Source organism: Streptosporangium nanhuense (assembly GCF_059358815.1).
In genome coordinates this window covers 113,529-279,557 of the sequence record NZ_JCADBG010000014.1, presented here as the reverse complement: position 1 = coordinate 279,557, position 166,029 = coordinate 113,529, and the positions used below count along the sequence as shown (strand labels likewise).

At 71.2% G+C, this 166,029-nt stretch carries 128 protein-coding genes, 3 tRNA genes and 1 rRNA gene (1 of these 132 cut by a window edge); 81 read left to right on the top strand and 51 right to left on the bottom strand.

Annotation, left to right across the window (positions count from 1 at the left end; translation table 11 throughout):
* The first annotated feature begins 144 nt into the window (after window positions 1-144).
* The 22 genes from rrf to AC5L38_RS26580 all read left to right on the top strand — a co-directional run bounded on the left by rrf (window position 145) and on the right by AC5L38_RS26580 (window position 26,720).
* Window positions 145-261: ribosomal RNA gene (gene rrf, locus AC5L38_RS26685) — 5S ribosomal RNA — on the top strand.
* A gap of 488 nt (window positions 262-749) precedes the next feature.
* Window positions 750-2,042 (top strand): bifunctional folylpolyglutamate synthase/dihydrofolate synthase, encoded by a 1,293-nt coding sequence (locus AC5L38_RS26680; protein ID WP_495245553.1) that lies wholly within the window; start codon window positions 750-752, stop codon window positions 2,040-2,042.
* Between the two features lie 180 nt (window positions 2,043-2,222).
* Window positions 2,223-2,561, top strand: a complete 339-nt coding sequence (locus AC5L38_RS26675; protein ID WP_495245552.1) for a DUF4233 domain-containing protein — start codon at window positions 2,223-2,225, stop codon at window positions 2,559-2,561.
* 11 nt (window positions 2,562-2,572) lie between these two features.
* Window positions 2,573-4,531 carry a hypothetical protein gene (locus tag AC5L38_RS26670; RefSeq protein WP_495245551.1) on the top strand — a complete coding sequence of 653 codons (1,959 nt, stop codon included), beginning with the start codon at window positions 2,573-2,575 and terminating at the stop codon, window positions 4,529-4,531.
* Window positions 4,532-4,654: 123 nt separating this feature from the next.
* On the top strand, window positions 4,655-5,065 hold the full coding sequence (gene ndk / locus AC5L38_RS26665; RefSeq protein WP_495245550.1) for a nucleoside-diphosphate kinase: 411 nt from the start codon (window positions 4,655-4,657) through the stop codon (window positions 5,063-5,065).
* A 191-nt stretch (window positions 5,066-5,256) separates the two neighbouring features.
* Window positions 5,257-6,288: a rod shape-determining protein gene (locus AC5L38_RS26660; protein ID WP_495245549.1), complete on the top strand. Its 1,032-nt coding sequence runs from the start codon at window positions 5,257-5,259 to the stop codon at window positions 6,286-6,288.
* Window positions 6,288-7,337: a rod shape-determining protein MreC gene (gene mreC / locus AC5L38_RS26655; protein ID WP_495245548.1), complete on the top strand. Its 1,050-nt coding sequence runs from the start codon at window positions 6,288-6,290 to the stop codon at window positions 7,335-7,337. The genes AC5L38_RS26660 and mreC overlap by 1 nt, the downstream gene beginning before the upstream one ends.
* A 4-nt stretch (window positions 7,338-7,341) precedes the next feature.
* Window positions 7,342-7,869 (top strand): rod shape-determining protein MreD, encoded by a 528-nt coding sequence (gene mreD / locus AC5L38_RS26650; RefSeq protein ID WP_495245547.1) that lies wholly within the window; start codon window positions 7,342-7,344, stop codon window positions 7,867-7,869.
* 94 nt (window positions 7,870-7,963) lie between these two features.
* On the top strand, window positions 7,964-10,027 hold the full coding sequence (mrdA, locus tag AC5L38_RS26645; RefSeq protein ID WP_495245546.1) for a penicillin-binding protein 2: 2,064 nt from the start codon (window positions 7,964-7,966) through the stop codon (window positions 10,025-10,027).
* 130 nt (window positions 10,028-10,157) lie between these two features.
* Window positions 10,158-11,321, top strand: a complete 1,164-nt coding sequence (gene rodA / locus AC5L38_RS26640; RefSeq protein WP_495245545.1) for a rod shape-determining protein RodA — start codon at window positions 10,158-10,160, stop codon at window positions 11,319-11,321.
* A gap of 143 nt (window positions 11,322-11,464) precedes the next feature.
* Window positions 11,465-11,689, top strand: coding sequence for a hypothetical protein (locus tag AC5L38_RS26635; protein ID WP_435290840.1), 225 nt, complete (start codon window positions 11,465-11,467; stop codon window positions 11,687-11,689).
* A 31-nt stretch (window positions 11,690-11,720) separates the two neighbouring features.
* On the top strand, window positions 11,721-13,154 hold the full coding sequence (locus AC5L38_RS26630; RefSeq protein WP_495245544.1) for an NsdA family TPR-like regulatory protein: 1,434 nt from the start codon (window positions 11,721-11,723) through the stop codon (window positions 13,152-13,154).
* A complete protein-coding gene (locus AC5L38_RS26625; RefSeq protein ID WP_495245543.1) occupies window positions 13,151-14,047 on the top strand; it encodes a phosphotransferase family protein in 897 nt (298 codons plus the stop codon). Before AC5L38_RS26630 ends, AC5L38_RS26625 begins: the two co-directional genes overlap by 4 nt.
* An 18-nt stretch (window positions 14,048-14,065) precedes the next feature.
* A complete protein-coding gene (locus AC5L38_RS26620; protein ID WP_495245542.1) occupies window positions 14,066-15,976 on the top strand; it encodes a TIGR03960 family B12-binding radical SAM protein in 1,911 nt (636 codons plus the stop codon).
* 102 nt (window positions 15,977-16,078) lie between these two features.
* Complete coding sequence (locus AC5L38_RS26615; protein ID WP_495245560.1) at window positions 16,079-16,858, top strand: TIGR03936 family radical SAM-associated protein; 780 nt, start codon at window positions 16,079-16,081, stop codon at window positions 16,856-16,858.
* Between the two features lie 97 nt (window positions 16,859-16,955).
* On the top strand, window positions 16,956-19,766 hold the full coding sequence (locus tag AC5L38_RS26610; RefSeq protein WP_495245541.1) for an Rne/Rng family ribonuclease: 2,811 nt from the start codon (window positions 16,956-16,958) through the stop codon (window positions 19,764-19,766).
* A gap of 209 nt (window positions 19,767-19,975) precedes the next feature.
* Window positions 19,976-20,278 carry a 50S ribosomal protein L21 gene (rplU, locus tag AC5L38_RS26605; protein WP_030924785.1) on the top strand — a complete coding sequence of 101 codons (303 nt, stop codon included), beginning with the start codon at window positions 19,976-19,978 and terminating at the stop codon, window positions 20,276-20,278.
* Between the two features lie 19 nt (window positions 20,279-20,297).
* Window positions 20,298-20,555 carry a 50S ribosomal protein L27 gene (gene rpmA / locus AC5L38_RS26600; RefSeq protein ID WP_389917512.1) on the top strand — a complete coding sequence of 86 codons (258 nt, stop codon included), beginning with the start codon at window positions 20,298-20,300 and terminating at the stop codon, window positions 20,553-20,555.
* Window positions 20,556-20,672: 117 nt separating this feature from the next.
* Complete coding sequence (obgE, locus tag AC5L38_RS26595; protein WP_495245540.1) at window positions 20,673-22,025, top strand: GTPase ObgE; 1,353 nt, start codon at window positions 20,673-20,675, stop codon at window positions 22,023-22,025.
* Between the two features lie 154 nt (window positions 22,026-22,179).
* A complete protein-coding gene (proB, locus tag AC5L38_RS26590; RefSeq protein WP_495245539.1) occupies window positions 22,180-23,304 on the top strand; it encodes a glutamate 5-kinase in 1,125 nt (374 codons plus the stop codon).
* Between the two features lie 17 nt (window positions 23,305-23,321).
* Window positions 23,322-24,611, top strand: coding sequence for a glutamate-5-semialdehyde dehydrogenase (locus tag AC5L38_RS26585; RefSeq protein WP_495245538.1), 1,290 nt, complete (start codon window positions 23,322-23,324; stop codon window positions 24,609-24,611).
* A gap of 180 nt (window positions 24,612-24,791) precedes the next feature.
* On the top strand, window positions 24,792-26,720 hold the full coding sequence (locus AC5L38_RS26580; protein WP_495245537.1) for a serine/threonine-protein kinase: 1,929 nt from the start codon (window positions 24,792-24,794) through the stop codon (window positions 26,718-26,720).
* Between the two features lie 22 nt (window positions 26,721-26,742).
* Here the strand turns inward: AC5L38_RS26580 and AC5L38_RS26575 are convergent, their stop codons facing one another.
* Together AC5L38_RS26575 and AC5L38_RS26570 are read right to left on the bottom strand one after the other, a co-directional pair.
* On the bottom strand, window positions 26,743-27,522 hold the full coding sequence (locus tag AC5L38_RS26575; RefSeq protein ID WP_495245536.1) for a neutral zinc metallopeptidase: 780 nt from the start codon (window positions 27,520-27,522) through the stop codon (window positions 26,743-26,745).
* Window positions 27,523-27,617: 95 nt separating this feature from the next.
* The gene (locus AC5L38_RS26570; RefSeq protein WP_495245535.1) at window positions 27,618-28,643 is read right to left on the bottom strand and encodes a M48 family metallopeptidase; all 1,026 of its coding nucleotides are present in this window, start codon (window positions 28,641-28,643) and stop codon (window positions 27,618-27,620) included.
* Between the two features lie 74 nt (window positions 28,644-28,717).
* Here AC5L38_RS26570 and nadD point away from each other — a divergent pair, with 74 nt between their 5' ends.
* The 4 genes from nadD to AC5L38_RS26550 all read left to right on the top strand — a co-directional run bounded on the left by nadD (window position 28,718) and on the right by AC5L38_RS26550 (window position 30,998).
* Entirely contained in the window at window positions 28,718-29,338 is a 621-nt protein-coding gene (gene nadD / locus AC5L38_RS26565; protein ID WP_495245534.1) for a nicotinate-nucleotide adenylyltransferase, read from the top strand.
* Window positions 29,339-29,741: 403 nt separating this feature from the next.
* Complete coding sequence (gene rsfS, locus AC5L38_RS26560) at window positions 29,742-30,149, top strand: ribosome silencing factor (protein WP_362873202.1); 408 nt, start codon at window positions 29,742-29,744, stop codon at window positions 30,147-30,149.
* Window positions 30,146-30,793, top strand: a complete 648-nt coding sequence (locus AC5L38_RS26555) for a histidine phosphatase family protein (RefSeq protein ID WP_495245533.1) — start codon at window positions 30,146-30,148, stop codon at window positions 30,791-30,793. Before rsfS ends, AC5L38_RS26555 begins: the two co-directional genes overlap by 4 nt.
* Window positions 30,794-30,925: 132 nt before the next feature.
* Window positions 30,926-30,998, top strand: a tRNA-Ala gene (locus AC5L38_RS26550).
* Between the two features lie 232 nt (window positions 30,999-31,230).
* On the opposite strand, the gene AC5L38_RS26545 is transcribed toward AC5L38_RS26550, so the two are convergent.
* The 3 genes from AC5L38_RS26545 to AC5L38_RS26535 form a co-directional block, all read right to left on the bottom strand.
* On the bottom strand, window positions 31,231-32,217 hold the full coding sequence (locus AC5L38_RS26545) for a helix-turn-helix transcriptional regulator (protein WP_495245532.1): 987 nt from the start codon (window positions 32,215-32,217) through the stop codon (window positions 31,231-31,233).
* A 269-nt stretch (window positions 32,218-32,486) separates the two neighbouring features.
* On the bottom strand, window positions 32,487-33,827 hold the full coding sequence (locus tag AC5L38_RS26540; protein ID WP_495245531.1) for a sensor histidine kinase: 1,341 nt from the start codon (window positions 33,825-33,827) through the stop codon (window positions 32,487-32,489).
* On the bottom strand, window positions 33,824-34,501 hold the full coding sequence (locus AC5L38_RS26535) for a response regulator transcription factor (protein ID WP_495245530.1): 678 nt from the start codon (window positions 34,499-34,501) through the stop codon (window positions 33,824-33,826). The genes AC5L38_RS26540 and AC5L38_RS26535 overlap by 4 nt, the downstream gene beginning before the upstream one ends.
* 50 nt (window positions 34,502-34,551) lie before the next feature.
* Here AC5L38_RS26535 and AC5L38_RS26530 point away from each other — a divergent pair, with 50 nt between their 5' ends.
* Complete coding sequence (locus AC5L38_RS26530) at window positions 34,552-35,253, top strand: hypothetical protein (protein ID WP_495245529.1); 702 nt, start codon at window positions 34,552-34,554, stop codon at window positions 35,251-35,253.
* 100 nt (window positions 35,254-35,353) lie between these two features.
* Here AC5L38_RS26530 and AC5L38_RS26525 read toward each other — a convergent pair whose 3' ends face one another.
* Window positions 35,354-35,899 carry a 2-thiouracil desulfurase family protein gene (locus AC5L38_RS26525; protein ID WP_495245528.1) on the bottom strand — a complete coding sequence of 182 codons (546 nt, stop codon included), beginning with the start codon at window positions 35,897-35,899 and terminating at the stop codon, window positions 35,354-35,356.
* Window positions 35,900-35,985: 86 nt separating this feature from the next.
* Here AC5L38_RS26525 and AC5L38_RS26520 point away from each other — a divergent pair, with 86 nt between their 5' ends.
* The 5 genes from AC5L38_RS26520 to AC5L38_RS26500 all read left to right on the top strand — a co-directional run bounded on the left by AC5L38_RS26520 (window position 35,986) and on the right by AC5L38_RS26500 (window position 39,951).
* Window positions 35,986-36,348, top strand: a complete 363-nt coding sequence (locus tag AC5L38_RS26520; RefSeq protein ID WP_495245527.1) for a hypothetical protein — start codon at window positions 35,986-35,988, stop codon at window positions 36,346-36,348.
* The gene (locus tag AC5L38_RS26515) at window positions 36,345-36,725 is read left to right on the top strand and encodes a hypothetical protein (RefSeq protein WP_495245526.1); all 381 of its coding nucleotides are present in this window, start codon (window positions 36,345-36,347) and stop codon (window positions 36,723-36,725) included. Before AC5L38_RS26520 ends, AC5L38_RS26515 begins: the two co-directional genes overlap by 4 nt.
* A gap of 67 nt (window positions 36,726-36,792) precedes the next feature.
* Entirely contained in the window at window positions 36,793-37,479 is a 687-nt protein-coding gene (locus AC5L38_RS26510; RefSeq protein WP_495245525.1) for an SRPBCC family protein, read from the top strand.
* Between the two features lie 284 nt (window positions 37,480-37,763).
* Complete coding sequence (locus tag AC5L38_RS26505) at window positions 37,764-38,993, top strand: CynX/NimT family MFS transporter (RefSeq protein WP_495245524.1); 1,230 nt, start codon at window positions 37,764-37,766, stop codon at window positions 38,991-38,993.
* A 67-nt stretch (window positions 38,994-39,060) separates the two neighbouring features.
* Entirely contained in the window at window positions 39,061-39,951 is an 891-nt protein-coding gene (locus tag AC5L38_RS26500) for an alanyl-tRNA editing protein (RefSeq protein WP_495245523.1), read from the top strand.
* 20 nt (window positions 39,952-39,971) lie between these two features.
* Here the strand turns inward: AC5L38_RS26500 and AC5L38_RS26495 are convergent, their stop codons facing one another.
* Both AC5L38_RS26495 and AC5L38_RS26490 read right to left on the bottom strand, forming a co-directional pair.
* Window positions 39,972-41,159, bottom strand: a complete 1,188-nt coding sequence (locus tag AC5L38_RS26495) for an NAD(P)-binding protein (RefSeq protein WP_495245522.1) — start codon at window positions 41,157-41,159, stop codon at window positions 39,972-39,974.
* 79 nt (window positions 41,160-41,238) lie between these two features.
* Window positions 41,239-42,123 (bottom strand): RNA polymerase sigma-70 factor, encoded by an 885-nt coding sequence (locus AC5L38_RS26490; RefSeq protein WP_495245521.1) that lies wholly within the window; start codon window positions 42,121-42,123, stop codon window positions 41,239-41,241.
* Window positions 42,124-42,241: 118 nt separating this feature from the next.
* Here AC5L38_RS26490 and AC5L38_RS26485 point away from each other — a divergent pair, with 118 nt between their 5' ends.
* Together AC5L38_RS26485 and AC5L38_RS26480 are read left to right on the top strand one after the other, a co-directional pair.
* Window positions 42,242-43,672, top strand: a complete 1,431-nt coding sequence (locus AC5L38_RS26485; protein WP_495245520.1) for an MFS transporter — start codon at window positions 42,242-42,244, stop codon at window positions 43,670-43,672.
* A 19-nt stretch (window positions 43,673-43,691) separates the two neighbouring features.
* Window positions 43,692-43,764: transfer RNA gene (locus tag AC5L38_RS26480), tRNA-Ala, on the top strand.
* 269 nt (window positions 43,765-44,033) lie between these two features.
* Here AC5L38_RS26480 and AC5L38_RS26475 read toward each other — a convergent pair.
* Window positions 44,034-44,531, bottom strand: a complete 498-nt coding sequence (locus AC5L38_RS26475; RefSeq protein ID WP_495245519.1) for a hypothetical protein — start codon at window positions 44,529-44,531, stop codon at window positions 44,034-44,036.
* Between the two features lie 200 nt (window positions 44,532-44,731).
* On the opposite strand from AC5L38_RS26475, the gene AC5L38_RS26470 reads away from it, so the two are divergent.
* On the top strand, window positions 44,732-45,649 hold the full coding sequence (locus tag AC5L38_RS26470) for a diacylglycerol/lipid kinase family protein (protein WP_495245518.1): 918 nt from the start codon (window positions 44,732-44,734) through the stop codon (window positions 45,647-45,649).
* Between the two features lie 490 nt (window positions 45,650-46,139).
* Window positions 46,140-46,634 carry an SRPBCC family protein gene (locus tag AC5L38_RS26465; RefSeq protein WP_495245517.1) on the top strand — a complete coding sequence of 165 codons (495 nt, stop codon included), beginning with the start codon at window positions 46,140-46,142 and terminating at the stop codon, window positions 46,632-46,634.
* Window positions 46,635-46,666: 32 nt separating this feature from the next.
* On the opposite strand, the gene AC5L38_RS26460 is transcribed toward AC5L38_RS26465, so the two are convergent.
* A complete protein-coding gene (locus AC5L38_RS26460; protein WP_495245516.1) occupies window positions 46,667-47,488 on the bottom strand; it encodes a MerR family transcriptional regulator in 822 nt (273 codons plus the stop codon).
* Window positions 47,489-47,760: 272 nt separating this feature from the next.
* Between AC5L38_RS26460 and AC5L38_RS26455 the strand changes: the two genes are divergently transcribed.
* Complete coding sequence (locus tag AC5L38_RS26455) at window positions 47,761-48,594, top strand: SCO6745 family protein (RefSeq protein ID WP_495245515.1); 834 nt, start codon at window positions 47,761-47,763, stop codon at window positions 48,592-48,594.
* 113 nt (window positions 48,595-48,707) lie between these two features.
* On the opposite strand, the gene AC5L38_RS26450 is transcribed toward AC5L38_RS26455, so the two are convergent.
* The 5 genes from AC5L38_RS26450 to AC5L38_RS26430 form a co-directional block, all read right to left on the bottom strand.
* Window positions 48,708-49,982 carry a serpin family protein gene (locus AC5L38_RS26450; protein ID WP_495245514.1) on the bottom strand — a complete coding sequence of 425 codons (1,275 nt, stop codon included), beginning with the start codon at window positions 49,980-49,982 and terminating at the stop codon, window positions 48,708-48,710.
* Between the two features lie 73 nt (window positions 49,983-50,055).
* Entirely contained in the window at window positions 50,056-50,691 is a 636-nt protein-coding gene (locus AC5L38_RS26445) for a hypothetical protein (RefSeq protein WP_495245513.1), read from the bottom strand.
* Between the two features lie 109 nt (window positions 50,692-50,800).
* On the bottom strand, window positions 50,801-52,186 hold the full coding sequence (locus AC5L38_RS26440) for a selenium-binding protein SBP56-related protein (protein ID WP_495245512.1): 1,386 nt from the start codon (window positions 52,184-52,186) through the stop codon (window positions 50,801-50,803).
* 305 nt (window positions 52,187-52,491) lie between these two features.
* The gene (locus tag AC5L38_RS26435) at window positions 52,492-53,766 is read right to left on the bottom strand and encodes a hypothetical protein (RefSeq protein WP_495245511.1); all 1,275 of its coding nucleotides are present in this window, start codon (window positions 53,764-53,766) and stop codon (window positions 52,492-52,494) included.
* Window positions 53,767-54,473: 707 nt separating this feature from the next.
* Window positions 54,474-55,517 carry a helix-turn-helix domain-containing protein gene (locus AC5L38_RS26430; protein WP_495245510.1) on the bottom strand — a complete coding sequence of 348 codons (1,044 nt, stop codon included), beginning with the start codon at window positions 55,515-55,517 and terminating at the stop codon, window positions 54,474-54,476.
* Window positions 55,518-55,686: 169 nt separating this feature from the next.
* On the opposite strand from AC5L38_RS26430, the gene AC5L38_RS26425 reads away from it, so the two are divergent.
* On the top strand, window positions 55,687-56,166 hold the full coding sequence (locus AC5L38_RS26425; protein WP_495245509.1) for a rhodanese-like domain-containing protein: 480 nt from the start codon (window positions 55,687-55,689) through the stop codon (window positions 56,164-56,166).
* 2 nt (window positions 56,167-56,168) lie between these two features.
* Here AC5L38_RS26425 and AC5L38_RS26420 read toward each other — a convergent pair whose 3' ends face one another.
* Both AC5L38_RS26420 and AC5L38_RS26415 read right to left on the bottom strand, forming a co-directional pair.
* The gene (locus AC5L38_RS26420) at window positions 56,169-57,017 is read right to left on the bottom strand and encodes a DUF6597 domain-containing transcriptional factor (RefSeq protein WP_495245508.1); all 849 of its coding nucleotides are present in this window, start codon (window positions 57,015-57,017) and stop codon (window positions 56,169-56,171) included.
* On the bottom strand, window positions 57,014-58,786 hold the full coding sequence (locus AC5L38_RS26415; RefSeq protein WP_495245507.1) for an asparagine synthase-related protein: 1,773 nt from the start codon (window positions 58,784-58,786) through the stop codon (window positions 57,014-57,016). The genes AC5L38_RS26420 and AC5L38_RS26415 overlap by 4 nt, the downstream gene beginning before the upstream one ends.
* Window positions 58,787-58,851: 65 nt before the next feature.
* Here AC5L38_RS26415 and AC5L38_RS26410 point away from each other — a divergent pair, with 65 nt between their 5' ends.
* The 4 genes from AC5L38_RS26410 to AC5L38_RS26395 all read left to right on the top strand — a co-directional run bounded on the left by AC5L38_RS26410 (window position 58,852) and on the right by AC5L38_RS26395 (window position 62,449).
* Window positions 58,852-59,385: a TIGR03086 family metal-binding protein gene (locus AC5L38_RS26410; protein ID WP_495245506.1), complete on the top strand. Its 534-nt coding sequence runs from the start codon at window positions 58,852-58,854 to the stop codon at window positions 59,383-59,385.
* Window positions 59,386-59,492: 107 nt separating this feature from the next.
* Window positions 59,493-61,046: a vWA domain-containing protein gene (locus AC5L38_RS26405; RefSeq protein ID WP_495245505.1), complete on the top strand. Its 1,554-nt coding sequence runs from the start codon at window positions 59,493-59,495 to the stop codon at window positions 61,044-61,046.
* 254 nt (window positions 61,047-61,300) lie between these two features.
* Window positions 61,301-61,373, top strand: a tRNA-Ala gene (locus tag AC5L38_RS26400).
* Between the two features lie 176 nt (window positions 61,374-61,549).
* Window positions 61,550-62,449, top strand: coding sequence for a helix-turn-helix domain-containing protein (locus AC5L38_RS26395; protein ID WP_495245504.1), 900 nt, complete (start codon window positions 61,550-61,552; stop codon window positions 62,447-62,449).
* A 235-nt stretch (window positions 62,450-62,684) separates the two neighbouring features.
* Here the strand turns inward: AC5L38_RS26395 and AC5L38_RS26390 are convergent, their stop codons facing one another.
* The 3 genes from AC5L38_RS26390 to AC5L38_RS26380 all read right to left on the bottom strand — a co-directional run bounded on the left by AC5L38_RS26390 (window position 62,685) and on the right by AC5L38_RS26380 (window position 69,186).
* Entirely contained in the window at window positions 62,685-66,326 is a 3,642-nt protein-coding gene (locus AC5L38_RS26390) for a CARDB domain-containing protein (protein WP_495245503.1), read from the bottom strand.
* A 651-nt stretch (window positions 66,327-66,977) separates the two neighbouring features.
* Window positions 66,978-67,370, bottom strand: a complete 393-nt coding sequence (locus AC5L38_RS26385) for a DUF3224 domain-containing protein (RefSeq protein ID WP_495245502.1) — start codon at window positions 67,368-67,370, stop codon at window positions 66,978-66,980.
* 79 nt (window positions 67,371-67,449) lie between these two features.
* Window positions 67,450-69,186: an ABC transporter family substrate-binding protein gene (locus AC5L38_RS26380; protein ID WP_495245501.1), complete on the bottom strand. Its 1,737-nt coding sequence runs from the start codon at window positions 69,184-69,186 to the stop codon at window positions 67,450-67,452.
* A gap of 286 nt (window positions 69,187-69,472) precedes the next feature.
* On the opposite strand from AC5L38_RS26380, the gene AC5L38_RS26375 reads away from it, so the two are divergent.
* Together AC5L38_RS26375 and AC5L38_RS26370 are read left to right on the top strand one after the other, a co-directional pair.
* Window positions 69,473-70,795, top strand: coding sequence for an MFS transporter (locus tag AC5L38_RS26375; protein WP_495245500.1), 1,323 nt, complete (start codon window positions 69,473-69,475; stop codon window positions 70,793-70,795).
* Between the two features lie 211 nt (window positions 70,796-71,006).
* A complete protein-coding gene (locus AC5L38_RS26370) occupies window positions 71,007-71,732 on the top strand; it encodes a peptidyl-tRNA hydrolase (RefSeq protein WP_495245499.1) in 726 nt (241 codons plus the stop codon).
* 198 nt (window positions 71,733-71,930) lie between these two features.
* On the opposite strand, the gene AC5L38_RS26365 is transcribed toward AC5L38_RS26370, so the two are convergent.
* The gene (locus AC5L38_RS26365) at window positions 71,931-72,941 is read right to left on the bottom strand and encodes a DUF3616 domain-containing protein (RefSeq protein WP_495245498.1); all 1,011 of its coding nucleotides are present in this window, start codon (window positions 72,939-72,941) and stop codon (window positions 71,931-71,933) included.
* Between the two features lie 243 nt (window positions 72,942-73,184).
* On the opposite strand from AC5L38_RS26365, the gene AC5L38_RS26360 reads away from it, so the two are divergent.
* The 5 genes from AC5L38_RS26360 to AC5L38_RS26340 all read left to right on the top strand — a co-directional run bounded on the left by AC5L38_RS26360 (window position 73,185) and on the right by AC5L38_RS26340 (window position 79,389).
* Window positions 73,185-74,126 carry a hypothetical protein gene (locus AC5L38_RS26360; protein ID WP_495245497.1) on the top strand — a complete coding sequence of 314 codons (942 nt, stop codon included), beginning with the start codon at window positions 73,185-73,187 and terminating at the stop codon, window positions 74,124-74,126.
* A gap of 248 nt (window positions 74,127-74,374) precedes the next feature.
* On the top strand, window positions 74,375-76,387 hold the full coding sequence (gene ftsH / locus AC5L38_RS26355) for an ATP-dependent zinc metalloprotease FtsH (RefSeq protein ID WP_495245496.1): 2,013 nt from the start codon (window positions 74,375-74,377) through the stop codon (window positions 76,385-76,387).
* A gap of 209 nt (window positions 76,388-76,596) precedes the next feature.
* Entirely contained in the window at window positions 76,597-77,190 is a 594-nt protein-coding gene (locus AC5L38_RS26350; protein WP_495245495.1) for a Maf family protein, read from the top strand.
* Window positions 77,191-77,270: 80 nt separating this feature from the next.
* The gene (locus tag AC5L38_RS26345; protein WP_495245494.1) at window positions 77,271-78,071 is read left to right on the top strand and encodes an EI24 domain-containing protein; all 801 of its coding nucleotides are present in this window, start codon (window positions 77,271-77,273) and stop codon (window positions 78,069-78,071) included.
* A 112-nt stretch (window positions 78,072-78,183) separates the two neighbouring features.
* Complete coding sequence (locus AC5L38_RS26340) at window positions 78,184-79,389, top strand: DUF4192 domain-containing protein (protein ID WP_495245493.1); 1,206 nt, start codon at window positions 78,184-78,186, stop codon at window positions 79,387-79,389.
* On the opposite strand, the gene AC5L38_RS26335 is transcribed toward AC5L38_RS26340, so the two are convergent.
* Window positions 79,383-80,405 (bottom strand): glycosyltransferase family 2 protein, encoded by a 1,023-nt coding sequence (locus tag AC5L38_RS26335; protein ID WP_495245492.1) that lies wholly within the window; start codon window positions 80,403-80,405, stop codon window positions 79,383-79,385. The two genes, AC5L38_RS26340 and AC5L38_RS26335, sit on opposite strands and share 7 nt — an antisense overlap.
* A gap of 363 nt (window positions 80,406-80,768) precedes the next feature.
* On the opposite strand from AC5L38_RS26335, the gene AC5L38_RS26330 reads away from it, so the two are divergent.
* From AC5L38_RS26330 to AC5L38_RS26305, 6 genes are all read left to right on the top strand, one after another.
* Window positions 80,769-82,016, top strand: coding sequence for an endonuclease/exonuclease/phosphatase family protein (locus AC5L38_RS26330; RefSeq protein WP_495245491.1), 1,248 nt, complete (start codon window positions 80,769-80,771; stop codon window positions 82,014-82,016).
* Between the two features lie 18 nt (window positions 82,017-82,034).
* The gene (locus tag AC5L38_RS26325) at window positions 82,035-83,120 is read left to right on the top strand and encodes a glycosyltransferase family 2 protein (RefSeq protein ID WP_495245490.1); all 1,086 of its coding nucleotides are present in this window, start codon (window positions 82,035-82,037) and stop codon (window positions 83,118-83,120) included.
* Window positions 83,117-84,223: a lysylphosphatidylglycerol synthase domain-containing protein gene (locus tag AC5L38_RS26320; RefSeq protein ID WP_495245489.1), complete on the top strand. Its 1,107-nt coding sequence runs from the start codon at window positions 83,117-83,119 to the stop codon at window positions 84,221-84,223. The genes AC5L38_RS26325 and AC5L38_RS26320 overlap by 4 nt, the downstream gene beginning before the upstream one ends.
* Window positions 84,224-84,322: 99 nt before the next feature.
* Window positions 84,323-85,354 (top strand): glycosyltransferase family 2 protein, encoded by a 1,032-nt coding sequence (locus tag AC5L38_RS26315; RefSeq protein WP_495245488.1) that lies wholly within the window; start codon window positions 84,323-84,325, stop codon window positions 85,352-85,354.
* Window positions 85,355-85,357: 3 nt separating this feature from the next.
* Window positions 85,358-86,395, top strand: coding sequence for a glycosyltransferase family 2 protein (locus tag AC5L38_RS26310; RefSeq protein ID WP_495245487.1), 1,038 nt, complete (start codon window positions 85,358-85,360; stop codon window positions 86,393-86,395).
* A gap of 151 nt (window positions 86,396-86,546) precedes the next feature.
* Window positions 86,547-87,710 carry an endonuclease/exonuclease/phosphatase family protein gene (locus tag AC5L38_RS26305; RefSeq protein WP_495245486.1) on the top strand — a complete coding sequence of 388 codons (1,164 nt, stop codon included), beginning with the start codon at window positions 86,547-86,549 and terminating at the stop codon, window positions 87,708-87,710.
* Window positions 87,711-87,840: 130 nt separating this feature from the next.
* Here AC5L38_RS26305 and AC5L38_RS26300 read toward each other — a convergent pair whose 3' ends face one another.
* The 6 genes from AC5L38_RS26300 to AC5L38_RS26275 all read right to left on the bottom strand — a co-directional run bounded on the left by AC5L38_RS26300 (window position 87,841) and on the right by AC5L38_RS26275 (window position 95,763).
* Complete coding sequence (locus AC5L38_RS26300) at window positions 87,841-88,728, bottom strand: AfsR/SARP family transcriptional regulator (RefSeq protein WP_495245485.1); 888 nt, start codon at window positions 88,726-88,728, stop codon at window positions 87,841-87,843.
* Between the two features lie 20 nt (window positions 88,729-88,748).
* Window positions 88,749-89,714, bottom strand: a complete 966-nt coding sequence (locus AC5L38_RS26295) for a UbiA prenyltransferase family protein (protein ID WP_495245484.1) — start codon at window positions 89,712-89,714, stop codon at window positions 88,749-88,751.
* 15 nt (window positions 89,715-89,729) lie between these two features.
* Window positions 89,730-90,770: an NAD-dependent epimerase/dehydratase family protein gene (locus AC5L38_RS26290; RefSeq protein WP_495245483.1), complete on the bottom strand. Its 1,041-nt coding sequence runs from the start codon at window positions 90,768-90,770 to the stop codon at window positions 89,730-89,732.
* Window positions 90,752-92,143, bottom strand: coding sequence for an aspartate aminotransferase family protein (locus tag AC5L38_RS26285; protein ID WP_495245482.1), 1,392 nt, complete (start codon window positions 92,141-92,143; stop codon window positions 90,752-90,754). Before AC5L38_RS26285 ends, AC5L38_RS26290 begins: the two co-directional genes overlap by 19 nt.
* 691 nt (window positions 92,144-92,834) lie before the next feature.
* Complete coding sequence (locus tag AC5L38_RS26280) at window positions 92,835-94,913, bottom strand: AfsR/SARP family transcriptional regulator (protein WP_495245481.1); 2,079 nt, start codon at window positions 94,911-94,913, stop codon at window positions 92,835-92,837.
* A gap of 511 nt (window positions 94,914-95,424) precedes the next feature.
* Complete coding sequence (locus AC5L38_RS26275) at window positions 95,425-95,763, bottom strand: hypothetical protein (protein WP_344747987.1); 339 nt, start codon at window positions 95,761-95,763, stop codon at window positions 95,425-95,427.
* 145 nt (window positions 95,764-95,908) lie between these two features.
* On the opposite strand from AC5L38_RS26275, the gene AC5L38_RS26270 reads away from it, so the two are divergent.
* The gene (locus tag AC5L38_RS26270) at window positions 95,909-96,538 is read left to right on the top strand and encodes a DUF1707 and DUF4870 domain-containing protein (protein WP_495245480.1); all 630 of its coding nucleotides are present in this window, start codon (window positions 95,909-95,911) and stop codon (window positions 96,536-96,538) included.
* Between the two features lie 125 nt (window positions 96,539-96,663).
* Here the strand turns inward: AC5L38_RS26270 and AC5L38_RS26265 are convergent, their stop codons facing one another.
* Together AC5L38_RS26265 and AC5L38_RS26260 are read right to left on the bottom strand one after the other, a co-directional pair.
* Window positions 96,664-98,190, bottom strand: a complete 1,527-nt coding sequence (locus tag AC5L38_RS26265) for an ATP-dependent DNA ligase (RefSeq protein WP_495245479.1) — start codon at window positions 98,188-98,190, stop codon at window positions 96,664-96,666.
* A gap of 376 nt (window positions 98,191-98,566) precedes the next feature.
* Window positions 98,567-98,941: an FKBP-type peptidyl-prolyl cis-trans isomerase gene (locus AC5L38_RS26260; RefSeq protein ID WP_495245478.1), complete on the bottom strand. Its 375-nt coding sequence runs from the start codon at window positions 98,939-98,941 to the stop codon at window positions 98,567-98,569.
* A gap of 565 nt (window positions 98,942-99,506) precedes the next feature.
* Here AC5L38_RS26260 and AC5L38_RS26255 point away from each other — a divergent pair.
* From AC5L38_RS26255 to AC5L38_RS26235, 5 genes are all read left to right on the top strand, one after another.
* The gene (locus AC5L38_RS26255) at window positions 99,507-100,808 is read left to right on the top strand and encodes an ABC transporter substrate-binding protein (RefSeq protein ID WP_495245477.1); all 1,302 of its coding nucleotides are present in this window, start codon (window positions 99,507-99,509) and stop codon (window positions 100,806-100,808) included.
* Between the two features lie 259 nt (window positions 100,809-101,067).
* A complete protein-coding gene (locus AC5L38_RS26250; protein ID WP_495245476.1) occupies window positions 101,068-102,036 on the top strand; it encodes a carbohydrate ABC transporter permease in 969 nt (322 codons plus the stop codon).
* Window positions 102,033-102,890 carry a carbohydrate ABC transporter permease gene (locus AC5L38_RS26245; protein WP_495245475.1) on the top strand — a complete coding sequence of 286 codons (858 nt, stop codon included), beginning with the start codon at window positions 102,033-102,035 and terminating at the stop codon, window positions 102,888-102,890. Before AC5L38_RS26250 ends, AC5L38_RS26245 begins: the two co-directional genes overlap by 4 nt.
* Window positions 102,891-103,164: 274 nt before the next feature.
* On the top strand, window positions 103,165-104,583 hold the full coding sequence (locus tag AC5L38_RS26240; protein WP_495245474.1) for a GH1 family beta-glucosidase: 1,419 nt from the start codon (window positions 103,165-103,167) through the stop codon (window positions 104,581-104,583).
* 22 nt (window positions 104,584-104,605) lie between these two features.
* Window positions 104,606-105,601 carry a LacI family DNA-binding transcriptional regulator gene (locus tag AC5L38_RS26235; protein ID WP_495245473.1) on the top strand — a complete coding sequence of 332 codons (996 nt, stop codon included), beginning with the start codon at window positions 104,606-104,608 and terminating at the stop codon, window positions 105,599-105,601.
* Between the two features lie 25 nt (window positions 105,602-105,626).
* On the opposite strand, the gene AC5L38_RS26230 is transcribed toward AC5L38_RS26235, so the two are convergent.
* Entirely contained in the window at window positions 105,627-106,622 is a 996-nt protein-coding gene (locus AC5L38_RS26230; RefSeq protein WP_495245472.1) for a LacI family DNA-binding transcriptional regulator, read from the bottom strand.
* The gene (locus tag AC5L38_RS26225; RefSeq protein WP_495245471.1) at window positions 106,619-107,998 is read right to left on the bottom strand and encodes a GH1 family beta-glucosidase; all 1,380 of its coding nucleotides are present in this window, start codon (window positions 107,996-107,998) and stop codon (window positions 106,619-106,621) included. The genes AC5L38_RS26230 and AC5L38_RS26225 overlap by 4 nt, the downstream gene beginning before the upstream one ends.
* 195 nt (window positions 107,999-108,193) lie before the next feature.
* On the opposite strand from AC5L38_RS26225, the gene AC5L38_RS26220 reads away from it, so the two are divergent.
* From AC5L38_RS26220 to AC5L38_RS26210, 3 genes are all read left to right on the top strand, one after another.
* The gene (locus AC5L38_RS26220) at window positions 108,194-109,549 is read left to right on the top strand and encodes an ABC transporter substrate-binding protein (protein ID WP_495245470.1); all 1,356 of its coding nucleotides are present in this window, start codon (window positions 108,194-108,196) and stop codon (window positions 109,547-109,549) included.
* A gap of 82 nt (window positions 109,550-109,631) precedes the next feature.
* A complete protein-coding gene (locus AC5L38_RS26215; protein WP_495245469.1) occupies window positions 109,632-110,606 on the top strand; it encodes a carbohydrate ABC transporter permease in 975 nt (324 codons plus the stop codon).
* 55 nt (window positions 110,607-110,661) lie between these two features.
* Window positions 110,662-111,612 (top strand): carbohydrate ABC transporter permease, encoded by a 951-nt coding sequence (locus AC5L38_RS26210; protein WP_495245468.1) that lies wholly within the window; start codon window positions 110,662-110,664, stop codon window positions 111,610-111,612.
* A 332-nt stretch (window positions 111,613-111,944) separates the two neighbouring features.
* On the opposite strand, the gene AC5L38_RS26205 is transcribed toward AC5L38_RS26210, so the two are convergent.
* Window positions 111,945-112,919, bottom strand: a complete 975-nt coding sequence (locus AC5L38_RS26205) for a YflT domain-containing protein (protein WP_495245467.1) — start codon at window positions 112,917-112,919, stop codon at window positions 111,945-111,947.
* Window positions 112,920-113,175: 256 nt separating this feature from the next.
* On the opposite strand from AC5L38_RS26205, the gene AC5L38_RS26200 reads away from it, so the two are divergent.
* On the top strand, window positions 113,176-113,343 hold the full coding sequence (locus AC5L38_RS26200) for a hypothetical protein (protein ID WP_495245466.1): 168 nt from the start codon (window positions 113,176-113,178) through the stop codon (window positions 113,341-113,343).
* A 178-nt stretch (window positions 113,344-113,521) separates the two neighbouring features.
* Here AC5L38_RS26200 and AC5L38_RS26195 read toward each other — a convergent pair whose 3' ends face one another.
* Window positions 113,522-114,961, bottom strand: coding sequence for a GuaB1 family IMP dehydrogenase-related protein (locus AC5L38_RS26195; RefSeq protein WP_495245465.1), 1,440 nt, complete (start codon window positions 114,959-114,961; stop codon window positions 113,522-113,524).
* 135 nt (window positions 114,962-115,096) lie between these two features.
* Here AC5L38_RS26195 and AC5L38_RS26190 point away from each other — a divergent pair, with 135 nt between their 5' ends.
* On the top strand, window positions 115,097-115,564 hold the full coding sequence (locus AC5L38_RS26190) for a GyrI-like domain-containing protein (RefSeq protein ID WP_495245464.1): 468 nt from the start codon (window positions 115,097-115,099) through the stop codon (window positions 115,562-115,564).
* A 152-nt stretch (window positions 115,565-115,716) separates the two neighbouring features.
* Here AC5L38_RS26190 and AC5L38_RS26185 read toward each other — a convergent pair whose 3' ends face one another.
* From AC5L38_RS26185 to AC5L38_RS26170, 4 genes are all read right to left on the bottom strand, one after another.
* The gene (locus tag AC5L38_RS26185; protein WP_495245463.1) at window positions 115,717-116,250 is read right to left on the bottom strand and encodes a hypothetical protein; all 534 of its coding nucleotides are present in this window, start codon (window positions 116,248-116,250) and stop codon (window positions 115,717-115,719) included.
* Between the two features lie 40 nt (window positions 116,251-116,290).
* A complete protein-coding gene (locus AC5L38_RS26180; protein WP_495245462.1) occupies window positions 116,291-116,530 on the bottom strand; it encodes a helix-turn-helix transcriptional regulator in 240 nt (79 codons plus the stop codon).
* Between the two features lie 620 nt (window positions 116,531-117,150).
* The gene (locus AC5L38_RS26175) at window positions 117,151-117,804 is read right to left on the bottom strand and encodes a nitroreductase family protein (protein WP_495245461.1); all 654 of its coding nucleotides are present in this window, start codon (window positions 117,802-117,804) and stop codon (window positions 117,151-117,153) included.
* A gap of 131 nt (window positions 117,805-117,935) precedes the next feature.
* The gene (locus AC5L38_RS26170) at window positions 117,936-119,069 is read right to left on the bottom strand and encodes a CaiB/BaiF CoA transferase family protein (RefSeq protein WP_495245460.1); all 1,134 of its coding nucleotides are present in this window, start codon (window positions 119,067-119,069) and stop codon (window positions 117,936-117,938) included.
* 203 nt (window positions 119,070-119,272) lie between these two features.
* Between AC5L38_RS26170 and AC5L38_RS26165 the strand changes: the two genes are divergently transcribed.
* From AC5L38_RS26165 to AC5L38_RS26150, 4 genes are all read left to right on the top strand, one after another.
* Complete coding sequence (locus AC5L38_RS26165) at window positions 119,273-120,964, top strand: serine/threonine-protein kinase (protein WP_495245459.1); 1,692 nt, start codon at window positions 119,273-119,275, stop codon at window positions 120,962-120,964.
* A gap of 128 nt (window positions 120,965-121,092) precedes the next feature.
* Window positions 121,093-122,106 (top strand): NAD(P)-dependent oxidoreductase, encoded by a 1,014-nt coding sequence (locus tag AC5L38_RS26160; protein WP_495245458.1) that lies wholly within the window; start codon window positions 121,093-121,095, stop codon window positions 122,104-122,106.
* Window positions 122,107-122,230: 124 nt separating this feature from the next.
* A complete protein-coding gene (locus AC5L38_RS26155) occupies window positions 122,231-123,589 on the top strand; it encodes an FAD-binding oxidoreductase (RefSeq protein WP_495245559.1) in 1,359 nt (452 codons plus the stop codon).
* 14 nt (window positions 123,590-123,603) lie between these two features.
* Entirely contained in the window at window positions 123,604-124,863 is a 1,260-nt protein-coding gene (locus AC5L38_RS26150) for a class I SAM-dependent methyltransferase (RefSeq protein WP_495245457.1), read from the top strand.
* Window positions 124,864-125,071: 208 nt separating this feature from the next.
* Here AC5L38_RS26150 and AC5L38_RS26145 read toward each other — a convergent pair whose 3' ends face one another.
* From AC5L38_RS26145 to AC5L38_RS26105, 9 genes are all read right to left on the bottom strand, one after another.
* Window positions 125,072-126,490, bottom strand: coding sequence for an MFS transporter (locus tag AC5L38_RS26145; RefSeq protein ID WP_495245456.1), 1,419 nt, complete (start codon window positions 126,488-126,490; stop codon window positions 125,072-125,074).
* Entirely contained in the window at window positions 126,483-127,907 is a 1,425-nt protein-coding gene (locus AC5L38_RS26140; protein ID WP_495245455.1) for a glycosyltransferase, read from the bottom strand. The genes AC5L38_RS26145 and AC5L38_RS26140 overlap by 8 nt, the downstream gene beginning before the upstream one ends.
* Before the next feature lie 10 nt (window positions 127,908-127,917).
* Window positions 127,918-129,306, bottom strand: coding sequence for an NAD(P)/FAD-dependent oxidoreductase (locus AC5L38_RS26135; RefSeq protein WP_495245454.1), 1,389 nt, complete (start codon window positions 129,304-129,306; stop codon window positions 127,918-127,920).
* Entirely contained in the window at window positions 129,299-129,712 is a 414-nt protein-coding gene (locus AC5L38_RS26130) for a DUF4345 domain-containing protein (RefSeq protein ID WP_495245453.1), read from the bottom strand. The genes AC5L38_RS26135 and AC5L38_RS26130 overlap by 8 nt, the downstream gene beginning before the upstream one ends.
* The gene (locus tag AC5L38_RS26125) at window positions 129,709-132,051 is read right to left on the bottom strand and encodes a KR domain-containing protein (RefSeq protein ID WP_495245452.1); all 2,343 of its coding nucleotides are present in this window, start codon (window positions 132,049-132,051) and stop codon (window positions 129,709-129,711) included. Before AC5L38_RS26125 ends, AC5L38_RS26130 begins: the two co-directional genes overlap by 4 nt.
* A gap of 4 nt (window positions 132,052-132,055) precedes the next feature.
* Entirely contained in the window at window positions 132,056-133,414 is a 1,359-nt protein-coding gene (locus AC5L38_RS26120) for a cytochrome P450 (RefSeq protein WP_495245451.1), read from the bottom strand.
* Window positions 133,407-139,274, bottom strand: coding sequence for an SDR family oxidoreductase (locus AC5L38_RS26115; RefSeq protein ID WP_495245450.1), 5,868 nt, complete (start codon window positions 139,272-139,274; stop codon window positions 133,407-133,409). Before AC5L38_RS26115 ends, AC5L38_RS26120 begins: the two co-directional genes overlap by 8 nt.
* 14 nt (window positions 139,275-139,288) lie before the next feature.
* Window positions 139,289-140,776, bottom strand: coding sequence for an acyltransferase domain-containing protein (locus AC5L38_RS26110; protein WP_495245449.1), 1,488 nt, complete (start codon window positions 140,774-140,776; stop codon window positions 139,289-139,291).
* 1,032 nt (window positions 140,777-141,808) lie between these two features.
* Complete coding sequence (locus tag AC5L38_RS26105; RefSeq protein ID WP_495245448.1) at window positions 141,809-143,341, bottom strand: long-chain-fatty-acid--CoA ligase; 1,533 nt, start codon at window positions 143,339-143,341, stop codon at window positions 141,809-141,811.
* 164 nt (window positions 143,342-143,505) lie between these two features.
* On the opposite strand from AC5L38_RS26105, the gene AC5L38_RS26100 reads away from it, so the two are divergent.
* The 3 genes from AC5L38_RS26100 to AC5L38_RS26090 all read left to right on the top strand — a co-directional run bounded on the left by AC5L38_RS26100 (window position 143,506) and on the right by AC5L38_RS26090 (window position 147,997).
* The gene (locus AC5L38_RS26100) at window positions 143,506-145,089 is read left to right on the top strand and encodes a GMC family oxidoreductase (RefSeq protein WP_495245447.1); all 1,584 of its coding nucleotides are present in this window, start codon (window positions 143,506-143,508) and stop codon (window positions 145,087-145,089) included.
* Window positions 145,090-145,407: 318 nt separating this feature from the next.
* Complete coding sequence (locus AC5L38_RS26095; protein WP_495245446.1) at window positions 145,408-146,640, top strand: cytochrome P450; 1,233 nt, start codon at window positions 145,408-145,410, stop codon at window positions 146,638-146,640.
* A gap of 82 nt (window positions 146,641-146,722) precedes the next feature.
* Window positions 146,723-147,997, top strand: a complete 1,275-nt coding sequence (locus AC5L38_RS26090) for a cytochrome P450 (protein ID WP_495245445.1) — start codon at window positions 146,723-146,725, stop codon at window positions 147,995-147,997.
* 82 nt (window positions 147,998-148,079) lie between these two features.
* Here AC5L38_RS26090 and AC5L38_RS26085 read toward each other — a convergent pair whose 3' ends face one another.
* Window positions 148,080-150,893, bottom strand: a complete 2,814-nt coding sequence (locus tag AC5L38_RS26085; RefSeq protein ID WP_495245444.1) for a hypothetical protein — start codon at window positions 150,891-150,893, stop codon at window positions 148,080-148,082.
* Between the two features lie 553 nt (window positions 150,894-151,446).
* On the opposite strand from AC5L38_RS26085, the gene leuS reads away from it, so the two are divergent.
* Complete coding sequence (gene leuS / locus AC5L38_RS26080; RefSeq protein ID WP_495245558.1) at window positions 151,447-153,915, top strand: leucine--tRNA ligase; 2,469 nt, start codon at window positions 151,447-151,449, stop codon at window positions 153,913-153,915.
* A 254-nt stretch (window positions 153,916-154,169) separates the two neighbouring features.
* Here the strand turns inward: leuS and lexA are convergent, their stop codons facing one another.
* Window positions 154,170-154,880: a transcriptional repressor LexA gene (gene lexA / locus AC5L38_RS26075; RefSeq protein ID WP_350975199.1), complete on the bottom strand. Its 711-nt coding sequence runs from the start codon at window positions 154,878-154,880 to the stop codon at window positions 154,170-154,172.
* 814 nt (window positions 154,881-155,694) lie between these two features.
* Between lexA and AC5L38_RS26070 the strand changes: the two genes are divergently transcribed.
* The 6 genes from AC5L38_RS26070 (at window position 155,695) to AC5L38_RS26045 (ending at window position 162,954) form a co-directional block, all read left to right on the top strand.
* Complete coding sequence (locus AC5L38_RS26070) at window positions 155,695-155,961, top strand: LysM peptidoglycan-binding domain-containing protein (protein ID WP_495245443.1); 267 nt, start codon at window positions 155,695-155,697, stop codon at window positions 155,959-155,961.
* A 474-nt stretch (window positions 155,962-156,435) separates the two neighbouring features.
* Complete coding sequence (gene nrdR, locus AC5L38_RS26065; RefSeq protein ID WP_495245442.1) at window positions 156,436-156,897, top strand: transcriptional regulator NrdR; 462 nt, start codon at window positions 156,436-156,438, stop codon at window positions 156,895-156,897.
* Between the two features lie 85 nt (window positions 156,898-156,982).
* Window positions 156,983-159,832, top strand: a complete 2,850-nt coding sequence (locus AC5L38_RS26060) for a vitamin B12-dependent ribonucleotide reductase (protein WP_495245441.1) — start codon at window positions 156,983-156,985, stop codon at window positions 159,830-159,832.
* 279 nt (window positions 159,833-160,111) lie between these two features.
* The gene (locus AC5L38_RS26055; RefSeq protein WP_495245440.1) at window positions 160,112-161,146 is read left to right on the top strand and encodes a hypothetical protein; all 1,035 of its coding nucleotides are present in this window, start codon (window positions 160,112-160,114) and stop codon (window positions 161,144-161,146) included.
* 320 nt (window positions 161,147-161,466) lie between these two features.
* Entirely contained in the window at window positions 161,467-161,712 is a 246-nt protein-coding gene (locus AC5L38_RS26050) for a hypothetical protein (RefSeq protein ID WP_495245439.1), read from the top strand.
* Window positions 161,713-161,898: 186 nt separating this feature from the next.
* The gene (locus tag AC5L38_RS26045) at window positions 161,899-162,954 is read left to right on the top strand and encodes an outer membrane protein assembly factor BamB family protein (RefSeq protein ID WP_495245438.1); all 1,056 of its coding nucleotides are present in this window, start codon (window positions 161,899-161,901) and stop codon (window positions 162,952-162,954) included.
* 76 nt (window positions 162,955-163,030) lie between these two features.
* On the opposite strand, the gene AC5L38_RS26040 is transcribed toward AC5L38_RS26045, so the two are convergent.
* Window positions 163,031-163,711, bottom strand: a complete 681-nt coding sequence (locus AC5L38_RS26040) for a GbsR/MarR family transcriptional regulator (RefSeq protein ID WP_495245557.1) — start codon at window positions 163,709-163,711, stop codon at window positions 163,031-163,033.
* Window positions 163,712-164,103: 392 nt separating this feature from the next.
* Here AC5L38_RS26040 and AC5L38_RS26035 point away from each other — a divergent pair, with 392 nt between their 5' ends.
* The gene (locus tag AC5L38_RS26035; protein ID WP_495245437.1) at window positions 164,104-165,288 is read left to right on the top strand and encodes a serine hydrolase domain-containing protein; all 1,185 of its coding nucleotides are present in this window, start codon (window positions 164,104-164,106) and stop codon (window positions 165,286-165,288) included.
* Window positions 165,289-165,530: 242 nt separating this feature from the next.
* On the opposite strand, the gene AC5L38_RS26030 is transcribed toward AC5L38_RS26035, so the two are convergent.
* Window positions 165,531-166,029 carry the 3' portion of an amidohydrolase family protein gene (locus AC5L38_RS26030; protein ID WP_495245436.1) on the bottom strand. Its footprint extends 416 nt past the window's final position, so 499 of the gene's 915 nt are visible here — the last part of the coding sequence; the start codon falls outside the window, past its right edge; it ends in the stop codon at window positions 165,531-165,533.

The window sequence follows — 166,029 nt, the reverse complement described above, 5'->3', positions numbered from 1 at the left end:
GATAGGCTGGAAGTGGAAGCGCAGTAATGTGTGGAGCTGACCAGTACTAATAGGCCGAGGACTTGACCACAAAGCAACTTTTGCTCGCGTCCACTACGCAATTCTGAGACAACAAACAGTAGGTGTTTGTGTGTTTCATAGGGTTACGGCGGTTATGGCGAAGGGGAAACACCCGGTTACATTCCGAACCCGGAAGTTAAGCTCTTCAGCGCCGATGGTACTGCACCGGGGACGGTGTGGGAGAGTAGGTCACCGCCGGACAATCTTTTATGAGGGCCCCCACCGTTTGGTGGGGGCCCTCATGCTTTTCCGGAGCCTTTTCTGTGGTGTCTGGATCTTTTCAACAGGGGGCTTCCGCCGTGGGTGGGGGCCTTTTTCGCGTTACGGAGGAACCTCGGACGGTGAGTGAGAGAGTTCCTGCTCACGGGGTGGGAAATCGAAAGGTTTCCCGGCCCGGGAAGAGGCCCCCTGAAGAAGGGGGCTACCGTCCGACGTTGGGCTTTTCGTGTTCCATTCCCTGTGTCGGCCGGTGGAGGTCCACTGGGTTTCGAGGAGGGCTTTCCCGTGTCATGAGCCTCGTCTTCCATGGCTTCCGTACCGGTATGGCCGCCGTGTTTGGGAATCCCGTCCTGTGGAGTTTTATGGGTTGCGGGGTCCGCGTTGCACCAGCCTTTACGGCCCTGTCCGGGACCCGCCCAGGACGTCAGTAGGGTGGAGACGTGGACTATCGAGCGGTTGAACAAGCGATCATGCAACGTGGTGTCGAGTGGAACTTCGAGCCCAGCCTCGACAGGATCGCCGCGCTCGTGGATCTGCTCGGCTCTCCGCAGCACTCCTATCCCGTCGTGCACGTGGCCGGCACGAACGGCAAGTCGAGTACGACACGGATGATCGAAGCACTCCTGCGCGAGCGCAACCTGAGGGTCGGCCGGTTCACCAGCCCTCACCTCGTCTCCATGCGTGAGCGCATCAGCGTGGACGGCGTCCCGCTCAGCGAGGAGCGCTTCGTCGAGGTGTACGAGGACATCGCGCCCTACCTGGAGATGGTCGACGCCCAGGGGCGGAGGCTCTCCTTCTTCGAGACCCTCACCGCGATGGCGTTCGCCGCCTTCGCCGACGCCCCGGTGGACGTCGCGGTCATCGAGACCGGAATGGGGGGCATCACCGACGCCACCAACGTCGCCGACGGTGTCGTGGCGGTCATCACGCCCATCTCCCTCGACCACGTCGACTACCTCGGGCCCGACGTCGAGACGATCGCCGGGGAGAAGGCCGGCATCATCAAACCCGGGGCGACCGCGGTGCTCGCCCAGCAGGAGCTCTCCGCGGCCTCGGTGCTGATGAGGCAGGCGGCCGACACCGGTGCCACCGTGGCGCGTGAGGGGCTGGAGTTCGGGGTGCTGAGCAGGGAGCTCGCCATCGGCGGGCAGCTGCTCCGGCTCAAGGGGCTCAAGGGGACGTACGAGGACGTCCTGCTTCCCCTGTACGGCGCCCATCAGGCGAGCAACGCCGCCTGCGCGCTGGCCGCGGCGGAGGCTCTGACGGGAGGGGATGAGCCTCTCGACGAGGAGCTGGTGCGGCAGGCGTTCTCGCGGGTGAGCTCGCCGGGCAGGCTCGAGGTGGTTCGCCGGGGGCCCACGGTGGTCGTCGACGCCGCGCACAACCCCGCGGGGATACGGGCCACCCTGGACGCCGTACAGGAGTCCTTCGACTTCGCGAAGCTCATCGGCGTGGTGGCGGTGTTCGAGGACAAGGACGTCCAGGGCATCCTGGAGCTGCTGGAACCGATGATGGACGAGATCGTGGTGACCAGGAACTCCTCGCCGAGGTCCATGGACGTGGACGATCTCGCCGCGCTGGCCGAGGAGATCTTCGGCCTCGACCGGGTGTACCAGGTCGAGAGGCTGGACAGTGCGATCGACCGGGCGATCGGCCTGGTCGACGCCCTGGGCGAGTTCAGCGGGGCCGGGGTGCTGATCACCGGGTCGGTGGTGACCGCCGGCGACGCCCGGCTCCTGCTCAGGGCGGACGAGGCGCAGTGAGCGGACGGATGCAGTGAGCGGACGAGACGCGGTGAACGGGCGGAAGAGGCCGGCTGGAGGCAACGCGCCTAGCGGGCCGGTCTTGGTGAGTGGACGAAACGCAGTGAGCGGACAAGTCGGGACGAGCCGGCCGGGTACAACGGGCGGGATGCGGCCGAGGCGACTCTGGAGGAGCGAAAAATGATCACGGTCACTCCGGGGATGAGGCGTCTCTGTGCCAGCGTGCTCGGCATGGAGGCCATAGTCGTCGGTCTGTTCACGCCGGTCGCGATCAACATCCAGGGGATCGAACCGGCCGTCGCGGCCACCGTCGGCCTTGGCCTGGCGTTCCTCTGCGTGGTGGTGATCGGCCTGCTCAAGAGGCCTTTCGCCTACATCGCGGGGAGCGTGATCCAGGTGCTCGCCATCGCGTCCGGCCTCATGGTCCCGACCATGTTCCTCCTCGGCGTGGTCTTCGCCGCGCTGTGGATCACAGCGATATTCGTCGCTCGCCGTGTCGAGGGCGTGACTTCTCGCTAAAGTCGGCCAACATGGCCGTCCCTCCCATCCAGCCGACTCGGGCGGTGTCCACCGGGCCCACGGGCCTGGTGCGCGCACTCCGTGTCTCCCTGATGCTCGACGTCGTCCTCGGACTGCTCGTCGCGGTAGTGCTGCCGCTGGCGATCGTCGCCATCCCCAACACCATCTCCGTGGTCGCCGCCCTCCTGCCGCCGGACGTCTCGCAGATAGCGATGATCAGGGCGCACGGGCTGGCGCTTCCCGCGATGGTCCTGACCGTGCCGGTGGCGGCGGTGGCCGTGCACCGGACGAGGGCGGCCCCGATGATGGTCGCGGGGCTGACCCTGCTCGCCCTCGCCGACGCCGCCGGCGGGTACGCCGGGTCGACGGCGCTGGTGGGGGTCCTGCGGGTCCTGCACGGGATCGGCGCTGGCCTGCTGGTCCCGGCCACCTTGATGGCCGTGTGGGGGCGTTCGGTGCTCCTGCGGGCCGTGTGGGCGGCGGCGCTGACGGCGAGCCTCCTGGCCGCCCAGGCGCTCGCCCTGTGGCCCCTTGACCAGGTCGACTCCTGGCGCGTCACCCTGCAGCCGTACCCGATGCTCACCGGGGTCGCGCTCGTGCTCGCCGCGCTCTACCTGGTGCTGTGGCTGAAGGAGGGCGAGAGCGGCGGTCCGGTGCGGGCCGTCGCGGAGCGCGGGCGCACGCTGTGGGTGGTCGTGCCCGCCGTGGGCGTCGCGGCCCTCGCCCTGGGCAGCACGTTCGACTGGTCGCCGAGCCTGGTGATCCGCGCGGCGCTGGTGTCCGTCCTCGCCCTGCTGGCCCTGGCCTCGTTCGGCGCCTCGAAGGGGGCCGTGGGCCGGGCGCCGGCGTACGCGATGGTCGCGGTCGGCGTCGTCGCCCTGCCGACCGCCGCCCAGATCACCTACGTGGAACTCGGCGGGCTGGGAGGTCCCGGCCTGTCCGGCCTGTGGCCGGCCTTCGTGATCGCCGCGCTGGTGGGTCTCCTGTCCGCCGCGCTGGCGAACCGGCTGGGTCACGCGGCCATGCCCATGGTCACCGCGGGCGGGCTCGTGGTGATGGTCGCGGGCCTGTGCGCCGTGCGGTTGTTCCTTCCCGCCCCCGGCGGGCTTCCGCTGATCCTTCCGTTCGCGCTGCTCGCGGGCGGCGCCTCGGTGGCGCTCACCGGCGCGCTGCGCTCCTGCGGCGAGGGGGCCGCGCTCCTGGCGCTGTCGCTGTTCTTCCCCGCGGTGCTCGTGGGATTCCTGCTGGGCAGCGGTGTCCAGGTCACCCGCCTGGAGGAGGCCACGAGCCCGCAGGCGCTGGTCGACGGGTTCGTGGACGCCCTGCACCTGTGGGCGCTGATCGGTGGCGGCGTGGTGCTCGTGGTGATCGTGCTCGGCGCCGTCCTGGCCCGCCTCCTGCCCGGCGCCCCGGCGAGCGCGCGCGACACCCGGTACACGCGCGACACCCCGGCCGGTACGGCCGTCGCCTCGCCCGGCGCGGGTTCCGCCTCCGGGCTGGTGCCCTCCCCGGCGGGGGAGGTCGATCTCACCGGTGGCGCTTGGCCGGCCGCCACGACATCGGGCCCTCCGAAACATGCCGGGTCCTCCAAGCAGACCACCCGGACCGGCGAGACCGGGCAGAGCAAGCGGGCCGGGCAGCCGGAACGCGATGGGCAGGCCGGGCAGGTGAGACACGCGGTGGTGCGGCCGCGCCCCGAGGCCGAGGCCACGTCACCGCCGCAGGCCCGTCCGGATCGCGAGGCCGGGTCCAGGGCGGAGAGCGAGTCCGTGACCGTCACCGGAGGCGGGCACGGGGCGGGTGCGGGCGGGTGGCCCAGGCCCCGGCACGAGCCCGACCGCGTCCCCGAGCGCGACCCCGAGCCGGAGACGGAGACCGAGCCGGAGAAGGTCGTCGCGCCGCCCGTGGTGGTGCCGCCGCCCGCGCCCTCGCCCGAGGACGATCCGAGGAGCGGGCCCGCCCTCCAGTGACCTCGCCGACCACGGGGAGTCGCGGTCCTCATCGCCCCTACGAGGGGTCGCAACCGTGAAGGACGGTAAACTTCGCGCGATTACCGCAGTCCGCGACCCATACATGTTCAAAGGAGAACTTCAGTGTCCGAGCGCACCCTTGTCCTGATCAAGCCCGATGGTGTGGCACGTGGCCTCATCGGCGACGTGATCGCCCGTGTCGAGCGCAAGGGTCTGAAGGTCGTGGCGCTGGAGCTGCGCACCCTGGACGTCGACACCGCCAAGACGCACTACGCCGAGCACTCCGAGCGGCCGTTCTTCGGCGAGCTGGTGGAGTTCATCACCTCCGGCCCGCTGGTCGCGCTGGTGCTCGAGGGTCCGCGCGCCATCGAGGCCTTCCGCGGCCTCGCCGGCCTCACCGACCCCGTCAAGTCCGCGCCCGGCACCATCCGCGGCGACCACGCCCTGGAGATCGGCGAGAACGTCGTCCACGGCTCCGACTCTCCCGAGTCCGCCGCGAGGGAGATCAAGATCTTCTTCCCGAACCGCTTCTAAACGCACGCTTTCGCCGCGTTTGCCCGGCCCCGCCGTCCTTGTGGGCGGCGGGGCCGCGCGTGTTCGGCCAACCCAAGATTTTGCTGCGGCAGGCCGCCTCATTGCGCTCAATGGTGGGTACGTCACGTTACGATTCGAGTGCGTTCCGTAGTTTTCGCCGACGACCTGACGGAAGGAGGCCGGCCTTCCTCATGGGCAGCAATCTTGCTTTTCTGGGCCGCGACATGGCGGTCGACCTCGGCACCGCGAACACCCTCGTGTACGTGCGAGGTCGCGGGATCGTGCTCAACGAGCCGTCCGTCGTGGCGATCAACACCGCGACGGGGAAGATCGTGGCTGTTGGCATCGAGGCCAAGCGGATGATAGGCCGCACGCCCGGCAACATCGTGGCCATCCGCCCGCTCAAGGACGGTGTCATCGCCGACTTCGACGTCACCGAGCGCATGCTGCGCTACTTCATCCAGCGGGTGCACAAGCGCCGCCACTTCGCCAAGCCGCGCATCATCATCGCCGTGCCGAGCGGGATCACCGGGGTCGAGCAGCGAGCGGTCAAGGAGGCCGGCTACCAGGCCGGCGCGCGCAGGGTCTACATCGTCGAGGAGCCCATGGCCGCCGCGATCGGCGCCGGGCTCCCGGTGCACGAGCCCACCGGCAACATGGTGATCGACATAGGGGGTGGCACCACCGAGGTGGCGATCATCTCGATGGGTGGCGTGGTCACCAGCCAGTCGATCCGGGTGGGCGGTGACGAGATGGACCAGGCGATCATCGCCTTCGCCAAGAAGGAGCACTCGCTCATGCTCGGCGAGCGCACGGCGGAGGAGATCAAGATGGCCATCGGCTCCGCGTGCATGCTCCCCGAGGAGAGCCACGCCGAGATCCGGGGCCGTGACCTGGTCAGCGGCCTGCCCAAGACGATCGTGGTGTCGGCCGCGGAGGTCCGCAAGGCCATCGAGGAGTCGCTGAACGTGATCGTCGACGCGGTCAAGACGACGCTCGACAAGTGCCCGCCCGAGCTCTCCGGGGACCTGATGGACCGCGGGATCGCCCTCACCGGGGGCGGGGCGCTCCTCAAGGGCATGGACGAGCGGCTGAAGGCCGAGACCGGCATGCCGATCCACCTCGTCGACAACGCCCTCGACTCCGTCGCGCTCGGCTCGGGCAAGTGCGTCGAGGACTTCGACGCCCTGCAGCAGGTCCTGGTCCCCGAGCCGCGGCACTGATGAAGGACACCCGCCGGGCACGGGTCAACCTGGGGCTGCTGCTGGCCGCCGCGCTCGTGCTCGTGACCATCGACCACCGTTCGGTCACGGAGTCGCCGTTCGGTCCGCTCAGGACGGTCGGCACGACGCTGTTCGGCGCCGCGGAGAGCGCGGGGGCGGGGCTCGTGCGGCCGGTCGGCGAGTTCTTCGAGACGATGGCCGAGGCTCCCTCGGCGCGCGTCCGGATCGAGAGGCTGCGCGCGGAGAACCAGCGGCTCAGGCACGACCTGGCGGCGCAGAGCCTCGACCGGGGGCGGTCCCGGGAGCTTCGCAGGCTGCTCGGTGTCGCCGGGACCGGCGGATACCGGATCCTGCCCACCCAGGTGATCGCCCGGCGCGGCGCCCCCGGGTTCGAGGAGGCCGTCGAGCTCGACGTGGGGCGCGACGACGGGGTGCGCCCGGAGATGACCGTGCTGAACGCCGACGGCCTGGTCGGCAGGGTGGTCCAGGTAGGGCCGTCCACCTCGACGGTGGTCCTGCTCAGCGATCCCGCCTCGGCGGCCGGGGCCCGGCTGGAGGGCAGCAACGAGATCGGGGTGGTGCACGGCGTGGGGGAGAACGGCCGCCTGGTCCGCTTCCGGCTTCTCGACTCGACCGCGCCGATCACGCCGGGCCATCGCATCGTGAGTTTCGGCTCCCAGCGTGGCGCGCCGTACGTGGCGGGGGTGCCGATCGGGGTGGTGGAGCGGGTGGAGGCCACGCCGGGCGAGCTGACCCGCATCGCGTACGCGCGGCCGTCCGCCGATCTCACCGCGCTGGACGTGGTCGGCGTGGTGGTGCGGGCGCCGCACCGCGATCCGCGCGACGCGCTGCTCCCGCCCGGCCCGCGTGAGGCGAAGGCCACGACAGGCTCGCGTGAGGAGGCCTCGACCGGCTCGCGTGAGGAGACGGAGGACTCGACCGGTCCGCGGGAGAGGGAGGTCCCGACGCCTGAGCGGTCGGCACCGGCCTCGCCCGGCCCCGGCCCGCGCGAGGCGGAGGCTTCTCGCGGCCGGAGAGAGGGGGCCTGAGGGGATGGGCCGCACCGCGGCCTTCGTGCTGCTGCTCCTGGGGATCATGATCGTCCAGGTGACCGTCGTCAACAGGCTGCCGCTGCCCGGGCACGCCGCGCCGGATCTGGTGCTGCTCGCGGTGCTGGGGTACGCGCTGGCGCGCGGGGCGGCCGAGGGGGCCGTCATGGGCTTCGCCGCCGGTCTCCTCAGCGACCTGCTGCCGCCGGCGGCGCACCTGCTCGGGCACAACGCGCTCGTGCTCTGCCTCATGGGCTTCCTGGCGGGACGCGCGGTGGAGAGCCAGCCGGGCGCGGCGCCGCTCGCGGCGATGGCCTGCGCGATCGCGGGTCCCGTGGTGGCCCTGGTGACCGGCGCCCTGGTGGGGGATCCGCGGACCGGGCTGTCCATGCTGACGACGGTGCTGCCGCAGGCGATGGCCTACAACCTGCTGGCCGCGCCGCCCGTGGTGTGGATGGTGCGGCGGCTCGTCCGGGGGCCGGAGCCGCGCCTGGTCCAGGTGCCCCGGCACATCATGCGGAGTCGCCCATGAGGTCACGTACGCGACCTCGTACGCCATGGGGGTCTGGGGGGTCGGGCGGGTCGTGGGCCGGGGGGGCCGGCGGGGTGCGCGGGGAGGATGGGGCATGGGCCTGATGCGGGGGCGGCTGATCGTGGTGCAGGTGCTGGTGGTGTCGATGCTGGCGCTGCTCGCCGTACGGCTCTGGCAGGTGCAGGTGGTGCGAGGCACGGAGTACGTGGAGGCCGCGACCGAGACGCGTACGCGTGACGTCGTCGTCCCCGCGGTGCGCGGGCAGATCCTCGACGCGACGGGCCGTCCGCTGGTGCGCAACCGGACCACGCTGGTGGTCTCGGTCGACCGCACGCGCCTGAACCGGATGGCGGGCAACGGCCAGGAGGTGATCCAGAGGCTGGCCGGTGTGCTCGGCCGCCGTCCCGTCGAGCTGCGGGAGCGGATCAGGGCGTGCGGTCCCGGGGTCGCCCGTCCCTGCTGGCCGGGGTCCCCGTACCAGCCGATCCCCATCGACATCGACGTCACCACGCGCGAGGCCCTGCAGATCCTGGAGCGGCAGGAGGAGTTCCCCGGGGTCACGGCCGAGGTGCAGGCCGTGCGGGAGTATCCGCGCAAGGGGGCGGGCGCGCAGGCGCTCGGCTACCTGCAGCCGATCACGCAGGAGGAGCTGGATCGGCGTGACGGGCTCAGGGCGGCGTTCTCCGGGGTCGACCTGGTGGGCAGGGACGGCCTGGAGTCGGTCTACGACGTGCCGCTGCGGGGGACGCCGGGGATGCGGCGGGTGCAGGTCGACCGGCTCGGCAAGGTCATCGGGGTGGAGCGGCACGTGCCGCCGGTCCCGGGCGACACGCTCATCACCAGCATCGACGCCCGGGTGCAGACCCTGGCCGAGAAGGCGCTGGCCGAGGCGATGAAGGGCGCGCCCAAGGCCGACGGGGCGGCGGCGGTGGTGCTGGACGCGAGGACCAGCCGGGTGATCGCGCTGGCCAGCGCGCCGACGTACGATCCGGCGGTCTGGAGCGGGGGGATCTCCGAGACGGAGTACCAGCGCCTGCTGTCGGGCAAGACCGGCAAGCCGCTGGTGTCGCGGGCGATCAAGGGCGAGTTCGCGCCCGGTTCGACGTTCAAGGTGTCGTCGGTGTCGGCGATGGTCAGGGACGGCTACCCGCTGCACGGCAAGTACGACTGCCCGGGGTCCTTCATGGTGGGCGACCGGCCGTTCAACAACTTCCGCGGCATCGGGCTGGGCGTCCTCAACCTGCACACGGCGCTGGTGAAGTCGTGCGACACGATCTTCTACCGGGCGGCGTACGAGCAGTGGCTGCGCGACGGGGGGCTCAACCCGAAGGGGAGGCCCAAGGAGCCGATGGCGAACATGGCGCGCGCCTACGGGTTCGGCCGTCCCACGGGCATCGACCTGCCGGGCGAGTCACCGGGCAGGATCCCCGACCGGGCGTGGAAGAAGGCGCTCTGGGCGGTGACCAAGGAGGACAACTGCAAACGGGCCAAGTCCGGCTATCCGGAGGTGGCCAGGAGCAGTCCCAGCAGGGCCGCGTTCCTCAAGCGGCTGGCGTACGAGAACTGCCTGGAAGGGTTCCAGTGGCGGCCGGGTGACGCCGCCAACTTCTCCATCGGGCAGGGCGACGTGCTGGTGACGCCGCTGCAGCTGGCGGCGGCCTACGCGGCGCTGGTCGGGGACGGCAAGCTGCGCAGTCCCAGGGTGGGCTGGGCGCTGGTGCGTCCCGACGGCACCAAGGTCAAGGAGATCAAGGTGCCGGTGGTGGGCAAACTGCCGATCACGCGGGAGGAGCGGGCCTACATCAAGGGGGCGCTGAGCGAGGTCGCCTCCGACGGCACCGCGGCGGGGGCCTTCTCGGGGTTCCCCATGGACAAGGTCAAGATCGGTGGGAAGACCGGCACCGCCGAGGTCTACGGCAAGGCGGACACCTCCTGGTTCGCCTCGTTCGCTCCCACGGACAAGCCGCGGTTCGTGATCGTCGCCATGGTGTCCCAGGGCGGGATGGGCGGCCAGACCGCGGCTCCGGCGGTCCGGAAGATCTATGAGGGCATCTACGGCTTCAAGCCCGACGGGAAGCCGTCCTCCTCGGCTCTGCCGGGCGGGCGCCCGGCGAGGGCGCTTCCGGTGATCGCCAAGGACGGGACGGTGTCGCGGTGACGACTTCGACCTGGACCTCGACTTCGACTTCGACCTCGACCTCGACGGCGACGGCGACTTCGACGGCGGCGCCGATGAGCGCGACGGGGCTCTCGAGGGCGCCGGTGGTGACGTCCGCCGGGGAGGCGGCGTGAACCGGGCGGCCGCGCCGCAGAGGGCGTCCCTGGCGGGCCGGACGGTGGCGGCCGCCTCCACGGTGGGCCGGATGGACGGATTGATGCTGGTCGCCGTCGCCGCGCTGGCGGTGATCGGCACGATGCTGGTCTGGTCGTCGACCAGGACCTGGGCGGCCGGTTCCACGGGACTGGTCAAGAAGCACATCCTCAACCTCGTCATCGGTGCCGTGCTTGCCGGTACGGCCTCGATGGTCGACCACCGGGCGCTGCGGGCCTTCACGCCGCTGATCTACGGTGCGACGCTGGTCGGGCTGATCCTGGTGATCACGCCGCTCGGCAGCACGGTGAACGGCGCCCACTCGTGGATCATGCTGGGCGGCGGTTTCGCGTTCCAGCCGTCGGAGTTCGCCAAGCTCGGCCTGGTGCTGATGCTCGCCATGCTGCTGGCCCAGCCCGCCAGGGGCACCGACCGGCCGCGCGGTTTCGACGTCGTGATCGCGCTGGTGGTGTCCATGTTCACCATGGGGCTGGTGATGCTCCAGCCCGACCTGGGCACCACGATGGTCATCGGGGTGATCACGGCGGGCACGATCGTCGTGGCGGGGGTCCGCAAGCGCTGGATCGCCGGGCTCACCCTCAGCGTGGTCGGCGCGGGGGTGGCCGCGTGGTTCCTCGACGTCCTGGAGCCGTACCAGATCGCCCGGTTCACCGCGTTCCTCAACCCGGCCAGCGATCCGCGGGGGGTCGGCTACAACAGCACCCAGTCGCTGATCGCGATCGGGTCGGGGGAGGTGTTCGGCAAGGGACTGTTCGGGGGCGGCCAGACCACCGGCCGTTTCGTGCCGGAGCAGCACACCGACTTCATCTTCACGGTGGCGGGGGAGGAGTTCGGTTTCCTCGGCTCGGTCACCGTGGTGGCGCTGCTCGGGGTGATCCTGCTGCGGGGGGTGCGGATCGCGCGCCAGTGCGACGACCGGTTCGGCACGCTGGTGGCCGGTTCGATCGTGTGCTGGCTGGCCTTCCAGTCGTTCGTCAACATCGGGATGACCGTCGGGATCATGCCGATCACCGGTCTCCCGCTGCCGTTCGTCTCCTATGGCGGTACCGCCACCTTCGCCAATATGATCGCCTTCGGCCTGCTCCAGGCGATCCACATGCGCCGGCAGCCGTTCCAGTAATCGGCTCAGCGCCCGTCTCGCCCCTGTCGCGGCGCCGACATGAGAGCGGCCCGCATGTCGCGCATCCCCGATTCTCACTGGCACGGCGTTCGTCAAGCGAACATTCTGGGAACGAAGACGAAACTCGCGATGACGGAGGAGCCGTGATCTCTGAGCTCGCCGAGCGGCAACGCGCACTCGAACTGTTACGGACCGCGTTCCCCGATTACCGGATCGTGTTCAGCAAGGGGCGCTGGGCCGCGGTGTCGGCGGGCAGCCCGCCGGCGGTGTGGTTCGCCGAGACCCCGAGCAGCCTGTGCGGGCAGCTCTTCCAGGCGCAGCTCCGCAACGGCGGCACGGTCGTGCCCTTCCAGGGCGGCGGTTCGTGAGACGGGCGCCGAGGCACCCCGGGGAGCGCCGATGACCTCGGTCTCGCGCGGTGGCGACCGCGCCGCGCTGGCGTACGCGACGATCATCCGCACCCGTACGCTGGCCGGTCTCTCCGGCCCGCCGTCCGCCGCGGTCATCCAGCAGATGGTGGACGAGATCCACGTCCGCTGTCCCCAGCAGACCAGGTTCAAGTGCCGCAGGCTCGCCCACGGGTGGACCGTGGAGGAGGCCATCGACCACTTCCACGCCATGTGCGACAGGGAGGGGATCAAGCGGCGCGGGCTCAGCGAGCGCTCCTGGCGGGAGTGGGAGGCGGGGGCGAGGCCCGACCGCGACTACACGGACCTGCTGTGCAGGCTCTTCCAGACCGGTCCGGTGCAGCTCGGCTTCGCCCAGGACTACACCCCCGAGGAGCTGCGCTCGGTCCCGCCCGCCCCGCCGGTCGTCGACGTGATCACGGCGGCGGCCGACGAGGCCGGGGCGCACGCCGAGCGGGCCGAGGAGAGCGAGCTGGGCGCGGGGGCGCTGGAGCGGCTGCGCACCCAGGTGATCTGGGTCGGCAGGCGCTACGTGTCCGAGGCCCCGCTGCCGCTCTTCGTGGAGATGCGCGAGCTGCAGGAGCGCACCCGCAGGGCGCTGGAGCGGCGCGTCCACCCCGGGCAGGCCAGGGAGCTGTACTTCCTCACCGGCGCGCTGTGCGGGCTGATGGCCAACGCCAGCATGGACATGGACCGCCGCGTCCCCGCCGACACCCTCGCCCGCGCCGCGTGGACGTACGGCAAGGTGGCCGGGCACGCGGCGCTGATGGGGTGGGCGCGCGGCATGCAGTCGTCGGTGGCGCTGTGGGACCGCCGCCACGGTGACGCGGCCCGCTACGCGGAGGAGGGGCTGACCCACGTCCGCGCGGGCTCGGGAGCCACCCGCCTGCACATGCTGAGGGCCCGCTCGTACGCGCTTCTCGGGCGTCGCGGGGAGGCCTCCGAGGCGCTGCGCGAGGCGGCCGGCGCCCGCGCCGGGGGCGGGGGCGACGAGCTGCACGACGAGATCGCCGGGGAGTTCGCGTTCCGCCCGGCGAAGGAGCACTACTACGCGGCGGTCGCCCAGCTGCAGCTCGGAGCCTCCGCCCCGGCGATCGAGTCGGCGCGCGAGTCGCTGTCCCTGTACGCGTCGGGGGACCCGGAGAACCGCTCCTACGGGTGTGAGGCCATGGCCAGCGCCCATCTGGCGATCGCCCACCTGATGGAGGGCGACACCTCGGGTGCCGAGGGCGCCATGGCGCCGATCCTCGCGCTCCCGCCCGACCGGCGCATCGGCAGCCTGGGCGCCACCCTCGGCGCGAGTCGCGCGCTGCTGGCCTCACGTCCCGGCGGGGAGCAGATGGCCGGTCAGATCGAGGGTTTCTGCGCCGTGGGCCTGCCGCAGCGGGCCAGGAACGCCATCTCGGACGGGAGAAGTGGACGATGACCGTCACCGCGGAGGGCCTGCCCCTCCCGCGCGCCGCCGTGGCGCTCGCCGAGTCGTGCCGTCGGACCGGGCTCGACACCGGGGGCGCGACGCTGATGCGCGACTTCGCCAACGCCGTCTACCACCTGGCGGGCGAGAAGGTCGTGGTGCGGCTGACGGAGGCGACCACGCCCGGCAGGTACGACCGGCTGGTGACCTCGATCCGGGTCACCCGGTGGCTCGCCGAGCAGGGCTTCCCCGCCGTCAGGCCGCTGGAGATCAGGCAGCCGGTCGTCGCGGAGGGCTTCCTGGCGACGTTCTGGCACCACGAGGAGCACATCGGGCCGCCTCCCGGCCCGGCGGAGCTGGGGCCGCTGCTGCGGCGGCTGCACGACCTGCCGCCCGTGCCGTTCGACCTGCCGACCCACGACCCGTTCGGGGGGGTGCGCCGGGCGATCGGCGCCAGCGTCGCGCTGGCCCACGATGATCGCGACTGGCTGCTCGGCCGCTGCGAGGCGCTGGCCGAGGCCTACTACGAGCGGGTGGAGTTCGCCCTGCCGTACGGGCTCGTCCACGCGGACGCCCACCGGGGCAACCTGATCCGCACGCGCGGCGGTTTCCTGCTGTGCGACTGGGACGGGGTGTGCGCGGGGCCCAGGGAGATCGATCTGATCCCGACACTCCAGGGCGGCAGGTTCGGTCTGACCGAGCGCCAGCGGGCCGATTTCAGCGAGGCCTACGGCTACGACGCGACCACCTGGGAGGGCTATCCGGTGCTGCGTGACATGCGCGAACTGCGGACTCTCACGGCCGTGCTGCGCAACGCGCACCGCGATCGCACCGCCCGTGAGGAGCTGCGCCACCGGCTCGACTCGCTGCGAGCGGGCGACGACCGCCTGTGGCACCCCCTGTAGGCGGATATTCTTGACGGCATGTCTGTCGAGTCGCTGTTTCCCCGCCTGGAAATGCTCCTGCCCAAGGTGCAGAAGCCGATCCAGTACGTCGGAGGTGAGCTCAACTCGACCGTCAAGGACTGGGACGAGACCACGGTCCGCTGGGCGCTGATGTATCCGGACGCCTACGAGGTCGGCCTGCCCAACCAGGGCGTCCAGATCCTCTACGAGATCCTCAACGAGCTGCCGGAGACGCTGGCCGAGCGGACCTACGCGGTCTGGCCCGACCTGGAGGCGCTCATGCGCTCCGAGGGGGTCCCCCAGTTCACGGTCGACGCGCACCGGCCCGTACGGGCGTTCGACGTGCTCGGGCTGTCCTTTTCGACCGAGCTCGGCTACACCAACATGCTGACCGCGCTGGATCTGGCGGGCATCCCGCTGGAGGCGGCCGACCGGGGCGAGGACGACCCGATCGTGCTGGCCGGCGGTCACGCGGCGTTCAACCCCGAGCCGATCGCCGACTTCCTCGACGCCGCCGTGCTGGGCGACGGGGAGCAGATCGCCATCGCGATCACCGAGGTCATCCGCGAGTGGAAGGCCGAGGGCTCGCCCGGCGGGCGCGACGGGCTGCTGATGCGGCTGGCCGAGTCCGGCGGGGTCTACGTGCCGAAGTTCTACGACGTCGACTACCACGCCGACGGCCGGATCCAGCGCGTCGCGCCCAACAGGTCGGGCGTGCCGTGGCGGATCCACAAGCACACCGTGATGGACCTGGACGAGTGGCCCTACCCCAAGAAGCCGCTGGTCCCGCTGGCCGAGACCGTGCACGAGCGGTTCAGCGTGGAGATCTTCCGCGGGTGCACCCGGGGGTGCCGGTTCTGCCAGGCCGGCATGATCACCCGTCCGGTGCGCGAGCGCTCGATCACCACGATCGGCGACATGGTCGAGGCGGGCGTGAAGGCGTCCGGCTTCAACGAGGTCGGCCTGCTGTCGCTCTCCTCGGCCGACCACTCCGAGATCGGCGAGGTCGCCAAGGGGCTGGCCGACCGCTACGAGGGCACCAACACCTCGCTGTCGCTGCCCTCGACCCGGGTCGACGCCTTCAACATCGACCTGGCCAACGAGTTCTCCCGCAACGGCCGCCGCTCCGGCCTGACGTTCGCCCCCGAGGGCGGCTCGGAGCGGATGCGCAAGGTGATCAACAAGATGGTCACCGAGGAAGACCTGATCAGGACCGTCACCACCGCGTACACCCAGGGCTGGCGGCAGGTGAAGCTCTACTTCATGTGCGGCCTGCCGACCGAGGAGGACGCCGACGTCCAGGGCATCGCCGACCTGGCCAAGAAGGTCATCAAGGCGGGCCGTGAGGCCACCGGGTCGCGCGACGTCCGCTGCACGGTCTCCATCGGCGGTTTCGTGCCCAAGCCGCACACCCCGTTCCAGTGGGCCGGCCAGGCCGACCACGAGACGGTCGACCGCAGGCTGAAGGCCCTGAGGGAGGCTCTGCGCGGCGACAGGGACTACGGCCGCGCGATCGGCCTGCGCTACCACGACGGCAAGCCCTCGATCGTGGAGGGCCTGCTCTCCCGGGGGGACCGCCGGGTGGGGAAGGTCATCCGCGAGGTGTGGGCGGGGGGCGGCCGGTTCGACGGCTGGAGCGAGCACTTCTCCTACCAGCGCTGGATGGACGCCGCCGAGGCCGTCGGCGTCGACGTCGACTGGTACACCACGCGCGAGCGCGAGGAGAACGAGGTCCTGCCCTGGGACCACCTCGACGCCGGTCTCGACCGCGAGTGGCTCTGGCAGGACTGGCAGGACGCGGTCAACGACGTCGAGGTCGAGGACTGCCGCTGGACCCCGTGTTACGACTGCGGCGTCTGCCCCACGATGGGGACCGAGATCCAGATCGGGCCCACCGGGAAGAAGCTGCTACCACTGACGGTTGTCTGAGGTGGGCGGTGCGTGAGCACCGCTCTTTGGAAACGACGACCACGACTTGGGAAGGACGACACCACCCTGAAACCCGCTCCCGACGGGCCGCCGCCCGCGCCCGTGGTGCAGCGCCTTCGCGTGCGCTACGCCAAGCGCGGCCGCCTGCGCTTCACCAGCCACCGCGACATCACCCGGGCCCTCGAACGGGCGGTCCGGAGAGCCGACGTCCCGGTGGCGTTCAGCGCGGGCTTCTCGCCCCATCCGAAGATCTCCTACGTGGGAGCGGCCGCCCCCACCGGGGTCGCCAGCGAGGCCGAGTACTTCGAGATCAGCGTGACGCGCGAGTGTGATCCCGACCGGCTGCGAGCAGCCCTGGACACCTCGCTGCCGCCCGGTCTCGACGTGCTCGACGTCGTCGAGGCGGGCCCGGCGAGCCTGGCCGACCAGATGGAGTGCTCGGCGTGGGAGCTGCGGCTGCCGGGAGCCGATCCCGCCCTCGCCGAGGCCGCGGCCGAGAAATTCGTCGCCACGGACCACGTCGAGGTCGAACGCCTTACCAAGAAGGGGATGCGACGCTTCGACGCACGTGAAGCGGTGCTGAGCCTTCGGGCATTTGAGGGAACCGAGACAACAGCAGGTCAGGCGTCCAGTCAGCCATGTGTCATACTTCGCATGGTTGTACGGCACGAAACTCCTGCCGTTCGACCCGACGACGTTCTCACTGGACTGCGTCTTGTGGCTGACTTCGCGCCGCCGGTGCCCCCCGAGGTAACCAGGCTGGCGCAGGGCCCGCTGGACGTTCACACCGGTGAGCCCGCCGATCCGTTCGGCCTTGACCGCGACATCACGCGCGGCGGCGAAGCGGAACCGGTGGGCAGGCACGTCGGCGGCGACATATAGGACTTGGCGCCGGGCCCCAGGCCTGGCGGACAGTGAGAGACGAGAGCTCCCGCGCGGCGCGGAGACGCGCCCGGGAGCTGAACGGGAGAGCGCCCGCATGCTCGACAACGAGCCCAACGCCGGGGTTAACGGCCCCGGCGGGGATACGACAACAGAAGACGCGCGGCCGGCGGTGACCCGCCGCAGGGCGGCCAGCCGGCCCGCCGGTCCTCCGCCGGAGGAGCCGGAGGCGGCCCCCGTGGCCGCGGCCCCGCCCGCGCCGGTCGCGCAGACCGTGACGCCTGCGACGCCCGCGACGCCCGAGGTCTCCGCGCCGGAGTCACCGGCCGAGGCGCCGGAGCCCGCGGCGGCGGCCCCCAAGCGCGCCAGCAGGCGCAAGACGGCCGTGGCGGACGGTGCGACCACCACCACGCGGCGTAGCCGTGCGAAGAAGCCGGTCGCCGAGCCGGTCGAGACGGCCCCCGCCGAGGCCGTCGAGGCCGCCGAGGTCGTGACCGCGGCGCCCGCGGTGGTTCCCCCGGTGGCGCCCGTCGTGCCGGACCCCTTCGCGGTCCCCCAGCCCTTCTCCGAGACCGGCGTCGACGCCGGGAGCGCGGTGGCCGAGCCCCAGGAGGCGCCCGCCGCCCCCGCCAAGCGCACCCGTACGCGCAAGAAGGCCGCCCCGCGCGAGGTGGCCCCCGCCGAGGTCGCGGAGACCGAGGACGCCGTGGAGGCCGAGGAGGAGCTGCTGCCCGTCGAGGAGCCGCTCGACGACGAGCCCGCGGGTGAGGACATCGTCGAGGAGCGGCCCGGCCTGTTCGCCGACCCCTTCGGGCTGGCCGCCCAGGAACGTTCCGAGGTGCCCTCGGTGACCTTCCAGGCGCCCGCCGCGGTGTTCCAGCCGCTGTTCCAGGCCCCCGACCCGCAGCGGGCCGCTCAGCCCGCCGCGCGTCCCGCGCCGGTCCAGCCCGCCGTGCCGGAGCCCGAGCCCGCCGAGACGAAGGCCGAGAAGGCCGAGCTCGCCGAGGAGATCGAGGACGACGACTCCGACGGCGACGACGACGCCAGCGGTCGCCGGCGCCGGCGCCGCAGGGGCGGCCGGGGCCGCGGCAAGGCGCGCGACCTCGACGAGGCCGAGGAGAGCGAGGCCGAGCAGGACGACGAGGAGCGGCCCGAGGCCGAGCAGGAGGACGACGACGCCGAGAGCGGCAGCTCGCGCCGGCGTCGCCGCAGGCGCCGCAGGGGCACCGACGAGGCCGGCGACGTGCCGGACGACCCGCCGAACACGGTGGTGCGGATCCGCGCGCCCCGCGCCGGGCGCAGCACCTCGGTGGACGAGGTGCAGAGCGTGCGCGGCTCGACCCGCCTGGAGGCCAAGAAGCAGCGCCGCCGCGAGGGCCGCGAGCTCGGCCGCAGGCGTCCGCCGATCATCACCGAGTCGGAGTTCCTGGCCCGCAGGGAGTCCGTCGAGCGCATGATGGTGGTCCGCCGCACCGGCGGGCGCACCCAGATCGCGGTGCTGGAGGACAACGTCCTCGTCGAGCACTACGTCAACCGCGAGGCGAGCCAGTCGTACGTGGGCAACGTCTACCTCGGCAAGGTGCAGAACGTCCTGCCGAGCATGGAGGCGGCGTTCGTCGACATCGGCAAGGGCCGCAACGCGGTCCTGTACGCCGGTGAGGTCAACTTCGACACCGCCGGGCTGGAGGGACAGCCCAAGCGGATCGAGGTGGCGCTGAAGTCGGGCCAGTCGGTGCTGGTGCAGGTCACCAAGGACCCCATGGGCCACAAGGGCGCCCGCCTGACGAGCCAGATCAGCCTGCCCGGCCGCTACCTGGTCTACGTGCCCGACGGCTCGATGACCGGCATCAGCCGCAAGCTCCCCGACAAGGAGCGGACCCGCCTCAAGAGCATCCTGAAGAAGGTCATGCCGGAGAACGCGGGGGTCATCGTCCGTACGGCCGCCGAGGGCGCGTCGGAGGACGAGCTGGCCCGCGACGTGGCCCGGCTGTCGGCGCAGTGGGAGAACATCCAGCGCAAGGCCAAGTCGGCCAGCGCGCCCGAGCTGCTCTCCTCCGAGCCCGACCTGACCGTCCGGGTGGTCCGCGACGTCTTCAACGAGGACTTCGCCTCGCTGGTCGTCGCGGGCGACGTGTGGGAGACGGTCGACGAGTACGTCCGCTACGTCGCCCCGCACCTGGCCGACCGGCTCAGCAAGTGGGAGGAGGGCGGCGACGTCTTCGCCGCCTACCGGATCGACGAGCAGATCGCCAAGGCGATGGAGCGCAAGGTCTGGCTGCCCAGCGGCGGCTCGCTGGTGATCGACAGGACCGAGGCCATGACCGTGGTCGACGTCAACACCGGCAAGTTCACCGGCCAGGGCGGCAACCTGGAGGAGACCGTCACCCGCAACAACCTGGAGGCGGCCGAGGAGATCGTCCGCCAGCTCAGGTTGCGCGACATCGGCGGCATCATCGTGATCGACTTCATCGACATGGTGCTGGAGAACAACCGCGACCTGGTGCTGCGGCGGCTGCTGGAGTGCCTGGCCCGCGACCGCACCAAGCACCAGGTGGCCGAGGTGACCTCCCTGGGCCTGGTCCAGATGACGCGCAAGCGGGTCGGCCAGGGCCTCCTGGAGGCCTTCTCGACCACCTGTGAGTGCTGCAACGGCCGTGGCCTGCACGTCTCGTCCGAGCCGGTGGAGGGCAAGCCCGAGCCGCGCGGCACCCAGGGCAAGATGGCCGTGGAGAAGGCCGTCGCGGAGAAGCTCGGCAAGGACGGTAACCACGCTGTGGCGGCCGGTGACCAGTCGGGCCGTGATACGGTGACCGATGCGCTTGACGGAGTCCAGCACGAGGACGGTCAGGCAGCACAGGCTTCTGGCCGGGGGCGGAGACGCTCCCGCAAGGCCAGGCCGGCCGACTAGACCCCCGTCCCGCACAGGGACGGGGCCGAAGGCCGGCACCCCCGACGTTCCGCCCGGTTCGACCAGGACACCGTCAATCCGGTACCCTGGTGAACCGGTGCGCTCATGGCGCGCCCTGTTCGCGCGCCTACCCGGTACGTCATCAATGACCACAGCCGGATGCGGGGCGCAGCATCCAGCGAGCAAGCAGTCAGAAGAAGGGTTCCGCGGTGTACGCGATCGTTCGTTGCGGCGGCAGGCAGCAGAAGGTCTCCGTCGGTGACGTCCTTGAAGTGGACAAGGTCGCCGGCGAGGTCGGTTCCACGGTTTCGCTGCCGACGGTCCTCGTCGTCAACGACGGCGACGTGACCACCGAGGCGGGCAAGTTCACGGTTGCCGCCGAGATTCTCGGTGAGACCAAGGGTCCGAAGATCCGGATTCTGAAGTACAAGAACAAGTCGGGGTACAAGAAGCGCCAGGGTCACCGCCAGCGGTACACCCAGGTGAAGATCACCGGCATCGACCAGGCCTGAGTTTCGGGAGTTTTGCGAGATGGCACACAAGAAGGGCGCGTCGTCCACTCGGAACGGCCGCGACTCCAACGCCCAGCGGCTCGGTGTGAAGCGCTTCGGCGGTCAGCTGGTCAACGCCGGCGAGATCATCGTCCGTCAGCGCGGCACCCACTTCCACCCCGGCGACAACGTCGGCCGTGGCAGTGACGACACGCTGTTCGCGCTGAGCGCCGGCCACGTTCTGTTCGGTGTCAAGCGTGGGCGCCGCGCGGTGAGCATCGTCCCGGTCGCGGAGTAGATTCGCGCCGACAGACGTTGACGGCAGGGGTGGATCGCATTCAGCGGTCCACCCCTGTTCGCGTTTTCAGCAGAGGTTCCCGCAGAGGTTCCCTCGGATAGAGCTAGGAAAGTAGACATGCCGGACTTTGTGGACCAGGTGGTCCTGCACATCAAGGCCGGTGACGGGGGAAACGGCTGTGCCTCTGTCCATCGGGAGAAGTTCAAGCCGCTGGGGGGCCCGGACGGGGGCAACGGCGGCCGGGGCGGTGACGTGATCCTGGAGGTCGACGCCAACACGGCGACCCTCCTGGAGTATCACCGCCGCCCGCACCGCAAGGCCGACAACGGCAAGCAGGGACACGGCGCCAACCGCGACGGCGCCAACGGCGGCGACATCATCATCCCGGTGCCCGACGGCACCGTGGTCAAGAACGCCGACACCGGCGAGGTCCTGATCGACCTGATCGGCGCGGGCACCCGCTACGTGATCGCCGAGGGCGGCCACGGCGGGCTCGGCAACGCCGCCCTGGCCTCCGCCAAGCGCAAGGCCCCCGGTTTCGCGCTGCTCGGCGAGCCCGGCGACGAGATCGACGTCATGCTGGAGATGAAGAGCGTCGCCGACGTGGCGCTCGTCGGCTTCCCCAGCGCGGGCAAGTCCTCGCTGATCGCCGCGCTCTCCGCGGCCCGCCCGAAGATCGCCGACTACCCGTTCACCACCCTGATCCCCAACCTCGGGGTGGTCACCGCGGGCGAGACCATCTTCACCGTCGCCGACGTGCCCGGCCTGATCCCCGGCGCCTCGCAGGGCAAGGGCCTGGGGCACGAGTTCCTGCGCCACGTCGAGCGCTGCAACACGCTCGTGCACGTGATCGACTGCGCCACGATGGAGCCGGGCCGCGACCCGATCAGCGACTACGAGGCCATCGAGGCCGAGCTGGCGGCGTACGGCAAGCTGGAGGACCGGCCGCGCCTGGCGGTGCTCAACAAGTCCGACGTGCCCGACGCCCGCGAGCTGGCCGAGATCGTGGGGCCGATGCTCCAGGAGCGGGGCCTGCGGGTCTTCTCGATCTCCGCGGCCACCCACGAGGGGCTCAAGGAGCTGACCTACGCCATGGGGGAGATGGTCGCCGCCGCCAGGGCCGCCGCTCCCGTCCTGGAGCCGACCCGCCTGGTCATCAGGCCCAAGCAGCACGGCGACGCGGGATTCGCCGTCCGCAGGGTCGACGAGCGCACCTTCCAGGTCACCGGGGTCAAGCCGGAGCGGTGGATCCGCCAGACCGACTTCACCAACGACGAGGCCGTGGGCTACCTGGCCGACCGGCTGGAGCGGCTCGGTGTCGAGGAGGAGCTCACCAAGGCCGGTGCGAAGGCCGGGGCCGAGGTGGTCATCGGTTCCATGGAGAACGGCTACATCTTCGACTGGCAGCCGACGCTCAACGCCGAGGCCGTGCGCCAGGGGCCGCGCGGCTCGGACAACCGGCTCGGCTGACGGGCTTGGCTGACCGGAGCCCGGCGGGTTCGCGTGAACGGGCCCGTTCGGACGGGTCCGCCTCGCCGGGCGGCCCGGGTTCCCATCCGGGGGTCCGGATGGGCGGCTCGGATACCCTGACCTTCCAAGTGATCATCTTTGAGAGGTACGTGTCGTGGACTCTGCGCGCGAACGGATCCGTACGGCTTCACGCCTCGTCGTGAAGGTGGGTTCGTCCTCGCTCACCACCCCGCAGGGAATGATCGACGTCGACCGGGTGGACGCCCTGGTCGACGTGCTCGGCGCCAGGCGGAAGGCGGGCACCCAGATCGTGCTCGTCTCCTCCGGCGCGATCGCGGCGGGCCTCGGCCCGCTGGGCCTGCCCGCCAGGCCGCGCGACCTCGCCACCCAGCAGGCCGCCGCCTCGGTCGGCCAGGGCGTGCTGGTGGCCCGCTACACCTCCTCCTTCGCCCGCTACGGCCTGCGGGTCGGCCAGGTGCTGCTCACCGCCGACGACATGATGCGCCGCTCGCACCACGTCAACGCCGAGCGCACGCTGGCCCGGCTGCTGGAGCTGGGCATCGTCCCGGTGGTCAACGAGAACGACACCGTGGCCACCGACGAGATCCGCTTCGGCGACAACGACCGGCTCGCCGCGCTGGTCGCCCACCTGACCCGGGCCGACGCGCTGGTGCTGCTGTCGGACGTGGACGCCCTCTACGACGGCGATCCCCGCCGTCCCGGCGCCCGCAGGCTCGCCGAGGTACGCGGGCCCGAGGATCTCGTCGGGGTCGAGCTCGGCAAGGGGGGCGCGGTAGGGACCGGAGGCATGATCACCAAGGTCCAGGCCGCCAAGATCGCCACAGGAGCGGGGGTTCCCGTGGTGCTGACCGCCGCCGCGCACGCCGCCCAGGCCCTCGCGGGAACCGACGTCGGCACCTACTTCCACCCCGGCGGACGCCACCCCGGCACCCGCCTGCTCTGGCTGGCCCACGCCACCACCGGCCGGGGCCGTCTGCACCTGGACTCCGGCGCCGTCGAGGCGGTGGTGAGCCGCCGCAAGTCGCTGCTCCCGGCCGGGGTCACCTCGGTCGAGGGGGAGTTCGCGGCGGGCGACCCGGTGGACCTGTGCGGGCCGCTCGGCCGGGTGGTCGCGCGCGGCCTGGTCAACTTCGACGCGGGGGAGATCCCCGGGCTGCTCGGACGCTCCACCCGTGAACTGGCCGCCAGCCTGGGGCCCGAGTACGAGCGAGAGCTGATCCACCGCGACGACATCGTCATACTGGAATCCCACAACTAGTTCTTTTGGAGCGCGAGATGTCCGAGGACTTCCTGAAGGTTGCCCTGGCGGCGAAAGAGGCCGCCGCCGAGCTGGCCCCGCTGCCGAGGGCGCCGAAGGACGCCGCGCTCCGCGCGATGGCGGACGCGCTCGTGGCCGCGTCCGCCGAGATCGTCGCGGCCAACGCGCTCGACGTCGAGCGGGCCAGGGAGAGCGGGATCTCCGAGTACATGATCGACCGCCTCAGCCTGAACGAGGCCAGGATCGAGGCGATCGCCGAGGCGGTCCGCGAGGTCGCCGACCTTCCCGACCCCGTCGGCGAGGTGATCCGGGGCAACACGCTGCCCAACGGGCTGGAGCTGCGCCAGCTGCGGGTCCCGCTCGGCGTGATCGGCATCATCTACGAGGGCCGCCCCAACGTGACCGTGGACGCCGCGGCGCTCTGCCTCAAGAGCGGCAACGCCACCCTGCTGCGCGGCTCCTCCAGCGCGTACGAGTCCAACACCGTCCTCGTCAGGATCATGCAGGAGGCGCTGGCGGGCACCCAGGTGCCCGCCGGGGCCGTCCAGCTGGTCCCCGGGCAGAGCCGCGACTCGGTCAAGGAGCTCATGCGGGCCCGCGGCCTGGTCGACGTGCTGATCCCGCGCGGCGGCGCCTCGCTGATCAACTCGGTGGTGGAGGAGTCCACCGTCCCGGTGATCGAGACCGGCGTGGGCAACTGCCACGTCTACGTCGACGCCGACGCCGACCAGGACCTCGCGATCCAGATCCTGCTCAACTCCAAGGTCCAGCGGCCCTCGGTGTGCAACTCCGCCGAGACGCTCCTGGTGCACGCGGCCGTGGCCGACTCCTTCGTGCCGCGCGCGCTGGCCGCGCTGGCGGCGGAGGGCGTCACGGTGCACGGCGACGCGCGCGTCGCGGCGTACGGCGACGTGGTGCCCGCCGAGGAGGAGGACTTCCGGGTGGAGTACCTCTCGCTGGACATCGCCGCCGCCGTGGTCGACTCGCTGGAGGACGCGGTGGCGCACATCAGGAAGTACGGCTCGGCCCACACCGACGCGATCGTCACGCGCTCGGTCAGCGCCTCCCGCAGGTTCGTCGCGCTGGTCGACTCCGCGGCCGTGGCGGTCAACGCCTCGACCCGGTTCACCGACGGCGGGGAGTTCGGCTTCGGCGCGGAGATCGGCATCTCCACCCAGAAGCTGCACGCGCGCGGTCCCATGGGCCTGCCGGAGCTGACCTCCACCAAGTGGGTCTACACCGGCGAGGGCCACCTGCGCACGGCCGAGGGCACGGTCCTCGCCTCGCCCGAGGCGGCTGCCCGCTAGTTCCGGCGGGGCGTCCCGGGCTCCCGGATCTTTCAGGGAGCCCGGCGTGCCGCCGGGAAAACGTCACACTCGCCCGCTATGGTGTGGTCTCCTATGGCTGGAGAGCAGGGAAGCGAGCGGGAGTGAGCGACCCGATAGGCGCAGCGGTCCCTGACCCATGTGGCCGACGCAGGAGGTCACGTGGGTCGTCTCGGGCGGGTCGGTCCCTACACGTTGCTGGAACGTCTCGGCCGTGGGGGAATGGGCGAGGTCTACCTCGCCTCCAGCCGCCGGGGTGACAACGTCGCGCTCAAGGTGCTCCACGACGTCCACGACGCCGGCTCCGAGGCCCGGGTGCGCCTGGAGCGGGAGGTCCGCGCCCTGCGCAGGGTCGAGAGCCCCTACGTCGCCCGCGTCGTCGACGCCGACCTCGACGGCGACCGGCCCTACCTGGTCATGGAGCACATCGAGGGAGACACCCTCCTGGAGCGGGTGCGCCGAGAGGGCCCCCTGCGGGACGGTGCCCTGCTCAGCGTCGCGCAGGGGCTCGCCGTCGCCCTGTCGATCATCCACGCGGCCGGGGTCGTGCACCGCGACCTCAAACCGGCCAACGTGGTGGTCAGCGGGGACGACGAGCCCGTCCTCATCGACTTCGGCATCGCCCACGTCCTGGACGCCACCCGGCTCACCCTGACCGGCACCTTCCTGGGCACCCCCGGCTACGCCGCCCCCGAGCTGTTCGCCGACGAGCACGTGGGCGAGCCCGCCGACGTGCACGCCTGGGCGGCCACCGTGGCCTTCGCCGCGACCGGCCGCCCCACCTTCGGCGGGGGCACCGTCGAGGCGCAGATGTACGCGATCCTCAACGGCCAGGCCGATCTTGAGGGCGTCCCGGCCGCGCTGCTGCCGCTGATCCGTGCCGCCCTCCACCGCGAGCCCGCCAAACGCCCCACCGCCGCGCTCCTCACCGGCCGCCTGGGCCGGCTGGCCCGCGTGATCCCGTCCGAGGCGGGGGCGGCCAGGAAGCCGTCCGCCCCCAAGAAGGAGAAGCCCGGTACGGCGAGGTCCGGCGCCAGGGGCGAGGACTCCGCCAGGGGCGGCAGGGCGGCCAGGGCGGAGAGCGGCAGGGGGAGGCCGCCCGTCCCGGTGGACGGCGCGGCGCGGACGCCCCGGCTCCCGGCGGCCGGTGCCGACGGCACGCCACGCGGCGGGCGGGCGGTGCCCGCCGGCGAGGCGGCCCGCGCGGCGCGGGCGCTCCCAGTGGCGGGTGAGGCGGCCCGGGGCGGGCGCGCGGCCTCCGCGGTCGGTGAGGCGGCCCGTGGCGGCCGATCGGCCTCCACGGCCGGTGAGACGCCTCGCGGGGGGCGTACGGCTTCCACGGCCGGTGAGACGCCTCGCGGGGGGCGTACGGCCTCCACGGCCGGTGAGACGCCGCGTGGGGGACGGGCGGCCTCCGCGACCGGCGAGACGTCCAGGACCGGCCGGCCCCCGGCCCCCGCCGAGACGTCGCGCGGCGGGCGTCCGGCCGCCGCGGCCAGGACCGTACGGCGCCAGTCCGGCAAGGGGAGGGGCGGCGCGGCCGGGGAGCTCCGGGAGGGGGGCAGGGCGGGGCCGCTGCCCGCGGGCAACGCGGCGCTGCTCCTGCTGGCCGTCCTGGCCGTCCCGTGCGTCGTGGCCACGGCCATCTGGCCACCGGCCACCTTCGCCGTCACCGGGTTGTTCGCCACGCTGGCCCGCGCGCTGTGGGCCGGTCACTGGATGGTCAGGAAGCGCAAGTCGGCCAGGACCCGGGCGGTCCTGCGGGTGCTGGGCTTCCCGCTGGCCTTCGCCGTCTCGCTGCTGACCGCCCTGGTGTGGCCCGGCCTGCCGGCGGCGGCCCTCGCCGGGTGCGCGCTCTGGCTCACCCTCGGGGGCTCGCTGCCCCCCGACTGGTGGGCGCATCCCGCCCCGATAGCCGTCGCCGGCGTCGTGTTCGGCGTCGTCTGCGGCGGCATCCTCGGCCGGGAGATCGAGCGGATCGGCGCCGAGCTCGTCGAGCTCCGCAAGGAGGGCCTGCGCGCGCTGGCCGTGCTGGGCGGGTTCGTCGCCCTGTGCTCCGCGGCCGTGCGCGCGATCGCCCTCCTCGTGTAGACGTCCTCGGGCCCCGGGTCGGTCAGGCGACCTTGGCGGGGGTGGCGGCCCAGGTGTTGCAGGAGGCCGGGTCGCTGGTGGTGTAGCCGCGCTTCGTCCAGGCCACGCGGTTGGCGCCCTTGCCGTAGACCCGGGCCTCGCCCTTGACGTCCCCGTTGTTCTTAAGGATGCGCAGCAACTCGTTCCAGTCCCTGGTCCCTCGCCCGAAGGAGGACCAGACGCTCCGGATGAACACACCGCTCAGGCAGTCGGTCTGCAGGCCGGCGCGGCGGATCTGCTCGTTCAGCTCGTTCTTGTTCGCGTACGGGGCTTTCTCGAACGCCTTCTCGATTCCGGTGAGGCCCGCCACATGCGAGCCGTACAGCCATCCCGTCACGTGGAGCAGCCAGAGGTCGTCGGCGTCTTCGAGCCAGTCCCGGCCGATCTGCACCAGTATCGTTCGTGACTTGAGGCAGTAGTACGCCTGCGAATTCGCCTTGGGATCCACGGTGAAGTCGCAGTAACCGGTGGGCACCTTGTTGACGAACTTGAGCCTCGGCTTGTTGAACGACAGCTCCGCGGCCTCGAAGTGCGGCTCCCACGCGGCGTTCAGGCAGTTGGTGACGGCCGTGATGTACCGCTTGGCCAGCGTCCGGCTGTTGTCCTTGATCGGCGGCTCGGCGCACCTGGTCTGGGCGAGCTTGCCTGAGCTGTAGAGGGCGTTCTCCGTCAGAGCCGGGTCCTTGATCGGGTAGGCGTTCGCCGTACCGGTGAGAAACAGTCCGGCCGCCGCGGCCATAGCCATGATCATTCTAATTCTCATGGGGCACGATAATAGGGCAATTTTCGCTTATGTCCGACCTGTATTAAAAAAGGGCCCGGGAACAGTCGTCCGGGCCCTTTCGGTGGAACTCCGCGTTAATTTCCATCGCGGCGGGAGAAGCGGTTGAAGATGCGCTCTCCGGCGTTGACGGCGCCTTCGGCCACGTCGCGCAGGACGCCGATGAACGGGTCCTGGGACTGTGACCAGGAGTCGCGGTAGGAGCGGGCGGCGGCCCTGACCTCCTCGGAGATCTTCGCGTTGGCGTCGTCGGCGCGGCGGGGGTACTCCCCGGCGATGATCGTGTCGTACTCGCCGCTGCGGCGCCACTTGTCGAGCTCGGCGACGCGGGAGACGGCGAACGGGTGGGTGGTGCCCAGCAGGTTGAGGACCTTGAGCAGGCCGTCGCGGACGTCGCCCGCCGTGTCGTACTCGCGTGCCTGGTCGAGGAAGGCCTCGATGTTCATCTCGTGCAGGCGCGAGCCGCCGGCGAGCTTCATCAGGGCGCGCAGCGCCGCGTCGGAGTCCTGGCCGCAGAGCAGGCCGCCACGGTCGGCGGAGAGCTCGGACTTGCGGTGCCACTCCTCCAGGCCGGCCACGATCGCGCGCAGGCCGATGTAGCCGAGCGGGATCCAGGCCACGCGGGTGGCCAGGCGGGTCAGGATGTCGAGCATGGTGCGGTAGACGGCGTGGCCCGACAGGATGTGGGCGGTCTCGTGGCCGATGACGAAGCGCTGTTCCTCCTCGTCCATCAGGTCGAGGAGGCCGGTCGTGACGACGATGAACGGGTCGTCGAAGCCGATCGCCTTCGCCTGCACCAGCGGGCTCTGCTGCACGTAGACCTCGGGAATGCGGTGGAGGTCGAGCGTGTAGGCCGCGTCGCGGCCCATGTCGTGCAGGGCTCGGAACTGGGTGTCGCTGGTCCGCACGGCCGAGGCGAGGTAGATCAGGCGCAGGCGGCGCTCACTGACCAGGCCGGACATCTGCTTGAGCACCGTGTCGAACCCGCTGAGCGACCGGAGGGCGACCAGCGCTGACCGGTCGGCGGGATGTTCGTAGGCGCGCGAGCTGATGCCGGGAAGCTGCACGCGGTTGCGATCCGGGGTGGTGGTCATGTCCGGCATGCTACGTCGGGTATGCCTGCCCCGCGCGGGGGGTGGTTAAAAGCTGTGTACGGCTTGCACGTATGGTCCGTTTCATGATGAACGCGCCTACCGGCCAGGGAAAGCGACGTCTGGGCGTCATGGGCGGGACCTTCGACCCGATCCACCACGGCCACCTGGTCGCGGCCAGCGAGGTCGCCCACCACTTCGATCTCGACGAGGTGGTCTTCGTGCCGACGGGGAAGCCGTGGCAGAAGGCCGACAAGATCGTCTCGGCCGCCGAGGACCGCTATCTCATGACGGTCATCGCGACCGCCTCCAACCCCCGGTTCTCGGTGAGCCGCGTCGACATCGACCGTCCGGGGCCGACCTTCACGATCGACACGCTCCGGGAGATCTCCGCCGCCTGGGGGCCCGACGTGGACCTCTACTTCATCACCGGAGCCGACGCCCTCGCCCAGATCCTGAGCTGGCGCGACGTGGACGAGCTGTTCACCATCGCGCACTTCGTGGGCGCCACCAGGCCCGGCCACGTCCTGCGGGACCCGGGCCTGCCGGAGGGCAAGGTCAGCCTGGTGGAGATCCCGGCGCTGGCCATCTCGTCGTCGGAGTGCCGCCAGCGGGTGGTCTCAGGGGAGCCCATCTGGTATCTCGTCCCCGACGGCATCGTCCAGTACATCAACAAGCGCGGCCTTTACGGCGGCACGTCCTCGTGATCTTCCGGTGGCCGCCGGCGGGCGGGGCGAGGGGAGCGGGCGAGGGGTGGCTGGAGCGGATGGATGGCGAAAAATCCTGCGAATCGCGCTGAGCTGGTGAAATATCGCAGCTTAGAACGTGTTCCCATGAAATTCGCTATGATTTGAGGCGTCTGCGTGGGGCGAGTATCCGCAGCTCACCCGGCATGATCGTCGAACGGCCCGGCCGGTGCCCGTCCCACCCGAGATCGACAAGCGCGGTCCCGGCCGCGGAGGACGCCCCTGATCAGGCCGCCAATTCGTTTGCGGCGCGGAATCGGGTGGCACACGATAGGCGTTGTTCAAAAGGTGGCTCTTCAACGAGCCCCGAATCGGGCACCCTGATAGGTGACAGCGCCGACTAGCAGGAGGACTGACCCACACCGTGACAGCAACCGACAGATCCGTCCAGCTCGTCAGGCTCGCCGCCGAGGCGGCCGCGGACAAGCTGGCCGATGACATTCTCGCCTATGACGTGAGCGACCAGCTCGTCATCACCGACGCGTTCGTGCTCTGCTCCGCCTCCAACGACCGCCAGGTCCGCGCCATCGTCGACGAGATCGAGGACCGGCTGCGGATCGAGGCCGACGCCAAGCCCGTCCGCCGCGAGGGCGAGCGCGAGGGCCGCTGGGTCCTGCTGGACTACATCGACATCGTCGTGCACGTCCAGCACGAGGAGGACCGCACCTTCTACGCGCTCGAGCGCCTGTGGAAGGACTGCCCCTCCATCGCGCTGCCCGACAGCGTGACCCAGGTCGCCGCCCAGCGCGCCCGCGGGGCGGTAGCTGAGTGAGTCGTCGCGTCGTCTGCCTCAGGCACGGCCAGACGCTGTGGAACGTCGAGCACCGCTTCCAGGGTCACAGCGACATCCCCCTCGACGAGACCGGGATCGCACAGGCCGCCCGCGCGGCCTCGCTGCTCGCCGCGCTCCGCCCCACGATGATCGTTTCCTCCGATCTCCAGCGGGCCTTCGACACCGCCTCGGCGCTGGGCCGCGTCACCGGCCTGGACGTCACCGTCGACAAGGACCTGCGCGAGCGGGGCGGCGGCCAGTGGGAGGGGCTCACCCGCGAGGAGATCTCCGAGAGGTGGCCACGGGAGTTCACCGCCTGGGAGGCCCCGGGCGGTGAGGCGGTCGGCGACGTCGCCGACAGGGTCTCCTCGGCCGTACGCCGCTGGGCGGGGGAGATGGACTCCGACGGCCTGCTGGTCGTCGCCTCGCACGGGGCGGCGATCCGGCTCGGCATCGCCAAGCTGATGAACCTGCCGCAGGAGCTCTGGCCCGCCCTGGGCGGGCTCGGAAACTGCTCGTGGTCGGTGCTGGAGGAGGCGCGCAAGGGCTGGCGCCTGCTGGAACACAACGCCGGGACCCTCCCCGAGCCGGTCAGGAGCGACGACAGCCCCGAGGCCACCGATGACGGCCCAGAGGCCACCTGAGAGTGACCTTCGGGCGGCACGGCTTGCGCCCCGGTGGCGGGCGCGGGCCGGGCGGCTGTCGATTAGGTGAACACGCGGATGTCCTTATATGCTTCCCGAGCGCCGCGACGAGAGCACTCGAAGCGGTGACCAGGGGCTATGGCGCAGCTGGTAGCGCGCCTCCATGGCATGGAGGAGGTCTGGGGTTCGAATCCCCATAGCTCCACGTCGGGCCGTTCTCCGAACGGGCCCGGAACGCGTCGCCGAGATCCCGTCCGATCATCCCGATCGGGCGGGATCTCGCCGTTTCCGGGGCTCGGGAACGGCCGTGGTCGCCCGGTGCCGGGCCGATCGTAGATCACGGTGAGCGTGAGCGACGACGGGCCGCGAGCCGGTCGCCCGGTGCCGGGCCGCTCGTGGATCCCGGCGGGTGTGAGCGACGACGCGCCGCGAGCCGGTCACCCGGTGCCGGGCCGGTCGTAGATCCCGGCCACCGCCCGCGCGGTCTCCGCGACGAGGTCGCGCAACTCCGCCGGGGCGACGACCTCCAGGTCCGCGCCGAAGCGCAGGAAGTCCGCCAGCGCGTGCCGCGGGGACTCGACCGGGACCGTGACCCGCGTCCAGCCCTCGTGGTCGGGAGGTTCCGCGGTGGCCTCGGCGGCTCGCAGGACGGCCGGGCGGACCATGTCCGGCAGCCGCTTCATGCCGAACGGCGAGAGCCTGATGACGGCCTCGCCCCCCAGGAGCCGTTCCTCGAACTCCTCCAGGGCGCCGTCCCAGTGCGCGGCGAGATCGAAACCGGCGGGCCGCTCGAACCGCTCCCCGAGCGCGGGCGGCCCCAGGATCTGCGAGACCCGGTAGGTCCGCACGTGCTCGCCGCCGCGCGCGACGAGATACCAGCGTCCCCCCTTGAGGACCAGCCCGTACGGCTCCAGCGTGCGGACCACGTCCTGGGGGGCCTTCCAGCGGTGGTAGCGGATCTCCAGGCGGCGCTCGTTCCAGACGGCGTCGGCCACCGCCGCCAGGTGCGGGGTCTCGTCGGTGCCGTGGTACCAGTCGGGCGCGTCGAGGTGGAAGCGCTCGCGGATCCGCCCGGCCCTGTCCCTGAGCTCGACCGGGAGCGCCGCCATCAGCTTGAGCCCCGCGGCCGTCACCACCGGGCCGAGGCCGAGCGCGGCGGCGGGACCCGGCATCCCGGCCAGGAACAGCGACTCCGCCTCGCCCGCGGTCAGCCCGGTGAGGCGGGTCCGGTACCCGTCGAGCAGCCGGTAACCGCCGGAGGGGCCCGCGTCGCCGTACAGCGGCACGCCGGCGGAGTGGAGCGAGTCCACGTCGCGGTAGACGGTCCGGACCGAGACCTCGAGTTCGGCCGCCAGTTCCCGGGCGGTCATCCTGCCGCGGGCCTGCAGGAGCATCAGCAGGGAGATGAGACGGCTCGCGCGCATGTCACGAATTATCCGGTTATCCGGTGAGGGCGCAGATGTGGGTTCCCGGCTCGCCCTTGCCGCGCCGGCCGCGCCTCCTCCGTCTGAACGCGAGGCCGGCGCGGTAGGGCGAACCGGGAACCACGGACGTGGGGGACGTCCGCGCTCCTCTTCATGATCGGTCAGCCGGAACGGTGAAAGGGGGCGTTTTAGGCTTACTTAAGGTTGGTTTACGGATGACCTAACCAACGCCCGAAGCGGGTTGCCACGCCGGTCGTACGGCACGGCCCTCAGCGTGGTGCCTTCCTGCGCGGCCAGCGGTCGCCGACCAGGCGCCGGGCGGTACGCGGGGGCCGGTCGTGCCGGTCGGTGCGGAACCAGAGCTGGACCCTGGCGCCGCCGAGGGAGGAGGCGTCGATCCGCAGCGTGCCGCCCGAGGACTCGGCGAGCCTGCGGGCGATGTCCAGGCCGAGGCCGGTGGAGCCCGCCCCGCTGGTCCCGCGCCGCAGCGCCGCCTCGGGGTCGCGGATGCCGGGACCGGCGTCGGCGATCAGCATGCCGACGGTGCCCGACCCCTGGTGCAGGGTCACCGTGAACGCCGTGCCCTCGGGGGTGTGCCGGAAGACGTTGCCGAGCAGGGCGTCCAGCACGGCGCTGAGCTCGGTGGCCGCGACCGGCACCCGTACGGGCGCCGAGGCGCCGATCAGCTCCCAGGGGCGCCGCTGGTCCTCGGCCAGCGCGGACCAGAAGGTCAGCCGCTCGCGCAGCACCTCGGCGGCGTCGCAGTGGACGAGCTCCGGCGCGCGGGAGGGCTGCCTGGCCGCCGCGATGATCTGGTCCACCTCGGCCTCCAGCCGGCCCAGCGCGCTCCTGCTCTGCTCGGCCTCGGGCCCCAGGTGGTCCAGGCTGAGCCGGAGCGCGGTGAGGGGGGTGCGCAGGCGGTGCGACAGGTCGGCGGCCATCTCCCGCTCGGCGGCCAGCAGCTGGACCACGCGGTCGGCCATGCTGTTGAACGCCTCACCGGCCGCGACCAGCTCGGGCGGGCCCTCGGGCCGGATGCGGACGCTGAGGTCCCCGGCGCCCAGGGCGCTCGCCGCCTTTCCCAGTCGCCGGGCCGAGCGCACCACGCGCACGCCCAGCCGGTCGCCGACCAGCAGCGATCCGGCGACGAGCACCGCGGCCACCCCGCTCAGCACCGCCCACGACGAGGCCACGCCCCGGGTGAGGTCCGCCGACGGGATGAAGATCTCGATGACCACGGTCCTGCCGCCGTCCAGGGCGACGGGGCGCAGCAGGAGGTAGCCGGTGTCCATCTCGGCGGTGATGGCCCGGGTGAGCCGGGAGGCCGCGGCCACGGTGTCGGCGGGGGCCCTGACGGTGCCGGCCGACCCGCCGCCGGGCAGGTGGACCGCGATCCGGTCCCGCGCGCCGGTGCTGAGCAGCGCGTGGGTCAGCCGGTCCGGATCGACGGTGATGGCCAGCACCGGGACCAGCGCCGAGGCCTGCCGTTCCGCCTCGGCCATGGCCCGGCCGTGGGCGATCTCCCTGACGATGAGCCCGAGCGGGATCAGGAAGGCCAGGGCGACCATCGAGGTTCCCGCGACGGTGAGCAGGGCCAGGGTCCGCCTCACGGCGGCGTGATCAGCATGACCCCCACGCCGCGCACGGTGTGCAGGTAGCGGGGGGAGGAGGCGCTCTCGCCGAGCTTGCGGCGCAGCCACGACAGGTGGACGTCGATCGTCTGGTCGTCCCCGTAGGACTGCTGCCACACCTCGGTGAGCAGTTCCTTGCGGGAGACCACCCGGTCGGCGCGGGCGGCGAGGTAGGCGAGCAGGTCGAACTCACGCCGGGTGAGGGTGAGCGGGGCGCCGTCCAGCCCGGCCTCGCGCCGGTTGAGGTCCACCGACAGCGCGCCGACGGACAACACCGAGGGCGGGGTCGCGCTCCGCGCCCGGCGCAGCACGGCGTCCAGACGGGCGTTCAGGTGGTCGCCGGAGAACGGTTTGACCAGGTAGTCGTCGGCCCCGGCCTGGAGGAGCCTGACGATCTCCGCCTCGTTGTCCCTGGCCGTGGCCACGATGACCGGCACGCTGGAGACGCTGCGGACCATCTTGAGCGCCTCCGCCCCGTCCAGGTCGGGCAGCCCGAGGTCGAGGACCACCGCGTCCGGGGGGTTCTGGGTGATCTCCCTCAGCGCGTCGAGGGCGCGCCCCGCGCTGCGCACGGCGTGCTGGCGCCTGCTGAGTTCCTGGATGATCGCGGATCGTACGTACTCGTCGTCTTCGACCACTAGAACCGTCGCCATGCCGTGTAACGGTAGTGAACAACGAGACATATGGCGTAATAATTCACGACATGCGGCAGACGCTGGGGTTCATAGCGGTGTGGTGCGGGGCCACCGTCCTGGCGATCTCGGTCGCCTGGTTCGGCGTCCGCGACGTGCTGCGCAGCGAGGTCTTCGACGACGCGAGCGTCGAACCCCTCAACGCCGCCCTCGGCCGTACGGGAGACTCGACGCTGCCGCCGGGAGCGCCCACGGGGCCGCAGACCGTCGGCACGCCGACCGCCACCTCCGCCGCGCCCGGCCGGAGCCCGGCGCCGCGCCTCACCCCGTCCGCGCGGGACACCGCCGGGCCGCGGCCGGAGCGCTCCCCGTCGAGGACCGCCGCGACGCCGGCACGCACGCGGCAGGCCGGACTGTCCCGTCCCGAGCCGTCGGCGTCCCCGTCGAGATCCCCCTCCAGGGCCCCGTCCAGGCCCGGCGCGACCCAGAGCGCCCCCGCCCCCTCGTCGTCCGCCGCCGCCAGGGCGACGGCCACCAGGACGCGGTCGGTCTCCACCGAGAACCTGCGCGTGGTGAACGTCAAGGGCGGCTCGGTCTCGTTCGCCATCGAGAACGGGGTGTGCCGCCTGATCGCCGCCGCTCCCAACGCGGGCTACGAGGCCAAGGTCGCCTCGGCCACCGGCTGGATCCGGGTCGACCTCGTCCAGGGGCAGCACGGCTCGGCGGTCTTCTGCATCGGAGGGGAGAACCGCACCGACCTGTGGGAGTACTAGAACCGGTCGCCGGGAGCGCCGAGATCGCGGGGGTGCTCTCCCGGCAGGTCCTTCAGGCGCCGGCCCCCGGGGTGGCGGGGGTGCTCTCCCGGCAGGTCCCTCAAGTACCGGCCCCCGGGGTGGCGGTGGGTTCCTCGCGCGGGCCGGGGGGCCGGTCGCCGAGGTCGCGCAGGCGCGCGGCGGCCTCGGCGAGGCGCTCCTCGCCGAAGACCGCGACGCCGTGCCGTTCCAGCAGGGCGGTGGTGACCCCGTTGCCGGGCACCCGCCGGCCGCCGAAGGCGCCGTCGTAGACCGTCAGGCTGCCGCAGGAGGGACTGCCCTCCTTCAGGATCGCCACCCGCACACCGTGGGCCCGGGCGGCGGCCAGCGCCGCCCGCGCGCCGGCGAGGAAGGCCTCCGTGACGTCGGCGCCCGCGGCGGTCAGCACCCGGGCCGTCCCGGCCAGGACCGCCTCGCCCCCGGCCCCGCCCTCGATCTCCGCGGCCGGGCGCGGGACGGGCAGGCCGCCCTCGACCTCGGGGCAGAACGGGACGAGCCGCCCCTCCCGCCGCCACTCGGCCAGCAGCGCGTCGCCGCTCGTCTTGGCGGCCCCGTCGTAACGGACCTTCCGCCCCATCAGGCAGGCGCTGACCAGGATCCTCTCCACGGCCCCAGAGTACGTGGCGCGGCGCGGGGGGCGAGGGGGCCGGGCAGTACCCTTCTGCCCATGCTTCTCGATGTCCCGGGGTCCCGATGATCGGCCCGCTCGCGACCGGCCTGATCCTGTTCTCACTGGTGATCGGGATCTTCGGCCTCGTCACCACGATGAGGAACAGGGCGATGGGAAGGACGCTCCTCGTCTCGCTCGGGGTGCTGGAACTCGGCCTGCTCGTGCAGGCGGGGTTCGTGATCGCCGCGCTGGTGCGGGGCGAGGGGCCCGCGGAGACGGCCACGCTCATCGGCTACCTGGCGGGCAGCCTGATGATCCCGCCGGCGGCGGCGTTCTGGGGGGTCGGCGAGCGCTCGCGCTGGGGTCCCGCGGTGATCGCGGTGGCGGGTTTCGCGATCCCCGGGATGGTCGGGCGGATGCTCCAGGTCTGGCAGGGACTGCCGTGAGCGAGCCGGCGATCGGCACCGGTCCCGGACGCGCGCTGGTGGCGGTCTACGGGGTGTTCGCCCTCGCGGCGGGGGCCCGCGCCGCCGTGCAGATCGCCACCCGGTTCCACGAGGCCCCGCTGGCCTACTCGCTGTCGGCGTTCGCCGCCGCCGTCTACGTCGTGCTCACCGTGGCGCTGGCCAGGGGGAACAGGACCCTGGCACTGGTGGCCTGCGGTGTCGAGCTGGCCGGGGTGCTCATCGTGGGCACGCTCAGCATGGCCGACCCCGAGGCCTTCCCGCGTGCCACGGTCTGGTCGGGTTACGGAAGCGGATATCTGTTCATTCCGCTTGTGCTTCCTGTCCTGGGGCTTTACTGGCTCTTGCGGCGCCGCTAGTTAGGCCCGCACCTCACCGGGCATGTGTGCCTCCCGAACCGACCGAACCACAAGGGAGGACACGGTCATGAGCTCGATTGAACAGTCCGTCGACGTCAACGTGCCGATCCGGACCGCGTACAACCAGTGGACCCAGTTCGAGAGCTTTCCCGAGTTCATGGAAGGCGTCGAGACGATCAAGCAGTTGAGCGACACGCGCACGGCGTGGGTCGTCGAGATCGCGGGGGTCCGCCGGGAGTTCGAGGCGGAGATCACCGAGCAGCACCCCGACGAGCGGGTGGCCTGGAAGTCGGTCGAGCGGCCGCACCAGGCTGGCGTGGTGACCTTCCACCATCTCGGCCCCGACACCACCCGGGTCACGTTGCAGATGGAGTACGACCCCGAGGGGTTCGTCGAGACCGTCGGTGACTGGCTGCAGATCGTCCGCCTGCGCGTCCGTGGCGACATGGAGCGTTTCAAGACCTTCATCGAGTCGCGCGGCGGCGAGACCGGAGCGTGGCGCGGCGAGGTGCCCGGCCCGCACGAGCGCGGCGAGGCCGGTACCGGTGCCGGTACCGGTACCGGCACCGGTGACCTGGGCGAGCACCGCGGCACCGGAGGTCTCGACGAGGCTGTGCCTTCGCCGCCTCCGCGCACGGTGGGCCAGCCCTACCCGACGGACCCGTCGCTGCCCCCGCCCGGTGGCACGCCGCTGCCCCCGGCCGGTCGCGGGCTCGGCGAGGAGCCGCCGCCCGCTCCGGGGCCGCGCATCTGACGCGCGCCCGAGGTAGGCGCGCCCGGTGCCGTCGCCCTGACGTCCGCTGCCCGAGCTGTCCGGGGTTCCGGGCATCCGGAAGCCGGGGCCGCGCCGGTGCGTGAGAGAGCCGGGTCACGTTCTGTAAAGAGGAACGTGGCCCGGCTTTCACGTTGTCAGCTGTTCGCACCCGATGCGGTCCGGCGCGTGAGGTCAGGAACAAATCGAGGTTTCAGTCCTGTTACAGTCGGGGTCAGCCAATCATCCTACGATTGGATGAAACCCTAAGGAGGACTGAAACCAGCATGAGCGTGCTCACCCATCAGACCAGGGGCCGCACCGGTGGAACGACAGGCTCTCTCGCCTGGTTGCTCGTGCTGGGGATCGTTCTCGCGGCGCTGAACCTGCGCACCGCCGTCACGAGCGTCGGGCCGGTTCTCGACCAGATCACCTCTGGTCTCGGCATGACCGCCGTCGGAGCCGGGCTGCTCACGACGCTGCCCGTGCTCATCTTCGCCTCGGTCGGCGCGGTCACCCCCGCGCTGGCCAGGAAGGTCGGGGAGCACCGTCTTCTGCTCCTCGCCCTCGTCGTCCTCGGCGCGGGCCTGCTCATCCGATCGATGGTGGGCTCGGCCGAGGTCTTCCTCTACAGCAGCGCCCTGGCGCTGTCGGGCGGTGCGGTGGGCAACGTGCTCATCCCCAGCCTGATCAAGCGTCACTTCCCCGGCCGGGCCGGAACCATGACCACCGTCTACACCACCGCCCTCGCGGTGGGCACGATGCTCGCGGCCGCCGCGACCGTGCCCATCCAGCGGGCCACCGACGGCAACTGGCACGTTGCCCTCGGGGTGTGGGGGGCGTTCGCCGCCGTCGCCGCCATTCCGTGGCTTGCGCTCTCGCGCAGTGAGCCGGAGCGGCACGGAGCGAGCGGGGGAACGGGTGCCCGCGCCCTGCTCCGCAGCAGGCTGGCCTGGGCGGTCGCCGCCTACTTCGGAACCCAGAGCATGGTCGCCTACATCATGTTCGGCTTCCTGCCGAAGATCCTCACCGACGGCGGCTACACCACCTCGCAGGCGGGCCTGGTCCTGGGCGTCTTCACCGCGATCGGCATCCCGGTCTCGCTGGTCGTGCCCGCGATCGCGTCGAGGTTCTCCGACCAGAGGCCCGTGGTGGCCGCCTTCGTCCTCTTCTACACCGCCGGTTTCCTCGGCCTCTGGCTCGGGCCCTCCACCCTCGCCTGGGCCTTCGCCAGCCTGGTCGGCGTCGGCATGGGGTCGTTCCCGCTCGCGCTGACCATGCTCGCCATGCGTACCCGCACCCCTGATGCGACGGCCGCGCTGTCGGCCTTCGGGCAGAGCACCGGATACCTCATCGCGGGTGCCGGGCCCCTGGTCGTCGGCGTCATGCACGAGTCGACCGGCGGCTGGACGCTGCCGTTCCTGCTGCTGTTCGCGGTGGTCGCCGTCCAGCTCGTGGCCGGCTGGTACGCGGGCCGTCCGGGCTACCTGGAGGACGAGCGGGCCCTGACGCGCTGACCCGTCGTGACCGGTACGGCCTGCGCCCTTGCGGGGGCGGCGCAGGCCGTACCGGCATAATGGGGCGATGCCAATCACGGATTCGACGCGGGTCGGCTACCCGGGCGGAGAGGTCAGGGGGCGTTCGGCCGTCGTCGCCACCGTGCCGGTCGGCGACGGGTATGGAACCGTCGTGGCCGAGACCCCTTTCCACCCGCTGGACCACACCTGGCCCGACCAGCCCGCCGACACGGGGACCATCGGCGGGATCGCGGTGACCGACTGCGTGACCGGGGCCGTGGCCGTGGCCGAGGGCGGGGGCGGGGAGACCGTCCGCCTCGGCGCGGACATCCCGGTGCGCCGGGGGACCCCGGGCTGGCACTGGCTGGTCGTCCACGTCACCGCCGAGCCTGTTGACGGTCTCACCGAGGCCGAGGCCGAGGCCGGGGCCGGTGGCGAGGTCGAGCTGGTGGTCGACGCCGCGCGGCGCCGGGCGCTCTCGGCGGGGCACACCGCCTGCCACCTCGCCGCCCTCGCGCTCAACGGGGCGCTGGCCGGGCGGTGGCGCAAGGAGGTGCCCGCCGACGGGCTGGGCCACCCCGACTTCGACCAGGCCGCCATCGTCTCCTCGCGGATCCTCCCCGGCGGCAGCCACGACGTCTACCGGCTGGGCAAGTCGTTGCGCCGCAAGGGGTTCGGCACCGAGGGGCTGGCCGAGGAACTCCCGGAGATCGCCCGGCTCGTCGGCGACCGGCTCGGGGCGTGGATCGCGGCCGACGCCGCCGTCGGGATCGACAGCCCCGGCCCGGAGCTGACCGCCCGGCGCACCTGGCGCTGTGCCCTGCCCGAGGCCGAGGTCTCCATCCCGTGCGGGGGTACGCACCTGTCGAGCACCGCCGAGCTCGGCACCGTCGCCGTGACCCTGGACCTGTCCGCCGACGGTTCCGAGCTGACCATGCGCACCACCGTCGGCCCGTAGGCGCCGGGCAGGTCACGCGGTCAGACGTGGCTTCGGGCGCCCGCCGCGGAGACGGCCCGCAGGGCGGCCCTCGCGGCGATCAGGGCGCTGTGCGAGGAGACCTCGCTGAGCAGGCCGGGAGCCGCCACCGCGTCACCGGCCAGCCAGACGCCGTCGCCCCGGTCGATCGCGGGCCGGTCCCGCCAGGTGGCCCCCGGCAGGTCCAGGGCGCCGGTGCGGCCGTTGCAGGTGGCCTCCCGCCGCCAGGTCGCCCGCTCCCGCCAGCCGGGCAGCCCGAGATCGGCCACCCGCTCCACCCTGGAGATCGCCTCCGCCCTCGTCTCCCCCGGCCTGACCGGCATCTGCAGCTGGCAGAGACTGTGCCCGTCGGGGGCGAGCGAGGGGTCCGGCAGGCTGTAGCGCTCCATGAAGCCTCCCTCGTCCAGGTCGGAGACGAGGAAGAGGTCGCCGGCGCCCGCGCGCAGACCCAGGTCGAGCAGCACGGCCTTCCCGCTCTCCCAGCGCAGCGACCCGTCGCCGAGCAGCGTCCTGGCGGCGTCCAGCGAGGTCGCCACGATCACGGGGGCGCCCTCGGGCAGGCGGTCCACCCGCGAGCCGGCCTCGATCCGCACGCCCAGGCCGCGCGCGTGGACGGCCATCCGGTCGATCACCCGCCCCCAGCCGCCGGTGACGTAGCGCGGAGCCGGATACCTCGGCGCGGTCGCCCGCAGCACCCGCTCCCAGACGAACGCCGCCGACAGCCGCCCGGGATCCGCGTCATAGGTGATCACCCCGACCAGTCCCGCGGCGGCCCGCATGGCCTCCTCGCCGAGACGGCGGGTGGCCCAGGTCCCGAAGTCCTCGTCCACCGGTGCCCGCAGCCGCCGCCTGGCGAGCGCCCTCAGCAGCGACCGGGGCGGCATGCCCGACAACCGGCCGCCGTGGCGGAACCTGCTCCTGGCGAGCATGCCCGGCGTGAGCCTGGTGTACGGCCGGACCAGCCCCCTGGCCGCCAGCCAGCGCCAGGGCTCGCCGTCGGAGTAGAAGACGTGGGTGCCCTCGTTGGCGACGTACGGCGTGGCGGTGCTGCGGGCCCGGCCGCCCAGCTCCCGGTGCGCCTCGTGGAGGGTGACCCGTGCGCCGCCCTCGGCGCACGCGATGGCCGCGGTGAGGCCGGCGAGCCCGCCGCCGACGATGGTGATCTCGTTGCCGCTGATGTCTCGTGTCATGCCCGTACGACGGACCCGGGGATGCCGTTCGTGACATCGCCGCCGTGCCGTTCCCCCGGACGCCTCTGCCCGGGAGACGTCAGAGGTGGGCGAGCTTCTCCGGGTTCGCCACCAGGAAGACGGTCCTGATCAGGCCGTCCTCGACGACCAGGGAGAACACGGTGATCGGCCGGTCCTCCGCGGTCACCACCATGGCCGGCCCGCCGTTCACCTCCGTGATCCTCACGCCGAATCCGGAGACCGGTTCGCCCCCGATGCTCTCCATGAAGGCCCGCAGGCGGTCCCGGGAGGCGATCGAGGACAGGAAGCGCGCCACCCTGCCCGCGCCGACGATGACCCGCAGCGGGGCCTTGGCCTTGCCGCCGCCGTCGCTGACCAGCGACACGTCCTCGGCGAGGATCGCGGTCAGCGCCCCCAGGTCACCGCCCGAGGCCGCCTCGGCGAACCGCTCGGTGAGCCTGCGCCGCAGCCCCCGGTCCACCTCGAACCTCGGCCTGCCCTCCTGGACGTGCTCCCTGCCGCGCCGGGCGAGCTGCCGGGTCGCCGCCTCGCTGCGCTCGATCATCTCGCCGATCTCCGCGTACGGCATGCCGAACGCCTCCCGCAGCACGAACACCGCGCGCTCCAGCGGGGACAGGGTCTCCAGCACCACGAGCAGGGCCAGCTCCACCGACTCGGCCAGCTCGGCGTGCTCGGCCGCGTCGGGGGTGACGATCAGCTCCGGCAGCCACGACCCGACGTAGGCCTCACGCCGGCTCCTCACCCGCCGCAGCCGGTCGATGGAGAGCCGCGTCACGACCTTGACCAGGTACGCCCGGTGGTCCTCCACTCGCGAGACATCCACCCCCGACCAGCGCAGCCACGCCTCCTGGACGACGTCCTCGGCGTCGGTCACGCTGCCCAGGATCCGGTAGGCGACCCCGGCGAGCAGGTCGCGATGCTCTTCGAAACGCTCAACGGCCATAGGGGAACAGACGTATCACGGCGCCCCGGTGTGACACGACCCGGTAAACGGTCGTTTACAGCGACCCTCTACCATGCGAGGGCGGAAGTCGACAGCGGGGACAGCGAAGGAGCGGGCAGTGACGGGAACGACCCTCGCCGAACCGGGCACCACGCGGCAGGGCAGGCACCTGTGGCTCACCCTGGTGGCACTCTCCACGGCGGGGATGGTCGTCTCCGTCCAGCAGACCGTGGTCATCCCGCTGCTGCCCCGGCTGATGGTCACCTTCGGCGTGTCGGTGGCCGAGGTCACCTGGGTCTTCACCGCCTCGCTGCTCGCCGGCGCGGTGGCCACTCCGCTGCTGTCACGCCTCGGCGACATGTACGGCAAGAAGCGGATGATCCTGCTCACCGTCGGCCTGCTCGTCCTGGGCTCGGTGGTCTGCGCCCTGTCCGGCTCCCTCCCCATGTTGATCGCCGGGCGGGCCCTGCAGGGCGCGTCGACCGCGCTGATCCCGCTGGCCATCGGCATGATCAAGGACGGTTTCCCGCCCGCCAGGGTCATGACGGCCATCGGGGCGGTCAGCGCCACCATGGGCGTCGGCGGCAGCCTCGGCATGATCGTCACCGGTCTGATCGCCGACCGTACCTCCGACCACCACCCGGTCTTCTGGATCACCGCCGGTCTCGCCGTGGCCGCGATCGTCCTCATCGCGCTCAGCGCCCGCGACGGCGGGGCCGGTGCCGGAGGCCGCCCCGACCTCGTCGGCGCGGCGCTGCTGTCGGTCTGGCTCGTCTGCCTGCTGCTGGCGATCTCCAAGGGCAACGACTGGGGCTGGGGCTCGGGAACCGTCGTCGGGCTGTTCGCGGGCGCGGCCCTGTTCTGCGCCGCGTGGGTCGTCACCCAGATGCGGCTCCGGGCGCCGATGGTACGGCTGCACCTGCTCGTCGGCCCCCGGTCCCTGCCGGCCAACCTGGCCTCGCTGCTCCTGGGCTTCGCCATGTTCGGCTCCTTCACCCTGATCTCCAGCTTCATCCAGACGCCTTCGTCCGCCGGGTACGGCTTCGGCGGGTCGGTCCTCGACGTCGGCATCTACGCCCTGCCCAGCACCGTGACCATGCTGCTGGCCTCCTTCGTGGCGGGCCGCCTCTCCATGCGGCTCGGCCCCGCCTACTCCCTCGCCCTCGGCGCGGGCCTGTGCGCGACCGGATTCGGCTGGTTCACCCTCTTCAACGACTCGGTGTTCCACCTGATCGGCTCCAACGCCGTGCAGGGGCTGGGATTCGGCATCGCCTACGCGGCGCTGGGGGCACTCGCCGTGCAGCACGTGCCCATGGACCAGAGCGGCATCGCCAGCGGCATCAACTCCCTGGTCCGCTCCATCGGCGGCAGCGTCTCCGGCGCGGCGACCTCGGCCCTCCTCACCTCCGTCACCATCGCCGGAACCTCCGTCCCCTCCCGCGACGCGTACGTGATCTCCTTCGCCATCATCACCGCGAGCGCCGTGGGCTCCGCGGCCGTCGCGCTCGCGACCGGAATGCGGGCGCGAGGAGTGTCCGGAGTCGGTTAGGATTTCATCTGCATCGCAAGGGGCTATGGCGCAGCTGGTAGCGCGCCTCCATGGCATGGAGGAGGTCTGGGGTTCGAATCCCCATAGCTCCACTTCGGTGACTGGGGTCCGCTGTTCGCAGGCTTGAAGCCTGCTCCCGGCGGGCCCCTTCGTCGTCTCCACGGGGGGACGACCCCCCGGGCCCCCCGGTGTGGGGCTTCGCCCCCACGGCCCCCCTTTCCTCGCTTCGCTCGGGGGCCGCCTCACCGGCTGGGCGGTTTCGGAACCGGCTACACGTTTTCCTTGATCGCGAGTTCGGCTCGTCGGCCGTTTCCCGCCGGTACGGGAGGCGGTGAGCGGTGATCGCGAAGGTGGGGGCGGGTCAGTCGTCCGAGGCGACGACGACGGTCAGGGAGTCCTGGTTCCGGTCGATCAGGATGAGTTCGTGGAACTCGCCGAGAATCCATCCCAGGTCGTCGTCGCGGGCCGCCTCGTCGAGGTCGCGGAGGCGGTAGCGGGAGGTGGCCGCGCGGATCAGCGGGTAGACCTCGGACTCCAGGTCGTGGGCGATCGTCTCGGGGAGGTCGGCGTACCTGTCGGCCCAGGTGCGGATCGTGGCGCAGGCCGTCTCCTGGTCGACCTCCTCGAACGAGGCGGCGGAGAGCGCGTCGAGGCGGTAGGGGCCGTGCACCGGCCCGCCGTCCTTCCAGGAGTCGGAGCCCAGGTAGTCGTCCCGGTACAGCTGGTGGGAGAGCAGCGCGGTGAGCAGCGGTTCGTCGTCCTGGGGGGCGATGAGGCGGAAGTGCTTCACGTCCACCCAGCGGTAGGTCCTGTCCTTGAAGTTGACCAGGGTGGTCGAGGCGAACGCCAGTTGCTCCATGGGTGTGACGATAGTGACTCCCGGGATCCGTTCATCGCCGATTGGCCGAACTGGATGAGTGATCGGGAAACGGAGGAAACGGGGCACGAGCTGGGGGCGAGCGGCGAGCGGCCCCCGATCTTCGGGGGAGGGGGCGACGTTTGCGGCCCCGGGGTGAGGGCAGCCGTTGGCATATCCGACGTGGCGCCACAGGAGGTCAGATGCTGCCCCGCAAGCAGAAGGTCGGCACGGTCGCGGTGATCGCCCACCAGAAGAAGACATTCGGCGGAGGGCTGGACGAGCTGCGCAGGCTCCTCGCCGACGAGGGAGTCGACGAGCTGCTCTGGTACGAGGTGCCCAAGAGCAAGAAGGCGCCGAAGAAGGCGAAGAAGGCGTTGAAGGAAGGGGCCGACCTGGTCCTGGTGTGGGGTGGCGACGGCATGGTGCAGCGCTGCGTGGACACGCTCGCCGGCTCCGGCGTCACGGTCGGCATCCTCCCCGCGGGGACGGCCAACCTCTTCGCGCAGAACCTGGGCATTCCAGAGGACCTGCCCAAGGCCGTGCACATCGCCTTCCACGGCGAGAGCAGGAAGCTGGACCTCGGGAAGGTCAACGGGGAGCACTTCGCCGTCATGGCCGGCGTCGGCTTCGACGCGGCGATGATCGAGGACGCCGACCGGGGGCTGAAGGACCGCCTGGGGCGCGTGGCGTACGTCTGGACGGGTCTGCGCCACGTCCGGGGGGAGCTCGTGCGGATGGAGGTCAAGATCGACGGTGTGACGTGGTTCGAGGGCGAGGCGAGCTGCCTGCTGCTGGGCAATGTCGGCACCATCACCGGCGGCATCGAGGCGTTCGACGACGCGCGTCCCGACGACGGATGGCTGGAGATCGGCGTGACCACCGCGACGGGGCCGATCCAGTGGGCCCGCGTGCTCGGCCGGATGAGCGTGGGGCGGTCCGACGAGTCGCCGTTCGTCCGGATGTCCCGGGCGCGCAAGGTGACCGCCACGTTCGCCACCCCCATGACCTACGAGCTGGACGGCGGCGCCAAGGGCACCGTCACCGAGCTCAAGGCCAAGGTCGTGCCCGGCGGCATCACCATCCGTGTTCCCGAGTCCACCGACTCCGACCAGCCGTGATCCCGGGCCGTCGGCCCTGACCGGCCGTACCCGCGCACGACCGGTGCGCGGGTACGCCGTCGAAGTGCTACTAAAAACCCCTTTTAGTTAACATTCATGACAAATGTAGATTGGATATGGTTTATCGACTGATTTCGCTTAATGGGAAGAGTGGGTCGATGGCCGGTAAACGCTGGACCGAGGCCGACGTTCCCGATCGGCCGGACCGCGTCGCACCGGTCACCGGTGCCGGTCCCGGCCCGGAGGCAGCCCCGGTGGTCGCCTGTCGTGTCACCGGCGGGGCGGCCGGCGCGAGGACCGCCCCCGGTGCGCGTGGTCGTCCCGCATTCGTCCGTACCGGCGCGGTCTCCTGCGACGCCGCCGCCCGACGTACCGGCGCGGTCTCCTGCGACGCCGCCGCCCGACGTACCGGCGCGGTCTCGTACGACGCCGCCGCCCGAATCCGTCCCAGGGCGGGGGCCGGGAGGCCGACAGGGATCGTGTACGGACGGTGATCGAGCTGAAGGTGTCGATCGACATAGACCGTCCGGCGGCCGAGATATGGCAGATCGTCGCCGACTTCGGCCAGGATCCCCGATGGCGGGCGGGCGTGACCACGATGGCGCCCGATCCGCCGGGCCTCGTCGTCCCGGGCACCACCACGGACGAGACCATGCGCATAGCCGGACGCGGCTTCTACATCAGCGGCCTGGTGACCTCGGTGGTGCCCGGGAGGGAGTTCCTCTGGCGGGGGACGTCGGGGATCGACGTCGAGGGCGGCAGGTCGGTCGTGCCCCTGGACGACGACCGGTGCCGGGTGACCATGTGGTTCCGGCTCCGCCTCCCCGGCCTGCTGCGCCTGCGTGCTCCCATGCTCGAACGCATGCTCAGGCGCAAGCTCCAGCAGAACGTCCACCGCCTCGGCGACCTGGTCACCGCGGACGCGTGGCGCCGTCCGCGGGGGGCGGCCACCTCGCGCGACCGCTGTCCCTGGTCATCGCGGTGACGGCGTTCGCCCGAACGCGGCCCGCGCGGTCGTCACGCCCGCGTGACCGTCATCTGTAGTTCGGTCACCCAGTTGTCGTAGTCGCCCGCCGGGCAGTCGATGGAGACCTCCCTGGCCAGCCCGACGCCGCGGTAGCCGTGCTCGTCGATCCAGTGGGCCAGAGTCTGGAACGTCGGGCCCACCTCATCCATCGAGCCGCGGTGGATGATCGTGGCGGCCTGCTCGATCTCCGGCAGGTCCACGATCGCGAAGTCGTGGTCGCCGCCCGTCTCCGCGGGGATCTCCACCCCGGCGTGCACGGTCACCCGGCCGTCGGTCTCGGGCTCGTAGCGGGCGATGCCGTATCCGGTGATCCTCACTCCGGCCGCGTCGACGCGCCGGCACAGGTCGGCGAAGAGGGGCTGGATGACGGGGCCGATGTCCTCGCCCTCGTAGCTGGCCGCGACGGCGGTGAGCTCCGCCACGCGTGTCGTGGGGATCGGCTTGAGAAGAACCTCTTCGGAGTGCATGTGGCCTTCCTTGGCGATTGTCGTGAGCCGTACTTCCACCCGGAGGAGCCGGGCCGTGTCCGCCGCGATCCGTTCCTCCAGCTCCGCGCGCCGCAGCCGCAGCATCCCGTACAGCTCCGCGGTGTCGACCCGCTCGTCCAGGATCGAACCGATCTGGCGCAGGGTGAGGCCGAGGTCCTTCAGGGCGATGACGCGGTTGAGCCGCGACAGCTGGCCGGCCCGGTAGAAGCGGTGTCCGCTGCCCGGGTCGACGTGGGCGGGCCGGAGCAGGCCGATCGCGTCGTAGTGGCGCAGCACGCGCACCGACACCTGGCCGAGCTGGGAGAACTCTCCGATACTGAACATGGTGCTTCCAGGTATAGGGGGTGACACCGTGTCAGCCGCAACCCTCGGATCTCGCCTCCGCCGCCCCTCCCGGGGCCCGGCCCGCGGGTGCGTACGGTGGCCGTGCTCCCGTCCGGCGCGGAGGGCGACGGGTGTGCCGTCGTTGACGGCTACTGGCGGGTAGGAATAGGTTCCCAGATACCAACTGGTCGGTTCGCAGGGGACGTCGGCCTCGCGCGACGCGAGACCGGGGCCCCGGCCGCCGGCTGTTCCGTTGACCCCCTGGAGGCGTGATGACCGACGTCCAGCTGGCCCGTCAATCCTGGCGCCGCCTGGAGCCCGTCCACGGGATGATCTACTTCGTGCCCGAGGCCACCGAGCGCTACGCCGCGCTCGGTCTCGACAGCCGCGCGGGTTACTTCGCCTCCCGGGGCGCGGCCTTCGGCGCCGCCTCCGCCGAGCTGGTCATCGCGACCTTCTACAACTTCCACCCCGCTCTCGTACGGCGTGCGCTTCCCGCCGCCTGGCAGGTCACGACCCCGGAGAAGGTGCTCGCGGCCCGTCTCGAAGCCGCCGAGGCGGCGATGCGCCGGGCCGGGATCCACGAGCTCGACACCCTCGCCGAGACGACGGAGCTCGCCGTCCGCGCCGCGGAGAGGGCGTGCGAGCACCCCCAGGGGCGCCCGCTGTTCGCCGCGCACGCCGCGCTGCCCTGGCCCTCGGAGCCGCTCCCGCGGCTCTGGCACGCCCAGACGCTGCTTCGCGAGTTCCGGGGCGACGGGCACGTCGCGTGCCTGCTGGCCGAGGGGGTCGGCCCGCTGGACGCGCTGGTCCTGCACGCCGCGACCGGGCACGTCCCCACGGTGTTCCTCAAGTTCAGCCGCGACTGGCCCGAGGAGGAGTGGGCCGAGGCCGAGGAGAGGCTGCGCGAGCGCGGACTGCTGGCCGGTGACGGGCTCACCGAGGAGGGCGCCGCGCTCAGGCAGCGGATCGAGGACCGCACCGACGAGCTGGCGCTGCCCGCGTACGCCGCGCTCTCCGACGACGAGCTGGCCCGCCTGGCCGAGCTGGCCCGCCCCTTCGGCCGGGCCGTGGTGGACAACGGCCTGCTCACCCTCTCCGGCTGAGGCCGCGGGGGTACGGGCCCTCGCGGCCGCCTTCGCCTTCGCCTTCGCCTTCGCCGGGCGGCCGGGTTCTCGCGGTCACCGCCCGGCAGGTGACCTCTCGCCGGGCGGCCGGCTCAGTTTCCCGCGGACGGGTCGCCGACCTGGCCGATGAACAGCGGGGCCAGCGTCGGCCGGTGGACGATCGCGAAGGCGAACGGACGGTCGGCGCGGACCTCGGCCTCCGGCGGTGCCGGGGCCGACACGGCGAAGGCGAGGCCGGTGACGGCGGCGGCCTCGGTACCCCACTCGTCGACGGTGATGTTGGCGCGGTGGATCGCCTGGTCGAGGTAGGCCTCCTCGACGATCCCCGAGTAGTCGTTCCCCCGCAGCCCCAGCTTCGCGAGCGGCTCCGCCAGGTCCAGGTTCGCGGAGAAGTCCCATCGGGGCATGGCGAGCCGCACCGGCCGCTCCTTGAGCCCGTTGGCCACCTGCGCCATCACGGCGGGGGAGAGCAGGTCGCCGGGGGAGCCGCCCGCCCGAGGCACGAGGACCCACATGGCCAGCTCCTCCCCGGCGTAGCGCAGCTCCACGGCCTGCCAGCCGGGCCCCTCCGCGTACGGGATGAAGCCGTCGCGGCGCATCAGGGGCGTGCGTGTCGTCGTACCGTCGGCGCGGGTGAAGGTGGCGCCCTCCTCCGGCGGGTCGGTGAACGGTGTCGTCCAGTCGGCCTTGAGATAGACGGCGTTGGCGATGACCAGCCTGGTCTTCGCGGGCAGGTCGTCGAACATCTTCTTGATCCGCCCGGCGGTCCGCTCCTCGGCCCAGGCGTTGATGACCTCCGCGGCGTCCCCGGCGAAGTCCACCTGGCGCACGCCCGTGCCGTACTGCGCCGCGAGCGTGCGCAGGAACCCCGGTTTGACGCTCAGCCCCTCCTGGGTGAACAACTCGTTGGCGATGCCCACGACCGGCGGCTCGGGGGCGCCTGCCTGGGCGTCCCGCTCCGCGTCCGGCTCGGGCGGGGGCGGCGGGTCGTCGGTCGTGACGATCTGCCGGGTGAGCGCGTTGAGGGAGGTGTGCGGACCTTCGGCGGGGAAGCCGAAGACCGCGTCGAGTTCGGTGGCAGTGTCCCCGGCGCCCCCGGTGTCCCCGGTGCCCCCGGCGGCTCCGGCCCTCGCCATGCCGAAGGCGTAACCGATGCTCAAAGGCGACAGGACGGTGTTGGCCCCGGGCTTCGCGGTCGCGGCGAACAGGGAGTGTCCGAAGGAGGTAAGACCACGTACGGTCTCCTCGACCGGGGGGTTCTTGGGTACCTCCCGCTTCACCCCCTTCGCGGTGATCGCGCTGGACTCGGTCATGGCACACGCCGAGAGGGCGGCGACGGCCAGCAGTGCGGGTAACAGTCGGCGCATGTTCCTGAGACGTACGCCGCCGCCGGGCGGTTCACCCGGTTCGCGTGCCGGCCGCTCCGCGGGGCGGGCGGCATCAGGTGAACGCGGCGAAGGCGCCCGCCCCGATGAGGGCGACGGCCCAGGCGAGATCGAGGTTGAACCACGCCTTGCGGAGCACCGCCACGCCCAGCCGCTCGTAGACGACCAGGGCCAGGACGGTGGTCGTCACCAGCATGGCCATCGTGTGCGTCCCGGTCGCCAGCAGGCTCTGCGAGGCCAGCGCGGCGGCCTCGTGCCCCTCGTGGCCGCCGTGACCGCCGTGTCCCCTGTGACCGCCGTTCAGGGTGACCGGGAGCACCATCAGCCCGGCCCCGTGGGCGGTGGCCATCAGGAACGACCACCCGGCCAGCTGCCACTTCGTCACCTTCATGCCGACCCAGCGGGGATGGCGCCGCCGCAGCAGCCGCCAGAGGCCGAACCCGCACACCACGGCCGCCACGCCGTACGAGACCGCTTTCGGCGGGGCGGCCAGCCTGGCCGCCGAGACCAGCCCGAGCGTGATCAGCACCGAGCCCGCGTGACCGAGCACGATGGGCGGCAGCGCGCGCAGCACCCCGTCGCGCGAGCGCTCCTGCAGCCCGAGCGCGACCGCGAAGAGCCAGCCCATGGCCGGGTTCAGGCCGTGGAAGGCGCCGAGCCCGGCCAGGATGAGCAGGGACGTCAGATCCATCGGACACGCCTCGCGGGAAGTGGGAAGGTGACCGGGATCGGCGGGAGGGCGGCGGGGGCCGGTGGGTCCGCGGCCGGGGTCACGGGAAGCAGAGACACGGGAAGCAGCGTCACGGGAAGCAGTAGGAGTCGGAGGAGGAGTCGCCGCCCTGCAGGCGGACCTGGTGCGCACGGCGGCCGTCGGCGGCGAAGTCGACGAGGAAGCCCGGGTCGAGGGCGATCGAACCGTCGTCGGCGATGTCCACCTTCGCCATCCAGCTGGAGATGCCGTCGGGGTAGAAGACATCGTCCCAGGAGCGGTAGAGCGAGTTGGTGAAGTAGACCCGCCGCCCGTCCCTGCTGGCCTCGACCATCTGCGGCCCCCCGTTCAGCGCCCGGCCCGGATCGGAGGGGTGGCCCTCGCGCCTGGCGATCCCGCCGAGCCGGACCGAGCCGGTCTCACGCGGGTCGAAGGGGTCGGAGACGTCGTACGCCTTGAGTTCGCCGGTGCCCCAGGCGGAGACGAGCAGGATCCGGTCGTCGAGCGTCAGCGAGATGTCGCTGACCAGCGGTGGTACCGCGCCGAACTGCTTGAGCGGCTCGGGCAGCAGACCGGGGTCGGCGGGCTCGGCCGGGATCGTGATCGTCTTGCGGGCCTTCCAGACGCCGTTGTCCAGATACCAGGTGAAGATGTTGGCCGACAGGTCCTCGACGTTGATCACGCTGTTGACGAAGCCGTAGGTCTTGGTCGGGTCGTGGGCCGGCCGTAGCTCCAGGGCCATCTGGTGCTGGTCGCCCAGGTCGATCTCCTGGAGGTGCCTGCGCTTGGCCAGGTCCCAGACGTGCAGCTTGTGGCCGTACTGCCGGCCGACCAGAAGCTCCAGCGAGGGCCCCGGCTCGATCTGGTTGGGGGTGCCCCACTCGCTGGTGATCATCGTGTCGTGCCCGAGGTGCCACCAGAAGTCGTAGTGCAGCCGCTGCGAACCCCGGTCGGCCTCCCAGCGGCCCTTGGGCTCGAAGGTGTCGTGGTCGAGCGTGAACACGCCGCCGGGCGCGTCGCCGTCCACGTTGCCGAGCGCGCTGACGTAGATGGCGTCGGTGCCGCAGTGGACGGTGTGCGGGCGGCTGTAGCCGGTCTTCTCGAAGATCGTCTCCGGCTCGATCGTCTTGACGAGCTTGGGGGACCAGGGATCGTCCTTGACGTCGAAGATGTAGATCCTGCTGGACCTCAGTCCGGGAAGGACCAGATAGCGCCGCTCCACGTGCGGGTGCGGCGCGTACGGGCACAGGGCCGCGCTGCACACGTTCCAGCCGAAGTGGTGGAGCTCGTCGCCGGGGACGGACATGTCGTGCACGTCGGCGATCGACCCGTTCGACAGGTCGATCGTGGCGAGCCCGTCCGGCCGGTCGTCACCGGTCGTGGCGAGCAGCGCGACGTAGGCGAGCTCCTCCTTCGGGGCCGCCATGGCTTCGCGGGCCGACGGGTAGAAGGTGGGATCGGGCTGAATGAGCGCCACGGTGAACTCCTGAACTCGTAGCCGGAACCGGTACCCAACTAATCATGTAGGAAAACTGCTTGTTGTCCAGAGGTCATGTTGCGTGACCGGCGTGGACGGGGCGTCCGTTGCCTGGTCCTGCCGGTTCGCGGGCCGGTGAACGCGGAAGACGGTCCGCGTGGGCGCGAGATCCTCCGGTAAAGGGTTATCGGCAGAAGGTATTAATGGAACGTTTCGGATAAGCAGAGAGGTGCGGGGCCATAATGCCCCGCACCTCTCCGTGTTTCAGTTGACGTCCGCCTGGCCCGCGCGGCCCTTTCCGGGTTTCACCTTTCCGGTCCTACGGACTTTCGAAGTGAACCGCCGGGCAGGGACGCGCCAAGCGACCTGTTTCCATGAGACCCCTTTTCACGGGGATCCTGGAAAACCTCAGCAGACTCGTACGGCCGCCGTCGTGCAGACCCTCGGGTGGGCCGCCCAGTAAACCGGGACGCCGACCACCGGGGCACTGACGACCGGGTAACCGACAACTGTTCCCCTGAGCACTGTCCCTCCGGCCGGACCTTGAGGTCCGATCGGACCCTGAGGTCCGACTGGGCCCTGAGGTCCTGCGGGTCCTTCGGGTCCGGGTGCGCCGTCAGCGCCTGCCGGGCCGGGTGCGCCGTCAGCGCCTGCCGGTCCCGCGGGTCCCTCGGGTCCTGCCGGTCCGGGCGGACCGGCCACACCATCGGCGCCATCGGCACCGTCAGCGCCTGCGGGTCCTTCCGGTCCTGCGGGTCCTTCGGGTCCTTCCGACCCCTGGGGTCCCTCGGGTCCTGCGGGTCCTTCAGGTCCGGGTGCGCCGTCAGCGCCTGCCGGTCCGGGGGCGCCGTCGGCGCCTGCGGGTCCTGCGGGTCCCTCGGGTCCGGGTGCGCCGTCGGCGCCTGCGGGTCCTGCGGGTCCTTCAGGTCCGGGTGCGCCATCGGCTCCGGGGGCGCCGTCAGCGCCTGCCGGTCCAGCGGGTCCCTCGGGTCCGGGTGCGCCGTCAGCGCCTGCGGGTCCTGCGGGTCCTTCAGGTCCGGGTGCGCCGTCAGCGCCTGCCGGTCCAGGGGCGCCATCGGCACCAGCGGGTCCTGCCGGTCCCTCGGGTCCAGGGGCGCCGTCAGCGCCTGCCGGTCCTGCGGGTCCCTCAGGTCCGGGTGCGCCGTCGGCACCAGCGGGTCCTGCGGGTCCCTCGGGTCCGGGTGCGCCGTCAGCGCCTGCCGGTCCAGGGGCGCCATCGACACCAGCGGGTCCAGCGGGTCCCTCGGGTCCAGGGGCGCCATCGGCGCCTGCGGGTCCTGCGGGTCCCTCGGGTCCGGGTGCGCCGTCAGCGCCTGCCGGTCCAGGGGCGCCATCGACACCAGCGGGTCCAGCGGGTCCCTCGGGTCCAGGGGCGCCATCGGCGCCTGCGGGTCCTGCGGGTCCCTCGGGTCCGGGTGCGCCATCGGCGCCTGCGGGTCCTGCGGGTCCCTCGGGTCCGGGTGCGCCGTCGGCGCCTGCGGGTCCTGCGGGTCCCTCGGGTCCGGGTGCGCCGTCGGCGCCTGCGGGTCCTGCGGGTCCTTCAGGTCCGGGTGCGCCATCGGCTCCGGGGGCGCCGTCAGCGCCTGCCGGTCCAGCCGGTCCAGCCGGTCCTGCGGGACCTCGGGGGCCCGTCAGGCCCCTGGGACCTGCGGGGCCAGCTGGGCCCTGGATCCCGTCAGGGATCCGACAAAGGAAGATGGGCAGGCCCAGCCACCTGCACAGCGGGATGTAAACCGCATCGCTCGCGGTCGGCCGTATTCCGCCATGGATGATCGATCCGGTGGTTACGACGTCCCTGGTGCGGATTACGGTGGGCAGGGCGATGAAGTTCGTACAAATGCTGGAAAGCAGCACGGGGCAGGGGTCACCCTGCACGCTTCCAGTGGATTGGATTCCGTTGTGACGAGCCAGCGCCGATATCTGAAGTTGCGAATCGGCCGAAACTGGGACAGGGGAGTGCAAGAGAAGGACGGCCCCGGCGAGCGCGCCGCCCGCAAGGGTCCGTTTCATGAAAGTAGACACGTGCGTTGTCTCTCCCCTCCTATTGAGAGAAAACGCTGTACGGCCATTCTTGGGGCGCCCGGGGGATAGGCGGGAGAAATATGGTTCGAACCTGGAATGGAAGCTTGATGGGGCGCTTGCGTTTCTTTGCGTTCCACGGATTTGAGTGTCTGTATAAAATCATAATGGCATCGTTATCCTGATTAGTCGGATAAGTGAACCACGGTAAGGTAAAAGGTAAATTACGCTAAGGGCTGCTTTCGTACTAAAGTTCGGCGGCCGGATCCAGCACCCCGGATCCGTGCGAGCTCGCGTGGCCGGACGGCACCGGGGCGCGGAAGGCCCGCCGGTAGGCCGAGGGGGACGTGCGCATCGCCCGGGTGAAGTGGTGACGGAAGGTCGCCGCGCTGTCGAAGCCCACCGCGGACGCGATCTCCTCCACCGGCGCGGAGGTGGACTCCAGCATCGCCAGGCTGGCTGTGACCCGCTGGGAGACCACCCACCGCAGCGGGCTCGTTCCGGTCTGCCGCCCGAAGTGCCTGATGAACGTACGCCGGGACATGCGCGCGGCCTCGGCGAGGGCGGCGATCGTGATGGGTTCGGCGAGGTGCTCCAGTGCCCAGGTCATCGCGGCCGCCATGGCGACACCGTCCTCCACCGGGGTGACCGCGGCCTGGATGAACTGCGCCTGCCCCCCGTCCCGGTGCGGGGGGATGACGAGTCTTCGCGCGACCTCGTTGGCCACGCCCGGCCCGTGGTCCTTGCGCACCAGATGGATCAGCAGGTCCAGCCCGGCCGCGCTGCCCGCGCTGGTCAGCACGTCCTCACCGTCCACGTAGAGCACGTCCGGATCGACGTCGACCCGCGGGAACCTCCGCTGGAGCAGGTCGGCGTACCTCCAGTGGGTCGTCGCCTCCCTGCCGTCCAGCAGCCCCGCGGCGGCCAGTGCGAACGCTCCCGAGCAGATGGACACGATCCGCGCCCCCCGGTCGCGGGCCCGCCGCAGTGCCGCGACCACCTCGCGGGACACCTCGCCGTGGACGTCCGCCACCCCGGGCACGATCACCGTGTCCGCGGCCGCGAGCACGTCGAGACCGTGCTCCACCCGCATCGTGAACCCGCCCGTGACCCGCAGGTCGGTTCGGGTCTCGGCGCAGACCGACAGCTCGTACCAGGGAACCTCCAGCTCGGGGCGGGCGATGCCGAAGATCTCGACCACGCAGCCCAGTTCGAAGGGGGACATGCCGTCGAAGGCGAGCACGGAGACGGTGGGGCGTGTGGCGCGGGGCACCGGCGGTGGGACGAACATGGCGAGATATTAACGATAAGCGGCATTTGTGCCACTGTCGGGCCCGGCATCGCGACCGGCACCATTACCCGTGTCGGGTACCGCTACCGGCGCCATCGCCCGGTCCGGGCGTCGCGGCGGCACGTTGCCCCCACCCCGGCCCTCGCCACCGCTACCTGAAAGGCCGCACATGCCTGTCACCGCTCGTTCCTCCTCCGCCGTCACCGCGGTACCGGCGGCGGGCAACGCCGACGCGCTGGCGCACTTCGCCGCGAGGCTGGCGTTCGAGACCGACGTGTCCGACGTCGCCGCCGACATGGCCGCCGGGGTCACGGACATCGTCGTGGTCGACTCCCGGAGCCGGGAGAGCTGGGACCAGGGCCACGTCAGGGGAGCCGTCCACCTGCCCACCGCGCTGGTCGCCGCCCGTGCCCGCTCGGTCGTCCCCGCGGGGGTGACCGTGGTGACCTACTGCTGGGGGCCGGGGTGCAACGGCGCCACCCGGGCGGCGCTGGAGTTCGCCCGGCTCGGTTACCCGGTGAAGGAGATGCTCGGCGGCTTCGAGTACTGGGCCAGGGAGGGCTTCCCCGTCGAGACCGACGCGGGCGTGTCCCGCCGCCCCGTCGACGCCCTGACCGCGCCGGTCTCCGGCATCGCCTGCGCCTGCTGACGTCACTCCGCCAGGCGGCGGACGTACGCGGTGGGGGGCATGCCGATCACGGCGGTGAAATCGCGGGTGAAGTGGGACTGGTCGCTGTAGCCGAGGTCGGCGGCCAGCCGCGACCAGTCGGTGGCGGGCCCGGCCCGCTCGGCGGCCTCGTGGATGCGGTAGCGGCGGATCACCCACTTGGGGGAGACGCCGACATAGTCGCTGAACAGCCGCTGCAGCTGCCTGACACTCAGCCCGTGCAGGGCGGCCAGGTCGCCGACGCGGACGATGGCCGGGTCGGCGAGCACGCTCGCGACGAGGTCCGCCGCCCGCTCGGCGACGGGGTCGCGGGCGGGGAGCCGCGCGAGCAGGAACCCCTCCAGCACCCGCAGGGCCTCCTCGTCGGAGGCCGAGGAGGCGGCCAGTACGGCGGGGATCACCGCGTCGGCGTCCGGGCCGAAGACCTGGGAGACCGGTGTGAGGCGATCGGTGATCGTGGAGAGCGGGGCGCCGAGGAAGGGGCGGAAACCGGCGGGCCGGAATCGGCTGCCGACCACGACCCCGGTGCCGGTCAGGACCTCCAGGTAGTCGCCGGTGATGACCCCGGCCACCCGGGAGTCGTGCTCGTGGAAGACCAGGTTCACCGACGGGTGGGACACGATCCGCTGCTCGTACGGTTCGGCCAGCTCCCAGCGGACGATCCAGTGGTGCTCGACGAAGGGGGCGAGGGCCGGGTGGCACGCGTGGCGCCCGTAGCGGAACCTGGCCGCCCCGAAGTTCAGGATGCCCCGGGTGTCGTCGGCGGGCGCCCCCGTCCCACCAGGGGAGACCCCCGCCCGGGGACCGGGACCGGGACCGGGTGGGCGGCTCACGACGGGATGGGGATGTGGACCCTCGGCAGACCCTCCGGCTCCTTGCCCGGATAGTCGCCCCCCAGCATGGTGGCCACGGTGTAGAGGTGCCAGGCCTGGTTGGGCTTCTTCAGGACGGGCTCGGCGAACAGCTTGCGTACCTCGTCGGGCTTGACGACGGGCGCCAGCAGGTCCAGGCGGCCGAGGACGTGGTCGCGGATCAGGCCGGTCAGCTCCACGCCGGGGCTGGTCCGCCAGTTCCAGCCACCGCCGCCGGTCCTCGGCGCGGTCAGCACCTGCGGCCTGCGCTGCCAGGGGTAGTAGCGCCTCCCCACGCTGAACCGCCACGGCTTGCCCTCGACCGGGATGTCCCTGAGCGAGGGGGCCAGGACGCCGAGCAGCTCGTAGATGACCTCCTCCGACAGACGCCAGGTCTGGTCGAGGCCCAGTGCGGCGCGCACCACCCGGTTGTCGAGGAAGGGCCAGATCTGGTCGCCCCTGCGCAGCGAGCCCGCCCGCGCCCCCGCGTGCCAGCGGCCGACCTTGTAGGAGATGTACATGTGGTCGAGCGCCTCCAGCGGAGCCCGCTCCCGCCACGGCCCGGCCAGCTCGCGGGCGTGCTCGTTGGCCTCCTCGGTGAACAGCGCCGGGTCCCGCAGGAAGGTCACGTCCACCCGGCGGCGCAGCGCCTTCTCCGTCAGGTCGGTCTGGAGCAGCAGCAGGCCCCCCGCCCGCAGGATCTCCCCGCTCTGCCCTGACATGGTCGGTTTGGCGCTGTAGGGGAGGTAGCCGACGATCGACTCGTACGCCGACGTCATGCCCTCGCAGGCGCGCAACGTCTCGTAGGCCCGCGCGAGAGGGTGCTCGACGACGATCGCGTCCTTCTTCTCGGCACGGGCCGGCGGGATGACGGTGTGCTCGACGCGGAGCGCGCGGGCGATCCGCCCGGCGATGATCACGTCGGGGTGGGTGTCCAGGCCGTTGGTGGTCGCGCGCAGCGGGATGCCGGCCGCGTGCAGTGTCGCGGCGATCAGGCGGCTGTCCCTGCCGCCGGTGAGGGCCAGGTTCACCGGCTCCCCGGCCGCGCGCAGCGGCTCCACCGTGGCCAGCAACGCGCTCGCCAGCTCGCCGACCAGCTCCTTCTTCCCCCTGCGCGACGTGGGCGCGGGGACGGCGGAGGGGAGCGGGGTCGTGGCGATCGTACGACGGCCGCCCCTGACGGTCACCGACGAGGACGGCGGCAGCGCGCTCACCCCGCGGTAGGGCGTCTCGTCGGACAGGAAGTATCCCTGCCTGACCATCGACTGCAGCGCGAGCACGTCCCACTCGACCTTGTCACCGCCGCCCGCGAGGTGGACCAGCAGCGCCCGGCTGCCGATCACGTGCACGTCGGGGGTCTCGGCGTAGTAGACCGGGCAGACCCGGTGGATCGCGGTGGCGGCCGACAGCTCGTCCTCGGTCGCCCGGAACGCCGAGAAACACCCGCCGACCGCCTCGGTGTCCAGGGTCGGCATGGCCGCCAGCAGGTTCACGTCCCCGGGCGCGGCCAGGTAGCCGTTCACCCCGGTCACCCGGTCGTGCCCGGTCTCCAGCAGGGGAGGCTGCCGGGAGTCGTCGGGCTCGTTGGTCCAGGCGAACACGGAGACGCCCGGCCGGTGCCACTCCCGGGACCTGATGACCTCGGGAGGTACGGGGAACGCGGTGTCGATGGCGCCCCTGACGGTGTGCAGCATCGCCTCCGGTACACCGGTTCCCGGATGTTTGGCCGCGAGGCCGAGGTACACGCGCATGGTGCAGGATCATATGTCGCGTTTTTTCAAGACAGCTGTGAGCCCGGCTCGACAGCATGGCCGTCATGAACGAGATGCTGTCACGCGCCGTCACCGGTGCGGCGGCCGTCGCCCGCGGCGTCCGCGACGACCAGCTGGGCCTGCCCACCCCCTGCGACGGCTTCGACGTCGGGGAGCTGCTCGGCCACCTGGCCTGGACGGCCGCGATGTTCGAGGCGCTGGCCCGCCGCGAGCAGCCGCCGCCGCAGGACGCCGATCACGTTCCCTTCGCGGACCGGGCCGACGCGGTGCTCGCCGCCTGGTCCGCACCCGGGGTGACCGAGGGAGACAGTCCCACGTTGGGGATGCCCATGGCCCTGGTGCTCCAGATGGTGCTGGGCGACATGGCGATCCACGGCTGGGACCTCGCCAGGGCCACCGGCCAGGACTACGCGGTGGACGCCGCGACCGGCGAGGCCGTGGCCGCCTTCGTCGCGGGGATGGCGCCGCAGGGACGACAAATGGGGGTCTTCGGGGAGGAGGTGCCCGTGGCGGCGGACGCCCCGCCGTTCGAGAGGGCGCTCGGGCTCAGCGGGCGGGACCCGGCCTGGAGACGCTGAAACCCCGATCACGCGCCGAACACGGTTTGCGCTCGCTTGGGTCAAGCTCCCGGCGGACCGGGGGGAGGAGTCGTCGTAGGGGATGACACGCATCCCCAGGAGGCGATATGAAGTCACGCCCGCTCGCCATTGCCCTAGCCGTGCTCGCCCTTCTCGCCCTGATGTTCACCGCCGCCTGCGGCGGTTCGGGGGAATCCTCCTCCAGCCAGCCGATGCCCGAGTCCGGGAAGGCGGTCCCGTCCATGCCCCCGGACGGTCGCCCGCCCGAGGCCGGGGAGGACACCGCCGAGACCGAGGCCCGGGCCCGCGCCACCACCGGGAACGAGGCGCCGGAAGAAGAGGCCACCCGGCGGCGCGACACCTCCGCCGAGCAGATCTCCACCTTCGCCCTCGACGTGGACACCGCCTCGTACGGCTACAGCAAACGGATCCTCAACGAGGGCAGGCTGCCGGAGGCGGGCCAGGTCAGGCCGGAGGAGTTCGTCAACTCCTTCAAGCAGGACTACGCCGAGCCCAGGGACGACGGTTTCACCGTGCACATGGACGGCGCCCGCACGCCGGGGAACGGCACCGCGCTGCTCCGCGTGGGCCTGCAGACCCGCGGGGCGAGCGCGGAGGCGCGGCGCCCGGCGAACCTCACCTTCGTGGTGGACGTGTCCGGCTCGATGGACGAAGCCGGCAGGCTCGACCTGGTCAGGGAGGCCCTGCACAAGCTCGTCGACCAGCTCGGACCCGGCGACCACGTATCCCTGGTGGCCTTCAGCGACGAGGCGGACGTCGTCCTCTCCATGACCCCGGCGACCGACAAGGCGAGACTCCACGCCGCCGTCGAACGCCTCGCCATCCAGCAGTCGACGAACCTGGAGGCGGGGCTGACCAGCGGCTACGCCGAGGCCGCGACGGGCTTCAGGCCGGTGGCCGTCAACCGTGTCATCCTGCTCTCCGACGGCCTGGCCAACACCGGGGACACCACCTGGCAGGGCATCCTCGACCGGGTCGCGGAGGCCGCGGGCAAGAAGATCACCCTGCTGTGTGTCGGCGTCGGCCGCGACTACGGCGACGAGCTGATGGAGCAGCTCGCCGACAACGGCGACGGTGCCGCGGTCTACGTCAGCTCCGTCGACGACGCGCGCAAGGTCTTCGTCGAGCAGCTCGCCACCAACCTCGACCTGCGCGCCCGCGACGCCAAGGCGCAGGTCGTGTTCAACCCCTCGGTGGTGGAGTCCTACCGCCTGATCGGCTACGAGAACCGGCAGATCGCGACCGAGGACTTCCGCGACGACAGCAAGGACGGCGGCGAGATCGGCCCCGGCCACTCGGTGACGGCACTGTACGAGGTCCGGCTGCGCGGCGGGGCGTCGGGGCAGCTGGCCACCGCCACCGTGCGCTGGCAGGACCCCGACACCCGCGACCCCTCGGAGGCCGCCCGTTCCCTGGAGGCGGGCGACCTGGCGGCCTCGCCGTGGGAGGGGCCCACGCCGAGGTTCCAGGTCGACGTGGTGGCCGCGGGCTTCGCGGAGTACCTCCGCACCGGGGAGGGCATCGCCGGAGCCGAGCCCGGCGACCTCGCCGCCCACGCCACCCGCCTGGCCGCCTCCACCGAGGACCCGGCGGTGACCGAGCTCGCCGGGCTGATCGAGAGGGCCGCGTCGCTCAGGTAGGTTCCCCGTACGTGCCGTGGCCCGGTGGGCCGGTCCCCGCGGACCGGCCCCGTGGGCGGCCCGCGCCGAGGGTTCGGTCCGGTGGCCGGATCTTGGGCGCGGGGCGGCGGAGCGGGCCGGGAAGCCGAGCCGCGCCCTCCTTTCCGTCCGGTGGCCGGATCTTGGTCGGCGTCGCGGCGGTTACAGGGTGCGGGGTGATTTCCTATACACTGACGTAGTCGCCGGGCCCGCCCGGGGACATCGGTTACACCCGAGGGGCTATGGCGCAGCTGGTAGCGCGCCTCCATGGCATGGAGGAGGTCTGGGGTTCGAATCCCCATAGCTCCACACAAAAGGCTTGCTCAAACCCCTGACCGGGGCAGAGCCGCCGGCCGGGCCGACATCGTCGGCCCGGCCGTTTTTGTCTCGGTACCCGTGCCGGGTCCCCGGGGCGGCGTTCAGGGCCGTGACGGGGGCGCAAGAACCGTCAAGCGGTGGTGTCACCTGATTGGTACCGTCCGACTGTGTCGTTGCGAACCCGCGAGCTGCTCCAGCTCCTCGCCCTCGTCAACTCCCGGCTGAGTGAGGATGTCTCGCTGACAGCCCTGGCGGGATGGGCGAAGCGGTCGCGTTTCGATCTGCACCGCCTGCTCCGGCGGCTGACGGGCCAGACGCCGAAGGCGTACACGACGCGGGTCCGGCTGGCCCGCGCCGCGGGCGAACTGGTGGCCGGCGACCGTCGAGTGTCGGCGATCGCGTTCGACCACGGATTCGGCAGTCATGAGGTCTTCACCCGGACCTTCACCCGCCACCTCGGTCGCAGCCCGCGGAGCTACCGCGCCCGTGGGTTGCACGTGGCCGGCCGGCGCGTCGCCGCCGTGCACGCCTCGACGGTGAGTTCGGCGGCACCTTGCATCAGCCTCTACCGCATCAGCATCACCGAGAGGAAACCCGCTGTGCCCCTGGACATCTCGGTTCGTGACCTGCCCACCGTCCACGCCCTCGTGATGCGCCGCCGGGTCACTCGCGACGAGATCGCGACCGCGCTCGCCGAGAGTCTGCCGACGGTGTTCGACTACGCCCAGCGGCACGGACTGGCCATCGCCGGGCCGCCGTTCGCCCGCTATCCGGAGGTCGGGATGGGATCGCTCGTCATCGAGGGCGGCATAACCATCGCCGGCCCCCCGCAGGCGGCACTCCCCGACGGGATCGAGGCGATCGTCATCCCGCCGGGCCGGGCGGTGACGACCATCCATCGCGGACCCTACGACAGCCTGCCCGAGTCCTACCAGCAGATCGAGAGGTGGATGCGCGACCAGGGCCTGTCCGCGGCGGGAGCGCCTTGGGAGACGTACCTGACCGATCCGGGGGAGCGTCCGGACCCGGCGACGTGGGAGACGGAGATCGTCCAGCCCGTGAGGTGACGGCCAGCCACCGCTCCCGCCGCCCCACGCGGGCTTTTCCGGGGCCGTCGGTCACCTGAGAAGGGACACGCCGGGAGGAGCGGGGAGCGCGGCGCTCGGTGGGGTCCACCGGGAACGACGAGACCGGCCATGAGCGTGCTCCCCGGTGCTTTCGCGGGAGAGCACGCCACATGGCCGGTCGTTTCTCAGGTGCCTGGACCAGGTCGGGGTCAGGCCGGGGCACCCGCCGGAAGGATCATTGGCCGGTGATCACGAAGCTCGTCCCCGGCTGCCGCACGATGTTGCCGTCGGCCGAGTTCGTGATGGTCACGTTCGACAGGACCGCGTTGCCGCGGGCGCCGCTCATTGCCAGGATCCCGGCCCCGTTGTTGGACTTGTCGATCTTCACGTTGGTGATCGTGACGTTCGGCATGTTGCCGCCGCCCGTCTTGAACTGGATGCCGTCGTAGGTCGAGTCGGAGATGTCGGTGTCGCGGATGGTGACACCGGTGATGTCACTGCCCTGCGGGAACAACGTGATCGCGCCGAACTCCTGGTCCTCGTTCCAGAAGGCGCCACCCGTGCGGTACAGCCCGTTGTTGGCGAGCAGCGTGGTCCCCGAGAAGGGCAGGGGGCTGTGGTCGGTCGCCAGCATGATGCCCGGGTAGTTCATGGTGTCGTAGATCAGGTTGTTCTCGGCGGAGTTGTCGTAACCGCCGTAGATCGCGATGCCGTTCGCCCGCCAGGGCAGCTGGATGGTGTTGTTGACGAAGTGGTTGTCGTGCGTGTTGTCGACGACCCGGTCCTTCACCGCCTGGTTGGCCCAGATCGCCAGGGCGTCGTCACCGGTGTTGCGGAACGAGGAGTTGAACACCCGCGAGTTCCGCGTGCCGTTGGTGAAGTTGATGCCGTCGGCGTAGGTGTTGCGGATGCGCATGCCGCTGAACAGCAGGTTGTCGCCGGGACCCCACAGGGCCGGGATGTTGTCGTAGTCGCGGCCGACCCAGGCGCCCACGTTGGCGTGCTCGATCCACACGTTGGTGATCCTGGTGTTCTCGCCGAACCGGCCGTTCAGGCCCACGCCGCCCTCGTCGTTGCCGTCTCCGCCGCGGATGCGTCCCGAGCCGAAGATGGCGATGTCGGAGATCTGGGTGTTGCTGTCGATGTCGAAGCCGAAGTTGCCCTCGTGCGGGTGGTTGATGCCGCCCACCACGTCCTGCGGCTCGGTCAGGGTGTACAGCTGGGAGTGCCACATGCCCGCGCCACGGATGTTGACGTTGCTGATGCCCACCTGGTTCCACTGACCCCGGTTCAGCGGGTCGTCGGTGAGGATCTTCTGCTCCTGGCGCCACTGGCCCGCCGGGATCCACACGCAGCTGATGACGCCGTTCTGGTCGTCCGTCACCGCCCGCTGGATGGCGGCCGTGTCGTCGAGGCCGTCGTTGGGCACCGCGCCGTAGTTCGTGATCGAGGTGCAGCCGGCCGGCTGGCTCGTCGGCGGCGCCACCTGCTCCAGGTCGATCAGGTCGATGACGTAGAACGAGGCCGTGTCGCCCGCGTCACGCTGCAGCTTGAACTTGGTGCCGGCCGGGTAGCTCTGCGAGAGCAGCGCGTTCGACTCGTCGAACAACCTCCGGGCGTCGGCCTGGGGGGTGTTCGACAGCGCCTCGGGGCCGTCGGTGTTCCCGTACAGCCAGCTGTGGCGCGACGAGAGGGTCAGCTTCCTGGAGAAGGTGCCGTTGATGTAGAGGCTGATGGTGGCCTCGATGCCGCCGCCGCCCGCCGCGTCCGGGATGGAGTTGCGGACCACGATCGAGTTGGCGGCGCTGGTCGAGGTGAACTCGACGAACTGCCCGGTGCTGTTCAGCCGCACCGACTTGCGGCCCGAGGACTCGGTGGCGAAGTTGGTGTGCCCGAAGGTGCGCAGCGCGTCGGTCTCCAGCAGGGTGCCCTGGTAGGTGGCGGCCTCGGCCTCGTACTCGACGTACGGGACGGCCGCGCCGCGCCCGACCACGATCGACTGCGAGAACGTGTTGTTGTTCTCGTTCGTCTCGGTGACGGTGTTGGTCGCGTCGGCGGTGGCGGTGATGGTGGCGCCGCCGCTGGTGGCGGTCCAGCTCCCGCTGACGGCCACGTTGGCCGTCGCGCCCGCCGCGATCGACACGGTGTTGCCGTTGAGCGTGGTGCCGCCCACCACGACCCGGGTGACCGTGGTCGCGCCCGTCGCGGAGGTTCCCCGGTTCTTCACGGCCACGGTGAACGTGACCGCCGCGCCGACGGCCGGGTTCTGCGGGCTGGAGGTGACGCCGAGGACCTGCAGGTCGGGGCCGGGAGCCTGCGCGACCACCAGCGGCGACGAGGCGGTGAGGGTGTTGTTGCCCTCGTTCTGCTCGAAGACCGTGTTGTCCGCGTCGACCCTGGCGCTGACCGTGTAGCTGCCCTCGCCGCGGGTGCCGATGCTGTGGGTCACCGTGGCCGTGGCGCCGGCGGCCAGGGCGGGGACGGCGACGGTGCCGACGAGGGTGCCGTCGAGGTTGAGGTTGACGCTGTCCGCCGGGGAGGCGGCGTTGCCCGCGTTCCTGACCGTGGCCGACAGCGTGATCGCGCTGGCCTCGCTCGGGGACGCCGGGGTCCACGAGAGGTTCGTGACCGTGAGGTCGGGGTTCGGCGCGGGGACGCCGATGACCTGGAACTCGGCGACCTGGCCGCCGGGCGCGCCGCTGTTGCCGGTGAACCGCAGCTGGACGTCGGCGACGGTGGCGCCGAAGGTGATCGTCGCCGAGTTGCCGGAGGCCGGGTTGAACGTGTAGTTCTGCGCCGACACCAGGTTGGTGTAGCCCGTGGCGTTCTGCTCACGGCCCAGGACCTGGATGTTCTGCGTGCGGGTGCCCCACGCGGAGTCGGGGTTGAGCTTCACCACGACCGAGGTGACGCCCGCGTTGGCGCCGAGCCTGGCGGTCAGCGTGTTCGGGAACGCGCCGGAGTTGGCCTCCCAGTAGGTGGCCAGGTTGTTGTCGTTCGCGTTGGAGGCGACGAACGAGTGCACGTGGCCGGACGCGACCAGCTCCTTGCCGATCGCCAGGTTCGTGCCGGGGTCGCCGGTGCCGTTGCGGGTCACGGAGTTGCTGTTGGCCGACTGGTTGCCCGCCGCGTCCTTGGCCCGCACGAAGTACGTCACGGTCGCCGACGCCGGCTGGTTGTCGGTGTAGGTCAGCACGTTGCCGACGCTGCCCCGCAGCTGGTTGTTGGCGTAGATGTCGTAGCCGGTGACGCCCACGTTGTCCGTGGAGGCGTTCCAGGCCAGCCTGACCTGGCCGGTGGCCGGCTGGGTGTAGGCGAGGTTGCCGGGGGCCGACGGGTTCTGGGTGTCACCGCCGGTGGTGGCACCGTAGATCTCGAACTCGGAGATCTGCGCGGCGGGCCAGCCGGTGTTGGCGGTGATGTTGACGCGCCAGTAGCGGTGGGTCGCGGCGCCGAAGTTGATCGTGACCGTGTTGCCGGTCGCCGGGTTGAACGTGTAGCCGGCCGATGCCACGACCGTGCTGAAGGTGTTGCCGTCCGAGCCGCCCTGGACCGAGAGCGTCTGGGTGCGGGTCTCCCAGACGGTCGGCGGGGGTAGCTTCAGGACGATCTGGTTGACGCTCGTGGCGGTGCCGAGGTCGACCCGTGCCCACTGCGGGAAGCTGTTGTTGGCGCTCTCCCAGTAGGTGGACTGGTTCCCGTCGTTGATGGCGGACACCGCTTGCCCGCCCGTGGAGCTGCTCGCCAGGGTCGCCTTGCCCGGCGACAGATTGGGTCCGGCCGCGGCGGAGGCCGGGACGACCGACCCCACCAGGAGCAGGCCGGCGGTGGCGACCATGGTCGCCACCAGCCGTAACGGTCTGTACAGCATTCTCATTCGCGCTCTTCTTCTCTCGTCAGGCACGGCAGGGCCGAGGCGTGAAGGCTGCGCCTTCACCGCACACGTAAATGGGGGGCAGGTGCACGACGCAGTGCATCCCTGGAGAGTTGCGAGGAGTAGCAAGAAAATGAACAATAGATTGCAATTTTCTTGCATGACGTTGGCCAAATGTTACATACGTGCTACGGGCACGTCAACGGCTTGGAAGCAGCTTTCTCAACCGGTTCGACGGGAGATGTGACAAGGGGTCAAAACGGTCGTGAAAGCGGGACCGCGGATGCCCGGGGGCCGGGGGTGGACACCGGCCTGACGGGTGCGGGGGTGAGGGCGCGGGCTGTCGGCGCCGACCCGTGAGCGTGAGGGGCGCGGATACGGGGGGTGGACACCGGTCCCTCGTCGTGCCTGCCGCGGGTTGTCGGTGCGGGCCGGGAGTGAGCGCCGGGTTGTGGACACCGGTCTGCGGGCGCCGGGCGGGGTGCGGGACGCGGGATGGCGGTGCGGGCCGGGAGCGAGCGCCGGGTTGTGGACACCGGTCTCGAATGCCGGACCGCCGGACCGCCGGCCAGCCGGCCCGGTGGCTCAGGGGCGGGAAGGGACTGGCGCCCCGCGCGCGTCGCCCGTCGGTCGTCGGCGCGCGGGGCGGTCGTCTCAGCCCAGTTCGTAGTCGAGGTGGAAGGAGTGGGCGCCGTCGTCGTTGACGATCTGCCCGCCGCCCCGGATGCCCAGCAGCTCGCCGGTACCAGAGTCGGGAAGGATCGTCCAGCTCAGCGCCGACTCGCCGGCGTGGCTCGTGGCCGTGTGGTGGAGCACGAAGGTGCCCTTGCGGCCGTGCGCGGTGCCGGTGAAGCGCTCGAAGCCCGCGTAGGCCGCCGACGTCTCGACCTGGGGGATCGCGGTGATGATGTCGGTGGTGCTGGTGCCGGCCAGGTCGCCGTGGAAGGTCTTGACGATGTGGACGCGGGTGAGCGTGGCTCCTTCGGCCTCGTCGTAGGGCTGTGGGTCCCAGCTGTCGATGTTGAAGGTTCCGGTGGCGCGAGGCATGCGGGCTCCCTTGGGGAATTCCGGGGTCTTGCGCCCATCCTGGCGACCGTACCTGTCACCTGATGTCAGATACGGATCCCTACGAGAGGCTCCACTTGTCCATGTTCCAGGTGATGGTCGACTGCGCGGGGTTGGGGATGACGTTCTGGAGCGTCTCGTCCCACGCGCTGAGGCCCGGGTGCTGGAACAGCGGGATGGTGGCCAGGTCGCTCCAGAGCCGCTTCTCGATCGCGCCGATGATCGGGTCCTGGGCCGCCAGGTCCACCGTCGAGTTCAGCTTCGCGATGAGGCGGTCGACCTGCCTGCTGGAGTAGCAGCCGTTGTTGTTGCCCTTGTTCCGGGCGTCGCACTTTCCCGGCGAGGTGAAGTTGGCGGCCCAGTTGCTGACCAGGGCGGACCCCGACCAGGCGAACAGGGCCACGTCGTAGCCGTTGGCCGGCATCACGGTGCCGAGGAAGTCCTCGGAACCCTTGTCGACGACCTTGAAACCGGCCTTGTTGCAGGCGTCGATGATGAGCTGCACCGCCGCGGTGCGGCGCGGGTTCGGGGTCTGGTAGCCGATGCTGATCTCCAGGCCCGTCTTGCCCGCCTCGCGCAGCAGCGCCCTGGCGCCCGCGATGTCCTGCCGCGTGTACGCGTCCGCGCCGCCGCTGGCCGCGACGACCGCCGCGCTGTTGGCCTGGAAGGGGGCCACGGTACGGACCTGCAGGGGCTTGGCCGAGGGCGAGACGGGCCCGATCAAGGTGTTGACGATGAGCTGCCTGGGCACGCACCTGGCGAACGCCTCGCGCAGCCTCCTGTCCCTGAACGGGCTGGAGTCGAAGTTGAAGTCCAGGTGCTCGTAGGTGTACTTCTCGAAGACGCCGACCTCCACGCCCCGCAGCGACTGCAGCTGCCTGAGCACGTCGGGCCCCGGCTGCGGCTCGACGATCTGGACCTCGCGGTTCTGCAGCGCCTGGGCCTGCTCGTCGAGGGTGATGAAGCGCTCGACGATCGTCGGGGTCGCGGCCGGGGTGCCCCACCACCTGTCGTTGGCGACCAGGGTGAGCCGCTGCCCGGCGTCCAGCTTGGAGAGCTTGTACGGCCCCGAGGACGGGATCAGCTCGGGGTCGGGCAGCCTGCCCTCGGAGACCCAGCCGTCGTTGAAGAACGTGATGCCCTTCTCGATCCGCTTGGAGTCGCCCCTCTTGACCGCCGAGATGAACTCCTCCTCGGACAGGCCGTCCTGCTTGGCGATCACATGGGCGGGCATCATCTCGGTCGCGCCCGGACCCCCGGCCACCCAGTCCGCGAACGGCTTGTCGTAGACCAGGGTGAACTGCCTGCCGCCCCTCTCGCAGTCGGGAACCCGGGTGTCCCGCAGGCCGGTGGTGTCGGCGGAGGCGAAGCCCCTGACCTTGCCGGACCGGAAGGCCCACCACAGCATCACGTCGTCGCAGTCGATCGGGACGCCGTCCGACCAGACCGCCTTGTCGCTGATGGTGTACCGGACGCTCAGCGGGTCGTCGGAGACCTTCTCGTACGTCCCGAAGTCCTTGTCGGGGGTGATCGCGCCCTTGTCGCCGTAGAACCAGAAGCCCGTCAGCACCCGCTGCAGGGGGGCGGCGTTGCGGGTGGCGTTCTCCGCGGTGGTGTTGTTGTTGTAGGAGTGGAACTCCTGCTCGTACGCGTAGGTGATGGTCTCGCTCGGCGGGGCCGACTCCGAGCCGGAGGCCGTGGGGCCGTCCGCCGGGCCGGTGTCCGCGCAGGCGCCAAGCAGGAGCGCGCCGCTCGCGAGCAGCGCGAGGAACCTTCCCGGCCTTCGTGCGTGGAACACGGCACCACCCCTTCGGTCACCCGGCCCCCAGCCTGCCCCCGTGCCGGCCGGGCGGTACCCGGACGGGCGTCGCGTCTCCCGTGACCATGCCGGATGCGAGCCCCTCAAATGAGGAGAATAGAAAAAACACAACGTATGAGCGAATTCACCCAGTATGTGAGATGGCCGTCTCGCGAGTCCGAGTCACGGGCGTGTCCGGGAACGGCACGGCCCTGGCCTGATCCTTGCGGTTATTGGCACTCGGGCCGCTCGTCGGCCGGAGCGCCGCCCCTCGATTATGGAGCCCATGACAACGACCCCTCGGCAGCCCGAACGCAAGCTGCACCGCGCCTGGATCGTGGCGGGTGTCGCGTTCGTGGCCATTCTCGGGGCGGCAGGGTTCCGGGCGACGCCCGGCGTGCTGATCACACCGCTCCAGGAGGAGTTCGGCTGGTCCCGGGGCACGATCTCGCTGGCCGTCTCGGTCAACCTCATGCTCTACGGGCTGACCGCGCCCTTCGCCGCCGCCCTCATGGACCGCTTCGGCATGCGCAGGGTGGTGACGTACGCCCTGCTGCTGGTCGCCGCGGGCAGCGGGTTGACCATCCTGATGAACGCCCCCTGGCAGCTCATCCTCTGCTGGGGCGTGCTGGTCGGTCTCGGCACCGGCTCGATGGCCCTGGTCTTCGCCGCCACCCTCACCGAACGCTGGTTCGTCCGCCACCGCGGCCTCGTCACCGGCGTGCTCACGGCGGGCGGCGCCACCGGGCAGCTCGTCTTCCTGCCCGTCCTCGCCCACCTGGCGGCGGACAGCGGCTGGCGGTCGGCGGCCGTCACGGTCGCCGTCGCCGCCCTCGTCGTGGTCCCCCTGGTCTGGTTCCTGCTGCGCGACCGGCCCGAGGACGTGGGCACCACCGCCCTGGGCGCCGACCCCGCCGCGCCCCCGGCCGTCCGTCCGGCGCGGGCCGGGGGCGCCGCCTCCCGGGCCCTCGGCGTGTTGTGGAGCGCGGCGCGTACGCGTCCCTTCTGGCTGCTCGCCGGCGGGTTCGCGATCTGCGGGATGAGCACCAACGGCCTGGTGGGCACCCACTTCATCCCCGCGGCCCACGACCACGGCATGGCCGAGCCGGTCGCCGCGGGGCTGCTCGCCCTGATCGGGATCTTCGACGTGGTCGGCACCGTCGCGTCCGGCTGGCTGAGCGACAAGGTCGACTCGCGCGTCCTCCTCGGCGCCTACTACGCGCTGCGCGGCCTGTCGCTGATGGCGCTGCCCGGCCTGTTCGGGGCCACCGCCGAGCCCAGCATGCTCGTCTTCATCATCTTCTACGGCCTCGACTGGGTGGCCACGGTCCCGCCGACCGTCGCCCTGTGCCGCCAGATCTACGGTCCGGACGGGGCCGTGGTGTTCGGCTGGGTCTTCGCCTCCCACCAGGTCGGCGCCGCGGTCGCCGCGGTCGCCGCGGGGGTCACCCGCGACCACTTCGGCGCCTACGACCTCGCCTGGTACGCCGCGGGCTTCCTGTGCCTCGCCGCGGCCGTCATGTCGATCGTCATCGCCAGGAGGCCCGTCACCCTGAGGTCCGGCCCCGGGGAGGCCACCGCGAAGGAGCAGGCATCCTTGAAGGCGTGAGAGAACGAGGCGGGCGAGCCGCGGGACACGGAACCGGATCCGACGCGCGGCGGCCGGGGGAGATCGCATGACCGGCGCGGGAGACGACGCGACAGGGACCGAGACAGGGACCGAGACAGGGACCGAGACAGGGACCGAGACAGGGACCGCGGCGGGGGCGGCGTACGGGACGGCTCACGGGACGGCGGCCGTCGCCGGAACGGGGCCGGGCGTGGCACGCGGGCCGGTCCCCGAGGGGAGCGCGGGCGGCGGGGACGGCGGGGGCGGCGGGGGCGGGGACCTGGACAGGAGGGTCCTCCCGCTCGTGGTGCGGATCGAGCGCTCCGCGCCGCCCGAGCGGACCGACGCCCTGGAGGCGGCGGCCCTGGCCGTGCTGGCACTGCTCGACGACCCGCGCGCCCTCGAAGGCGGCGAGTGGGCCGAGGCCGTGGGGGCCTGGGACGGCAGCCGGTTCAGGAAGGTCGTCCGGCGGGCGCGCGGGGCGGAGTGGCGCCGGGTGCTCGACCTGCCCGGCGTCACCGTCACCTCGGGCACCGCCGAGGTCCGCGTCCACCCGCCGGTACCGCTGGACGGCTGGCCCAAGGAGCTCTCCAGGCTCCAGGTGTCCGGCACCGAGCTCGCCGACTCCCGCGAGCCCGGAGCGCCGGGGGACGTGGTGCTGTGGCTCAACCCGGGGCTGACGATGTCGGCGGGCAAGGCCATGGCCCAGGCGGGGCACGCCGTCCAGCTGGCCTGGCACGCGAGCGGGGACGACGCCAGGCGGGCGTGGCGGGACAAGGGCCTGGCGGTCTCGGTGAGGACCGCCGATCCCGCCGCGTGGGCCGGGCTGGTCGCCTCGGGCCTGCCGGTGGTCAGGGACGCCGGGTTCACCGAGATCGAGCCCGGCTCCCGCACGGTCGTCGCGGACGTCCCGTGGCTGCGCGGGGGCGGCCGGTGATCGGCGGCTGACCGGCGGGGCCGATCGGCGGGTGACCGGCGGGGCCGTTCCCGGGTGACCGGCGTGAGGGTGCCGGCGGTCACCCGGGAACGGCCGGTGGCCCCATTTCCGGGGGCGAGCGGTCACGGGAACGGCCGATGGCCGGGTTCCGGAGGCGAGCGGTCAGCGGGGCGTTGACCGGGTTCCGGGGGTGAGCGGTCAGCCGGACATTCTGACGATGTCGGCGAGCACGCCGCCCTCGGGGGTGAGACGCGCCTCCGAGGGGCTGTCGTGGACCACCAGGAGGCGCTCGCCGTCGAGGACGGTGATCCCCTCCGGGTGGTCGTTCCCGTTCCCGTGCGGCAGGTCGCCGACGAGGTCCAGTTCGTGCCGTACCGACGGCTCGTCCTCCGGCTCCCAGCGCAGCACCCGGACCGGGCCGTCCAGGTTCATGGTCGGCCCGGCGAGGATCAGCAGCCCGCCCCGGTGCGGGCACATGTCGCGGACGCCGAGCCCGCCGAGGTTCAGGAAGTGCGTCCGGTAGGGCCTGCCGTCGATGGGGGCGAGCCTCAGGCTGCCGGGACGCCGGGGGTCGCTCTCCGGCCGGATCTCCAGCATCGCGGCCCAGCCGCGCAGCACCGGGCCGCGCAGGCCGACGAACAGGCGGCCGTCGAGCATGGCGATGCCCTCGATGTCCAGCCCGTTGTCCTTGCTGGGAATCGAGACGAAGGGGGCGAGGTGCGGGTCGTCCGCCAGCAGGTCGGCCAGGTTCCGGCCGGGACCCGCCAGGATCTCCGCCCTGCGGGAGCCGTCCTCGCGGACCGGGGTGGTGCCTACGAGCGGCAGCCGTACGAGGATGTAGCGGTTCTCCTCGCGCACCACGCTGCCGAGGCGGCGGCGGGCCTTGTGCGGCGTGTGCCCCTTCTTGACCCGCCTGCGCTTGAGGCTGTGCGACCCGATCGCCCAGAGCCAGCCGTCCGCCCGGCCCAGGCCCTCGATGTCGGCCTCCTCGTCGCGCCCGGCGGGCAGGTCCACGAAGTCGGCGAGGTGGAAGGTGCGCTGGTCGTCGAAGCGCCCGGCGCGGAACGCCAGATGCTCGACGGTGGCGGTCTCGTCACCGGCCAGCCAGAGGCCCAGGGCGTCGGTGCGTACGGCCGACAGGTTGGTGTGCGTCCTCGCCTCGCGTGAGGAGACGTCGAACCTGAGCTCCACCTGGCGTTCCACGAACATCCTGGAATCATCGCAGGGTATTCCGCACAAGAGTGAGGAAGGTACTCGTTCCCGAAGTGTGATGGGGATCCCGCACGGGAAAACCGGATTTGTCGTACGCTCCCGATCGTGCTCGATGGGTTGGGTGGGACTCAGGGGACCCGGGAGACGGGCCCCGAACCGACATACGTGACCGCGGAGGCGGCCACGTCGGAGATGCCGAGAATCGTGGCGGAGAGCCCCCCGAAGCCACTGGACTCCCCCGTGAAGCGGTCCCGCATCGGCGACCTGCCGATGCGTGTCATCTACCGCTTCCTGGCCGTGGGCCTCGCGGTGGTCCTGGCCGCGGTCGCGGCGGTCGTCGGCTTCGTCTCCTCGGGCTCCCCAGATCAACCGGGCGAGGGAAAGACGGGGCAGATCGCCGCGCCATCTGCCGCGCCACCCTCGCCCGGTCCAGGGTCGGCGGAACCGTCCGTCCCGGCGACTCCTGACACTTCCGAGACTTCCGAGACTTCGGCGACGGAGCCGGCCGCCTCGGCGTCGGCGCAGGCGTCCCCCTCGGAGATCCCCTCCGCGTCGGCGTCCTCCTCGGAGGACCCCGACGAGACGGCCGCTCCCTCCTCGGCGCCCGACGGCTCGGAGCCGGCGCCCGACCGCAGCGCCGTCATCGCGGCCCTCGCCGATCCCCGGGTGCCGAACCTGCCGCGTGACAGGCGGCTCGGCCGCCTTTCCGGCAAGGCCGACAAGAGCAAGCGACGCGTACAGGACGGCAAGTCCGGCGTGTCGCTGGTCCGCCTGGGCAAGCCCTGGAAGGTCTTCGGCGCGTCGCCGTTCTCCACCAAGCAGGTGCTGCCGAAGGCGAAGGGGGCCGCTCACCGGGCGATGCTCGTGAGCTGCCCGGTGCCGATCCTGGTGCAGAAGGAGTCCAAGGACACCGCGGTGCTGGCCGCCCGGTGGACGCTCAACCACCACCCCAAGGGCGGCAAGATCACCTGGACCGCCTCGCAGCCGATCAAGAACGGCTGGCTGCTCGCCTACAAGGTGAAGTACAAGGTGAAGGGCAAGGCGCGCTCCTCCATGGCCGCCGTCGCCGTGACCGAGGTCCCCGGCGCCAAGCCCGCGATGCTCTTCGCGACGATCCCCGACGTCCAGCGCAAGTACTGGCGCGCCATCAACACCGCGGTCTCCTCCGTCAAGGTGAAGTGACAGATTGAAGTGAGCCCCACCTGGGCAGGAATCGCCTTGTCCGTGTGACCTGGTGAAACTCGGGGGAATTTCACAGCCGGACACTCCGCCGCCGCACGCGCGCGACCTCCCGCCCGCTCGCCGGGCGCGGGGTCAAGCTCTTTCGCGGGGGCGGCCCCGGTTTGAGGGCCCGGACTGAGCCGGGCGTCCCGGACGCGCCTCCGGGACGCCCGTCCAGGCGGAATCCCCCGAGTCGTCGAGGGGGAGCAGTGAACCGACCGGCGTCCCGGGACCGCGAGGGGACCGGCCCCGACACGCCCGGCAACGGGGGCGGTTCCAAGCCCTGGCGGTCCGAGGGCCTGCCCGACGGCGGCGGGACGCCCGCCCCGCGGCGCCCGAGGTTCAACTGGGTGCGCTTCCTGATGACCATGGCCGTCGTCTACGCGACCTTCTTCATCGTCTCCTCGTTCTTCGAGGAGCCCACCGAGCCGGTCTCCTACACCCAGTTCACCGAGCAGGTCCGGGCGGGGAACGTCAAGGAGGTCTACGCCAAGGGCACGTCGATCGAGGGCACCCTCAGGAAGCCCGCCCGCGACCCCGACAGCGGCAACGTCACGTACGACAAGTTCTCCACGGAACTTCCGGTCTTCGCCGACCGGACAGGGCTCTACCAGCAGCTTCTCGCGACGAAGGTGAACATCAGGGCCGAGCCCGTCGGCGGGAACCTCCTGTCGAACCTCCTGCTGTCCCTGGTCCCGGTCCTGCTGCTGGCCGGCCTGTGGATCTGGCTCGTACGGCGAGCGGCGTCCGGCGCGATGGGCGGCGGGATGGGCGGCCTCGGAGGTCTCGGCGGCCTCGGCAGGTCCAAGGCGGCCAAGCCGGTGGAACCGGCCAAGGTGCGGGTCGACTTCGACGACGTCGCGGGCATCGACGAGGTCGAGAACGAGGTCGCCGAGGTGGTCGACTACCTCAAGGACCCCGACAAGTACCGGAGGCTGGGGGCGAGACTGCCCAAGGGCGTGCTGCTCGCCGGGCCGCCCGGCACCGGCAAGACCCTCCTGGCCCGCGCCGTGGCGGGGGAGGCCGACGTGCCCTTCTTCTCGGCGAGCGCCTCGGAGTTCATCGAGATGATCGTCGGGGTCGGGGCCTCGCGGGTGCGCGAGCTGTTCGACGAGGCCCGCAAGGTCGCGCCGTCGATCATCTTCATCGACGAGATCGACGCGATCGGCAGGGTGAGGGGCGGCAGCACCATCGGCGGCCACGACGAGCGCGAGCAGACCCTGAACCAGATCCTCACCGAGATGGACGGCTTCACCGGCTCCGAGGGGGTCATCGTGATCGCCGCCTCCAACCGGGCGGAGGTCCTCGACCCGGCGCTGCTGCGTCCCGGCCGCTTCGACCGTACCGTCGTGGTGTCCGCGCCGGACGCCGAGGGGCGGCTGGCGATCCTGCGCGTCCACAGCCGGGGCGTGCCGCTCGCCGACGACGTGGACATGGAACGGCTCGCCAGGACCACCCCCGGCATGACGGGCGCCGATCTGGCCAACCTGATCAACGAGGCCGCGCTGCTCGCCGCCAAGCGGGGCAACGACAGGGTCCAGGCCGCCGATCTCGCCGACGCGCTGGAGAAGATCCTGCTCGGCGCGGCCCGTGCCGTCGTGATCCCGCAGGACGAGCGGAGGCGCACCGCGTACCACGAGGCGGGCCACGCGCTGCTCGGCATGATCCAGCCGGGCGCCGACCCAGTCAGGAAGGTCTCGATCATCCCGCGCGGGCGGGCGCTCGGCGTCACGCTCTCCACGCCCGACACCGACCGGTACGCCTACGACGAGAAGTACCTGCGCGACCGGATCGTCGGAGCCCTCGGAGGCATGGCGGCCGAGCAGGTCGTCTACGGCGTGGTCACCACCGGCTCGGAGAACGACCTGGAACAGGTCACCGTGATCGCCCGCGGCATGGTCGGCCGCTGGGGCATGTCCGCCAGGATCGGCCCGCTGACCGTCCTGCCCGCCACCGCCGACGGCCGGCCCGCCGCCGCCCCGGACACCCTCGCCACGGTGGACCAGGAGGTACGGCGCATCGTGGACGAGTGCTACGAGGTCGCCCGGTCCGTCCTGGAGCGGAACCGGAGCCGCCTGGACGGCATCGCCGAGGCCCTGCTGGAGAACGAGACCCTGGCCGAGGCGGAGGCCTACGCCGCCGCCGGGCTCCCGGTGAACACCGCCCCCGAGCTTCCCCCCACGGAACCGCCTCCGCAGCTCCCGCCCCCGCCGCACGCCTGACTTCCGGGCGTCTTTCGTGGATCGGGCGTCTTGCATGGATCGGATGTCCGTTGTGGGCCGAGCATCCGTCGCGGAGCGGGCGTCTGTTGCGGACCGGGCGTCTCTCGCGGAGCGGATGCCTGCCGTGGGCCGGGCGTCCGCCACGGGCCGGGTGCCCGTCGCCGACTGGACGTTCGTCGTGCATCGGGGCCGCGCTAGGCTCGGTCGCCGTGACCCAGATCGTGCTCGCCTCCGCCTCTCCCGCCCGCCTCGCCCTGCTCCGCAGCGCCGGACTCGATCCCAAGGTGATCGTCAGCGGTGTGGACGAGGACGCCGTCACCGCCGACAGCCCGAGCGAGCTCTGCCTCGCGCTGGCCCGCGCGAAGGCGACCGTGGTCGCCGGTGGCCTGACCGGCGGGCTGGTCATCGGCTGCGACTCGATGCTCGAACTCGACGGCCGGGCCTACGGCAAGCCGTCCTCACCCGAGGAGGCCGTCGCCCGCTGGCGCGGCATGCGCGGACGCGAGGGCCGCCTGCTCACCGGTCACTGCGTCATCGACGCCGCGGACGGGCGCGAGGTGGCGGAGGTGGGCGCGACGGTCGTGCGCTTCGGCACCCCCGGAGACGACGAGATCGCCGCCTACGTCGCCACCGGCGAGCCTCTCCACGTCGCCGGGGCCTTCACGCTGGACGGCCACGGCGGCTGGTTCGTCGACGGCATCGAGGGCGACCACGGCAACGTCCTGGGCATCTCCCTGCCCCTGCTCCGCCGCCTCTTCAGCGCCCTCGGGATCTCCGTTCCCGGCCTCTGGCAGCGTTCCTGAGCGGCCTCTCGTCCCGTACGTCAGGTGGAGCGCCGGGGCGCGCCCTCCCGAGGGATGAACGATCCCGATAATCTTCCGCCATGGGTCATTTCCGCTCGTTTCTGGACGGCATCGGGTTCTTCTTCCAGGGACTGCGCTGGGTCGCGCGATACCCGCGCTGGTGGCTGTTCGGGTTGGTCCCGGCTCTGATCGCGTTCGCCCTCTACGCGACAGGCCTCTACTTCCTCGGCACGAACGCGCTGGACATCGCCGCGTGGGGCACGCCGTTCGCCGACGGGTGGAGCGAGGCGACGCGGACCGCGCTGCGGGCGGTGGTCGGGCTGGCGCTCTTCGGCGCGGCGCTGGTCCTGTCCGTGGTGACCTTCACGGCGATCACCCTCATCCTGGGCGACCCCTTCTACGAGAAGCTCTCCGAGAAGGTGGAGGAGACCTACGGGGAGGTGCCGACCGGCCACGAGCTCCCGCTGTGGAAGTCGATCCCCCGCTCCATCAGGGACAGCCTGGTCACCCTCGGATGGCTGTTGCTGTTCACGATCCCGCTGTTCTTCCTCGGTTTCGTGCCGGTGATCGGGCAGACGGTGGTCCCGGTCCTGGGCGCCCTGGTCTCGGGCTTCTTCCTCACGATCGAGCTGACCACGCTGGCCCTCGAACGCAGGGGACTGGCGCGCAAGCGACGCTTCGGCCTGCTCAGGGGGAACAAGGCCCCCGCGCTCGGCTTCGGGGTCCTGCTCTTCCTGCTCTTCCTCATCCCGTTCGTCGCGGTGATCGCGATGCCCGCCGCCGTGGCCGGCGCGGCCATCATGGTCCGCAACCGCCTGGCGCCGCCCGTCCTCCCGGTGGGAAGGACGGACGGGAGCCCGCGCGTCGACAGGGGTGTCTGAGGAGTAGTCCCCACGCCCCCTCGGCAGGTCGGCTGTGGACAGCCGAAGGGACTTTCCACAGAAAGGGGTTCGGCGCGGAAAGGGGGGCCCGGTTCCGGCGAGGCTTCGGGGCATGACACCCGACACCCCGGCCTCGCCCGGCCCCTCGTCCCCTCAGCCCCCGCTTTCGCCCGGTCCGTCGCTCCCGCCGTCTCCGCCCGTTGCGCAGCCTGCGCAGCCCAGGCTCCTGCTCGGCTCCACGGAGGACGTTCTGGGAGCCGTCCCCTACCTGCTGGGGTTCCACCCCGCCGACAGCCTGGTCGTCATCGGCCTCACGGGCAGCCCGCCCAGGAGCAGGCTGCACCTCACCGTCCGGTGGGACCTGCCCCTGGGGCCCGACGGTCTCGGCCAGATCGTCCCGCTCTTCGGGAAGGAGGATGTCGGCCAGGTCGTCGTGGTCGGTTACGGTGCCGGCCCGCTGGTGACCCCGGCCGTGGACGAGGCGCTGGCGCTGTTCCGCCGGAGCGGGCTCGTCGTCGTCGACGCGCTCCGGGTGCAGGACGGCCGCTACTGGTCGTACGGGTGCTCGCGGACCGACTGCTGCCCGGCCGACGGCATGCCGTACGAGCGGCGGGCCGGTGCGGTCGCGGCCGAGGCGGTCCTGCACGGGCTGGTCGCGCTGCCGGACAGGCAGACCCTGGAGCGCTCGCTCGACCCGGTCACCGGGCCCGCGCGGGAGGCCATGCGTGAGGCGACGGGCCGCCTCACGGAGGAGATGCGCGGCAGGCTCGCCGGATGCCGCGACGCGGACGGGTTCGCGGCGGAGTTCGTCGCGGACGGCATGGCCAGGGTCCGCGAGGCGATCGTCACCTACGCCTCCGGAGGGCGGCTCGGCGAGGATCAGGCGGCCAGGCTGGGGCTCGACCTGGCGGTGATCAGGATTCGTGACGAGGCCTGGGCGCTGCTCACCGACGAGAGCCACGACGCGCACCTCAAGCTCTGGCACGACCTCACCCGGAGGCTGGAGCCGAGGTTCGTGCCTCCGGTGGCCTCGTTACTCGGCCTGGTCGCCTGGAGGCGGGGAGACTCCGCGCTGGCGGGCGTCGCCCTCACCCGGGCGCACGAGGCCGACCCCGGATACTCGATGGCCCACCTGCTCGCGCACGCGATCCATCATCTGGTCCCGCCCCATGTGCTCGACGACAGGATGCCCAGCCCCGAGGAGCTCGACCAGGAGATGGGCAGTCCCCGGATGGCCTGGCTGCTCCCGATGGCCGCGCTGCTGGAGGAGGCGGGCGGCCCCGGACGCGAGGAGGCCGCCACGCCGACGCGTCATTGATTGTTCAGGTCACCGGTCCGGGGGACCCAGACGACCTTCGGTGGGCCGCCCTGCAGGACGCGCTGCAGGACGCCGACCCCCGCCCCGGTCGCTCCCACGAGGGTGACCAGGAGGTGGACGGCACTGAAGTAGAGGCCGAAGGGGATGCCTCGGCGGGCGAACACCCGCCGGTAGGTGCTGCCGTCGAGGACGATGGCGGCGGCGACGAGCAGCGGCGACACGAGGGCGCCGACGCGGCCGGTCAGCAGCGGCAGCAGGGCCGCGGGCACGGCGACGACCAGCAGGACACCGCCGAACGCGCGCGGCACGGAGTCGCCCGGCGTCTCGCCCCGGGTCCACTCCCGCGCGCTCACCCGCGCGCGCCGGAACACCTTGTTCACGATCATCCGCATCGTGGAGTCGTGGTCGGCCCGGCCGCGGACGGCGTCGGTGATGCGCACCTCGTAGCCCTTCCGCATCAGCCGGGAGCGGTAGTCCGCGGACACCGTGTCGCTCAGATGCGGGTTGAAGGGGCCGATCTCCTTGAACACCTTGGCCGTTACGGCGAGCACGGCCGCGTGCAGCTCAAGGGTCGGCCGGTCGGTCGGCATCCACCAGTGGTACATCTGCAGCGCGCGATACTGCGCGGGGAGGGTGTTGGCCGCCAGCGGCTCGGGGTGCAGGATGCCGCCCAGGGCACCCAGCCCGGTCTCGGCCTGGAGGATGTTCACCGCGTTCTCCACGGCGTCCGGGTCGAGGGCGATGTCGCCGTCCTGGAAGAGCAGGATCTCGCCGTGGGCGTGCTCGGCGCCGAGGTTGCGCGCGGTCGACGCGCCGCTGTTGACCTCGGTGCGCAGCACGGTGACGCCCATCGACCTCGCCACCTCCGCCGCGTCCTCGGTGCCGCAGTCGTCCACCACGATGACCTCGATGGGCGAGTAGGTCTGCTTCTCCAGCGCGCTCAGGCACAGGCGTAACACGTGGGATCGGTTGAAGCTGGGGATGATGACCGAGACTAGCGGGCGTTCTCGATTCACAGGTCGCTCCGTTGGCTGAAGGCCGCTCTTTCCGAACCGCCGGGTGTTGGCCGATGATCAGGGCGGGGCCGCCCAGGTGGGTCCTCGGTCAAGCGGTCCTGGCTCGTCGCCCGACCTCCGACCGCCTTGCTTCCCGCCCACGCTAGCCTCGACGGCTTGTCTCATTCTTGTCGCGCGGTCCGCCATGTCGTACGGTTCCGATTCCGTGCGGCTTGTGTGGTCCAGGGCCGAGCCCCGCGCGGCCCGCGGCGCGGACGACAAGGAAGCGACAAGAACCGGTCAGTACGTTGAGGACCGCTGGAAGTGATCGCGGATCGTCAATGGCTGTCGCCGGCCTGACCTATGTGCCGAGGTGGTGTGCTGATGGGCGACCGGGACATCATGACCGAGGACGTGACCGAGGATCCGCCCACGGAGGTCCCTCCGGAGAAGCCGGAGAGGCCGGTCGGCCTGTGGGCTCGCGCCGGCCGGTTCGTCCGGCCGCGGCGGCGGTGGTGCCTGGGCACCCGGCTGGTGGTGACCGCCACCGCGGGGTGGCTGCTGTTCCTGGTCGCGCACCTGCTGGCGAGCGGCCGCACCTCGCTGTGGGCACCGCTCGACCTGATGCCGCCGTTCGTGTTCGTGGTGGTGCCGTCACTGGTGCTGGTGGTGGCGCCGCTGGCGCGCCCGGTCCGCTGGCGGGTCATCTCGGTCCTGGCGTTCACCCTGGTGCTCGGCGCGGGACAGAGCGGGATCAACGTGGCGACCCTCTGGTACACCCCGCCGCCCGCGCCACCCGGGGCCGTCAAGGTGGTCACCTGGAACACCGAGTTCTGGGACCAGGACTGGCGCACCTCCGACGGGAACGGCTACTCGCCCGGCTTCTACGACTACCTGCGCGAGATGGACGCGGACGTCTACCTGCTCGCGGAGTACCTCTACGTCGACACCTCGGCAGGGGACATGATGACGACGAAGTGGACCGCCGACATGGCGCTCCGCATCGACAAGACGGCGGAGCTGCGACGCGAGTTCCCGGGATACGAGGTCGCGACCTCCGGGGAGCTGATCACGCTCTCCCGGCTCCCCGTCGTCGGGCGGCGCGGGATCGACATGACCCCGTGGCTGCCCGCGGACCAGAAGACGATCCCGGAGGTGATGCGCGACTGGCCGACCTCCTACACGGTCGAGACGCTGCGCACCGACATCCGGGTGGACGGCGAGGTCGTCTCCTTCTACAACACGCAGATCAACCAGCCCCCGACCGGATGGCGGCTGTACGACGGCGAGACCCGCGACTCCAATCAGTACGCCCACGCCCGGCGGGAGGCGAGCTACCGGGCGCTTCGCGCCGACATCGAGGCCAACGACCACCCGGTGGTGCTCGCCGGCGACCTGAACACCACCCCGGCGATGGGGATGCTCCGGCTGCTGCCGGAGAAGCTGGTCGACCACACCGAGGCGCTGCCGTCCCTCTATCCGGTCACGTACACCACCGGAACCCTTGAGCTCTGGCGGATCGACTGGGTGTTCACCACGCCGGACGTCACCGTGCACCGCTACGAGATGCCCGGTGCCGACGGACTGTCCGACCACCGTCCTCAGCAAACGGTTCTATCGGTTGGCCACTGAGCCGCGGAAGGAACGCACATGACGGAACCGGCGACCGCGCGACCCGAGGATGTCGCGGTCATCGTGCCGAACTACAACAAGAAGAAGACCCTCCGCGCCTGCCTGGAGGCGGTGTACGCGCAGACGTACCCCCCGGCCGAGGTGATCGTGGTCGACGACCGCAGCACGGACGGCTCGCTGGACATCGCGCGGGAGTTCCCGTGCACGATCGTCGAGCTGCCGACCAACCAGGGACCGTCGGGGGCGCGCAACACCGGGGTCGACTCCAGCACCGCGCCCCTGCTCTTCTTCGTGGACTCCGACACCGCGCTCGCCCCGGACGCCATACAGAACGCGGTGCGGGCCTACGAGGAGACGCCCGACTGCGGCATGGTCCAGGGGATCTACGACAAGGAGCCGCTGTACGACGACGGCCCGGTGGAGAGATACCGCGTCTTCTCCGAGCACTTCGACCGCCAGCGGGCGGTGTCCACGTTCCTGTCCAACTCGCTGATCCCGCGTACGGTCTACCGCGAGGCGGGCGGGCTGGACGAGCGGCTGCGCGACGGCGAGGACTTCGAGTTCGGCAACCGGGTGCCGTCCAGGTACCGGCTGGTGGTGACCGCGACCGTGGTCACCAGGGCCGACGACGTCGACCGGTTCTGGGAGTGCATGTGGGAGCGGTTCGTCAGGGCCAGCACCCTGCCGGTGATCATGTTGCGGGCGCGGCGGCTGTACGACGACGACACGATCGGGTTCCGGCTGGACATGATCGGGCCGGATCCCCGCACCCGCCGCCTGCCGCCGCGGATCTCCTCCGTCTCGGCGGCGCTGAGCCTGTTCACGCTGCCGTTCGTCTTCTTCGCGCCGTGGCTGCTGGTGGTGCTCGCGCTGCTGCTGGCGGCGTTCGTGACGGTGAACCGTGACTTCCTCCGATACTCCTACCGCTACCGGGGCGCGGGCTTCGCGCTGCTGATGGCCTCGATGCAGTTCTGCTACCACACGGCGTTCTTCCTCGGGGCCGGTGCGGGGCTGCCGAGGCTCGTCTACGAGCTGCTCCGCCGCCAGGGACACCCGGCCGAGACCGGTCTGACCCGGGTCTCCTCGGCCGGCGCGCCCGAGTGACCGAGAGCCGGCCGTGGCGCCCGACGTGGCGCCTGCCGTCGTGGCGCCCGCCGCGCGCGCTCGTGCGCGCCCTGGTCGCGGCGTTCGCGCTGGTCCTGGTGGGCGCGGTGGCGGTGGCACTGGCCGGGCAGGACTGGAGCGTGGTCTCCGTCATGCTCGCCAGGAGCGACGGCGGGCGGATCGGCCTCCTGCTGGCCGGCGCGCTGCTGATCAGCATGGCCGGCCTGGGGTTCGGCTACCTGGCCTGGCGGGCGGTGCTGCTGGAGCTCGGCCCGCCGGTCGGCGAACCGCGGGTGGCACGCGTCTTCTTCGTGACGTTCCTGAGCAAGTACGTGCCGGGGAAGGTGCCCGGCCTGATCGCCGCGACCAAGGTGGCCACGGCCAACGGCGTCGGTTTCGGGCGGTTGATGGGCACGGCGGCGCTGAGCATGAGCCTGGTCCTGCTGACCGGGCTCACGATCGGGCTGCTCGCGGGCGTGCACATGCTCGGCACCCAGGTGGCGTGGCTGGTGGCGGCGGCGACGATGCTGGTCGTGGTCGTGCTGGTGCGGCCGCAGCTGGTCAACCACGGCGCGCGCCTGCTGCTGCGGCTGCTGCGCCGCCCGGACCCGGCCAGGACGGCCTCGTCGCGGGGGATACGGCTGGCGGTCGTCGCGCAGGCGGTGTCCTGGCTGGTCACCGGCCTGCACCTGTGGCTGCTCGCGGTCGCGATGGGGGCCGACCCGCTGCCCTCCCTGGGACTGTGCGTGGGCGCGTTCACCCTGGCCACGACGGTCGGGATGCTGACGGTCGTGCTGCCCGACGGGATCGGCGTCCGCGAGGCGGTGCTGACCGCCGCCCTGACGGTGGTGCTGCCCGCGCCGGCGGCCGCGGTGGTGGCGGTGGCCAGCCGGCTGGTCTCTACGGTCGGCGAGGTGGCGCTGGGAGCGGCGGCGCTGGCGGTGGCGGAGGTCGTCCTGCGACGTGCTCCCGCCCCGGTGCCCGCGCCGGAACCGGAACCGGCTCCGACCGTCCTGCGGCGTGCTCCCGCCCCGGTGCCCGCGCCAGAACCGGAGCCGCGACAGGCGGCGGAACCTGAGCCGGCTCCGGCGGGAGACAAGTAGCCATGTCGAGCATCGGAACAGACCAACGCGTGCGAGCGTCCGCCGGGAGGATCCCCTCCCGGCCGGCGGGCGCCCGCCAACCCGAAGGGGTCTTCGACCATGGATGAGCAGCGGCCACTGGTCTCGGTCATCATTCCCAACTACAACTACGCCCGTACGCTGGACCTGTGCCTGAGCGCGCTGGAGCGGCAGGACTACCCGCGCATCGAAGTGATCGTCGTCGACGACCGCAGCACCGACGACTCGGTGGAGATCGCGCACCGGCACGGGGTGCGGGTGCTGGTCACCGACACCAACATCGGGGCGCCCGCGGCGCGCAACCTCGGCGTCGAGCACGCGCGCGGGGAGGTGCTGTTCTTCCTCGACTCGGACGTGGCGCTCACCCCCGACACGGTCGGCAACGCGGTGGAGCTGCTCACCGCCGACCCCACGCTGGGCGTGGTGTGCGGCACGTACGAGCCGGAGCCGCTCATCCCCGACAGCCGCGTGGAGCGCTACCGCAGCCTCCAGCTGCACTACTGGATCTCCGGTGACGCGGGCGACATCACCACGATCTACTCGGCGATCTTCGCGATGTGGACCAGGGTCTTCCACGAGATCGGCCCGCTCAACCCGGCGCTGCGCCACAGCGAGAACGCCGACTACGGCCACCGGATCACCCAGCGCTACCGGATCGTGCTGGACACCAGGATCAGGGGCGCGCACGACCACGACGACAGGCTGAGCGTGGTGCTGTCGAAGTTCTTCCACCGCGCGCGCCTGCACATCCCGCTGTACCTGCGCAGGCCGGACTTCAACGGCGGCCCGACCAACAGCAGCCGCGGCTGGGGCTCGCTCGCAGCCCTGTTCGCGGTGGTCGCCCTGGCGCTGCCGGTCCTGCTCGGCCCGGTCTGGCTGCTCGTGCCGCTCGTGCTGCTGGCCGGCTTCGTCGCCTCCGACCTGGGGATGTACCGCTTCGTATGGGGTTACGCCGGTCCGGCGTTCACCGTCTACTTCACCGCGGTCCACTTCCTGGTGAACGTCACCGTGGGGGTGGCGGTGTTCGTCGGCGCCGCGCAGTGCGTGCTGTCCAGCAAGTTCCGGCGCACCTACGACATGCCGGAGGCGTCCGCGCCGGCGATGGGGGCGTGAGCGATGACCGGCCCGCTGGTATCGGTGGTCGTACCCAACTACAACTACGCGACCTCGCTGGAGCTGTGCCTGCGCGCCCTGCAGGAGCAGACGTACCGGCCCATCGAGCTGATCATGGTGGACGACGGCAGCACCGACGACTCCGTCGCGGTCGCCGAGCGGCTCGGCGTCAGGGTCGTCCACACCGAGCGCAACATGGGCGTGGCCGGCGCGCGCAACCTCGGCATCACCCACGCCCGTGGCGAGATCTTGGTGTTCGTCGACTCTGACGTGGCCGTCTATCCCGACTCCGTCGAGGTGGCGGTGGGCATGCTCGCGGCCGACCCGCGGCTCGGGGCGGTGTGCAGCATCCACGACCCGGAGCCGCTGATCCGCGACAGTCTCGTCGAGGAGTACCGGGCGCTGCAGTACTACTACTGGACGGCGAGTTCCGAGGGGCCCATCTCGTTCCTCTTCCCGGCGATGGTCGCGATGCCCCGCCACGTGTACGACGAGGTCGGGCCGTTCAACACCCGGTTGCGCGAGACCGAGGAGGTCGACTACGGCCACCGCCTCACCCAGCGCTACGACATGGTGCTCACCTCGAAGGTGCGCTCCCGGCACGACCACGACGACGAGCTGTTCAAGCTGCTGCGCAAGCTGTTCAAGCGGGGACGCGCCCGGGTGCCGCTGTACGCGCGGCGCAAGCGCTTCGCCCGGGGGTTCGAGACCTCGAACCGGGCCGGAGGAAGCCTCGCCGCGCTGGCGGCGCTGGCCACGCTCCCGGCGGTGGCGCTGTTCGGCCCGGCCGGCGCGGCCCTGCCCGGCCTCGCCCTGGCCGTGTCGATCCTGGCGGACCTCGGCATGTACCGGTTCGTGCTGCGCAGGCGCGGCCCGATCTTCCTGCTCTACTATGGCGCGGTGCATTTCGTGGTGAACGTCACCATCGCGGCCGGGGTGGCGGCCGGTGTCGCGCAGTGGTTCTGCTCCGCCAGGTTCCGCGGGCTCTACGACTCGGACCTGCTCGTGCGCCCCTCGGCCGCCGGGGAGGCGGCGACGTGACGCGTGGCGGCGCGAGGGGCGGCGACGTGCCGGGCGGCGCGACGGGTGACGACATGCCGAGTGGCATGACGGATGGCGTGACGGGTGGCGGCGTGATGGCCCGTCCCCGCCCGCCCGCGCCGCACGCGCGTCCCGGATCCGGCCGCCGCCGATGACCGACACGCGTGTCGTGACCGCGACCGCCGGGCCCCCGCCCGCCCGGCGGTCGCGCTGGCGGACCTGGCCGCTGCTGTCCGCGCCGGTCGCCTGGCTGGTGTTCGTGGCGCTCCACCGCGCGCTGTCCGGCCGGGTGTGGTGGTGGCAGGCCCCGGAGCTCGTCCCGCCGCTCGCCTTCGCGGTCCTGCCGGTCCTGCTGCTCGCGGTGGCCCTGCCCGCACGCACGGCCCGGGGGTGGATCGCGGCGGTGACGCTCGCCTCCCTGGTGCTCGGCGGGGGCGCGAGCGGGCTCAACCTCGCCGCCCTGTGGCACCGCCCCCCGCCCGCGCCGCCGGACGCGATCACGGTGTTCTCCTGGAACACGCTGTACTGGGACATGGTGGTGGGCGAGGTGACGATGCCCCCGCCCACCGGCACGCCGTCGCGCGACGTCGACGACTTCTACCGGTATCTGCACGCGCAGAAGGCGGACGTGTATCTCCTGCAGGAGTACGTCTACTTCGGCCCGGACTCCAAGGCGATCCGGGTGGACGACCTGGCCAGGCTGCGCCGGGAGTTTCCCGGCTACCACGTCGCGGTGGCGAGCGAGATGGTGACGCTCTCCCGGTTCCCGATCGTCTCGGAGCGGGGGCTCGACCTCCGCCCGTGGGTGTCGGAGAAACAGGACGCGGTCCTGCCCCCCGACCCGGGCCTGCCCGGCTTCTCCGCGGTGAAGACGCTGCGCACCGACATCCAGGTCGGCGGGGACGGCGGGAAGACCGTCTCGTTCTACAACACGCACATCAACTCCCCCGTCCACGCGTTCCCGAAGGGCCCGGACCCCCGCCGCCTCAACCGGACCCAGCACGAGCGGCGGCAGGCCAACCTCCGCGCGATCGCGGCCGACGTGGAGAGGAATCCGCACCCGGTCGTGCTGGCCGGGGACTTCAACGCCTCACCGGCGATGGGCATCCTGCGCCTGCTGCCGGACCGGCTGGTCGACGCCACCCCGGTGCTCGGATCGCTCTACCCCACCTCCTGGGACGACCGGTGGCCGCTGTGGCGGATCGACTGGGCGTTCACCACGCCGGACGTCACCGTGCACCGGTACGGGCTGGTGCGGTCGGGGGGCCTCTCCGACCACAGCGGGCAGCACCTGGTCATCTCGACGAGTGGATGACCCGGAGAGAAAGCCCGGTGAGTGGATGGTCCGGGGAGGAGCCGGTGAGCGGGTCATCCGGGGAAGGTCCGGCGAAGGCGCTCCCAGGGGCCGGGGGAGCCCGGGGAGCCGGGGGAGCCGGGGGAGAAGGTCAGGGCCGGGACAGCACCCGGCCGGGCACGTGGGCCGCCGGGCGGGTCCAGCTCAGCGGCTCGGCGCGTGGCGGCTGCCCGAGTGGCGCCCAGCCGGAGACGGCGTGCTGGGCGCCGGCCAGGACCACCTCCTCGGCCACCCAGGTCGGCCGGTCGTGGTCGCCGCGCAGGATCTCCTGGTGCAGCGCCCGCAGCTCCGGCCCCGGCTCGATGCCCAGGTGGTCGGCGAGATACCCGCGCAGCCGCGCGTACTGGGCCACCGCCTCCGCGGTGCGGCCCAGGGCGCAGAGAGCGCGCATCAGCATGCTCGCGAGCGGCTCCACGAGCGGGTAGCGGGGGACGAGGGGGGTGAGCTCGGTGACCACCGCGTCGGGCCGCCCCAGCCGCAGGTGCGCCTGCGCCCAGGTGACCACGGCGCCGACGAACTGCTGCTCGATGCTGTAGCGCATCCGGGAGGCCCAGTCTCCGGAGATGTCGGTCAGCGGCGAGCCGCGCCACAGCTCCATCGCCTCGGCCAGCAGCGCGGCCCGGGTGGAGTCGTCGCCGGCGTGGGTCTGCGCTTGTTTCGCCAGCCGGTGGAAGCGGTGGGCGTCCACCCGGTCGGGGTCGGCCTCCAGCACGTAGCCTCCGCCGCGGCGCTCGATGGAGACGGTGGTTCCCGCGGTTCCCGTCAGTGCCTGCCGCAGGCGCGCGATGTGGGCGTACAGCGAATCCGTCGCCCGGTCCGGCGGGAGGTTCCAGACCCGGTCGATCAACATCTGAAGTGGTACGGGATGGTTGACGTCGACCGCCAGGGCGGCCAGTACCGCACGTCGTTGCGGTGGCCCCAGGGGAACGCGACGGCCGTCGACGGTCACCTCGACCGGACCCAGTATGCGGACTTCCATTCTGTCCTTCCGTGTCGCTCTCACAACGGGACGGGATGCTGGGCGAGCACGAGCGTCACGCCCAGGGTGGCGGCCCACAACATCGAGTTGGCGACCATGACACGGTCGCGCAGCAGGATCCGGACCGGGTCACCACCGCCTTCGTCCATCAGTTGGATCTGCAGGTAGCGGAAGAGGGCGAACAGCGCGAAGGGCGTGGACAGCAGCATCGCCGTCTGGCCGTACTGGGGGCCGAACGGGCCCTCGTCGCGCAGGTACATCAGGCCGGAGACGAGGGCGAGCACCGAGGCGATCTGCAGCAGCCAGTTGGTCAGCTCCATCGAGTAGCCGTGCAGCGCGGGCCGGTGCGCGGCACCGGTCTTCAGCTCCTGGCGCCGCTTGCCGATGAGGAGCAGCAGGGACATCGAGAACACCGCGACCAGCAACCAGGTGGCCGCCCGCCCCCCGGCCACCTCGTAGCCCTGGACGACCCGCAGCACGAAACAGATCGCCACCGTGCCCACGTCGACCAGCGGTATGTGCTTGAGACGGCGGCTGTACGCGATGTTGATCAGGAGGTACACCACGATGGGCCAGTACGGCCCCGGGGTGAGGAGGATGACGGCACTGAGCAGCGCGAGCAGGCTGGCGCAGTAGGCGTACGCGACCCTGATCCCCACGCGGCCGGCGGCGACGGGACGGTGGCGCTTCACGGGGTGGTGCACGTCACGGTGCCGGTCGGCGATGTCGTTGCCGACGTAGACGGCGGAGGAGGCCAGGATGAACGCGACCGTGGCCAGGACGACCTCGACCACGTTGGAGAGGGTCCACAGGGAGGTGTCGATGAGCGCGAGCGGGACGAGGAGGATCGCCTTGGCCGCGTGCGAGGGCCGGATCAGCCTGAAGAGGTCCGTGACCAGGCGTGGCCGGGCCTTCGTTTCCTGGTCCGAGGCAGGTCCCCTGGGCCGCGGGAGTTCTGGAATGTCTGCCGATTCGACGACGTACATGCTTTCCCCGTCACTTCAGAAGAAGACTTTCGCCAGTGACAGCGCGCCCTGCCGCCACGCGTCGCGGCTGGTCTGGCCGGCGCCCCGCGCCGGGCCCGCGTCGCGACGCTCCCGCCACCAGGCGTACGTGCGGAGGATCGCGTCCCTGTTGGACAGCCGGGGCCGGAAGCCGAGCCGTTCCCCGGCCTTGTCGATGCTGACGTAGGAGTCGGCGAGCAGCTTGTGCACCAGCCGCCCGTACACCGGGGACAGGCGGGTCCGCTCCAGCAGCCGCAGCCCGGCCAGGGCCGGCCGGACGGGCAGCGACACGACACGTTTGCCGTGACCGGCGGTGTCGAGCACCGCCTGGAAGTCCTCCCGCAGCGTGCCGAACTCCGCGGCCGCGAGGTTGTAGGTGTCGTTCGCGACGTCCGCCGGTGCCGTCAGGACGCCGGCCACGGCGTCCACCAGGTCCTCGATGGCGAGCATCTGGATGCGGACGTCCCCGCGGCCGAGGACCGGGAAGTTCCGGCCCTCCTCGGCCCACTCGAAGAGCATCGCGAACAGGCCCATCCGGCCGGGGCCGAGGAAGGTCTTGGGGCGCAGGATCGGCACGCACATCCCGCCGGCCCGGTACTTGTCGGCCAGCTCCTCCGCCTCGGTCTTCGCCCTGGTGTAGGGGTCGACCGGCTCGCGCGGATGCTCCTCAGGAGTGGGCACCAGCTTGGGGAGCCCGTACACGGCGGTGGAGGAGATGTGGACGGTCCGCTCCACCCCGGCCCGGCGCGCGGCCTCCAGCACGCTGTGCGTGCCCCCGACGATCAGGCTCTGGATCTGCTCCGCCGGATAGCTGGGCAGCGCGCCCGCGCAGTGCACGACCGCGTCCGCCCCGGCCATCGCCTCGGCCATCAGCGAGACGTCGCGCACGTCGCCGACCCGGTGGCTCCATCCCGGGTCCGGGTCGGACGGCGGGCGCAGGTCCACGCCGACCACCTCGTGGCCGTCGAGCACGAGCCGCCGCACCAGGTTGCCGCCGAGCATCCCGGCGCTGCCGGTCACTACGACCCGAGAGGCCACCGCGATCCCACCTTCTCCCGCACGAACCGGGCGAGCAACCGGGGCAGGCCCTTGGACAGGGTCTTGTCGAGGCTCTGCACGAAGTACTCGACGTCGTCGGGTTCGATGGCGAGGGTCGGCGCGACGACGAGGGGGTTCTCGACGTTCGGGCTGTAGTACGACACGATGTCGTGCTCGCTGTAGAGGTCGGCGATCACCGAGAGGGTGATCAGCTTGGTGCGGAAGTGCGGGTCGCTGGAGAAGCCGGGCACCAGCTTGCCGGCCAGGTCGAGCACCTTGGGACCGCCGGTCAGGAACACCCCCCACAGCGCCCCGGTGCCGGTCACCTGGCCGACGACGTCCGGGTGGCGCTTCTGGATATTCTCCAGCCCGGGTTTCAGGATGCGCTCGATCTGCCGTGCCCGCGCGGGGTAGTCGTCCTCGACGATCACGTTGATCGCCTCGATCGCGGTGACGGTCTCCTCGCCGAACCCGTAGTAGGTCGTGCTGTGCAGGATGACGTCGGAGAGCCGGTCGTAGGCCTTGCGGAAGATGGGCTCCCGCGCGGTGTACCCGGCGATCGACGCCTTCCCGCCGCCCAGCGACTTGGAGTAGACGAGGATGTCGGGCAGCAGGTCCGGATAGCGCATGAAGTAGAAGAGGCTGCCGGTCTTGCCCCAGCCGGTGTACACCTCGTCGAAGATCATGATGATGTCGCGCTCGTCGCAGAGCCGCCGCAGCTCGCGAAGGTCCGACTCCGGCCAGGAGCGCATGCTCGACGCGCTGAACGGCTCGACCATGATCGCGTAGACGTCGCACTTCCCGTCGGGGGTGCGCGCGGCGTCGACCGCAGCCCGTACGGCCTCCAGGTCGCCGTACGGGTGGACGACGATGTTCGGGAGCCCGGGGAAGCGGAACGAGTTCTCCGACGACCCGGTCAGGCTCCCGGCCCCCAGGGTCTTGCCGTGGAAGCTGATGTCGGACCGCAGGATGGTGTTGCGCCGCCCGCCGTGATACTTGTACGCCATCTTGATGGCGCCCTCGTTGGCCTCGGCACCCGAGTTCGGGAAGTAGGAGATGTTCAGGTCGCCGGGCAGCAGGGTGGCCACGTTGTGGCTCAGCGCGGCCACGTACGGCGAGAAGAACGCCTTGTGGACCTCCATGCGCTTCGCCTCGGCGAAGCGGCGCCGGGCCGCCAGGATGCGCGGGTGGTTGTGGCCGTGGTTGAGGACGCCCACCCCGCCGGTGACGTCGAGGATCCGGCGGCCGTCACGGGTCCAGATCCAGGCGCCCTCGGCCCGCTCGGCGAGCTCGCGGCCGAAGCCGAACGAGGTCATGAGGTTGACCTGGCTGCGGCTGACGTACTTCCCGTACAGGTTCTGAACCTGCTTCACGGTAAGGTTTTCACACTCATCGATGCCGATTAACTCAGACACGTCCGCCCTTTCCTGGCGTTTTCCCGCGATTTTTCAGCTTTTGGCGTGACAGATGAGTTTGGTCCGAGGATGGCAATCGTCGCGAGGTGGGTGCCCGTCGGGCTCCTGCGGCACTACCGCCGCTGTCACCGGTCAGCCCCTGGGTCTTCCTGTGCGAGGTGCCGGCCTTCTCTCTAGAGGTATGAGAAGACAAGAGATAACTCGCTAATGGTGTTAAATGCTGCTATACCTCGCACCATACAAGTCTGTATAGGTTGACGCCCGCGCGATGAACCCTGAGCGGAAAAGGGGGGCGCGGCGCGCGAACTCGCCGGTTCGTCTTTCGCGGATCCCGTGGTCACGGCAGTCGCGTGTGGCGATGATTTCGGGCATGCCGGATCCGGCGATTACGGCGAGAGTACGTGAGAATATTTCAAGCGTGTAAATCCCCGTGATTTCGGCTGTTGTTCGCTGAAATTATTTTCAGCATGTTCACGTTCCCCGCTGGTTTGGATCGCTCATTTCCTGTCGCCGTCGATGAGGGGGAGCGCTCCCATCCGGCGGGCGGTGAGGGGCGGGCCGGCCGGCGTGGCGGGCACGGTGTGCGCGGCGGGCGCGGTGGCCGCGCCCGCCGCGCACACTGGACGTCCCGGGGAGCCTCGGGGTGTCCCTAGCCGCCCCACCCGTACGACGACCGGTGCCGGGCGGGGCCGTGGGCGATCGGGAGGCCGCCGCCGTCCCCCGCCACGCCGGACCCCTGGCGCGCGGTGGAGATCAGGTCGGCCATCTTCGCGTTGAGCCATCGGGGGTCGGCCGTGCAGCCCTCGTGAGGCATGCCGAAGCGGCCGAGCGCCAGGTGGCCGAACTTGGCGTCCCGCCTGGTCCGCCGGTTGCACACGTCACCGAGAGTGCAGGCGATGACGAGAGAGCTGTGCAGCGCCCGCCGTACGGCCCGCACCTGCTCCTCCTCGGTCTCCTCCAGCCGGGTCCGCTCGCGGGCGAACAGGCAGAGCAGGTCGTGCATGCGGTACCGGTCCGCGTCGCGGACCTCGAGGAGCTGGGCGTCCGCGAGCTGGTCCAGGAGATCGGCGGTCTGTTCCTCCGGGCGGTCGGCCAGCGCCGCGGCGACCGGGACGCTGATGTCGGACCCGCCGAGCAGGCTCAGCAGCCGGAACATGCGGGAGTGCTCGGCCTCCAGGTTGCGGTAACTCACCATGAAGCAGGCCCGGACCGCCCGGTCGTCGGCCTGCAGCTCGGACAGGCGGTGATCCTCGACCGCGAGGCGGGCGGCGAGGCCGCGCAGCGACAGGCCGGGCCGGGCGATCAGCCGGGCGGCGGCGATCCTGATCGCCAGCGGCAGGCCGCCGCAGAGCCGTACGATCGCGCGCGCGGCCCGGGGGTCGGCGGCGACGCGCTCCTCGCCGATCAGGCGGCTCAGCAGGGTGGTCATCTCGTCGTCGGCCATGACGTCGAGGCGCAGGTGCGCGGCGGCGTCCAGGGAGGTCAGCATCCTGCGGGAGGTGATCAGCACGCAGCAGGCAGGGCTGGCCGGCAGCAACGGCCGTACCTGCGCGGCGTCCCGGGCGTTGTCGAACAGGAACAGCAGGCGCCTGCCGTCGGTCAGCGAGCGAAATCGCGCGGCGGCCTCGTCCACCTCGGTCGGCACGGCCGCGTCGTCGCCGCCGAGGGAGCGTAACAGGCGGGCGAGGACCTCGGCCGGGTGCAGCGGCTTGACGTTGGGGGTGGAGCCGTGCAGGTTCACGTAGAGCTGCCCGTCGGGGAACCGGTCCGCGATCTGGTGGGCCACGTGCACGGCGAACGCCGACTTGCCGATCCCGGCGGCTCCGGCGACCGCGGAGACGACGAGCTGGCCGGGGGCCGCGGAGACCAGCGCCGTCCGCAGCCGTGAGACCTCGGCGGCACGCCCGGTGAAGGCGGCCGAGTCGATCGGGAGCTCGGCGGGGGCGAAGACCCTGCGGGCGATGACCGACGGTGACGGCGCCGCCAGCGCGGAGTCGTCGACGAGGATCTGCTGGTGCATCCGGATCAGGTCCGGGCCGGGGTCGACGCCCAGCTCCGCGGCGAGCATCTCCCGCGCGCGCTGGTACACCGCGAGCGCGTCGGCCCGGCGGCCGGAACGGTACAGGGCGAGCATGAGCTGGGCCCGGAGCCGTTCGTTCAGCGGATCCCTGCGCGTCAACGCCTCCAGGTCCGGAAGCACCTCGCCGTGCTGGCCCAGCGCCAGACGGGCCTCCAGCGAGGCGTCCACGACGGTGGTCCTCAGCCGCTCCAGCCGCGCCGCCTCGCCTCGCAACGGCTCGGGCAGGGACAGCCCCTCCAGGACCGACTCGGCGCGCCAGAGGCCCAGGGCCCTCGTGCACCGTTCGAGCGCGACGTCATTTCGCCCTTCGGATAACATCAGGCGGCCTTGAGCGGCGAGTTCCTCGAACAATCTCACGTCTATTTCGCCGGGGGCGACCCGGAGCACGTAGCCGTTGGAGCCCGCCTCGATCCGGGAAGGCGAACCGAGTGCCCGGCGTAGCGCGGAGATATAGGTGTAGAGGTTCGACTCGGCGTTGGCGGGAGCCTGTTCACCCCACAACCAGTCGAGCATCCGATGGGTGGGGATCGCCTTGCCCGCATTGAGCAGCAGGGCGGCGAGCAACACTCGTTGTTTGCGCCGTCCGAGGGCGATCGTCTGCCCATTGGCCGTGCGCACTTCGATCGGTCCAAGAATCTTGAAATCCATCGGCATCACTCTTCAGCGCATACCATGCACCAACATGAAACGTACAAATACGCATAAATCCTGTTTTACATAGCGACTCATGATCGCGGGCTGCAACCTTCGGAGGGTACTCACCTGAAGGGAAGAAAAAGATTACGCGGCCGACCCCCCGGCCACTCGCACTCCAGTACGACATTGCTCGGCACGTATCGAGATCGCCTCTCGCCGGCCGCTCCAACCAGGGGAATCCCGCATGGTGGGAAGACCGCGCAACGGCATGGGCCTGGACGCGCAGACCGGGCGGGCGGGGCGCGGTGGCACGGACCTGAGGCGCACGGGCCGGGCGGGCGGAGGAGTCCGGCGGGCGGAGGAGTCCGGCGGCCCCGGCCACGAGGCGGCCGCCGGTCCTTCGTGTTCCCGCGTCACCGGAGGATCGGGGTCTCCCCGATGCCGGTGACGTCCCGACGAGCCGGGTGAACTCGATCAGGTCAGGTGATGTTCCGGTGACGAGGTGTGCGGCCGGTCTCCCGGCTCAGCCCTCCGCGCGCTTCTGACGCTCGTTGTAGGCCCTCATCCGGGGCGGATAACCGGTCAGCTGCACGTCGTAGACGGGCAGGGCCAGGTCGCGGGCCACCTTGCGGATCACCGCGGGGGAGCCGACCCGGCGCCGGGTCCACTCACCGTCGTCGGCGACGGCCACCGCGGTGGTGTTCGTCGCGAAGGTCTCGGGCTCGACGTAGAACTCGACGCCCCGGCGCGACTTCGCGAAGGCGATGAGCGCCTCGATGTCGGCGTCGGTCGTGGCGCGGTCGTACTTGGCGATCTTCGGCCCGCGCAGGCGCCTCAACCCATAGCGATCTCGCCATCTCATATTTCCTTGTATACCTCTCCTGCTCGTCCCATGGCGGAAGGCCAGGGATGGGTCTCAGGGACTTATGGGGGTTCATCCTGATGTACCGGGCCGACAATCTGAACGAGCATTGAGGTCGAAGCGGCGACGAAAGGGTATCGGTCTCATGGCAGGCACAGCGACACCAGCAGGCCCGGGGTACGGGGGAGTGCCGGCGACGGGGTCCCAGCCCGGTCACGCGGAGCTTCGGGTCAGCAACCAGGACCGTGAACGGGTGGTCGAGCACGTCCAGGCCGCCTACGCGGAGGGAAGGCTCGACAAGATCGAGTTCGACGACAGGCTGGAGCGGGCGATGACGGCCCGCGTCCACGGTGATCTCGTCCCGATCATGCGGGAGCTGTACGGCACGCATCCGGCCCGGCCCGTGCCCTACCCGCCCGTCATGGGTCAGGGGCATCACGTCCGTCCCGCCGGGCGAGGTGACACCGGAGCCGAGCGTCTGGGCGCGATGGCCTCCCACCTGCTCCCGCTGATCGGCCTTCCGGTCATCGGCCCGGCGGTCATGATGCTCACCGCGGGCAAGACCTCGCCCTACGTCCGGGCCCACTCGGTGGAGGCCCTCAACTTCCAGCTGACGATGCTCGCGGCCACCATCGTGCTGGCGATCACGTTCATCGGCTTCGTCCTGACGCCCCTGCTGTGGATCGGCGGCGTGGTCCTGTCGGTGGTCGGCGCCGTGGCCGCGGCGGGCGACGGCGACTTCCGGTACCCCTTGACCCTGCGTCTCGTGAAATGACACCCGCGGCGTCCCGTGAACCGGCGGCCGCGGGAGGCCACGCGTACGGGAGCCGGTGACCGCGCGGCGGAATGTCAGAGCATGGGAGACGTCAGAGCATGAGGGACGTCAGAGCATGAGGGACGTCAGAGCATGAGGGAGCGGACCATCTCGACGGTGTCGGCCTGGTCCGCGGTCTTGTCCGTGCGGTAGCGGATGACCCTGGCGAAGCGCAGCGCCATGCCGCCGGGGTAGCGGCTCGACTGCTGCACGCCGTCGAAGGCGATCTCGACGACCGTCTCGGGGCGCACGGTGACCGTCCAGCCGTCGGTGGGGCCCTCGGCGATGCCGAGGAAGCGGTCGGTCTGCCAGGCGAGCAGCTCGTCGGTGAGGCCCTTGAAGGTCTTGCCGAGCATGACGAACCCGCCGGTCAGCGGGTCGCGGGCGCCCAGGTGCAGGTTGGAGAGCTTGCCCTCGCGGCGGCCGCTGCCCCATTCGGCGGCCAGGACGACGAGGTCGAGCGTGTGCCGGGGCTTCACCTTGATCCAGCCCGCGCCGCGCCGCCCGGCCGCGTAGGGCGTCAGGAGTGACTTGACCACCACGCCCTCGTGGCCGCTCCTGATCACGTCCTTGAAGAACGCCTCGCCGTCCGCGACGTCGCCGGTGACCAGGCGGGGGGTCACCAGCTCCGGTGGCACGGCGGCGGCCAGGGCCGCGTGGCGCGCCTCACCCGGCAGGTCGAGCAGGTCGGCGCCGTCGACCCGCAGCGCGTCGAAGAAGAAGACGCTCAGCGGGGTCCTCTCCCTGGCACGCGGCACGTCGGTACGGCTGGACACGCGGCCCGAGGTGACCTGGAAGGGCTCGGGCCGGCCGTCGGCGCGCAGCGCGATGACCTCGCCGTCGAGGACCAGGTCGCGGGAGGGCAGGGCGCTCATCGCCTCGACCAGCTCGGGCACCTGCGCGGTGATGTCCTCAAGGGCACGGGTGAAGACGGCGACCCGGTCACCCGAGCGGTGCGCCTGGACCCTGACGCCGTCGAGCTTCCACTCGACGGCGGCCGGCCCGCCGAGCTTGCCGAACGCGGCCGCGATGGAGGTGGCGCTCTGGGCGAGCATCGGCGACACCGGGCGGCCGACCTCCAGGTGGAAGGCGCGCAGTGCCTCGACCCCGCCGCCGAGGGCGGCGGCGCCGACGGCGGGAAGCCAGCCGCGCAGCGTCAGCGCCCGCCTGACCTCGGCGGCGGGCACCCCGGCCGCCTTCGCCACGGCCTCGATCATCACTCCCTCGAGCGCGCCCTGGCGCAGCTCGCCCCGGAGCAGGCGAGACAGGAAGACCTGCTCCTGGCGGGTGAGGGAGCCGAACAGCTCGGCGACCAGCGTTCTGCGCGCGCTCTGCGAGCCGGGACCGGCCAGGGCCTTGATCCGGTCGAGCAGGTCGTGGACCCCGCGCAGGGTGGCGGTGGCGGCCAGCCGGGGTTCGGGCGGGTCCTGCAGGCTCGTCCAGCCCACGCCGACGTTGCGCTGCGGCAGCTCTCCGGAGAGGTAGGCGATGGCGATCTCCGCCTCGTCCGGCTCGATCCTGCCGAGCAGCTCCGCGAGGTGGGCGGTCTTCGCCAGCCGGGCGGAGCTGGCGGTCACGGCCGCCGAGGTGCGCGCGAGGTCGATCAACAACACAATGGTCAGCTTAAGAGCTGCACGTGGCATTTCGGTGAGGTGCGGCGCTGCTTTTCGGAGTCGTCGCGTTTCCGGGCGGGTGAACCCTCTCCTCGAATCCCCTGAACACGAGATGACCGCCCGGTTGAGGTACGCGGGGGACGGTGCCGGACACAGGGGACGTGACGGACGCCCAGGACACGGTGGACGCACGGGACGAACGGGCGCGCGGGGCGAACGGGCGCGCGGGACAAGCGGGCGCGCGGGGCGAACGGGTGCGCGGGGCGAACGGGCGCGCCGGACAAACGGACCCGGAGTGAACGGACCCGGGGAACACGCCGGGCGGGCCTCCCGTCGCCGGTGAGGCCCGCCCGCCCGTGCCGTCTCGCCTTGGGCGTCAGCTCACGCCGATCAGGTCCACGACGAAGATGAGCGTCTCGCCCGGCTTGATGCGGTTGCCCGCACCGGCGCTGCCGTAGCCGAGGTGCGGCGGGATGGTGAGACGGCGGCGGCCGCCGACCTTCATGCCCGCGACGCCCTGGTCCCAGCCCGCGATGACCCGGCCCCCGCCCAGCGGGAACTGGAAGGCGTCGCCGCGGTTCCACGACGCGTCGAACTCCTCGCCCGTCGAGAAGGCCACGCCGACGTAGTGCACGGTGACCTGGTGCCCCGGCTTGGCCTCCGGGCCGTCCCCTACGACGATGTCGACGATCTCCAGCTCCGAGGGCGGGGCGCCTTCCGGAAAGTCGATCTCCGGCTTCTCCAGTGCCACGTGGTTCTCCTTGGTTGGATACGCGCCGGTCGATTTCCGACCGGCCGAACGACTCTACGGGTTCCGGCGTCGCCACGAGAGCCATGGGGGCCGGGACGCCCTCCGCGTCGCCCTTGCCGGGAGCGTCCGGCCCGCGGACGGCGGTCACCGGGCGCGGCGGGTCATGGGGCAGCACTTCGCGCACGGGCGGCGTCCATCGGCGCCGCGGGTGTCCGGCGGCGCGTGGAGCCACGGGAAGAGTCACTGGGGAGCGCTCTCTGAGAAAGAGAGTGACCCGCTCCTCAAGGAGTGTCAAGGACTCGGCACGGCGTCGTGGAACATGGCGGAAACGCGACCTTAATGTGACCTTTCATCGTGGGAACGCTCCATCCACGAGAAAATTTAACCTAGAAACCTTTCTGACCTGCGGAAATGCCCAATGGCTTGGGAGAGCGCTCTCCATGAAAAGCTGATCGCCGAGCTCCGATCGACGTCGGGGGGGCCGTTGACACGTAACCCGCTTGGCATCAATCTGCTCAGGGAGCGCTCTCTCCATGATCACTTATGAGGACCCTAGGAGGGTTCCATGCGTAAGTCACGCCAGCGGTTCCTCGCCCCGATGGTCGCCGTTTCCGCCCTGGCCCTGGGCCTGACCGCCTGCGGCGGCGGTGGCGCCGAGACCGCGGGGAGCGGCGGGGCGGCCTCCGCGCCGGCCGAGAAGATCAAGCTGACCGTCGGGCTGTTCAGCGACTTCCACTTCGCGCCGCTGTACGAGGAGTTCAAGAAGACCCACCCCAACGTGGAGATCGTGGAGCGCCGCGCGCAGTTCAACGACCACCACACCAACCTCATCACCCAGCTGACCACCGGCGCGGGCGCCGCGGACGTGGTCGCCGTCGAGGGCGGTTACATCGGCGCCTTCACCCCGGTGCCGGACAAGTTCCACAACCTCAAGGAGTACGGCCTGGACAAGCGCCAGAGCGAGTACCTCGACTGGAAGTGGAATCTGGGCGTCTCCCGCGACGGCTCCGCCCTCCTGGGCCTCGGCACCGACGTCGGCGGCCTGGCCATGTGCTACCGCCCCGACCTGTTCAAGAAGGCCGGGCTGCCCACCGACCGCGACGAGGTCTCGGCGCTCTGGCCCACGTGGGACGCCTACATCGAGACGGGCAAGAAGTTCGTCGCGGGCAAGGTCGAGGGCGCCAAGTTCACCGACGGCCCCGGCGAACACTTCCGCGCCATGGTCGAGCAGGCCCCCATCGGCTTCTACGACGCCCAGTACAACATCGTCGCCGCCACCAACCCGGCCGTGCGCCAGGCGTACGACACGGGCGTGAAGATGATCAACGACGGTCTCTCGGCCAACCTCGCCGCCTTCTCGCCGCCGTGGAACACCGGCATCGCCAAGGGCACCTTCGCCACCATGGTCTGTCCGGCCTGGAAGACCGGCACGATCAAGGACCAGAAGCCCGGTGAGGGCACCTGGGACATCGCCGCGGTGCCCGGTGGCGGCGGCAACCAGGGCGGCACCCACCTGATGCTGCCCAAGCAGGGCAAGCACCCGAAGGAGGCCGCGGCGCTGATCGACCTGCTGACCAACAAGGAGAGCCAGATCAAGCTCTTCAAGGAGGCCAGCGCGCTGCCCTCGCTGCCCGCCCTGTACGACGACCCGGCGGTGAAGGACTACGTCAACCCGTACTTCGGCAACGCGCCGATCGGCAAGATCTTCACCGACGCCGCCAAGGCGCTCAAGCCGCAGCCGGTGGGTCCCAAGGCCGGTGACGTGCTGCAGGCGATCGGCAACGGCCTCCAGCGGGTCGACCAGGGCAAGCAGAACGCGGAGGAGGCCTGGGCTCAGGCGCTCAAGGACGTCGGCAGGATCAAGTAGTCGCCCCCGGCCGACTGGTCTCGCACCGGTCGGCCACCTGCTTGCGCCCTCCCGCCGTCCCCGCGAGCGGCCCGCCGCGCGTCCCCGCGCACGACCTCTCGCCGTCCCCGCGCACGACCTCCCGCCGTCCCCGCGAGCGGCCCGCCGCACGTCGTCCCCGCCAAGGGCGCGTCTCCCGCCCCCGTGAGGGGCACCCCTCCGGCCGTCCCCGCGAGCCGCACGCCTCCCGCCGTCCAACGAATCGCCGAAAGGAGCTGCCATGGCCACCCGCGCGCCCGATCGCCTGGCGGCGGTCCCACCCGACCGGCCGAAGCGACCTCCCCGCCTCCGCCGCCACCTGGTCCACCAACTCGACGTCAAGGGCTCGCCGTACGCCTACGTGGCCCCCTTCTTCCTGCTGTTCTCCGCGTTCGGGCTGTTCCCCCTGGCCTACACCGCCTGGGTGAGCCTGCACGAGTGGACGCTGCTCCAGGACGAGCAGACCTTCGTCGGCCTGGAGAACTTCAGGACGCTGCTCGCCGACGACTACTTCTGGAACGCCACCTTCAACACCCTGTCCATCGGGGTGCTGTCCACCGCGCCGCAGCTGCTGCTCGCCATCTGGCTGGCCCACCTGCTCAACCGGCCGCTGCGGGCGCAGACCTTCTTCCGCATCACGCTGCTGCTGCCCAACGTGACCAGCGTGGTCGCGGTGGTGGTCATCTTCAGCCAGCTGTTCGGCCGGGACTTCGGCATGATCAACTGGGTGTTCTCGCTGGTCGGCGTGGACGGCGTCGCCTGGAACGAGGGCGTGCTGAGCTCCCACTTCGCCATCTCCACCATGATCATGTGGAGGTGGACGGGCTACAACGCCCTGATCTTCCTGGCGGCGATGCAGGCCGTACCGCGCGAGCTGTACGAGGCGGCCACCATCGACGGCGCGAGCGGGATGACCCAGCTCCGCAAGATCACCATCCCGATGATCAAACCCACGATCATCTTCGTCGTCATCACCTCGACGATCGGCGCGATGCAGATCCTCGCCGAGCCGCTGCTGTTCAGCTCCTACATCATCACCGGCGGGGTGGACCGGCAGTACCAGACGCTCTCACTCTTCATCTACGAGAACTTCACCAAGCTTGACTTCGGCTACGCCTCGGCCATCTCCTGGATGATGTTCGTCTTCATCGTGGTGGTCGCCGGCGTCAACTACCTGCTCACCCGTCGCGGGAAGGGAGGGCTGTCGTGAGCGCTCACACCGCCGTCTCCGCGGTCCGGCGGCGCTCCGGCGGCGCCGCCCGCAGGCTCACCTACCTGACGCTGATCGCGGTGGCGTTCTTCTCCATGCTGCCGCTCTACTACAGCGTCGTGGTCGCCTCCCGCGACAACGCCGCCCTGGCCGACGTGCCGCCGCCGCTGGTCCCCGGAGGCAACTTCTTCGCCAACGTCGCCCGCGTCTTCGACACGGTCCCCTTCGCGCTGGCGATGCTCAACTCCGTCATCGTCTCCGGCTCCGTCGCGATCGCGGTGATGTTCTTCTCCACGCTGGCCGGGTTCGCCTTCGCCAAGCTGCGCTTCCGCGGCCGCAACGCCCTGCTCCTGCTCACCGTGGCGACGATGATGGTGCCGACCCAGCTCGGCATCATCCCGCTGTACATGCTGATGGTGAAGCTGGAGTGGACCGGCACCATGTACGCGCTGATCGTGCCTGCGCTCGTCAACGCGTTCGGCGTGTTCTTCATGACCCAGTACCTCTCCCGGGCGCTGCCGACCGAGCTGCTCGAGGCGGGGCGGGTCGACGGCTGCACCACCTGGGGCCTGTTCTGGCACGTCGTGCTCCCGGCCGCCCGCCCGGCGGCGGCCGTGCTCGGCATGCTCACCTTCATGTCGGTCTGGAACGACTACTTCTGGCCGCTGGTCGTCCTGACCCCGGAGGATCCGACGGTCCAGGTCGCCCTGTCCACACTTGCCAGCGGATACGTCAACGACTACGTGCTCGGCCTGGCGGGTACCACGCTCGGCACGCTGCCGCTGGTCATCGTGTTCGCTCTACTCGGCAAACAGATCATCGGAGGAATCATGCAGGGAGCGGTGAAGGGTTGACCTCCTCCCCGCAGCCGAAGCCGGGGGATTCCGACCCTCGCGGGTCGGGCTTCCTGATTCATCGGCAACCGCCCTCCCGGCTCGCGCCGATCGGGTCCTACGTCGCCTCCACAGGCGTTTCACCTCTCCGCCGGCCCGGCGGCGAGGTTACTGCACGTCATACATCGGCGGCTTGGTTGTCGCCACCGTCGAACACCCTACCGATCCGCGTGACACCGCGCCGCGTTTCCGCCCCAGAGTCAGAACTCGGGGACTCCACACTCAAGGAGGTTCGATGACCGTCGTCGGCACTCGGGGGGCCACCCTTACGGAAGGGCGTGCGGACTTCCCCACCGGTTTCGTCTGGGGCGCGGCCACCGCGTCCTACCAGATCGAGGGAGCCGTGAAGGAGGACGGCCGCGAGCCCTCGATCTGGGACACCTTCTCTCGCACGCCGGGCAAGGTCGCCGGGGGTGACACCGGCGACGTGGCCTGCGACCACTACTTCCGCCACGCCGACGACATCCGGCTGATGACCGAGCTGAACCTGGCCGCCTACCGGTTCTCGATCGCCTGGCCCCGGGTCCAGCCGTACGGCAAGGGGGCCGTCAACACGCGAGGCCTCGACTTCTACAGCCGCCTGGTGGACAGGCTGCTGGAGGCGGGCATCACGCCGTACGCCACCCTCTACCACTGGGACCTCCCGCAGGCGCTGGAGGACGCGGGCGGCTGGCCCGAGCGCGACACCGCCCACCGCTTCGAGGAGTACGCGGCGGCCGTGCACGCGCGGCTGGGAGACCGGGTCCGCAACTGGGCGACCCTCAACGAGCCGTGGGTGGCCGCCTTCCTCGGCTACGGCAACGGGGTGCACGCGCCCGGCAGGACCGACGCCGCGGCGGCCCTGCGCGCGGCCCACCACCTGCTGCTGGGGCACGGGATGGCGGCGCGGGTGCTGCGCGAGGGCGGCGCGGAGGAGATCTCGCTGGTCCTGAACCTGTCACCGGTGATCACCCCCGCCCAGGTGAGCGACCCGGGGGCCGAGACCTCCGAGGCGGACGCGGAGGCGGTCACCCGGATCGACACCATGCTGGTCAGACAGTTCCTCGACCCGGCGCTGCGCGGGGAGTATCCCCAGGGGTTCCTCGATGTCGTCGGGCGCAACGGAGGCACCGGCCACATCTTGGACGGCGACCTGGCGACCATCAACCAGCCGATCGACCTGGTGGGCATCAACTACTACAACCCGTGCGTCGTGGAGGCGGGGCCCGGCGAGGCGGCCGACGCGGCGTGGCCGGGCAGCGAGGACGTCAGGTTCTGTCCCGCGGACGGCGTGCCCGCCACCGCGATGGGCTGGCCGATCGTGCCGAACGGCCTCTCCCGCCTGCTGGTGCGGCTCTCCGACGACTACCCGGAGGTCGGCCTGCTCATCACCGAGAACGGCGCGGCCTTCGACGACGTGGTGGAGGACGGCCACGTCCACGACACCCGCAGGACCGAGTATCTGGACGGCCACCTGCGCGCCGTGCACGCCGCGATCGCCGACGGCGCGGACGTGCGGGGTTATCTGGTCTGGTCGCTGCTGGATAATTTCGAGTGGGCCGAAGGGTATCGGCGTAGGTTCGGGATCGTGCACGTCGACTTCGCCACCCAGCGGCGTCTGCTCAAGGACAGCGCGCTCTGGTACCGCGATGTCATCACGCGTAACGGACTGTAACCGACCGTAGGGGAAGAAGACGATGAGACGACCCACCCTGGAGGCGGTCGCCGCCCGTGCCGGGGTCTCCCGGTCGACCGTCTCCCGGGTGGTGAACGGCCAGACCACGGTCACCGCCGACATCCGGGACCTGGTCATGCGCGCGGTGAACGAGCTCGGCTACGTCCCCAACGGGGCGGCGAGGAACCTGGTGACCCAGACGACCAACTCGGTCGCGCTGGTCGTCTCGGAGTCGCCGAACCGGGTGTTCTCCGACGACCCGATGTTCTCCACCGTCATCCGCTCGGCCAGCCTGGAGCTGGAGGCCGTCAACAAGCAGGTCGTGCTGCTGCTGGCCGGGTCGCCGGAGAGCCACGCCCGGGTGGAGCACTACATCGCCGGCGGCCACGTCGACGGCGTCATGCTCGTGTCCAGCCACGGCGCCGACCCGCTGCCGGTCGCGCTCACCCGGCTGCGCGTCCCGGTCGTCTCCTACGGCAGGCCCGCCGTGCCGGTCGCGATGCCGTACGTCGACAACGACAACGTCGAGGGCGCCGCCACGGCCGTGCGGCATCTGCTGGAACGGGGCAGGCGGCGCATCGCCACCATCGCCGGGCCGCTGGACATGATCGGCGGGCAGGACCGGCTGGCCGGGTACCGCGAGGTGCTCCGCGACTCCGACCGCCGCTCCATCATCGCGGTCGGCGACTTCACCCGGGAGTCGGGGGCGGTCGCGATGCGGCAGCTGCTCGCCGACGACCCGGAGATCGACGCGGTCTTCGCCGCCAACGACCTGATGGCGATCGGGGCGATGCACGCGCTCCGCCAGGCGGGCCGGCGCATTCCCGAGGAGGTCGCCATCGTGGGCTACGACGACATCGAGGCGGCCCGCTACACCGACCCGCCGCTGACGACCGTCCACACGCCGCACGCCGAGCAGGCCGCGGAGATGGTCCGCCTGCTGCTCTCCCTCTTCGAGGGCGGCCCCGCCGAGCCGGTGATCGTGTCCACGGAACTGGTCGTCCGGGCGTCGTCGTAGTCCCCGGCAGGGGGACCGCCGGTGTTCAGGGCGCGGTGGATCCCCGCACGACCAGCTCGGTGGGCAGCATCACCTGCGCCTTCTCCTCCAGGTCCAGGACCATGCGGGCGAGCCTCCGCCCCATCTCGACGGTCGGCTGCCTGACCGTGCTCAGCGGGGGCTCGGTGTAGGACGCGGCCGGGATGTCGTCGAAGCCGACCACCGCGACGTCGTCGGGAACCCGCCGGCCCGCCTGGCGCAGGGCCGGAAGCGCGCCCAGCGCCATCAGGTCGTTGGCCACGAACACCGCGTCGATCTCCGGGTCGTCGGCGAGCAGCTGCCGCATCGCCGACGTCCCCGAGTCGCGGGTGAAGTCGCCGACCGCCACGATGGAGCGGCGGTCGGAGTCGCGCAGCACGGCGCGGTAGCCGTTGAGCCGGTCGATCCCGGCGATCATGTCCTGCGGCCCGGCGATGGTGGCGATGCGCCGCCTGCCCCGCTCCATCAGGTGCCGCACCGCGCGCTCGGCGCCGCCGGCGTTGTCCATGTCCACGTACGGCAGGCTGCTGGGCACGGTCGGCCGGCCGCTGCACACCACCGGCACCCCGCGCCTGGCGAGGATGCCCGGCAGCGGGTCGGTGCCGTGCATCGACGCGATGATCACGCCGTCGACGTGGCCGTTGGTGGCGTAGCGCTCGACCCGCTGGTAGCCGCCCGCCATGCCGGTGAGCATCAGCACGAGCTGCTTGTCGGCCTCCTCGATCTCCATGCTGACCCCGCGGATGATCCCGGCGAAGGTCGGGTCGTCGGAGAAGACGCGGGTCGCCGGCTCGGGGAAGACGAGCGCCACGGAGTCGGCCCGCTGGGTGACCAGGCTCCGCGCCGCCTGGTTGGGCACGTAGCCCAGCTCCTCCACGGCGCGGTTGACCGCGTCACGGATCTGCGGTGCAACGCGCGTGGAGCCGTTGACCACGCGCGAGGCGGTCGCCCGGGACACACCGGCCCGGGCGGCCACCTTCTCCAGGGTTGGACGGGCCCTCACAACCCGTTCCGGCGTACGACCTCGCTGTACCACAGGGCGCTGTCCTTGGGAGTGCGGCGTTGCGTCGCATAGTCGACATGTACGACACCGAACCGCTTGCGGTAGCCTTCGGCCCACTCGAAGTTGTCCAGGAGTGACCAGACGAGGTAACCGCGCAGGTCGGCGCCGCCCTCGATGGCCGCGTGCGCCGCGCGCAGGTGCCCGTCGAGGTAGGAGAGACGGCCGACGTCGTGCACCTCGCCGTCCTCGACGACGTCGTCGAAGGCGGCGCCGTTCTCGGTGATGATCAGTGGGGTGCCCGGATAGTCGCGCGACAGCCGCAGGAGCAGATCGGTCAGGCCGAACGGCTGGACCGGCCATCCCATCGCGGTCTGCGGCGCGTCGGCCCCGCCGAAGGCGATGCCCTCGCTGCCCGGGTAGACCGGGTTGGCGGGCTCGCCGCTGCGGGCGGTCACGGTCTGCGGGTGGTAGTAGTTCACGCCCAGCAGGTCGATCGGCTCGCTGATGATCTCCAGGTCCCCGTCGTGGACGAAGGACCAGTCGGTGAAGCGGCGGGCCCGCTCGACGACGTCGGCGGGATACTCCCCGCGCAGCAGCGGGTCCAGGAAGATCCGGTTCTGCAGGCCGTCGACGAGCTCGGCGGCCGGGGTGTCGTCGCCGATCACGGGGGAGAGGTTGAGCGTGATGCCGACGGTGGCGGCGCCGGAGGCGCGCAGCGCCTGGACGGCCAGGCCGTGGCCGAGCAGCAGGTGGTGGGCGGCGGCGAAGCCCAGCGCGGGATCGGCGAGACCGGGGGCGTGGATGCCCGACGCGTAGCCGAGGAAGGCCGAGCACCAGGGCTCGTTCAGGGTGGTCCACGTCTCGACCCGGTCGCCCAGCCTGCCGTGCGCGATCGCGGCGTAGTCGGCGAAGTGCGCCGCGACCTCCCGGTTGGTCCAGCCGCCCCGGTCCTCCAGGGTCTGCGGCAGGTCCCAGTGGTAGAGCGTCACGATGGGGGTGATGCCGTTGCCGAGGAGCTCGTCGACGAGTCGGTCGTAGAAGTCCAGGCCGCGCGGGTTGGCCGGGCCGGATCCGTCGGGCTGCACGCGGGGCCAGGAGATGGAGAAGCGGTAGGCGTGCAGGCCGAGGTCGCGCATGACCGCGACGTCCTCGGGATAGCGGTGGTAGTGGTCGCACGCGACGTCACCCGTGTGGCCCGCGTGGACCTTGCCGGGGGTCCGGGAGAAGGTGTCCCAGATGGAGGGGCCCCTGCCGTCGTCCCGGGCGGCGCCCTCGATCTGGTAGGCCGCGGTGGCCGCGCCCCAGACGAAGCCCTCGGGAAACCTCAGCACGCCGGAGTCCTGAAGGTCGTAGGACTTTTCGGCGGACATGGTCATGTCCTCACCGCCCCATTCTGTTCGGATGTCACGTGAGAGCGCTCTCTGGAGCATCACGGTATCGCACTGATCGTGTCAAGAAAATTGAGACCGTAACCGTAATATCACAGTTCTTGACATCGCGTTGTGGGCAGACAATTCTTCCAGAGAGCGCTCTCACACTCCCCGGCAATTGTGTATATGGAGGAAGGTTCCATGTCGCTCCTCTCTCGGTCCCGCCGCACCGCCCTTGTGGCGGGCAGCATAGGGCTGGCGTTGGTCGTCACCGCCTGTGGATCCACGGACCCCGCGCCATCGGCGAGCGGCGCCGCCAGCGCCGATCCCGCATGCGCTGCCTTCAGCCAGTACGGCAAGCACGAGGGCAAGACCGTCAGCATCTACTCGCCGATCCGTGACACGGAGGCCGACCTCTTCGAGCAGGCGTGGAAACCGTTCGCCGACTGCGTCGGAATGAAGATCACCTATGAGGGCACCGGCGAGTTCGAGGCCCAGATCCAGGTCCGCGCGGACGGCGGCAACCCCCCCGACATCGCCTTCTTCCCCCAGCCGGGTCTCCTGGAGCGCTTCGCCAAGGCAGGAAAGCTCAAGCCCGCCTCCGAGGAGGTCAAGAAGCTCACCGCCGAGGGCTGGTCGGAGGACTGGGCCAAGTACTCCACCGTCGACGGCACCTTCTACGGCGCCCCGCTGGGCGCCAGCGTGAAGTCCTTCGTCTGGTACTCCCCGAAGATGTTCACCGAGAAGGGCTGGGCGATCCCCAAGACCTGGGACGAGCTCATGACGCTCACCAACACGATCGCCGGCACCGGCGTCAAGCCGTGGTGCGCGGGCATCGAGTCCGGTGACGCGACCGGCTGGCCGGCCACCGACTGGATCGAGGACCTCATGCTGCGTGAGGCCGGTCCCGAGGGATACGACGACTGGGTGAGCCACAAGACCCCGTTCAACGACCCCAAGGTCACCGCGGCGGTCGACAAGGTCGGCGCGATCCTCAAGAACGAGAAGTTCGTCAACGGCGGCTACGGCCCGGTCAAGTCGATCGCCAGCACCGCCTTCCAGGAGGGCGGCGTCCCGATCACCGAGGGCAAGTGCGCCCTGCACCGCCAGGCGTCCTTCTACGCCAACTTCTGGCCCGAGGGCACCAAGGTCGCCGAGGACGGCGACGTGTTCGCCTTCTACCTGCCGGGCAACGACCCGGCCAAGAAGCCGGTGCTCGGCGCGGGCGAGTTCGTGGCGGCCTTCGCCGACCGTCCCGAGGTCCAGGCCGTCCAGGCCTACCTCGCCGGCCCTGAGTTCCCCACCACCCGCATGAAGCTGGCGACCTACGTCACCGCGCGCAAGGGCGTCGACCCGGCCAACGCCCAGAACCCGATCGACAAGCTCTCCATGGAGATGCTGCAGGACCCGAGCACGGTCTTCCGCTTCGACGGCTCGGACCTGATGCCGGCCGCGGTCGGCGCGGGCACGTTCTGGAAGGGCATGACCGACTGGATCAACGGCAAGGACACCAAGACGGTCCTCGACTACATCGAAGCCTCCTGGCCCAAGTCCTGACCCATCCCGGTGGGTCCGGCCCCGCGGTGACGCGGGGCCGGCCCGTCGCCCGCCCGGCCCGATCCTTCCGGGAGATCCTCCGATGGACTTCGACTTCGCCGCCGAACTGCCCAAACTCGTCCAGCTGCTGATCGGCGTCGCCGCGTTCCTCGTAGTGGTCGCGGTGATCCTTGTGCTGGTCGACCGCGCTCCGATGCGGCGGCGCGCGTGGCCCCACGCCACGATCCTTCTTCTGCCCGCGCTCCTGCTCCTCGCCATCGGCCTGGTCGTACCGGCCGTGCGGACCACCCTGCTGTCGTTCATGAGCGGTGACGGCAAGCAGTGGGTCGGCCTGGAGAACTACTCCTGGATGTTCACCCAGCCCGAGGCGGTGACCGTCCTGCGCAACACCCTCGTCTGGGTGCTGCTCGTCCCCCTGCTGGTGACCGCGATCGGGCTGGTCTACGCCGTCCTGGTCGACCGCACCCGCTTCGAGTCGCTCGCCAAGTCGCTGGTCTTCCTGCCGATGGCGATCTCCTTCGTCGGCGCGGGCATCATCTGGCGCTTCGTCTACGCCTACCGCTCCGAGGAGCAGGACCAGATCGGCCTGCTCAACCAGATCACGGTCGCCCTCGGCGGCGAGCCGCAGCAGTGGCTCCAGGAGGCACCGCTCAACACGCTGTTCCTGATCGTGGTCATGGTCTGGATCCAGGCGGGGTTCGCCACCGTGGTGCTCTCCGCCGCGATCAAGGGAATCCCCGCCGAGATCATCGAGGCCGCCAAGCTGGACGGGGCGACCCCGCTGCAGATGTTCTTCCGGGTGACGCTGCCGTCGATCCGCACGGCCGTGATCGTGGTGCTGGTCACGCAGTCGATCGGCACGCTCAAGCTGTTCGACATCGTCCGCACCATGACCGGCGGCCAGTTCGACACCAGCGTCATCGCCAACGAGATGTACAACCAGGCGTTCCGGTACGGCGAGACGGGCAAGGGCGCGGCCCTCGCGGTCTTCCTGTTCGTCCTGGTGACCCCGATCGTGATCTACCAGATCCGCCAGCGCAGAGAGGCCGTCAGGTGACCGGGCGAGCAGGCCGGCCAGGCGCCGCGAGCACGCGGCGGGCGAAGGAGTCCACATGGCCACGTTGACCCAGACCGTGGTGCGGCCCGAGACGACGACCGCGCCGCAGCGGGTACGGCGGAGGCTGAGCGGCCGGATCGCCAGCCTCGTCGCGATCGTCATCGCCGTCCTGTGGACCACCCCGACCTTCGGCCTGCTGCTCTCCTCGCTGCGCCCGGAGGACCAGGTCAAGACCACCGGCTGGTGGACGTTCTTCTCCAGCCCGCAGCTCACGCTGGAGAACTACCAGGAGGTCCTGTTCGGCACCTCCTCGTCCTCCGGCCAGATGATGAGCTTCCTGATCAACTCGATCGTCATCACGATCCCGTCGGTGCTCTTCCCGCTGGCCCTGGCCACCTTCGCCGCGTACGCGCTGGCCTGGTTGCCGTTCCGCGGGCGCGAGTGGATCTACATCGGCATCTTCGCGCTGCAGATCGTGCCGCTGCAGATGGCGCTCGTCCCGCTGCTGTCGTTCTTCTCCGAGGGCGTGTCCGTCTTCGGCCTCCAGCTGATGCCCGCCTGGGACCTGGAGGGCCCGGCCCGGTTCATCCAGGTCTGGTTCGCCCACACCTGCTTCGCGCTGCCGCTGGGCGTCTTCCTGCTGCACAACTTCATGTCCGAGCTTCCCGGCGAGCTGATGGAGGCGGCCAGGGTCGACGGGGCCAGCCACGGGAAGGTCCTGCGCACGATCGTCCTCCCGCTGGTCGTACCCGCGCTCGCCACCTTCGCGATCTTCCAGTTCCTCTGGGTCTGGAACGACCTGCTGGTGGCCCTGATCTTCGCCGGGGGCACCCCGGAGAGCGCCCCGATGACGGTACGGCTGGCACAGATGGCCGGTACCAGAGGTAACGAGTGGCAACGCCTGACCTCGGGGGCGTTCGTCTCGCTGATCATCCCGCTGATCGTCTTCCTGTCGATGCAGCGCTACTTCGTCCGCGGCCTGCTGGCGGGCAGCGTCAAGGGCTGACCTGTCCCTCTCTCTCGTCCACCACCCGGAGGGCGCCCCGGTCCCGGGGCGCCCTCCGGGTTTTTCGGACGTGACCCGGGAGCACCGAGGAGGACGGCCCCTGGCCGAGCCTGGAGATCACCCTGGAGTTCTTCTTCCTGGGCGCTTGGGACGCGGACGAGTAGCCGGCCTTCCTCCTCCTGTCCGCCTGCCGATCCGGCAAGGAGCGGGGTGCCGCCACCCCGACGGGTGTAAGCGACCGGGGTGAGAGTCGGGTGGGAACAGTGCCCGAGCTCCGGAACAGGTCCGGCGGGCGCCCTGGCCAGGGCGCCCGCCGAATTTTCCCGCCTGTCTCAGGAGCCGGGGCGCTCCTTGGCGGCCGAGGCGGTGGAGCGGTCGGGGGAGGTGGGCTGAGCGGGGATCTGGTGCTCGGCGGTGTCGGGCCGTGCGGGGACGGGGCTCTCCTCGGTGTCCGGCGAGGTGCTCGGCGAGGTGACCGAGGGGGCGCTCGGGGAGGTGCTCTGCGAGACGCTCGGCGACACGGGGGCCGGGGTGGCCTCGGTGGCGGGCCCGGCCGGGGCGTCCGCGCGCGGGGCGGACGGGGCGGACGGGGCGTCCGCGGGAAGGTCGGAGGTGGCCGGTCGCGGGGTGAAGTCGGGGGTGACCGGCTGCGGGGGGAGGGGGGAGGTGACCGGGCGGCCCGAGAGGTCGGGGGCGGTCGGCTGCGGGGGGACGTCGGTCGTGAGCGTCCGCGGCGGGACGGGGTTGCTCGGGGTGGTGCTCCCCGCGGCGGCCGGGTCGTACAGGCCGGCGGACGGGGGAACCTCGACCACCATGGTGTCGGCCGGGCCGGGAGTCGACTCCAGGATGGCGCGCGCGTGGTCCATGTGCGAGGCCGCGACCAGCACGTCGTAGCGACCGGCGACGATCGCGCTGCGCGAGGCGAAGTCCCGCTTGCCGCCGGTGAACAGGTGGTTGATGAAACCGAACGCGGCGCCCATCACCGCACCCCACAGGGCCGCCCAGAGCACGAGCACGAAGAACGACAGCGTGGTCGAGGTGAACAGGCCGAGGAACATTCCCACGACGACGCCGAAGGCCGCGCCGCTTCCGGCTCCGGTGAGCGCGGCCCGCCCGTTGGTCATCCTGCCGGTGACGGTCTCCTCGAGCTTCAGGTCGCTACCGACGATCGCCACGTTCTCGACGGGAAAACCCGCGTCGGAGAGCCCGTCGACGGTTCGCTGCGCCGCGAGGTAGTTGTCGTAGCCTGCCAGGACCCTCCGGTCCACGACGACCTGCGTGTCCAGGCCGGTGGGCGTTCCATTCATGTCTGCTCGCCTTTCGGGGGTGGGAGATGGCTCGACGGGCCGACTACCCCGTGGCTCTGGGACGATGCGCGTCCCCTGCCGGGATCTTGCCGTGAATGGTGACCCCCGGAAGCCGTGAGTGGGGCACCCCATTAATTGGGAAAGAAATCCGGACATTTTGGACATTGGTAAGGGCTTACCCTTAGGGTTCCTGCAAGACGGCGTCAGTGAGGGCGGGAGACAGGGCACCGGCGCCGAGGTCACGAAGGAATCGGAAATGATCGTGTTCATCGTGATAGTGGAGGTGGCGTTGGTACTCGCGGCCTTCGCCGCGGTGTACAGGCTCACCCGCTACCGGAGCAGACCGCTGCCGCTGGAGGAGCGCCGCGCCTCCGGCACCCGCGCCGACCCCGACGACCGGGCGCCGAAGATCCGCGGGAGGTGACCCGCAGGAGGTGACCCGCGAGAGGTGGCCCCCGGGAAAGGGCTTTTGGGAGAAAGCCCGCGGAAGGGAGACCGGCGAGAGCGGGCGCCACGTGTACGGCGGCGCCGCGCTCCCACGGATTGATCCGCCGCGGGGAGCGGCGACCCCGAGCCCCCGCGGCCGCGCTCCCACGGGTGGATCACCAGCTCTGGTGGAGCGGCATGCCCTCGGTGTAGCCGGACGAGCTCTGCACGCCGACCACCGCCCGCTCGTGGAACTCCTCCAGGGTGGCGGCGCCCGCGTAGGTGCACGAGGAGCGCAGACCGGCCACGATGGCGTCGATCTGGTCCTCGACGCTCGGCATGGCCGGGTCGAGATACATCCTGGAGGTGGAGATGCCCTCCTCGAACAACGCCTTGCGTGCCCGGTCGAAGGGGGAGTCCTCGGCCGTGCGCAGCCGCACCGCGCGGGCCGAGGCCATGCCGAAGTTCTCCTTGTACTTGCGCCCGTCGGCCGAGGTGCGGGTGTCGCCGGGCGACTCGTAGGTGCCCGCGAACCACGAGCCGATCATCACGTTGGACGCCCCCGCGGCCAGGGCCAGGGCCACGTCGCGGGGATGGCGGACACCGCCGTCGGCCCACACGTGGCGGCCCAGCCTGCGGGCCTCGGCGGCGCACTCCAGCACGGCGGAGAACTGCGGGCGGCCCACGCCGGTCATCATCCGGGTGGTGCACATGGCCCCCGGGCCGACGCCGACCTTCAGGATGTCCGCCCCCGCCTCGACGAGGTCCCGTACACCCTCGGCGGTGACGACGTTGCCCGCCGCGACGGGCACGTCCGGGCCGAGCGCGCGGACCGCCCTCAGGGCACTGATCATCTTCTCCTGGTGGCCGTGGGCGGTGTCCACGACCAGGCAGTCCACCCCGGCGTCGAGGATCTCCTTGGCCTTGGCGGCCACGTCGCCGTTGACCCCGACGGCCGCCGCGACGCGGAGTTTGCCCGAGTCGTCGACGGCGGGCCGGTACAGGGTGGCGCGCAGCGCGCCGGTCCTGGTCAGGATGCCGACCAGCCGGCCTTCCTCGTCCACGACCGGGGCGAGCCGGTGGCGGCCCCCGTGGAGGCGGTCGAAGGCCTCGCGCGGGTCGAGCCCGGCGGGCAGCGTGAGAAGGTGGTCGGACATCACCTGGGAGAGCTGGGTGTACATGTCCACACCGGAACAGTCGCTCTCGGTGACCACGCCGGTCGGGCGGTTGTCCCAGTCGACGATGATGATCGCGCCGTGGGCCCGCTTGGGCAGCAGGTTGAGCGCCTCGCCGACGGTGTCGTGCGGGGTGAGCGTCAGTGGCGTGTCGTGGACCAGGTCGCGTTTCTTGACCCAGTCGACGACGTCGGCGACCACGTCGATCGGGATGTCCTGCGGAATCACGGTGATCCCGCCCCGCCGCGCGACGGTCTCGGCCATCCGCCGTCCCGCCACCGCCGTCATGTTGGCGACCACGATGGGGATGGTGGTTCCGGTGCCGTCTCGGCTGGAGAGGTCGACGGCGAGTCGCGAGCCGACGGAGGAGAGCGACGGGACCATGAAAACGTCGCTGTAGGTCAGGTCGTAAGCCGGTGCCATCTCATTGAGAAATCTCACGTTGATCCACCTTATCCCGTGATTTGCCAGAGATGAGCGTTCCCCTTTTCCGGGCCTCCGAAGAGGACCGGGCAGGTCGGGCCGAAGGCTAAGATCCGGTTTGCGTGAATAAGTGGATGGCCATGAGGAGGCATTGTGATCGTGGTTGATCGGCCCGAGATGCTCGTCGTAGGTCATGCCGTACGGACGTCGAACGCCGACGAGGCGGAGCCGGGCCGGGGGAGGCTCGGCGCGCTCTGGGCGCGGGCGGGATCCCCGGGTGCCTTCGCCCACGTGCCGGGACGGGTCGACGAGAACATCTACGCGGTGCTCACCGACTACGAGAGTGATCACCACGGTGCCTACACCCAGATCGTCGGGGTCGCCGTGCGCAGCGCCGCGGCGCTGCCCGAGGGCATGGTGGCGGTACGGGTGCCCGGGGTGCCGTCGTTGAAGATCGAGGCCCGCGGGCCGATGCCGGGCGTCCTGCTGGAGGCCTGGCAGCAGCTGTGGAAGCACACCGAGTCGGGAGGCACCCCGCCGAGGTCCTTCACCACCGACGTGGAGGTGCACCACCCGGGGGGCGCCGACATCTACGCGGCGGTCCTGTCCCCGATGCGCTGAACGGTCCCGCTCCCGGGAACGCTCCCGGCGAACCGAACGGGGAGGCCCGGTGCGGCCCCCGTGGCCACACCGGACCTCCCCGTCGTGCGCTGTCGTGCCGGGATCCTGCCGCCGGGGCCGCTCCCGGCCGGTTCGCCCATCGGGGCGGGCGTTCAGTCGTCGTCGCCGGGCGGGTCGGGCAGCCGCCATCCGGAGACGACCAGCGGAAGCACGAAGTGCGTCAGCGCCAGGGCGAGCGCCAGGGAGAAGAACGCGTCCCCCGGCATGGAGTAGTCGCGGCCCTGGGCGACGCCCAGCGCGATGGCCGTGGCGAAGAGGGCGACCAGGATGCCCGTCGTGCCCCGGTGGGAGATGGCGACGTTCCGCAGGCGCTCGGCCAGCTGGCGCTCGTCCAGGTGGCGCTCGGCCAGGTTGACGACACCGCGGGTGGCGATGCTGAGCAGGGTGACGGCGGGGAAGTAGATCACCATGCTGAGCGCCAGGAGCGCGAAGTCGGACAGGTCGGCGCCGTCACTCGGCGCGCCGGCCCAGGAGACGGGGACGTCCGCCCACAGGAGCACCAGCGAGAGGGCCACCGCCGAGGCGATCAGCCGCCTGCGGCCCCGGGTGGCGTACCAGCCGGGCAGGTCGTCGCGATCCAGGGCGTCGGGACGGGTCTGGTGCGGGCTTTCTTTCCACGTGTTCATCAATATCTCCAAGGGTGACCCGGCTTTCCGGCCGGGGAGATCAACTGGTCTGACCGCTGCCGAGGCGGGGGAACGGTTTGAGGGAGAACACGACTTCCAGCGGCACCTCGAAGTGCTCGGCGATCCGCATGGCGAGGAACAGGCTCGGGCTGTATTCGCCGCGCTCCAGATAGCCGATCGTCTGGTAGTGGACTCCCAGCGCGGCCGCCAGATCCTTACGCGAGATCCCGCGCTCGGCTCTCAGCACCGAGATCCGGTTGTAGACGTCTTCCGCTGACATTCCGGCACCCCTCCCCGCTCAGTGGAGCCGCATGACTGGCGACGGGGTGCGGATGCGTGATGCAGTACTCATGTGAATGAATGTAGTACACCTACTACATTCGAATCAACACCTACAACGAAGAGATGTACGACTGCGGTGGGCGTAGCCCGCGGAAAACGGGCCGCTCGAAGCGGAGAAACCGATCACACGGAAGGACCCGATCGGGGGCTGATCAGGCAGGAAAGGGCGAGGACCGATCCGGCCGGAAGGGCGTGAGCGAGCCGGTCGGCCGACTGGCGGGAGAGGCCGACGGGGCGCGGAGGGCCGGCCCAGGAAGGCGGGAGATCGGCCCGGGAACGCGGGAGATCGGCCCGGGGAGAGGAGTCGGGCCGGGAGAGGAGTCGGGCCGGTAAAGGAGTCGGGCCGGTGAAGGAGTCGGGCCGGTGAAGGAGTCGGGCCGGTAAAAGGAGTCGGGCCGCCCGGCCGGGGCGCGTCGGCGCGTCCGGCCGGGCGGCCCGATCGGGCGCGCCGGTGCCCCGGGTGGGGAGCTGTTCCGTCAGATCACAGGGGAAGCACCACGGGAGGCGGGTTCGGCTCTCCGGCTTCCACTCACAGGGGAAGCACCACGGGAGGCGGGTTCAGCTCTCCGGCTTCCACAGGGGCTCGGGAACCTCGAAGCCCACGTCCTGGCCCCACTGGTTGCGGTAGCTCACCTCGTGCGCCGGGCGGCGGGGCGCGACGCCCCAGCGGCCGGTGGGATAGCCGAAGGTGACCGTGCAGGCCAGGCTCCAGCCCTTGCCCTCGGGCACGCCGAGCGCCCGCAGCGTCTCCTCGGGGTAGAAGATGCCGAGCACGCTGGTCAGCGCGCTGCCCACCCCGTGGGCGCGGGCGGCCAGCTGCGCGCTCCACACCGAGGGGAAGATCGAGCCGCCGGACGGGTCGTTGCGGACGAACGCGAACAGCAGCAGCGGGTAGCCCTCGAAGTGGTCGGCCAGGTGCTTGGCCGACTTCAGCACGTTGAGCGTCCGGGTGTCGCCCTCGGCCTCGGCCTTCTCGCGCATCGGCTTGTAGTGCCCCTCGAAGAGCCGCCCGAGGGCGTCCCGGTAGAGCGGCCCCAGCCGCTCCTTCACCGCGAGGTCGTCGACCAGCAGGAAACGCCAGCTCTGCACGTTGCCGCCGCTGGGCGCGCGGACGGCGGCGTCAAGGATGCTCCGCTGGACCTCCTCGGGGATCGGGTCCGGCTTGACCCTGCGCATCGCCCTGGTCGTGTAGAGGGCCTCGAAAACATCCATCTTCTGCGAACCTTCGGTGCTCATGTCCTTCACGCCCTCAGTGCCTTCCACGCCTTCGATGTCCTTCGTCGTCTCGGTCTTCGTGTTCGCGGGACCGTCGTCCGCGCTCTCCCTGCCCGCCTCGCCGCCCGTCAGGCCAGCACCCCCGCTTCGCGCAGCCGCGTCGCGGTCTCGTCGGGCAGTCCCCAGGGGGACAGGTCCGCCAGCCGGGTGGAGGGGGAGAGGTCCTGCTCGGGCACGCCGAGCAGGCGCGGCGCGGGCACGGGCTGCCTGACCCCGCCGATCTCGACGAACGTGCCCCTGGCCTTGTTGTGCGGGTGGTCGGCGGCCTCGTCCCCCTCCAGCACCGGGAAGACGCAGGCGTCGGAGCCGTCGAACACCGCCTCCCACTCGGCGCGGGTCCTGGACCGGAACGCCTCGGCCAGCCGCTCGCGGAGCGCGGGCCACTGTGCCCTGTCGCCGCGGTCGGGCAGGTCCGCAAGGCCCATCAGGGTGACCATCTCGGTCCAGAACTGCGGCTCCAGCGCCCCGACGGCCACGTAACGGCCGTCGGCGGTCTCGTAGGTGTCGTACATCGGCGCGCCGGTGTCGAGCAGGTTCGTGCCGCGCGGGCCCCAGCCGCCGGTCTGCACGCCGTGGTGGAACATCGCGAACAGCGTCGCCGCGCCGTCCACCATGGCGGCGTCGATCACCCGGCCCTCGCCGGTGCGCTCCCGCTCGATCAACGCCAGCAGCACGCCGTACGCGAGCATGAGGCCGCCCCCGGCGAAGTCGCCGAGGATGTTGATCGGCGGGGTGGGGCGCTCGCCCTCGCGGCCCAGCATCGACAGCACGCCGGAGACGGCGATGTAGTCGATGTCGTGCCCGGCGGCGGGCGCGAGCGGGCCGTCCTGGCCCCAGCCGGTCATCCGCCCGTAGATCAGGCGCGGGTTGACCGCGTGCAGGTCGGCCGGGCCGATACCGAGGCGCTCGGCGACCCCCGGCCGGAAGACCTCGACGACCACGTCGGCGTGGCGGGCCAGCTCCTTGAACGCGGCCACCCCCTCGGGGGACTTCAGGTCCAGGCCGACCGTCCGTTTGCCCCGGTCCATCACGTCGGGGCGCGGCCTGTCGCCGGTCCTGGCGACGGCGCTCACGCGATCGACGCGCAGCACCTCGGCCCCGTGGTCGGCCAGCATCATCCCGGCGAAAGGCCCGGGGGCCAGCCCCGCCAGTTCGAGCACGCGGACTCCGGCCAGCGGGCCCTTCCTGGTCACGTGCTCCATCGACATTCTCCTCGGCTGCGTTCCGGCTCTCGTCGGGTACGGCGTGAACAGGCGATCGACCGGTCTTGATCGCGGCCGTCCCTCCCGCCCAAGTAGAACAACATTCGGCTTTCCATGGCAAGACACATCACGAGGAGTCGCGTGGCGCCCGCGCGTGTATGGGAAACTTGCGCCCTCTCCGAATGGGACCTAGGGGTTTTGCGATGACATATCCGCACAGTGAACGGGTGGTCGCTGGGCGCTATCGATTGCTACGAGAGCTCGGCAGGGGCGGCATGGGCGTCGTGTGGGAGGGCTACGACACCCTCCTCAACCGCTCGGTCGCCGTGAAGGAGGTGCTCCTGCCGCCCAACCTCTCTCCGGCCGAGCACCAGGTCCAGCTGACCCGCACCTCCCGCGAGGCCAGGACGGCGGCCAGGCTCAACCACCGCGGCATCGTGGCGATCTACGACGTGGCGGAGCAGGACGGCCGCCCCTGGATCGTCATGGAGCTGGTCAGGGCCCGCGGGCTGGACGAGGTCGGCCTGCTGCCGGTGCACCAGGTCGCCGACATCGGCCGCCAGGTGCTGTCGGCCCTGCGCGCGGCCCACGAGGCCGGGATCCTGCACCGCGACGTCAAGCCGAGCAACATCCTGCTGGACGCCGAGGGCCGCGCCGTGCTCTCCGACTTCGGCATCGCCGTCATCGAGGGCGACACCTCGCTCACCCAGACCGGCATGGTGACGGGCTCGCCGAGCTTCCTGCCGCCCGAGCGCGCCACCGGCGTCGACGCCGGCCCCTGGTCCGACCTGTGGGCTCTCGGCGCCACCCTCTACGCGGCCCTGGTCGGCCACGGGCCCTTCGAGCGCCGCGACGCCATCTCCACCCTCGGAGCGCTCCTCACCGAGGAGCCCGACTTCGGCGTGGTGCCCCCGGAGATGCGGGCGGTGCTCACCGGCATGCTCCAGCGGGAGCCCGCCCACCGGCTGACCGCGCAGCAGGCCGACGCCATGCTGGCCGAGGTCATCAACGACCCCTCGACCGCGGCCCGCCGCACCGGGGAGACCGCCGTCCGCCGCGCGGGAGGGACCGGGGGCCACCGTGCGGGAGGGATCCCGAGCGGCACGCAGGAGAACTTCAGCCGCATCGGCAAGGCCTCCCACCACACCGGAGGGTGGGACGGGCACGAGACCAGGAACTCGGCCGTGTCCGGACGCCGAAGGGGAGGGCGGCTCCCGCTGGTCGTGGGGGCCGTCGTGCTCCTGGCGGCCGGGGGCGCCGCGGCGGCCGTGGCGATGTCGCAGCCCGAGCAGCGGACGGTGGCGCGCTCGGCGCCCACCGTCGTCGAGTCCACGCCGGAGCCCGCGGAGAGCGCGTCGGAGACCCTCACCCCGACCCCCACTCCCAAACCCAGCAGGACCAGGGCGGAGGCGGTGCCGGCCGGAGGGCTGAAGACGTGGCGGGCCCGTCCCCCGGAGAACTGGTCCATCGGCTACCCGGCAGGCTGGAACGGCGACTGGGCGGCCGAGACGGGCTACACCCAGTGGCTGCGCCGCGACGGTGCCGCCCACATGTCGGTGGAACCGCTGGAGGGAGGCGTCGACGGCCTGGAGTCGCTCCAGGAGATCGTCAAGGAGAACGTGCTCCAGTGGAGCGACATCCACTCCGAGGACACGGCCAAGATCCCCCTCTCCTACGGTGCCGGGCTCCAGTGGGAGTTCACCTGGAGCATGAAGGACAACGGGGGAGCCCCGTGGGCCGTCGCCGGGGTGACCTACCGCGAGGTGCGGCGCTTCATCGAGGTGGGCGACTCGGTCATGGTGCTCAGCTGGACCACCCACGACGACGAGTGGGTCGCCCAGCAGGCCCTGATGACCCGCGTGTTCGACAGCTTCCACCCTCGCGGCGGCGAGTGACCCGCCCCGGAGGGCGGGGGCCCCGCGCCCGCGCCTGACGGCCTGCCCCTCCCGAGCTCCCCTGTTCCCCCCCGAGGTCCTCCCCGAGGTCCCGGAGCTCCCCGTTCCTTCCCCTGGAGACGAGTCACATGACCCAGAGCACGCCCGGCGGCCTTCGCCCCGAGGCGGCGGGCGACGCGCCCTGGAGGGTGCTCGCACTGCCGCCGCTCCCCGAGGAGGCGGTACGCAACCTGCTCGGCTCGCTCGGCGACCGGGTCGCCGTGTCGGTCCCCGCGACCCGCGACCGGGAGTCGCTGCTGGCCGCCCTCGGCGAGGCCGAGATCGTGGTCGGCGACTGGAGCGGCGGGCTCGCCCTGGACGCCGAGGCCGTCCGGGCCGCGCCGAACCTGGCGTTCGTGCAGCAGCCCTCCGTCGGCGTGGACGGCCACGACCTCGCCGCGCTCACCGAGGCGGGCGTGCCGCTGGCCAACACCGCGGGGGTGAGCGCGATCGGGGTGGCCGAGTGGTGTCTCGCCGCCGCGCTCGCGCTGTCGCGGCGGCTGCTCGACGCCGACGCCGCGGTCCGCGCGGGACGCTGGCCGCAGCTGGACCTCGGGCCGGCCGAGCTGTACGGCTCGCGCGTCGGCATCGTCGGGTTCGGCCCGATCGGCGAGGCCGCCGCCCGGATGTTCGCCGCCCACGGATGCGAGGTCTCCTACTGGACCCGCACGCCGCGCGAGGTGCCCTACACCTACCGTGAGCTCGGCGAGCTGGTCGCGAGCTCCCACGTCCTCGTCCTGGTCGTCCCGCTGACGGAGGAGACCAGAAGGCTGGTCGACCCCTCCCTGATGCCCGCCGGCTCGCTGCTCGTCAACGCGGCGCGGGGGCAGGTGGTCGACTCGGCGGCGCTGCTGTCGGCCCTGGAGTCGGGGCACCTGGGCGGCGCCGCGCTCGACGTCTTCGACACCGAGCCGCTGCCGCAGGACGACCCGCTGCGCGACAGCCCGAGGGTCCTGCTCTCGCCGCACGTGGCCGGGGTGACCCCCCAGTCGACCGGCCGCCTGATTCGGTGCGTGCTGGACAACCTGCAGGCCGCGATCGAGGGCCGCCCCGTCGTGAACGTGGTCAACGGGGTCGACGCGGTGGTCGGTCGAAGATCGTGAGAAGGACGGTCGTAGAGTTTTCCCGTGTTTAACGCGCCCTACCTGGCTCTGGAGACATCCGAGTTATAACGTGCCTAGGGGCGATCTTTCCAACGAGGTCATGGGGGTGATCACCGTGCGACAGATGACGGGGATGTCGGCGCACCGTCAGGCGGTGGAGCAGATCAGGGAGTCCTACGCCGCCCTCCCGGGAGACGCGGTGCCCCGGCTCTCCAAGGCCACCACCAACCTGTTCCGGTTCAGGGACGGCGCCCGGTCGGCGAAGCTGTCGGCCAGGGATCTGGACCAGGTGATCGAGGTCGACCCGGTGGCGATGACCGCCGAGGTCCAGGGGATGACGACCTACGAGAACCTGGTGGACGCCACGCTCGCCCACGGGTTCATGCCGTACGTCGTGCCGCAGCTGAAGACGATCACGCTGGGCGGGGCGGTGACGGGGCTCGGCATCGAGTCCACCAGCTTCAGGGACGGGCTGCCGCACGAGTCGGTGGAGGAGATGGAGATCCTCACCGGCGACGGCAGGATCGTGGTGGCCCGCGACGACAACGAGCACCGCGACCTGTTCCGCGCGTTCCCCAACTCCTACGGCACGCTCGGCTACGCCCTGCGGATCCGCATCAAGCTGAAACCCGTCCAGCCGTACGTGAGGCTGACCCACATCCCGTTCGGCGACGCAGACAAGTGCATGCTCGCGATGCGCGAGATCTGCGAGCGCGGCGAGTACGACGGCGAGCGCGTCGACTTCGTCGACGGCACGTTCTTCGGCCCCGGCGAGCTCTACATCACGGTGGGCCGCTTCGCCGAGCGCGCCCCGTATCTCTCCGACTACACCGGGATGCGCATCTACTACCGGTCGATCCAGACCAGGACCCGAGACTGGCTCACCGTCCGCGACTACCTGTGGCGCTGGGACACCGACTGGTTCTGGTGCTCGCGCGCCTTCGGCGTGCAGACCGCGCTGGTGCGCTCCCTGATGCCGCGCAAGTGGATGCGCTCGGACGTCTACCGCAGGCTCGTCGGCCTCGACCGCAAGTACGGCGTGATCGCCAGGGTCGACCGCTGGCGCGACCTGCCCGTGCAGGAGTCGGTCATCCAGGACATCGAGGTGCCCGTCGAGCGCGGCGCCGAGTTCCTGGAGTTCTTCCACGACAAGGTCGGCATGGCCCCGGTCTGGATGTGCCCGCTGAGGTCCACCGGCGAGTGGCCCCTCTACCCGCTGGAGCCGGGACGGCTCTACGTCAATTTCGGCTTCTGGGGAACGGTCCCACTCCCCAGAGGGCAGTTCGACGGTTACCACAACCGTCTGATCGAGAACCGTGTTCACGAGTTGGAGGGGCATAAATCGCTGTACTCCACTTCGTTCTACCCGGAGGATGAATTCTGGCGGTTTTATAACGGAACCGCCTACTGGCCGGTCAAGCGGGCATACGACGGGGGTGGCCGGTTGCTCGACCTCTACGACAAGTGTGTTCGGGGGCGTTAAGAGAGGCTGATTCTGTGTTGCTCGCAGAGATCTTCGAGAAGGTCATGGGGCCCGAGGCGGACGTGCGCTTCGTCGCCTACGACGGAAGCAAGGCCGGGCCGGCCGGCGCCGACATCAGTGTCGAGGTGAAGACCCCGGCGGCCGTCGCGTACCTGGCGCAGGCCCCCGGAGAGCTGGGTCTGGCCAGGGCGTACGTGTCCGGCCACCTCGACGTCGACGGGGACATGTACACCCTGCTGTCCCGAATGTGGTCGCTCACGGTCAACGACATCCCGGTCGGGCAGAAGCTCTCGGCCGTCCGAGCCCTCGGCGTCCGCCCGCTGCTCACGCGGATGCCGCCGCCTCCGCAGGAGGTGCGGCGCAGCATGCTCGCCCGGATGGGCAGCAGGCACGCCAAGCAGCGCGACGCCGAGGCCATCCACCACCACTACGACGTCTCCAACAGGTTCTACTCGTGGGTGCTCGGCCCCTCCATGGCCTACACCTGCGCGGTCTTCCCCGAGCAGGAGTCCACGCTGGAGGAGGCGCAGCTCGCCAAGTTCGAGCTCGTCGCCCGCAAGCTGGGTCTCAAACCCGGCATGAGGCTGCTGGACGTCGGCTGCGGCTGGGGCGGGATGGTCATCCACGCCGCCCGCGAGTACGGCGTGAAGGCGCTGGGGGTCACCCTCTCGCGCCAGCAGGCCGAGTGGGCGCAGAAGGCCATCGCCGAGGCCGGGCTCGGCGAGCTCGCCGAGGTCCGCCACATGGACTACCGCGACGTGCCGGAGACCGGCTTCGACGCCGTCAGCTCGATCGGCCTGACCGAGCACATCGGCAAGGACCAGCTGCCCTTCTACTTCCGCTTCCTGTACGACAAGCTCGTCCCCGGCGGGCGGCTGCTCAACCACTGCATCACCCGCCCGACGGGCACGGAGAAGACCCTCAACGCCGGCGGCTTCATCAACCGCTACGTCTTCCCCGACGGGGAGCTGGAGTCGGTCGGTTACCTGGCCCGCCAGATCGAGGACACCGGTTTCGAGATCCGCCACGAGGAGAACCTGCGCGAGCACTACGCGCAGACCCTCCGCTTCTGGTGCGCCAACCTCGACGAGCACTGGGACGAGGCGGTCCAGGAGGTCGGCGAGGGGACGGCGCGGGTCTGGCGCCTCTACATGGCGGCCTGCGTGGTCGGCTTCGAACGCAACAAGATCCAGCTCCACCAGGTCCTCGGCGTGAAACTCGACGCCGACGGCACGGCCGGGCTCCCGCTCCGCCCCTCGCTCGACTGGCCCTGAGCCCGACCGGCCCCGGACGCCTCGGGCGCGTTCACGCGCGGGTACGGGACGGACCCCGCGGGGTCCGCTCCGGGGGTTCCCGTTCGCACGCCCGTGGGAGCGCGCTCCCGGGGAGAGCGTCCACGCCGTACCGCACGGCGTCCTGTCACCGGATTCGTGACGGGACGCCGTACGGCGGCTCACGCCACAGGCCGGCGGTTCCCGTTTCTCAGACATGTTCCACGCTCGGCGACGGCGTCTCCTCCCGCGGGCCCGTGGGCGACGGGCGAGGCGTGAGGAAGGCCAGCAGGCTCGCCAGCGCCAGCCCGGCGGCGCCCACCCACAGCGCGGCCGGCAGGCCGGAGACGAAGCCGTCCGGGGTGTCCCGTCCCCCCGCGCCGAGGAAGACAGTCGCCAGCGCCGCGACCCCCGCCAGGACCCCGATCTCCCGTACGGCGTTCGTCACGCCCGAGGCGATCCCCTCCCGGCCGGGTGGCGCGAAGGCCATCGACTGTGTGGCGACCACGGCGAAGAACGCGCCCATGCCCGCGCCCGCGGCCACCATGCCGGGGAGCAACGCCAGGTAGGAGGTGCCCTCGTCGACGACCAGGGCGAACCAGGCGAGCGCCGCGCCCTGGAGCAGGGAGCCGGCGATCATGATCGGCCTGGTGCCGTGGCGCTCGGCCAGAGCCCCGGAGATCGGGGCGGCCACCGCGGGAAGCAGCGTCCACGGCAGTGTGCGCACGCCCGCTTCGACGGGCGTGTAGGCGAGGACCTTCTGCAGGTACTGCATGAGCAGGAACACCGAGCCGAAGACGCCCGCGGTGAGCAGCAGCGCGTTCAGGTTGGTCAGGGTGAAACCGCGCTCGGCGAACAGGCCGAGAGGCAGGATCGGCCGCGTGGCACGCCGCTCCCACGCGAGGAAGGCCATCGCCCCCAGCACGCCCGCGGCCAGCGGCAGGAGGGTCGGCGCCGCGCCCCATCCGTGGCCGACGCCGTTGATCAGGCCGAGCACGAGGCCGAGGAGCGCGGCGGTCAGCAGGACGAGGCCCGGCACGTCGAACCGCCCCCCGGTGCGGGGCGCGTCGTCACGGAAGACCGACGCGGTCGCGACCACCACGAGCCCGATCGGGACGTTGACCCAGAAGATCCACTGCCAGTCGAGGAACCCCACGATGAGCCCGCCGACCAGCGGGCCGACGGACACCGCGAGCCCCTGGGCCGCCGACCAGATCGCCACGGCCATGGTCCGCTTCCGCTGGGGCACCGAGTCGACCACCAGGATGAGGGAGAGCGGCACCAGGACGGCCGCGCCGAGGCCCTGGACGCCGCGGAACACGTTCAGGAAGGCCAGGCTGGGGGAGAGCGCGATGGCCGCCGACGCCACGGTGAACAGCAGCACCCCCCAGCGAAAGACCCTGCGCCGGCCGATCCGGTCACCGAGCGCCGCGGCGCCCAGCATCAGCACGGCGAACGTGAGCGTGTAGGAGTTGATCGTCCAGGTGAGCCCGGCCAGGTCGGTCCCCAGGCTCTCCTGGATCCGCACCAGCGCCGTGGTGACGACGAGGTTGTCCAGTCCCGCGATGAACGCCGCCCCGGAGCCCACGACCAGGGGCAGGACGAACCGCCGCGGGTCCTGCTCAGTCATCGTCACCCCTTTGCCCGGCGGGAACCGCGGGAACCGCGGAAAGGCGAGGAGCCGGTGGGACGGCCGAGACGACCGGAGGGGCGGGAGGAGCGGCGGGCTCCTCCGGAGCCTGAGGAGCGGGGACGGCCGCCAGGACGAACCGCTCGACGGCGTCGATGCCCGGCGCGGCGGCGACCTCCGCGCCCAGCTTGGCGGCCTTCTCCTGGAATCGGGGATCCCCCATGACGGTGGCGACCGCGCGGGCGATCTCGTCCGTGGTGGGTTCGGCCTTCAGGATCCGCAGGCCCGCCCCGGACCACTGCACACGCGCTCCCACCTCGGGCTTCTCCTCGGTGTTGCCCGCGACGATCAACGGCACGCCGTGCCGCAGCGCCATGCTCACCGCGCCGTAGCCGCCGTTGGTGATCAGCAGGTCCAGTTTGGGGAACAGCCACGTGTAGTCGAGGAACGCGCCGATCCGCACGTTCGCCGGCACCTCGCCGAGCGCGCCGACCAGCGCCGCCTCCACCTCCGATTCCGGCCGCCCTCCTCCGGTGATGACGACGATGTGGTCGTCACGCCCTGACAGGGCGGACACGGCCGGGACCACCAGCGTGGAGAAGTCGCCGTTGGCGACGGTGCCCTGGGTGACGTGCACGACGCGCTTGCCGTCGAGATCGCGGTGCCAGTCCGGCAGCGGGGCGCCCGCCGCGGTCGAGATCAGCGGGCCCACGAAGATCAGCTTGGTCCGGGGGTTGGGTCTCGGATACTCGAAGCCCTCGATGCCGAGGTGCAGCAGGGCGTCGCCCAGTCCGGGCATCTCGAAGAAGGGCACCGGAAGCCGTCTGCCCACCAGGCGTTTCATCGCCTCCGCCAGATGGCGCTGGGCGGGCCGCAGCACGGCCTGGTTGGCGGCGACGTGCAGCAGCCTGTTGCGTACGGCCTCCACCGGCCCGGCGGCGGGAAGCAGGCCCATTCCGTACGGCGGCAGGCCGGGGGCCCTGAGCGTCATCGGGCTGATGCCGAGAATGCCGACCGCGGGCCGGACGGCCCTGGGCAGCAACGTGATGGGGTAGACGCCAGCGAACAGCATCTCGGAGAGGATCACGTGGGTGAGCTCGGTGGACAGCGCGTGCGTCACGGCCGCGAACTGGGCGTCGATCGGCTTGGAGAACACCTCGAGCACGGCCGCGCTCAGCCCTTTGATGCCGGTGAGCCCGGCCACCTGCGGAAAGGCGGCCGCCATGTCCCTGTCGTCGTAGTCCGCCGCCTCGGGCAGCGGCAGGAAGGTGACCCCCGCCGCCTCCACGCGTTCCCTGTGCCGCGAGCCGGTGAGCATCCTCACCCGGTGACCTCGGCCGAGCAGTTCCCGCGCCACCGTCAAACACGGTGAGACGTGGCCGAGCAGCGGTGAGCTGGTGATGAGCACGGACGCCATGGTTGCCTCCTCAGGAAGGCGGTCGGAGGGGCGGATCGGCGAGCTGGAGGGCCGGGCCGGGGGCGGGGTGCAGGAACTGCCGCATCGCGCCGAGCTTGGGGGCGATGAGCCGCTCCGCGAGGTGGCCCAGTGTCCGGCTGCGGCCGCCGGGCCCCACGAGCAGGGACTGGACCAGGCGCATCTTCATGCTCAGGTGACGCGGACGGCCCAGCGTGCTGAACAGGTTCCTCATGCCGGCGCTGGAGAAGAAATCGGCCGGCGAGACGGTCTGCGCGAACATCCCGACGAGGCCGCTGGCCACGGAGACGTCCCGTTCCGCGGCCAGGCGCAGCAGCTCGAGCACCTCGGGCGGGTAGGGGTCGAGCGTGGCGAAGTCGCAGGTGTACTCGTAGTAGGGGATCGCGTGGGCGTCCCGCCCGCGTTGGTGGCCGGCCAGGGCCTCCGCCATTCGCCGCCGCCCCGACAGGCCCTCGTCGATGGCCGACGCGAGCGACTGCGAGTCGCGCAGGGCATCGGTGATGCCCTGCGCGGTGCACGGGTCCTTGCTGTAGGACGAGTCACCCACCAGCGCCCAGCCGGGCCCGTACGGCTTGCGGAAGAAGTTCGGGATGGAGCCGCGTATCCAGCGCTCCGCGCGCTCGGCGGCGCGCACCTGCTCGGCGAAGGCGGGCGCGACGGCGTGCAGAGCGGTGAAGTACGCCTCCTCCGGCTCCTGCGGCGGGAACTCCCCGGCGCGCCACGCGACGCCGACGAGTGTCTGGCCGTCGTTGGTCGGCCAGGCGAACACGTACACCCCGTTCGCCCTGAAGGTGGGCACGTTGGGCACGGGCAGGCCGCTCCAGTACGTCCACAGGCCCTGGGTCAGCGGGGCGCGGGCGCGGTAGTCCGGGGCGCCCACCGACCGCGCGACCAGGGAGTTGGTGCCGTCGGCGCCGACGACGATCTTCGAGCGCAGCTCGCCGGTGCCCCGCGCGTCACGGATCCGCACCCCGGCGACCCGGTCGTCGTCCCACACCAGTTCGCGGACCGACACGCCTTCGGCGAACTCGACGCCCGCCTCCAGCGCGCCCTGGAGCAGGATGGGGTCGAGCACGTGACGCCGCGGGGCGTAGGCGACCCCGACATCCTCGATCGGCGGCAGCGGGGCCATGAAGTCGAGCGGCCCCTCGGCGAAGCCGTAGTCGTGGATGGGCGGGCAGCCGCTGGCCACGACCTTGTCCAGCAGCCCCCACTCGCGCAGCCGCAGGATGGCGGGTGGATGCACCAGGTGGGTCGACATCGGTTTGTCGCTGGGGAAGGTCGCCCGGTCCACGAGCAGGACCCGGTGGCCGGCGCGGGCCAGCAGCATCGCGGTGGGGGCGCCCGCGCAGCGCGCACCGACGACGATCGCGTCATACATCCGTTCTGATCCTGCTCTGCCAGAGGATCAGGATCGGCGGCGCCACCAGTTCCAGCACGGTGAAGGCGACGAACATCGGCGCGGGCATCCCCTGCAGCACGATCGACAGGCACCTGGCCAGACCGCCGAGGAAGACCACGCCGCACACGGCGCGCAGCGGTGTCGTCGCGCGTTCCACGCGGGGCACGATCCAGGCGAGGACCAGGCCGGCGCCGAACCAGATCGTGGCGAAGAACCGGTAGTTGCTGTCCAGCTCGGGCGTCACGGGCGGATTGCCGGGCAACACCGCCGCACCGGCCACGATGTCCATCAGGCCGGTGGCGATGGGCACCAGCGCCAGCACGGCGACGACCACTTGGAGGGCGCGGCGGGAACGCGATCGCGAGTGGGTGTCTGTCAAGGTCATGGTTCCCTCTCCTCTGTGCTCCATCGGGGTCCGTGCAGGACGGCCACCTCGTCGCCGTCCGCCGTCAGGACCGCAGCCTGTCGCAGACCGGGGCGGAAGACAACGGCGGACGCCGAGAGAGCCGCCTCGGGTGCTTCGGCGAAGGAGGCGTGCTCGAAGCCCCACACGTCACGGGGCGCTCCCGGCGAGAAGCGGACGATCGACTCCAGGTGAGCCGACGGCAGCTCCGGCACGGGCGCGTCCCGCAGGGTGAACAGGTCGGTGGCGCGGATCGGGGCCACCCGCGTCGTCCAGCCGTCCGCGGTGTGCTCCCACAGGTCGCCGGTGCACCAGGCGGGTTCCCAGCGATATCCGGCACGCCCGGCGACCGGCGGTCCCTCGGCGGCCGGCCGCGAGGTGCGGGGCACGCCGCTCGTGACGAGCGCGCCGTCGGCGTGAACGATCTCCCCCTGCGCCGCGCACTCGCGGCCGTGGAAGATCCGGACGTCGATGACCCACTCGGCGGTACCCTGAGCGGTCTGCCGCCATCCCGCCCTGGCCTTTCTGACCAGCAGCGCCTCGGCATTGGCCAGGCGCGCCGCGCGAGGGCGGACCGTGACGGCACGAAGACCGCGGCGCGGCGGAGCGTCGTCACCATGGGGAGCGAGCCACCAGGCGGCCGAGTACATGTATTCGAGCAGGAGCGAGACCGGAACCGCGAGGCCGCCGTCGACCCGGGTCTCGCTCAGGCAGGTCGCCCAGTCCGCGTGCAGGAGATGAACGGACTCCAGCTCGCGCCCCGGCGCGTACACGGTCACGTCGCCCAGGAGGAAACGTTTGGTCAGCATGCCCGCGCGGCCGGACCAGCCAGGCGGCACCGAGATCCCGTTGAGGTACTGCGGCGCCACCTCGCCGATCTCTCCCATGTATCCGATCTCGCCGCTGCCGCCCCTGGTCAGCTCCGCACGCCACGCGCGCACCCCGTCCCGGACCGGGATGGGGCGCATGTAGCGCGAGGCGGCGCCGAGGTTCGTGATGAGCCCCAGACTCTCCCAGGTCGGCCAGGCGATCGTCTTCACCGGGTACGACAGGCGGTGTCCCAGCCAGGCTCCCATCCTGGCCAGGCCGTCGTTGGCCGCGGCGTAGTCGAACTGCCCCGGCATGCCGCCGTAGCGGCCGGTCTGCGAGCCGACGAGGCAGAGCATCTTCAGAGGCCGTTCGCCGAGCCCGTCCAGGAGGTTGAACAAGCCGTCGATCTTGACGGAGATGACGCCGAGGAAGTCCTCGGTGGTCTTGCGCGCCAGCCGGGCGGGATTGTCCACGCCGGCGTTGTGCACGACCACCGACAGGCCGTCGCCGAGCTCGGCCAGCAGCCGCGCCACGTCGTCCCGTCTCGTGACGTCGCAGACGCGGTAGCTCACGCGCGCGCCCGCCTCCCCGGCCCTGCACAGGTTGCGCCACACCTCCCTGGCCTGGCGCATGCGCCGGATCTCGCGCCGGACCTGCTTGACCGGCTTGTCTCCGCGCCGGGCGTACAGGTCACGTTCCCTGGCCTCCAGCTCCTTCTCCCCGGCCGACAGCCAGACGTTGCCAGGCTCGGGGAGCTCGTCGCGGCCCGTGACGACGACGGTGCAGCCGTACGCGACCGCCATCTCCAGGGCGATCTCGAACCCGATGCCCCGGGCGCCGCCGGTGAACAGCAGCGTGTCGGAGGGGCCGAGGTCGACGGTGGCGCCGTCGACCGGCGCCTCCCGCGCCATCAGGGTCACCCGCTCGTCCCCGACCCTGCCGACCTCCAGCAGCGGGTCCGCGCACAGCTCGGCGACGACGGCGGGACCGAGCCGGTCGAGGTCCCTGGGATCCAGGTCCAGGACGCGGGGGTGGCTGGCGGGGAACTCGCGGGGCAGGGTCTTGGTCAGTCCCGCCCACAGCCCGCCGAGCGGCTGGGCGGCGGACCAGGAGCGCATCCCCATCGAGCCGCCCATGCCGGTGACGGCGAGGTAGCGCAGCCTGCCCATCCGCGTCTCCGCCCCCCAGACCGGGTAGACGTGGCGCAACACCTCGACGGTCCTGCTCATCGGCGCACGCCAGGCGTCCGCCGACACGGCCGACATCGCGCACGGCGGGCCGAGGTCCACGATCGCGTCAGGGCAGGGTTCGCCGTCGAGCGCCTCCGGGTCGCCGTCCCACACCCACACGGCGCCGCCCGCCGCCTTGACGGCTTCGGCGACCCTGTGCCGTGCGCGGGGGACCCCGTTGAACACCAGCACGGAGCAGCCGGCGAGCGGGTCGGGGCCGGGATCGGGGAGCGGCGGCAGTTTCACCAGGCGCAGGGTGTGCCTGAGAAGAGACGTCTCCATCGATTCACTCCTCTCCGGCGTTGTGCCGGTGCAAACGGAGCAGCATGCCGCCGCTGGGGCGCATCGAGATCGTGGAGTCGCCGTAGCGCACGAACGCGCCGGGCACGAGCTCGAACCGGTAGCGCTGGACGACCATGGCGACCAGCAGCCGGAGTTCGAGCAGCGCCATCATGTTGCCGACGCACTGCCGCGGGCCGCCGCCGAACGGGAAGTAGGACACCCGCGGCCTGGCCGCCTGTGCGGCGGGAGCGAACCGCTCCGGGGCGAACGCCTCGGGGCTGTCCCAGACCCGCGGATTGCGATGGGACACGAACGGCGACAGCAGGATCGAGGAACCCGCGGGAATGTGGTACCCGGCCAGCTCGTCGTCCTCCACGGCGTCGCGCGGGTAGAGCCAGATCGGGGGATACAGCCGCAACGCCTCCTGGACCACCATGCCGACCTGGGGGAGGGCGTCGAGGTCGGCCGCGGTCGGCGGGCGCCCGCCCAGGACCGCGTCCACCTCGGCACGGACCCGGTGCGCGATCTCGGGATGCTGGGCGATGGAGTGCAGCGTCCAGCACAGCGCCGCCGCGGTGGTCTCGTGCCCGGCGAGGTAGATGGTGAGCAACTCGTCCCTGATCTCGTCGTCCGTCCAGGGCCGGCCGGTCACCGGGTCGCGGGCGGCCTCCGCCAGGTCCGTGAGCGTGCCGGCGCCGCCGCCTTCCACGCGCACCTGGCGGATCACCTCGTGCAGGAACCTGCCGTTGGTCCTGATCAGCCGGTTGCGCCTGGTGGGCAGCCATCGCGGCAGCATCTCCTTGAGGTACCCGTGCGGGAACATCACCTCGATGCTGTCGTCCACGACCTGCCGCAGGCGGGCGGTGTGCGGCCTGATGTCGTAGCGGAACAACGAGGAGCTCAGCGTCACCAGGGTCACCCACAGGGAGTCGCCCACCAGGTCGACGGGCTCGCCCGCGCGCTCGGCCGCGTCCCATCTGGCCAGCATCTCCTCGCCGGCCGCCACCACGAAGGGCGCGACGTTCTCGACCGCCCTGCGGGCGAAGGCGGGCTGGACGGCCCGCCGGTGCGCCCGCCAGCGCTCACCGTCCGTGGTGAGCAGCCCGTCACCCATCACGAGCTTGAACTGGTCGTAGAGCTTGCCGCGCTGGTAGTTGGCGTGGTTGTCGATGAGCACCCGGCGTACGGCGTCGGGATCGGTCACCAGGTGGACCAGGTAGGGGCCCAGCTTGAGCCGCACCACCTCGCCGTGGTCGCGTTGCATGGTCAGCAGGAACTCGGCCGGGTCGCGGCGGTAGGCCACCAGGCTGCCCAGCGGTCCGCGGGCCGTCGGCCCCGGTGCGATGGCGATGGTCTCAGCCATGAGCGGCCACCTTGTCGAAGTCGGTCCGCCGCACGGCCTCGCCGGTCCGCACGTCGACGTAGCCCTGCATGACCCCGGCGACGTCCTTCATCTGCAGCAGGACCCGGCCGTCGGGAAGCGTCGCGGTGAACCGGCTGCCCTCGCCCTCGCTGGTGTAGAGCAGGCCACGCGGTGTCACGGACAGCTCGATCGGCACTCCGCGGACGTTCAGGTCCACGTCGTTGTCGGGGTGGTAGATGTCGATGCGCCTGATGGCGGTCGGCGCGGCCAGCGGCACGTAGTGGTCGTCGACCACCTCGAGCACCGCGAGCCTGGCCAGCCCGTCGAGCAGGAGCACGGGGACGAGGAAGTCCTCGAACACGCTGCCGGGACCGACCGGTGCCGTGTACAGCGCCCGCTTGCCGAACTCGTGCAGGCGGGTGGCCGTGGTGGTGACGAACGGGCCGCTCAACGCCACGGGCGCGTGCTTCGCGTGGTACGGGTCGACGATCGCCTCCTCGCGCCCGGCGGGCCACGCCTCGATCCTGGGCGACGGAGGGTAGCCGGGAGCGAGCAGCGCCTTCCCGCGGAAGTGCAGCTTGTCCTTGACCAGCACCGTGCCGGCGGGCGACATCACGTCACCCACCACCTCGACCTCGACCAGGGCGCTGCGGCTGTCGCGGCGCACCAGCCTCGCCCTGGTCCTCTTGGGCGAGCGCGCGGTGGATCCGCCGAGCTTGAGGAAATGGTGGAACACGATGTCGCGGAAACCGATCACCCGCCAGCCCGGCGTGTGGAGCAGCGCGGCCTCCGCGATCAGCTCGGTCACGAAGCAGCCGGGCAGGGTCGGCGCGCCGGCGACGAGGTGGTGGCTCAGGTAGCCGTCCCGCTGCTCGGTGAACAGCCGCTCCACCGTCAGCTCGCCGGCCGCGCCCGGAGACGCCTGGTCGACGTAGAACCGTCCCCTGCGCGGCGGCGTCCTGGGCTGCCAGTAGCCGGGCATCATCCGCTCCACCGCGGCGCGCTCGATGGCCCCCATGTGGAACGTCGCGCCGCCGGAGCCGGCCGCTTCGAGCTCGGCCATGAAGTGGTGCACGCCTTCGGCGGTCGGCATCTGGGTGAGCGTGTCGGCCTGCGCGCCCGCGAAGAACGAATGGTGGACGGGGCTGGAGGCCATGCCGGTCTCCTTCCACAGCGTCCAGCCGATCGACAGCTCGTCCACCTCGCCGGTCACCGACGTGTACGTGGCCGCCGAGGCGAGGAAGTCGTTGGCCGCCGCGTAGTCGGTCTCACCCAGCTGCCCGGTGAGGCCGATCAGCGACGAGAAGCTGCACCAGCGGCGGGGGAGCCGGCCGCGGAGCGCCGAGCGCAGGTTGAAGTAGCCCCCCACCTTGATGTCGCGGACCTGCCTGAAGTGCTCGATCGGTTTGGTGCCGAGCGCTCCCGCCCGGTTGACGCCCGCGGCGTGGAGGAGCAGGTCGATGCGCCCGTGGGCGGCATGGATCTCGTCCATGACCGCGCGCAACGCGCCGAGGTCGGTGACGTCGGCCCGGCGGTAGTGCACGCGGCCCTGACCGCACCACCGTTCGATCTCCGCCAGGTTGGCCAGCGACTCCGCGGCCCGCGAGAGCCTTTCGTGGGCGGCGATGGCGTCCTTGGCCGACTTCCCGTCCCGCGTGGACATGACCGCGCGGATGAAGGCCGCCTTGTCACGCAGGGCCTCGGGGCCGCCGGACGCCTCCAGCTCCCGCCGCAGGTCCTCCAGCGGCTGCGAGCCGATCGCGTACACGGTCGGCCGGTGCCGCCGCGCCAGCTCCTTGAGCAGCTCGGGAGTGATGCCGCGGGCGCCGCCGACCGCCACCAAGACGCTGTCGGCGCCCAGCCCGTCGTCCGTGCCCGGCACGACCGGCTCCACCTCGGCCATCAGGACGTGCCTGACGCCGTCGCGGTAGCGTGCGACGGGGAGGAACTGGGTGGCGCGGCTCTCCTGGCGCAGCTCCTCCAGGCCGGTGGCGAAGTCGCGGGTGTCGGTGAACACCCCGGCGACCAGCCAGGGGCGCAACTCCAGCGCGACGCTCTTCAGCAGGCCGGTGAACAGGCCCGAGTAGGGGTGGAGCACGCCGCTGTCCTCGGCGCCGGTGAACAGGCCGAGCACGGTGCCCTGCCGTTCGCGTATGGCGCTCTCGCACGTCTGGAGCACGAGGAAGACGGCGTCCTGGAGGCGGAAGACGACGTCGGGGTCGCCGTCGAGCGCCCCGTGCGCCGGTGCGAGCGCGCCGAGGTCGGTGAAGACCCGGACCTGGCTCACCGCCGCGTCCCCGAGCGCCGCGCGTACCGCGTGCGGCGACAGGTCGGCGAGCCAGCGCCGCCTGACCCCGCCGGTCGGCACGACCGACAGCACGAGCGGATCGTCCGGCCTGGTGCCGAGGTCGCCCAGCGACTCCGGGGTGGCGGTCACGATCACGGCGTCGGCCGGGGTCGTCGCCGCCGCGGGCCTGACACCGTCGTTCACGGCCGGCTGCCACCGCGCCACGTACCTGTCCAGAAGCAGGTCCGACGACGGGGCCGGGGTGCCGTGGGTACGCAGGCCCAGCGAGACGATCGGGCCCTCATGGGTGTCGGCCGCCGCGATCTCGACGTCGCGCGTCCCGCGGCACAGGGCGCGGAGCACGGCGAAGCCCGCCTCCGCCCCCAGGTAGCGGCCCGCGTCGTCGTCGCCGTGCGGGCCGCAGGTCACGCGGTCGCGCCCGGGGCGGGCGGGCTCGGCCGCCGAGGCGGCCGCGGCGGCGCGGTAGGTCACGGGGCCGACCGACGCGAGCACGGGCAGGCCGTGCAGCTCCGCGGTGCTCCGCCGCGCCACGGCGAACAGCACCGCGCCCTCGGCCGGGTCCGTACGCCCCGCCTCACCGGCCAGGTCGCGCACCACCTTGGCCATGGCCGTGGTGGTGTTGCCGTTGACGCCGCCGACCAGGGCCAGGTCCACGTCGCCCGCGCGGAGATAGCGCGCCGCCACGTCGAAGGCGCTCAGGACCGAGCCGTGACCCAGGTCCAGCACCATGTTGGGCCCGTTGAGGTCGTAGTGGTTGGAGACCCTGGCCGAGATGACGTTGGGCATGATGCCGGGGAAGGAGTCCTCGTTGGACGCGGGCACGTTGGAGCCGACGGCCTGCCTGAACTCCCGGATCAGCTCCTCGTCCAGGCCGAGCGTCGCGAGTGCCTCCAGCGCGTTGTCCACGTGGCAGCGTTTGCCGTACTCGACGGCGTGACGGGTGGGGCCCATGTGCCCGATGAAGGTGCCGATGGTCCGCCGGTGGGCGTTCCACACCTCACCGAGCTCCGTGCGGACGTCTTCGGCACAGCGGAGCATCATGAGCTGGCAGCGGTCGAGCGTCCTGACCGTCTTGGGTGGCATGCGGAGTTTGAGCTTGGAGGCGTCGTAGGTGGGGCCGAACGAGGCGGCGGGCTCCTCACCACTGCCGGTGAGCCACCGCTGGACGTCTCCGGCGCTCTCCAGCCCCGGCACGTGCGCCGACCAGGAGACGATCACGATCTCGTCGTCGCCGGGCGCCGGCTGCGGCATGGGCCGGTCGGCCACCATCACGTGCGCGTTGGTGCCGCCGAAGCCGAACCCCGACACGGACGCCGTACGCGGTCCGTCCTCGCGCCGCGGCCACGGCCGGATTCCCGTGGGGATCTCGATGCCGGCCCCGGCCAGGCCGTACTCCTCGGGCGCCTGGTCGAAGCGGTGCTGCGGGGAGATGCGATCGTGCCTGAGCCCCTCCAGCGCCTGGATGATCGAGACGGCGCCGGCCGCCCATCCCGTGTGCCCGACCAGGGACTTGTTGGAGGTGAGCCGGAGGTCGCCGCTCTCCTCGCCCGCCAGGGTCTCCCTGAGGCTGGTGACCTCGCACAGGTCGCCGGCGGGCGTGCCCGTCGCGTGCGCGATGATCCAGTCCGGCCGGCCGCCGCCCGGCCGGGCGAGGGCGCGTTCGACGGCCATCCGCTGGCCGACGACGTTGGGGGCGTAGATGGCCTTGCCCTTGCCGTCGGAGGAGGTCCCGATCGGCCCGATGTAGCCGAGGATCTCGTCTCCGTCGCGCAGGGCCAGGTCGGCCCGCTTCAGCGTGATCGCGGCGGCGCCGTCGGAGAAGATCACGCCGTCGCACGCGCTGTCGAGCGGCCGCACGTGACCGGTCGTGGACAGGCCGTGCAGCTTGGCGAAGAGCACCGCGTTGCGCGGGCCCACCGCGAAGCTGCCGCCGCAGACGGCGACGTCGCACGCCCCTTCCATGATCGCCTTGACGCCCATGTCGAGGGCGTAGAGGGAGGACGAGCACGCGGTGTCCACCATGGTCAGGGGGGTGCCGGGCGGCAACAGCCCGCGCACGGCGTTCTCGCCCACCTGGTGCGGCAGCAGCTCGCGGTAGGGCACGCGCGACAGCGGATAGCGTTCACGCAGCAGCGCGCCGGCCTGATCCCGCAGGGCCGCGCGGCGCGCGGGGGACCACCCCGCCCGCCCGGCCGCGACGTCGAGCTCCTCCAGCAGCCCTTCGACGACGATCGCCTCTTCCAGGTGCTGGTTGCCGTCCGCGGTGTATCCGATGGCACAGTGCACCCGCGCGGACTCCAGGCCGCGCACGTTCCGGATCGCGTCGTGGAGCGCGTGCCTGAACCACTGGGTGGTGTACTCGACGTCGCGCCGGTCGGGGCCGAGCTCCTCCGCCAGCCACGGATGCGGGCGGTACTCGTCGCAGTAGCCCGACTTGGTCTGATAGGTCTTGTCCGCCGCCGACCTGTCGGGCGAGTAGAAGTTCTCGATGTGGAAACGGTCGGACCTGATGCTGTCCAGCAGCTCGGGGCCGTCCAGGCAGGCCTGCCAGAACTCCTCGACGTTGGAGGCCCCCGGGACCACCAGTCCCGTGCCCACCACCGCCACCGCATGGGGAAGGTCACCCGACGGGGGTGCGGGCACGGCGACCGGCTCCACGACGCTTGCCGTCCGCACTGCTTCCGGTTGCTGCACTGCTTCCGGTTCCCGTGCGGCTTCCGGTTCCTGTGCGGCTTCCGGTTCCCGTACGGCTTCCGGCTTCAGTGCGGCTTCCGGCTTCCGTACGGTGAGCAGGGCGCCGCCCAGGGACAGTCCGCCGTCGGCGACGACCGTCTGCCCCGTCACCCAGCGCGCCGCGTCGGACAGGAGGAACAGCACCAGGTCGGCCAGCTCCTCCTCCTTGCCCAGCCGGCCGAGCGGGGTGTTGCGCACGGAGAGCTCGCGGACGGCCTCGGCGTCGGGGAACAGCCCGGCCACGCGGCCTTCGATCAGCCCGCCCGAGGCGGCGTTGACCCGGATGCCGTCGGGCGCCCACTCGGCGGCCAGGTAGCGGGTCAGCGACTCCAGCGCCGCCTTGGCCGTGCCGACCGGCAGGTAGTTGCCCACGACGGTGCCCGCGCCGATGGAGGACAGGTTGACCACGGCACCGCCCCCGCGCCTGACCAGGAGGGGGTGGGCACGCTGGGCGCACCACAGCGCGCCCTTGAAATTCGTGTCGAGCGCCCGGTCGAGCTGCTCCTCCCGCGTCTCCAGGGCCGAGGCGAAAGCACCGTCCGCGGCGTTGTTCACCAGGATGTCCAGTCCGCCGAAGCCGCTCTCGATCTCGGCGAACATCCGGTCGAGCTGCGCCGGCCTGGCCACGGACGCGCGAATGACGTCCGCGGCGAGCCCTCTGGCGGTCAGCTCGGCGCGCAGCTCCTTGGCGTCGTCGTAGGAGTGCAAACAGTTGATCACGACCCGGGCGCCCTCTTCGGCCAGCCGCGTACTGATGACCCGGCCGATTCCTCTGGCACCGCCTGTGACCAACGCGATCTTTCCCGCGAATCTGCGCATCTCGACCGGGCCCCTCAGGACTTCGCCATCGCGAGGCCGGCAGTCACCACGTCGACGATGTCGCCCAGTGTGCGCAGCCCTGCGGTACGGGATTCGGCCAGCTCGGTCGGCAGGCCGTACTTCCTGGCCACCCGGCCCAGCAGGTCGGTCTGCTTGACCGAGTCCACGCCCAGCTCCGCCTCCAGCTCGATGTCCTCGGCGAACACCTCGGCCGGGTACTCCAGCGCCTCGCAGTACAGCTCGACGAGCTCGCGCAGGACCTCCTCCCTGTCCACGGGAGTCCGCGCCTCGGCAACCGGGGCGGGCGGCGCCGGTACGGCCGTCAGCGTCGACACGGTCGTCAGCGTCGATACGGTGGTCGGCGCCGGTGCGGTCGCCACCGGCTGTGCGGACGACTCGCAGAAGCGCTCGTAGGAGCGCTGGATCGCCTCCATCACGGTGAAGCTCTCCGCCGCCCAGTAGCGGTCGAACTCCGCCTGCGGCGGCACCGGGTTGAGCAGGGACCGCAACTGCCCGCGCAGCCCCTCGTCCGCCCCTGAGACCAGGGAGAAGATCCGGTCCGGCGGCGTCCACGACTTGACCGCCGAGTCCGTGGCGTGCGCGGTCCAGCCCGAGTCCGCGGCGAGCACGCGCTTGACGATCCCGGTGAGGGCCCCGCCGCCGCCGCACTCGATGAAGACGTTCAGCCCGTCCGCGCGCAGGGCCTCCAGCGTGGACAGGAAGTCGAACGGCGCCGTCAGGTGGCCGGCCAGCGCGGCGGCCATGTCGTCCTCGTCGGAGTAGACGCGGCCGAGCACCGCCGAGTAGACGGGTGCGGAGGGCCGCGCCCACGCGACCGAGCCGATCGCCTCACGGAACGGGGCCACGGCCGGTTCCAGGATCGAGCTGTGGAAGGGATACGGCGAAGCCAGCCGTACCGCCGTCACGTCGGCCGCCTGCACCGCCGCGCGGACCTTGCCCATCGAGGCGTCGGAACCGGAGAACACGACCTGCTGGGTCTCGTTGCGCCCCGCCAGGGTCACGTCGGGCACGTCCAGGTAGGCGAGCAGCGCCTGCGCCCTGGCGCGGTCCAACGCGGCGGCGAGCATGTGGCCGCCCGCCCCGCGCACGGCCGCCAGCGCCTGGACGCGACGGGCGACGATCCTGGCTCCGTCCTCGATCGAACACGCCTCGGCCGCGGCCAGGGCGCTGATCTCGCCGAAGCTGTGCCCGGCGAAGGCGGCCGGCACGATGCCGATCTTGCGAAGCGCCCGTGCCACGGCGACGGACGCGGCGTAGATCAGGAACTGCAAGGCCTCGGGGGCCGTGCCTGCCAGAGCGGAGGCGTCCTGCGTCTCGTCGGTGAGCAGGTGCTCGATCGACACCCCGGCGTCCTGCGCCGCGACCTCGCCGACGATGCGGAAGACCTCGTCCGCGCCGTCGAATTCGCGCAGCACGCGTGCCGAGAGCCCGGCTGTATATCCGCCTTGTCCGGGTAGCAGAAAAACTGGCCTGTTTGACATGAGATTACCCCGCGCTTTCGCTAAGAAAGGTCAGCCCCTGACAGGGCGGATGAGCGGAACGCCGATGGGAACCGCCCCGTTTTTTCGTCCAGAGCATGTGGTTTTGTCACGAAACGCGGATGAGCTTCCACGTTTCTTCCCACACGCTGGAGCATGGTGTCCTGGTCACTGAGGAAGGGTCGGCAGCCGGCGAGACCGGTGCCGCCCGTCGGGGAGTGGCCTTCTCCCCGATCCTGAGGTGGAGCCGAAACCGGCAGGTGAGCTAACTGCGGCGGCGGCTCGAACAGTGAAGGGGTCTCGAACGGGGACGGGATCTCCGTTCCCTGCTCGATCGTCCTCGGCGGTGCTCCTCAGCGTTTCCCCGTGTGGCCTCGGTGGGCCCCGCCGTACGGTCGAGATTGGCAAGGACGGCTCGAGCTTGGATCGAGAACCGCTCGAACCCGGTGACGGCGCGGCTTCGAACGACCACCTTCCGCAGCCCCGGCGAGGGGGCCGACCTCGCGGGCTCTCCGCCGGCCCCGCGCCGCCGGGCCGGTGTACTCCACGGCCGGCACATTGGAACATGTCGTCATCGACACCCTGACGGGGGCCGCGCGGCGGGCCAGGCGCGGTGCTCCCCGGGTCGTCGCATGGGGTTCGCTGTCACCCGTGCGCGCTGTCACCCGTGTGCGCCGTCACCCGCACGTGCGCGCGCCGCCACCTGCGCGCGCACGCGCCACCCGCGTGCGCGCGCGCCACCGCCCGCCCGCCCGCCCGCGCGTACGCGCGTCGCGCTGTCCGCGCCGGGCCTGTCCGAGGGGCCGGCCTCCCGCGCACGGCGTCCCGCGTGTCGGCCGTGTCCCGGTACACGGGGAATCGCCGCGTTGGGCGGTCTCTCGCGTACGGCGTCCGGTGTGCCGGGTGCGTCCCGGCATGTGAGGGACGCCGCCCGGCGGGATCGCCCTATTGGGCGGTCCCGCGTGCGGCGTCCCGCGTGCGGAGTGTGTCCCGGCCGGAAGGAGTGGGCGGACGCCGCCCGGCCGGGTCCCGCCGTCAGCGCAGCTCGCGCTTGAGGATCTTCCCGGTCGCGGTCATCGGCAGCGCGTCGCGGAACTCGATGATCCGCGGGTACTTGTACCCCGCCATGTTCTCCTTGCCCCAGGCGATGAGCTCCTCCTCGGTGATCGTCGCGCCGGGGGTGCGGATGATGTACGCCTTGACCTCCTCGCCGTGCGAGTCGTGGGCGACCCCGACCACCGCCGCGAGGGAGACGTCGGGATGGGTGATCAGGACCTCTTCGAGCTCGCGCGGGTAGACGTTGAAGCCACCCCGGATGATCATGTCCTTGGCCCGGTCGATGATGGAGTAGTAGCCGTCGGCGTCGCGGGTGGCGATGTCACCGGTGCGGAACCAGCCGTCCCGCATGACCTCGGCGGTCGCCTCGGGCCGGTTGTAGTAGCCCTTCATGATGTTGTGGCCGCGGATCGCGATCTCGCCGGGCCCCTCGCCCTCGATCGTCTTCCAGTCGCCGTCGATCAGCTTCATCTCCACGCCCCAGATCGGCGTGCCGATCGTGCCGGGCTTGGTGGGTTTGCCGAGCTGGTTGAAGCTGGCCACCGGGGAGGTCTCCGACAGGCCGTACCCCTCCAGGATGCCGACCCCGAAGGTCTTCTCGAAGTCCTTGAGCACCTCGACGGGGGAGGAGGCGCCACCGGCGGCCGCGATCCGCAGCGAGGTGGGCACCTCGTCGCCGTCGGCGTGGATCTTCGTCAGCATGGCCCAGTACATGGTCGGCACGCCCGCGAACAGCGTGATGTTCTCGGCGCGCATCAGCTCCAGGGCCGGTCCCGGCTCGAAGCGCGGCACGAGCACGACGGTCGCCCGGCGCAGGAACCCGGCGTTCATGACGACGGTCTGCCCGAAGGAGTGGAACAGCGGCAGCACCGCCAGGTAGGCGTCGCCGCCCTCGGTGCGGGGGAACATCCCGTCGGAGACCATGGCGTTGAGCAGCATGTTCTGGTGGCTGAGCTCCGCGCCCTTGGGCTGGCCCGTGGTGCCGCTGGTGTACAGGATCACCGCGGTGTCGTCGGGCGAGGTCTGCACGGTCTCGAACTCGCCGGAGACACCCTCCAGCGCGGCCCACAACGTCTCCCCGTACTCGGACTCGGTGGCGAACGCGGCGGCGGGCAGGACGAAGAGGTGTTCGGCCGAGGAACCCTCGAAGCCCGCCCTGCCCCGCTCGCCCAGCGGCAGCTCGGGGGTGCCCTCGAAGCAGAACAGCGCCTTGGCGTGCGAGTCCTCCAGGTGGTAGGCGATCTCTCTGGACTGCAGCAGCACGTTGAGCGGTACGACCGTGGCGCCCGTCTTGAGGATCCCGTAGTAGACGAACGGGAAGTAGGGCAGGTTGGGGCAGGCCAGCGCCACCTTGTCGCCCTTACCGATCCCGCGGGAGACCAGTAGGTTGGCAACCTGGTTCGCGATGGTGTTGACCAGGGAGTACGGCAGCCGCAGGTCACCGAAGACCAGTGCGGTGCGGTCGGGGGCCTCCCTGGCGCTGTCCTCCAGTGCGATCGACAGGTTGAGCATCGTGCGTCCTCCTCCGAGCAAGCTCTGACCCGCTCATACTGGCAGCCCGAGATACTGACCGGTAGGTAACACGATGACAAATTGACGGGCAAAGCGCGGGGACGTAAGTAAATAAGAGCACGCTTACGGGGAGGCGAGCCGGCTGGTTGTGCGATGAAAGGTCGGTGAGCGTGGAGTACGACTACGTCATCGTGGGTGCGGGGTCGGCGGGATGCGTCCTGGCCAACCGTCTCTCCGCCGACCCCGCAACGAGGGTCGCCCTCATCGAGGCGGGCGGTTCCGACCGGAGGCTGGAGGTCCGGATGCCCGCCGGCTTCTCCAAGCTGTTCAAGACCGAGTGCGACTGGGACTTCACCACCGTCAGGCAGCCCGAGCTGTCGGGCAGGGAGCTCTACTGGCCGCGCGGCCGGATGCTCGGCGGCTCCTCCTCGATGAACGCCCAGATGTGGGTGCGCGGGCACCGCGCCGACTACGACGGGTGGAACGTGCCGGGCTGGTCCTACGAGGAGGTCCTTCCGTACTTCCGCGGGATCGAGCGCCGCACCGGCTCCAACCGCGGCGGCGTGTACGGCACGGAGGGCCCGGTCCACATCTCGGAGCTGCGCTCCCCGAACCCCGCCACCGAGCTCTTCCTGCGGGCCTGCGAGGAACTGGGCATCGCCCGCCTGGAGGAGCTCAACGGCCCCTCCAACGAGGGCTGCTCCCCGACACCCGTCACCCAGCGCAGGGGCCGCCGCTGGAGCTCCGCGGACGCCTACCTCGCCCCCGCGGCCAGGCGGCCCAACCTCACCGTGCTGACCTCCTCGCGCGTGCACCGGGTGCTCGTCGAGAACGGGCGCGCGACCGGGGTGGAGTACGGCGGTGACGGCAACGGCGGCGGTGGAGGCGGCGGAGGCACGGTGGTGGCGCGGGCGCGCCGGGAGGTCGTCCTGTCGGCCGGGACGATCGGCTCGCCGCACCTGCTGATGCTGTCGGGCGTCGGCCCGGCCGACGAGCTGCGGGCCGCGGGTGTGGAGCCGGTCCACGAGCTGCCGGAGGTCGGCGCCAACCTCCAGGACCACCTCGCGTCGGGTGTCTTCCTGCACTGCCTCAAGCCCATCACCCTCGCGGGGGCCGAGTCGGTCGCGAACCTGCTCCGCTTCCTGACCGGCGGCCGGGGCATGCTCACCTCCAACGTCGGCGAGGCCGTGGCGTTCATCCGCACCTCCGAGGAGGAGCCCGCCCCCGACATCGAGCTGGTCTTCGCCCCCGGTGCCTTCGTCAACCACGGCCTCACCCCGCCGCCCGGCCACGGCCTGACCATCGCCTCGATCCTGCTCCGGCCGGAGAGCCGCGGGCGCCTCTCGCTGGACGGCCGGGACGTCGTGATCGATCCCGGCTACCTGACGGCGGAGGCGGACGTCCAAAGGCAGGTGGCCGGGCTGCGGAAGGCTCGGGAGCTGTTCGGCACCGAGGCGCTCCGGCCGCTCGCGGGGCCGCCGATGGACCCGTACTGGGACCCGAGGAGCGAGGAGGAGCTCGTCCGCTGGATCCGCGAGCGCAGCGAGACCCTCTACCATCCGGTCGGCACCTGCCGGATGGGCGACGATCCAGGGTCGGTGGTGGACCCGGCCCTGCGGGTCCGGGGGATCGCCGGCCTGCGGGTGGCCGACGCCTCGATCATGCCGCTCATCACCCGGGGACACACCCACGCGCCCACCGTCATGATCGCCGAAAGGGCCGCCGATCTCATCACCGCCGACCGCTGAGCCCCCGTCCCCGTCCCCGTCACCGCCGGCCCGCTGACCGCCAGGCTCGCCGGCCATCGGGCCACGTCGCCATGCGGCCGGAGCCGCTGAGAGGCCCGCCGGCGGGACGTCTCCGGTACGGGCCCGCGTGGACGGACCAGCTCGGTCAGGCCATGGCCTTCCTTTCGCCGGGCTCCAGGGGGGAGCATGTTCCCAGGCCGGGCGCTTCCCGCATCGGGAGCGCTCCGGGAAGATCGACGATCTCGTTCCGGGCCTGGTTGAGCCGAGGGTCCTGTGGCAGGATCCATAAAACAGAATGCGGTTCTAGTGGAGGCTGGCATGACGGTTTCACTCGCGGACATCGATCTGTCGGACATCTCCTTCTGGGAGCGGCCGATGGCCGAGCGGGAGGCCGCCTTCGCGGTGCTCCGCGCGCAGCCGGGCCCCCTCCTCTTCGCCGAGCCCGAGATCCCCTTCGCCCCGCCCGGCCCCGGCTACTACGCCCTGGTGCGGCACGCGGACATCATCGAGGCCAGCCGCCACCCCGACATCTTCTCCTCGGGCCGGGGGGCGACCTCCATCCAGGACCTCGGCCCCGAGTTCGGCGAGTACTTCGGTTCGATGATCAATATGGACGATCCCCGGCACGCGAGGTTGCGCAGGATCGTGTCCCGGGCGTTCACGCCGAAGATGATCAAGCAGTTCGAGGCCGACGTCGACGCCGCGGCCGTGCGGATCGTGGACGACCTGATCGCGAAGGGGCCCGGCTGCGACTTCGTGACCGAGGTGGCCGCCAAGCTGCCCCTGAAGATCATCTGCGACATGATGGGCATCGGCCCCGAGCACTACCAGGCGGTCTTCGACGCCACGAGCATCATCCTGTCGGGCGGCGACCCCGAGTTCATCGCCGACGTCAGCCGCGCGGCCGAGCTGCTCCTCGGCGCCGGGCAGGGGCTCCAGGACCTCGTCATCTCCTTGGCCGCCGAGGGCGGGGACAACCTCATCACCGCCCTGACCAGCGCCAACATCGACGGTGAGAAGCTGACGATGCAGGAGCTCGGCTCGTTCTTCATCCTGCTGGTGGTGGCGGGCAACGAGACCACCCGCAACGCCATCTCCCACGGCCTGCACCTGTTCACCGAGAACCCCGACCAGCGGGAGCTGCTGCTGCAGGACCTCGACGGGCGCCTGCCCGGTGCCGTCGAGGAGATCGTCCGCCTCGCGTCGCCCGTCGCCTGGATGCGCCGCAGCCTCACCCGCGACCACGAGATGAACGGCCACCTCTACCGCGCGGGCGACAAGGTCCTGCTGTACTACTGGGCGGCCAACCGCGACGAGAACATCTTCACCGACCCGTACCGCTTCGACATCCGGCGCACCGAGGGGCCGCACGTCGGTTTCGGTGGTCCGGGGCCGCACTTCTGCCTGGGCGCCCACCTGGCCCGCCGCGAGATCACCGTGATGTTCCGCGAGCTGTTCACCCGCCTGCCCGGCATCCGTTCCGCGGGGGAGCCCGACCGTCTGCGTTCCAGCTTCATCAACGGGATCAAGCACCTCGACTGCGACTTCTGAGGGCGGCCAGGGGGTCTCCTCCCGAAGCGGCCGGGGGACGCCTCATTGACGCAAGCGTTTGCTTTCCCAAATGATGGGCGCCATGAGCGTGACGCCAGTAGAGCGGAAGCCGATCGTCTCCGCCGACGACTTCGACCTGTCGGACTCCGACTTCTGGGCCAGGCCCATGCGGGACCGGGAGCACGCCTTCCGGCTCCTGCGGGAGCTGGAGCGTCCCGTCTTCTACCAGGAGATGGAGGTCTCGCTGATCCCGCGAGGGGTCGGCTACCACGCGCTGGTCAAACACGCCGACATCCTGGAGGCCAGCCGCAACCCCGAGGTGTTCTGCTCGGGGGACGGCGGGGCCACCAACATCCTCGACATGCCCGCCGAGTTCGCCGAGTACTTCGGTTCGATGATCAACATGGACGATCCCCGGCACGCGAGGCTGCGCAGGATCGTCTCCCGGGCGTTCACGCCGAAGATGATCAAGCAGTTCGAGGCCGACGTCGACACCGCGGCCGCGCGGATCGTGGACGACCTGATCGCGAAGGGGCCCGGCTGCGACTTCGTGACCGAGGTGGCCGCCAAGCTGCCCCTGAAGATCATCTGCGACATGATGGGGATACCGGAGAAGGACTACCGCACGGTCTTCGACAGGTCCAACGTCATCCTCGGCGGCTTCGACCCCGAGTACGTCGGCGCCGACATGAACACCGTCGCGGAGAGGCTGCTGACCGCGGGGATGGAGCTCCAGCAACTCGTCCAGGACCTCGCCGCGCACCGGGCGGAACACCCCACGAGCGACCTCACCTCATCGCTGGTCAACGCCAACATCGACGGTGAGAAGCTGACGATGCAGGAGCTCGGCTCGTTCTTCATCCTGCTGGTGGTGGCGGGCAACGAGACCACCCGCAACGCCATCTCCCACGGCCTGCGCCTGTTCACCGAGAACCCCGGCCAGCGGGAGCTGCTGCTGCAGGACCTCGACGGGCGCCTGCCCGGTGCCGTCGAGGAGATCGTCCGCCTCGCCTCACCGGTCAACTACATGCGCCGCAAGCTCACCCGCGACCACGAGATGAACGGCCACCTCTATCGCGCCGGGGAGAAGGTGGTGTTCTACTACTGGGCCGCCAACCGCGACGAGAGCGTCTTCACCGACCCGCTCCGCTTCGACATCACCCGCGACCCCAACCCCCACATCGGCTTCGGCGGCCCGGGACCGCACTTCTGCCTCGGCGCCCACCTGGCCCGCCGCGAGATCACGGTCATGTTCCGCGAGCTGCTCCGCCGCGTCCCGACGATCGAGGGGGGCTCTCCCGAACGGCTCCACTCCAGCTTCATCAACGGGATCAAGCGGATGGAGTGCACCTTCTGAGCTCTCCGCGGCCCTCAGGGTCTTCCGGAGCCCGCCGGGCCCGCGGTGGCCACCACCCCGCCGCGCGGCCCGCGGGGTGTGGCTACCCCGCCGCCCGGATCGACTTGAAGACGGTGTTGATGTCGGGGAGCAGCTCCTTCTTGCTGTCCGGCACCGACATGTAGACGATCGAGGGCAGGTCGGCGCCGGTGCTCACCGCCGCCACGACCATGGTCGTCTTGGAGTCGCCCGAGGTGATCTCGTACGCGGCGAGCTGACCGGGCAGGCCGTTCACCGACAGGGTCTGCTGGGCGGTCTTGCGAGCGGTGTTGTCCTCGGGGAAGAACTTGTTGCGCCCGCTGGAGGCCACCGCGTTGATCACCGGTGCGAGGTTCTCCGGCGAGGTGTACTTGCTCTTCAGGCGCGGGGAGAGCGGGCCCGACATCAGCTGCGCGAACTGGGTCTTGCCCGTGGAGTCCGTACCCGCCGGGAGGTACTGGCGGGTCGTGAAGCCGTAGGTGGCGGGCATACCGGGCCGCTGGTCCTGCCGCCAGGGGGCGCCGAGCTGTGCCAGGGTGATGCCCGCCTGCTGGTCGGTGAGCGTGCCGGCCACCGGCGACGCGTCGCCGGTGAAGCGCGGCAGGCGGCCGACGGCGGCGGGCTTGGCCGGCTTCTTGGTGGCCGTCGCCGAGGGCTTGGGGTCGGAGGCGATCTCCTCGCCGCCGGCCAGCGGCCCGGCCAGGAACGCCCAGAGCACCGCGCCGAGCAGCGCGATGGCCACGGACCCGGCCAGCGCGAAGATCCAGACCGGCCGCCCCTGCTCCCCGAGCTCGTCCTCGTCCTCGATGGCCTGGTAGTTGTCGCCGAAGACCGTGTTCCACAGCTCCTGCTGGCGCTCGGGCGGGGGCGTCTTCGGGCCGCTGATCTGGCCCGCGGTGACGAACGGCTTGTTCGGGTCGGACGGGTCGCGGCTCAGGTGATGGCCGGGCTGACCGGGCTGACCGGGGTGCCCAGGCTGTCCGGGCTGGCCGAGGTGGTTCGGCTGACCCGGCTGACCCGGCTGACCCGCGTGGCCGGGCTGGGGCGGCGGCGGGGAGCCGGCCGCCCCGGGGTGGACGGGGGCTGTCTGGGGCGAGGACGCGCCGGTGGCCGCCGCGTTCGCCGCCAGGGCCCACATGGCGGGGGTGTCCGGCACGCCGTAGCTGCGCCGCCCGTTCCCGTCGTCCGGGCCGCCGTCGGGTGAGGCGCCCGCGAAAGGGGGGCCGCCGGGGGTGACGCCGGAAGGAGCGCCTTGAGCACTTCCCTGGGCGGGGCCCGGGTTAGCACCCCCGAAGGGAGCCGCCGGGGCGTCGGCGCCCGTCCACGAGGGGGTGAACGCCGAGGTCTGCGCATCGGCGGGACTCCCGTTCCCCGGGGAGGAGGCCGGAGGCCACGCGTTCCCGCCCGCCGGGGACGTGGGCGGCCAGTGGTTCTCCGCCTGCGCGGGTGAGGGCGGCGGCCACCCGCTGTTCTCCGCCGCCTGTGCCGGGGGCCAGGCGGGGGCGTCGTGCCCCGCTCCGGTGGCCTGCCAGGTCTCGCCCGCCGCCGCACCGGAGCCCTGCCGGTGCGCGTCCCCCTGCGGGGTGGAGGCCTGCGGGCCGGACCCCTGCGGGCCGGACCCCTGTGGGTTGGACGCCTGTGCCCAGCTGTTGTTCTGCGGGCCGGTCGCCTGGGCCCAGCCGTCGGCCTGCGGGCTCTGCGTACGGCCGTCGTCGTGGGGCGTGGTGCTGGGCCAGCCGGCGTTGGGCGACGCGGTGGCCTGGGCCCAGCCGTTGGAGGAGTCGGCCTGCGGGGTGGGGGCGTGCCGGGTGTCGCCGTCCTGTGACGGGGTGGCCTGCGGCCATCCGTTGTTCGGGGAGGACGGGGAGCCGTCGGCCTGCGGGCCGGAGGCCTGCGCCCAGCCGTCCTGGGAGGGGGCGGGCTGCGGCCATCCGTTGCCGGGGGAGGTCTGGTGCCGGTTGTCGGCGTCCTGGGAGCCGGACGCCTGTGGACCCGATGCCTGCGCCCAGCCGTCACCCTGTGAACCGGCCCCCTGCGGGCCGGAGGCCTGTGCCCAGCCGTCGCCCTGGGAGCCGGATGCCTGTGCCCAGCCGTCAGCCTGAGGGTTCGACGCCTGCGCCCAGCCGTCGTCGCGCGGGTTGGACGCCTGCGCCCAGCCGTCGGCCTGCGGGCTCTGCGTACGGCCTCCGTCGGGAGGCGTGGCGCCGGGCCGGGCGTCGTTGGACGGTGCGGCGGCCTGCGCCCAGCCGTCCTGGGAGGGGGCGGGCTGCGGCCATCCGTTGCCGGGGGAGGTCTGGTGCCGGTTGTCGGCGTCCTGGGAGCCGGACGCCTGCGGACCCGATGCCTGCGCCCAGCCGTCACCCTGGGAGCCGGACCCCTGCGAACCCGATGCCTGCGCCCAGCCGTCACCCTGTGAACCGGGCCCCTGCGCGGACCCCTGTGAACCGGGCCCCTGCGCGGAGCCCTGGGCGCCGGATGCCTGGGACCAGCCGTCGCCCTGGGGGTTCGACGCCCGCGCCCAGCTGTCGTTGCGCGGGCTGAAGGCCTCCGACCAGCTGTCGCTCCGGGGGCTGGACGCCTGCGCCCAGCCGTTGTTCTGCGGACCGGTCGCCTGGGTCCAGCCGTCGGCCTGCCGGCTCCGCGCGTGGCCGTCGTCGTGGGGCTGGGGGCTCTGGGGCCTGCCGCCGGGGGAGGGGCGCTGGCCCTCGCCGCCGGGTGAGGTCTGCCACGGGGAGCCGTTGCCGCCCTGCGGCTCGTCCTGCGGGCGGGGCGGCCGGGCACCGGCGCCGAGGGGGTCGTTCGGCCACGAGGGCGACGGCTCGGCAGCCTCCGGCCATGCCGAAGGCAGGTGGGACTGGCTGGACTGCTCCGAGGCCATGCTTTCCTTACCTCCCGCGCGGGTGCCCGAATTAGGCGTATTGGGCATGGTCTCACGTGAGACGGGGGGGCTCGCAGGGAAACCGGAGAACGCCCCCCTGAACTGGAGTCCGGTGGGGTCGGTCGGTGGATCCTGCATGGGCAGGCCGACCTCCATCGGATCCGGGCCCTGCCCCGGCTCTGCTGAATGTGCCACGGTTAAAAGAGTAAACGCGAGAGACATACGAGGTCACAACAGGCGTATAGCCATCGAGTCTCGTTGTCCCGGCCGGTGCGCAAACCCCCATTCTGCCGACCTGACCTGATCCTGTCCCCGGGTTGTCATGATCGGCCTCGTTTTCCCTGGCCATGAATACGGCTTGCGGGCTGCGATAGTCTTGGTCTATGCGTGCCGCGACCCTGCTTATCGGGCCGCATCGGCGTCCCCGTCCCTGAGCGCCCTGCCGATGCGGCTGCCCTCCGCGTGAGCGGGGGGTTTTTGCATTGGGCCGGACGGGTTCAGACCATCCACGCAGACACACCCCGAGGAAACCGACGTGAGCGAGCGAGCCGACATGCAGAGCGACGAGCAGCACTATGACCCGCAGGCCCTGCAGGTCAAGTGGCAGCGCAGGTGGGAGGAACTGGACCCCTTCCGGGCCTCCGACGACCCCGCCGACCCGCGTGAGCGGCGCTACATGCTCGACATGTTCTCCTACCCCTCGGGTGACCTGCACATGGGGCACGCCGAGGCGTTCGCCCTGGGCGACGTCATCTCCCGCTACTGGGTCCAGCGCGGCTACAACGTGCTGCACCCCGTCGGCTGGGACTCCTTCGGCCTGCCCGCCGAGAACGCCGCGATCAAGCGCAACGCGCACCCGGCGGAGTGGACCTACGCCAACATCGAGACCCAGGCCGGCTCCTACAGGCGCTACGGGATCTCCTTCGACTGGTCCCGCCGCCTGCACACCAGCGACACCTCGTACTACAGGTGGACCCAGTGGCTGTTCAACCGCTTCTTCGAGCGCGGCCTGGCCTATCGCAAGGGCGGCCTGGTCAACTGGTGCCCGAACGACCAGACCGTGCTGGCCAACGAGCAGGTCAAGGACGGCAGGTGTGAGCGCTGCGGGACCGAGGTCGTCCGCCGGGAGCTGACGCAGTGGTATTTCAAGATCACTGAATACGCCGACCGGCTGCTGGACGACATGGCCCAGCTGGAGGGCAACTGGCCCGAGCGCGTGCTGGCCATGCAGCGCAACTGGATCGGCCGCTCGGAGGGCGCCGACGTCGACTTCGTGATCGAGGGCCGCGACGAGCCGGTCACCGTCTACACCACCCGCCCCGACACCCTGTACGGCGCGACCTTCTTCGTGGTCGCCCCGGACGCGGCGCTGGCCGAGGAGATCGTCACCGACGACCGGCGCGAGGCCTTCGAGGCGTACCGGACCAGCGTGTCGAAGTTGTCGGACATCGACCGGCTGTCCACCGAGAAGGAGAAGACCGGCGTCTTCCTGGGCCGGTACGCCGTCAACCCGGTCAGCGGCGAGCGCATGCCGGTATGGGCGGCCGACTACGTGCTGTCCGACTACGGCCACGGCGCCATCATGGCCGTGCCCGCGCACGACCAGCGCGACCTGGACTTCGCCCGTGCCTTCGACCTGCCGGTACGGGTGGTCGTGCACACCGGCCTGGCCGATCCGGGCGAGACCGGTGTCGCCACCTCCGGTGACGGCGCGATGGTCAACTCCGGCCCGCTGGACGGCCTGGCCAAGGCCGAGGCGATCCGGAAGATCATCGAGGTGCTCGGCGAGCGGGGCACCGGGCGGTTCACGGTCAACTTCCGGCTGCGCGACTGGCTGCTGTCCCGCCAGCGCTTCTGGGGCTGCCCGATCCCGATCATCCACTGCGCCGACTGCGGCGAGGTCCCCGTCCCCGACGACCAGCTGCCCGTCACCCTGCCCGACATGCGCGGCGAGGCACTGGCACCCAAGGGCGTCTCCCCGCTGGCCTCGGCCGAGGACTGGGTCAACGTCTCCTGTCCCAAGTGCGGCGGCCCGGCCAGGCGCGACACCGACACGATGGACACCTTCGTCGACTCCTCGTGGTACTTCCTGCGCTACGTCGACCCGGCGTACGAGAACGGCCCGTTCGACGTCGAGCGCGTCCGCAGGTGGGGCCCGATCGACCAGTACGTCGGCGGCGTCGAGCACGCCGTGCTGCACCTGCTGTACGCCAGGTTCTTCACCAAGGTCCTGCACGACATGGGGATGATCGACTTCGTCGAGCCCTTCACCCGCCTGCTGAACCAGGGGCAGGTCATCAACCAGGGCAAGGCGATGTCCAAGTCGCTGGGCAACGGCGTCGACCTGGGTCAGCAGATCGACGCCTACGGTGTCGACGCGGTCAGGCTGACCGTCGTCTTCGCCGGGCCGCCCGAGGACGACATCGACTGGGCCGACGTCTCCCCGGCCGCGTCGCAGAAGTTCCTGGCCCGCGCGTTCCGCGTGATGGCCGAGGCCGGCGCGGCCTCGGCGCCCGGCGCGGACGTCACCGCCGGAGACCTGAACCTGCGCAAGGTCGTCCACCACACCGTCGACGAGGTCACCACGCTGGTCGACTCCCACCGCTTCAACGTCGCGGTGGCCCGCATGATGGAGCTGACGAGCGCGACCCGCAAGGCCATCGACTCCGGCCCGGGCGCGGCCGACCCGGCGGTCAGGGAGGCCGCCGAGGCCCTGGCGGTCATGCTGTCCCTGGTCGCGCCGTACGTGGCGGAGGAGGGCTGGGAGCGGCTGGGACACTCCGCCTCGGTCGCCACCGCGGGCTGGCCGGTGGCCGACCCGGCGCTGCTGGTCCAGGAGTCGGTCATCTGCGTCGTCCAGGTCGCGGGCAAGGTGCGCGACCGGCTGGAGGTCTCCCCGGAGATCTCCGAGACGGACCTGGAGGCATTGGCCCTGGAGTCGGAGAAGGTCAGGCCCTTCCTGTCCGGCGCGCCGCGCAAGGTGATCGTCCGCGCGCCCAAGCTGGTCAACATCGTCCCGTAGGCGGCCGGAAGACCTGAGAACGCCGGATGGGTGGTGTCCCGATGTCGGGACACCACCCATCCGGCGTGTCGCGTGGAGGCCGGAGGCGCGGGTGTGGAACTCGCGTCAGGACGGCGTGCCCAGGAGTGCCCCGGAGTGCGCCGCTCCCCACTCACCGCTCGCTCAAGCGGGGAGGGGAACGGCCCGGAGCACGCGGGAACGCCCGCGTCGGAGCCCGCGCAGGGCCGTGACTCAGGAGAGCCTGCGGCCGTGGCTCAGAGCTTGCGGAGGACCGCGACGACCTTGCCCAGCACGGTGGCCTCGTCACCCGGGATCGGGTCGTAGTTGGGGTTGTGCGGGACCAGCCAGACATGGCCGTCCCTGCGCTTGAAGGTCTTGACCGTGGCCTCGCCGTCGATCATCGCCGCGACCACGTCGCCGTTGTCGGCGACCGGCTGCTGGCGTACGACCACCCAGTCGCCGTTGGCGATGGCGGCCTCGATCATCGAGTCGCCGGTCACCTGGAGGAGGAAGAGGGTGCCCTCGCCGACAAGCTGCTTGGGCAGGGCGAAGACGTCCTCGATGCTCTCCTCGGCGAGGATGGGACCACCGGCGGCGATCCGGCCGACCAGGGGGACGTAGGCGGCGGTCGGGCGGCTGACCGGGGCCTCGTCCTCACCGGAGTCGGGATCCACCCACAGCACGGGCTCGCCGGGAAGGCGGACCTCCAGGGCGCGGGGGCGGTGCGGATCACGCCGCAGGTAGCCCTTGCGCTGCAACGCCGTCAGCTGGTGCGACACGCTGGAGGTGCTGGTGAGCTGCACCGCCTCGCCGATCTCCCGCATGGACGGCGGATAACCGCGCTGCTGCACGGAATCGCGGATAACCTCAAGGATCTTCCGCTGCCTGGGGGTGAGGCCAAGGGAGTCACGCCTTCGAACCGCCAGGTCGCTGGCGGCCGAACCGTTCTCGTTGTGCTGGCTCATACGAACTCCTCGCCTCCCGGTCTGTATCTGACACGTCGCACACAGCGACCATACCTCGGCCGAAGATCATATTCAAACAATTGTTCGAATGTCCTCGAAATCGGCGACGCCGTGGTGTACAACATCGTACGGGAGTTCGATCGACATCGTGTTCGATTCGCCGATCTTTCTTCGACATGTGTTCGGCCAGGTCGAGGGGATGGGGGTCACCATGAAACCGACCACGACGACACCGCGATCCAGGACCGCGCCGAGATCCCGGACGGCGCGGCGATCACCGGAGGCGCCACGCCTGCGACTCGTGCCGCCTCCGCGACCGGAGCCGGAGTCGGAGTCGGGCCCCGCGCCGGAGCCCACACGGGGCTCCGAGGCGGGGCTGAGGCGGGAGACCACGCGGGGCTCCGAGGCGGGGCCGGGGCAGGGGGGCGAGCAGGGGTCGAGGCGGGCACCCGGGCGAGGGGCCGGCCGGGGGGCCGAGCGGGCCTCCGGGAGTGAGCTGAGGCGGGAGCCGGGGCGCGAGCCGGGGCAGGGCGCCAGGCGTGAGCCGGGCCGGACGTCCGGGCGTGAGCGAGGACGGCGACCCGGTCGGGAGCCGGGCCGGGGAGCCGGCCGCGAGCCGGGCCGTGAGCCGCGGCGAGGGGCAGTGCGCGAATCCGTGCGCGAATCCGTGCGCGAATCCGGGCGTGGATCCGGGTCGGGAGGGGCGCGGGGGGCGGCGGTGGTCCCCGTGGCGCGGGCTCGCCGTTCCGGCGCCGCCCGTCCGGCGGCCGTCCGACGGCCACTCCGGCTCACCAGGCGTGGAAGGATTGTGGCGGTGACGGTGCTCGCGCTGTTCACCCTTGGGGTGCTCTGGATCGGCGGGCGCATCGACATGGCCTCCGCGGGCGGGCGGCCCGACCTTGAGGGCCTGCCCCGGATCACGGTGCACGCGGGCGACACGCTGTGGGAGATCGCGGACGCGTTGACGGAGGAGGCCGGCACCGGCCCGATGGTCCGTCGCGTCATGGACCTCAACGGGCTCTCCGGCCCGGAGGTCCGGCCGGGGACCCGGCTCTACCTCCCCGAGGGCCTTGTCCGCTGAAGGAGGCCGGGGCCCGAGGGCCTCGTCCCCGGGCGGGACCAGGGGGCCGGGGTCGCGAACCCTGTCCCCCGTGGCGGGGCCGGGGCGGTGGCGTACGTGGAGGAAGGGTTCGGGAGGGTGGGCGGCGGGTGGGGGAGAGGTGTGACGGGGTGTCCCACCTGACAGATCGCCCGGGGCGTGTGTGAGGGAAGGGACGCCCGGGGAGAGAGGGGTCCCGCCCGGCGGCGACACGCCGCGATGTGAGGGCTGATCAGCGACTTCATCCCGCAAGGTCGTTTCAACTTGCGTTCATGGTCGCGCACTTCTACGGTTGGACCACAACATCTAGTGGCTGCATCGCAACTCATCACCACAGCTTGTGGTTCCATTACCGCATCTCGACTATTCGAAGATATGTGCGCGGACGTCTGTTCATACGCGCCGTGGGTAGGTGAGGTGGGTCGGCCGATCCGTTGGTCCAAGGAGGCGACACACGTGCACTGTCCGTTCTGTCGCCACCTGGACACGCGCGTCATCGACAGCCGTGCCACCGAGGACGGCGGGGCCATCCGCCGCAGGCGCACGTGCTCGGAATGCGGGCGCAGGTTCACCACGCAGGAGACCGTCCTGCTCATGGTGAGCAAGCGCAGCGGTGTGACGGAGCCGTTCTTCAGGGAAAAGGTGATCGCCGGAGTCCGGCGGGCCTGTCAGGGACGTGCCGTCAGCGAGGACTCCCTGGCGCAGCTGGGCCAGCGGGTCGAGGAGAGCATCCGGGCCACCGGATGCGCCGAGATCGCGGCCCACGAGGTCGGGCTGGCCATCCTGGGCCCGCTCCGAGAGCTGGACGAGGTGGCGTACCTGCGGTTCGCCTCCGTCTACCGGGGGTTCGAGACCCTGGCCGACTTCGAGGCGGAGATCGAGCGGCTCCGGGCGGAGCGCTCCACCAAGCAGGACTGATGCAGACCCCGGGCGCCGGGGGTTGAGGCGGCGCGTTGGTGTGGTCCGATTCGAGGGCTCTACGGAGCCCCAGGAGGGGGAAGTCATGACGGAGACTGTCGGCGCGGTGGCACGTGGGGGCAAGAGGCCGCGTAAGGGCCTGAAGATGAAGCGCATCTTCACCACGCCAGGCGTGCATCCCTATGACGAGCTGACCTGGGAGCGCCGTGACGTCGTCATGACCAACTGGCGCGACGGCTCGATCAACTTCGAGCAGCGCGGCGTCGAGTTCCCCCGGTCGTGGTCGGTCAACGCCGCCAACATCGTGACCACCAAGTACTTCCGCGGCGCGGTCGGCACCCCGCAGCGTGAGTGGAGCCTCAAGCAGCTGGTCGACCGGGTGGTGGGCGTCTACACCCGCACGGCGGTCGAGCACGGCTACTTCGCCACCGACGAGGACGCCGAGATCTTCGACCACGAGCTCAAGCACGCTCTGGTCAACCAGGTCTTCAGCTTCAACTCACCCGTCTGGTTCAACGTCGGCACCGCGTCGCCGCAGCAGGTCAGCGCCTGCTTCATCCTGGCCGTCGACGACCAGATGGAGTCGATCCTCGACTGGTACAAGGAAGAGGGCGTGATCTTCAAGGGGGGTTCGGGCTCCGGCGTCAACCTCTCCCGGATCCGCTCCTCCAAGGAGCTGCTCTCCAGCGGCGGCACCGCCAGCGGCCCGGTCTCCTTCATGCGCGGCGCCGACGCCTCCGCCGGCACCATCAAGTCCGGGGGCGCCACCCGCCGCGCGGCCAAGATGGTCGTCCTCGACGTCGACCACCCCGACATCGAGGAGTTCGTCGAGACCAAGGCGCGCGAGGAGGACAAGGTCCGCGCCCTCCGCGACGCCGGGTTCGACATGGACCTGGGCGGCAAGGACATCGTCTCCGTCCAGTACCAGAACGCCAACAACTCCGTGCGCGTCTCCGACGAGTTCATGCGCGCGGTGGAGAACGGCGAGGAGTTCGGCCTGCGCGCCCGCCTCACCGGCGAGGTCATCGAGAAGATCGACGCCAGGGAGCTGTTCCGCAAGATGGGCAAGGCCGCCTGGGAGTGCGCCGACCCCGGTGTCCAGTACGACGACACGATCAACGACTGGCACACCAGCCCGGAGACGGGCCGCATCACCGCGAGCAACCCCTGCTCGGAGTACCTGCACCTGGACAACTCCTCGTGCAACCTGGCGAGCATCAACCTGCTGAAGTTCCTGAAGGACGACGACAGCTTCGACATCGCGAACTTCGTGAAGATCACCGAGCTGGTCATCACCGCGATGGACGTCTCCATCACCTTCGCCGACTTCCCGACCGAGAAGATCGACGAGACCACCCGCGCCTACCGCCAGCTGGGCATCGGCTACGCCAACCTCGGCGCGCTGCTCATGGCCACCGGCCACGCCTACGACTCCGACGGCGGCCGTGCGGTCGCCGGGGCCATCACCTCGCTGATGACCGGCGTCTCCTACCGCCGCAGCGCCGAGCTGGCCGCGGTCGTGGGCCCGTACGACGGCTACGCCCGCAACGCCGACGCGCACAAGCGGGTCATGCGCAAGCACAACGACGCGAACGACGCCCTGCGCACGTTCGACGAGATCGACGGGGCCATCCACCGCGAGGCCTCCAGGCAGTGGGTCGAGTGCCTGCGGCTCGGTGACCGGAACGGCTACCGCAACGCCCAGGCCTCGCTCCTCGCCCCGACCGGCACCATCGGCCTGATGATGGACTGCGACACCACCGGCATCGAGCCCGACCTCGCCCTGGTCAAGTTCAAGAAGCTCGTCGGCGGCGGCTCCATGCAGATCGTCAACCAGACGATCCCCCGCGCGCTGCGGCGGCTGGGCTACCAGGAGGAGCAGGTCGAGGCGATCGTCGAGTTCATCGCCGAGAACGGCCACGTCGTCGACGCCCCCGGGCTGCGGCGCGAGCACTACGAGGTGTTCGACTGCGCCATGGGCGAGCGCGCGATCGCCCCGATGGGCCACGTCCGCATGATGGCCGCGGCCCAGCCGTTCCTGTCCGGGGCCATCTCCAAGACGGTCAACCTTCCCGAGTCCGCGACGATCGAGGACATCGAGCAGGTCTACATGGAGGGCTGGAAGCTCGGCCTGAAGGCCCTGGCCGTCTACCGCGACAACTGCAAGGTCGGCCAGCCCCTCTCGGTCTCGGGCTCGGGCAAGAAGACCGAGGAGAAGGCGGCGCCCGCCGAGCCGGAGATCCAGGTCGTGGAGATCAGCCGCCCGACCCGGCGCCGGATGCCGAACCAGCGCCCCAGCACCACCACCCGCTTCACCGTGGGAGGCGCCAAGGGCTACATGACCGCCTCGTCCTACCCCGACGACGGTCTCGGTGAGGTCTTCCTGAAGATGTCCAAGCAGGGCTCGACCCTCGCGGGCGTCATGGACGCGTTCTCGGTGGCCATCTCCATCGGCCTGCAGTACGGGGTGCCGCTGGAGACGTACGTCGGCAAGTTCGTCAACATGCGCTTCGACCCGGCCGGCATGACCGACGACCCGGACGTCCGCATCGCCGCCTCGGTGATGGACTACATCTTCCGCCGCCTGGCCCTGGACCACCTGCCCTACGACGACCGCGCCGCTCTCGGGATCTTCTCCGCCTCCGAGCGCGCCGCCCAGCAGCGTGGTGAGGACCCGGCCCCGATCCACACCGCCGACGAGGTCATCGCCGAGCTCGCCACCTCGGCCCCCATCGAGTCGGCGGCCCCCGTCGAGGAGCCGCAGTCCCGGCCCGAGGCGACCCCCGTGGAGACCCCGAAGCGGGGCGGCTCCCTGGAGTCCCACCAGGGCCGCACCGCCGACGCGCCGCTCTGCATGACCTGCGGCACCAAGATGCGCCCCGCCGGCAGCTGCTACGTCTGCGAGGGCTGCGGCTCCACCAGCGGCTGCAGCTGATTCCGGGCAGAAAAGCAGTATTGGATGTAAAGGTCGAATCTGCGTAATCCCTGGCAATGAAGGGGGCCGGAACCACGTCCGGCCCCCTTGCGGTGTTTTCGCGGCAGTGAACTGTCCGCTGACCGGGAGGAGCCGGAGTTCTTCCGGCGAGCAGGTCGACTCGTCGGCGTATCGCCAAAAGCGGGATCCCCGCCCGCGATGTGGCGGGCGGACCGTTGCGCTCCGGCGACCTATCTCGTCGGGTTGGCGAACTGCCAGGCATGGTCGATAGTTCCGACCATGAGCGAATTATCGGGTCGCACCTCCCTGACCAAGAGCGCTCTGGTAGGGCTCGTCGTCGGTGTGGTGGTCGCCGTCATCTGGACCGACGACGTAGTGGGCCGCAGAGGGCTGGGCCGCTTCGTCGTCAGTGCCGTCTGGCCCAACGAGCCGGCGTCCTCCGAAGGACTGGGCGGCGTCATCAACGGCATCGCGATCATCGTGGTCCCGATCCTGCTCAGCGGGATCTTGGCGCGGTCGGCCAAGATCTCCCGGTGGTGGCTGACGGCACTCGCCGGATCCGCCGCCTTCGGGGCGCTGACCTCGGGATTGTTCGCGCTCATCCCTTCCCACAGGACGGCCTATGGCCTGCCCGAATCGCTCTTCGGAATCATCTTTCTCCTGGCCGGTGTCACGGGGTACGTCGCGGCGGCCTGGATGGTCATGTCGCGTACCGCCCTGCCGCGGATCCTCCTCGCGGGAGCGATGATCGCCTTTCCGGTCGGTGCCGCCCAGGTCTCGGATCGCGTACGGCACTGGCACCGGGTCTGGGACCTGGGCACGATGGGAGTGCCGCTGGTCTCCCTGGACATCCCCGGCCGTCGGTACGTGGCGGGTTTGTGGCGGCTCGGTCCAGAGGATGGAGGCCCGGCAGTCGAGCTCTCCTATCGCCTGGACACCCCCCGCACCATCATCCATCGCTTCTACAAACCCAGCTTCAATCTGCGGGAGGAGTGGGAGATGCAGGTGTTCATCCGTGCCACGGCGGCTACCCCCGGCCAAGCGTGCGCCGCACGGTATCTGAAAGCCACGCGGTATCTGAAACCCGCCTGGGCTTTTCGCGTCAGCGTCAGCGACACCTGCCGACCGCTGCCCGATGGTCGCGTCCTGTGGGTCATTGATGACAGGCCCGTGGCCCTGTTCGCCAGACACGGAGATGTGCTGCTCCAGATCAGCAGTCTCGTCGTGACCGAGGCGGAACTACTCGCCACCACCGACGATGTCCGGTCAACGACCGCCAGCGAGTTGCTTGGCCGAACCGGAGGGGGGCGCTAGACCTCGCCCTTTCGTCGCACTTCGTCGAGGCTTCGAAATCTTCAGACGACCACCCGTTCGGCGCCGCTTTTGGACATCACGCTTGAAGGGGACATCGTCGAGGCATACTTTCCCGCGGACGCGCCCATCGCCCTCGCGCTATGTGGCGGTACCCGGCCGGTGACGCCGGATACCGCACCCTCCTAACAAGTGCACTGCCCCGGTATCCAGGGCGGAAAGGCAGCGCCTGCGTAGTGCCTGGTGACGAAGGGGGCCGGAGCCGACTCCGGCCCCCTTCCGGCGTTCGCGGGAGCTCAGGACAGCGGAAGAGAGGGCGGTCGATGACCGATGCGGACGGCCGGAGGGAAGCGCGGACGGGCGATCAGGTGCGCGAGTACCTGCTCGCTGAGATCAACGCGGCTCTCCGCCGGCCCGGCATGTTCGGCGGAGAGATCGCCCTCAGGGTTCACTTCGACGCGATGGCGTTCGCGGAAGATCGTGAACAGGCCTGGAGCGAGGAACGAGACTCCCTCCAGGCTCGAGGGGCTTTTCTCTCCACGGGGGTGCGGGGGTTCCGGCTTCACTGAAGGCTTCACCGACGGTTTCGCCTTCACGCCTGCCGGCACGAACCGGCGCCGGGGAGCCTGGACGCCGCCGGGAAACGAAATGCTGGCCGAACGAGGTCCGCTGAGTTCTGTGCATCGCTTCGGCCGGTATGACCTTCCGGATCAATGTGATTGATGTCGCCGGTGCCCGCCTGGTGGAATCGGCAGATGATCGGAAAGACGCTGTGGGAGCGGCGGCTTCATCAGAGGGGTTCCGCTTCGGCGCCGGCGGTGACGGAGGACCTCGTCGTCGTCCATGAGCGCCACACCCGGCTTGTCTGCCTGGACCGCCACGACTGCTCGGTCCGCTGGGACGTTCCGATCGGAACCCGGCCGCGTGCCGTCGTGGTCGCCGGCGATCGTTGCCTGGTTCTGCCGCAGGACGCCGACCAGCTGTTCTGTCTCGATCTCACGACGGGATCCGTGGTGTGGCGTGCCGGGTTGCCGCATTGCTCCGGGCACGTCGTGGCCACCGCGGAGACGGTCGTCGTCGGCGGCTGGCGGGGTTACACGCCCGTGTTCGCCTTCGACCTGAAGGACGGGCGGCTTCTGTGGCGGACCCGGCGGCGCACGGCCACGGTGCGTCCTCTGGTCTGGAACGGCGGCATGCTGCTGGGAGACGGCCCGGAAGCGTGGTCGCTGGATCCACGAGATGGCGCGGAACTGAACCGCTGGCGGCTGCCGGAGCCATTGGCCGAAACCGACGATCGTCCGGCGTTCACCATGATCGGCCCTGACCGGTGCCTGGTGCCGTGCGGCCCGCGATCCGTCGCGAGCATTCGACTGTCCTCGGGTCTCGTCGAGCGGTTCTTCCATCATGATGCCGACCTCTTGTCCTCGGCCGCCGAGTTCACCGGCGGTGTGGTGTGGTTGCGAGAGCGAGGGGCCGGTTACCTCGCCGTCGATCCCGAAGACGGATCGGTGCTGTGGAACGTGGACGTCGGGCAGCCGCTCGTCAGTGGGGTGCTTCGGGACGGCGAGGGGTTCGTGGTGGCCGGCGCGGGCGGTGTGCTCTTCCGCCTGCGGTCTGACGGACACATCCTGGAGCGGTCCTCGTCGGCCACCAGGGTGGTCGCGTTGCGAGACCTTGGAGCGGGGAGGATGCTCATGGTGACCAAGGGAACCCTGAGGATGATCCCCGTCGACCATGCCGACGAGGTGAATCCGGTGAGCACGACACCCGGTCCCGGGCCACCCGGGTCTCGGACTTCCGGCCGGCTGTGACGGCGCGGCGGTTCGCCGGCTCCGAGCTCCGATGGCGAGCCTTCCTCGAACGCGACTGCTCGGGCACGACGGGTGTTCACTTGGCGCTGTGGGCCCGGCGCCACTGTTCGGCCGCCTGTGACATCGCGTGGCCGACGTGGTCGAAGAAGTCGCCGATGTCCCGTAGCCGGATCCCGGCGGGCGAGGTGGCTCCGAGCGTCGCCGCTCCCTGGCGGGCGACGTCGGCCAGCAGCGTGTTCTGGCGGGCGCTGGCCATCCAGCCGCGGAACCAGGCGTCGGCGTCGATGACGTAGCGGTCGCGCCGCCGGCGGGGGTCGCGTTCGCGGCGGATGAGTTCCTGCCGTTCGAGTTCGCCGACGGCCTTGGAGATGGAGGCGGGACTGACCCGCAGCCTGCGGGCGAGCTCGGCCGCGGTGAGGCTGCCGCTGTCGGTGAGGTAGAGGACGGCGAGGACGCGGGCGGTCATCCGCGACAACCCGGTGTTGATCATGACCGCGGTGAACCGCTCCTCCAGATCGCCGGCTGTCTCACGGTCACGGTCGTCAGGGGCCGGCGGGCGTCTGCGGGCGCGCTCCCGGGTGGCCTGGTGCGCCTGGTCGGCCTGGTAGGCGTCGGGACCGCCGTTGCGGGCCACCTCTCGCGAGACGGTGGACAGCGGCCGGTTCAGGCGGGCGGCGATCTCGGTGTGGGTGAGCCCTTCGGTCAGGCCGTCGGCGATCTGCCGGCGGTCCTGGTGGGTCAGCCTGCCTCCGGGCACGGGCGGCACCTTCCTGGTCATACGCGCTTCCTGGTCATCCGCGCGCGGACGGGTGCAGTCTTGCATTCGCATCCATCTCATTGCAAGTTCGCTCGCTTGCGTTCACGGTCATTGCCATTGCAAGTTCGATGAAATGCCTGATGAAAGCCGATAGAAGCGTTGACAGTTTTACGAATGCAAGTTAGCTTTTTATATATTGCGAAGATCGAGTTTCGCGGCCCCCCGCACCCCCGACGGGAATCCCCACCAAGTCCCGGCACCGTCCCGCCGTCGTTTCCGGCGGCACTCTCGGGGGACGGGCGTGCGCGGGCAACGCGAAAGGCGAGGTTCACGGCCACCCGGTGGTCCGCCGGCCTCGACTCGCCCCACCCACCCCTCGAAAAGGAGCCGATGTGATCGCATCGCAGTCCGTCAAGGCGGCGCTGCTCGCCGCCGCCACCCTGTCCGCCACCCTGTCCGCCAACCTGGCCGCCACGGCCCTGCCCGCCACCGCGTCGTCCGCTCCTGGACATCCCGGGGTGCAGCGGGTGCTTGACCGGACGGTGGCCGCCAAGCTCGCTCCCGGCATGGTCGCCGACGTCCGTGACGGCCGCCGCTCCTGGTTCGGCTCGGCGGGGGTGTCCGACACCGAAACCGGACGCGAGCGCCGGCGGAACGAGCGCTTCCGCATCGGCAGCGCCTCCAAGGCCTTCACCGCCACCGTGGTGCTCAAGCTCGCGGCCGAAGGCAGGTTGAGCCTCGACGACACCCTGGACGAGTATCTTCCGGATCTGTTCGACGGCAGCGCCTACAAGCCCGGCGAGATCACCATCAGGCAGCTGCTCAACCAGACCAGCGGCATCTACGCCTACTCCGACGACCCGGCGTTCTTCGCCATGGGCGTCGGTCCCGAGTGGTTCAAGCACCGCTACGACACCCACACCCCCGAAAAGCTGGTGAGGATCGCCCTCGCCCACCCGCCCACCGGCGAGCCGGGTCAGCGTTTCAGATACTCCAACACCAACTACATCCTCGCCGCGATGATCGTCGAAAAGGCGACGGGCAGGACGTTCGAACAGGAACTCATCCGCAACGTCATCCGCCCCCTGCGCCTGACCGGCACCTCCCTGCCCCGCACCGACCCCGGGATCCGCGGCCCGCACCCGGTGCACTACTCCACCCTGTTCTCCCGCGACCCCCGGCCCACCATCTACGACGCCACCGGGATGAACCAGTCCTTCGCCTGGTCGGCCGGCGGCGTCATCTCCACCACCACCGATCTCAACCGGTTCTTCGCCGCCCTGTTCGGCGGGCGCGTCCTGCCGGCCGAACAGTTGCGCGAGATGCTCACCACCGTCCCCACCGAAGGAGCGAACTGGATTCCGGGCACCCGCTACGGCCTGGGCGTCTTCGAACAGGAGCTGCCCTGCGGCACCAGCGTCTGGGGCAACGCCGGCGCCACCTACGGCTCCTGGAGCTACACCATGGGCACCCGCGACGGCGAGCACCGCCTCACCACCCAGGCCAACGGCGACTGGGCCCCGCTCAGCGTCTTCACCGACGCGCTCGCCGCCGAGTTCTGCCCGGCCGGTTCCTGAGGAGCCGGGCCGTGCGGACGGGCACGCGTGGCGCTGCGGCCGGCCGGGGTCAATGGGTGGCGGCCACCAAAGGGCCGCGGTCACAGTGGATCCGTGCCGGAGAACAACTTCGACGAGCGGACAGCGGAGACCTACGAGGCCAAGTGACCTGAACTGTTCGACCCGGCCGTCGCCTTCCTCGCCGATCTGGCGGGATCGGGCGCCGCCCTCGAACTCGGCATCGGTACCGGCCCCGTCCGGCTCTACAGGCGGTAGACCCGGCGGGCGGTGGCGGCGAACACGTTCTGGACGACCTGGGCGGACCGGCTGGAGAGAACCTCCTGCCAGGTGGAGACCAGGGTGGGGAAGTCGGTCCAGAGCTTCTCGATCGGGAAGTTGCTCCCCCACATGCAGCGGTGCGAGCCGAAGGCCTCCAGGCAGGTGTCCGCGACCGTCTCGATCAGCGGGCGGTCCACGCGGTGCACGAACGTGCCCTGGCCGGTGAGCTTCACCACGACGTTGGGCCGCTCGGCCAGCAGCCTCATGCCGCGTTTCCACTCCGCCACCCGGGACGCCTCGGAGCTGTCGAGCATCCCCGCGTGGACCAGCACGAACGTGACGTCGGGGAAGTCGTCGACGAAGCTCGCCGCGTCGGCCATCTGGCCGGCGAACACCTGGAGCTCGAACAGCCAGCCGAGGTCGGCGAGCGAGGCGATGTTGCGGCGGAAGACGGGGTCCTTCATGCGGTCGGGGCCGGAGGCG

Bases quoted from the DNA above. Each gene is read 5' to 3' on its own strand.
- AC5L38_RS26085 (WP_495245444.1), bottom strand. From the start codon at position 150,893: ATGGCCTCGGAGCAGTCCAGCCAGTCCCACCTGCCTTCGGCATGGCCG.
- AC5L38_RS26240 (WP_495245474.1), top strand. From the start codon at position 103,165: ATGACCGTCGTCGGCACTCGGGGGGCCACCCTTACGGAAGGGCGTGCG.
- AC5L38_RS26120 (WP_495245451.1), bottom strand. From the start codon at position 133,414: ATGGCTGAGACCATCGCCATCGCACCGGGGCCGACGGCCCGCGGACCG.
- AC5L38_RS26375 (WP_495245500.1), top strand. From the start codon at position 69,473: ATGACAACGACCCCTCGGCAGCCCGAACGCAAGCTGCACCGCGCCTGG.
- AC5L38_RS26115 (WP_495245450.1), bottom strand. From the start codon at position 139,274: ATGCGCAGATTCGCGGGAAAGATCGCGTTGGTCACAGGCGGTGCCAGA.
- AC5L38_RS26530 (WP_495245529.1), top strand. From the start codon at position 34,552: ATGCGGCAGACGCTGGGGTTCATAGCGGTGTGGTGCGGGGCCACCGTC.
- AC5L38_RS26625 (WP_495245543.1), top strand. From the start codon at position 13,151: ATGACCGTCACCGCGGAGGGCCTGCCCCTCCCGCGCGCCGCCGTGGCG.
- AC5L38_RS26155 (WP_495245559.1), top strand. From the start codon at position 122,231: ATGACGGGGATGTCGGCGCACCGTCAGGCGGTGGAGCAGATCAGGGAG.
- AC5L38_RS26475 (WP_495245519.1), bottom strand. From the start codon at position 44,531: ATGGAGCAACTGGCGTTCGCCTCGACCACCCTGGTCAACTTCAAGGAC.
- obgE (WP_495245540.1), top strand. From the start codon at position 20,673: ATGCCGGACTTTGTGGACCAGGTGGTCCTGCACATCAAGGCCGGTGAC.
- AC5L38_RS26315 (WP_495245488.1), top strand. From the start codon at position 84,323: ATGGATGAGCAGCGGCCACTGGTCTCGGTCATCATTCCCAACTACAAC.
- AC5L38_RS26145 (WP_495245456.1), bottom strand. From the start codon at position 126,490: ATGACTGAGCAGGACCCGCGGCGGTTCGTCCTGCCCCTGGTCGTGGGC.
- AC5L38_RS26225 (WP_495245471.1), bottom strand. From the start codon at position 107,998: ATGACCATGTCCGCCGAAAAGTCCTACGACCTTCAGGACTCCGGCGTG.
- AC5L38_RS26090 (WP_495245445.1), top strand. From the start codon at position 146,723: ATGAGCGTGACGCCAGTAGAGCGGAAGCCGATCGTCTCCGCCGACGAC.
- AC5L38_RS26235 (WP_495245473.1), top strand. From the start codon at position 104,606: ATGAGACGACCCACCCTGGAGGCGGTCGCCGCCCGTGCCGGGGTCTCC.
- AC5L38_RS26200 (WP_495245466.1), top strand. From the start codon at position 113,176: ATGATCGTGTTCATCGTGATAGTGGAGGTGGCGTTGGTACTCGCGGCC.
- AC5L38_RS26255 (WP_495245477.1), top strand. From the start codon at position 99,507: ATGCGTAAGTCACGCCAGCGGTTCCTCGCCCCGATGGTCGCCGTTTCC.
- AC5L38_RS26505 (WP_495245524.1), top strand. From the start codon at position 37,764: ATGAGCGTGCTCACCCATCAGACCAGGGGCCGCACCGGTGGAACGACA.
- lexA (WP_350975199.1), bottom strand. From the start codon at position 154,880: ATGAGCCAGCACAACGAGAACGGTTCGGCCGCCAGCGACCTGGCGGTT.
- AC5L38_RS26250 (WP_495245476.1), top strand. From the start codon at position 101,068: ATGGCCACCCGCGCGCCCGATCGCCTGGCGGCGGTCCCACCCGACCGG.
- AC5L38_RS26510 (WP_495245525.1), top strand. From the start codon at position 36,793: ATGAGCTCGATTGAACAGTCCGTCGACGTCAACGTGCCGATCCGGACC.
- AC5L38_RS26500 (WP_495245523.1), top strand. From the start codon at position 39,061: ATGCCAATCACGGATTCGACGCGGGTCGGCTACCCGGGCGGAGAGGTC.
- AC5L38_RS26535 (WP_495245530.1), bottom strand. From the start codon at position 34,501: ATGGCGACGGTTCTAGTGGTCGAAGACGACGAGTACGTACGATCCGCG.
- AC5L38_RS26110 (WP_495245449.1), bottom strand. From the start codon at position 140,776: ATGTCAAACAGGCCAGTTTTTCTGCTACCCGGACAAGGCGGATATACA.
- AC5L38_RS26425 (WP_495245509.1), top strand. From the start codon at position 55,687: ATGCCTGTCACCGCTCGTTCCTCCTCCGCCGTCACCGCGGTACCGGCG.
- AC5L38_RS26095 (WP_495245446.1), top strand. From the start codon at position 145,408: ATGACGGTTTCACTCGCGGACATCGATCTGTCGGACATCTCCTTCTGG.
- AC5L38_RS26105 (WP_495245448.1), bottom strand. From the start codon at position 143,341: ATGCTCAACCTGTCGATCGCACTGGAGGACAGCGCCAGGGAGGCCCCC.
- AC5L38_RS26270 (WP_495245480.1), top strand. From the start codon at position 95,909: ATGGCAGGCACAGCGACACCAGCAGGCCCGGGGTACGGGGGAGTGCCG.
- AC5L38_RS26220 (WP_495245470.1), top strand. From the start codon at position 108,194: ATGTCGCTCCTCTCTCGGTCCCGCCGCACCGCCCTTGTGGCGGGCAGC.
- AC5L38_RS26160 (WP_495245458.1), top strand. From the start codon at position 121,093: ATGACCCAGAGCACGCCCGGCGGCCTTCGCCCCGAGGCGGCGGGCGAC.
- AC5L38_RS26675 (WP_495245552.1), top strand. From the start codon at position 2,223: ATGATCACGGTCACTCCGGGGATGAGGCGTCTCTGTGCCAGCGTGCTC.
- AC5L38_RS26045 (WP_495245438.1), top strand. From the start codon at position 161,899: ATGATCGGAAAGACGCTGTGGGAGCGGCGGCTTCATCAGAGGGGTTCC.
- AC5L38_RS26280 (WP_495245481.1), bottom strand. From the start codon at position 94,913: ATGGATTTCAAGATTCTTGGACCGATCGAAGTGCGCACGGCCAATGGG.
- AC5L38_RS26275 (WP_344747987.1), bottom strand. From the start codon at position 95,763: ATGAGATGGCGAGATCGCTATGGGTTGAGGCGCCTGCGCGGGCCGAAG.
- AC5L38_RS26300 (WP_495245485.1), bottom strand. From the start codon at position 88,728: ATGGAAGTCCGCATACTGGGTCCGGTCGAGGTGACCGTCGACGGCCGT.
- AC5L38_RS26490 (WP_495245521.1), bottom strand. From the start codon at position 42,123: ATGGCCGTTGAGCGTTTCGAAGAGCATCGCGACCTGCTCGCCGGGGTC.
- AC5L38_RS26165 (WP_495245459.1), top strand. From the start codon at position 119,273: ATGACATATCCGCACAGTGAACGGGTGGTCGCTGGGCGCTATCGATTG.
- AC5L38_RS26135 (WP_495245454.1), bottom strand. From the start codon at position 129,306: ATGTATGACGCGATCGTCGTCGGTGCGCGCTGCGCGGGCGCCCCCACC.
- AC5L38_RS26295 (WP_495245484.1), bottom strand. From the start codon at position 89,714: ATGTACGTCGTCGAATCGGCAGACATTCCAGAACTCCCGCGGCCCAGG.
- AC5L38_RS26520 (WP_495245527.1), top strand. From the start codon at position 35,986: ATGATCGGCCCGCTCGCGACCGGCCTGATCCTGTTCTCACTGGTGATC.
- AC5L38_RS26430 (WP_495245510.1), bottom strand. From the start codon at position 55,517: ATGTTCGTCCCACCGCCGGTGCCCCGCGCCACACGCCCCACCGTCTCC.
- AC5L38_RS26205 (WP_495245467.1), bottom strand. From the start codon at position 112,919: ATGAATGGAACGCCCACCGGCCTGGACACGCAGGTCGTCGTGGACCGG.
- AC5L38_RS26660 (WP_495245549.1), top strand. From the start codon at position 5,257: ATGGGCAGCAATCTTGCTTTTCTGGGCCGCGACATGGCGGTCGACCTC.
- AC5L38_RS26410 (WP_495245506.1), top strand. From the start codon at position 58,852: ATGAACGAGATGCTGTCACGCGCCGTCACCGGTGCGGCGGCCGTCGCC.
- AC5L38_RS26460 (WP_495245516.1), bottom strand. From the start codon at position 47,488: ATGTTCAGTATCGGAGAGTTCTCCCAGCTCGGCCAGGTGTCGGTGCGC.
- AC5L38_RS26325 (WP_495245490.1), top strand. From the start codon at position 82,035: ATGACGGAACCGGCGACCGCGCGACCCGAGGATGTCGCGGTCATCGTG.
- AC5L38_RS26340 (WP_495245493.1), top strand. From the start codon at position 78,184: ATGACACCCGACACCCCGGCCTCGCCCGGCCCCTCGTCCCCTCAGCCC.
- AC5L38_RS26060 (WP_495245441.1), top strand. From the start codon at position 156,983: ATGACGGAGACTGTCGGCGCGGTGGCACGTGGGGGCAAGAGGCCGCGT.
- AC5L38_RS26630 (WP_495245544.1), top strand. From the start codon at position 11,721: ATGACCTCGGTCTCGCGCGGTGGCGACCGCGCCGCGCTGGCGTACGCG.
- AC5L38_RS26185 (WP_495245463.1), bottom strand. From the start codon at position 116,250: ATGAACACGTGGAAAGAAAGCCCGCACCAGACCCGTCCCGACGCCCTG.
- AC5L38_RS26050 (WP_495245439.1), top strand. From the start codon at position 161,467: ATGACCGATGCGGACGGCCGGAGGGAAGCGCGGACGGGCGATCAGGTG.
- AC5L38_RS26435 (WP_495245511.1), bottom strand. From the start codon at position 53,766: ATGGCGCACCCGGACCTGAAGGACCCGCAGGACCCGCAGGCGCCGACG.
- leuS (WP_495245558.1), top strand. From the start codon at position 151,447: ATGCAGAGCGACGAGCAGCACTATGACCCGCAGGCCCTGCAGGTCAAG.
- AC5L38_RS26495 (WP_495245522.1), bottom strand. From the start codon at position 41,159: ATGACACGAGACATCAGCGGCAACGAGATCACCATCGTCGGCGGCGGG.
- AC5L38_RS26055 (WP_495245440.1), top strand. From the start codon at position 160,112: ATGAGCGAATTATCGGGTCGCACCTCCCTGACCAAGAGCGCTCTGGTA.
- AC5L38_RS26130 (WP_495245453.1), bottom strand. From the start codon at position 129,712: ATGACCTTGACAGACACCCACTCGCGATCGCGTTCCCGCCGCGCCCTC.
- AC5L38_RS26445 (WP_495245513.1), bottom strand. From the start codon at position 50,691: ATGGATCTGACGTCCCTGCTCATCCTGGCCGGGCTCGGCGCCTTCCAC.
- AC5L38_RS26305 (WP_495245486.1), top strand. From the start codon at position 86,547: ATGACCGACACGCGTGTCGTGACCGCGACCGCCGGGCCCCCGCCCGCC.
- mreD (WP_495245547.1), top strand. From the start codon at position 7,342: ATGGGCCGCACCGCGGCCTTCGTGCTGCTGCTCCTGGGGATCATGATC.
- AC5L38_RS26125 (WP_495245452.1), bottom strand. From the start codon at position 132,051: ATGGAGACGTCTCTTCTCAGGCACACCCTGCGCCTGGTGAAACTGCCG.
- AC5L38_RS26585 (WP_495245538.1), top strand. From the start codon at position 23,322: ATGTCCGAGGACTTCCTGAAGGTTGCCCTGGCGGCGAAAGAGGCCGCC.
- AC5L38_RS26175 (WP_495245461.1), bottom strand. From the start codon at position 117,804: ATGGATGTTTTCGAGGCCCTCTACACGACCAGGGCGATGCGCAGGGTC.
- AC5L38_RS26575 (WP_495245536.1), bottom strand. From the start codon at position 27,522: ATGAGAATTAGAATGATCATGGCTATGGCCGCGGCGGCCGGACTGTTT.
- AC5L38_RS26330 (WP_495245491.1), top strand. From the start codon at position 80,769: ATGGGCGACCGGGACATCATGACCGAGGACGTGACCGAGGATCCGCCC.
- AC5L38_RS26670 (WP_495245551.1), top strand. From the start codon at position 2,573: ATGGCCGTCCCTCCCATCCAGCCGACTCGGGCGGTGTCCACCGGGCCC.
- AC5L38_RS26405 (WP_495245505.1), top strand. From the start codon at position 59,493: ATGAAGTCACGCCCGCTCGCCATTGCCCTAGCCGTGCTCGCCCTTCTC.
- AC5L38_RS26170 (WP_495245460.1), bottom strand. From the start codon at position 119,069: ATGGAGCACGTGACCAGGAAGGGCCCGCTGGCCGGAGTCCGCGTGCTC.
- AC5L38_RS26385 (WP_495245502.1), bottom strand. From the start codon at position 67,370: ATGCCTCGCGCCACCGGAACCTTCAACATCGACAGCTGGGACCCACAG.
- AC5L38_RS26215 (WP_495245469.1), top strand. From the start codon at position 109,632: ATGGACTTCGACTTCGCCGCCGAACTGCCCAAACTCGTCCAGCTGCTG.
- mrdA (WP_495245546.1), top strand. From the start codon at position 7,964: ATGGGCCTGATGCGGGGGCGGCTGATCGTGGTGCAGGTGCTGGTGGTG.
- AC5L38_RS26390 (WP_495245503.1), bottom strand. From the start codon at position 66,326: ATGAGAATGCTGTACAGACCGTTACGGCTGGTGGCGACCATGGTCGCC.
- AC5L38_RS26545 (WP_495245532.1), bottom strand. From the start codon at position 32,217: ATGCGCGCGAGCCGTCTCATCTCCCTGCTGATGCTCCTGCAGGCCCGC.
- AC5L38_RS26620 (WP_495245542.1), top strand. From the start codon at position 14,066: ATGTCTGTCGAGTCGCTGTTTCCCCGCCTGGAAATGCTCCTGCCCAAG.
- AC5L38_RS26210 (WP_495245468.1), top strand. From the start codon at position 110,662: ATGGCCACGTTGACCCAGACCGTGGTGCGGCCCGAGACGACGACCGCG.
- AC5L38_RS26570 (WP_495245535.1), bottom strand. From the start codon at position 28,643: ATGCCGGACATGACCACCACCCCGGATCGCAACCGCGTGCAGCTTCCC.
- AC5L38_RS26450 (WP_495245514.1), bottom strand. From the start codon at position 49,982: ATGCGCCGACTGTTACCCGCACTGCTGGCCGTCGCCGCCCTCTCGGCG.
- AC5L38_RS26310 (WP_495245487.1), top strand. From the start codon at position 85,358: ATGACCGGCCCGCTGGTATCGGTGGTCGTACCCAACTACAACTACGCG.
- AC5L38_RS26415 (WP_495245507.1), bottom strand. From the start codon at position 58,786: ATGCGCGTGTACCTCGGCCTCGCGGCCAAACATCCGGGAACCGGTGTA.
- AC5L38_RS26455 (WP_495245515.1), top strand. From the start codon at position 47,761: ATGACCGACGTCCAGCTGGCCCGTCAATCCTGGCGCCGCCTGGAGCCC.
- AC5L38_RS26180 (WP_495245462.1), bottom strand. From the start codon at position 116,530: ATGTCAGCGGAAGACGTCTACAACCGGATCTCGGTGCTGAGAGCCGAG.
- AC5L38_RS26680 (WP_495245553.1), top strand. From the start codon at position 750: ATGCAACGTGGTGTCGAGTGGAACTTCGAGCCCAGCCTCGACAGGATC.
- AC5L38_RS26610 (WP_495245541.1), top strand. From the start codon at position 16,956: ATGCTCGACAACGAGCCCAACGCCGGGGTTAACGGCCCCGGCGGGGAT.
- rpmA (WP_389917512.1), top strand. From the start codon at position 20,298: ATGGCACACAAGAAGGGCGCGTCGTCCACTCGGAACGGCCGCGACTCC.
- AC5L38_RS26365 (WP_495245498.1), bottom strand. From the start codon at position 72,941: ATGTTCGTGGAACGCCAGGTGGAGCTCAGGTTCGACGTCTCCTCACGC.
- nadD (WP_495245534.1), top strand. From the start codon at position 28,718: ATGATGAACGCGCCTACCGGCCAGGGAAAGCGACGTCTGGGCGTCATG.
- mreC (WP_495245548.1), top strand. From the start codon at position 6,288: ATGAAGGACACCCGCCGGGCACGGGTCAACCTGGGGCTGCTGCTGGCC.
- AC5L38_RS26345 (WP_495245494.1), top strand. From the start codon at position 77,271: ATGGGTCATTTCCGCTCGTTTCTGGACGGCATCGGGTTCTTCTTCCAG.
- AC5L38_RS26140 (WP_495245455.1), bottom strand. From the start codon at position 127,907: ATGGCGTCCGTGCTCATCACCAGCTCACCGCTGCTCGGCCACGTCTCA.
- AC5L38_RS26470 (WP_495245518.1), top strand. From the start codon at position 44,732: ATGCTGCCCCGCAAGCAGAAGGTCGGCACGGTCGCGGTGATCGCCCAC.